We start from the raw sequence: 230,686 nt of genomic DNA on the forward strand, positions 1-230,686 counted from the left end.
CAGCTCCTGAGTCAATAACTCCAGCATCCCGTGATGACGGGTCTGCATCGGCAGGCTCAAGCTTCGAGCATCGAAATAGAGGCAGTTAGCCGCGCAGTCAAACTCGATACGATTGCCAAACCACTGGGTGTACTGCTTGTAATACGTGGGTCGCGAATGAATGAATTTTGCCAGCACTGGCTGCACATCCTGTCCCGTCCCCCGTCGTAACTGCGCGATGGACATTGCGCCGTAGTGTTCGACGACATAGCGCGCCAACTCTCCTGGCGCATCGACGCACAGTTCGATTCCGACACCGTTTTCGTCGTTCACCAATTTCACATTATCAGTGTCCGAGGCAAGCGGTGCGTACTTGGCCCAAAGGTGCATGGACGACAAAACGTCGGGACTGTACAGGCAAAGATAAGCCAACACATGCCAGTCCTGAGGCGTGAACAGCGAGAACAGTTTTAACCCGATAGCGGGGTCAATGCGCGCCGCCTCACGCCATAGCTGATTCAGTTCGATCAGGCTGTAATCCGCGGTTTTTCGGGAGGCCTGGCTATCAAGAAAGCGTTCCAGCACCTGGCCCAGCCTGCCGCGATGAAAGCGCTGGGGCGGGTAGTTGGCCGGTTCTAGCTCAATTCTGTCCATTTCGCGCATTGGGTGGGCTTGCTCCTGGGGCTCTAATGGCAATGCATTGCCCGCAAGGGCCTAAATCGAGAGTGCCATGAATATAACAATGCTCGTCAATCACCCTGCTGTGATAGTGGCCGGGATTTTCCTTGGCTTCATTTTGCTGGAACTTGCCTGCTCCTCGTTTCGTCAGTCGTCAGGTAGTAAACGTGACGCACTCATTGAAGTCGTCGGCTCCGGTTTATTAGTGATGGTCACATTCCCTTTAGTCATGTGGCTAAGTGGCTCGATATTAAATCAGGCCATCCCGGATATGAAGGGTGCGCTGTCCGGAATTCCATGGATCGCAGGATTTTCATTGTTTCTACTGCTGGATGACATGACCCAATATTGGTGGCATCGCCTGACTCATCGGGTTCCCGCTCTTTATAAATTGCATCGTGCACATCATTCCGCCCCCTATATGAGCATCCGCATTGTCTATCGTAACAACAGTTTCTACTACCTTTTGATGCCGGGCATCTGGCTATCAGGTGTGTTGATTTATCTGGGGCTTGCACCCGTTTATTACGTTTATTTGATTCTGAAAATGACTGTGATCTTCGCGGCACACAGCAGCGTTACGTGGGACGACAAACTTTATCGCATCCGCGCTTTACGCCCACTTATCTGGGTTCTGGAGCGAACCATCTCCACTCCATCCACTCACTCTGCGCATCACGGTTTGACTGCCGAGGATGGCGTGACGCATTACAAGGGCAATTTCGGCAACATGTTATTTTTATGGGACGTGTTGTTCGGAACAGCCAAAATTACCCGTAGGCGTCCGCCGGCATACGGTATCGAACACTTGTCACCGATAAGCTGGAAAGAAGAATTGTTCTGGCCAATCGTCCGCTCCCACCGCACCGTACCCAAGGTAAGCAACGCTAAACAGAAGGTGGCGCAATGAGCCGTCATATCGTTCTGCTGTCTGGATCGAATAGATCCAACAGTCAATCAGTCAAGGTTGCCAATTATCTGCGTGACCGATTAGAAGCACTCGAGCTTTGTGACTCAAGCGAACTGATAGACCTGGCTTCTAGTCCACTACCGCTTTGGCCAGAAGAAGACACTCAGAAAGTCTGGAGTGTCCAGCAATCCATCCTCAAAAAAGCAACCGCATTGATCGTGATTAGCCCTGAGTGGAATGGTATGGCTTGCCCGGCCCTGAAGAACTTCTTTTTGTACGCAGGGCTCGGTGAACTAGGGCATAAGCCCGCGCTTTTAGTGGGCGTTTCGGCTGGGCTTGGGGGCGCCTACCCCATTACAGAGTTGCGTGCTTCAAGCTACAAAAATAGCCGGATCCTGTATTTGCCTGAACAACTGATTATAAGAAACGTTGAATCGATGTTAAACAGCGAATGTCCTTCAGACGAAAATGATATTCGCATCCGCGCACGTGCCGACTGGGCTCTGCATATACTTTGTCAATACGATGAAGCCTTGCGCACGATACGACCGGCAATCAAACATCCGCCTGAGTTCTCTACCGGGATGTAAAATGGCCATGTTTCAAGGGCTGTTTAAATTAATTACACCGCTTAAGTGGCACTATCATTGAAGTGAAAGGGATGCTTGTTTTAATGCTTGCGTCCCTGACGCAATCAAGTTCTTCCATTATTACAGTGCGTTTCGGAAGTGACGGTCTCCGTTATCCGTTGTGTCATTTCTTTGCTGGGGGCATAAAAAATCGTCCGAACGCGGCCCGAGCCTTCGGACGATCTTTTGATTTTACTTATGCCCAGCGCTTGAAAATCAGCGACGTATTCACCCCGCCAAACGCAAAATTGTTGTTCATCACGTACCGATTACTCATCTGCCGAAACTCGCCGCGAAGGTAATCAAGTTTGCCGCATTGCGGATCGACGTCGTCGAGGTTGAAGGTGTGGGCGTACAGGTCGCGGTTCATCATTTCGATGCTGAACCAGGATTCGAGTGCGCCGCAGGCGCCGAGGGTGTGGCCGAGGAAGCTCTTCTGCGAGCTGATCGGCATGTGCTCGCCGAACAGGCTGTTGGTGGCCAGGGTTTCGGCGATGTCGCCTTGTTCGGTCGCGGTGCCGTGACCGTTCACGTAGCCGATGTCCGAAGGCTGCAGGCCGGCGTCTTCCAGGGCCAGTTCCATGGCTCGGCGCATGGTGACCAGCTCTGGGCGAGTGGCGTGCTGGCCATCGGCGTTGCTGCCGAAACCGACGAGTTCGGCATGGATGTGGGCGCCGCGAGCCAGGGCGTGTTCCAGCTCTTCCAGCACCAGCATGCCGCCGCCTTCGCCGATCACCAGGCCGTCGCGTCCTTTGTCATACGGGCGCGGGCTGGTCTGCGGGGCGTCGTTTTTCAGGCTGGTGGCATAGAGCGCGTCGAAGACCATGGCTTCGGTGGGGCACAGCTCTTCGGCGCCGCCGGCGAGCATCAGGGGCAGGCGGCCGAACTTGATCGACTCGTAGGCGTAGCCGATGCCCTGGCTGCCGCTGGTGCAGGCGCTGGAGGTCGGGATCAGCCGGCCGGTAAGGCCGAAGAAGATGCTGATGTTCGCCGCCGTGGTGTGCGGCATCATGCGCACGTAGGAGTTGGCGTTCAGGCCTTCGGCCACCGAGTTGAGCAGCATTTTGCCGAACGCCTTGATCTCGTCGGTGCTGCCGGTGGAGGAGCCGCACGAGACGCCCATGCGCCCGTCCTTGATCGACTCGTCGCCCAGCAGTCCGGCATCGGCCAGCGCCTGCTCAGCCGCGCCGACCGCCAGGCGCGATACGCGGCCCATGCTGCGCAGTTGCTTGCGGGTCCAGTGGCTCGGCACCTTGAAGTCATCGATGGGCCCCGCCAGACGGGTGTTGAGTTCAGTAAAACGATCCCACTCGTCCATCCGGCGAATGCCGCTGCGGTTGGCCGCGAAGTTGCCGGCGATGGTCTCCCAATCGCTGCCCAGTGAAGTGATGCCGGCCATGCCGGTGACGACGACGCGCTTCATCAGCACAGGCCTCCATTGACGGCCAGAACCTGCCGGGTGATGTACGAGGCTTCCGCCGACATCAGGAAATTCACCGCGCCGGCCACCTCTTCAGGGGTGCCCATGCGTTGTGCGGGGATCATTTTCATCAGTTCTTCCACCGGCACGTTTTCATCGAGCATGGCGGTGTCGATCAAGCCGGGTGCGACACAGTTAACGGTGATTTTGCGCTTGCCCAGTTCGATCGCCAACGCTTTCGCTGCGCCGATCAGACCGGCCTTGGAGGCGCTGTAGTTGACCTGGCCACGGTTGCCGATCAACCCCGAAACCGAGGTGATACACACAATTCGCCCGGCCGCGCGACGACGGATCATTGGCATCATCACCGGGTGCAGCACGTTGTAGAAACCGTCGAGGTTGGTGCGCATCACCACGTCCCAATCATCTTCGCTCAGCGCCGGAAAAGCACCGTCGCGCGTCAGGCCGGCGTTCAACACCACGCCGTAATAGGCGCCGTGGGCTTCTACGTCGGCTTCGAGAATGGCTTTGCAACTGGCGCGGTCGGACACGTCGAATTGCAGGATGCGCGCATGGCGACCCAAGGCTTCCACCTCGGCCTTCACTGCGACAGCGTCCGGCAGACCGCTGCGGCAATGCAGCACGATGTCATGCCCGGCCTGCGCCAGTCGTAACGCAATAGCGCGGCCAATGCCACGGCTGGAACCGGTGACCAGTACGGATTCAGTCATGACTGGACTCCTGGGGATTCATGAAGATATTGAGCGGCCTGAGGCGGACGAAACACGTTCAGACGGGCGGTGGCGTGAATGCCGGGGGCGTTGATGTGGCATTCGAACACGCCCATGCCGTTGTCGTCTTCCAATGAGCGAATCCCGTGGATCGTCAACTCGGTGCCGGCGGGGAAATGCTCGACGTTGCATTCGAATTTACGGGTGCCAAGCAGGAAGCCCAGCGCCACCGCATCGCCGCGCTGGCGCGCGTGACAGCCAGCGTATGCCGCCACACTCTGGGCCATCAGTTCGATGCCGACCCAGGCCGGCAGGCTGCCGTCGGGGAGGCTGAACAGGCCGTCGGGCCTGACGGTGAGGCGGGTGTAAATCTGCTCGTCATCGAACGACAGGATCTGCTCGATGAAGATCATGTCGCCAGCGTGGGGCAGCAGTTCGGCGAGCGGCCAGTCAATCATGGTGCGTCTCCGATTATCAGGCTGACGTTGTTGCCACCGAAGGCAAAGGAATTGCTCATCAGATAGCGAGGTGCAATGGACGTCAGGCGATCGGTCGGGGTCACCCATTTCAGAGGTGGCAACTCGGGGTCGCGCTGACCGTCCCAGACGTGCGGGGGCAACTGATGCCCGCGGTTGTCCTGGCTCAGGCTCAACCAGCAGAACGCCGCTTCCAGCGCGCCGGCAGCGCCGAGGGTGTGCCCGGTCATGGGTTTGGTCGACGAACACGGCACGCCTTCAGGAAACACTGCAGCGACGGCCAGGCTTTCCATGGCGTCGTTGTGTTGGGTGGCGGTGCCGTGGAGGTTCAGGTAGCCGATTTGATCAGGTTGCAGGCTCGCGCGGGCCAGGGCTTTTTGCATGGCTTGTCGAGCGCCGCGGCCGCTCGGTTCCGGTGCGGAAATGTGGTGTGCATCGGAGCTGGCACCACTGCCCAACAGGGCAATCGGCGGCTTGTCGCCAGCGCTTTTGCTCATCAGGAACAGCACCGCGGCTTCGCCAATGTTGATCCCGTTACGGTTCACCGAGAACGGATTGCAGCGCTGCTCGCTCACCGCTTCCAGAGCCGAGAAGCCATTGAGCGTCAGCTTGCACAGGCTGTCGACACCACCGCACAGCACCGCATCGCACACGCCGAGGTCCAGCAGTCGCTGGGCACTCATCAATGCTCGGGCGCTGGAGGTGCAGGCTGTGGAAATCACGTAGGCCGGGCCGCTCAATTGCAGCCAATCGGCGAGGAAATTTGCCGGTGCGCCGAGCTCCTGTTGCTGATAGTTGTACTCGGCAGGGAATTCATGCTCACGGATGTAATGGGCCAACCCACGACTGGCTTCTTCAATGCCCGAGGTGCTGGTGCCCAGGACGATACCGATGCGGCCACGACCGTAGGTCTGGATCGCCTGGTCGATGTCTTCGCGAATTTGCAGCGCGGCTTCCAGCAACAATTGGTTATTACGGCTGGCTTGCTCAATCAGTTCGGCTGGAATCGGCGGCAACGCACCTTGCACAGCCGCCACCGGCAACGCTCGCTCCGCGACCCAGCCGGACTCGCTGCGCATGCCGGAGCAGTCGCCGGCAAACAGGTTGCGGGCGACTTCGTGCTTGCCGCTCCCCAGGGCGCAGATCACCCCGAGGGCATTCAGATAGGCGGTCATGGTGCCTCCCCGCTCAGGGGCGTGACTTGATACTTCGGACCTTTTGGCAGGTTCAATTCAAAGCTCAAGGGTTGTGAATAACGGACATCCCAGCGTGTTGGAAGGGCTCTTTGTGCGCCATGTTGCCAGGCGGCGGGGTAGTTGCCCGACAGTTCATCCTTAGGCGTCAACGCAAACAGCAGCGCCGCGAACAGCTCCCGGGCTTCCGGATTGGGCGGCAGCAGGCCGTCGGCTTGCCACTGCCCATCGACCAGCTTCTGGCGGGCCTGAGGAATGCCCAGCAGGTCCATCATCGACCAGCGAATGCCAGGGCCTTCACGCTGGATCACCAGCACCCAGTCAAGACGTTGATCTGCTTGCAAGCGCTGAATGTGCAATTGCAGCGGCAACGACAGGTTTGGGGTGTGCTCGGGCAGCGGAGGCTGACTGGCGCAAGCACTCAGCAGCAGGACGCAACCCGCCAACAAAAAACGCAGTACCACCGCACACCCTGTAGGAGCGAGCTTGCTCGCGATGGACGTCAACGATAATGCGCGCTGTCTGAATAAACCCGTGGCCCAGACTTTCTTCGCGAGCAAGCTCGCTCCTACATTGAACATCACACAACACCTTCCAGGGGTTTGCGCGCAACCACGTTGACCAGGGTTTCTTCCCGTTGGCCAACGGGTTTTGGCTGGCGCAGACCCAAGCGTTCGAGCAGGCCGAAATCCTTGGCACGGCTCCACCATAAATACGGATAAGACACGTTGTGCGGACCAAATTCGAAACCCTGCAGACGAATCATCGCCAGATAGCCGTCAGCGCTCTTCTGCACCTGCATCGGGTGGCGGAACAGCCAGCGAATCACCCACGTATCAATGTAAGCCTCAGTGGATTCGGCGAACAGCAAATAACCGCCCGGCTTGAGCACGCGGTAGAACTCGGCCAGTGCCTGTTCCTGCTCCACCAGGTGGTGGAAGGTCTGGTGACAGAACAGCAGATCGACGCTGGAATCCGGCACGGCAAGCGTTGCGCAGTCGCTGCCGATCAGCTCCACGTCCATGCCCTGACGCATGGCTTCTTCGCTGCTGAGGGACAGGCTGTGCGGGTCGGCATCCACGCCGATCAACCGCTGCGGCGCAAAGGTCTGGCGCAGGTGCTGGAACGACTTGCCTTGCCCGCAACCGGCATCCAAAAGCACCGCATCGCGGGGCAGCGGCTCGCTGAACAGGCTGCGTAAATCGTTGATCGCGACCCGCAGCACACGGTGCTGCCAGGTATGGCTGCGCAGGAACCACAAACCGAAGCGGGTTTCTTCGACGTAGGTGTCGCTCAAGTAGCTCATGTGACATCCCTGGCACAGAGCTCTGACAGCATCCGCAGCCGGCGTTTCGGTTCGGCGACGAACGGATTGCGTTCGTCCCAGGCATAACCGGCCAGGATCGAGCAGATCATTCGACGAATATCCGGTGAGCCGCCCTCATGGTAAATCACATCCTGGAACGTCCCGGTGTACCAGCCTTCGACGTAACAACGGAACGTGTCGACGCCGCGCTTGAGCGGCTCGGCAAACTCGGTCTGCCAGTCGACGCTTTCGCCCTGTAACTGACGGTGTAGAACCGCAGCGGCCATGCTCGCCGAGCGCATGGCGATGGTCACACCAGAGGAGAACACCGGATCGAGGAATTCCGCCGCGTTGCCCAGCAACGCAAACCCCGGACCATGCAGGGTTTTGACGTTGGCCGAATAGCCGCCGATGGTGCGCGCCGGCGTATCCCAAACCGCATTGTTCAGCACCTTGGACAGGCTTGGCGTCTCGGCAATGAAACCGCGCAGGCAGTCATCCAGGTTTTCAGCACGACCTTCGAAGTGCTCGGCGGCTGCAACCACGCCTACCGAGCAGCGGCCATTGCTGAACGGGATGGTCCAGAACCAGACATCGCGCTGGGTCGGGTGGGTGGTGATGAGGATCTTTTCCCGTTCGAACGACGGGCTGTCGATATGGTCTTCGATGTGAGTGAACACCGCCTGCCGCACCGGGAAATTCGACGGTGAATCAAGGTCCAGCAGGCGGGGCAACACACGGCCATAACCGCTGGCATCGAGCATGAAGTCAGCTTCGATGCGGTATTCGCTGCCGTCCTCACGGCGCACGCCGAGCTGCGGTTTTACCCGGTCGACGTCAACGCTGACAATCGCTTCGCCGTAGCGAACTTCCACGCCCTGCAGGGCGGCCTGATCGGCCAGCAGTTTGTCGAAATCAGCGCGCTGAACCTGAAAAGTGGTCGGCTTGCCATTGCTGAAGGTGTCACCGAAATCGAAGGCGCTGTACTGCTCGCCCCACGCGAATGCCGCACCGGTTTTCAACTGGAAACCGGCCGCATTCACGGCCTCAAGCATGCCGGCTTCTTCGACGAAATCCAGGCAATGCGACAACAGGCTTTCGCCGATGGAAAACCGAGGAAAATGTTGACGCTCGATCATCAGCACATCGTGACCTTTGCGCTTGAGCAGCGCCGCGGCGATGGCCCCCGAGGGGCCCGCGCCGATGACCACCACCTGACGACGTTCCAATTCAACTGTTGGCATGGGGGCTCCTTGCCGGGACGGCGATGTTCATGGGGGTTCGGTGCATGCCGGCGAGTGCCGGCAGCAGTGTGGCGATCAGGCCCATCAGCATCAGCGCAAAATACAGCGCCGGGCTGATGAGCTGTTGTTGCAGCAGCAGGTTGAGAAAGACGATCTCACTCAAGCCACGGATGTTCAGCAGGATACTTTCCCGCCAGCGACTGGCCCCTTCAAACGAAGCGCCGGCCCAGCCGAGGCCCAGCCAGTTGCCCAGCAGTTTGCTGGCAATCGGCAACAGCAGCAGTGCCGCCAGTTGTGCCCAGCCGAGGCTGTCCATGGCGCTGTGAACGTTGATTTGCACGATGCCGAACGTGAGGATCAGCGGGATCGCGATGTACGTCTGTAAGCGAATCATCCACCGCACCGGCAACGGCAGTACCAGCGGCACCTTGAGCGCGGCCATGCACATCAGATAGCCAATACCGAAAATCAGCGCATTGAGCTTGAAGTGTTCAGCGACCACCAACAGTGCGAAAAAACCACCGGTGTGCAGCAGCGGTTGGCGCAAACCCAGCAGGCGCAGCAGCAACGGCAGGCAAGCCCCCGCCAGCGGCAGCAACAGACTGCTCAGGTGCAAGCTGCCCTGTGCGATGGCGAACAGAGTCCAGCAGGTGAGGTCGATGAGAATGGCGGTCTGCACCAGTCGCCGGGTGGCGGCTGGCGGGTAGTTGATGTGCTGCAGGTACAAATACAACACCGGAATCGCGGTAATGGCGAACAGCAGACCGACCGCCAGCGAGCTGATCCACGGCTGCGCCGGCAACAGCCACACCGCCGTCGCCAGCCCGCAGGCGAACGGAATGCAAAAACTCGGCAACGCGATTTTTACGCTTTGACGGTCGAGTCGCAGGTCGATGACGTCGCTGAGAATGTTCCCCAGCAGCAAGGCAAAACTCAGGCTGTAGAAGTTTTTCAACCAGACCGGTGAGATCAGTTCGGCGCCACTCAGTTGCCAGCCCGGCTCGATCCAGAAGTACATCAACAGCGGCAAGCCGACGGTCGCCAACAGCAACTGGCTGACGATCGAGATCAAGCCAACGTGGCGACCGACGTGCGTGGCAACGGCGAACAACGCCAGGGCCATCACCCAGAACAGGACGACCGTCATGCTGCCGACTCCGCAACAGTTGCCGGATGGACGTGACGACCGGCCCACGGCGCCAGCATGAAACTGAACGCCAGACCGAGGCTCACCGATAAGCCGAAGTTGCTCACCGCCGGCGTACTCGACACCGCCAGCAATCCAAACGACAGCCACGTGGTCAGTGCCGCCAGCAAGGTGCCCAGCAGGCTCACGGCAGCGCCGCCGACCTGTTCGCGCATGAGGATCGCGTAGTCGACGCTGATCGCCGTCACCAGCAGCAGGCCGAACAGGCTGAACAGTGTCAGCGGCTGACCGAGCCAGCCGAGACTGGCGAGGCTGCAGAGGGCGGCGAGCAATGGCAGTGCAACAATTCGCAGCGCGCCGCCGAGGCCGAATGGCAGGATCAGCACCAGCACGATCAACACGCAGGAGGCGAGTTTCAATTCTGCGGCGCTGATCTGCGTCGCGGCGAAAACACTGTTCAACTCACCGAGACGATCCACCAACTGCACGCCCGGCAGGTCCAGTGCCTGAGCTTGCAACAGTGCGGGGTTGTTCAGGCCTTGCAGGCTGACCATCGCGGCCACGCCGTCTTCGGTGGGCCCCAGCCACAACGTGCGATAGGGTTCCGCCAATGGACCGGCCAGCGCCGAATCGATGTCTTCGGTGGGCAGCGCCTGCAACTTCGTCAACTCCGCTTGCAGCGCTGCAACCGGCACGCCGACGTCAAGCAGGGGTTGCCAGAATAGCGGTAGCTTGTTCAGCGCTTCGCGCACTTGTCGTTGTTCGCTCGGCTGGCTGACCAGTTGATTCAGCGAGAGATAGCCCTGGAGTTTGTTCAGGTTGATTAACTGATCGAGGCGCTCGTTCAACGCGGTTTGGCGGTCCAGCAATTGCTGCTGATTGCTCGCGCGCACCAGGAAAAATTGACTGGTGGGTTGATAGCCGGTGATGCGCGCAATGGTCTGGGCCTCGTCGGTCAACTGCTGCGGTGTACCGATCCACTGGCGGATGTCGTTTTTGCTGTCGAGCTGTAGCAGGCCGCCGACACAGAAAGCGATCAGCAGTGCGAGCAAAATCGGGGTTCTCACGTATTTGAGCAGCGTTTCACGCAGGTTCACCAACAACGCGCAGACGCGCAGCATCCACTGCGCGGGACGTAAATCTGTGCCCTTGAGCAACGCCGGCAGCAGGCATACGGCGGACAAGTAGGCGCCGACCAGGCCGGCGGCGGAGAACACGGCAATCTGGGTCAGCGCCGGAAACGGTGTCCATGCCAGTGCCAGATAGCCTATGCAACTGGTGATCAGGCTTAGCGTCAGGCCCGGCAACGTCAGGCGCAATGCCGGCCAGCTGTGCCAGGGTTTCAGGCTCCAGCTCTTGGACAGGTAATGCAGCGGGTAATCGACCGCGACGCCGATCAGGCTGGAGCCGAGCACCAGCGTCATCACATGCATATGGCCGAACATCGCCACGCAGGTCACTGCACCAAACAGCATGCCTACCAGCACCGGGACGAAGGCCAGCAACACCCGAAAACGCCGGAAGGCCAGCAGCAACAGCAGCAGAATCCCCAGCGTGGCGCCACCACCGACCCAGGTGATTTCGCGCGTGGCTTGCTTTTGCCCGTTGGCCGCATAGAGCAAGCCGCTGGCAGCGAGCACTTGTACATTCGCCTGGGCGGCTTCTTCACGGCTGTGTTTGAGCAACTCGGCCACTTGCAGCGGCAGGTTCATGTCAAAGGCGTTGCCGGTCGTGCGTGCCCGCAGCAGCACCCAACGCTTGCCGTCGGCATCGGCAATCAGCGCGCCGCTGCCGATGTCCAGTTGCACCGAGCCGTGTTGCGGCTGGCTGTTCTGGATACGCCCGGTCAGGCCCAGCCAGTCATCCTGGCTCGGCACCAGACTGAAGCCGGTGAACGGGTCGAACAGGGCTTGCACGCGCTGCTGGATAAACGCGTCGGGATGCTCGATCAGTTGCTGCCGGTCCGCCGCCGAGAGCATCGCCAGGCGGCCTTGGAGCAATTGCGTGCGCAGCGCCGGCAAGTCCGCTTGCAGGGTCCACTGGACCTTTTCGAACAAGCCGCTGGCCTGCCATTGCTCGCCCAGTTTCTGCGCCATGGTGATGGCTTGCTGGCGATCGGCGTGGCCGACCAGCACCAGCATTTCGCGGTTCAACGGTTCCTGCATGCGTTGTTCGGAGCGCAGTTCCAAGGCGTCCGGTGCGGTGCCGGGCACCAGTTCCATCAGGTTGGCCGACAGCGGTGCGCCGTTACGCCATTGCCAACCGGCGAGCGCGAGCACCGCCAGCAACAGGAGTAGAAACAGCCGCGGAAGACTCCGTTCACTCGGCAAAGTCATGTTGCTCCGGGTCGCTCAATGGTCGGGCACTGGTGCTGTCCTGCATGCGCAACAGGGTGCTGTCACCCTGGGTTTCCAGCAGTTCGATGGTTTGCACCAACTCGCCGCCAGCGATATTGATTTGATTGAACACCTGTTTGAGCAGCATTGAGCGAGGAACCAGGGTCAGCTTCCAGTTCTGGGCGTCGCCGCTCAGCGACAGTTCGAAGTCACGTTGCAGGCCGCTGCTATCGCCTTGCAGCACGGCCAGGAACAAGCGGTTCTGCTCGGCGCCGGCGCTCTTGCCGGGCAGCATCTGCCAACCATTGGCATCACGTCGCGCGATGCCTTTGTCGCTGATGCGGTAGTCCTGTTGCAGCGGGGTTTTCAGCAACCACAGCAGGCCATGATTTTTAGCGAGGACGAACGTGCCCGTGCTGGTCAACGGCTGGGGCAGGGAACGCAGGTGTTTTTCCTGAACGAAATTGCCATGGATCACGTCGGGTTTGGCCAGTTGATCGCTGAGCTGTTGCAGATCGAATGCCTGCGCCAGCGACGTGCAGCCAAACATCAATACCAGCGCCGCCACGAACCTGTAGCAGCTGGCGAAGCCTGCGTCGGCGGGCCTGCGTTTCTTCTGATGTACCGTATGTGCAGGTTTTGCGACGGCTTCGCCGCCGAACGCAGCCTCGCGGGCTCGGCAGCTGCTACAGGCTATTCGGACATTCATGCGAGCACCCTTTCAACAGCGTCAGTGAAGACCTTCGGCGAGGCCAGTTGCATTTCGCGGCTGCTCATGTCGACGGCGACTTGCACCGAGCTGGCGCGGGTCAGGCGTTCGCCGGTCTCCAGATCGCTGATCAGGTAACTGATTTTCAGACGATTCTCCCATTCCACCAGATTCGCTCGAACGTTCAGCTTCTGGCCGAACACCGCACCGCGTACATAGCGCAGTTGCAGGTCGATCACCGGCCAGGCGTAACCCGACTCGACCATCGCGTTGTAGTTGTGGCCGATCTTGTCCAGCAAGGCGCAGCGAGCGACTTCCAGGTATTTGATGTAATGGCCGTGCCAGACGACGTTCATGGTGTCGACGTCGAAGAACGGCACGAGGATTTCCGTATCGGTATGAAGCACTCCCTTGCTACGCATGCAGCCTCCAGTGTTGTTCGGCGATACGTTTCAGGCACAAGCGCAATTCGCCTTCCAGCGCGCGGTCTTCGATGACCGGCGGGAAGTCCTTGGCCAGTTCTTCATGCATGGCGGCGAGGGCCGGTGGCAACGGGCGTGCATCTTCGGCCTTGCTGCGCAGCCACACGCCTTGGTTGGCGGCGAGCAACGTGGCGGCGGCGACTTGTTCGGTCAGCTCCAGCACGCGAATCGCATCGCGGGCGGCGATGGTGCCCATGCTCACTTTGTCCTGGTTGTGGCATTCGGTGGAGCGCGAGAACACGCTGGCCGGCATGGTGTTTTTCAGCGCTTCGGCGGTCCAGGCGCTGGTGCCGATCTGCACGGCCTTGAAGCCATGGTTGAGCATCGCGCGATCAGCGGTGGCGCCGGACAAGTTGCTCGGCAAACCATGGTTGTAACGCTCGTCCACCAGGAGCGCGAGTTGGCGGTCCAGCAGGTCAGCGACGTTGGCCACCAGGTTTTTCAGGCTGTCCATGGCAAACGCGATGTGGCCGCCATAAAAGTGTCCGCCGTGCAGGACGCGTTCGGCTTCGGCGTCGATGATCGGGTTGTCATTGGCGCTGTTCAGCTCGATCTCGATGAACGAGCGCAGCCAGTTCAGGCTGTCGGCCAAAACCCCGAGGACGTGCGGCGCGCAACGCAGGGAATAGCGGTCTTGCAGGCGATGCAGCGGCGCGGTCGGTGCGTCGATCGCCAGGTCCTTGCGCAGCCACGCGGCGACTTGCATCTGCCCCGGATGCGGTTTTGCGGCAAACAGGCGCTCGTCGAAGTGTTCCGGATTGCCTTGCAGCGCGACCACGTTCAGCGCGGTGATGCGGGTGGCCAGTTGCAGCAGGTAATCGGCGCGGGCATAGGCCAGGCAGGCGAGGCCGGTCATGACGGCGGTGCCGTTCATCAGCGCCAGGGCTTCTTTGGGGCGCAGCACCAACGGCTGCCAACCGAGCTCACGGTGCACGTCGGCGGCCTGTCGGCGTTCGCCGCGGAACATCACTTCGCGCTCGCCGGACAGGGTCGCGGCCACATAGGACAGCGGCGTCAGGTCACCGCTGGCACCCACCGAACCTTCTTCCGGGATCAGCGGCAGGATGTCGTGTTCGAGAAAGGCTTGCAGGCGTTCCAGCAGTTCTATGCGAACCCCGGAAACGCCGTGGCACAGCGACTGCAAACGCGCCGCGAGTACTGCGCGGGTGGCTTGTGCATCGAGCAGTTTGCCCAGCCCGCAGCCGTGGAACGTGTACAGATGACGGGGCAGGGCCTCGACGTGATGCAACGGCACCGCGACCACGCAGGAGTCGCCATACCCGGTGGTCACGCCATAAATCACGCCTTCCTTGTCCAATAGGGAGTCGAGGAATCGCGCGCCCTTGGCAATGCGCTCGCGGTACGCGGGGTCGCTCTGCAGCTGCGTCGGCACCTGACGGTTGGCCAGGGCCAGCACGTCTTCAATGCGCAAAGGGAGTTCGCCGAAGGTTACCGGCTCAAGCGTTGGCGTCGTCATCGGTCTTCCAGAAAGGGTAAAAGTTGAACCATTGTTGAGGTGCTTCGAGGCAATAGTGACCCAAGCGTTCGGCGTAGCGCGAAGCCCACTGATGAATGACCTGCTCGCGGTCACTGCGCTTCCACACCACGGCCTCGGTGAACGGTTCGAGGGTCAGTCGATAATCGCCTGTCGGCTTCTTCAAGCACAGCAGCAGATTGACCTTGCACTTCAGCAAACCGGCCAGTAGCCACGGCCCTTGCGGGAACGCGGCTTGATGGCCGAGGAAGTCTACGGTTACGCTGCGCCCGCCATGCAGCGGTACGCGGTCACCGGCAATCGCCAGCCACTCGCCGCGCTCCAGGCGCTCATGCAGTTGCAGCATGATCAGCGGGTCCAGCTCGCTGACCTGAATCAGCCGCAGATTGGTCGCCCCGGCTTCGCCCAGCAAGCGGTTGAACTGTTCGGCGTGCTTGGTGTGCACCAGCACATTCATCGTCACCTTTTCGCCAATCTCTGCCAGCGCGCGGCAGACTTCGAGATTGCCCAAATGTGCACCCACCAACATCTGCCCACGCGTGCCGCGCAGCTGATTGCGCAGTAAGGCCGGGTCGATGATTTCGATCTGCTCGATGCTCAACTTGCCGTTCCACACGTCGAGCTTATCGAGCATGGAGTCGGCAAAGGCCATGAACTGACCGAACACCCGCCAGTGGGTCGGGCGCAAGTCGCTGCGACCGCTCCAGTCCGCGAGGCGCTGCTGGTATTGCCAGGCGCTGTGGCGGGCGCTGCGACCGAACAGGAAAAAGTACAGGACGATGCCGTACAACAGCGGGCTCAACAGCCTGCGACCGAGTACTTTGGCGCCGAATGCGGTGAGTTTCATCAGCCAGAAACTGCCGCGCTCCTGGCGGTCGGCCCAGTGTTCCTTGTCGGCGTCGATGCTCATGCTCGCCACCGCCGCCAGAGAATCACCGGGGCCCGCAGCAACATGCCGAAGAACAAACGGGTGTGCATGCTCGAAATCAGTACGTTGTCGCGGAACATCCGGAAATGTGAAACGCCATCCAGTGGGTAGTGGACCTTGACGGGCAGCCACTGCATCGGCAGGTTGCGCCAGGCCAGTCGCACCAGAATGTCCGAGTCGAAGTCCATGCGTTTACCGATCCTGGCCGAGTCGATCAGCGCCAGGGTCGGGGGCAATGGATAGATGCGGAAGCCGCACATGGAATCGCGAATCTGCAATGAAAGCGTGTTGATCCAGACCATGACGTGCGTCAGATAGCGGGCGTACAAACGACCTTTCGGCACACTGGCGTCGTATTGCGGATAGCCGCAAATCACTGCTCGCGGATGGGTACGTGATCGTTCAATGAAGGTCACGACGTCATGCAGGTCGTGCTGGCCGTCGGCGTCCACCTGCAAGGCATGGCTGAAGCCCAGGCGCGAGGCTTCGCGAAAGCCGGTCATGACCGCGCTGCCCTTGCCCTGGTTGGCAGTGAGCCGGATCAAGTTAACCATTTCGCGTTGGGCCAGATCGTCGAGCACTTTTGCGCAGGCCGGGCTGCTGGCATCGTCCACCAGAATGCACGGCAGGCCATTCGCAATCAGCGCCTCGACCACGGTGGTGATCGCGGTTTCGTGGTTGTAGACGGGGACTATGGCGCAGGGGTTATGCATGTTTGGTTTCACCTGAAGGACCGAGGTGTTTGCTTCGCGAGCAGGCTCGCTCCCACAGGGGAGTGGTGTTTGACGCAGATCCGGTGTGGGAGCGAGCCTGCTCGCGATTGAGTGCGAAGCACTCACCAAGGTTACGCATCGCCCGCCACCCCCAGCAAAACCCGCCCACTGGAGCAGGTGGCGATTTCATTGCGATAGGTGAAATACAGCTTGCCGCGTACCGGGTCGAAGCGCAGGTGCAACTGGATTTCATCGCCCGGGCGCACCAATTGCTGGAATTTCAACACTTCCATGCCGGCGAATTTCTCGGGCAGGTCCATTAATTGCTGGCCGAGGTTCAGCGCCCACTCCACCTGTACCACACCGGGCAATACCGGCGCCTTGGGGAAGTGGCCGCTGAAGTAGGCGAGGTCTGGCGGCACCGCCAGTTGCAAGCTCCACTCGCCGTCGACTTCGACCTGTTCCAGCACTTGCGGTGCCTTGGGACGGGGCGCCAGAAGCAGCGCATCAACGTCGGCCTGGGGCAACTTGCCCTGAGGCGTCAGCGGCAATTGCCGCAGCAGGCGCCAGCGTCGTGGCAGCGCCAGGGTTTCGCAATGCTGGGTCAGATGTTGACGCAACACTTGCGTAAGGGTGGATCGACCCTGATTGCGCAAGGCATGCAAACCCGCCTCGCTCAGCACCAGCAACGCCCCCAGTGAAGCGCGGTTTTCCTGAACCACCCCGAGACGCGCTTCAGCGACCCAGTCGTGGTCCATCAGCGCCTTTTCCAGCATCGGTAATGAAATACGTTTCTCTTCCAGTTTGACGATCCGATCCAGTCGTCCGAGCAGTTCGAAACGGCCGTTTTCGGCTATCCGCGCAGCGTCGGCGGTGTGTTCGATATGGCCAGGCGGCAAGTACGGCGACGCGATGAGTAGTGCGCCATCGCTGTCCTGGCTCAATTTGATACCCGCAAAGGGCTGCCAGAGTTCGTGGCCCTGACGCCAGGCAATGCCACCGGTTTCCGAGCTGCCGAGAATTTCCGTCGGCCATTGTTGCAGTCGTTCGCGCAAGCTTTGTGCAGCCTCGACCGGCAACGCGCCACCCGATGAAAACACCCGGCGTACCACGCTCAAGGCCGGCCAGTCGAGGTTGTCGCCCATACGTTTAAGTAGCGCCGGGCTGGCAACCCAGGCAAACGCCGGATGTTCGCGGCTGGCACGCTGCAAGTCTTCCGGGAAGGCCAGTTGCTTGCGCACAAACGTGCGCCCGGCACACAGCGGCCACAGCACCCGAAACAGCAGGCCGTAGATGTGCTGGGTGGCGACACTGCCAATCATGCACGCCGGGCCCAGATCAGCGCCCCAAAGTTGTTCCAATGCGTCGACTTCATTGGCCAGTTGGTGCAACGTTTTCTCGATTCGCTTGGGCTCGCCGCTGGAGCCGGAAGTGCACAGGCTCAACGAGCAGCGATCCAGATCGAGTGCCGCGCCGGAGAGTGGCGGATGTCGGTAGTCGCTCAGGTGAGCGTCGTCAGCCTGATCAGTCAGCCACAGGTCGACATCGCTTGACCAACGCTGGCGAGTCTGGGGTTGCAGGTCGGCGGGCAACAGCACGCTCACCCCCGCGCGCCAGGCGCCCAACAGGGCAATCGCGAGATCGGCGGCATCGTCGAGGTGCACGGCGATGCGCTGCACCCCTTGGGCTTGCAGGCCGGCAGCCAGGCTCAAGGCCTGCTCGTAGAGCTGCGCGTGATTCAGCGCCGGTTCGGCCGTCACGGCGCGTTCCGGTTGAGCCTTGAGCAACAATTGCTCAAGTTTTATCCAATTCATGGGTGGCCTCGTACCCTTTGTCGTATGAGCCATTCAATGGCAAACATCAGGCCGATCAATCCATAGGAGATCAGGCCGGTGTACAACATCCACCAACTCAGCGGCGCCCAAAGGGTCAGGGCGGCGGCGCATAAGCCGTTGCATAGAAAAAACACACTCCAGGCAATCGTGACCTGGCGGGTATAGCGAATGGCTTTGGCCGGCAAATGGGGTTCACGCAGACGAGCCAGGCGTTCGACCATCGGCGGGCCGTATTTCAGGCTCAACCCGAACAGCACCAGCATGAAGCCGCTGATCAGCACCGGATACCAGCGCAGCAGAGCCGGGCTGTCGAACACTGCAAGCAACAGGCAAAACACGATGGCGACGACGGCCATCCACCGGCTCCCTGGTCGCCGCACACCCGTCAGCGCGCGCGCCAGCCACAGACTGCCCAGCAGCAGGCCGAACTGCCACGGCGCGAAATGCTCCATGCCGAAATACACCGCAAAGGGGTACAGCAGGCCCGCCAGCAGCAGGCCAAGGCCAATCAGTCGGCTCATGCGGCCGGTTGAACCAGACGGTAGACCGCCTCGACCACGTCGCTGACAGTACGCACCGATTTGAATTCTTCGGCAGCGATTTTCTTGCCGGTCTGGCGTTTGATGTGATCGATCAGGTCGACCGCGTCGATGCTGTCGATTTCCAGGTCTTGATACAGGTTGGAGTCAAGGCTGACACGCTCGGGATCCAGCTCGAAGAGTTCCACCAGAGCATCGCGCAGGGTGTTGAAAATGTCGTCACGAGTTTGCATGGTCCGGTCTCAAGCTGCCTGTTTTGCAGTGACGAACGCCGCAAGGCTCGCCACGTTTTTGAAGTGATCACGGGTGTCCTTGGCGTCGGCGTCGATTTTGATGCCGTACTTTTTCTGGATCGCCAGACCAAGTTCCAGCGCGTCTACCGAGTCCAGGCCCAAGCCTTCACCGAACAGCGTCTGGTCATCGCCGATATCGTCGGCGTTGATGTCTTCAAGACCCAGGGCCTCGATGATTAACATTTTTATTTCACGGTGCAGTTCGCTCATCTTCGGCGAGCTCCTTAATAAAGTAGTGATGCAAATAATCGTTGAGCTTGCGTGAGGCTTGCGGAGCAGGGCCTTGCGTGGCGAATGTCTGTGGATCTATATCGGCCCCGACACGGAAACTGAAGTGCACGCGACGTTTTGGGATCCGATACCAGGGTTCGGCCTTGGTCAATGTGGTGGGACTGACCTTGATAATGACCGGGGTAAGGATTTTCGCACCCCGCAGGGCGATCGACGCTGCCCCCCGATGAAAGGACGGCGCCTTGCCTGGGGCGGTGCGAGTCCCTTCGGGAAAGATGATCAAGGTCTGACCGCTTTTCAGCGCGTCGGCCGCATCGTCGAGCATGTCCATGCTGCCGTCGTTGCTGATGTATTCGGTGCAGTGAAGCGGGCCACGGGTAAAGGGGTTCTCCCAGAGGCTTTTCTTGACCACGCAATTGGCATGGCGTACCAGGCCGATCAGGAAAACCACATCAATCAGCGACGGGTGATTGGCGATGATCATCTGACCCGGTCGACCGAGGTTTTCCGCGCCCTGAATGTCGTAGGTCAGCACCCCGGTACGCGCCATGAACCGGACAAAAAACCAGAACAGACGAGCAACCGTATGTCGCGCTCGCTGCCGATGCGTCTGGGCATTGCCCGGCAGACAGTTCAACAGCGGAAAAAACACCAGGCGCAGGCCCAGGCAGCCCAACCCGAACAGGGTGAAGCTTGCGGCGGTCGCCAGCAGGCGCCAGTAGTAGGCGTCGCGGTTTTTTTCAGTTACAGGTTGCGTTGCCAGGTCCATACGCGATTTTTCCAGGCATGTTGGCAGGTGGTCTGCTGGTCGAGCAGGGTACGCACTAGGTCCAGGGCATGGGGCCAGTGGGCGTTGGACAACTCATTCGGGGCGCTGTTCAGAGACAACTGCCAGTCGTTACCGGGGGTCAGCAGCAGGCCGACCGCGTAAGGGAATGGCACATCGTCGATCCAGGTCGAGTAGGCCTCGGGCGGCTGCTCTTCGGTGACCACCACCAGCACCGCGGGTGCGCCTTCCTCAAGTAGCGCGCAGGCCTCTAGCATGCCCTGTTCAAGGCCATCCCCAGCGGCGGCGAGTGCTGTCATTTCGCTGGTTTCACTGCGCATGATCGACCACAGGCCAATAATCGCATTGTGCACCGACAGGCTGAACTGGGTCGGCGATAACGGCTGATCGGTGGCCAAATCGCGGAGAATGTCGAAGGTACGCGGTGTTTCGCCGTGGCGGGAAATAAAGACCAACGGTAGGTCCTGGCGACCCTCGGCCAATGGCCAGCCAACACTGAACGCCATCCGGGCCAGGCGGCTGAGTCGCCGGCGCTGCATGGCCGGCAAAAACGAGACGTCCGGCGCTGCATCGCTGCTCGCAAGCACGACCGGTTGTCGGCTCCAGGCCTGCCAATCGTCCACGCTTTCGAGCCCCGGAGCCCACGCGCGCCATTGGGCGATGTTGAAGTTGATCACAGACATTCATCCCGCCCCTGCGGGGCTTTCTTGACGCGGTGAGTCCAAAGATAGCGACAGACCGTACGTGGCGCTAAACGCCGAGTGGCGCGCATTATCCCGGTGCGGCGGACCTGTAGCAAATGCTGGTTACATTTTGCTCAGTCAAATGTACCGGTTGGTTCGGCTGAAGCTGTCGGCTGGCCATTATCCACATTGTAATCGCCATGTCTGTCGGCGCTGTCAGTAATCAGACCATGAGTTTTCGGCTTTTTCATCCTGATAGAGCGACTGACTGTGTAGTCCCTTTGCCGACGAGGTAGCTAAGCGGGGCAGTGGACTACTACACTCGGTCATTCTTTGATACACGGAGGTTTTGACATGCGGCGCGTGGTGTTCAATCAAAAAGGTGGTGTAGGCAAATCCAGCATTGCCTGCAATCTGGCGGCGGTCAGCGCCAGCGAGGGTTATCGCACCCTGTTGGTGGATCTCGATGCCCAGGCCAACTCCACTCAGTACCTGACAGGTTTGACCGGTGATGACATTCCAATGGGCATCGCCGATTTCTTCAAGCAAATGCTGTCTTCCGGACCGTTCTCCAAAAAAAAACAGGTCGATATCTACGAAACCCCGTTCGACAACCTTCACGTGATTACGGCGACCGCCGAGCTGGCCGATTTGCAGCCCAAGCTTGAGGCTAAACACAAGATCAACAAGCTGCGCAAACTGCTCGATGAGTTGTCCGAAGACTACGACCGAATCTACCTCGACACCCCGCCAGCGCTGAACTTCTACGCAGTATCGGCGTTGATTGCAGCCGATCGTGTCCTGATTCCTTTTGATTGCGACAGTTTTTCCCGCCAGGCGCTTTACGGCCTGCTGGCGGAAATCGAAGAATTAAAGGAAGACCACAATGAAGGGCTGGAAGTTGAAGGCATCGTCGTCAACCAGTTCCAGAGCCGCGCCAGCCTGCCCCAGCAAATTCTCGACGAACTGATCGCCGAAGGCCTGCCGGTGCTGTCTGTGTATTTGGGCAGTTCAGTGCGGATGCGTGAGTCTCACCAGGCCAACACGCCGCTGATCCATCTGGACCCGCGGCATAAGCTGACTCAGCAATTCGTCGAGCTGCACAACCTCCTCGAAAACACCTGAAACCGGCAGACACTCTGATCCATTGTAGGAGCGAGCCTGCTCGCGAAGGACGTTAACGATAACGCGCTCTTGCTGAATAAACGTGTCGCTCTCAAGTCCTTCGTCGGAACGCCGCCCGGAGCAAACTCGCTCCTACAGGCAGATTCAAATCCCCTGGCTGCGCAACCAGCTCATCAACTGCGGCAACGGGAAGGCCCCGCTCTGGCGTGCCACTTCCCGGCCGTTCTTGAACAGGATCAGGCTCGGAATCGAGCGAATTCCCAGCTGCGCCGATAACTGCTGGTTCGCCTCGCTGTCCAGCTTGGCCAACCGGCACTTGCCCGCCAACTGCCCGGCTGCCTGCTCAAATACGGGGGCAAACGATTTGCACGGCCCGCACCACTGCGCCCACACATCCACCAGCAACGGCAGATCGCCCTTGATCTGACTGGCGTAATCGCCTTGCTTCAATTCGAACGGTTTGTTCAGCAAGACCTCGGCCTTGCAGCGACCGCATTTCGGATGGTCGTTGATACGCTCGGCGGGGATGCGGTTGAGGCCGTTGCAGTGGGGGCAGGGGATGAGGAGTGGGTCGGTCATGTTCGGGCTCTGATTGAAGGGCTGTCTATGGCATTGATCTGGAGTCGAAACAAATCTTTATCAAGTATTCAAAGGCCAATACTGGGTGACGGTCGTCGCAAACGCACACATTTCTCAAGCGTTCGATCCGGCGCCTATAGCTACGCTGGAGGTAACTTCAACAACTTTTGATTTTTATGAGGGGGTCGCTTTTGCTTTCAGCTGCGTGCTACTTTTGTTGCACTTGTCGAGAAGTCGATATCGATCAATTGTCGGATAGGAGTTATCCCATGTCCGTGACTTCCAAAATCCGCCGTCAAGGGGGGGCTGCGGTGATTACGCTCCCGCCTACCTTGCTCAAGCTCCTTCATTTGGAAGTGGGGGCACAGTTAGAACTGAATGTGGTCAATGGCGAGTTGATAGCCCGGCCCGTCATGCCCGCTCCTCACAAACGTTACAGCCTTGCGCAGTTACTTGAAGGATCCGAAGCAATGGTTGAACTGAACGCGCAGACAGCATCTGCACGTGAAGGCGACCCGGTTGGCCGGGAGTTGGGCTGATGGTTCGTCGGCAGGCCCCGCAGCGGGGCGATGTCTATTGGATTGATCCGAACCCGGTTGCGGGCCGAGAGATGATGAACCGGCATCGCTTCGTGGTGATAACCCCAAGGGAAATCAACGCCTTGGGCGTCAGTATGACCGTGCCTGTGACCAGTGGCGGGAGCTTCAGTCGAAACTCTGGACTGGCGGTTATCGTCTCTGGTCACGAAACGAACGGCATCGCCGTATGCAATCAGGTGCGCAGTTTTGACATTGAACAACGTGTCCATGATGGCTCGGCCAGGTTCATTGAGCGGCTGGATGACGTCACGATGGCTGACATCGTCGCTCGAGTCGTCAGTGCCATTGATCCTCTGGATTGACGAGCCTCACGACGAACAACTGATCTCCAGGTGCTTGCCCCACTCCGGCGGCCGCTCGGCATAACCCTCCATCCCCGGCTGTTCCTCGAACGGATTGCTCAGCACCGCGTGCAGTCGGCGAACTTCCGAATAGTCGCCACTTTCTGCGGCGTCGATAGCTTTCTGCGCCAGGTAGTTGCGCAGGATGTACAGCGGATTGACCGCGTGCATCCGTTTGCGGCGCTGCGCCTGATCAGCGTCGCCTTCGCGAGCGACCCGGGCGACATAGCGTTCGCCCCAGGCATCGAAGCCCTGGATGTCGACAAAGTCGTCACGCAATCGGGCGACGGCAAGGTCGGGTGATTCGTCGCCCAAGCGGCGGAAGAACAGGCTGTAGTCGACGCCGCTGTTCTGCATCAATTGCAGCAGCTGTTCCAGCAGTGTCTGGTCATCCTCTTCGGCGATAGTGAGACCGAGGCGGCGACGCATCAGGTCCAGGTAATGAGCCTGATACAGCGGCAGGTACAGGCCGAGGGTTTCGCGCAGGGCTTCGACGCTGATGAAGGGCGTCAGGGCCTGGGCCAGCGCGCTGAGGTTCCACTGGCCGATCGGCACCTGGTTGCTGAAGGAGTAGCGGCCCTGATCATCAGAGTGATTGCAGATGAAGTGGGCGTCGAAGTCGTCGAGGAAGGCGAACGGGCCGAAGTCGAAGGTGATGCCGAGGATCGACATGTTGTCGGTGTTCATGACGCCGTGGCAGAAGCCGTAAGCCTGCCATTTGGCGATCAGCTCGGCGTTGCGCTCGACGATTTCACGGAACATGGCCAGGTACGGTTCCGGCTGTTCCAGGCATTGCGGGAAATGCATCGCCAGCACGTGCTCGCCGAGTTCTTTCTGCTTCTCGGGTCGTTTGGTGTAGTAGAAATATTCGAAATGGCCAAAGCGCACATGGCTCGGCGCCAGGCGCAGGACCATGGCCGCGCGCTCCTGTTTCTCGCGCCAGACCGCCGTGTCGGAGCCGATCACGCACAGCGCGCGGGTGGTCGGGATGTTCAGGGCGTTCAGCGCTTCGGAAGCGAGAAACTCGCGGATTGAGGAGCGCAGTACAGCCCGTCCATCACCCATGCGCGAAAAAGGGGTCTGGCCGGCGCCCTTGAGGTGCAGGTCCCAATGCTCGCCTGCCTCGTTGTAGACCTCGCCCAGCAACAAGCCGCGCCCATCGCCGAGCTGCGGGTTGTAGGAACCGAACTGATGACCGGAATAAACCATTGCCCGAGGCACGGCGTCGGCCCAGAGTTTGTGGCCGCTGAACAACTCGGCGAATGCCGGAGTTTCGGCCTCGGCCGGGTCCAGGTCCAGCAATGCCATGGCGGCGGGGCTGGCCACCACCAGGCGCGGGTTGTCGATGGGCTCGGGTAGCACGTGGACAGAAAACGTATCGCCCAGGCGGGCAAAGCGATTATCGAAGATCAGTTCGTCGAGGGCTTTCACCGGCCATCTCCAGCAGAATGTCCGAGCATTCTGCTAGGGATAGGGCGGTTAGTCGAGCTTGGTGGCCGGCGGCTCTTGCAGCGGTTTGTCTTCTGCTGGCGGCACAATGGTTTTGGTTTCCGGCTCGACCGGCACCATCCTGTATTCCTGGCCGTGAAGGTTCTTGAGGTAGACCTCCATCTGCCGGAACGAGATGTTGATGTGCTGCTTCTTGAACTCACGGTTGATGAAGCGGTTGACCTCATCGAGCACCGGGTTGCGGTCCCCGAGGTCGCGCACGTGCATGCGCAACTCGTGGTCGAGCGTGCTTTCGCCGAAGTTCAGGAAGTACACATGAGGTTCCGGGTCTTTCAGCACGCGCGGGTTATCGCGGGCCGCTTTGAGCAGGAGCTCTTTCACCAGGTCCAGGTCTGAACCGTAATCGACGCCGAGCTTGAGGGTCACTCGGGTGATCGTGTCGGTCAGGGACCAGTTGATCAGTTGCCCGGTGATGAACGTCTTGTTCGGGACAATGATGTCCTTGCGGTCGAAGTCGGTAATGGTGGTGGCACGGATGCGGATCTTGCTGACCGTACCCGACAGGTTGCCGATGGTAATGGTGTCGCCAATCCGTACCGGGCGTTCGAACAGAATCATGATGCCGGAGATGAAGTTGGCGAAAATTTCCTGCATCCCGAAGCCGAGGCCGACCGAGAGCGCCGCGACCAGCCATTGCAACTTGTCCCAGCTCACGCCGAGGGTCGACAGGGTCGAGACAAAACCGACACCGGCAATCACGTAGGACAGCAACGTAGTAGCGGCGTAGGCGCTGCCCTGAGCCAGGTTCAGCTTCGACAACACCAACACTTCCAGCAGTCCCGGCAAGTTGCGCGCGAGGGCGAAGGTGATGCCGATGATGATCAGCGCGCCGAGCAGGTCGCGGAGACTGATCGGCACCATGCTCATGTTGGCGCCGGTGCCACTGGTGTATTCGTAGAGGGTGACGTTGTCCAGGTACGAGAACACTGAAATCAAGTCCGACCAGACCCAATACAGAGCAGCCATGAAACCGCCCAGCAGCGCCAGTCGGATCAGGCGCAACGACTGCTCGTTGACCTTCTCTATGTCCAGGGTCGGCTCTTCGATGACCGCTTCGCCATCACCGGCTTCTTTTGCCGCCTGGCGTTTGGTCAGGGCGCGCTGGTAGGCCAGGCGTCGGGCCGCAACGGAGAGGCCGCGCACGAAGGTCGCTTCGATGACCAGCCAGAACATCAGCAGGTACAGGGTGTTGATCAGCCGGTCGCTGAGCTTCAGCGCGGTGTAGTAGTAGCCGAAGCACACCGCCACGAACAACGCGACGGGCAGGATCGTGAACATGACGCCGACGGCTTTGCGGAACAGTGAAGCGTTTTCGTGACCCGGGCTACTGACGAGCAGGCGGCTGAGTAGCCAGGCCATCAAGGCGTAGCAGGTCAGTACGACGGGCATGCCCAAAATATCATCGGACAGCACCGCCGGTTGCAGTTCGGCAACCGCCACCACGGTGACCAAAGCCATGACCACTAAACCGAGCCGACGCACCCAGCCTTGAAGGAACTCGACCTGAGGCTTTTCCCAACGGAAGTGCAGTTCGGCCACGCCGCCCGGCGCTAGGATTCGGTAAGCGGTGTAGAACACCAGCCAGGCCTGGGCCATTTGCAGCAGCGCCGCGCCCATGTTGGCGTTCTGTCCGCGAGCGTCGATCTGCAAGGCCAGGCCGCACAACGCCAGGCCCAGCGAGACCGGCATGGCCAGCAGAATATTGATCAGAATCGCCTGCGGCGTGTGCAACTGGCTGTCGCGCTTGAAATGGCCGATGTCCTTGTGAACCTTGTTCAGTCGGGCATACAGGCTTTTTCGCCGCCACAACAGCGCGCCGATCAGCAGGACCAACGGCAGGAAAAACAGTGGCCGTTGAATCAGGCCATCGGTCAATTCGCTGAGGCTAGAGGCCCATGGCAGGGTAGTGACCTGACGTTGCAGGCGTTCCGGCGCGCCACGCATCCACTCAACGTCCAGTGGTTTGTTGCTGGGAATCCAGAACATCTGCTCATCGAGCGTAGCCCTGAGACTTTGCGCGGTGCTGAGCAATTGCTTTTGATTGAGTTGCAGGGTGATGGATTCATTGAGCACCGCGCTCAGTTCACGGTTCAGCCGCTCCAACAGGTCGACGCGGGTGGTGGCCAGCTCCAACAGGCTCTTGCGCAGCTGCGGGGTGACTTGCTCCGGTGGTTGGGTCGCCAGCAGATTGTCGACATAAGTTGACGGGCTGCTGAGCAGTTCTCGTTGTTGGCCGACTTCAAACTGGTACAAGCGAATGTCGGCGATTTGATCGGCCAGATTGCGGTCAAGTTTGATGTGCGGCAACAGCTGCTTCTGTTTGTAGAGAATCTTGGAGAGCAGCAGGCTGCCCCTGAGCACGTTTATCTGCTCGTCCAGGGCAGAATCGCTCTGGGTCACGCTGTCCAGCTGCTGCTTGGTCTGCAGGTTTTGTTGGGTGACGACGTTGAGGCGGTCCGTGCTTTTGAGCAGGTAGTCGGAAAGCTTCAGGTTGGCTGCGCTTTCGGTGGCCAGCAGGCTGCTGCCGCCGGCCTTTTGCGCTTCGATGGACTGCTGCGTCACGGTCTCTTGGGACTGAGCGAGGCGCTTCTGGTTGATCAGGTTTTGCAGTTCCTGAATCTCTTGATCCAGGCGGTCGGATTTCTCCGAAAGCAGGTCATGCTGGCTGTTGCCCAGGTCCTGCAATTGGCTGTTGCCGGCCAGTTCCTGGCGACGTAGCGGGATTAAGGCATTCAGCGCGGCAAGCTCGGCATTCAGTTGGTCGCGCTGCTCGCCGCTCAAGGTCTTGCCGTTGTCCTTGCCGGACTTGAGGATGTTGTTGATCTGCTGGATGCGGGTCTGACTGGTGGAAATTTCAGCCTGAGCGCGCTCGGGTCGAGTCTGGGCAGTAATCACCAGGCTATTGGCATCGCCCAACGCTTTCTGCAGATCACTTTGCTGGGTGGAGCGCTCGGTGAGCATTTGCTCCAGTTGCTGGATCGACAGGTTGGCGAAGCGTTGCTCCAAGGGCACCACTTTGGTGGCCTTGAGGCGCGTCAGCTCGCGCTGGTTTTCGATGTTTTGCTTGGGCGCGGTGGCCAGTTGCTGCTTGAGATCCGCCAGCTTCTGCTCGTAATCACGCGCGTTGTTGAGCTGGGTGAGCGTGTTTTGCAGGATGGCTTGCAGCGTTTTCTGATCGGCCTCCGGCAGCTTGCGTTCGGCGATCTTGTCCAGGCTCGCCTGCACGGCTTCGCTGGACGGCGGTTCGGCCGCTTGCAACGTACCGACGGAGAGGCTCAAGCCCAGCAGGGCCATGATGAAAAAGGTGCGCAGGGTTGGCATAGGGACCGATCGAAAACGAGACGAAGAATGGAGTTTAGAGGAACAAGCCGGGACCCGGGCGAGTTCCTTCGGGGAATCTGACGCCCACTTTGCCGATCTTGTTCCCTTCCATGGCCGCGACAGTCCAGATGGTGTTGTTCCATTCCACCTGGTCACCGACGACGGGCGCACCGCCCACTTTATGAGCAATGAAGTGGCCCAGGGACATGTCTGGATCGATGTCTTCGACTTTCAGCCCGTACAGCGCCGCAACCGCGGCCAGCTGGGCGTCTCCTTCGAGCACGAAGTCGCCGAAGAAGCGCAAATCGAGGCCCCGTTGTGGTGCCTGGCTGAAGAGTTTTCCGAGCGCCGGAAGGTTATGTTCGTGGCCGATTACGCACAGCAAATCGTCAACTTCGAGCACCGTACTACCCGACGGATGGAGCAGTTGCTGGCCGCGAAACAGGGCTGCGATCCGCGTGCCTTCGGGCATTTTCAGTTCGCGAAGGGGCGAGCCGATGCACCATTTTTCGGCACCGAGGCGGTACACGAACAGCTCCCACTCGCTGGTGACGTGAACTTCCAGCGCAGCGCGCGAGATCGGTGCCGGTTCCGGTGGAACGGTCACCTTCAGCAGTTTGGCCACCCACGGCAGGCTCGTGCCCTGCACCAGCAGCGACACCAGCACAATAAAGAAGGCGAGGTTGAAGTACAGCTGGGCGTTGGGCAGGCCGGCCATCAGCGGGAACACCGCCAGAATGATCGGTACCGCACCGCGTAATCCGACCCAGGAGATAAAGGCTTTTTCGCGACCATGGAACGCCTTGAACGGCAGCAGGCCGACCATCACCGACAGCGGTCGGGCAAACAGAATCATCCACAGCGCCAGCCCCAGCGCCGGCAGTGCAATCGGCAGCAGGTCGTGGGGCGTGACCAGCAGCCCCAGCACCAGGAACATTCCGATCTGCGCCAGCCAGGCCATGCCGTCGAGCATGTGCAAAATGCCATGGCGGCTGCGCACTGGACGATTGCCGATCACCAGGCCGCACAGATAAACAGCGAGGAAACCGCTGCCGTGCAAGGCGTTGGTCAGGGCAAAGACGACGAGGCCGCCGGCGATCACCAGAATCGGGTACAGGCCGTTGGCCAGATTGATGCGGTTGACCAGTTGCAACATGACCCAGCCACCGCCGAGGCCGATGACAGCCCCGATACCGAACTCACGCACGAAGTGCGTGAGCAGGCTCCAATGCAGGCCGGTCTGGCCGCTGGCGAGCATGTCGATCAGGGTGACGGTGAGAAACACCGCCATCGGGTCGTTGCTGCCCGACTCGATCTCAAGGCTGGCGGTGACCCGCTCGTTCAGGCCTTTGCCGCCCAGCAGCGAGAACACCGCCGCGGCATCCGTAGAGCCGACGATGGCGCCGATCAACAGGCCTTGAATGATGTTCAGGTTGAACAGCCAGGCGGCGACCATGCCTGTCAGCACGGTGGTGATCAACACCCCGATGGTGGCCAGCGAGAGTGCCGGCCACAACGCCACGCGGAAACTCGCCACCCGGGTGCGCAAGCCGCCGTCGAGCAGGATGACGGCCAGTGCAAGGTTGCCGACCAGATAAGCCGTGGGGTAGTTATCGAAGATAATGCCGCCGCCGTCGACACCGGCGGTCATGCCCACGGCCAGGATGATGACCAGAATCGGGATGCCGAGGCGGGACGAAAGTGAGCTCACCAGAATGCTCGCACCTACCAGCAACGCGCCGATCAAGAACAGGCTGTTGATGGTCGTTGCATTCAAAGGCAGTACTCCAGAAAACCGAAAGGCGGGCACAAACTGACCATGCAGTCTGCGTGCCAGCGATTCTAACCTGTTGAAATGTGATGCTGTCAAAAAAGGTTTTGCAGTTATCGCAGACCCCTTGTAGGAGCGAAGCTTGCTCGCGAAAAATATCCAGGCAACGGGGTCATCCAGACAGCACGCGTTATCGTTAACGCCTTTCGCGAGCAAGCTTCGCTCCTACAGGGGGGGCGCGTTACTTTTGACCTATGGCGACGAAGTGCAGGAACCAGATCCGTCTGTCACAGTCTTTAAAGATCGCGAGAAAGGTCGCCCGCCAGGAAAATCAAGGCTTTGAGCCCGATTAACCCTGGCATCCGTGGTGACTTTTCTTTATCGTACGCGCCCCTTGAAAATGCTTGGAAAATCAAAATGTTGGAAGCATCCCTAAGCCAATTGGAACAGCTGGTCAGCGACCTGGTGCAACAGAACCAGAGCCTGCTCGGCACCAACCAAACCCTGAGCGCAGAATTGGCCCAGGCCAAGGATGAAAACGAAAGCCTGCAATTGAGCCTGATGGAGCAGGAAGAGAAGCAAGGTGCAACGGCCGCACGCATCCAGGCCCTGGTTGAGCGCGTCAGCGCCGGCCCGGTCAGCGCATGAATCACGGCGCCGCAGGGGTAAAAGTCGTCTCGATCCTGGGGGAGGACTATTCGATCAAGGCGCCGGCCGGGGAAGAGCAAACCCTGCTGGACGCCGCGTTAATGTTGAAGGCCGCTCTGGCTGACACCAAACGAAAGTACCCGACGCTGATCGGTGACCGCTTACTGGTGTTGGCGGCCATGAATCTGTGCTCCAAGCAGATCGAAATGCAAAAGCAGCACAAGCTCGAACTCGACCGTTACCAAGAGCAAGTCAGCGCCACGGTTGAAGTGATCTCCAAGACGATCAATCAGGCCTGATCGGCTTTGCGCACAACCAAAGAATAAGTTGTCGGTTGCGTTGTATACAATCGGCACGACTGTTGCAGTGCTTCAGCCACTTATTCTTTGGGGGTGCTCCATGCAGTTCTGGCGACGCAGTATTCAATGGCAGTTAATCCTGAGTATGGGGTCCGCGCTGCTGGTCAGTATTCTGATCGTGGTTGGCATTTATACCCTCGTGGTCAACCGTCTCGCCCAGAGCTATCTGGTCGAGCAAGCGCTGCCGTCGAGCATCGAAGCGATGCGCAACGACATCGAACGAATCCTGGTTCAACCCCTTACCGCCGCCAAGGACATCGCCAGCAATAGCATGGTGCGAGACTGGTTGGCCGGGGGTGAAAACAGTGCCCAGATCGACACTTTTGCGACCTATCTGGAAGGCATTCGCGCTGAACACAAAGCCTTCACCTCACTGATTATCGGCGCGGGTTCAAACCACTACTTCACTGAAAAAGGCCTGGACCGGACCCTCAGCCGTTCCAATCCGAAGGACGCCTGGTTCTATTCATTTCTAGACAGCAACCAGCCCAAGACCCTCAATATCGACAATGACACCGCGACCGGAGAATTGGCGCTTTTCATCGACCTTAAAGTCGAGCAGGCCGGCAAAGTCGTGGGCGTTGCAGGCCTTGGCCTGAGCATGAAAGAGCTGTCGGAGCTGATCCACAACTTTAGCTTCGGTGAGCGCGGCAAGGTCTATCTCGTGCGTTCCGACGGTTTGATCCAGGTTCATCCCGAAGCGCAATTTAGCGGCAAACGTACCTTGGCCGAACAAATCGGCGCACCGGCGGCGCAAGCGGTCATGGGTCAAAAATCCGCCACCAGCAGCCGCTTTGTGCGCGATGGCGAAGATTATCTGGCATTGAGCCTGCCGCTGCGGGATCTGGGCTGGACGCTGGTGGCAGAAGTGCCGCAATCGCAGATTTACGCCGAAGCGCGGCGCGCCATGTGGATGAGCAGCGGTATTGGCCTGGCGGTGGCGCTGGTGTGCCTGCTGTTGGTGGTATGGCTGGCCCGTGGATTGGTTCGCCCGATCCGTCAGGTAACAGCGGCACTGGTGGCTATCGGTAGCGGTGGGGGAGATTTGACCCACAGGTTAGATTCCAGTCGCGCCGATGAGCTGGGTGATCTGGCGCGCGGCTTCAATCGGTTTCTGGACAGTCAGCGCGACATGATCGGCGAAGTACTGACCACCAGCGAGCGGCTGCGCACGGCGGTCGGTCAGGTGGCTCGCGTGGTGGACAACACGGCTGAACGCTCCGGACGTCAGCAGGAAATGACTGACATGGTCGCCACTGCGGTTCATGAAATGGGCCTGACCGTGCAGGAAATCGCCCAGAACGCCGGCAACGCGGCGCTCGCTTCGCAAAACGCTCGAGACGAAGCATTGCAGGCTCGCGAGGTCGTGGGCGGATCGATCCGTCACATTGAAAGCATGTCCGATGAAATCGGCATCGCCGCCAATGCGGTGGGCGATCTGGCTAATCAGGTGGCGTCCATTGATCAGGTGTTGGCGGTGATTCGCGGGATTTCCGAGCAGACCAACTTGCTGGCACTGAATGCGGCTATTGAGGCCGCTCGGGCCGGGGACATGGGGCGTGGTTTTGCGGTGGTGGCCGATGAAGTACGAACACTGGCGCGCCGAACGCAAGCGTCGACCGACGAGATTCAGCAGATGATCGGCAGTCTCAAGCAGGGCGCGGAGAATGCGGTGTCATCGATGCATTCCGGGCAGGCGGCGACCGGCACTGGCGTTGAGTCGAGTCAGCGCACCGGGGCGTCGTTGACGGCCATTACCGGGCAGGTCGAGCGCATCAGTGACATGAACCATCAGGTGGCAACGGCAACGGAAGAGCAGTCGGCAGTGACCGAAGAGATCAACCGCAACGTGCAGGGGATTTCTGATTTGGCCCGGGCGACAGCCGGAGAGGTCAGGGCTTGTCGTGAAGATTGCCAGACGTTGCAGCGCTTGGCGGATGATTTGGCGCGGCAGATGGGTGGTTTCAAGTTGAGCTGATATGTCGTCTTTGCGGTCCTCTTCGCGAGCAGGCTCGCTCCCACACTTAATCTGCTGTGAACACATTATTTGTGAACACCCGTGATCAAATGTGGGAGCGAGCCTGCTCGCGAATGGATTTCAGCAGCACCACAAAGCTCCGGTTAAAACCACTCATCCTGCATCGACAGGCACACATCATCCCGCGCCTCAAGAATCGCCAGTTCATGGTGGCAACCCGGCACTTCCCACGTCAGAAAATACCGCGCCGCCTGCAGCTTGCCTTTATAGAAGCTCACATCCGCCGCAGTCCCTTTGGCCAACCCTTCTTCGGCACGAATCGCCTGCTCCAGCCAGCGCCAGCCAATCACCATGTGCCCGAAGACTTTCAGGTACAGCGCAGAGTTTGCCAGGCTGCTGTTGACCTTGCCTTGGGCCAGGTCGGTCAGCAGGCCGATGGTTACCGTTTGCAGGCGCGCCACCAGTTTCTCCAGCGGCTCACGTAGCGGCGTCAGCGATTCATACACCTGCGCACGCTCGGCGGTACCCGCGATCAAGCGAATCAGCTGCTTGAGCCCGGCCCCACCGTTTTGTGCCAGCTTTCGTCCCAGCAAGTCCAGCGATTGAATGCCGTGAGTCCCTTCATGAATCGGGTTCAGACGGTTGTCGCGGTAATACTGTTCCACCGGGTACTCACGGGTATAGCCGTGGCCACCAAGAATCTGGATCGCCAGTTCGTTGGCCTTCAGGCAGAACTCCGACGGCCAGGATTTGACGATCGGCGTCAGCAAATCCAGCAGCTCATGCGCCTGCTTGCGCTCGGATTCGGTCTCAAGCGTCGTGGTGTCATCGAACAGTCGCGCCGCGTATAGCCCGAGGTCGAACGAGCCTTCGACATAGGCTTTCTGAGTCAGCAACATGCGTTTCACGTCCGCGTGCTGAATGATTGCCACCGGTGCGGTGTTCGGGTCTTTGCTGTCCGGCACGCGGCCCTGCGGGCGCTCGCGAGCGTACTCCAGGGAGTACAGATAACCGGCATAACCGAGCATCACCGCGCCCATGCCGACGCCGATCCGCGCTTCGTTCATCATCTGGAACATGTAGCTCAAGCCATGGTGTGGCTTGCCCACCAAATAGCCGACACACTCGCCGTTATCGCCGAAGTTCAGCGCGGTGGACGTGGTGCCGCGCCAACCCATCTTGTGGAACAGGCCCGCCAGCACGACGTCATTGCGTTGGCCGAGGCTACCGTCATCGTTGACCAGAAACTTGGGCACGATAAACAGCGAAATGCCCTTCACCCCGTCCGGTGCATCCGGAAGTTTGGCCAGGACCATGTGCACGATGTTTTCGGACAGCGGGTGATCACCGCCGGAGATAAAGATTTTGTTGCCCTTGAGTCGATAAGTACCGTCGGGCGCCGGCTCGGCGCGGGTACGAATATCCGACAGCGACGAGCCTGCATGCGGTTCTGTCAGGGCCATGGTGCCGAAAAAGCGACCGTCGATCATCGGTTGCAGGAAGCGCTGCTTCTGCTCCGCGGTGCCGAAACTTTCGATCAGGTTCGCCGCGCCCATGGTCAAAAACGGGTACGAGGTCGATGCAGCGTTGGCCGACTGGAAATGTGCAAAGCAGGCCTGGGACAACAGCGTAGGAAGTTGCATGCCGCCGGCGTCGAAACTGCGCGCGGCATTCAGGAAGCCGGCCTCGAGGAAGGCATCCACCGCCGGTTTCACTTCTGGAATCAGAATCGCCTGACCGTCCTCGTAGCGCGGCTCGTTTTCGTCGCCCTTGCGGTTGTGCGGGGCGAAGAACTTCTCGGCAATGTTGCGCGCCGTGCCGATGGCGGCATCGAAGGTTTCGCGGTTGTGCTCGGCGAAACGCTCACGCTGGGTCAGGCCCTCGGCATCGAGGACTTCATACAGCTCGAAAGCCAGATTGCGGGAACTGAGCAACGTCTCGGACATGGCGGCCTACCTTTTATTGGGATGGACCGAGTCTAGGCGGGGGGAGGGCGGGGTGAACAGGATGATTGATGAGCGTGATGGTGGAGCCGCGCAGCGACTTAGCAGGTGACACAAAACAAATGTGGGAGCGAGCTTGCTCGCGATGGCGGCGGCACATCCAGAACTGATGTGACTGACAGACCGCTATCGCGAGCAAGCTCGCTCCCACAAAGTTTTGCATTCCAGGCGTCCATTGCGGGCGCCTGGCTTTATAGCTGTTTAGCCGATGGTCATCAGGCTGGCGTTACCACCTGCCGCAGCGGTGTTGACGCTCAACGCCCGCTCGATCACCAGCCGTTCCAGTGCAATGTTGGTCTCGCCCTGCGACAGGCCATGAACCCCGACAATCGCCCCGGCACGCTTGGCCACTTGCTGGCACACCGCGCGCAGCTGATCGGAATGACCATGGTGCAGAACCGCATCGAACAGCACCTCGTCCTTGGTCCAGTCGGAAACCAGCTTGATCTTCGCCTGAACATCCTTCGGCAGGCGTGCGAACACGGCCTTGGTCACTTCAGCTTCCGGCCATACCGCCGAACCACCCACGGCCAACACCGCCGCCAGCTGCGTCAGCAGATCGCCTTCGACCTCCGCCAGGCACAACACGTGTTCGCGCGGCAGGATCGCGTAGCTGTTGCGCTCGCCGGTCGGCCCCGCCAGTACGCGGGTGATGCCGCTTTGCGATTGCGCCGCGAACTGCACGCACAATGCACTCAGGTCGCTGAACGTGTTGCTGTCGGCCCAGGCTTGCAGGGCCTTCAGCGGTTTGCTCATGGCATCACGCAGGCGAACGTCCGGTGCGGTGAGAGCGTCACCGCGAGCGAAGGATTGTTCGATCGCATCGGTAGGACGGGTCGACAGCAGGCGGTACAGGTACAGCGGACCACCGGCTTTCGGGCCAGTCCCCGACAAACCTTCGCCGCCGAACGGTTGCACGCCCACCACAGCACCGACAATGTTGCGGTTCACGTAGACGTTACCGGCATTGACGTTGTCGATCACCTTGGCGATGGTCTCGTCGATGCGAGTGTGCACGCCCAACGTCAGGCCATAGCCGGAAGCGTTGATCTGACCAATCAGTTGATCGATGTCCTTGCGCTTGTAGCGAACCACGTGCAGCACCGGGCCGAAGATCTCCCGTTGCAGTTCGTCGAAGCTTTCCAGTTCGATCAGGGTCGGCATCACGAAGGTGCCGCGTTTGACTTCCTCGGTGTTGGCAATCGCCACCTGGTACACGCTGCGACCTTTGTCGCGCATGGCCTGGATGTGCTTCTCGATGCCGGCCTTGGCTTCGGCGTCGATCACCGGGCCGATGTCCACGGACAGGCGCTCTGGATTACCGAGACGGCATTCAGCCATGGCACCCTTGAGCATTTCGATGACACGGTCAGCGGAATCTTCCTGCAAGCACAGGACCCGTAGCGCCGAGCAACGTTGGCCAGCACTGTCGAAAGCCGAGGACACCACGTCGATGACAACTTGTTCGGTCAGCGCCGAAGAGTCGACGATCATCGCGTTCTGGCCGCCGGTTTCAGCGATCAGCGGAATTGGACGACCCTGTGCATCCAGGCGCCCTGCGACGTTACGTTGCAGCAAACGAGCGACTTCGGTGGAACCGGTAAACATCACGCCTTTAACCCGATCGTCACCGACCAGACGCGCGCCGACCGTTTCGCCACGGCCCGGCAGCAGTTGCAGCACGCCTTGCGGAATCCCGGCTTCGAGCAACAGGCGCACGGCTTGAGCCGCCACCAGCGGGGTTTGTTCCGCCGGCTTGGCCAGTACCGGGTTGCCGGCAGCCAGTGCCGCAGCAACTTGGCCACTGAAGATCGCCAGCGGGAAGTTCCATGGGCTGATGCACACCACCGGGCCCAGTGGGCGGTGGGCGTCGTTGGTGAAATCGTTGCGCGCTTGCACGGCGTAATAACGCAGGAAATCCACCGCTTCGCGCACTTCAGCGATAGCGTTGGCGAAGGTCTTGCCGGCTTCGCGAGCCAGCAGGCCCATCAGTGGCTGGATCTCGCCCTCCATCAAATCGGCAGCACGTTCCAGGATCGCGGCGCGCTCGGCCGGCGGGGTGGCCTGCCAGATCGGCGCAGCGTTCAGGGCGCACTGGATGGCGTTGTCGACGTCTTCGACGGTGGCTTCCTGCACGTGGCCAACCACGTCACGCAGATCAGACGGGTTCAGCACCGGTGCTGGCGTTTCGGAGCTGGAAGCGCAACCAAGCATCGGCGCGGCTTTCCAGTGGTTGTGAGCAGTGGCCAGCAGGGCGCAGGACAGGGAGGCCAGACGATGTTCGTTGGCCATGTCGATGCCGCTGGAGTTGGCGCGCTCGGCGCCATAAAGGTCACGCGGCAGCGGGATACGCGGGTGCGGCAGGCCGAAGCCGCCTTCCAGCGTCGCCATCTGCTCGATGCTGGCCACTGGATCGGCCACCAGCTCCTGAATCGAAATGGATTGGTCGGCAATGCGGTTAACGAACGAGGTGTTCGCGCCGTTTTCCAGCAGACGACGTACCAGGTACGCCAACAGTGTTTCGTGAGTACCGACCGGCGCGTACACGCGGCACGGACGGTTCAGCTTGCCTTCGGAAACTTTGCCTACAACCTGTTCGTACAGCGGTTCGCCCATGCCGTGCAGGCACTGGAACTCGTACTGGCCCGGGTAATAGTTCTGACCGGCGATGTGGTAAATGGCCGACAGGGTGTGGGCGTTGTGCGTCGCGAATTGCGGGTAGATGACTTCCGGCACCGACAGCAATTTGCGCGCGCAAGCGATGTAGGACACGTCGGTGTACACCTTGCGGGTGTAGACCGGATAGCCTTCCAGGCCTTCGACCTGGGCGCGTTTGATTTCGCTGTCCCAGTACGCGCCTTTCACCAGGCGGATCATCAGGCGATGACGGCTGCGGCGAGCCAGGTCGATTACGTAATCGATCACGTACGGGCAACGCTTCTGATAAGCCTGGATCACGAAACCGATGCCGTTCCAGCCCGTCAGTTGCGGCTCGAAGCACAGACGCTCCAGCAGATCCAGCGACAGCTCGAGACGGTCGGCTTCTTCGGCGTCGATGTTCAGGCCGATGTCATATTGCTTGGCCAGCAAGGTCAGCGACAGCAGGCGCGGGTACAACTCGTCCATCACCCGCTCGTACTGCGCACGGCTGTAACGCGGGTGCAGTGCCGAGAGCTTGATGGAAATGCCCGGACCTTCATAAATCCCACGGCCGTGGGACGCTTTGCCGATCGAGTGGATGGCTTGTTCGTACGAGGCCAGGTACTTCTGGGCATCGTGCTCGGTGAGTGCGGCTTCACCCAGCATGTCGTAGGAATAACGGAAGCCCTTGGCTTCGAACTTGCTCGCATTGGCCAGGGCTTCGGCGATGGTTTCGCCGGTGACGAACTGCTCGCCCATCAGGCGCATGGCCATGTCGACGCCTTTGCGGATCATCGGCTCGCCGCTCTTGCCGATGATGCGGCTCAAGGATGACGTCAGGCCGGCTTCATTATGGGTGGCGACCAGTTTACCGGTCAGCAGCAAGCCCCAAGTAGCGGCGTTGACGAACAGCGACGGGCTGTTGCCCAAGTGCGGGTGCCAGTTGCCGGTGCTGATTTTGTCGCGGATCAGCGCGTCACGGGTGCCTTTGTCCGGGATGCGCAGCAGCGCTTCGGCCAGGCACATCAGCGCCACACCTTCCTGGGACGACAGGGAAAATTCCTGCAACAGGCCCTGAACAATCCCGGCACGGCCGCCAGCGCTCTTCTGATTGCGCAGTTTTTCGGCAATCGAGGACGCGAGCTTGTTGGTCGCTTCAGCCATCGCTGCCGGCAGGCGAGCCTGTTCGATCAGCATCGGCACCACTTCAGGTTCCGGGCGGCGGTAGGCAGCAGTAATAGAGGCGCGCAGTACCGATTGCGGCAGGATGCTTTCGGCGAATTCGAGGAAACACTGGTGGGCGTGGTCCAGGGGCGCATCGACAGCGTCGTCGGAATCCTTGGTCAAGCCGCTCAGCTCGGTCAGGGTTGCACCACCCTCGAGTTTTTCCAGGTAATTGAAAATGGCCTGCTTGATCAACCAGTGCGGCGTGCGATCAATCGAGGTCGCGGCGGCCTTGAGGCGCTCGCGGGTCGGGTCGTCAAGTTTGACCCCAAGGGTGGTGGTAGCCATTTTTTTATCCTCATGTTTGCCACGACCGCGTGGCATCAGCTGGCGGCAAGATTAGCTGTGCAATCCTTGAGGTGCAACCGGGTGCAACCCTTTTTTTGTCAGAATAATACGCAGCTCGTCAGGAAATAAATTCCGGTACCAACGTACCGCTTCTGCTTGGTGCTTTTACTTCTAGTAAAACCCTTTGACTGCGTTAAAAGGGAGCAAAAACAGCGCTTTCCCACGGAGTTCGTCCTGGGTGCAGCTTATTCGCAAGAAATGGGTTGCGCCTTATTTGCTGTGTTGAATGGGTTTTCGCGTCCAAAGGTGCAACCTGTAAGCTGGTGCTCTGACCTTGCACTGAACAGGCGCAACGTTCCAGGCGCTGAGAATTCCCTGTAGGAGCGAGCTTGCTCGCGATGGTGGGTCAGTCGACACCTATGTAGCAGGCCCACCATCGCGAGCGAGCTCGCTCCTACATTGGGTCGGTGGTGCTTCATATCGCTATGTCTGTAGTTCGTTCTCCCGATTCTTGAAGGAAGATTCCCTAAAAAAGTAGGGCCAATCTGATTTTCCTGTCCCTCCCTCAATGCCCCTTGTCGCTCATGCAGAATCGCCCGCCTTCGTTCTGCAGAGACACATCGGATGTTCGCTCCTGCTAATCAACCGCGTTTTACGTTGACCGTCGACGGCGACCAGCATGACCTCAAGGTGCTCGAGTTTACGGGCAAGGAAGCCATCAGCCAGTCCTATCGTTTTGACCTTGAACTGGTCAGCGATCGCCCGGACATCGAGCTAGAAAGCCTGCTACATCGTCAGGCGTTTCTGAGTTTCAATGCGCAAGGTTCCGGCATTCACGGTCAGATTTTTCGGGTGGGCCAAGGGGATTCCGGCCAGCGGCTGACGCGCTATCAAGTCAGCCTGGTCCCGCGTCTGACCTACCTCGCTCAGCGCATCAATCAGCGGATCTTCCAGCACAAAAGCGTGCCGGAGATCATCGCGCAGGTTTTGAAAGACCACGGCATTCAACGCGATGCCTTCGAGTTTCACCTCGGCAGCGATTACGCGCCGCGCGCGTACTGCGTGCAATACGCGGAAAGCGATCTGGCATTCATTCAACGGTTGTGTGCCGAGATCGGCATTCACTTCCACTTCCAGCACAGCCCCGATGGGCATCTATTGATATTCGGCGATGACCAGACCGTTTTTCCTCGCCTGTCTGAGCCGACCCCCTACCTCCCCGGCAGCGGCTTGGTCGCGGATGCGCCGACGATCAAGCGTTTCAACGTGCGCCTGGAAACCCGCACCACGGCAGTAACCCTCCGTGATTACGATTTCCATAAACCGCGCCTGGAACTAGAGAGCCGCAGTGACAGCGAACAACGGCCGGTGCTGGAGGACTATCACTTTCCTGGCCAATTCACGGATCGTGAACAGGGTAGGGATCTGGCTCAACGAGCGCTTCAACGTCACAACGCGGACTTCCGTCAGGCCGAGGGAAGTAGTGACGTATCTGCGTTGATCAGCGGGCACTTCCTACACCTTGCCGAGCACCCGCGTCAGGCGTGGAATGACCTGTGGTTGATCACCGAAATCGAACACCGGGGTCGTCAGCCGCAAGTGCTGGAAGAGTCAGCGCCCGGCCACAGCCCGGATGATTTTCAGGGCTATCGCAACACCTTTCTGGCAACACCGTGGGACGTTTTGTTTCGTCCGCCGCTCATCGAAAAACCTCATATTGCGGGCTATCAGGCTGCCGTCGTCACCGGCCCGAATGACAGCGAAATCCATTGCGACGAGTACGGCCGGGTCAAGGTTCAGCTGTTGTGGGACAGGCACGGCCAGTTGGACGAGCATTCCAGTTGTTGGCTGCGAGTCGCTTCCGGCTGGGCTCACAACCGCTACGGCAGCGTAGTGATCCCCCGGGTCGGTATGGAAGTGCTGGTGGGTTTTGTCGACGGTGACGCCGACAAGCCGCTCGTTATGGGCTGCCTGCCCAATGCTTCGACGCCGTTGCCGCTGGAGCTGCCCGCCGACAAGACCCGCAGCATCTTCCGAACCCAAAGCAGTCCGGGGGGCGGTGGTTACAACGAATTGCGCATCGAGGATCGCAAAGGCGCCGAGGAAATCTACCTGCGGGCCCAGCGAAACTGGAATCAGCAGGTGTTGCAGGACGCGCACGTTCAGGTCGGAAACCAGCGCAGCGTGGACATTGGTGCAAACGATCACCTGCACGTGCGCGGTGACCGATACATCAACGTCAACAACCAGGCCTTCAAGGCAAGCGGGCAATTCCACGTCAGCGCCGGCCAGCAAGTGGTCATCGACGGCGGTGCCAGCGCCACGATTCAGGCCGGCGGGCACTGGATCAATATCGGCCCCGCCGGGATCTTCAGCAGCGTACCGATAGAGCTGGGTGGTGCGCTGATGCCGACATTGGGTGCCCCGACGACTCAAAAAACACGCTTGGCCCTTAGCGCGGCACAGATTCTGAGCCTGAAAAGCGATGCGCCGTTCTGCGAAGAATGCGAGCGCTGCAAAGGGGGCGCCTGTGCAGCCTGAGCGCCTGTCGCCACACGCTTGGCTGGAGGGTCAGCCACTTGAGTCTGGCGAGCAGTTATTCGCCGTTTTCGGCAATGCCAGCTCCGCCGAGCCCTTTAAAGCCTGGCAGCGATGCAGCCCGGTACATGCGCCGAAACCGATCTGGGCGGACACCGTGTATGCCGAATGGGAACCGGTCATGCCCTATGTCGCCATTGTCGATCCGGGCAGTGAGTTTCTGCAGTGGGTCGCCAACACCGAGTCTTGTGACTGGGGTTGGCTGGCGGTGTCTGCTTCGACTCAAGAAGTACTGATCGAACATTTTCGAAGCCTGACGCAAGTTCTTTTACCCGATGGCAATGCGGTGTTTTTTCGCTTTTGGGATGGGCGTTATTTGCTGCCGATTCTTCAGTCTGCGCAGGTCAGTGCGGCGCAATTATTGCCGGTGATCGGGCGTTGCCTGATCAATGGCCAGTCACTCGAAATCGGTGGCGTCGCGATGAAAACCTCAAGGGATTTCCCTTGGTGGGGAGTCACTGAGCCGTTGCTGAAACACCTCGCCACCGTATGCGCAACCACCCGCATCAACAACTTGGTGCAGTGGCTGAGCGAAGAACGCCCTGATCTTTATGAGGCGTTTTCTGAAAGTGTTTTGCAGCACAAGGTCGCAGTCTTTCTTGAGTCGCCGGACCTGCCTGACGCACCGAAATCAGCGTTGGTGGATTACCTGATGGCGGAGCTGAACTGATGGATCAGGTCGTGCGGATTGAGCAGGCGCTGGAGGGTTTTAATGACACGCTGGTTTTGTATCGCCAACAACTCCGAGGCTTTTTAAGCAGTAGCGCGGACAGGGTCAGTCGTCTTACGGACATGCCCTCGCTGCTGGGCATGGAGCGGCAAATCAAACTGGGTGATATCACCACGTCGGTGAGCAGTGGTGATGAGGACTTTATTTCCAGTGTTGCGCAGTGTCCGAAGAGCGGGATTCTGCAGATCGAGAGCAAGTTCGAATCGGTTTATGACATTCCGCTGGGGAATATTCAGGTCGATGTGATTGCCATCGATGGCGGCGAGCGTACGGCGATCACGCTCGATGAACACGGTAAGGGACAGTTCGAAGGCATCGCCGGAAAGTTCTACCGCGTGCATGTCCAGAGTGAAGTCACGCCGACGCAAATCGATGAGCTTTTCAAGTCTTACGACGGCCTGACCAAACAGCTGGAAACCTGGCTGCGCAGCGAGTGGGAAGGGTTCAAGCCGCAGTGGTCGCAGTCGGCTTTTTCCGCGGCGGGTAACGGGATGCTCGCGGGGAGTTGGGCCGCGATCATTGGCGTGTGGGACAGCATCAGCCTGCTCTCGGACATTCTCAAGGATCCCGGCGCGTTCGTTGAACGCTTGGGTAGTGGTGCTAAGCAACTGGCCGATTTGGCGGAGACTGCGCCGGAGGCGATGGCAAAAGTCCAACTGCTGGCCAGTGACGAAGCAGCGCTGTGTTTGCTGTTGCGCACCGCCAGCCTGTGGCTGGAGATGCTGCCGCCCAGCGAGATTGCCGGCAAAACCGCCGAAGCGATTTCAACGGTGGTGGTGCAGCTGCTCATCGACATTCTGATCGGGGTGGTCCTGACCTTCGCCGGCGCAGGGGCGGGCATTGCCTATCTGGGCATGCGTCTTGCCCACTACAGCGCCCGCATCGTCAGTGCTGTACAGGGTTTCGTCAAAGCGATTTTCACCCTCCTCGACAGCTTCATGTCCTACGTCGACCGCTACAAGAAAGTCGCCGCACGCGGTGTCGCGGCGGGTGTAAAAAAAGGCGGGATGCAGTTGCGTTGGGACGCCAAACGCAACACCACGCTCAAGCAAAACGAACACCGTGACGACGTTCCGGTTCAGGCGAAAAACCCCAACGGCGACAGCGTCGATTCCGCCGATAAAACCGCGACCAACAAATGCCCGGTGTCGATGGTCACCGGCGAAGAACTGCTGACCCTCACCGACGGTGCGCTGGACGGGATCCTGCCGTTCGACTTCACCCGGCTCTATCGCACCAGCGCCGCCGAGCTCGATGGCGGCCTCGGGTTCGGCTGGAGCCATTCGTTATCCCATCGACTGGACATCGATGGCGACACGGTTATCTGGATCGACCACGAAAACCGCCGCACCGTTTTCCCGCTGCCGGGTAATGAGCGCCCGGCGATCCACAACAGCCTGTCGCGCGCGGCGATTTATCTCGGCGACGAACCCGAAGAACTGATCCTTGCCCAAGCGGGGGACGAGACGCGGTTTTATCACTTTATTAATGGTCGCCTGACCGCGATCAGCGACGCTTACGACAACCGGCTGCGTATCACCCGCGACCGTCAGGACCGCCTCCAACGCCTCGACAATGGCGCTGGCCGCGCCTTGCTGTTGCGCTACGACCGCCGCCATTTGGTCGCCGTCGACTACCAGCGTTTTGTCCCGGCGGACACGTTGGACGAGGCGTGGGTCACCGAACAGACGCTGGTCAGCTATCGCTATGACGACCGCAATCAACTGATCGAAGCCACCAACGCCGCCGACGAAAGCGAGCACTACGACTACGACGACCAGCACGTCATCCTCCAGCGGCAGCTGGCCGGTGGGGCGAGTTTCTTCTGGGCGTGGGAAAGGTCCGGCAAAGCGGCGCGATGCATCCGTCACTGGGCGTCGTTTGCGCAGATGGACGCGCGGTATGTCTGGGATGACCAGGGCAGTGTCACTGTCCAGAACAGCGATGGCAGCGAAGAGGTTTACGTCCACGACGACCGGGCGCGACTGGTGCGCAAGGTCGAGCTGGACGGCGGCGAACAGCTCAAGGCCTACGACGACCAAGGTCGGCTGATAGCCGAGCAGGACCCGCTGGGCGCCGTCACTGAATACCACTACGACGAGGTCGGACGGCTGGTGGCGCTGATTCCGCCGGAAGATGATCCGACGGCCTACGAGTACCGCAGCGGTTTCCTGCACGCGCGGTATCGCGGCAAAGCTGTCTGGAAATATCAGCGCAACGCTCAGGGTGACATCACCGAAGCGACCGATCCCGACGGTCATGTCACCCACTATCACTACGACGAAAAAGGCCGGCTGCTGTCGATCCGCTACCCGGACACCAGCCGCCACACCTTCGTCTGGAATGGCTTGGGCCAACTGCTCAAAGAAACCTCGCCGGACGGTGGTCAGCGGCGGTTTTCCTACGATGCGTTGGGGCGGCGGATTACCGCTCAGGACGAACGCGGTGCCGTCACTCAGTACCAATGGGATGCCGTTGGACGACTGATTCAGACGACTCTGCCCACCGGTGCTACGCGCGCCTTCAGCTACAACGCTTACGGCAAGATTACCGCCGAGCGCGATGAGCTGGGCCGAGTCACGCGCTACGAATACCTCGACACGTTGCACCTGGTCAGCCGCCGCCTCAATGCCGACGGCACCCAGCTGAAGTACCGCTACGACAACGCGCAGTTGTTGCTCACGGAGATCGAAAACGAATCCGGCGAAACCTATCGGCTGGACTACACGTCCGGCGGATTGATCCGTCAGGAAACGGGATTTGACGGGCAGCGCACGGCGTACGCCTACGATCTCAACGGAAATCTGCTGGAGAAAACCGAGTTCGGTGATGACGGGTCGCAGCTGATTACAGGTTATGAGCGGGATTTGGCCGGGCGTTTGTTGATCAAGACGCTGCCCGACGGCATCAAGGTCGACTACCGCTACGACAGCCTTGGCCGACTGATCAGCGTCGAAGACGGCCACGACCATCCGCTGAAATTCGAGTACGACCCCCAGGACCGGCTGATCACAGAGCATCAAGGCTGGGGCACATTGCGTTATGCCTACGACGCTTGCGGCCAGCTCAATCGCCTGCGCCTGCCGGATGGCAGCAAACTCGAATACCACCACGCCAAGGGCGGCGCGCTGACCGCTATCGACCTTAATGGTGCGCGACTCACCACCCACCAGTTCACATTCGGTCGCGAACAGCAACGCCAACAAGGCCAGCTCACCAGCCAATACCACTATGATGAACAGGGCCGTCTGCACACCCACGCACTCAACCAGAAGACCCGACCGTCATACCTGCGCCACTACAGCTACGCGGTCAACGGCAACCTCGCCGCCATCGCCGACAGCCGCCACGGCCAGCGCAGCTACTACTACGACCCGCTCAACCGCCTGACCCGCGTGCGCCACACCCGCGACGACCCACAGGAAACCTTCGCCCACGACCCGGCCGGCAACCTGATCATGCAGGACCGCCCCGGCGCCGCGAAGGTGCTTGGTAATCGTCTGCTGATGCAGGGCGACCGGCATTACGACTACGACGCCTTCGGCAATCTCATCCGCGAGCGGCGCGGCACCGGGCAAAAACTCATCACCGAATACGCCTACGACTGCCAGCACCGCTTGGTCGGCGTCACGACACCGGATGGACGTGGCGCCAGCTACCGCTACGACGCCTTTGGCCGCCGCATCGCCAAAACCGTCGACGGCCACACCACTGAATTCTTCTGGCAAGGCGACAACCTCATCGCCGAAAGCAGCCGCCAGCACTACCGCAGCTACGTCTACGAACCCGGCAGCTTCCGCCCCTTAGCCATGCTCGACGGCAAAGGCCCACGCCAGACCTGCCCGTTCTACTACCAACTCGACCACCTCGGTACACCGCAGGAGCTCACGGACTACAGTGGCGAAATCGTCTGGTCAGCCAAGTACAACGCCTACGGCAAAGTCACGCGAATTGCGTTGGGCGGGGGCGAGGAGCTTGAGCAACCGTTGCGGTTTCAGGGGCAGTATTTCGACGCCGAGAGCGGTCTGCATTACAACCGGCATCGGTACTATGATCCGGATGTCGGGCGATACCTGACACCGGACCCGATCAAGTTGGCGGGTGGGCTGAACCCGTATCAGTACACGCGGAATCCGACGGGGTGGGTTGATCCGTTGGGGTTGAGCGGGAATTGTCCGCCGCCGAACAAGTCGGGGTGTAAGGCGCCGGATGATACGACTGGCGCTAAGGTTGATGAGGGTGAGCCACCGCTGCCGAAAATGACGGCTGAGCAGCGGCGAGCGAGGATTGATGAGTTGGCGGAGGCGAATGCTTTTCGGGAGTTGGAGAAGATGGAAAAGGCGACTCCAGGGGGGCATTTTTTAGAAAAGCACGGCGCGCAAACTACTTTGCAATCGCAGCTGGATCGGATCACATCTGGTAAAAACCCCACAACGGGAATAGTAGAGACCTACAGCAGCGGGAAGAAAAAAGGACAGCCTAAGATACCTTCTGCGGCGACTCACTTTCTAAGTCACAGAGATCAGCTAAATGCTATTCATAGAGCTCAATTGATTTTCCGGCGAACTGATCTGCTGACCTCGCGGAGACCCTTCGATATGGGGAAGAAGGTTGGTGAAGGGTATAAGCGCGGGAGCTTGGAGTATGGTGAGCAAACCAAGGCGGTAGTCATATTGGATGATTTTGGTCGACCTAAAACTTCTTATACGGATTTTGATTAATGAATAGTTCTTACAATATTGCAGACATACGTAGTTTGCTTTTTGTTTTCGACATCGAAAACACGAATGACGAAGTGAGAGAGGAAATAATAGCCTCCAAGAATGTCAATGATGAGAAGGAGCTGATTGAGCTGTTTGATGTTTTGATGAGGCCTGAATTCCTTCTTTATAAGGAGAAAGAGCAAGAATTTTTAATTAATACGATCGCTCATTTTCTCGATAAAAATGACCCTTTTGATCGGGTGTTTGAAAGGATGACGACCTACTTTGATGATGAGGTCGTAGATCGCAAGAAATTTATGGCGGTCCTTCTCATTTGTTTGCAGCGCTATCAACGAGACGAGGACTGATAGTTGATTTCTCGTGAGATGAGCGCGAAATTTCCGGGCAAGGTCGTCGGAAGTTTCCTTCAAGTTGTAGCGGTTTCCATGAACTGGTGCAGAGCGGGCGCCATCGATAGTCTTTGGCGGTCACTGCAAATTCAGTGACAGGGCGTGGAAGCCCTTCTATCGTTAGGCGCGTCAAGCGCCACCAGTTCGGCGTTTTTTATCGCCTGTGTTTTATGGTGGCTGTGCGCGGGGCGCTTTCGAGTGCGCCGAGTGCCTAACGTCTCGGTCTTCCACACCTGCGTACAGCCGCCACCTATTGCGTGGAAGTGATTGCTGGCGGTTCCAATTCATACGTTAGGAATCAGATTGATGACAACACTTCACCCCGATCCACCCTACGAAAAACCAATCCCCACCCCGAAAACCGCTTCATGGCGCTCACCAGTAACTGCAGTGACATGCCCACTCTGTTCGTCGATACCCAAGCACCGCTGGATGTTTTGTATGACGCAGCCAGCTATCGAATTCGTGCTGTAACCCAAGTGCTTGAAAACCTGTCCATGCGGGGTTCGATTGAGTGTGAATCCTTCATTCTCAGCGACTTTTCGTTGCTCTGCGCCATTGCGTTGCGCGATGGCTGTGATGTGCTGGATGTGGTTGGGCGACGATTGAGGGCGCGGGCTTCGGATTAGCGCCGAAGGGATTTCCCTGATGCCGTTCACGTAAGCAATTTTATGGTTGAGACACACTTTTTGTAGCAGCTGGCGAAGCCTGCGTTCGGCTGCGCAGCAGTCGTAAAATCAGAACGCGCGGTGTTTCAGGTGCACCGTGCAGGTAGGGTTTACGACTGCTGCGCAGCCGAACGCAGGCTTCGCCAGCTGCTACAGATTGTGTGAGTTCGGGATTTATGTGGTGGTGGGGGGTGCGGCTGCTGCGCGAGAGCGAGATCAAAAGATCGCAGCCTTCGGCAGCTCCTACAGGGATCGATTTCGGCGCAGAGTGGCCGCTCGGCTGTGGGGTCCTGACGTTGGCCGCCGTACAAGGTAAACTTCCGGGCCTTCGCAGGAGCAATCATGAATTATCGTCACGCCTTCCATGCCGGCAATCACGCCGATGTGTTCAAACACCTGACTTTGACCCGCCTCATCGCCTTGATGTCGCGCAAGGAGCAGCCGTTTGCCTATCTCGACACTCACGCCGGCATTGGTCTGTATGACCTGCAGGGCGATCAGGCGAGCCGTACCGGTGAATACCTGGAAGGCATTGCGCGTTTGTGGGACCAGCCGGATTTGCCGGTGTTGACCGCCGATTACATGAAGGTGCTGCACGATATGAACCCGGATGGCCAATTGCGCTATTACCCGGGTTCGCCGGAACTGGCGCGGCGTCTGACGCGGCCGCAGGATCGGTTGATGCTCAATGAGAAGCACCCGGAAGATGGTGTGTTGCTCAAAGACAACATGGCGGGCGACCGGCGGGTGAAGGTGCACCTGGGTGAAGGCTGGCATGTGCCGCGTGCGATGTTGCCGGTGCAGGAGAAGCGAGCGGTGATGTTGATTGATCCGCCGTTCGAACAGCTGGATGAGATGCAGCGTTGTGCGGCGTCGCTGAAAGAGGCGATTGGCCGGATGCGCCAAACCGTGGCGGCGATCTGGTATCCGGTGAAGGACCAGCGCATGTTGCGGCGTTTTTATCAGGATCTGGCGGGTACGGGAGCGCCAAAGTTGTTGCGGGTGGAGTTGCTGGTGCATCCGCTGGACACGCCGAACAGTCTGAACGGTTCCGGGTTGGCCATTGCCAATCCGCCGTGGGGGCTGGAAGAGGAATTGCGTGAGTTGCTGCCGTGGTTGTCCAAGAAGTTGGGACAGACCCAGGGTGGGTGGCAGATGGATTGGTTGATTGCTGAGAGTTGATTGTTGATCAGATGTGTTGATGGCGTCTGACAGATCGCATTCGCGAGCAGGCTCGCTCCCACAGTAGGTCTATGTCGATCACAAAAGCGTGGTCAGACACAGATCCACTGTGGGAGCGGGCTTGGTCCGGTCGGCGATCTGACGATGCTTTTCAGATCTGCAAATCAGATCGGGCAGGTCACGCCCGTACCGCCAATCCCGCAATAGCCTTCCGGATTCTTGGCCAGGTATTGCTGGTGATACGCCTCGGCAAAGTACACCGTCGGCGCCTGCTCGATTTCAGTGCTGATTTCGCCCAGGCCAGCCTTGGACAGTTCAGCCTGATAAGTCGCCTTGCTCTTCAGCGCCGCGTCCAGTTGCTCAGGCGTGGTGGCATAGATCACCGAGCGGTACTGGGTGCCGATGTCGTTGCCCTGGCGCATGCCCTGGGTCGGGTTATGCAGTTCCCAGAACATCTTCAGTAGTTCTTCGTAGCTGACTTTTGCCGGCTCGTAGACCACCAGTACCACTTCGCTATGACCAGTCAGGCCCGAGCAGACTTCTTCATACGTCGGGTTCGGCGTAAAGCCGCCGGCATAACCCACCACCGTACTGACCACGCCTTCGCGCTGCCAGAACTTGCGTTCCGCGCCCCAGAAGCAGCCCAGGCCGAAGATCGCGAAATCCACGTCGGTGACGAACGGGCCCAGCAGCGGGGCGTCGTGGACGAAGTGCCGTTCCGGCAGGTTCATTGGGGTTTCACGGCCAGGCAGCGCTTGTTCTTTAGTCGGGAGCACGTTTTTGTTCACCAGGATTTCCGAGCGCAGAACCATCATCAGTCCTCTCAGTCAGGTTGGGGATGTAGTTGCACAGACCGCAAGTGTGCCTAATGCCGGACAGTTACGCACTACCCAATGTGGGAGCGAGCCTGCTCGCGATAGCGGTGTGTCAGTAACGAGAATGCTGACTGACACGCCGCTATCGCGAGCAAGCTCGCTCCCACAGGGGTTGTATCCCACAGGGTGCGCTGAGTCAGGCGATTGGGCCACGCGGGTAGCGTTTGAGCTTTTCGATCAGCTCGGAGCCCGGAATCGGTCGGTCAAACAGATAACCCTGGCCGACATCGCAGCGGTGGCGGCGCAGGAAGGCCAGCTGTTCGGCTGTCTCGATGCCTTCAGCCACGACCTTGAGTTTCAGGTTGTGGGCCATGGCGATCACCGCCGAGGTGATTTCCATGTCGTCCTGGTTGTCCGGGATTTCGTGGATGAAGCTTCGATCGATCTTGATGATGTCGATCGGGAATTTTTTCAAGTAGCTCAGCGACGAGTATCCGGTGCCGAAGTCGTCCATGGCCAGGGTCAGGCCGAGGCGTTTGAGCTGGTCGAGCTGCAAATGGGTGTCTTCGGTGGCTTCCAGCAGCAAGCCTTCGGTCAGCTCCAGCTCCAGCAGGTTCGCTGGCAGCGCTTCTTCCTTGAGGATGTTGGTAATCGACGACACCAGGTCCGGGTCGGAGAACTGTTTGGGCGACAGGTTGATCGCCACTTGCAGATTGCCCAGGCCAGCGGCGGTGAGGTCTTTGCTCATGCGGCAGGCTTGGCGGGCGACCCACTTGCCAATCGGAATGATCAGGCCGGTTTCTTCGGCGACACTGATGAACTGGTCCGGGCGAATCATGCCTTTTTCCGGATGGTTCCAGCGCAGCAGCGCTTCCATGCCCAGCAAACGGCCGCTGCGCAGGCACAGCTTGGGTTGGTAGAACACGTCCAGCTCGTTCTGGGTCAGGGCGCGGCGCAGATTGTTCTCGACGAACAGCTTGTAGCTGGCCTCGGCATTCAGCGCCTCGGTGAACACCTGAACCTGATGTTTACCGTTGGCCTTGGCCTTGTGCAGCGCGAGCCCGGCGTTACGCATCAGGGTTTGCGGATCGCGGCCATGCAACGGCGCACAGGCCAGGCCCACCGAGCCGGTGACGCTGATCAGCTGGTTGTCGACGAACATCGGTTTGTCGAGGGTCATCAGCAGCTGGTTGGCGACTTGTTGGCCCGTGTGCAGGTCGGTGTTGTCCAGCAGCACCGCAAACTCGTTACTGGCGAAGCGCGCTAGGCTGCCGCTCGGGATCAGGCTGTTGCGCAGGCGTCGGGCCAGACTGATCAGCAGTTTGTCGCCAGTCTGGTGGCCGAGGCTGTCGTTGATCCGCTTGAAGTTGTCGATGTCCACCAGCAGCAGGCTGATGGGCGTATCGCTGTCTCGGGCGAAGCGTTCGTCGAGGTTGCGGATGAACGCCGGCCGATTGCCGAGGTTGGTCAGGTTGTCGGTGTAGGCCAGGCGCTCGATGCGTTGCTGGGCGAGCTTGGTCTGGGTGATGTCTTCGTAGATGCCGATGTAATGGGTCAGTTCGCGGTTGTCACCGTAGACCTTGGAAATCGACAACTGACCCCAGTAGGGTTCGAGGTTTTTGCGACGGCTCTTGAATTCGCCCTGCCAACTATTGCTCTTGGCCAGCGCCGAGTGCGCGTCGAACAGCAGTTCGCTGAGGTTTTCCAAGGCCGGCAGTTCCGACAGCCGCTGGCCGTGGACTTCATCGGTGGTGTACTGGGTGATCTCTGTGAAGCTCGGGTTGACGTACTCCACCACACCGTCGCAATTAACCAGCAGAAAGGCGTTGGCGCTTTGCTCCACCGCACGCTGGAACAGGTGCAGGGCACTGGTAGCGGTGCGACGGTTATGGTTGTTGATGACTTGGGCGAACTGATCCGCCAGCTCACCCGCAAAGGCGATTTCATCCGATTGCCAAGTGCGTGTCGCGCCGGTCTGTTCCAGGCAGAGCACGCCGACCACTTGGCCATCGACCCGGATACTGGCGTCGAGTATGGCGTGTATGTCGCGCGGGCGCAGGATCTCGGCGATTTCTCGGGTGCGCGGATCGCGCATGACGTTGTGGGCGTCAATGGCGCGGCCGGTGTGCAAGGCGTCGAGGTAATCGGGAAAACCACTGACGTCGATTGGCTCCGGCAGTAAATATTCCCGGCTGCTGCGGTGATAAGCCGAAATCGGCACCAGCAGTGAGCCTTCGAGGTTCCACAGGCTGGCACAGTCGATTTCGTAGATGTCGCAGGCGCTGCGGGTGATCAGCTCGGCGGCTTCTTGCAGGGAATTGTTGGTGCTGTAGCGCTGGCGGGTCAGCAACAGGATCAAATCCTGCTGGGCACGCACCCGGTCCAGGTGCAACAGCTGTTCCTGCTGGGCGCGTTGATTGAGTTCCAGGGCGATTTGCAGGCGCGAGTTCTGGGTTTCCAGGTCCTGCGTGGGCAGCAGTTGTTCGCCGTCGAACAATCGGTCCACGACCATCAGGTAGCCGCGCAACAAGTGCCGATTGTGCTGTCGGTAAGCTTCGCCCAGTTCGAGCAGGTTCAGGGAGCCTTTGGCGGTGTGCAGGTTATAGCGGATCAGGTAATACGGGCTGTTGCTGAGTTGTTGCTGAATCGCGTCGTGCAGTTGATAGCGCGCTTCGGGCTCCATCAAGCTGGCGTAGGGCGAATCGACCAGGGCGCACAGCTCCACGGCCGGCAGACCAAACGCTCGCTCGCAATTGGGATCGAGAAACAGTAGCGCCCAGCTAGCCTCATTCAGCCGTTCGAAACGCAGCATGCCGAGCCGCGAGGGCACAGGCAACTGCGTCACTACCTCGGCCACCATACGGCTGGCGGCATCGGGTTGGCTTTTCATTGAGGGAAACTCGCTTCGAAAATGCTGATCGCGCCGGGCTCTCGCCCTCTTTACTGTTGTCTGCGGCAAGGTTGCATCATTGCGGCACCGACTGACAAGAGAGATGAAGGCCAAGTGCTATAAGAATATGTCGGCAGGGAAAGAGATTTCTTCAATAAGTGGCTAAAAGACCGTTTTCGAGCAAAAAGATCGCTGCCTTGTAGGAGCGAGCTTGCTCGCGAAGGACGTTAACGATAACGCGTTCTTGCTGAATAAACGCGGCGCTCTCAAGTCCTTCGCGAGCAAGCTCGCTCCTACATATTCGCGGTCAACGCAATTTGATGTGTGTCGATTGCAGCTGATTGCCGTCCCGGTCGTGATAGTTGACCTGAATGTGCTCCCGATCAACGATCAGGTGTGCGAAGTTGTCCTGGCTGATCACTTCGCTGGTCAATTCATGCCGGTAGTCACCTGCGGTTGTCCGGGCCAGCGCTTGATCGAGAATGAAGGTCGTCGCCTTGGCATACGGCAGCAGTTTGCTGTTGCACAGGGGGGAGGAGACGATGGTGTGCACCTCTAAGTCCGGGTCTTCGCTGTGGGTCAGTCGACTGGTCAGCGAGCCGTGAACATCGCCGGAAATGAAGATGACGTTCTTGATGCGGTGCGTGCGAATCGTCTCAAGCAGCCGCAGTCGTTGTTCCGGGAAGGCTTTCCAGGCGTCATCGCCCAATGTTTTGCGGTCGGGGTAGAACATCACGCTGGTGACCACGAATTTAACTCTGGCCGGGCTGTGGATCAGCCAATTGCACAAAGCCCGTTCCTGCTCTTCGTCGAGTATGCGGCGATCATCGGCCGACAGGTTGCGTCGGGTCCGGCTGTCGGTGACAAACCATTCGAGATCGCCTTCGGTGAACTGATACCAATAGCGGTTCATATGACCGGGTTGCCAGTTGGCCAGAACATCGTACGCCGGGCTGTGGCTGGCTTGATATAACTCATAAGCAGCGATGGCGTTCTTATATAAATAGTCATCATCGTTGCTTTTGTTGGTCGGCCAGTTGTCTTCTATTTCGTGGTCGTCGAGGATCATGTAAGTCGGCACACTGGACATTAACTTGCTTATGTTGGGCTGGGAAAAAGCTGTGCGATATTTACCGAGTATGTCCTTGTATTCCCGGTCGGGAGCAATGATGTTCAGGTCGTCGACATAGACTTGATCGCCGATCATCAGCAAGGCGCTGATGGGTGGGGCGGCGTGCTGCGCCAGCTTCGTGATCGAGGCGAAAATCCGGTCGCCCAAATGGGGGGCGGAAGGCATGCCCAGCGTCATCCGCAGGTAACGGCATGACCCGACGATGTACGCCCGTGGCGTGGTGAAAGCGTTGGACGGTGTGCGCACGCGGTAGATGTCCCGCGGCCATTGCAACGGCAGCTCCTGGACTGTCTCCACGTTATGCACCGGGCTCATGGGGCTGAACCAGCCCGCCTGATATTCGTACTCGGTGCCAGCGGCAAGATCGTTGAGTGCAATGACATCGGACATGTCGCGCAAGGGGGTCAGTTTTGCAAACGTGCCTTTTGACCAGCGTTCGTCACCGAGCCGTCGATAACGAATACCGGCAAATACCAGCGCGTTGTTCTGTAATTCACCGCGCAAAAATATACGTGCGTGGTTTGTTGTGGTGTGGCCGATAATTGGGCCGACGGTGGGCTTTAACATATTCGAATCCATTCGAAGTAGAACTAACTAAGCGAGGGCGTTTTTACCAAGGGTTATATAGGAATCAGTTGAATAAGCTTAGTGAGTGGTCGGTAAAAAATACCGGGCTGAAGTCGACTTGAGTTGTGGCCGATATAAGCCACGGATGTAGGAAGACGGTTACGCAAGGCAAAAAAAGCCCCGCCAAATTGGCGGGGTTGAGGTACGAGCGTGGCGCTCGGAAACAGGGGTCGCAGCTGGCCCTCCGGTGAAGGAGGGCCGGCCGGTGTTACAGCAGGATGGTGCGGATGTCCGCCAGCAGGTCGCTCAGGCGCTTGGTGAAGCGTGCGGCAGCGGCACCGTTGATCACACGGTGATCGTAGGACAGCGACAGCGGCAGCATCAGTTTCGGCTGGAAGGCTTTGCCGTCCCAGACTGGCTGGATGGTTGCCTTGGAAACACCCAGAATCGCCACTTCCGGCGCGTTGACGATCGGCGTGAAGCCGGTGCCGCCAATGTGGCCGAGGCTGGAAATGGTGAAGCAGGCGCCTTGCATGTCGTCAGCGGTCAGCTTTTTGTCGCGGGCTTTGGCAGCCAGCGCAGCCGCCTCAGCCGCAAGCTGCAGAAGGCTCTTCTGGTCGACGTTCTTGATGACCGGTACCAGCAGGCCTTCAGGGGTGTCGACCGCGAAGCCGATGTTCACGTACTTTTTGCGGATGATCGCCTTGCCACTTGGTGCCAGCGAACTGTTGAAGTCCGGCAGTTCCTTGAGCAGGTGCGCGCAGGATTTGAGCAGCAGCGGCAGGATGGTCAGCTTGACGCCAGCCTTCTCTGCAACGGCCTTCTGAGCGATACGGAACGCTTCCAGCTCGGTGATATCAGCCGAATCGAACTGAGTCACGTGTGGAATGTTCAGCCAGCTGCGATGCAGGCTCGACGCGCCGATTTGCATCAGGCGAGTCATCGGCACTTCTTCGGTTTCACCGAAGCGGCTGAAGTCCACGACCGGAATCGGCGGGATGCCCGCGCCGCCGGTTGCGCCCGCAGCAGCGGCCGGTGCTTCCTTGGCCTTCTGCATCATGGCTTTGACGTAAACCTGCACGTCTTCTTTGAGCACACGACCGTGCGGACCGCTTGGGCTGACCGCGTTCAACTCGACGCCGAATTCACGGGCCAGCTGGCGAACAGCCGGGCCAGCGTGAACCTTGGCGCCTGGCTTGGTTGGCGCAGCGGCTGGCGCAGCAACCGGTGCGGCGGCTACCGGAGCAGCAGGTGCTGCGGCGGCAGGAGCCGGAGCACTCGATGCAGCAGCGGCCGGGGCAGCAGCAGGCGCTGCGCCTTTGACTTTCAGCTTGAGGATCAGGTCGCCGGTGCCAACTTCGTCACCCAGCTTGATGGAAACGCTTTCCACCACGCCAGCGGCAGGCGATGGGATTTCCATGCTGGCCTTGTCGGATTCCAGGGTGATCAGCGACTGGTCGGCTTCAACGGTGTCGCCGGCCTTGACCAGGACTTCGATGATCTTGGCCTTGCCTGCCGAACCGATGTCCGGGACGTGAATGTCCTGAACGCTGTCGGCAACCGGAGCAGCCGGAGCAGCCGGAGCAGCCGGAGCAGCCGGGGCCGCAGCGGCAGGTGCCGGAGCAGCGGCGGCAGGTGCAGCTGCCTGAGCTGGCGCGGCCGCAGCCGGTGCCGCAGCACCCGCCACTTCCAGATCCAGGATCAGGTCGCCGGTTCCGACTTCGTCGTTGAGCTTGACGCTGATGGCCTTGACCACGCCAGCGGCGGGCGAAGGGATTTCCATGCTGGCCTTGTCGGATTCCAGGGTGATCAGCGATTGATCAGCCTCGACGGTGTCGCCGACCTTGACCTGGATCTCGATGATCTGGGCCTTGCCCGACGAACCGATGTCCGGCACGTGCACTTGCTGAACCGAAGCGGCAGCCGGCGCGGCAGCTTGCGCTGGAGCCGCGGCGGCGGCAGGCGCAGCAGCCGGTTTCGCTTCAGCTTTGGCCGCCGGCGCAGCGGCAGCCGCAGGGGGCGGTGCAGAGGTCGGGGCAGCGGCACCTTCGACTTCCAGCTCCAGCAGTTCGTCGCCTTCTTTCAGGCGATCGCCGATTTTTACTTTCAGGCTTTTGACGATGCCGGCCTTGGGCGCAGGGATTTCCATGCTCGCCTTGTCCGACTCAAGCGTCAGGATGCTCTGGTCGGCTTCGATACGGTCGCCGACCTTCACAAACAGTTCAATTACTTCACCTTCACCGCTGCCGATGTCAGGTACGCGAATGAGTTCGCTCACAGAGTGTCTCCTCAGCAGTCCAGTGGGTTGCGTTTTTCCGGGTTGATACCGAACTTGGCGATGGCTTCAGACACCACCTTAGGTTCGATGTCACCACGGTCAGCCAAGGCTTCCAGGGCTGCCAACACCACGAAATGACGGTCGACTTCGAAGAAGTGACGCAGCTTCTTACGGCTGTCACTGCGGCCGAAACCGTCGGTGCCCAGGACTTTGAATTCCTTGGACGGGACCCACTGACGAATTTGCTCAGCGAACAGCTTCATGTAGTCGGTAGACGCGATGACCGGACCTTTACGGCCGTTCAGGCATTCTTCGACGTAGCTCAGTTTAGGCTTCTGACCCGGGTGCAGACGGTTGCTGCGCTCGACGGCCAGGCCATCGCGACGCAGTTCGTTGAAGCTGGTAACGCTCCATACGTCAGCGCCGACGTTGAACTCTTCACGCAGAATCTTCGCCGCTTCACGGACTTCACGCAGGATGGTGCCGGAGCCCATCAGCTGAACGTGGTGCGCCGCTTCGCGGGTGTCTTCCTCGAGCAGGTACATGCCCTTGATGATGCCTTCCTCTACACCGGCCGGCATGGCTGGCTGCTGGTAGGATTCGTTCATCACGGTGATGTAGTAGAAAACGTCCTGTTGCTCTTCGGTCATCTTCTTCATGCCGTCCTGGATGATCACCGCCAGCTCATAGCCGTAGGTTGGATCAAAGGTACGGCAGTTCGGGATGGTGGCGGCCAGGATATGGCTGTGACCGTCTTCGTGTTGCAGGCCTTCGCCGTTCAGCGTGGTCCGGCCGGCGGTGCCGCCGATCAGGAAGCCACGGGTCCGGCTGTCGCCGGCAGCCCAGGCGAGGTCGCCGATGCGCTGGAAGCCGAACATCGAGTAGAAGATGTAGAACGGCAGCATTGGCTGGTTGTGGCTGGAGTACGAAGTACCGGCAGCGATGAAGGAGCTCATGGCGCCCGCTTCGTTGATGCCTTCTTCGAGGATCTGGCCCTTCTTGTCTTCTTTGTAGAACATCACCTGGTCTTTATCGACTGGCTCGTAGAGCTGGCCGACGGAGGAGTAGATGCCCAACTGACGGAACATGCCTTCCATACCAAAGGTACGGGCTTCGTCCGGGATGATCGGGACGATACGCGAGCCGATTTCCTTGTCCTTGACCAGCTGCGCGAGGATCCGCACGAAGGCCATGGTGGTGGAAATTTCACGGTCACCCGAACCATCAAGAATGGCCTTGAGTGTATCGAGCGACGGTGTCGGCACACTGAAGCTCTGCGCGCGTCGCTGTGGCACGAAACCGCCCAGTGCAGTGCGGCGCTCGCTCAGGTAGCGGGCTTCGGCGCTGTTCGGTTCTGGCTTGAAGAACGGCAGGTTTTCCAGCTCTTCGTCTCTGACTGGAATGTCGAAACGATCGCGGAACAGCTTCAGGCTTTCAACATCAACTTTCTTGGTGTTGTGCGCCGTGTTCTTCGCTTCGCCGGCACCGGTGCCATAACCTTTGATGGTCTTGGCCAGGATGACGGTCGGTTGTTCTTTGTGGTTGACCGCTTCGTGGTAGGCCGCATAGACCTTGTACGGGTCGTGACCACCACGGTTGAGCTTCCAGATCTCGTCGTCGGACAGATCAGCAACCATCGCCTTGAGTTCTGGCGAGTTGAAGAAGTGTTCACGCACGAACGCGCCGTCTTTGGCTTTGTAGTTCTGGTACTCGCCGTCAATGACTTCGTCCATGCGACGTTGCAGGATACCGTCGACGTCTTTGGCCAGCAGTGGGTCCCAGAAGCGGCCCCAGATGACTTTGGTCACGTTCCACTGAGCACCGCGGAACACGCCTTCGAGTTCCTGGATGATCTTGCCGTTGCCGCGAACCGGGCCGTCGAGGCGCTGCAGGTTGCAGTTGATGACGAAGATCAGGTTGTCGAGCTTCTCGCGGCCAGCCAGCGAGATGGCACCCAGGGATTCCGGCTCGTCGCACTCGCCGTCACCCAGGAAGCACCAGACTTTTTGCTTGCCTTCAGGGATGAAGCCACGGGCTTCCAGGTACTTCATGAAGCGTGCCTGGTAGATCGCCTGGATCGGGCCCAGACCCATGGATACGGTCGGGAACTGCCAGAAGTCAGGCATCAGCCATGGGTGCGGGTAGGACGAAAGGCCCTGGCCGTCGACTTCCTGGCGGAAGTTGTTCATCTGGTCTTCGGTGATGCGACCTTCCATGAACGCACGGGCGTAAACGCCTGGCGAGGTGTGACCCTGGAAGTAAATCAGGTCGCCGCCGTGTTCGTTGGTCGGGGCCTGGAAGAAATAGTTGAAGCCGATGTCATACAGCGTTGCGCTGGAGGCGAAGCTGGAGATGTGACCGCCCAGGTCAGAATCTTTCAGGTTCGTACGCATCACCATGGCCATCGCGTTCCAGCGTACCAACGAGCGAATGCGGCGTTCCATGAACAGGTCGCCAGGCATGCGTGCTTCGTGGGTAACGGGGATGGTGTTGCGGTATGGCGTGGTGATGGCGTAAGGCAATTGCGAACCACTGCGGGTCGCAAGTTCGCCCATACGGGTCATCAGATAGTGAGCGCGGTCTTCGCCTTCTTTGTCGAGAACCGATTCCAGGGCGTCCAGCCATTCCTGGGTTTCGACGGGATCGAGGTCTTGCATGGCTTGCTCCAGGGCGGAAAGGCTTCCAGAATCGGTTGCCTGAGTTTGCGACTGGCCTTGTGGGCAGACGATATAAATTCTTGGATTGCCGAGAGGTTGTTCCGGCGGCGTGTAGTTTTACTACAAATCTTCGGGCATTTCAGCCTTTCGAATGTATAGACGAGTAGTAAAACTACAGATGAGCGGCTTGTGGCCTCCGGCTGTGTTGTGAGAATAATCGTTAAGGTTGGTCTTTTGCCAACCAGAAAAGGTGAAGGCTTGATGCTGACTGCCAAAAATACAGAAATCTCAGCTATTTCTAACCTTTGTTTGACAGTCCGTCAGGTAGTGCTTTATCAGAATTCACTACATGCAGCCCCTTACACGCCGATCAAGGATAGACCATGAGCCTCCCTTCGCTTGCCGAACTGCCCGGCACTCTCCTGCCGTTTGTCTCCCGCGCCGAGCAGTCGTTGCGCACGGCCGTCGCAGCACTGGGCGACGAACATGATCTATCCGCGTGGACGCCTGAACGCTGGGCGCAATGGGCCCGCGTCACCGCTGCCAGCGACTTCGTGGTTGAACAGAGTGTGCGTGATCCATTGATGTTGCTGGAGCTGGTGCAGTCCGGTGAACTGGATCGCAACTTTGCGCCCGGTGAGTTGTGCGCACAGATCGCGGCAGCTGTGAATGCGGCAGACACCGAGGATGGACTCGGTCGTGCCCTGCGCCGCCAGCGCACGCGCCATCAAGTCCGGATCATCTGGCGCGATCTGACCCGCCAGGCGGATCTGGTGCAGACCTGCCGCGACCTCTCGGACATGGCCGATGCCAGCATCGATCAGGCCTATCAGTGGTTGTACTCGCGGCATTGCCAGCAATTCGGCGTGCCGACCGGTCGTCGCAGTGGCGAGCCACAGCAGATGGTCATCCTTGGGATGGGCAAGCTCGGCGCGGTGGAGTTGAACTTGTCGTCCGACATCGACCTGATCTTCGCCTACCCGGAGGGCGGTGAAACAGTCGGCGTGAAACGTTCGCTGGATAACCAGGAGTTCTTCATTCGTCTCGGCCAGCGCCTGATCAAGGCCCTGGACCCGATGACGGTCGATGGCTTCGTGTTCCGCGTCGACATGCGTTTGCGCCCCTACGGTTCGGCCGGCGCACTGGTGCTGAGTTTCAACGCGCTGGAGCAGTATTACCAAGACCAGGGTCGTGACTGGGAGCGCTACGCGATGATCAAGTCGCGGGTGGTGGCCGGCGATCAGGTCGCGGGCGCGCAATTGCAAGAGATGCTGCGGCCGTTCGTTTACCGACGCTATCTGGACTTCTCGGCGATCGAAGCGCTGCGCACCATGAAGCAGTTGATCCAGCAGGAAGTCCGGCGCAAGGGCATGGCCGACAACATCAAGCTCGGCTCCGGCGGCATCCGTGAAGTGGAATTTATCGCCCAGGCGTTCCAGCTGATCCATGGTGGTCGCGACCTGAGCCTGCAGCAACGTCCGTTATTAAAAGTACTGAGCACGCTGGAAGGTCAGGGGTATCTGCCGCCAGCGGTGATCAGCGAATTGCGCGAAGGCTACGAATTCCTGCGCTACACCGAACACGCGATCCAGGCGATTGCCGACCGCCAGACCCAGATGCTGCCGGATGGCGCGCAGGATCAGGCGCGCATTGCCTTTATGTTGGGATTTGACGATTGGGCGGCTTTTCATGAGCGGCTTATGTACTGGCGCGATCGTGTGGCGTGGCACTTCGGTCAGGTGATCGCCGATCCCGACGAAGAGGAAGGCGCTGAAAGCGAAGTGGTGGTGGGCGGTGAGTGGCTACCACTGTGGGAAGAGGCCCAGGACGAAGAAGCCGCTTGCCGTCAGTTGGAAGAGGGTGGTTTCGCCGATGCTACCAAGGCCTTGAAAACGTTGGCCGGTTTGCGCAGCAGCCCGCAACTTCGCGCTATGCAGCGCCTGGGGCGTGAACGCCTCGATGCCTTTATTCCGCGCTTGCTCGCTCAGGCTGTCGAGCATGCCAACCCGGATCTGGTGCTGGAGCGGGTGCTGCCACTGGTTGAAGCCGTGGCCCGGCGTTCGGCTTATCTGGTGTTGCTGACGGAAAACCCCGGCGCACTGCGACGCTTGCTGACTTTGTGCGCCGCGAGCCCGTGGATCGCTGAACAAATCACCCGTTTCCCGTTACTGCTCGACGAATTGCTCAACGAAGGCCGGCTGTTCAAGCCGCCTCTGGCGCCGGAACTGGCTGCCGAGTTGCGCGAACGCCTGACGCGAATTCCCGAGGATGACCTCGAACAGCAAATGGAAGCGCTGCGGCATTTCAAACTGGCGCACCGCTTGCGAGTCGCTGCCTCGGAAATCGCCGGCAGCCTGCCGTTGATGAAAGTCAGCGATTACCTGACCTGGCTTGCCGAAGCGATACTCGAGCAAGTGCTGGCCCTGGCCTGGCGCCAGACCGTGGCCAAATACGGCACGCCGCTGCGCACCAACGGCACGTTGTGCGATCCCGGCTTTATTATTGTCGGTTACGGGAAAGTCGGTGGCCTGGAACTCGGGCATGGTTCCGATCTGGATCTGGTGTTCATTCACGATGGCGATCCCCAGGCAGAAACCGACGGACCGAAGCCGATCGATGGCGCACAATTCTTTACCCGGCTCGGGCAGCGGATCATTCATTTGCTGACCGCTCAGACCAACTCCGGCCAGCTGTATGAAGTGGACATGCGCCTGCGACCGTCCGGTGCGTCGGGCTTGTTGGTGAGTTCGCTGGGGGCGTTTGCCCGATACCAGGAAAACGAAGCCTGGACCTGGGAACATCAGGCGCTGGTGCGGGCGCGGGTGCTGGTGGGCAGTCAGGATGTCGGGCAGGCGTTCGAGAAGGTGCGCGCGTCGATTCTGGGCAAGCACCGGGACCTGCCGACCCTGCGTCAGGAGGTCAGCGAGATGCGCGCCAAGATGCGCGATAATCTGGGCAGCAAGAGCACCTCGGCCGGCACCGGGGCAAATGCTTTCGAGGCTACGGCGCCATTCGATCTCAAGCAGGACGCTGGAGGTATCGTCGATATTGAATTTATGGTGCAATACGCGGCCCTGGCGTGGTCCGAAACACACCCGCCATTGCTGCGCTGGACTGACAATATCCGCATTCTGGAAGAGCTGGAGCACGAAAACCTGATGCCCGCCGAAGACGCCGCTCTGTTGCGCGAGGCCTATAAAGCCTACCGCTCCGCCGCTCACCGGCAAGCGTTGCAGAAGGATGCCGGGGTGATACCGGGCGATCAGTTCGCGGACGAACGGCGGCAGGTATTGCGGATCTGGCGCGAGCTGGGATTGAACTGAAACCGTATACCCCTGTAGGAGCGAGCTTGCTCGCGATAGCGGAGTGTCAGTCAGCATCAATGTTGTATGTGACGGCCTCATCGCGAGCAGGCTCGCTCCCACAGTAGATCTGCGGTGTTTTGCAGAGGGAAGGCAGCTAAGCTGCACCGCACGGGATGTGCACCAATACCCAATGTGGGAGCGAGCCTGCTCGCGATAGCGGAGTGTCAGTCAGCATCAATGTTGTATGTGACGGCCTCATCGCGAGCAGGCTCGCTCCCACAGTAGATCTGCGGTGTTTTGCAGAGGGAAGGCAGCTAAGCTGCACCGCACGGGATGTGCACCAATACCAATGTGGGAGCGAGCTTGCTCGCGATAGCGGAGTGTCAGTCAGCATCAATGTTGTATGTGACGGCCTCATCGCGAGCAGGCTCGCTCCCACAGTAGATCTGCGGTGTTTTGCAGAGGGAAGGCAGCTAAGCTGCACCGCACGGGATGTGCACCAATACCCAATGTGGGAGCGAGCCTGCTCGCGATAGCGGAGTGTCAGTCAGCATCAATGTTGTATGTGACGGCCTCATCGCGAGCAGGCTCGCTCCCACAGTAGATCTGCGGTGTTTTGCAGAGGGAAGGCAGCTAAGCTGCACCGCACGGGATGTGCACCAATACCCAATGTGGGAGCGAGCCTGCTCGCGATAGCGGAGTGTCAGTCAGCATCAATGTTGTATGTGATGGCCTAATCGCGAGCAGGCTCGCTCCCACTGTAGATCTGCAGTGTTTTGTAGAATTCTCGAGGCGGGGAGGCGTATGCCTCCCCGGTTCGTTTTTGGAAACCACATGAAAATTCTGATCGTTGGGCCCAGTTGGGTCGGTGACATGGTGATGGCGCAGACACTTTTTCAGTGTCTCAAGCAACGCCACCCGCAGTGCGAAATCGACGTGCTGGCCCCCGAGTGGAGCCGGCCGATTCTTGAGCGCATGCCCGAAGTGCGCCAGGCCTTGAGCTTCCCGCTCGGCCATGGCGTTTTGGAGCTGGCGACGCGTCGGCGCATCGGCAAATCCCTGGCTGGCCAGTACGACCAGGCGATCCTTTTGCCCAACTCCCTGAAGTCGGCGCTGGTGCCGTTCTTTGCCGGCATCCCGAAACGCACAGGCTGGCGTGGCGAGTTCCGCTACGGCCTGCTCAATGACGTGCGCACGCTGGATAAAGAGCGTTACCCGCTGATGATCGAGCGCTTCATGGCCCTGGCTTACGAGCCTGGCATTGAACTGCCGACCCCTTACCCGCGTCCGGCGTTGCAAATCGACCCGGTCACCCGCGAGGCAGCATTGGCCAAGTTCGGTCTGGCCCTCGACCGCCCGGTGTTGGCGCTGTGCCCCGGTGCCGAGTTCGGCGAGTCCAAGCGCTGGCCATCCGAGCACTACGCCAAAGTGGCCGAAGCGCGGATTCGCGAAGGCTGGCAAGTCTGGCTGTTTGGCTCGAAAAACGATCACGCCGTCGGCGAAGACATCCGTTCGCGGCTGATTCCCGGTTTGCGCGAAGAGTCGGTAAACCTCAGCGGCGGCACCTCCCTGGCTGAAGCCATCGATCTGATGTCTTGCGCCGATTCGGTGGTGTCCAATGACTCTGGCTTGATGCACGTCGCGGCGGCGTTGAATCGCCCGTTGGTGGCGGTTTACGGCTCGACCTCGCCAGGCTTCACCCCGCCACTGGCCGAGCACGTCGAGATCGTGCGACTGGGCATCGAATGTAGCCCGTGCTTCGACCGCACGTGCCGCTTCGGTCATTACAACTGCCTGCGCCAGCTCATGCCGCAAGCGGTGAACGAAGCCTTGCAGCGTTTGCAGGGCACTGTGGTCGAGGTCAAATAGTTTGCGGGTTCTGCTGATCAAGACTTCTTCGCTGGGCGACGTGATTCATGCGTTGCCGGCGCTGACCGACGCGGCACGGGCTATCCCCGGCATCAAGTTCGACTGGGTGGTGGAAGAAGGCTTTGCCGAAATCCCGACCTGGCACCCGGCGGTGGGCAAGGTGATTCCGGTGGCGATCCGTCGCTGGCGCAAGCACATCTGGCAGACCATCAAGAGTGGTGAGTGGAAGCGCTTCAAGCAGAGCGTTCGCGCCGCTCAATATGATCTGGTGATCGATGCCCAGGGCTTGCTGAAAAGCGCGTTGCTGACCCGTTATGTCAAAGCGCCGGTGGCCGGGCTCGACAAGAACTCCGCGCGTGAGCCGATAGCTGCACGGTTTTATTCGCGCCGTCTGGCCGTGGCCCGTGGGCAGCACGCGGTTGAGCGGGTGCGCCAGCTGTTCGCCGTGGCCCTGGGTTACGACTTGCCAAAAGGTTTGGGCGACTATGGCCTGAGCGTCGAGCGACTGGTGGAATTGCCGCGCAAGAATCCTTACGTGGTGTTTCTCCACGGCACCACCTGGGACACCAAGCACTGGCCTGAAGCCTACTGGCGTGAACTGGCCGAACGCGTCGGCTACCTCGGCGTCGCGGTGAAGTTGCCGTGGGGCAATCCCGTCGAAAAAGCCCGGGCCGAGCGCATTGCCAAAGGCATGCGACATGTCGAGGTGCTGCCGAAGCTGAACCTCGCCGGCGTCGGAAAAGTATTGGCTGGCGCACAAGCCTGCGTGGCGGTGGACACCGGCCTTGGGCATCTCGCCGCGGCACTGGACGTACCGACGCTGTCGCTGTTCGGCCCGACCAACCCGGGCCTGACCGGCGCCTACGGCAAGGCGCAGATTCACATGGCCAGTGACTTTCCCTGCGCGCCGTGCCTGCAAAAGAAATGCACCTACCAACCGACGGCCGATGATGCCCGGCGGTTTGACCTTAAGCGCGAGTGGCCGCTGTGCTTCACGCGCCTGAATCCCGAGCGTGTCGCGACCCGACTGAGCACGTTGTTACTGGCTGAGGAGCTGCGCTGATGCAATTGGCATTCGTCTTGTACAAGTACTTTCCATTCGGGGGCTTGCAACGCGACTTCATGCGCATCGCCCTGGAATGTCAGCAGCGCGGCCATCAGATTCGCGTGTACACGCTGATTTGGGAAGGCGATGTGCCGCCGGGTTTTGAAGTGCTGGTGGCGCCCGTCAAAGCGTTCTTCAACCATCGCCGTAACGAAAAACTCAGCGCGTGGATGGAAGCGGATCTGGCCAAGCGTCCGGTGGACCGGTTGATCGGTTTCAACAAAATGCCGGGGCTGGACGTTTACTACGCTGCCGACGGCTGCTTCGAAGACAAAGCGCAGAACCTGCGCAATGCGCTGTACCGTCGCTGGGGGCGCTACCGGCACTTTGCCGAGTACGAACGCGCGGTGTTCGCCAAGGACGCCAAGACTGAAGTGCTGATGATTTCCGAAGTCCAGCAGCCGCTGTTCATCAAGCATTACGACACGCCGCTGGAGCGTTTCCATTTGCTGCCGCCGGGCATTTCTCAGGACCGCCGCGCGCCAGCCAATGCCGCCGAAATCCGTGCCGAATTTCGTCGCGAGTTCAGCCTGAAAGATGATGAGCTGCTGCTGGTGCAAATCGGCTCCGGGTTCAAGACCAAGGGCGTGGACCGCAGCCTCAAGGCGCTGGCCGCGTTGCCCGCTGATCTGAAGAAGCGCACCCGGCTGTTTGTAATTGGCCAGGATGACCCCAAGATATTTCAGATGCAGAGCGCGACCTTGGGGCTGGGCGACAGCGTGACGTTCCTCAAGGGCCGCAGCGATATCCCGCGTTTCCTGCTTGGCGCCGATCTATTGATCCACCCGGCGTATAACGAAAACACCGGGACCGTGTTGCTCGAAGCCTTGGTGGCCGGGTTACCGGTGCTGGTGAGCGCGGTCTGTGGTTATGCCCATTACATCGCCGAGGCCGACGCCGGCCTGGTGCTGGACGAACCCTTCGACCAGGCGCAACTGACGCAATACCTGACCGGGATGTTGAACGACGCTCAAGCGCGGGCGGCCTGGAGCCGCAACGGTCTGGCCTACGCCGAGACGGCCGACCTCTATAGCATGCCGCAGCACGCGGCCGATGTGATTCTGGCGGAGCACACTCAATGAAGTTGATGCTGGCTGAACCGTTCAAGAGCCTTTGGGCCGGACGCGATGCGTTCACCGAAGTCGAGAGCCTCCAGGGCGAGGTTTACCGTGAGTTGGAAGCGCGTCGGACCTTGCGCACTGAAGTGAACGGCGATGGTTTTTTCGTGAAGATCCACCGTGGCATCGGTTGGGGCGAGATTTTCAAAAACCTCCTGACGGCCAAACTGCCGGTGCTAGGTGCGGGGCAGGAATGGAAGGCCATTCAGCGCCTGCAAGCTGTCGGTGTGCCGACCATGACCGCCGTCGCTTATGGCGAGAAGGGCAGCAACCCGGCGGATCAACATTCATTCATTGTCACTGAAGAATTGGCGCCGACGGTCAGCCTCGAAGATTTCAGCATTGACTGGGTCAAACAGCCGCCGGAGCCAAAACTCAAGCGTGCACTGATCGCAGAGGTCGCGCGCATGACCGGGATGATGCACCGCGCCGGCGTCAATCACCGCGACTGCTACATCTGCCACTTCCTGCTGCACACCGATAAACCGGTGACGGCCGAAGATTTCAAACTCTCGGTGATCGACCTGCACCGCGCCCAGACCCGCCCGGCGATCACCCAGCGCTGGCGCAACAAGGATCTGGCGGCGCTGTACTTTTCGGCGCTGGACATCGGTCTGACCCGACGCGACAAACTGCGCTTCCTCAAGGGCTACTTTCAGCAGCCGCTGCGCCAGATTCTGGCCCAAGAAGCGCCTTTGCTCGCCTGGCTGGAAGGCAAAGCCAACAAACTCTACGACCGTAAACAGCGATACGGGGATGCGCTCTGATGCCGGGTTGGAAGCTGGAGCCTGCTTACAGCGATTTGGCGGAAGATTTTGGCAGCCTTGAGGCGGTGTTTGCGCTTCAGGGCGAACGCCTGACCCTCGACCCGTTGTCCGAGGTCATCCGTGTCCAGCGCAAGGGCGTCAACTATTACGTTAAGCGCTACGTCGGTGCTGGCAAAGGCCTGCGTCGTTACTTGGGCAAGCCTCGGGTAAAGGCGGAGTGGCAGAACCTCAAGCGCTTCGCCAAATGGGGCATTCCCACCGCCGAAGTGGTGGCCTGGGGACTGGAGCGTCGCGGCGCAACGTACAATCGCGGGGCGATGATCACCCGCGAGCTGCCCAACACCGAGGATTTGTCGGTACTCGCTAATCGGCATGATCCCAGGCTGTCGGACCGCGTCTGGGTCGATATTATCAGTCGCCAGCTGGCCAGCTACACCCGGACCATGCACGACAACCGTTTCACTCATAACGATTTGAAGTGGCGCAACCTGCTGGTCGATGACGACGCTCGGCTGTTCCTGATCGATTGCCCCAATGGTGATTTCTGGCGCGGCTTTTGGCTCAAGTACCGTATCACCAAAGACTTGGCCTGCCTCGACAAGGTGGCCAAATATCACCTGTCGGCCACACAGCGCCTGCGCTTTTATCTGCAATACCGCCAACGGACACGGCTCGATGCCGCTGACAAAAAACGGATCCGGCACGTGGTGAGATTTTTCGAGGGGCGCGAATGACTGGCTTTCTGGTCGCTGAAACGCGCGCGCTACACAAGGAGGCGAGCTGATGCGTTTGTCTGAACTGAAACGCGCTGGCCGCAGCCCCGACCTGCCGTTGAATGTCTCGCTGGCCGATGCTGCCGGGCCCGCCGAGTTGCAGTTGTTGAGCTTGCTGCGAGTGTTGCCGGGGCAACGCTATGTCGGTGCCGGTGTCTGGCGTGGCCGGCCGGTGTTGGCCAAGTTGTTGGTTGGCAGCAAGGCGGCGCGGCATTTTCAGCGAGAGCGGGACGGTGTGCGTTTGTTGGCCGATCAGGGCCTGACCACACCGCAGCTGTTGGCCGATGGCCTGAAGGACGGCGAGGGTGGCTGGTTGCTGTTCGATTTCCTTGAAGGCGCCGACAGCCTGGGGGATGCCTGGAAACAGGTTGAGCACTTGCCAATGCTGGCAGATGAGCAAACGGCGGTGTTGGCCGATGCCCTGGGCGCGATTGGTCAATTGCACCGCAAAGGGCTGTGGCAGGAAGACCTGCACCTGGACAACCTGTTGCGCCAGGGTGGCCGGCTGTATTTGATCGACGGTGCCGGCATCCGGACCGAAACACCGGGCCAGCCGCTATCGCGGCACAAGGTCCTGGAAAACCTCGGTGTGTTTTTCGCCCAGTTGCCCAAGTCGCTGGAGCCGTTCACCGAAGAATTGCTGGTGTATTACCTCTTGAGCAATGGCGAACACGCCTTGCCCATGGAGGCGTTGCAGAAGCAGATCAATAAAGTTCGTAGCTGGCGTCTCAAGGACTTCCTGGCCAAGGTCGGTCGCGAATGCACGCTGTTTAGTGTCCGGCGCGGGGCGTTCGGTTTGCGGGCGATACGTCGCGAGGAAGAGGCGGCGATGCTGCCGGTGCTGGAGCAGGCGGATGCCTTGCTCGATCAGGGGCATTTGTACAAGACCGGCGGTGCTGCGAGTGTCGGAAAAGTCGCGGTGGCCGGTCGGACGCTGGTGATCAAGCGTTACAACATCAAAGGATTTGCCCACTGGCTCAAACGCTTCTGGCGCCCGAGCCGCGCCTGGCATTCGTGGCGCGAAGGCAATCGCCTCGCGTTCCTCGGCATTGCCACGCCCAAGCCGCTGGCGCTGCTGGAAAAGCGTTTTCTGTGGTTGCGCAGTAAGGCGTATCTGGTGACCGAGTACTTGCCCGGCCCTGACATCATTGAGCGTTTTGCACCGTATGTTGAGAGCGGCGAGGCGCCCGAGGCTGAACTGCTGGCGCTGGATCATTTGTTTGCCGAACTGATTCGCGAGCGGATCAGTCACGGGGATTTCAAGGGGCACAATCTGTTCTGGCAAGACGATCGCTGGGCGCTGATCGATCTCGATTCGATGTGTCAGCATGGCTCGGCGGGCAGTTTTGCCCCCGCGTATGCGCGGGATCGGGCGCGGTTCATGCGTAACTGGCCTGAAAACAGTGCGCTGTATCAGGTTATTGATCAGCGTCTTCCCAAAGACATCTCCAGCGCTGCCTGAATCCATTCGCGAGCCGGCTCGCTCCCACATTGGATCTATGTCGCACAGAAATCTAAATGTGGGAGCGAGCCTGCTCGCGATGGGGCCAGAACAGCCCCCTGAGATTAAGGGACAGGTTCTTATGAAATGTCCTACACAATCTGCAGCCCCCATGAACTGTGCCCTGATTTGCCACGGTGCTAGTTTGCCTGACGTTCTCGGAGGGCAGATTTTGACTATAAAAATGGCAGTCGCATCAGGCGCTCTTTCACTGGTTCTGGCCGGTTGCGGGACCGTCACCACGGTGCTGCAGGATGACACGGCAGCCACTCAGCCCCTGCGACGACAAAAAACCTACTGTCAGTCCATTCCTCGCGTCTATAGCGGTCTGGCCCACGATTTTTGTCTGTTAAATGCGCCGCCGGACGCCACAGGGTTTCTGGTGCCATTCGTCTTGCTGGACATGACCTTGTCCGGCGTTCTGGACACCGTTGCCCTGCCGTACACGATTTATCGGCAGGGCGTCGATGGCAGCCTCCGGATTTACTGGCAGTGAGCCGGTGGATGAGCCGCAGTGAACGCTTTCGCTGCGGATGCCATCTTGGCGGCGCTGATAACCGTAGGGTCATTCCCGCCATGTTTACGCTATAATCCCGCCCTTTAGCTGTCTCTCGCCCCTTGAGAGGCACATTAATTTTTGAGGCGCCTTGCGCCTGCATGCAGACTAAAGAGGCTAGACCCCTGTGGCATTGACGATTCTTGGCCTGTCCGGCGCCCTTAGCCATGATCCTTCCGCAGCTTTGTACATCGACGGCAAGCTGGTCGCGGCAGCTGAGGAAGAGCGCTTTGTGCGCGATAAACATGCAAAGAACCGCATGCCTTACGAATCGGCGAAGTTCTGCCTCGAACAGGCGGGCATCAAGCCGTCCGACGTTGACGTGGTAGCGATTCCGTTCGCGCCGATCAGCCTGTTCGGCAAGGCGCGCTGGCACTACGCCAAGCGTTACTGGTACGCCCCGGATCGCGCGCTCGACGCGATCCTGATGGGTAACCGTCGCTACAAACGCTATCGCAACAAGATTGTCTGGTGCCTTGAGCAGCTGGGCTTCGATCCGAAGAAAATCAAGATCGAGCCGGTCGAGCATCACCTGGCCCACGCCTCCAGCGCCTACCACTGCTCCGGCTTTAAAGAAAAAACCGCAATCCTCGGGATCGATGGCAAAGGTGAGTACGCCACGACCTTCTTCGGTTACGGCGAAAACGGCAAAATCCACAAGATCAAGGAATTCTTCGATCCGGACTCCCTGGGTGGCCTGTACGGCGCGATCACCGAGTTCCTCGGTTTCGAGATGCTTGACGGTGAGTTCAAGGTCATGGGCATGGCGCCGTATGGCGACGCCAGCAAATACGATTTCTCACGCCTGGCCTCGTTCGAAAACGGCGAGCTGGTGATCAACACCGACTACGCCAACGTCATCGGCCTGCGTCGCTATAAAGAAAAGGGCAAGGGCTTCTACTTCTCGCCGAAGCTGATCGAGTGGCTGGGTCCCAAGCGCGAAGGCGATATCGCCGACGAGCCATACATCCACTACGCCGCGAGCATGCAAGCACTGTTCGAAAAGATTTCGCTGCAGATGATCGACCACTACCTGGGCGATGTGCTCAAGGAAACCGGCAAGCTGGCGTTCGCCGGCGGCTGTGCGTTGAACGTCAAGCTGAACCAGAAAATCATCGCCCGCGATGACGTCAAAGAATTGTTCGTCCAGCCAGCGTCCGGCGATGCCGGCACCGCGGTGGGGGCTGCTGCTTACGTGTCTCACGCCCGTGGCGTACCGGTCGAGAAGATGGAACACGTCTACCTTGGCCCGTCGTACACCAACGAAGACGTACTGGCCGCGTGTGCCCGTCACCCGAGCAAACCGGTATGGCGCAAGCTCCAGAACATGCCGGAAAACATCGCCAAAATCATGGTCGATGGCAACCCGGTGGCCTGGTTCCAGGGCCGCATGGAGTTCGGTCCGCGTGCACTGGGTGGTCGCTCGATCATCGGTTGTCCAAGCGCCACTGGCGTGGCTGACCGCATCAACCATCAGATCAAGTTCCGCGAGCGCTGGAGGCCTTTCTGCCCCTCGATGCTCGACACCGTCGCACCGCAGATGATCAAGATCGATCACCCTGCGCCGTTCATGACCTTCACGTTTGAAGTGGCGGAAGAATGGAAGACCCGCGTACCGGAAGTCGTCCACGAAGATGGCACGTCGCGGGCCCAGGTGCTCAAGCGCGAATACAACCCGCGCTACTACGACATGATGAAAGCGCTGGAAGTACTCACCGGCAACGGTGTGTCGCTGAACACCTCGCTCAACCGCCGTGGCGAACCGATGATCTGTTCGCCGACGGATGCCTTGAACATGTTCTTTGGTTCCGATCTACAGTACCTGATCATGGAAGACATTCTGGTGGTCAAAGAGGGCGCGGACGCATATGACACGCTCGGCTGAACGCCATGTGCTGCAGTTCTGTCACGGCTATGACGGTCCGTTTCTGGACTGCGCCCGGCAGTATGCCAGCCTGTTCGCGGGGACTGGTTACCGCGTGACCACGGTCTTCCTGACCGGGGTTGCCGACGCCGAAGTCGCCGCGGGTTGCGCTAGCGATGAAGTACTGTTCATGGAATACAGCTCCAAGGCCATCCGTGGCCTGAAGCTGGGTGCCATTGGCGATCTGCGCAAGATCGCCGCTTCGCGTAACTTCAGTTTCTGCATTGCCCATCGTTTCAAGCCGATCTACATCGCCTTGCTCGGCACGTCGTTGCCAGTGATTGGCGTGCACCACGCGTTTGGCGATTACAAAAGAGGCACGCGCAAACTCTTTGCGCATATTTTCCGCAAGCGCCTGAGCCTGCTCGGGGTCTCCGATGCCGTGCGCGACGACATGCGCAGCTGCCTGCCGAAATGGCCGGCCGCACGGATACAGACGCTCTATAACCGTATCGATGTGCAAGCCTTGCAGGACAGCCAGGTGTCCGCTCGCGAAGCTCGGGAAACCCTCGGCTTGGCGATGGATGCCTGGGTGGTCGGCAATGTCGGGCGGCTGCATCCGGACAAGGATCAGGCCACGCTGCTGGAGGGTTTTGCCGCAGCATTGGCGGGCTTGCCGTCCAACAGTCAATTGGTGATTCTCGGTACGGGTCGACTGGAGTCGGAGCTCAAGGCGCGCGCCCGTGAGCTGGGTGTCGGCGACCGCGTGCTGTTTCTCGGCCAGGTGCCCGAAGCCCGGCGTTATTTCCGTGCCTTCGATGTGTTTGCCTTGAGTTCCGATCACGAACCGTTCGGTATGGTGCTGCTGGAGGCCATGGCCGCTGGCGTGCCGTTGCTCGCCACCGCGTGCGGCGGTGCGAAGGAAGTGGTCGAAGGTGTGGGCATTTTGTTTCCGCTGGGCGATGCCGAGCGCTTGGCTCAGGGGCTGCAACATCTGGCCGCGATGGATGAGCAGCAACGACACCAGTGTGCAGAGCTGATGCTTGACCGCTTGCGTGAGCGCTTCTCCGACCTCGCGGTACGCGACGCGTTCTGGCGTTTGCCGCAGGTTACCGAACTGGCGCCGAGGGGCTGATGCTCAACCGACTTCAAGGCTGGCGTGAGCGTGGCTGGGCGGTAGTCGATGCCCCGACCTATGCCGAGGCCTGGCAGCGTTATGGCGGCAGCGTCGCGACTCATCCATTGGTGGTCGAGCGTCTGGCGCAGCTGGCCGGCATTCCGGTGCGTTATCTGGCCTGGGAGCAAAATGGCGAAGTCAAAGCCGCGATTCCGACCTGGGGTCGAGACCTCGCCTTGTCCAAGGACGTGCTTAAGCGCAGCGGTAAAAAAGGCTTGTTTGACCTGGGTAATGCCGAGCTGATCCTGCCCGCCTCTGACGATGCCCAAGCCCCGTTGCGTCATCGCGCGCGCTATCTCTCGGTGCTGAATGAAGGGCGCTTTTGCGGCCTCAAGTTGCAGGCCGAGCAGTTGGCCATGGCGCGGACACCGGAAGAGCTGTCGAAAAAGTTTCGCTACAACCAGCGCCGCGAATTGCGCTTGCTGGAAGAGGCGGGTGGCGTGGCGCGGCCGGTCGCCGAGTTTTCCAGCGTCGAGCTGGCGGCCATCTATTGCGATCTGTTCCAGCGTCGCTGGGGATTCCCGGCAACAGGCGCCGAGCGTATGGCCGAGGTTATCGGGTTGCTGCGTGAGTTGCTGATCGGTTCGGTGATTTTTCTCAACGATGCGCCGATAGCGATTCAACTGGTCTACCGAGTCGAGACACCGCAGTGGATCAGCGTCGAGTACATCAATGGCGGCGTCGATCCCGAAACCCGTGAGTTCAGTCCCGGCAGCGTGCTGAGTTTTCTAAACACCCAAAGCGCCTGGGAGCATGCCCGGGCGCTGGACAAGCCCTTGCGCTTTTCCTTTGGGCGCGCCGACCGTGAATACAAGGAACGCTGGTGCAACCCTGTACCGGTCTTCACCGTATGAGTGAGCCCATGAGTCGCAAACAACACCTGCTCAAACGCCACCGACGCAACAAGCGCATCGGTCTGTTGATCGCGCTGGCGCTATTGATTGCCTGCGGCGTGCTGGTGGCCTGGTGGTTGCCGTTGCTGCTCGCGGTCCTCGGTTGGGTCGCCCACGAGGCGTGGTTTGCCGACCATTTGTTTTATTCGCCGAAAGACGATTATCAGTACAACTTCCCACCGTATACCCAAAAACCCAAGGTTTACCTGGAGGGTGAGCGTTTGCGGCTGGACGAGGGCGTGATGCTGGTCGACGACGCGACGCTGGTCCTGGCGCTACGGATAAAAAGCACTTGGCTGGGACGCTTTATCGACCCTGTGGTTGAGTTGTCAGGTGGCGATAACCCGGACCGACAAACGCTCGAGCGTGGCGTAAACGGCCTGCGTTACCTCAACCTGAGTGGTCAGGCTCAGGTGCTGTCCAAAGGTGAATTACGTCTGCGCGGGCGTTTTTGCCGATTACTCGGCGAGCCGGTGCTGTGGGTGTTCGAGCATCCGGATTACCGGCGTCAGCGGGTGATGGTCATCGCGCCCCATGCCGACGATGCCGAGTTGGCGGCCTACGGTCTGTATAGTCAGGCCGACGAAGCCTGGATTGTCACCCTGACGGCCGGCGAAATCGAAGCTGAACACTATCAGCGGATGGGACTGAGCACCGTCGAAGCGTCGCGCCTCAAGGGCCGACTGCGGGCTTGGGACAGTATCGCAGTGCCGCGCTGGGCCGGGGTGCCCGAAGCCCATTGTGTGCAATTGGGTTATTTCTGTCTGCAACTGGCGGCGATGCAGGCCGCGCCGACTCAGCCCGTGGGGTCGCGGGAAGCGGATCTGAACGACACCCGCCTGTTCCGCCAGTTGAATTCCTTTGCCCTGCCGGGCGACGTCGACGGTATGCCGACCTGGAACAATCTGCTGGCTGATCTGCGCGAGTTGCTGCTACGCGCGCGCCCTGACGTCATCGTGTTGCCGCACCCGACTCTTGATCCTCATCCTGACCACATTTGCGCGCAAGAGGCGGTTCTTGAAGCGTTGCGAGGCCTGGAGTGGCAGCCGACCACATTGCTCGGTTACGCCAACCATCTGCACGACAACGATCGCTGGCCGATGGGCGATGCAGGCCATGGCATAGCGCTGCCACCCGCCTTCGACGCCTCGGTGCCGATGCTGCCATGCAGCCTGGCAATGCCTCTGCGGATTCAGCGTGACAAAGCCATGGCGCTGGGGATGATGCACGACTTGCAAACGCCGTTACCGTTCAAGCGGCGATTGCGGCGGTTGATGCAGTGTCTCTTGGCCAGTAGAGTGCAGTCCATCTATGGAGAGAATGAGTTTTTTCGCAAGGCGGTCAGGCGCCAAGAGTTGTTCTGGCTCCTGAAGCATGGTGAAACTTCTGCGAAGCAGAGTTGATGTATCGCGTGGCCTAATCTGACGGCGTATTCAGCATTGACAGTGAGTTTTTCTGTGATCAACCCATGCCCGCGTATCCTGTTTCTAATGCCTTATTTCGGCCGTTGGCCATTCTGGATGCCGTTTTTTCTCGAGAGCTGCCGTCGCAATGCCGACATCGACTGGCTGCTGTTCAGTGATTGCGGGGTTCCCGATTATCTGCCGCCAAACGTCACCGTCGAAAGCATGATGTTCAGCGATTATTGTGGGGTGGTGTCCCAGCGGCTGGACATCGATTTTGCGCCGAAAGAGGCTTACAAACTGTGCGACATCAGGCCAGCGCTGGGGCATATCCATGCCGACCGCCTGCAAGGCTATGATTTCTGGGGATTCGGCGATATTGATCTGGTGTATGGTGATCTGCGCAGTTACTTCACCCCCAAGCGCCTCGCCGCTTATGACCTGTTCTCCACCCACGAGCGGCGAGTTGCCGGGCATCTGTGTCTGATCCGCAACACAGCCTGCAAGCGTGAGTTGTTCAGGCAGATCAAGGATTGGAAAACGCGATTCATCGATCAGAAGCATCACGCGCTGGACGAAGGCGCGTTCAGTCGAATCTTTCTCTGGCGCAAGAATTTTCCAGAGCCTTTGTTCAATTTGGTGGGCAAGTTCAACCCGTTGCGTCGACGCAGCGAGTTCACCGAGGCATTCAGTACGCCGGGTGGTTGCATCAAGTGGCATGACGGCACGGAGTTTTTCCCGCTCAAATGGAGTTGGCGTGATGGCCAATTGAGCAATGATCGCGATGGCGATCGCCGGTTTCCGTATTTCCACTTCGTCTGCTGGAAGCGCAACGAGTGGTCACGGTTGCCTCAACCCGACCCGGCGGAGGTCCGGCGCCTCGCCGCCGAGCCTGACTGGGTCATCGATGCGGCTGGTTTTCGCCGGGGAGCGTTATGAGTCAACGGTCAAAGGTTCTGCAATTACAGCCTGACTACAACGTCAAGGCCCATGATTTTGCTGACCTCGCGGAGCAAATCGTAAAGGCTCTGCCAGGCGATCGCTATGAAGTGACTGCGGCGTTTTTGAGGGGTAAGCCCGGGCCTGGCGACGCGGTGAGCCGTGCCGATCGCTCGGTGTATTTCGAATTTTCCGACAAGGCCCTCAAGGGCATGCGCCTGCGGGCCATGTGGCGGCTGTATCAGTTCTGCCGTAAAGAAAAGTTCGAGGTGGTGATCTGTAACCGCTTTAAACCGGTGAACATGATGCTGATGCTCAATCGCTGGTTGAAAGTACCGTTGTGTATTGGCATTTCCCACGGATTTGGCGAGTACGACCGGTTTTACCGACGCCGCCAGACCCAGCGCCTGATCGATCGTCACTGGCGCTTTGTCGGTGTGTCGCCGGCAGTCAAACAGTACCTGCTGGACTGCGACTGCGGTTTCACTGACCAGAACACTTACGCCATCACCAACGCCATCGATATCGAGCAGGCTGAAGGCTTGCAGCACAGCCGCGAGCGCGCTCGCGAAATGCTCGGCATTGATCCGTCGGTGCGGTTGATCGGCGCCTTGGGCCGGTTGGTGCCGGTCAAGGGGCACACCTATTTGTTGCAGGCGTTTGCTGCCCTTAAAGACAAGTATCCCAATACTCAATTGGCGATCATCGGTGCCGGACGTGAAGAGTCGCGCCTGGCCGCCGAGATTGAGCGCCTGGGTCTGAAGGGGCGCGCACATTTGCTCGGGTTTAAGGAAAACGCCTTGCAGTACGTTCGCGCGTTCGACATCTGGACCATGCCATCGCTGGCCGAAGGCCTGGGGCTGGCGCTGCTTGAAGGCATGAGCGGCCATCTGCCTGTCATCGCGTCGAACGTGCCGGCCATGCTGCCGTTGATCCAGGGCGCAGGAGGTCTGGCAATTACCCCTGCCGATGTGCCAACCCTGGTCGCGGCGCTGGATAATTACCTCGGCCTTTCGGACGACGAGCTCAAGGCCAAAGGCGAACAGGCCTACTGCTATCTCCAGCAACAACACGACATCGAGGTGTTCCGGCAGGAGTACCTGGACCTGATTGACTCCGGCTTGGAACAAGCCCGCAAGGAACAACCATGAGCGATGCGCAACCTCTCGTAACGGTCATTATTGCGTCGTATAACCACGGTCGTTATATCGAGGAAAGCATTCTCAGCGTCCTCAACCAGACCTATCAGCACATCGAGTTGCTGGTAGTCGATGACGGTTCGACCGATGACAGTGTCGAGCGGATCAACGTCTTGCAGGCCCGGCACGGTTTCGATTTTCGCGTCCAGAAGAATCAGGGGCTGACCAACACGCTCAACGGCGCGATTGCTCGCGCCAAGGGCAGCCTGATCGTACCGTTCGGTTCCGATGACATCATGCTGCCGGAGCGCATTGCCACCCAGGTCGCGTACATGGACGGCAAACCCGAAGTCGGGATTTGTGCCGGCAACATCGAGCTGATCGACGCCGACGGAAACCTTTATCCGGAAAAGCGTCAGCGCCGCGAGGTGCCGTTCCGCCGACTGGACTTCGATGATATGTTCCTGGAGCGCAAGCCCTATCCGCCGGCGCCGACCTTGATGATTCGTCGCGAAGCGCTGGAAAAGGTGGGCGGGTTCGACCCGAATATTCGTCTGGAGGACTTGCTGATTGAACTGAAAGTGACTCACGCCGGTTACTTTATCGATGGTCTGAATGTGGTGATGGCGCGCTATCGCAAGCACGCCACCAACTCTTACAAGAACCACCGCTTCATGGTCGACAACATCCTGCGTTCCTACGCGCTGTTCAGCGAGCATCCGTTGTACGACGAGGTGCGCTACAAGTTCCTCAACTCGATGTTTCTCAAGACTGCCAATCGAGACCGCAAGCTGGCGCGCGAACTGCTGGCGCAGATTCCGTTCAAGTCGTGGAACAAAAAGACCTGGCGTGGCCTGGGGCGATTGTTTTTTTCACCGTTGGAAAAAGACTGAGCGTTGGGTTGGATTCAGCGTTATCGGGGCACGCTCTGCAGCGATGATATCGAAGGGTTCCTGGCTTATGTCCGTCAGCGGCAGCCACAGTAAGGGTTCAGAGTGGTTGAACGACCTTCTGCGATAGTTTTATCTGGCCGTTCCTGTTCTGACGTAGCCAGTGCAGGGTTTTCTTGCCCGCATTGATGCCCGGCTTCTCGATGTACAGATAGGTCATGCTGCTGATGATGATCAGCAGGCAGGTGCTCAGGGCGAGCAGCGGCAGGAATATCCAGCTTTCCCGGGCGTCCAGATGAAGCATCCGCGGCAGTTGCTGCACCAGTACCCAGATTACGAAACCGTGCAGCAGGTAAGTGCTGTAGCTGATCTCTCCGAGCCAGCGGATGCTGCGTAGTCCAAGAGCTCCAAACAGGGAGTTTCCAGAGGCTACGATGACGAAGCACACCGAAATCAGTAGCAACGGTCCCAGGCTGAAGGCGTGGTCGAATGCCGTAAATGCAATTGCCACTGCCAGTAAGGCAATCCCCCCCGCCAGAGGTGTCTTGCTCCAGGCTACCAACTGTGGCCGGCGAATCCAGTAGGCGGCTGCAATGCCGCCGAGGAAGCTGGCCAGGATATGTTTTTTCAGTGAGTGCTCCCAGCCGACCACCTGGTAAAGGGTGTAAATACCGATCAGGCACAGCACCGTTTGCAGCCAGCTGCCGCGATAGATGAACATCAAGGCAGCCAGTGGCAGGGCCAGGTAAAAGAATATTTCGTAAGCCAGGGTCCAGGTGACATTGGAGATCAGCAACCCGGTTCGGGGGTACTGATTGATATTCGGTCGATCGAAGCTCAGCCAGGAAAAAATCTGGCCAATGAACTTGATGCCAGGGTCCTTGAGTTCCCAGTTCTGCAGATATAACACCGTTACAAAGACGATCGTCATCAATGGCAGGTAAAGCGGGTAGAGACGAAATAGTCGCGATACCGCAAAGGCCAGCCAGTCATGTTGCCGCCCTTGGGTGAGCAATCGGTCCCAGAACAGAAATCCGGTGATCATAAAAAACAGTGCGACGCTGCCCTGGCCAAGCTGTGAGTAGAAATTGCTTGGCGGATAATCTATTTTGCCCGTGCTTAGAAATATCCAGGTAATGATGGAGTGGTGAACGAATACACCGAACGCCAGGTATCCGCGCAGGCCATCAATGCTGGCAAAGCGGCGGTTGCCGGCCTGCTCCAGATGACCGGCGATTTTCGGAACGGTGCTCAGCACAAGGGCGGCGGTCACGATCGCGAGCAGGTAGGCCGCTATCGCAATGATCGGGTTCGTTTCATTCATCAGTGAACCCGGGCCGGGGAGCTGCCCGTCAGCACTTGCCTCTGCAGATTTTTCACGTCGGATTTCGATGCCTTCGCAGCATACCCCTTGAGTAATGCTTCGAAATGATCCTCGAACAGCCAGCGACGATCGACGGTGTAACGCTGCATATGACGCAGATTGCGCTGGCGCAGGGAAGAGCTCAATGAAGAAGGGTAAATGCGCATATCGGCCAGGTCGATCAGGCCGAACTCACCATCTTCCAGTACCAACACGTTGCCCAAGTGGAGGGAGCGGAAATAGACACCCTGCTCATGCAACTGCGCCATGAATTTGCCGAAACGTTCCACCAATGCCTGACGTACCGCCGGGGCGGTAATACCTTGCAGGACCTGGCGCAGCGTGTGCCCTGACAAGGGTGAGTAATGCACGGCGGTACTGCCGTCTTCGAGCCGGTACAGGTCGAGGATTGGCGGTGTAGGAATGCCCATGTTGCGCAGTTGAACACTATTGATGGCAAAGCGTTCGGAGTACGGGTTGAAACTTCCCGAGGTGTACCAGCGACGGCGGCGGAACAGCTTGAGGAAACTGCCGTCGATCAGGCGCAGGACCTTCGGGCCCAGACCATCTTCTTCGATGATTTGGGCGTTGGCAGTGAGCTGCTGCAGAGCGCTTGGCGTCGCCGTTTTGATCGGCACGGCCAGCAAGCGCCTGGCTCGCTGGTTGATGCTCAATGCGGCAATCAGTGCCAGAGGAATCCACAGCAGAAACCAGTGCTCTTTTGGTCGGGAAATAATCCCCCCACCTTCGGTCAGGCCTGCACCGATACCGAAGGCCAGCCAGGTTGAAGCGATGATAAACAGCGGTTGAAGCCGATAGCGCCAACTGCTCAGCAAACCGACGACCTGGATGAACAGCCATGGCAAGAAACCGACAATGCCGACGTAATAGAGCACTCCCAGGGCGAAACTATGGGGCTCCTGCAGGATGACGCCCATGCCGGGATCGATGGTCAGGTCGGCGTTGAAGCCATGACCTATCCACGGATGATGGGCAATCTTCTGCAGGGCCAACTGCCAAATCTCGAAGCGATAGGAATCGCCCCGTCCATTGATCATCTGCGAAAACACCACGGCAACGGCTGCACCCGTGGTGAGCAGTGTGCCAAGCAAAACAACGGAGCGTCGATTCCAGCAAATGAAGCTCAGCCAGAGCGCCGCCAGCGTCAGTGCAACCAGCGGGGTCCTGGAACCGGTAGCAATCACGGCGGCGAACATGACCGCCATTGCCGGGATACTTAGCCAAAGTATCTTCCGACGCTTGCAGGTCATGCTCACGCTGAGCCAATAGGCGCAGAAAAAGCCGAAGACGTGGGAGCTAAGCAGCGGATTGTCAAAGGCTCCACCTCCGATCAGGCGCAGGCCCGGTTCGTAGATGCGGGAAAACATGTACAGGTTATAGACCGAGGCAACCAACGCCACCATCGCTGCGCAGAACAGCAGAGGCTGGATGATCTCGCTGCGATAGCGCACCAGCAGGTAGCTGCCGACGAACAGAAAAAGGGTATGCAGCGGTGGTTTGAACTCGCCGGCGATGTCGTCATCAGGAGGGCCCCAGCACAGGCTGAGCAGGGCCCACGCCACGAACAGTAATGCCGCAATGATGATGGGCTCGCGTAGCAACTCCTTTATCATCTGCGGTCGCAGGCATAGTGCTATCAGCGCAGGAATGCTGAATAAACCGTAATAAAGTTTGTGGTGCTGACTTCGGCCCGGCAGAAAAAAAAGTGCACTCAGCAGCAATAAGTAACCGAGCGGAAGGATCCACAGGCAAATGAAATCGAAGACTCGATTGGATGTGTTGTTCAAACCGTTTAATTGCATGCTGAGTGATTCATTCCTGAGTTAAACGACCATCTGAGGGTGGTGGCCATTTGATGTATGTTCTCATGCGTCACACTATGTGCCCTCATGCGATTGCCAGAACCCCGGAGAAGCTGTGCTAAAGTCTGCGTCCTTTTTATCGACATTCGCGTGATATGACCGACTCCAGTCTCTCCGCAAGCCCATCGAGCTTGAAAATCTACTTCCGCCTGCTCGGCTATGTCCGGCCCTACATCAGTCTATTCCTGATCAGCATTGTCGGTTTCCTGATTTTCGCTTCGACGCAACCCATGCTGGGCTACATTCTCAAGTACTTCGTCGACGGCCTTTCCAACCCTGAGGCCGTGCTGTTTCCAAGCGTGCCTTACCTGCGTGACCTGGCATTGCTGCAGGCTGTGCCGTTGCTGATCGTTCTGATCGCTGCATGGCAGGGGCTGGGATCTTATCTGGGCAACTACTTTCTGGCCAAGGTTTCCCTTGGGCTCGTCCATGACTTGCGGGTTCAGTTGTTCAACAACCTGCTGGTATTGCCTAACCGGTACTTCGACAAGCATAACTCGGGTCACCTGATTTCTCGTATCACCTTCAACGTGACCATGGTCACGGGGGCGGCCACGGATGCGATCAAGGTCGTAATTCGTGAAGGCATGACGGTGATCTTCCTGTTCGCCTCGCTGCTGTTCATGAACTGGCGCTTGACGCTGGTCATGATCGCCATCCTGCCGCTGATCGCAATCATGGTGCGTACCGCGAGCAAGAAATTCCGCAAGCAGAGCAAAAAAATCCAGGTGGCCATGGGCGACGTGACGCATGTCGCTTCTGAAACCATTCAGGGCTATCGCGTGGTTCGCAGTTTCGGCGGCGAAGTCTACGAAGAGAAACGCTTCTTTCATGCGAGCCAGGGCAACACCGACAAGCAACTGCGCATGACCCGCACGGGTGCAATCTATACACCGCTGCTGCAACTGGTGATCTACACCGCCATGGCCGTGTTGATGTTCCTGGTGCTGTTCCTGCGTGGTGATGCGTCCGCCGGGGACATGATTGCCTATATCACGCTGGCCGGTTTACTGCCCAAGCCGATCCGTCAATTGTCCGAAGTCAGCTCGACCATCCAGAAAGGTGTGGCCGGTGCCGAGAGTATCTTCGAACAGCTGGACGTCACGCCTGAAGTCGATACTGGCACCGTTGAGCGCGATGTTGTCAGCGGGCGCCTGGACGTGCGTCATCTTAGCTTTACTTACCCTGATACAGAGCGCCAGGTGCTCGATGACATCAGCTTCTCGGTCGAGCCTGGGCAAATGGTGGCGCTGGTGGGACGTTCGGGCAGTGGCAAGTCGACCCTGGCCAACCTGATTCCGCGTTTCTATCACCATGACAAGGGCGAGATCCTGATCGATGGCGTCGAAGTGGAGCAGTACAAACTACTTAACCTGCGCAAGCACATTGCCCAGGTGACCCAGCATGTGACGCTTTTCAGTGACACCGTGGCCAACAACATTGCCTATGGCGATCTGGCCGGCGCGCCTCGTGCGGACATCGAGAAGGCCGCGAAAGATGCCTACGCAATGGACTTCATCGCGCAATTGCCCGAAGGCCTTGACACCCAGGTCGGCGAGAACGGCGTATTGCTTTCCGGTGGCCAGCGTCAGCGTCTGGCGATTGCCCGGGCACTGTTGAAGAATGCGCCGTTGCTGATTCTCGACGAGGCCACTTCGGCCCTCGATACCGAATCGGAGCGGCATATTCAGGCAGCACTGGATCAGGTCATGAAAGGCCGGACGACCCTGGTGATCGCTCACCGGTTGTCGACCATCGAGAAGGCGGACCTGATTCTGGTCATGGACCAGGGCCGGATCGTGGAGCGTGGCACCCACGCTGAACTCCTGGCGCAGAACGGCTACTACGCCCGACTGAATGCCATGGGTCTCGACACCCCGGCGCAAGACATCGCCTGACCTTTATTCACCGGGCGTGCAACGCGCCCGGTTCCTTGTATCAAAATACTTACGTTCTTGACCAAACCTGAATAAAAATCCGGACTAGGCTTGTTAAAGTTTATGAACGAATTTTGACTTAGATCGAGAGGGCCATCCCTTTCGCGTGGGTACAGCCTTGTTGCAACGTTATCTCTGGAAACTTTTGCCCAAAACGCAACGTGCCTTTTTGCTGGGGCGCTTGTCGGTGGTGGACCGTCAGGTAGTGAACAAGTCGATGTCGGCGAACCTGCACTTCCCCCGGGCCTTCGCGCAGCGTTCCTGTCTGTTTATCCATGTCCCCAAGTGCGCCGGAAGCAGCGTCTGTGCGGCGTTGTTCGATAACTGGTGCCCCGGGCACTTGCCGTTGTACTGGTACGAGCAGCAGTTTCCCGAGCAGTTCGCAGCCAGTTTCAAGTTCGCCTTCGTTCGCGATCCTTTGGAAAGAGCCTACTCGGCTTACGCTTTTCTGCGGGGTAACGAATTGGGCCGGCGCGATCAGGCGGCGCAGAAACTGGTCAGCCACTATCGTGATTTCGACGATTTTGTCAGTCGCTGGCTTCACCCGGAAAACATCCACAGGCAATTACATTTCGCCCCTCAAGTGGATTTTCTCACCGACTCCCTCGGGCATCTGGCGCTGGACTTCATAGGGCATCAGGAACACCTGGAGCGGGATTTTCAATTTGTCTGCGAGCAGTTAGGCCAGTCTGTGGTGCTGCCTCACGTCAATGACTCCCGGCAGCGACTCCCGATGCTGGCCCGTGATTTCTGCTCTGTCCGTACCCGTCGGCTGGTGCGAAGGGCGTATCAACGCGATTACGAGATGCTCGGTTATGAATAAGGCGCTATCGATGCCGGTTTCCGGGGCCAGACCTTACAGTTTGTCGTTGACGAGCGAGGCACGCGCCTCGATCAAATCTCAACGGGCGCGCTGCCTCTGGTTGACGGGGTTTTCTGGTGCAGGCAAGTCGACGCTGGCCAATGCCCTTGAGCTGCAGCTCCATCAGCACGGTCTGCACACGTTTCTGCTTGATGGCGACAACGTGCGCAATGGTTTGTGTCGTGATCTGGGAATGGGGGCTGAGTGTCGCCGGGAAAATATCCGACGCATGTCTGAGGTGGCGCGGCTGATGGTCGATGCCGGGCTGATTGTGATTGTTGCGGCCATTTCGCCATTCCGGGCCGAGCGTGACGCCGCGCGACAGTTGTTCGCCGAGGGCGATTTCATTGAGGTATATGTGAGCACGCCGCTCGTGGTGTGCGCGCAACGGGATCCCAAAGGCCTGTATCAAGCGGCAAGGGAAGGACGAATCAAGGACTTCACTGGCATTGACAGCCCTTACGAAGCGCCGCTGTCTGCCGAATGTGAGATCGACACCGAAAAACGGGAGCTGGCGGAAGCTTGCTTGCAGTTGTCGGCATTTCTGCTCAATAAATGATCCGTTTTCACGGTCGGATTATCCGGTTGCAGCCGTCGCACAAGCCAGCGCCAAGCCTGTGGTAATATCGCGCCCTTGTTCATTTTGTATGTGGGTTGCTCCATGAAGTTGTCGATGCCGCGATTCGATCAAGCCCCTGTCTTGGTGGTCGGCGATGTCATGCTCGACCGTTACTGGCATGGTGGTACCTCACGGATTTCCCCTGAGGCGCCAGTACCTGTGGTCAAGGTCGAGCAAATCGAGGACCGCCCAGGCGGTGCCGCCAACGTGGCGTTGAACATTGCCGCGCTCGGTGCCCCGGCTTCGCTGGTGGGTGTGACCGGCGACGACGAAGCCGCCGACAGCCTGGTCAATAGCCTCAAGGGCGCTGGCGTACGGGCGTTGTTCCAGCGCATTGCGCACCAGCCGACGATCGTCAAACTACGGGTCATGAGCCGTCACCAGCAACTGCTGCGTATCGACTTCGAAGAGCCCTTCGCCACCGACGCCCTCGCGTTGGGTGAGCAAGTCGACGAGTTGCTTGAAGGTATCAAGGTGTTGGTGCTGTCTGACTACGGCAAAGGCGCGCTGAAAAACCATCAGGTGCTGATCCAGGCCGCCCGTGCGCGGGGCATTCCGGTACTTGCCGATCCGAAGGGCAAGGATTTCTCGATCTATCGCGGTGCGAGCCTGATCACCCCCAACCTCAGCGAGTTCGAGACTATCGTCGGCGGTTGCGCCGATGAGCACGAGCTGGTGAGCAAGGGCGCTCAGCTGATGCACGACCTTGACCTCGGCGCCTTGCTGGTGACCCGTGGCGAACACGGCATGACGTTACTGCGTCCGGATCATCCGGCGCTGCATTTGCCTGCACGAGCCCGAGAAGTGTTCGATGTGACCGGTGCCGGCGACACCGTGATTTCCACCTTGGCGGCCGCGATTGCCGCTGGCGAAGAACTGCCCCACGCGGTGGCCTTGGCCAATCTGGCGGCGGGCATTGTGGTCGGCAAGCTCGGGACGGCGGCCATCAGCGCGCCGGAACTGCGTCGCGCCATCCAGCGTGAGGAAGGTTCCGAGCGCGGTGTGCTTGGCCTTGAGCAGTTGCTGCTGGCGGTCGACGATGCACGGGCGCACAAAGAGAAAATCGTCTTCACCAACGGTTGTTTTGACATCTTGCACGCGGGGCACGTGACGTACCTCGAACAGGCGCGCGCCCAAGGCGATCGTCTGATCGTAGCGGTCAACGACGATGCCTCCGTCAGCCGCCTGAAAGGACCGGGTCGACCGATCAACAGCGTTGACCGTCGCATGGCCGTACTGGCTGGTTTAGGTGCCGTGGATTGGGTGATCAGCTTCCCTGAAGGCACCCCGGAAAACCTGCTGCGCGAGGTCAAGCCGGATGTGCTGGTCAAGGGCGGGGACTACGGGATCGAACAGGTCGTTGGTGCTGACATCGTCACGGCGTACGGCGGGACGGTGAAAGTGTTGGGGTTGGTGGAAAACAGCTCCACTACCGCGATTGTCGAGAAGATCCGCAAGTCTGAGTGACGCTTAAATGGTAGGAGCGAGCTTGCTCCGGGCGGCGCTCCGACGATGAACTCAACGGCACCGCATTCAATCAGTCAACACGCGGTCCCGTTCACGTCCATCGCGAGCAAGCTCGCTCCTACAGAGGCTGCGATTTTTTGTCTTTAAGAGCTGACTTTCTTTCGCGGCACGATCTTTTTCAGCAATTGCTTCGCTTTTCCGCGCAGCCGGGCTAACCCGGAAACTTTCCCTGGCGGACTTAGCCCCTGCTGCCGCACCCAATCCTTCCAGCGAATCCGTTCATCGCGCACCAGCCAGCCTTCCTGCTGGGAAAAACTCTCCGCCAGATACAATCCGCGAGTGCTTGCCGGGTAAAGTTGATCCTTTTTCAAGGTGTACAGCTCGGCCATCGGCTGCCCATCCTGCAGTGGCATCAGGTAAAGGTCGGGACGCTTGCGATCGAGCCGGGCCACCAGTTGATCGCCTTCCAGGCGCTCATCGACATGAAACAGGCTCAGGGATTTTGCTTCCTTGGGGACTTCCAGGCGCAAGTCATAGATCAATTGAAGCGACGCCGTCGGCAAATGCACGTACGCCCGTGGGCGCTCTATCAGCTGCATTTTGGCGCAACGCACTGGCCGCGCCGAACCGGACAACGGCGTCAGGCGAAACGGCAGTGCTTCACGGTAATGCAGGGCGCTGGCATAGGGCGCCGGCAGCCAGGTGTCGTTGAAACGCCCGCCAAGCCAGCCTTCGGGGGTTTCCAGCAAGCATTCTTCGGCAATTTCCTGGATCGCCGTGTGCAGCGGCAGGTTCAGTTCATGGGCTGGCACATAGCCGGATATAAGCTTGAGCACCACATCGCCGCGATCCTGACGACGCTGGCGCACCAACACCCAGTAATCGCGATTCTGCCAGTGCAGGGTCAGGCGCACCGAGACCCCGAGATTGGCAAGTTCCAGCGAGAACCGCTCGGTGTTGGCCACCGTCACCGGGCGGCGACGTTGCAGGGTCTGGGCGAAGTTGAGCGGCATCCCGACGCTCTGGTAGCTCAAGCCTTCGGGGGTCGCTTCGACGTATAACGGCAGGGTCTTGAAGTTGCTCGGGTTCTTTCTTATGAGCGTACGCGGCATGTCGGCTCCTGCTTAAGGCCGCGTGGGCGGCATCAGTTTCTACGAAGGACCTGGGCAACGGTCGCGACGTTGTGGGCGAGGTGCAGCGGATTGATGGTCCCGACAATAGCACTGGCCACACCGGGATGCTCAAACAACAGCTCGAAGCTGGCGCGCACCGGGTCCACGCCCGGGCTCATGCAGACGTGACCGCTGGCCAGGGCTTTTTTCACCAGGATGGCTTTGCCGTGAGCAGCAGCATAGTCAATGACCGCTTTCTCGTTCTGCTCGTTCAGATTGTAGGTGACCATTGCGCAATCACCTTGCTCCAGAGCCTTCAAACCGCCTTCGACGGTTTTGCCGGAGAAGCCGTAGCCGCGGATCTTGCCTTCGCGCTTGAGCTCGGCGAGGGTCGCATAAACGTCGCTGTCGTTGAGGATCGCCAGGTCGTTGCCGTCGGAATGCACCAGTACCAGGTCAATGAAATCCGTTTCCAGGCGTTGCAAGCTGCGCTCCACCGACAATCGCGTGTGGGCGGCGCTGAAATCGTGGCTCGACTGGCCGTCGGCAAACTCTTCGCCGACTTTGCTGACAATCACCCATGCCTGGCGCTGGCCACGCAACAACGGGCCGAGGCGCTCTTCGCTGCGCCCATACGCTGGCGCCGTGTCGATCAGGTTGATACCCAGATCGCGCGCGAGTTTGAGCAGCATGCGTGCTTCGTCATCGCCGGGAATCTGGAAGCCGTTGGGGTACTTCACGCCTTGATCGCGACCCAGTTTCACCGTGCCCAGGCCCAGAGGCGAAACCGCCAGCCCGGTGCTCCCCAGAGGGCGGTGCAGGTCGTGCAGGGTCGGCTGGCTCATGGCAACAGTTGCTCCCAGGCTGGAACGCCCATCGGCGGTTTTGGCAGGTCGGGCAGTGGTGCCGCGTGGCTTGGCTGGATACCGTCACGGGTAAAACTTGCGATGACACGGTCGGCGAAGTCTGGCGCCAGCGCCAGTTTGGTTGGCCAGCCCACCAGCAACCGGCCCTGCTCTGCAAGGAAGGCGTTGTCGGGGCGGCTCAGGCCCGATTGCAGCGGCTCGGCGCGATCCACGCGCAAGGTAGCCCATTGGACCGTGCTCAAGTCGATCCATGGCAATAACTGGCTGAGTTCTTTCTGCGCCGTGGCGATTTGCTCGGCGGGTTCGCGGGCAACACCTTCGGCTTCGGCGATGTCGCCGCCCAGATACCAGACCCACTGGCCATCGGCGGCCGGATGGGTGGTCACGGTAATGCGCGGTTTGGTGCCGCCGCCCAGGCAATGAGCGTACAGCGGTTTCAGGCTTGGACCTTTGGCGATGATCATGTGCAATGGCCGGCGCTGCATGGCCGGCTGGCTTAGCCCAAGTGTTTCGAGCAGCGCGGCCGTACCGGCACCGGCGCTCAAGACAATGCGTTGGGCACGGATCTCGCGGTCGTCGACCTTCAGGCCGACCAGGATCCCACCCTCCAGCAGCGGTTCGATCTTCTGACCGGCGAGCAAGCCATCACCTGCCAGGTCGGCCAGGCGCTGGATCAGGCTCGGGACGTCTACCACCAGTTCTGCCAAGCGGTAGACCTTGCCCTTGAAGCGCTTGTCTTGCAGGGCAGGCGGCAGTTGCTCGCCCTTGACCTGATCGACACGCCCGCGCACTGCTTTGCTGGCGAAGAAACTGGTGAGGTTGCCGGCGAGGGTGCCCGGGGACCAGAGGTAATGGGCTTCGGACAGCAGGCGCACGCCGGACAAGTCCAGCTCACCGTTACCGGCCAGTGCCTCGCGCCAGCGTCGTGGCATGTCGGCGATGGCTTCCGAGGCACCGGTCAGGGCGCCATGCAGCGCGTACTTGGCGCCGCCGTGGATGATGCCTTGGGACTTCACACTTTGCCCGCCGCCGAGGCTGGCGCTCTCCACCAGCACGGTCGAAAAACCCTGGCGGCGCAAGCGTGCATTCAGCCAGAGGCCGGCAACACCAGCGCCGACAATCAGAACGTCGGTGGAAATAACGGATGGCATGCAGCGACCTCAGTGTTCAAGACGAGGGCGCAGTATACAGACTCGAAGAAGAGGGGATTTGTTGGTGATCAATAGTGCGGATGCAAAACCTGTGGGAGCGAGCTTGCTCGCGATTGCGGTGGGTCAGTCAACATTAATGGTAAATGTAACGTCGCCATCGCGAGCAAGCTCGCTCCCACATGATCGGGCTTCGGATCTTAGTGGCCGGCGGTTTTGGAGAAGAGCTGGATCACAACGACACCCAATACAATGAGCGCCATCCCCATCATTGCCGGCACATCCAGCTTCTGCCCGTAAATAAACAGCGCCGCGACGCTGACCATCACGATCCCCATGCCGGCCCACACTGCGTAGGCAACACCTACCGGGACGCTGCGCACCACCAGGGTCAGCATCCAGAAGGCGATACCGTAACCCAAAATAACCAGAATCAGCGGTAGCGGGGTGCTGAGGCCTTTGACCGCTTTCATCGAAACAGTGGCGATCACTTCGGCGCAGATGGCGATGGCCAGGTAGTAGTAAGCGGTCATAGGTGCATCCTCGTGTGAAGTGTTGCTTTCTGAGGTTGGCATTCTAGAGGCTACCCAGATGCGGTAAAGTCATTACCTATCTGTTCGGGAGATGGGTTGCCTCATGAATATGCAATGGAATCTGGAGCAGTTGCGGCTGTTTGTCAGCGTAGCGGAGCAGCGTTCGTTTTCCGCCGTTGCGCGGGATCAGCGCAAGGCGCAGTCGGCGGTCAGCAGTTCGATTGCGCTGCTGGAAGAGGACTTGGGGGTGAGCCTGTTCGATCGCAGCAGTGGCCGTCAGCCGAAACTCACCGAGGCCGGCAACGCGTTGCTGGAAGAGGCGCGGGAAGTGCTGCGCCAGTGCGAACGCCTCAATGGTCGGGCGCTGGCGATGATGCGCGGCCAGGAGGCGCGTCTGCGTGTGGCCCAGGATGAGGCGATGCCCTATCAGCCGATCATCCAGAGCTTCGAGGCCCTGGCAGAAAAATTCCCCAGCATCGAAGTGCAACTGACCAGCGCCGCCCAAGGCGATGTGGCGCGCAAACTGGTTGAACGTCGGGCCGATCTGGGGTTGTTGTTTTATCACGACCAGATTCCCGAAGCCCTTGAGCGGCGGGTGTTGGGAAGCGTCGAAATGGTCACGGTCTGCGGCGTCGATCATGCGCTGGCGAACCAGGCTCACGTCGATTGTCAGCAACTGGCGCAGCATCGACAGTTGCTGATGTCCACCCAGTCCAGCGTTTATCCCGGCAGCGAGCCGGCCAGCCCGCAAGTCTGGCGGGCCGACAGTTTCTACGTGATGGCTGAGTGGTTGGTGCGGGGCCTCGGTTGGGCCTGGTTGCCACGACACGTGGTGCAGTACCCGGCATATCAGGGGCACATGGTCGAACTGGTCAGCGAATGGACGCCGCCGGCACTGGTGGTGGAACTGGTCTGGCGCCGGGATGAGCCCCTCGGCCCGGCGGCGCGTTGGCTGGCGGAACGTTTTGCCGTGCACTTGCAGGCGATCGGCGAAAAAACCGATAAACTCCGCCGCCATGAATAGAACTCTCTACACCGTGCTGTTTTACCTGGGGCTGCCACTGGTAGCGATTCGGCTGTGGCTGCGCTCGCGCAAGGCACCGGCGTATGCCAAACGCATTGGCGAGCGGTTCTCCTTCGGCTTGCCGGCAATGAAGCCAGGTGGCATTTGGGTGCACTCGGTGTCCGTGGGCGAAAGCATTGCCGCGGCGCCGATGATTCGCGCGTTGCTGCAACGTTATCCACAGTTGCCCATCACCGTGACCTGCATGACCCCGACCGGGTCCGAGCGGATTCAGGCATTGTTCGCCAACGAGCCGCGCATCCAGCACTGCTATTTGCCGTACGACTTGCCGTGTGCCGCCGCGCGTTTTCTCGATCGGGTACGACCGAAACTGGCGGTGATCATGGAAACCGAACTTTGGCCCAACCATATTCACCAATGCGCCAAACGCGGGATTCCGGTGGCGCTGGCCAACGCGCGGTTGTCTGAACGTTCGGCCAAAGGATATGGCCGCTTCAACAAACTGACCCGGCCGATGCTCGTCGAGATGAGCCTGTTCGCCGTGCAGACTGAAGCCGAGGCCCAGCGTTTCCGTGAGTTGGGCGCGCGCCCGGAAACCGTTGAAGTGACCGGCTCGATCAAGTTCGATTTGACCATCGACCCGCAACTGCTGCTGCGCGCCGCCCAATTGCGTGAGCAGTGGCAGGCAGAAAACCGTCCGGTGTGGATCGCCGCGAGTACTCACGAAGGTGAGGACGAAGTCGTGCTGGCGGCTCATCGTCAGTTGCTCGCCAATCATCCCGATGCGTTGCTGATTCTGGTGCCGCGTCATCCTGAGCGTTTCAACTCGGTGTTCGAGTTGTCTCAGCAACAGGGTTTCGCCACGCTACGCCGGTCTACGGGCGAGCCAGTCACCGCCGCGACGTCGGTGCTGGTGGGCGACACCATGGGTGAGTTGCTGTTTCTTTATGCGCTGGCTGACAGCGCATTTGTCGGTGGCAGTCTGGTGCCGAACGGTGGACACAATCTGCTGGAACCGGCTGCGCTGGCCAGGCCGGTATTGAGCGGGCCGCACCTGTTCAACTTCCTCGAAATCGCTACGCAGTTGCGCAGTGCCGGAGCGTTGCAGGAAGTGGAAGATGCCGAAGGTCTGTCACTGGCCGTGCAGCGGCTGTTCGAATTGCCGCGAGATGCGCAGCGGATGGCGGAGGCGGGGCTGAAGGTGATGCGCACGAATCAGGGCGCGTTACAGCGATTGCTGGACGGGTTGGGTCGGTTGATCGACAAATCCTGAGTCCACTGCTGATCAAACTGTGGGAGCGAGCCTGCTCGCGAAAGCGGTGCATCAGTCAACATTGATCTCGACTGACACTCCGTCTTCGCGAGCAGGCTCGCTCCCACAGAGATTGTGGTGATCAGGGTCTGGCTTTGAGCTGTTCAGCCGCAGCCTTGGCCAGGTCCGGTGGCAGGAAGTCCTTGTCCGGGTTGTAGTCGGCCTTCAGATAACGCGCCAGATCCTGCAAATCCCCCGGATTCAATGTGCCGGCCGCCTGCTTCAGGCGCAGGTTGTCGAGGATGTAGTCATAGCGTGTGTTGTTGTAGTCGCGCACCGAGGTGTACAGCTGACGCTGGGCATCCAGCACGTCGACGATGTTGCGCGTCCCCACCTGATAACCGATTTCGGTCGCTTCCACCGCGCTCTGGTTGGAAATGATCGATTGCTTGCGCGCCTGTACCTGCTCGACGTCGGTGTTGACTGCGCGGTGCAGGTTGCGTGTGCTTTCTACGATTTGCCGACGCAGGGCTTCGCGTTGCTGCTCGGTCTGGTCCAGTTGTGCGTACGATTGGCGCACCTGAGAGCTGGTCAGGCCGCCGGTGTAAATCGGGATGTTCAGTTGCAGGCCCACCGTCGTTTGCTCGACGTTGCCACCGTAAGGCTGGCTGAAGCCGTTCGGGTTGCTGAAGCCCAGTGCATCGTTGTCGCCTTTCTCGTACTTCGCCACGGCGTCGAGAGTCGGTGCATACCCGGCCTTGCGCTGCTTGAGGGTTTCTTCGGCGGCGCTGACGGCGTAGTTGCTTGCGAGCAGGTTGAGGTTCTGTTTGGTCGCCGTATCGACCCAGGCCTTGGCGTCGTTTGGTGATGGCGGCAGGATCGGCAAGGTATGGGAAATGCCCCAGATCGAGTTGTACTGGCGGTTGGTCAGGGTGATCAGGGCTTCGAATGCATCATCCACCTGGCGCTGCGCGACGATTCGGTTGGCGCGTGCGGTGTCGTAGCTGGCTTGCGATTGCAGCACGTCAGTCTTGTCCGAGAGCCCGACATCAAAGCGTTCGTTGGACTGATCGAGCTGGCGTTTGAACGCGGCTTCCTCGGCTTTGGTCGAGGCCAGGTTGTCCTGGGTGCGCAAGACGTTGAAATAGCTGACGGCGGATTGCAGGATCAGGTTTTGCTCGGTTGCCGAGAGTTGCAGCGCGTCCTGCTCATTGACGCTCTTGGCGGCCTGGAACTGGAACCAGCGATCGGCACGGAACAGCGGTTGCGCCAGGGTCGCTTGATAGGAGTGAGCGTCACGGTTGGCGGTGGCCGAAGGCTGATCGAGCGCGGTGCGCACGCTGGTCGTTTCGGCGCCGCCCGAGAGATTGGGCAGCAGGCCGGCGCGGGCCTGGGGCACGATTTCTTTCTGGGCGCCATATTGGGCAACGGCAGCGGCGAGGTCGGCGTTATTGTCCTTCGCTTCCTGGTACACGCTGACCAGATCGTTATTGGTTGATAAGGGCGCTTCTGCTGCCCAAGCCATTCCATTGGACGCACAAGACACGGCTACGGCCAGTGAGAGTTTGCGCAGCATGAGGCCATCCCTAAAAATTACGCTGATAATTTGCGCCAAAGGTAAGGCGCGGCGTTGTATATCGTCAATGCAGAGCGTCAATGCGGAGCATGGCGTCGCGAGTGTAGTTGCGCACACGTTTGGCAACAATCGTCTAATTACGCCATTCATCATGGTGTTTACTGAGGTGTTGGCGTTCTTTGCCAGTTGTGTCTAGACTGGCCGGGTTCTTGTCGGGGTGCCTTGCTATGAGGCTGAGATCGAATAATTTCGGATCCCGTTGAACCTGATCAGGTTAGCGCCTGCGTAGGGAACAAGATTTCTCGTCACCCGGCGAGTCCTCTTGTGCTTCGTCCGGGATGTTGTTCGACAATCGAACACCCCTCGAGCACTGAGCACAGCACTGCTGGTTTTCCCAGCGCCCGTGCGTCCATTCGATTACAGGTTCGCTCCGACAAAAAATCCACTGCCTGGATGTGTTCGGAGAGCCCGTGATGACGATAAAACCAAAAAATACGACGAACCTGAGTGAATCGGCCCAAGTCGATCAACAATCGGTTCAGCCGTTTACCCGCTCGCAAAAAATCTATGTTCAGGGCTCCCGCCCGGACATCCTCGTGCCGATGCGCGAAATCAGCCTCGACGTGACCCCGACCGACTTCGGCGGTGAGGTCAACGCGCCAGTCGTTGTGTACGACACCTCCGGCCCGTACACCGACCCCAACGTCATCATCGACGTGCGCAAAGGCCTGGCCGATGTGCGTTCGCCGTGGATCGAGTCCCGGGGTGACACCGAGCGTCTGCCCGGCTTGAGCTCGAACTTCGGCCAGGAACGCCTCGCCGACGCGGAACTCACCAAGCTGCGTTTTGCCCACGTGAACAACCCGCGCCGCGCCAAGGCCGGGGCCAACGTCAGCCAGATGCACTACGCCCGCAAAGGCATCATCACCGCCGAGATGGAATACGTTGCCATCCGCGAGAACATGAAGCTCGAAGTGGCTCGCGCCGCTGGCCTGCTTGACCAGCAGCACGCTGGCCACAGCTTCGGTGCCAGCGTGCCGAAAATCATCACCCCCGAATTTGTCCGTGACGAGATCGCCCGCGGTCGCGCGATCATCCCGGCCAACATCAACCACACCGAACTGGAACCGATGATCATTGGCCGTAACTTCCTGGTGAAGATCAACGGCAACATCGGTAACAGCGCTTTGGGTTCGTCCATTGAAGAGGAAGTGGCGAAACTGACCTGGGGCATTCGCTGGGGTTCGGACACCGTCATGGACTTGTCCACCGGTAAACACATTCACGAAACCCGCGAATGGATCATCCGTAACTCGCCAGTACCGATCGGCACCGTGCCGATCTATCAGGCCCTGGAAAAAGTCGGCGGCGCGGCCGAAGACCTGACCTGGGAGCTGTTCCGCGACACGCTGATCGAACAGGCCGAGCAGGGCGTCGATTACTTCACCATCCACGCTGGCGTATTGCTGCGCTACGTGCCGCTGACCGCCAAGCGCGTGACCGGCATCGTCTCTCGCGGTGGTTCGATCATGGCCAAGTGGTGCCTGGCGCACCACAAAGAGAACTTCCTCTACACCCATTTTGAAGACATCTGCGAAATCATGAAGGCCTACGACGTCAGCTTCTCGCTGGGCGATGGCCTGCGTCCTGGCTCGATTGCCGACGCCAACGACGCCGCGCAATTCGGTGAGCTGGAAACCCTCGGCGAGTTGACCAAAATCGCCTGGAAGCACGATGTGCAGTGCATGATCGAAGGCCCGGGCCACGTGCCGATGCAGTTGATCAAAGAGAACATGGACAAGCAGCTGGAGTGCTGCGACGAGGCGCCGTTTTACACCCTCGGCCCGCTGACCACCGACATCGCGCCGGGTTACGATCACATCACTTCCGGGATCGGTGCGGCGATGATCGGCTGGTTCGGTTGCGCCATGCTGTGCTACGTCACGCCGAAGGAACACTTGGGCCTGCCGAACAAAGATGACGTGAAGACCGGTATCATCACTTATAAGATCGCCGCTCATGCCGCCGACCTTGCGAAAGGGCACCCGGGCGCGCAGATTCGTGACAATGCCTTGAGCAAGGCGCGTTTCGAATTCCGCTGGGAAGACCAGTTCAACCTGGGCCTTGATCCGGACACCGCGCGCTCGTATCACGATGAAACCCTGCCGAAGGATTCGGCCAAGGTCGCGCACTTCTGTTCCATGTGCGGGCCGAAATTCTGCTCGATGAAAATCACTCAGGAAGTCCGCGAGTACGCGGCCAACCAGCGGATCGAAACGATCGATGCCGAAGTCGCCCAGGGATTGGCTGACCAGGCTGAGCGGTTCAAGCAGGAAGGCAGTCAGCTGTACAAGAAAGTTTGATCTGACCTGAAAAGGTGGGGCCTGAAAGGGCCCTATCGCCAGCAGGCTGGCTCCCACACTGGATTTGTGGTGTTCACAAGTCCCCTGTGGGAGCCAGCCTGCTGGCGATAGCGATCAACAAAACAACAAGTGTCCCTCTGAGATAACACCCTTGAGCATTCAACCCAGCACTTACTCACCCGACATCGCGGTGCCGACCGACAAACGTGTCTTCGGCGGCCGCGATCTGTTTTCCCTATGGTTCTCCCTCGGCATAGGCCTGATGGTCCTGCAGACCGGCGCATTGCTCGCGCCAGGTCTGGGCCTGTCTGGTTCGCTGCTGGCGATTTTTCTTGGCACTCTGGTCGGCGTTCTGCTGCTGGCCGCCGTTGGCGTGATCGGCAGCGACACCGGCCTGTCGTCGATGGCCGCGCTCAAGCTCAGCCTCGGCAAACGTGGCGCGAGCCTGCCGGCCATGCTGAACCTGCTGCAACTGATCGGTTGGGGCTCGTTCGAAATCATCGTTATGCGCGACGCCGCCAGCCTGTTGGGCGCCCGAGCGTTCAGCGAAGGCAGCTGGCTGTCCAATCCGCTGCTCTGGACCTTGTTCTTCGGCGCATTGGCCACCTTGCTCGCCGTCAGTGGACCGTTGAACTTCGTGCGGAAAATTCTGCGCAAATGGGGCATCTGGCTGCTGTTGGCCGCGTGCATCTGGCTGACCTGGAACCTGTTTGCCAAAGCCGACTTGAGCGCATTGTGGGCGAAGTCCGGTGACGGCTCGATGCCGTTCGCCGTGGGCTTCGACATTGCCATTGCAATGCCGCTGTCGTGGTTACCGCTGATTGCCGACTACTCGCGTTTCGGCAAGCGTGCGAAAAACGTATTCGGCGGCACGGCGCTGGGTTTCTTTATCGGTAACTTCTGGCTGATGAGCCTCGGCGTGGCTTACACCCTGGCGTTCGCGCCGAGCGGTGAAGTGAATGCCTTGCTGTTGGCATTGGCCGGTGCCGGCCTGGGGATTCCGCTATTGCTGATCCTGCTGGATGAGTCCGAAAAAGCTTTCGCTGACATTCACTCGGCGGCCGTTTCCAGCGGGATTCTGTTGCGCTTGAAAGTCGAGCATCTGGCATTGGCCATCGGTGTAATCTGCATCCTGATCGCCTGTCTGGCACCATTAGTCCAGTACCAGAACTTCCTGCTGTTGATCGGTTCGGTATTTGCGCCGCTGTTCGGCGTGGTGCTGGTGGATCACTTCATCCTGCGTAAACGTTCCGCACAGGTAGCGTCAGCCGCGTTGCGCTGGCCGGCGCTGCTCGCCTGGTTGGGCGGGGTCAGCACTTATCACCTGTTGGCCAATCTCTATCCGGACATCGGCGCAACCCTGCCGTCGTTGATTCTGGCAGGGCTGTTGCAACTGGTGCTGGGTCGGGTATTCAGCTACGGCCGGGAAACAGCTCAGGCTTGAGAATGCCGTTCAGGCGAGGGTAGGGGATCTTCAGTTCGATGTGGCCCAGCGCGTAAGGCGCGATGGTGCTCACTTCGTACTTGAGGATCACGCCGCCATAGGTCAGCCCCACATTCTGGGTTTTCTGGAACGGCCAGCGCTTGACGAACTCCGCTTCCTGATCGAGCTTGGTACTGATCAGCCAGCTGTTGTGCGCCACCCGCACCGCTTTCCAGAATGCTTCTTCTTGCCCCGGCAGCAACATATCCGACAGCGTCAGCACCTTATGCTGCTGGCGCGAATAGGTGATGAGGCTGCGGCCCGGGTTGCCTTGCTCCTCCCCGGTGTCCAGGTAGCTGGACAATTCGAGGATCACCAATCCGTCATGCTGCTCACGTACCTTGGCTTGCAGGTAGCTGCTGTAGTGCGGGGGGGCAGTGCGCAAAAACTCTTCGCGATAAGCCGCCAGCGTCGGTGCCACCGGGGCGTCGGGCGAGGTGCGGGTCAATAGCAGCAGGCGTTTTTCGACAATGCCGTCAAGTTGCGGTTCGGCGGGAAAATGCAGCGTATCGATGTTCACCAGCGGGCAATCCGGTGTTTTGCAGCCTGGTTTCAGCTGTTCGGAAGCGTCGCGGGTAGTGTCCAGCGGCGTCCGGTAGTTGGGCTGGAACAGGCTCTGGCACGCGCCCAGAGTCAGGGCGATTGCGGCCACGGAGGCGATTTTAAAAAGCGACATGGGCGTCCTTGATAAAACAGGGGAAGGCAAAAAGTTATCCGCTTCGACTCTCAACGAAGCAGTCAGTTCGCCACTAAGCTAATTAGAGTTGGTTTCGTCCTCACCGTCTATCCCGCTGACGGGAAAGGGGCTGCATCAAACGCCGCGAGCGCGTTAGGATGGCGCGAAGTCGAGGCTGGAGCCTCGGTGTAGATACGAGGATTGTCATGACTGATTTTGCCAACGCCATTCCGACCGCCGTTGATATCGTGCGGCGCGAAAAGTGCTACGAGGGCTTTTACAAACTCGACCGCGTGCACTTGCGCCATGAGTTATTTGCCGGTGGCATGAGTCGCGAAATCAATCGTGAAGTGTTCGTTCGCCACGATGCGGTATGCGTACTGCCCTACGATCCGCAGCGTGACGAAGTGGTGATGATCGAGCAGTTTCGCGTTGGCGTCCTGGGCAAGACCGACAACCCATGGTTGATTGAACTGGTCGCTGGTCTGATCGACAAGGAGGAAGTACCGGAAGAAGTTGCTCACCGCGAAGGGCAGGAGGAAGCTGGGCTTGTATTCGGGGCGCTCTGGCCGATGATCAAATATTTTCCATCGCCGGGCGGCAGTAATGAATTCGTGCATTTGTACCTGGGGCGTTGCGAGACAACCGGGGTCGGCGGCCTGCATGGGCTGGAGGAAGAAGCAGAAGATATTCGCGTCACAGTCTGGGCCTTCGAAGATGCCCTGCAAGCTGTACGCGATGGGCGTATTGCCAACGCGGCAAGCATCATTGCCCTGCAATGGTTAGCTTTGAACCGCGCTGAAGTGAGGGGGTTATGGTCGTAAACAAACTGCGCGATCGCTATCGGGTGGACCTCGTGGGGCTTCAAGCGTCCTGTGAGGCGAACTACGCGCGCCTCATGCGACTGCTCCCGGACATGCGCAACGAGCCGGCGGCGCGGCGTATAGCCGTGACCCATGGCGACCAGATGCTGGGTGTGCTGGCCCTCGAAGTGTTGCAGGTATGTCCGTACACCACGACGCTGCAAGTGCGCCAGGAGCACAGCCTGCCGTGGCTGCCGGTGCCGCAACTGGAAGTGCAGGTCTATCACGACGCCTGCATGGCCGAAGTCGTCAGCGCCGAACATGCGCGACGCTTTCGCGGCATCTATCCTTACCCGAACGCCTCGATGCATCAGCCGGACGAAAAGGCCCAGCTCAATATGTTTCTGGGCGAATGGCTGAGCCATTGCCTGGCGTTGGGGCATGAATACGAAGTCGTACGTTAAATCAGGGCACTAGTTGTGAACTGCGTCAGGTTCGCAGGTTTCCCCTTTTGATCGTCCCCCAGCATAATTGCGGCACTTGTCCAAACCCGTGAACATGCCTTGGGAGAACGCCTTGCCGAGCCTATCGACATTGACCACCGCCGATTCGGCGTTGCTGGTGCAACTCTCCGACAGCCACCTGTTTGCCGAAGCGGACGGCACGTTGCTGGGCATGAACACGCGCGACAGCCTGCAAAAGGTTATCGAACTGGTGCGCCTTCAGCAGCCGCAGATTGACCTGATCATTGCCAGCGGTGATTTGTCGCAGGACGGGACGTTGGAGTCGTATCAGCTGTTTCGTGATCTGACCCGCTCGCTCGACGCGCCCGCGCGCTGGATTCCCGGCAATCACGATGAGCCGCAAATCATGGCTGAAGCCGCGGTGCAAAGCGCACTGCTGGAGCCGGTGGTGGATATCGGCAATTGGCGGGTGACGTTGCTCGATTCGGCGGTGCCGGGGTCGGTGCCAGGGTATTTGCAGGACGAGCAATTGCAATTGCTGGCCCGTGCGCTGAGCGAGGCGCCGGAGCGACACCATCTGGTGTGCTTTCACCATCATCCGATGCCGATTGGCTGTGCGTGGATGGAGCCCATTGGGTTGCGCAATCCTGAGGCCCTGTTTGCGCTGCTGGATCGGTTTCCGCAGGTGCGTGCGGTGCTTTGGGGGCATGTGCATCAAGAGATCGATGAATTACGTAACGGCGTGCGTATGATTGCTTCGCCCTCGACGTGCATTCAATTCGCGCCGGGCAGCGATGATTTCAAGGTCAGCGACCAGGCGCCGGGGTATCGCTGGTTGCGGCTCTTGCCGGATGGCCGGCTCGACACCGGCGTGGAACGCGTCACCGGGTTCGACTTCCAGGTTGATTACGGCTCCAACGGTTACTGACACAACCCCCTGTAGGAGCGAGCTTGCTCGCGATGGTCGACAACGATAACGCTGTAAACCTGTTGCCTGCGGCGCCCTTTCGTTTATCGCGAGCAAGCTCGCTCCTACAGGGGGGAATGCATCCATTTCCCCCGACACCCTGTAAACTGCGCCTCTTTACCCGACGCCCAGGGAGTTCAAATGTCCGGATCGATCCTTTATATCCACGGTTTCAACAGCGCGCCTTCGTCGAAAAAGGCCACTCAGTTGAGCGAAGTGATGGAGCGTCTGGGCTTGAGCGATCAATTGCGCGTTCCGGCCTTGCATCATCATCCCCGTGAGGCCATCGGTCAGTTGGAACAGGCGATTTCGGCGCTGGGGCGACCGTTGCTGGTCGGCAGCTCCCTCGGCGGATACTATGCGACTCACCTGGCCGAGCGCCTTGGCTTGAAAGCCTTGTTGATCAACCCTGCCGTCAGTCCACACCGGATGTTTGACGGGTTTCTGGGAACGCAGAAAAACCTGTATACCGATGAAGCCTGGGAATTGACCCACGACCATGTGACGGCCCTGGCCGAGCTGGAAGTGCCGGCGCCCCGGGATCCGCAGCGGTATCAGGTGTGGTTGCAGACCGGCGACGAAACGCTGGACTATCGCCTCGCCCAGCAGTATTACCGGGCCTGTGCCTTGCGCATCCAGGCCGGTGGCGACCATGGTTTTCAGGGTTTTGCCGCGCAACTTCCGGCAATGCTGAGTTTTGCCGGCATCGGCGCAGATGTGTATCAGGCGATCGATTTCACTGCACTGTGATTCCTTGCCTCTATTTTCAATGAATACTTTTTTTCACAGAAGACGGACGACGAGACCCCATGGCCACTCCCAGCGCTAGCTCTTATAACGCCGACGCCATCGAAGTCCTCTCGGGCCTCGACCCGGTGCGCAAACGCCCTGGCATGTACACCGACACCAGTCGGCCGAACCACCTCGCCCAGGAAGTCATCGATAACAGCGTCGACGAAGCCTTGGCCGGGCACGCGACGTCGGTGCAGGTCATCCTGCACGCGGATCACTCCCTGGAAGTCAGCGATGACGGCCGAGGCATGCCGGTGGACATTCACCCGGAAGAGGGTGTGTCCGGCGTCGAGCTTATCCTCACCAAGCTCCATGCGGGCGGCAAGTTTTCCAACAAGAACTACCAGTTCTCCGGCGGTCTGCACGGGGTGGGTATCTCGGTGGTCAACGCCTTGTCGACCGAAGTCCGGGTGCGCGTGAAGCGTGACGGCAACGAATACCAGATGACCTTCGCCGATGGTTACAAGAAAACCGACCTGGAAGTGATCGGTACCGTCGGCAAGCGCAACACCGGCACCAGTGTGTTCTTCGCCCCGGACCCGAAGTACTTCGATTCCCCGAAATTCTCCATCAGCCGCCTCAAGCATGTGCTCAAGGCCAAGGCCGTTCTGTGCCCGGGGCTACTGGTCAGTTTTGAAGACAAGGCCACCGGCGAGAAAGTCGAATGGCATTACGAAGACGGCCTGCGCTCCTATCTGGTCGACGCGGTCAGCGAATTCGAACGCCTGCCGGACGAGCCGTTCTGCGGCAGCCTCGCCGGTAATAAAGAAGCGGTCGACTGGGCGTTGTTGTGGTTGCCGGAAGGTGGCGACAGCGTACAGGAAAGCTACGTCAACCTGATCCCGACGGCGCAGGGCGGTACTCACGTCAACGGTTTGCGTCAGGGGTTGCTCGACGCAATGCGCGAGTTCTGTGAATTCCGCAGCCTGCTGCCCCGTGGCGTGAAGCTGGCGCCGGAAGACGTCTGGGAACGCATCGCCTTCGTGCTGTCGATGAAGATGCAGGAGCCGCAATTCTCCGGCCAGACCAAGGAACGCTTGTCGTCCCGTGAAGCCGCCGCGTTCGTGTCCGGTGTGGTCAAGGACGCCTTCAGCCTGTGGCTCAATGCCAACCCGGAAACCGGCATGCTGCTGGCGGAACTGGCGATCAACAACGCCGGCCGTCGCCTGAAAGCCAGCAAAAAGGTCGAGCGCAAGCGCATCACTGCAGGTCCGGCACTGCCGGGCAAACTCGCCGACTGCGCCGGGCAGGACCCGATGCGTTCCGAGCTGTTCCTGGTGGAAGGTGATTCCGCCGGTGGTTCAGCCAAGCAGGCGCGGGATAAAGAATTTCAGGCGATCCTGCCGTTGCGCGGCAAGATTCTGAACACTTGGGAAGTCGACGGCAGCGAAGTGCTGGCCAGTCAGGAAGTGCACAACATCGCCGTGGCCATCGGCGTCGATCCAGGCTCGGCAGACATCGCCCAGCTGCGTTACGGAAAAATCTGCATCCTCGCCGACGCCGACTCCGACGGTCTGCACATCGCCACGCTGCTGTGCGCGCTGTTCGTCCAGCATTTCCGCCCGTTGGTGGATGCCGGTCACGTCTACGTCGCGATGCCGCCGCTGTACCGCATCGACCTGGGCAAAGAGATTTACTACGCGCTGGACGAAGCCGAGCGTGATGGCATTCTCGATCGCCTGGTGGCCGAGAAGAAGCGCGGCAAGCCGCAAGTCACCCGATTTAAAGGTCTGGGTGAGATGAACCCGCCACAGCTGCGAGAAACCACCATGGACCCGAACACTCGGCGCCTGGTGCAGCTGACGCTGGACGATTTTGAAGCGACGTCGGAAATGATGGACATGCTACTGGCGAAGAAACGCGCCGGTGATCGCAAGTCCTGGCTGGAATCCAAAGGCAACCTGGCCGAGGTTCTTGGCTAATGCGGGTGGGCTTTGCCTTGGCGTGTGCGTTACTCCTGACCTCGGTTTCGGCGTTTGCCGAACCGGCACCGGAGTTGCGCCTGCTGTCCGAGCATGCCGTCGACGGTATGCGCGGCGGCAACCTGTCGGGGCTGGCGCAGTGCGGCAAGGATCTGTGGACTGTCTCTGATCGCGACGATGATCAAATCTACCGACTCGATATCAGCGAGAACACCTGGCAGGCCGAAACCGTGCACATTCGTGTGCCTCCTGTACCGGACAGCGGTTTGCCCTGGGGTTTGCGTTCGCGGACCTGGGCGGCGTCTTTCGTGCGGGGCGGGGACCTGGATTTCGAAGGCATCACCTGTGACAGCGCCGGCAATCGCTACATTGTCAGCGAGGCCCATGCTGCGGTGTTGCAAGTGCCGCTGGTGGGCCCGGCGTCGTGGCTGAAAATCTCGCCGATACTGGTACGCGAAGCGCGGGCCAGCGGCATGCTGTTGCATTTCAATGCATTGTTCGAAGGCCTGGCAATCAATCCGGCTGGTGACCAGCTGTGGCTGGCGGCCGAACGTGAGCGCCGGGGTTTATTGCTGATCAAACGTAAGCAAGTCGTCTGGGACTGCAACGGCGGCTGTGTACTGCTGAGCGAGGCGGGGATGGAAATGCAACCCGCGCAATTCCCCAAGGCCAAAGCGGTTTCCCGGGATTTTTCCGATCTTTCCTTGTTCAACGGCAAGCTGTTCACCCTTGAGCGCAATGCGTTCCAAATCTGTCGCCGTGACGCGGTGACGGCCAAGGTCGAGCGTTGCTGGTCGTTTGCGACGCAAGCGCTACAGAAAAACCGGCGTTATTCACAGCCTTATGGATTGGCAGAAGCGTTGGTCGTGGACGCCGACGGCGCCTGGATCGGCATCGATAACAACGACGAGGCCCGCGCCGATGGTGAGGTCCGTCCGATTGTCTGGCGCTTCGCCGCGCCTGAAGGTGGCTGGAGCGCCAAGCCGTGAGCCAACAGACGCCGGGCAAGCGCGCCGGCCGGGTGTTCATGGTGTTGGCCTGGTGTGCCGCGCTGTTTCTGGCAACGCGGTTTTTCGGCGAGTGGGAAGCGCGTCAGCACAATCCCAACGTTGTCGTCAGCTCGGAGCATGGCGAAGGTTTTATCGAAGTGAAACTGATCAGCAACAATCAGGGACACTTCGTCGCCAGTGGCCAGATCAACGGCCAACCGGTGGATTTCATGCTGGATACCGGGGCGACCGATGTGTCGATCCCGGCCAGTCTGGCCCAAGGGCTGAAGCTGGAAGAGGGCTTTGGGGTCACCCTGAGTACCGCCAACGGTCTTAGCCAGGGTTATCGAACCCGCATCGACCGGCTGCAAGTGGGCGACATTGTGTTGCGTGATGTTCGCGCGCTGGTCGCGCCAGGCCTGGATGGCAATCAAGTGCTGCTCGGTATGAGCGCGCTGAACAAACTTGAATTTACCCAGCGCGGTGGCACCATGCTGCTGCGCCAGACAACGAACCGATGAGGCCCGCATGAGCGACTCCCTTGATCTCAGCCTGGACGGTGTAGAACGCCGGTCACTGGCTGACTTCACCGAAAATGCCTACCTCAACTACTCCATGTACGTGATCATGGACCGTGCCTTGCCGCATATCGGCGACGGCCTGAAACCGGTACAGCGGCGCATCATCTACGCGATGAGCGAGTTGGGGCTGGACGCCGATTCCAAGCACAAGAAGTCGGCGCGTACCGTCGGCGACGTGCTCGGTAAGTTCCACCCGCACGGCGACTCGGCCTGCTATGAAGCCATGGTCCTGATGGCCCAGCCGTTCAGTTACCGCTACACGCTGGTCGATGGCCAGGGTAACTGGGGTGCGCCGGATGATCCCAAGTCCTTCGCCGCCATGCGTTACACCGAGGCGCGCCTGTCGCGTTATTCCGAAGTGCTGCTCAGCGAACTGGGCCAGGGCACTGCGGACTGGGGGCCGAACTTCGACGGCACGCTCGACGAGCCACTGGTGTTGCCGGCACGTTTGCCGAACATCTTGCTCAACGGCACCACCGGCATTGCCGTGGGCATGGCCACCGACGTGCCTCCGCACAATCTGCGTGAAGTGGCGACCGCCTGCGTGCGTTTGCTCGATGAGCCAAAAGCCACGGTCGAACAGCTCTGCGAACATATTCAGGGCCCGGACTATCCGACCGAAGCGGAAATCATCACCCCACGCGCCGACCTGTTGAAAATCTACGAAACCGGTCGTGGTTCGGTGCGCATGCGCGCCGTGTACCACATCGAAGACGGCGACATCATCGTCACCGCGCTGCCGCATCAGGTTTCGGGTGCCAAGGTGCTGGAACAGATCGCGGCCATGATGCAGGCCAAGCCGTCGAAAGCCCCACAGATCGCTGACTTGCGTGACGAATCCGACCACGAAAACCCGTGCCGGATCGTGATCATTCCAGGCGTCCGGAAAAACTTTGACCACGATGCGCTGATGCAGCACCTGTTCGCCAGCACCGAGCTGGAGTCGAGCTACCGGGTCAACATCAACATCATCGGTCTTGATGGCAAACCGCAGTTGAAGAACCTGCGGGCATTGCTGGTCGAGTGGCTGGAGTTCCGGGTCCGGACCGTGCGCCGCCGCCTGCAATTCCGCCTCGACAAAGTTGAGCGTCGCCTGCACCTGTTGGATGGTTTGTTGATCGCGTACCTCAACCTGGATGAAGTGATTCACATCATCCGTACCGAGGAACACCCCAAAGCCGCGTTGATCGAGCGCTTCGCCCTGAGCGAAATCCAGGCCGACTACATTCTCGACACCCGTTTGCGTCAGTTGGCGCGACTGGAAGAAATGAAGCTGCGTGCCGAGCAGGATGAACTGCTCAAGGAACAGGCCAAGCTGCAAGCGTTGCTGGGCAGCGAAGCCAAGCTGAAAAAACTGGTCCGCACCGAACTGATCAAAGACGCAGAAACCTACGGCGACGACCGACGTTCGCCAATCGTCGAACGTGCCGAAGCCAAGGCGCTGACCGAACACGATCTGCTGCCAAACGAGAAAGTGAGCGTAGTGCTGTCGGAAAAAGGCTGGGTTCGTTCCGCCAAGGGCCACGAGATCGATGCTACCGGGCTTTCCTACAAGGCCGGGGACGGTTTCAAGGCCCTGGCCGCTGGGCGCTCCAACCAGTTCGCGGTGTTCATCGACTCCACCGGTCGCAGCTACTCTGTCGCCGCACACACCCTGCCATCGGCTCGTGGCCAGGGCGAACCGCTGACCGGTCGTCTGACACCACCGCCAGGGGCAACATTCGAATGCGTGTTGATGCCCGAAGATGATTCGTTGTACGTGATCGCGTCCGATGCCGGTTATGGTTTCGTGGTCAAGGGTGAAGACTTCCAGGCCAAGAACAAGGCGGGTAAAGCCCTGCTGAGCCTGCCGAACAACTCGAAGGTGATTCTTCCGCGTCCGGTGGCCGATCGCGAGAACAACTGGTTGGCGTCGGTGACGACCGAAGGTCGCCTGCTGATCTTCAAAATCAGCGACCTGCCACAATTAGGTAAGGGCAAAGGCAACAAGATCATCGGGATTTCCGGTGAGCGTGTGGCCAATCGTGAAGAATATGTGACGGACATCGCGGTACTGCCGGATGGCGCTACATTGGTGCTGCAGGCTGGAAAACGTACCTTGTCGCTGAAAGCGGACGACCTCGAGCACTACAAAGGTGAGCGTGGACGTCGTGGGAACAAATTGCCACGTGGCTTCCAGAGAGTGGATGCGCTGCTCGTCGAAAACCTCAATTAAGCGTCCTAGAGCGCTCGATCTACGATTTAACGAGTAGATCGACGCTTTGGCGCTGGAGTCGGAACGCATATTCACGGATGATATGGCCTTTCAAGCGCCGGCGTGGCCGAGCGTTCTTCATATTTATTGAGTATTTTCACTGTGGTTAGCCTTGTGGCAACCACCTGGATGGGACGATGACTGCTCTGCGCCTTCCTTTTATTTTGATGCTCGCTGGCGTTCTTGGCCTGGCGGGTTGCAGCGTTCACCAACCGGTGTCGCTGTATCAGCTGGACAGTGGTAATCCGGTTCAACCTGCGCAAAGCGCTGGCATGGCGGTATTGTTAGGCCCGGTAACGGTCGCTGATTACCTGCAACGCGAAACGCTGTTGCAGCGTCAGCCTGATGGCAGTCTGCAAGCCTCGACCGACGGTCGTTGGGCGGGCAGCCTGTCGTCCGATATCGATCAGCTGTTGTTGCGTCAGGTATCCGGTCATCTGGACAGCCAGCGTGTTGTCCTGGCGCCTGCGACAACCGGCTTCACGCCGGATGTTCAAGTGTTGCTGACGATTACCCGTCTTGATTCGGGTGAATCGCAACCGGCAATTCTTGATGCACAATGGCGTCTGATTGACCGTCGTGGCCAGGTTCGCGATAACCGTATCGTTCATTTACAGGAACAACACGCCAGCGGTACGGCGGCTCAGGTTCAGGCTCAGGGCGTATTGCTGCAGCGTCTGGCGGAGCAGTTGTCGGTGGCGCTCAAGCCGCTGGCCAATCAGCCGCCAATCGCTGAGGTACCGCGTAAGCCAGCTACCAAGCCTGCGGCACCCGCGGCAGAACAGGATAAGCAACCGAAGATCCCGATGGCTGCACCGATCCGCACAGATATGGAAGTGTTCAGGTTCTAAGCCTGGATTGAGTCAACACAAAGCCCGCATTGATGCGGGCTTTGTTGTTTCTGTGGGCTTGATTCACCGGTGCCGCTGTCGGCCTCATCGCGAGCAAGCTCGCTCCCACAGTGGATTTGTGGGCGTCCAAGATCCCCTGTGGGAGCGAGCTTGCTCGCGATGAGGCTGGAGGTGGTAACAAAAAGCCCGCAGACGATCACTCGTCGGCGGGCTTCTTTACAGCAGGGCCGAGGCCTACGCCCGGCGTTCGTGCATACGCGCCAATTGCCGCTCCAGCATCGACGGGTAAGGCTCCATCAACCGCTCTACGCAGCAAGCACCCTCAGGGCTGGCAATCGGACGAATCCGTGCGCGCTGGCGAATCAGCGCATCGTCACTGATCTTGCGCTCCACCAGCAGCAGGTTGCGGCTGTGTTGCGACAGCGCCAGTGCATCCTGAGCGGTTTCTGTCAGCAACAGATCAATCTGGCTCAGACCGAACAACCCATCGCCCAAGGTCAGGCCCAGCTGCAATTGCAGGGTGATGCCGCTGTCAGCGACTTCGATCTGCAACTGATGACCCAGCGCACGCAACAACTCGCCGCAGCAGATAGCATTGGTCAGGTAGTCATCGCCGCTGTCTTCTGTGTGGAACAGCATCAGCGTGCTGCCGTCGTTCAAGGTGTGCAGCTCGCTCTGGTAGAGCGAGGCGGCCTGATCGAGGCAATCACGATAGCGTTTGAGCAGTTCTTCCAGGCGTGTGCGGGGCAGGCGACGGAGCTGATCCTGCGCGCCCAGTTGCACAGCCAGTACCGCGCTGTGCTGGGGCACATTGGATGCCAGCGGTTTTGCAGCCGGTTTCGGTGCGTTGTTGACCGACTCGTCGCGCAGGTCGGAGAACGGGTCTTCGTCGTCATCTTCGTCTTCGACGGTGCTGACAATGTGCCGTGGCGCAGGCTTCATGGCTGCCACCGGTCGGGTTTCGTCGAAACGCGGGTCCCGCAGGTTACGCACTTCGAAGGCTGGTTCGGCATCGTCGATGTCGTCGTAATCGCTGTCGTCGAACTCGGGTTCCGGAACCGGTTCCGGTTCGGCTGGCTCCGGCGCGAAATTAGCGTGTAGCTGGCGAGCCAGGTCACCAATCTCATCCTGACGCTCGGTGGCCGGGGTATATTCGTCGATATTGCGCAGCCACACCCGCAGTTGCAGCAGCGGCGTGGAGATATGCCGACCCAGGCGCAGGCTCAAGGCCAGGGACAGGGCCAACAGAATCGCACTCAAAATGCCCATGCTTTGCAGGCTGATGGTCATCGGCTGCTGGAACTGATCCATGTCCAGGCTGATGCGCAGCTGCCCGGCCGTCACGTCCTGGAACGTGATCTTGCTCTGGTACATGCCCTCGGCTTCGCCCAGCAGGCTGTGCTTGGGGCGCTGACCAGCTTCGGCGAGGATGCGGTTATCCACGCTATAGATAGCAGCGTGAGCCACCAGCTTGTTTTTGGTCAGGTTATTGAGCAGCACGTTGAGGCTGAGGATGTCATTGGACACCAACAGCTCCGTGGCGGACATGGCGGTCTGCGTGGTCAGGCTTTCACCCAGTGCATCTGCCTGCTCGTGCATGGCCTGCTTGAACTGCAAACCCATCACACAGGCGTAGATCACCAGGGCCAGAGCGACCAGGATCACGTTATGGCTGGCGATGCGCAATGCAATCGGTACACGGCGATGGCGCAGTGCCCGGAAGATCAGCAGAAAGAAGTTATCGGTTTTTACTGGCGTGGGCCGGTTCACTGAGCTCGGCTCTTTTGTCCGTGAAGTTGACGCGCAGTATAGCGACAGGCCCTAGACCGGCAAAGCGCTGACGGTGCCCGATGGTCACTGAAAGTGGGTAGAATGCGGTTTTTTTCCACCTGCGGGGGTGCGCCTTGCGCGAAATCGTCCTGATAAACATCACGGGAGTCGACCGTCCGGGTCTGACTGCGGCCATCACCGGCGTTCTGGCCCAGGGTGGTGTGAACATTCTCGACATCGGTCAGGCGGTGATCCACGACACCCTGTCGTTCGGCATCCTGGTTGAAATCCCTGACACTGAGCAAGGCAAGTCGGTGCTCAAGGACATCCTGTTCACGGCTTACAAGCTTGATCAACAGGTGCGTTTCACGCCGGTATCCGAAGAGGATTACCAGCAGTGGGTCGGCAATCAGGGTAAAAAACGCCATATCGTCACGCTGTTGACCCGCAAAGTGACCGCCGGGCAATTGCAGGCCGTGAGTTCGATCACCGCTAAATATGGCCTGAATATTGACCACATCGATCGCTTGTCCGGGCGCATGCCGCTGGACACTCCGGCCGATCAGGGCAAGGGTTGCATCGAGTTTTCAGTGCGTGGCGAAGCGGCTGATCCGCAGGCGTTGCGGGCCGAGTTCCTCAGCGTTGCTCAGGAATTGAATGTCGACATCGCTTTCCAGGAAGATTCGCTGTTCCGTCGTAACCGCCGCCTGGCGGTGTTCGACATGGACTCGACGCTGATCGAAGCCGAAGTCATCGACGAACTGGCCAAGGCGGCGGGCGTGGGCGATCAGGTTTCTGAAATTACCGAGCGGGCGATGGCCGGTGAACTGGACTTTCGCGCGAGCTTCAAGGAGCGTCTGGCCTTGCTTAAAGGGCTGGACGTCAGCGTGCTGGACTCGATCGGTGCTTCGTTGCGTTTGACCGAAGGGGCCGAAACACTGTTCGCCGAACTCAAGCGCCTGGGCTACAAGACCGCGATTCTTTCCGGCGGCTTCACCTACTTCGCCAAGCAATTGCAGGCCAAGCTCGGCATCGACTACGTGTTCGCCAACGAACTGGAAGTGGTAGATGGCAAGGTCACCGGCGTAGCGGTCGAGCCGATTGTCGATGCGCAGCGCAAGGCCGATCTGCTGCGTGAGCTGGCCCATAAGGAAGGTTTACGCCTGGAGCAGACCATCGCTGTCGGCGACGGAGCCAATGATCTGCCAATGCTGGCAATTGCCGGGTTGGGCGTGGCGTTCAGGGCCAAGCCGCTGGTGAAGCAGTCGGCGAAGCAGGCGATTTCCACCCTTGGGCTGGATGGCGTGCTGTATCTGCTGGGCTTCCGGGATCGCGACGGGCAGCTCTGAGTCTTGTATTGACTGAAAGGGCCCCTTCGCGAGCAAGCTCGCTCTCACACTGGATCTGCGCCAAATAGAGATCAACTGTGGGAGCGAGCTTGCTCGCGATGAACCTGAAAACGCCGCGGAGGTGTCAGGCTTTCCGCGTTATCGTTGACGAACATCGCGAGCGAGCTCGCTCCTACAGGGGTATCAGGCTTTCGGGAGGCCCATGCCCTGGCCCATCTGCACCGGCGAACCCGCCGCCAGTTCTTCAGCCCACTTCACTTGATCCGGCCCGAACAGCACGACAGCGGTCGAACCCAACTTGAAGCGACCCAGTTCTGCACCTTTTTCCAGATGAATCGGCGCACGGGCAGCTTCGTCGTAACGGAAGGTTTTCAGCTCGCGTTTAGGTGGTGTGACCAACCCGGCCCAGACGGTTTCGATCGACGCCACGATCATTGCGCCGACCAGCACAACAGCCATCGGCCCGCGCTCGGTGTCGAAAATGCACGCCACACGCTCATTGCGGGCGAACAGCTCCGGGACGTTTTCAGCCGTGGTCTGGTTGACCGAGAAAATCCGGCCCGGAATGTAGACCATTTCGCGCAGGGTGCCGGCCAGTGGCATGTGCACGCGGTGGTAGTCCTTGGGCGACAGGTAAATAGTCGCGAAGTCACCGCCCATGAATGGTGCTGCGTTGGCCGCGTCGCCGCCCAGCAATTCCAGCACGCTGAAGCTGTGGCCTTTGGCCTGGAACACACGACCGTGTTCGATCGGGCCGAGTTGACTGACGGCGCCGTCGGCCGGGCTGAGGATCGCGCCCGGGGTTTGGTCCAGCGGACGTGCGCCATCTTTCAGCGCGCGAGTGAAGAACGCGTTGAAGTGTTCGTAAGCGGTCAGGTCTTCGACCAGCGCCTGGGACATGTCCACCTGATACCGCTTGGCGAACCAGGCAGTGAAGGCGTTCTTGAACCAGCGCACGCGGCATTCGGCGATGCAGCCGGCCAGTCGCGAGAGCAAGTGATGGGGCAGCAGGTATTGGCTGAGGATAAACAAACGCTTATTCATTAACAGTCCTTAAAAACCTTAAATCTCTACGGGGGTGTCGGGGTGATTGCCCCATTCGCCCCAGGAGCCGGCGTAGCCTTTGACCCGCGGATAACCGAGGGACTTGGCCACCAGGTAGGTGAAGCCAGAGCGATGGTGAGTCTGGCAGTGGGTAATCACTTCTTTGTCTTTGCTGATCCCGAGTTGTTCGAGGATCTGCGGCATGTCCGTGCGGATGCGCAGGTTGCGTGCTTTATCCATGCCGGCCGTCCATTCGAAATTGACTGCGCCAGGAATGTGTCCAGCCTTGGCCGCCAGGACTTTCTCGCCAGCGTATTCCAGCGGCCCGCGCGCATCCCAGATCGCCAGGTCGGCCGCACCGAGACGGCTTTGCAGGTACTCGCGGGTGGCGATGGGTTCGTCGTGCAAGGTCAGGGCGACCGGGCCGCCGACTGCTGCCGGGATCTGGATCGACATAGGCAAGCCTTCTGCCAGCCAGGCTGTCAGGCCACCGTCAACGTAGTGGTACTTGGTGTGGCCGATCACATCCAGCAACCAGATGAATCGCCCGGCCCAACCGCCGCCCTCGTCGTCATAGACCACGTAGACCGCATCGGGGTTGTGACCCAGTTCGCCGAACAATGTTTCAAGCGCGGCGTGGGTTGGCAGCAGGCCTGGCGCAGGCGCCTGACCCAGCTGTGTGCGTTTAGGGTCGACAAAACGTGCGCCGGGGATATGCCCTTCGGCATAGCGGGCGGCGCTGGTCAGGTCTACCAGAATCAGTTCGCGGGCGTCGAGACGGGCGAGCAGATCGCTCGGTTCGATCACCAGCGCCAAGCCAGAGAAGTCAGACATGTGAGGTCTCCAAGCACAAAAGGGAGGATTGTAGCGCAGCGTCATGGGGGCCTGTTATCCGTTATTTCAGGTGCCGCAAATAACGGATAGCGGGCCCTAGCGCTGGCTGAAGTTGTGCAGTGCCTTTTCGATGCACTGTGCGGTTTTGCCGAAGGCTTGTACGGTGATTTCCGAGAACGGGCCACCACCCTGATCCGCTACAACGATCATGATCACCCGGCCATTATTGACCAGTGAGCGCAGCAGCAAGTGTTCGCCGCTGAACCGGGAGCGCAGGCTGGCCGGCAACAGGGCTGAAAACTGCGCATTATTAGCCGGTGTCAGGCGCACTTGGGCCTGCTGCGAGAGCAGGCGTTGCAGCACGGTGCTTTGGCTCACCAGGAAATTTTGCCCGGCCGCTTCTTTTGGCAGTCCGGCGGTTTGATGCACGCGCAGATTTGCGTGAGTGCGGTCGGCCATCAGGATCATCACGCGACGCATGCCGCACGCGACCAGCGCGTCCCGGGCCGAAATGGTCAAGTGCATGGCGTTGGTGAAGCGGCTCGGCTCGACCAGCAACTCGGCACATTGTTTGCGCCACTTCGCCAGGTCTTCGGTGGTGGGGGCTGGGGCCGGCAGCAAACTGGCGTGTTTACGGTTCATGCCCCACGGCCAGATCAACGATTCGGCCGGGTGCCAGAGGTCCGGCATGCCGTGATGGCGGGCGCTGTTCGTCGCCTGTTGGTGCAACTGCTGCTGCACCTCGTTCATCGGCACTTGCAGGTAAAGGCTGGTCAGGTACTGCCAGCGTTCACTGTGCGGGCTGTCCCAGGCGTGTTGGGCCGACAGCGCCAAACCGTTAGCCAGCAGCACTGTATTAGCGGGTTGATTGAGCCAGCGGCGCAGGGTCGGGTCGTCATCGAGGCGGTTCTGCTGGCGCAGCGGATGATCGCTGTCGCGAGCGATGCGCAGGACTTTCACCAGTTCGCGCTGCTCAGTGAGCAACAGCCGATAACCCTGCTGCACCCAGATCGGCAAGCGCCAGATTTCCACCAGTGCCTGACCGATTTCCAGCAGGCGAACGCCGAACAGTTGCTTCTCGACTCTGCGCGCCGACTCGCCCTTGTGAATCACCCGCAACTCCCATTCCTCAAGCAGTTGCGGGTGGGCCAGTGCCAAGGGCCAGAACGGCGAAAGAAACAGCAGGCTGCCCCAATGGATGTCCTGCCACAGTCGGGCCAGGCGATTGGCGAAAAAACCGTTGGCTTGTTGGGTGGCGTGCTGGCTGATCAGCTGAAGCTGACGCAGGGCGACGGGGATTTGCGAAGAGGGTTCGACGGGCAGCCGGGCGAGCAGCTCCTCGGTGCGTTTCAACCCCAGGCGATTGATCGCTATTTCAAGGTTTTCCGCAGGTTCGGTCATGCTGCCATGGGTGTAGCGGTTGGCTTCGCGAATCACGCTCAGGGCCAGGGCCGGGCTGTCCTGCATCAGATCGGCGATGTCGCGCAGGGAGCTGCGGCTATCGGCAATGGCCATGCAGACTCGGTCGTGGCTGTCTTGCGGAACCGGTAGGTGCACGCCATCCAGAAGCTTGACCCAGCCTTCAAGTGTGGTCGGTTTTTGAGTTGGGGTGCTTGTTTCGTTAGCCATGGCTGGACGGGATCATCAAAGGCTGTAAACACGCCCGGCGCGGGCTAGATTGGCTTTTCGCCTGAACTGGCTATAGTCTGGCGCAGTTTTGCCGATAAGGAGAAGAAGAGATTTTTTAACTTCCGAATATGACCTTGAACCCGACTCAGTAAGTGCTCCCCTACCTATGGCTAAAATTATCGGCATCATCGTCGTATTCGCGAGCGTGCTCGGCGGATACGTGCTCTCCCACGGCAAGATTGCCGCCCTGATCCAGCCCTTCGAGGTGATGATCATCGGTGGTGCGGCCCTTGGTGCATTCCTCCAGGCCAACCCTGGGCATATGGTGAAGCACGTTCTCAAGAAAGCCTTGGGGATGTTCAGCTCGCGTTTCAACCATACCTTCTACCTCGAAGTGCTCGGCCTGATTTACGAGATCCTCAACAAGAGCCGTCGCGAAGGCATGATGGCGATCGAAGGCGACATCGAAGATGCTGCCGCGAGCCCGATCTTCGCCAAGTACCCGGCGGTCCTGAAAGATGAGCGCATGACGGCGTACATCTGCGATTACCTGCGCATCATGTCCTCCGGCAACATGGCGCCCCATGAGCTCGAAGGCCTGTTCGATATGGAACTGGCGAGTCTCAAGGAAGACCTGGATCACCCCTCCCACGCGGTGAACGGCATCGCCGACGCGATGCCGGGCTTCGGTATCGTCGCGGCGGTATTGGGGATCGTCGTGACCATGGCCTCCCTGGGTGACAGCGACCAGAAAATGATCGGCGTGCACGTGGGCGCGGCGCTGGTGGGGACCTTCTTCGGTATTCTCGCCGCTTACGGTTTCTTCGGCCCCCTGGCGCACGCCCTGGCCCATGATGCCAAGGAAGAATTGAACACTTACGAGGCGATCAAGGCTTCGCTGGTCGCTTCGGCTTCCGGCATGCCGCCATCGCTGGCGGTGGAATTCGGCCGCAAGGTTCTGTACCCGGCGCACCGTCCTAGCTTCGCTGAGCTGGAACAAGCGGTTCGCGGTCGCTAAGTCATGGAAAATAACCAGCCGATAATCATCAAGCGCGTCAAGAAATACGCGGCCGGGCATCACGGGGGGTCGTGGAAAATCGCCTTCGCCGACTTCGCGACGGCGATGATGGCGTTCTTTCTGGTGCTGTGGCTGTTGTCCACCGCGACGCCGGAACAAAAGATCGCCATCGCCGGTTACTTCAAAGACCCGGTCGGCTTCTCCGAAAGTGGCACGCCGTTCATCATCGACCTGGGCGGCACGCCCACCCTGGCGCCCGAGAAAACCCTCAACCCTGAGGTGAAATCCCAGCCACAGCCCGACAAGGTGACTGTCGACACCGATCAGGTCGAAGGCATGGCTGAACAGGTCGAGAAGGAACGCTTGGAACTGTTGCTGCAAGAACTGCAGAACAAGGTTGATCAGAGCCCTCAGTTGCAGAAGTTTAAAGACCAGATTCTGTTCGATATCACCCCGGATGGCTTGCGCATCCAGATCATGGACGCCGAAAACCGCCCGATGTTCGACTCCGGCAGCTCCCGTCTGAAACCGTATTTCGAAGACATCCTGCTGGCCATGGCCGACACCATCAAAGCGGTGCCGAACAAGATCAGCATCAGCGGCCACACCGATGCCAAGCCGTACGCGGGCACCGGCGATTTCGGTAACTGGGAACTGTCGGCCAACCGTGCCAACGCGGCCCGCCGTGCGCTGGTTGCCGGCAGCTACCCGGAATCGCAAGTGGCGCGAGTCGTCGGTTATGCCTCGTCGGCGTTGTTCGATCGCGAAAACCCGCTCAATCCGATTAATCGCCGTATCGATATCGTGGTGCTGACCAGGAAAGCCCAGCGTGCCATCGAAGGTTCGCAAGGTGCCGAGCCGGCGCCAGAGCCGGCGCAAGGGCAGGGTGGTCCGGGTGAAGTGCCGGCCAAACCAGTCGACCCGAATGCAGTACCTGCGGATAAAGAGCCATTGCCGGCGCATGAGCTTCGGGAACGCTTGAATCTCTTCGACAGCCCGGCACCGAAACCGGCGGAACCGCCGAAGCAGTGACCCACAAAAAAGCCGCGAGATAATCGCGGCTTTTTTGTTTCTGTTGATCATGTTCGTGGCGTCACGAACATGATCGCGGCAACTTAGTAGCTGGTTTCCGGCAGGCTGGCGATGATCGAGCGGTAGCTGTTCATCCGTTGCTGCTGCACGCGGCCATCTTCGAGGGCCTTGAGCAGTGCGCAACCGGGCTCGCGGTCGTGCTTGCAATCGCGGAAGCGACAGGTACCGATCAAGTCGTTGAACTCGATGAAACCGGCTTCGACGTCAGCACGGCTGACGTGGCCGAGGCCAAATTCGCGGATGCCCGGGGAGTCGATCAACTCACCGCCACCCGGGAAGTGGAACAACCGCGCGGTGGTGGTGGTGTGAGTGCCTTGACCGGACAGCTCGGACAACGGGCCGACACGGGCTTCGACTTCAGGCAACAGGCTGTTGACCAGCGACGACTTGCCGACACCAGACTGGCCGACGAATACGCTGATACGTCCGTCCAATTGTTGTTGAAGTTGTTCCATGCCGTTGCCGTGGTGGGCCGACACTTCGAGCACCGGGTAACCGAGCGTGCGGTAAACCGCGAGCAAGGCATTCAGTGCCGGGGCGTTCTGCTCGTCGATCAGGTCGAACTTGTTGAGCAGCAGCAACGGACGAATCCCTGCGTGCTCGGCGGCGACCAGATAGCGGTCAATCAGGTTGGCATGGGGCTCGGGCAGCGGGGCGAAGACGATGACGATCATGTCGACGTTGGCCGCCACCGGCTTGAGCTGGCCACGGCTGTCCGGGCGGCAGAGTTCGGTTTTACGCGGCAGTTGCGCCACGATCACGCCAATACCCTGGTTGCCGGCACGCCAGACCACCTGATCGCCAGTCACCAGCGCAGGCAGGTTGGCGCGCAAGTGGCAGCGGAACACCTGGCCGGCCAATTCGCCATCGAGGGCTTCGACCTCGACCTGCACACCGAAGTGCGCGATCACCAGGCCCGTCTGTTCCGGACCCAGATCGCCGCCTTCGAGTGCCTCGACAGCCGAGGACTCGCGTTTGGCGGCGCGGGCAGCGCGCTCGCCCTGAATCTTTTCGATGCGCCAGTTTTGACGACGATTGAGTTGGCGTTTGGCCATGGGTGTTCCGTATCAAGAATGCAGCGATTAGGTAAAACGGCCGCGAGTTTAGCACGCCCGGCCACCTCTCTAGGCTAAACTGCGCAGCATTGCCTAGGAGCCGACACAATGCAAAACCCGCAGAATCTGATCTGGATCGACCTGGAAATGACCGGTCTGAACCCTGATACCGACGTCATCATCGAGATGGCGACCATTGTCACCGACAGTGATCTGAACACCTTGGCCGAAGGTCCGGTCATCGCCATTCATCACAGCGACGAAATCCTCGCTGGCATGGACGAGTGGAATACCCGTCAACACGGCGGATCGGGCCTGACCCAGCGGGTTCGCGACAGTCGCATCAGCATGGCCGAAGCCGAGGCTCAAACTATCGCCTTCCTGGAACAATGGGTGCCGAAGGGCAAGTCGCCGATCTGCGGCAACAGCATCTGCCAGGACCGTCGCTTCCTTTATACCCACATGAAGTCCCTGGAAAGCTTCTTCCACTACCGCAACCTCGACGTCTCGACCCTTAAAGAGCTGGCCGCACGTTGGGCGCCGGACGTGCGTGACAGCTTCAAGAAGGGCAGCACCCACCTGGCCCTGGACGACATCCGCGAATCCATTGCCGAGCTGCAGCACTACCGCAAGCATTTCATCAAGTTCTGATTCGGGGTGTCCGCTCCGCCCCCATCGCGAGCAAGCTCGCTCCCACATGGGACTGAGTTGTCCTTGTGGGAGCGAGCTTGCTCGCGATGGGGGCCGCCCAGTCACCTTTGAAGGCTGGGTCGATTCGCTGGTGCCCTCTTTTGGTGCTGCGACTAAATGGCTAGACTGCGCGCCTTTCTGCAAGGACCGCCACCATGTTGCTGATGCTTTACCTGATCGCCATTACTGCCGAAGCCATGACGGGGGCCTTGTCTGCCGGTCGTCGCGGCATGGATTGGTTTGGTGTGGTGCTGATCGCTTGCGTCACGGCCCTGGGTGGCGGTTCGGTACGCGACGTGCTGCTTGGGCACTACCCGCTAACGTGGGTCAAACACCCGGAATACCTGGTGTTGACCTCGATTGCGGCGATGTTCACGGTCTTCACTGCTCGTTGGATGCGTCACCTGCGTTCGCTGTTTCTGGTGCTCGACGCCCTGGGCCTGGTGGCGTTTACGCTGATTGGCTGCATGACCGCCCTGGAAATGGGTCAAGGCATGCTGGTGGCGTCGGTCAGCGGCGTGATCACCGGGGTTTTCGGCGGCATTCTGCGCGACATTTTCTGTAACGACATCCCGCTGATCTTTCGCCGCGAGCTCTACGCCAGCGTCTCGTTCGCCGCCGCGTGGTGCTATATGTTCTGCATCTACCTGCAATTACCCGGCGAACAGGCGATTCTGATCACCCTGTTTGGCGGCTTCCTCCTGCGTTTGCTGGCGATTCGTTTTCACTGGGAAATGCCGAAGTTCGTCTACAACGACGAAGCCTGACGCGGTCGGTGTAGGAGCGAGCTTGCTCGCGAAGGACGTGAACGATTACGCGTTCTGTCTGAATAAAAGCGGCGTCTACAGGCTCATCGCGAGCAAGCTCGCTCCTACAACAGTCCGTGTTGTTTCAACGCCCACTCCACATGCTCACGCACCAACTCTGACGGGTAATCCCTACGTGCCTTGAGCGCTTCCAGCACCGGAATGCTCGACGGTGCGTTACCCAGGCCCACCGCCAGATTGCGCAGCCAGCGTTCGTAACCGGCGCGGCGTAGTGGTGAGCCTTCGGTGCTGCTGAGAAACCGTTCTTCGTCCCACATGAACAATTCGGCCAGTTCGGCGTTGTCCAGGTTGTGCCGGGGCTTGAAGTCGCTTTCCCCGGACGGACGGGCGAAGCGGTTCCACGGGCAGACAATCTGACAGTCGTCGCAGCCGAACACCCGATTGCCGATCAATGGCCGCAAATCCTCCGGGATCGCGCTTTTCAGTTCGATGGTCAGGTAAGAGATGCAGCGTCGGGCATCCAGCACGTAGGGGCCGACGAAGGCGTTGGTCGGGCAGATGTCCAGGCACGCCGTGCAGCGGCCGCAGTGTTCGGTGGCGTGCGGCGGGTCGATCGGCAGCGGCAAATCGACGAAAAGTTCGCTGAGAAAGAAGTAACTACCGGCCTTGCGGTTCAAGATCAGGGTATTTTTGCCGATCCAGCCCAAACCGGCCTTTTGCGCGATGGCCTTTTCCAGCACCGGCGCGCTGTCGACGAAGGCGCGGTAGCCGAACGGGCCGATGACGGCCTGAATTTTCTCTGCCAGTTGTTGCACGCGTTTACGAATCAGCTTGTGATAGTCGCGGCCCAACGCATAACGCGAGACGTAGGCTTTTGAAGGTTGCCCCAGGCGTTTGGCCATTTCGGTATCGCCCGGCAGGTAGTCCATGCGCAGGGAAACCACCCGGAGGGTGCCCGGCACCAGTTCGTCCGGGTGCGAGCGTTTACTGCCGTGGGCGCCCATGTATTCCATTTCGCCGTGGTAACCGGCTGCGAGCCAGCGCTCCAGGTGCTGCTCATGCTCGGCGAGGTCGAGGCCGCTGATGCCGACTTGCTGAAAGCCCAGCTCGCGGCCCCAGTCCTTGATGGATTGGGCGAGGGCGGGCAGGTCTGTATTAATAGCGGGCATGAGACGAGAGAAACCGGAGCTGAGGTGCGTATAATTCTGCCAGACATCGGAGCTCGAAGACGCATGCCGCACACTAAAGATGATTTACCCGACGCGCTGTACAGCGCCGCGCAAGTCCGAGGGCTCGATGCGAGCCTGATCGCGGCTGGCACGCCGGGCTTCGAATTGATGCAGCGCGCAGCACGAGCGACCTGGCGTGCGTTGGTCCGTCAATGGCCGACGGCGCACGAATTGAGTGTGCTGGCCGGCCACGGCAACAATGCCGGTGACGGTTATCTGGTAGCGGTGCTGGCCCAGCGGGCCGGCTGGACGGTACGGGTGCTGGCGGTTGGTGAACCCCAGCGATTGCAGGGCGACGCGGCGTTGGCGCATGCAGAGGCCGTGTCCGAAAAAGTATCCATCGAGACCTGGACCGCTGAATCCGAGTTGCGTGGCGTTGTGCTGGATGCCTTGCTCGGCACCGGTCTGACGGGAGCGGTACGAGCACCCTACGCCAACGCCATTGCCGCGATCAACGGCTGTGGGTTACCGGTTGCGGCGGTGGACATCCCTTCCGGCCTATGTGCCGATACCGGTCGTATCCTCGGCGTTGCGGTGCGCGCCGACCTGACCGTTACCTTCATCGGTTTGAAGCTGGGGCTGTTCACCGGTGATGCGGCAGACGTGGTCGGTGAACTGGTTTTCAACGACCTGCACGCTGATCCGCAGGTGCTTGAAGGCGCGCCCATCAGCGCTCGCCGTTTGACGCTTGGCAATCTGGCGCGACTGGCCCCTCGGGCGCCCACGTCACACAAAGGCAAATTCGGTCATGTGCTGCTGATCGGCGGTGATCGCGGCTTCGGCGGCGCGATCCTTCTGAGTGCGCAAAGTGCGCTGCGCAGTGGAGCGGGCATGGTGTCCGTGGCCACTCGCAGCGAGCATGTTCCCGCCGCGCTGGCCAGAATTCCCGAGGCCATGGTGTTGGGAACGTCGTCGGCCAATCAACTGATGGGACTGCTTCAAAAAGTTTCCGTGCTGGTGGTCGGTCCGGGCTTGGGGCAGGCTTCCTGGGGGCGCAGTCTGTTGTCGGCGGCGGCCAATGCGCCACTGCCGCAAGTCTGGGACGCCGATGCGCTGAATCTGCTGGCCGAAGAACAGGTGAGCTTGCCCAAGGATTGCGTGATGACCCCGCATCCGGGCGAAGCGGCGCGGTTGCTCGGGATGAGCATCGCCGAGGTTCAGGCTGATCGTCCTGCGGCAGCGCAGGCATTGAGCAAAAAATATACAGCTGTAGTGATATTGAAGGGGGCCGGCAGCCTGATCGCCAGCCCTGATGGGCGCCTGTCGCTGTGTCATCAGGGGCATCCGGCCATGGCCACCGCAGGATTAGGTGATGTGCTGGCCGGTCTGGTCGGTGCGTTGCTGGCCCAGGGCATGGACGCGTTCGACGCGGCGTGCCTGGCGGTCTGGCTGCACGCCAATGCGGGCGCGCAAGAAGGTAAATCGGGCCGTGGGCTGGCGGCCAGTGATCTGATCCCAGCCATTCGTCAGTTGTTGGAGGAGCAAGCACCGTGTCTGAAGTAACCCTGTACCTGGCTGATGAAGAGGCGATGACCGCGTTTGGCGCACGTATCGCACAAACAACCGAAGGGCACGGTCTGATTTTTCTCGAAGGGGACCTGGGGGCGGGGAAAACCACGCTATCGCGAGGCATTATCCGAGGCCTGGGGCATGTGGGCGCGGTCAAAAGCCCGACCTTCACGCTGGTCGAACCTTACGAAATCGGCAGTATCCGGGCCTTCCATTTCGACCTTTATCGTTTGGTCGATCCTGAAGAGCTGGAGTACCTCGGCATCCGTGACTACTTTGAAGATGATGCGCTGTGCCTGATTGAATGGCCCCGCAAGGGTGCAGGCTTTTTGCCAAAGCCCGACCTGACCATTACCATTACCCCGCATGACAGCGGGCGTTCGCTGAAAATTTTGCCCCAAGGCTCGCGTGGCGAGTCGTGGTGTGCCGCTTTGGCATTGGAATCCAAATAAATGATGGGGTTAGGTATGCGCTTTCGCGCGTTGGTGGCTGCCGTAGGGGTGTTGTTTCTGGCGGTGACCGTCGACGCTGTGGCCGAGACGAAGGTCAACAGTGTTCGCCTGTGGCGGGCGCCGGACAACACACGGTTGGTGTTTGACCTGACCGGGCCAGTCCAGCACAGCGTTTTCACCCTGTCCGCGCCGGATCGGTTGGTTATCGACATTAATGGCGCGACCCTGGGTGCGCCGTTGAACGTCAACACCTCGAATACCCCGATCACTGCAATGCGCTCGGCTCAGCGCACGCCGACTGATCTGCGAGTGGTCATCGACCTGAAAAAGGCCGTCACACCGAAGAGTTTTACCTTGGCGCCGAACGCCCAGTACGGCAATCGCTTGGTGGTCGATCTGTTCGACAGCGCCGAGGCCGCCGCGCCTATCCCGCCGCCGACCAACGTCGCGACGGTGGCCCCGGTGCCCGTCACCCCGGTAGAGCCAGCGGTCAAACTGCCACCTGCGCCGGCCGGCAAGCGCGACATCATTGTGGTGATCGACGCCGGTCACGGCGGCGAGGACCCGGGTGCCTCGGGCTCTCGCGGCCAGCATGAGAAAGACGTGGTTTTGGCCATCGCCCGTGAGTTGCAGCGCCAGGTCAGCGGCATGAAAGGCTACCGCGCCGAACTGACCCGCACCGGCGACTACTTCATCCCGCTGCGTGGACGTACTGAAATCGCCCGTAAGAAAGGCGCCGACCTGTTCGTCTCGATCCACGCCGACGCCGCGCCGTCTGCGGCAGCCTTCGGTGCGTCGGTGTTCGCCTTGTCCGATCGCGGCGCCACCTCGGAAACCGCCCGTTGGCTGGCCGACAGCGAAAACCGTTCCGACTTGATCGGCGGTGCTGGCAGTGTCAGCCTCGACGACAAGGACCGCATGCTGGCCGGTGTGCTGCTCGACCTGTCGATGACGGCTTCCCTGACGTCGAGCCTGGACGTTGGCCAAAAGGTCTTGAGCAACATCAGCCGGGTCACGCCGTTGCACAAACAACGGGTGGAGCAGGCCGGGTTCATGGTACTGAAATCGCCGGACATTCCGTCGATCCTGGTGGAAACCGGCTTCATCTCCAACTCCAACGAAGCCTCGAAACTGTCGGCGGCGAGCCATCAGCAGGCGCTGGCACGTTCGATCAGCGCCGGTGTTCGCCAGTTCTTCCAGCAGAATCCGCCGCCAGGCACCTACATTGCCTGGCTGCGTGACTCCGGCAAGATCGCCCAAGGGCCGCGTGATCATCGCGTGAGCCCGGGCGAGACCCTGGCGATGATCGCCGTGCGTTATCAGGTGTCCCCAGCGACCTTGCGCAGTGCCAACAACCTGACAAGCGATGAGCTGAAAATCGGTCAGACCCTGACCATTCCCGGCACTGAGCTGGCGGCCAAAGAATGAGCCAGATGCTGACCAACACGTCTCGTATCGAGCTGCTCAGCCCGCGACTGGCGAACCAGATCGCTGCCGGCGAAGTGGTTGAACGCCCGGCTTCGGTGATCAAGGAACTGTTGGAAAACAGCCTGGACTCCGGCGCCAGGCGTATCGATGTCGACGTGGAGCAGGGTGGTGTCAAGCTGCTGCGGGTGCGCGACGACGGCAGTGGCATTTCCGCCGATGACCTGCCGCTGGCCCTGGCGCGTCACGCCACCAGCAAGATTCGCAATCTGGAGGACCTGGAACAGGTCATGAGCCTGGGGTTTCGCGGTGAAGCACTGGCGTCGATCAGTTCGGTTGCTCGCCTGACCCTGACGTCCCGGACCCGCGATGCCGATCAGGCCTGGCAGGTCGAGACCGAAGGCCGGGACATGGCGCCACGCGTGCAGCCGGCGGCCCATCCGGTGGGCACTTCGGTGGAAGTGCGCGACCTGTTCTTCAACACCCCGGCGCGACGCAAATTCCTCAAGACTGAAAAAACTGAATTTGATCACCTGCAAGAAGTGATCAAGCGCCTGGCGCTGGCCCGCTTCGACGTGGCGTTCCATCTGCGCCACAACGGCAAAACCATCCTCAGCCTGCATGAGGCTCACGATGATGCCGCCCGTGCCCGGCGAGTGGCAGCGATTTGTGGTTCGGGGTTCCTGGAGCAGGCGCTGCCGATTGAAATTGAGCGCAATGGCCTGCATTTATGGGGCTGGGTTGGCTTGCCGACGTTTAACCGCAGCCAGGCGGACTTGCAGTATTTCTTTGTGAACGGCCGAGCCGTACGCGACAAACTGGTGGCCCACGCGGTGCGCCAGGCGTATCGCGACGTGCTGTTCAATGGTCGGCATCCGACGTTCGTGCTGTTCTTCGAAGTCGACCCGGCCGGGGTCGACGTCAACGTGCACCCGACCAAGCACGAAGTTCGCTTCCGTGACGGTCGCATGGTTCACGATTTCCTCTACGGCACCTTGCACCGCGCCTTGGGCGATGTGCGCCCGGAAGACCATTTGGCGGCGCCCGTTGCGACGGCCATTGTTCGGCCGAGCGGCATCGATGCCGGGGAATTCGGTCCTCAGGGCGAAATGCGTCTGGCCGCCAATGCGTTACTGGAGCAGCCGCAGGCGCAACCGTCGTTCAATACGACCGCGGGCTCGGGCGCTGGCGCCGGTTATCAGTACCAATACACGCCGCGGCCTCAGTCAGGCGTGCCGGTGGCTGAAGCCCAGGCGGCCTATCGTGAATTTTTTGCGCCGTTGCCCGAAGCCAACGCCGTTGCACTGCCGGCCGGTCAGGACGACATTCCGCCACTGGGTTATGCGCTGGCGCAACTCAAGGGTATCTACATTCTTTCGGAAAATGCCCAGGGTCTGGTGTTGGTGGACATGCACGCCGCTCACGAGCGGATCATGTACGAACGCCTGAAGGTCGCCATGGCCAGTGAAGGTCTGAGCGGTCAGCCGCTGCTGGTGCCGGAGTCCTTGGCGGTCAGTCAGCGTGAAGCCGATTGCGCCGAGGAGCACGTCGCCTGGTTCCAGCGCCTGGGCTTTGAATTGCAGCGCCTGGGCCCGGAAACCCTGGCCATCCGGCAAATTCCGGCATTGCTCAAGCAGGCTGAAGCCAATCGGCTGGTCGGCGACGTCCTCTCGGACCTGATGGAATACGGCACCAGCGACCGGATTCAGGCCCACCTGAACGAACTGCTCGGCACGATGGCCTGTCACGGTGCGATTCGGGCGAATCGACGTCTGGCGCTACCGGAAATGAATGGCCTGTTGCGCGACATGGAAAACACCGAGCGCAGCGGACAATGTAACCATGGCCGGCCGACCTGGACCCAGCTGGGCCTGGACGATCTGGACAAACTGTTCCTGCGCGGTCGTTGATGAACCAGCTCCCACCTGCGATTTTCCTGATGGGCCCGACCGCAGCGGGCAAGACCGATTTGGCCATCGAACTCACCAAAGTCCTGCCTTGCGAGTTGATCAGCGTCGATTCGGCGCTGGTTTACCGTGGCATGGACATCGGTACCGCCAAGCCTTCGAAAGACATTCTGGCCGAATTTCCGCACCGTCTGATCGATATCCTCGACCCGGCAGAGAGCTATTCGGCCGCGGATTTCCGCCGTGACGCGCTCCAAGCCATGGCGGAGATCACCGCGCGGGGAAAAATTCCGCTGCTGGTGGGCGGCACAATGCTCTATTACAAGGCTTTGGTCGAAGGCCTGGCGGATATGCCGGCCGCCGATCCGGAGGTGCGTGCGCAGATTGAAGAAGAGGCTGCACGCCTTGGCTGGCAAGCCCTGCATGAGCAATTGGCGGTCATCGATCCGGTGTCGGCGGCACGCATTCATCCGAACGATCCCCAGCGACTTAGTCGAGCACTGGAAGTTTATCGCGTTAGCGGTCAGAGCATGACCGCACTGCGCTTGCAACAATCTGCGCAAAGTACTGAAGCAGCCGCTTCGGGACTGCAACAATTGCCCTATACTGTCGCGAACTTGGCCATTGCTCCGGCAAATCGTCAGGTATTGCATGACCGAATTAAACAAAGATTCACATTAATGTTGGAACAGGGATTCATCGACGAGGTCGTAGCCCTGCGTAAGCGAAGTGACCTGCATTCCGGGTTGCCGTCGATACGCGCGGTAGGCTACCGACAAGTCTGGGATTACCTGGATGGCAAGCTGACGTCAGCCGAGATGCAGGAGCGTGGAATCATTGCCACGCGCCAATTGGCAAAGCGCCAGTTCACCTGGCTGCGCAGTTGGGCTGATTTACACTGGCTGGACAGCCTGGATTGCGACAATCTGCCACGCGCCTTGAAATACTTGGGGGCCATCTCCATATTGAGGTGAGTCCTTGCAATTGCCGTCTATCCTTGGGGGTGTGACGGCCACAGAGCCATCTGTTTACCTATTTTTTTATATTGAATCCTTAAAGGAGTGCGGCACATGTCAAAAGGGCATTCGCTACAAGACCCTTACTTGAATACTTTACGTAAAGAGAAAGTTGGGGTGTCCATCTACCTGGTCAACGGGATCAAACTGCAAGGTACGATCGAATCTTTCGACCAGTTCGTTATCCTGTTGAAGAACACCGTCAGCCAGATGGTTTACAAACACGCTATCTCTACAGTGGTGCCGGTTCGTCCAATTCGTCTGCCTAGCGCAACCGAATCCGAAGCTGGTGACGCTGAGCCAGGTAACGCCTGATAGGAGTCTCCTTTGTTCTTTGAGCGCCACGGTGGTGGTGAGCGAGTAATCCTCGTTCACTTGGATGGACAGGACCCTGAGGCGCGCGAAGATCCGCAGGAGTTTCAGGAGTTGGCTAATTCGGCCGGCGCCGAGACCGTTGCGTTTTTTAACGTGCCGCGTCATCGGCCAACCGCCAAATTCCTGATTGGCAGCGGCAAGGTCGAGGAACTGCGCGACCTGGTCAAAGCCGAACAGGCCGATCTGGTGATTTTCAATCACATCCTCACGCCCAGTCAGGAACGTAACCTCGAACGTGTTTTCGAGTGTCGTGTGATCGATCGCACCGGTCTGATTCTCGATATTTTCGCCCAACGCGCCCGTACCCATGAAGGCAAGCTCCAGGTAGAACTCGCCCAGCTTGACCACATGAGCACCCGGCTGGTTCGTGGCTGGACCCACCTTGAACGCCAAGGTGGCGGTATCGGCATGCGTGGCCCGGGTGAAACCCAACTGGAAACCGACCGCCGTTTGCTGCGGGTTCGCCTGCGACAGATCAAGGGCCGGCTGGAGAAAGTGCGCAGCCAGCGCGAACAGTCGCGACGTGGCCGTATGCGTGCGGATATCCCTACCGTGTCGCTGGTGGGGTATACCAACGCCGGTAAATCCACGCTCTTCAATAACGTGACGAAATCCGACGTCTACGCGGCTGACCAATTGTTTGCCACGCTGGACCCGACCCTGCGCCGTCTGGATTTAGACGATCTGGGGCCAATTGTCCTGGCGGACACTGTAGGTTTCATTCGCCACTTGCCCCACAAGCTGGTCGAGGCATTTCGGTCTACCCTCGAAGAGTCGAGCAACTCCGACCTGTTGTTGCACGTGATCGATGCGGCCGAACCAGATCGCATGTTGCAGATCGAGCAGGTGATGGTGGTGCTGGGCGAGATTGGTGCCCAGGACTTGCCGATCCTCGAGGTCTATAACAAACTCGATTTGCTTGAAGGCGTTGAGCCACAAATCCAGCGCGACGAAAACGGCAAACCCCAGCGGGTCTGGCTGTCGGCGCGTGATGGCACTGGTCTGGAATTGCTTGAGCAAGCCATTGCCGAGTTACTCGGCAGTGATTTGTTTATCGGTACCTTGCGCTTGCCGCAACGATTCGCTCGACTGCGTGCGCAGTTTTTCGAACTCGGTGCGGTGCAGAAAGAAGAACACGACGAAGAAGGCATCTGTTTGCTGGCTGTTCGCTTGCCTCGGGTCGAACTGAATCGACTGGTGAGCCGCGAAGGTCTGCAGCCGATGGACTTCATCGAGCAACACACTTTGCAATAAAAGCCTGAGAAAGCGGTTGTGCCGTGGTGACAGGCATTCTGTAGCATTGGTCGGCGCGCCGTGGGTGCGTCTTTGCTTTATCAGATGGAGAGCGCTATGGCTTGGAATGAGCCGGGTGGCAACTCGAATAATCAGGATCCTTGGGGTGGCAAGCGCCGCAATAACGGCGACCGCAAGGGACCACCGGATCTCGACGAGGCCTTCCGAAAGCTGCAGGAAAGCCTGAACGGGTTGTTCGGTGGTGGTAAGAAACGCGGTGATGACGGCGGTGGTCCGGGCAGGAGTGGCGGCTTTGGCGGCTTGCTCGGCATCGGCCTGGTCGTGTTGGCAGCCGTGTGGCTGTACAGCGCGGTCTACGTCGTCGACGAGCAGGAGCAAGCCGTGGTGCTGCGCTTCGGCAAGTACTACGAAACCGTGGGCCCGGGCCTGAACATCTATTTCCCGCCGATCGATAAGAAGTACCTGGAAAACGTCACGCGCGAGCGTGCCTACACCAAGCAGGGTCAAATGCTGACTGAAGACGAAAACATCGTCGAAGTGCCGCTGACCGTGCAGTACAAGATCAGCAACCTGCAGGACTTCGTGCTGAGCGTCGATCAGCCGGAAATCAGCCTGCAGCAAGCAACCGACAGCGCCTTGCGCCATGTGGTGGGTTCCACCGCCATGGACCAGGTGTTGACCGAAGGTCGTGAATTGATGGCCAGCGAAATCAAGGAGCGTCTGCAACGCTTCATGGATACGTATCGCACCGGTATCACCGTTACCCAGGTCAACGTACAGAGCGCAGCGGCTCCGCGTGAAGTGCAGGAAGCCTTCGATGACGTGATCCGTGCCCGTGAAGACGAACAGCGTTCGCGCAACCAGGCTGAGACCTACGCCAACGGCGTCGTGCCGGAAGCCCGTGGTCAGGCCCAGCGCATTCTTGAAGATGCCAATGGTTACCGTGACGAAACCGTCTCGCGCGCCAAAGGTGAGGGCGATCGCTTCACCAAGCTGGTTGCCGAGTACCGCAAGGCGCCTGAAGTTACCCGCCAGCGTCTGTACCTGGACACCATGCAGGAAGTCTTCAGCAACACCAGCAAGGTTCTCGTGACCGGTAACAAGAATGGCCAGAGCAATCTGCTGTACCTGCCGTTGGACAAAATGGTCGAAAGTGGTCGCAGCACCAGCACTCCGGTGACCAGCGCAGCAGCCACCAGCAATGAAGCGAATGCACATGCGGCAGCTGATCTGCAGCAACAGCAAGCACGTACCAGGGAGAGTCGCTGATGAGCAATAAATCGCTGATCGCCCTTATTGTCGGCGTCGTCGTGGCGATCGCTGCCTGGAACTGCTTCTACATCGTGGCTCAGACTGAGCGTGCGGTGTTGCTGCAGTTCGGTCGCGTGGTTCAGGCCGATGTTCAGCCTGGCCTGCATGTGAAAGTGCCCTACGTTAACCAGGTGCGTAAATTTGACGCACGCCTGATGACGCTGGATGCACCGACACAGCGCTTCCTGACGCTGGAAAAGAAAGCCGTAATGGTCGATGCGTACGCCAAATGGCGCGTGAAGGACGCAGAGCGTTTCTACACCGCGACATCCGGCCTCAAGCAGATTGCCGACGAGCGTCTGTCCCGTCGTCTTGAGTCGGGCCTGCGTGACCAGTTCGGTAAGCGCACCTTGCACGAAGTGGTGTCGGGTGAACGTGATGCGCTGATGGCGGATATCACGGCTTCGCTGAACAAAATGGCTGAGAAAGAACTGGGCATCGAAGTTGTCGATGTTCGGGTCAAGACCATCGATCTGCCGAAAGAAGTAAACCGCAGCGTGTTCGAACGTATGAGCACCGAGCGTGAGCGTGAAGCTCGCGAGCACCGCGCCAAGGGTAACGAGCTGGCGGAAGGCATCCGTGCCGACGCCGATCGTCAGCGCCGCGTGTTGCTGGCTGAGGCCTATCGTGAATCGGAAGAGACTCGCGGTGACGGTGATGCCCAGGCCGCTGCGATCTACTCCAAGGCCTACGGTCAGGATCAGGAATTCTACGCGTTCTACCGTAGCCTGCGTGCCTATCGTGAAAGCTTTGCGAGCAAATCCGACGTCATGGTCCTCGACCCAAGCAGTGACTTCTTCCATTACCTGGAAAAAGCCAAGCCTTGATACGGCGTTGACCTGAATCATCCCCCCGCCGGGCGGCTAAAACCTCTGGCGGGGTGATCCTTTGGGAAAACGTGTGTATGATGCGGCAGCCGGGAAATTCCCGGCTTTTTTGCGTCTGCACGTTTGATTGCTGTTTTTGATGCAGGTCGACAGGTTTTTCGAGGAAAGTGGTTAGCGAAGCCGGTAAAAGGCTTTTCGCTCCGTCGCTCATGCCCGGAGCAATCATTTTCTGCTTCACTCAAGGCTCGGCCGAGGGCTGGCCGCCCGGATATAGGGGAAGGCGTAATGGCAACGGTAGACCGCTGGCTGCTGCCAGATGGCATCGAAGAAGTACTGCCACCGGAGGCTGCGCGCATTGAAGTTGCGCGTCGTCAGGTGTTGGATCTGTTCCAGAGCTGGGGTTACGAGTTTGTCGTGACTCCCCATATCGAGTACCTGGAATCCCTGCTGACCGGCGCAGGCTCGGACCTCGATCTGCGTACCTTCAAGGTTATTGACCCGCAATCGGGCCGGCAGATGGGTTTCCGTGCCGACATCACGCCGCAAGTGGCGCGCATTGATGCGCACACCTTGCGTCGCGAAGGTCCGAGCCGTCTGTGCTATGCCGGCAGCGTACTGCATGCTCAGCCGCGGGCCTTGTCGTCCTCGCGCAGTCCGATTCAACTGGGTGCCGAGTTATACGGCGATGCCAGCCCGAGCAGCGACGTGGAAGTCATCAGCCTGATGCTGGCCATGTTGCAGCTGGCCGATGTGCCGGACGTGCACATGGACCTCGGTCATGTTGGTATCTACCGTGGCCTGGCCCGCGCTGCCGGGTTGTCCGGTGAAGTCGAACAACAATTGTTCGATGCGTTGCAACGCAAGGCCATCGACGAGGTTATTACCCTGACCGAGGGCTTGCCTGCCGATCTGTCGGGCATGCTGCGCGCGTTGGTCGATTTGTGTGGCGGTCGTGAAGTATTGAGCGCTGCACGCGAGCGACTGGCGAATGCGCCGGCGCCGGTTCTGGCAGCGCTGGACGACTTGCTGGCGATTGCCGAACGTTTGTCCGTGCGTTTCCCGGAGTTGCCGCTTTACTTCGATCTGGGCGAGTTGCGCGGCTACCACTACCACACCGGTGTGGTGTTCGCCGTGTTCGTACCGGGTGTTGGTCAGTCGATTGCTCAGGGCGGTCGTTACGACGACATTGGTGCGGACTTCGGTCGCGCACGTCCGGCAACCGGTTTCTCTACCGATTTGAAAACCCTGGTGACCCTGGGGCGTGCTGAGATCGAGCTACCGTCTGGCGGTATCTGGATGCCTGACAGTACGGATGCGGCACTCTGGCAGCAGGTTTGCCAGTTGCGCAGTGAGGGTCAGCGTGTCGTTCAGGCTTTGCCTGGGCAACCTTTGGCCGCCGCCCGTGAAGCGGACTGCGACCGGCAATTGATTCAGCAGAACGGGCTTTGGCAAGTATTGCCGCTGGCTTCTTGAGTTTTCCCGCCGGCGGCTGCCGGCACCAAGTTTGCGCGAATGAGGACAAGTGTTATGGGTAAGAATGTCGTAGTCCTGGGCACCCAATGGGGTGATGAGGGCAAAGGCAAGATCGTTGATCTGCTGACCGAACATGCTGCCGCCGTAGTGCGCTACCAGGGTGGCCACAACGCTGGTCACACCCTGGTGATCGACGGCGAAAAAACCGTCTTGCACCTGATCCCGTCGGGCGTGCTGCGCGAAGGCGTGCAGTGCCTGATCGGTAACGGCGTGGTGGTTGCACCCGACGCTCTGCTGCGGGAAATCATCAAGCTGGAAGAGAAAGGCGTACCGGTGCGTGAGCGTCTGCGCATCAGCCCTTCCTGCCCGCTGATCCTGTCCTATCACGTTGCGCTGGACCAGGCTCGTGAAATGGCCCGTGGCGAGCTGAAGATCGGTACGACCGGTCGTGGCATCGGCCCGGCATACGAAGACAAGGTTGCGCGTCGCGGTCTGCGCATCGGTGACCTGTTCCATCGTGAGCGTTTCGCCGCCAAGCTGGGCGAGCTGCTGGATTACCACAACTTCGTACTGGTCAATTACTACAAAGAACCAGCGATCGACTTCCAGAAGACGCTTGACGAGTGCATGGAATACGCCGAGCTGCTGAAGCCGATGATGCTCGACGTCACCGCTGAGCTGCACGAGCTGCGTCGCGCTGGCAAAGACATCATGTTCGAAGGCGCCCAAGGCTCCCTGCTGGACATCGACCACGGTACCTACCCGTACGTCACCAGCTCCAACACCACCGCGGGCGGCATCGCCACCGGTTCGGGTTTTGGTCCGATGTACCTGGATTACATCCTCGGCATCACCAAGGCCTATACCACTCGCGTTGGGTCGGGTCCGTTCCCGACTGAGCTGTTCGACGACGTGGGCGCGTTCCTGGCCAAGCGTGGTCACGAATTCGGTGCGACTACCGGTCGCGCCCGTCGTTGCGGCTGGTTCGATGCCGTCATCCTGCGTCGCGCGATCGACGTCAACAGCATCTCGGGCCTGTGCCTGACCAAGCTGGACGTACTGGACGGCCTGGAAACCATCAACATCTGCGTTGGCTACAAGAATCAGGACGGTGCCGTGATCGACGCACCGACTGACGCCGACAGCTACATCGGCCTGGAGCCGGTGTACGAAGAGATGCCAGGCTGGACCGAATCCACTGTAGGTGCCAAGACGCTGGAAGAGCTGCCGCAAGCTGCTCGCAACTACATCAAACGCGTCGAAGAGTTGGTCGGTGCACCGATTGACATTATTTCGACGGGCCCGGACCGCAACGAAACCATCGTTTTGCGTCACCCGTTCGCTTAATAAGTTATTGATGTAAAACCCAAAGGGCCCTTAATTGGGTCCTTTGTCGTTTATGCCTGCTGGACGGCACGACCCTTGCTGTGTTCTTCATTAAGAGCATCGCTTCCCAGCGTGCCATCAATTTAATGGCGCCAAAGCAGAGGGATTTTAAGTGTCGGCCGTTCTCTCCCTGTTACAAAGCCGTCTGTTGCGGCCCGTATTCGTTACCCTTGGTATCGCCCTTTTAGTGCAGGTGCTGGTGGCTGTTGCTCTGACCCGGAGCACGGTGACTGCACTGGAAGCCGATCTCGGTGCGCGCCTGGGTGTGGACAGTCAAAAACTCTCTGTCGAGCTTGAGCAGGCGGGGCGCGAAGTCACGTCGAGCCTCGATAGCCTCTCCGCCAGCACTCGGCAGCGGCTCACGGTCGGTTTGTCCTCGCGGTTAAAGGAAGAGCAGGCGCAGTTGCGTGCGACGCTGGAAAAAGACCTGAAAGACTCCGCCAACGATATGGCGCAACTTCTGGCCTCGGTCGCACCCCGCGCCATGTGGGACAGCGACATTCCAACCCTTTCCGAATTCGCCCGCCGGGCTCAGCGCAATCCCAATGTGTTGTTCGTGGTCTATGACGACGCCACGGGCCAGCACCTGACGCGCTATCTCAATCGGGAAAATCCGATCAACCAGGCGCTTCTGGAAAAAGGGCAGGGCGATCGAGCGCTGGACAAAGTGCTGGATGCGGCGAAGAACGATCCGTCGGTCTTCTACATCGAAGCCTCGATCAGCCCCAATGGCGTGGAGATTGGCAAGGTCTTGATGGGCGTCTCGACCGCCTCGGTGGAAACCGATCTGGCGGCCCTCGACAAGCGTTTCTCGGCGTTGATCGCCAGCAGTGATCAACTGGTCGGCGACAGCCTCAAAGGCGCGGCGGCTGACAGCGCCACAGCAATGCGTGCGCGTCTGCAGTCGGCACAGACCACTGCCGCTGACATGAAAGCCAACACGACCAGTACCGTGCAGGAAGCGGCGGCCACGTTGCGCTGGCGCATCGGTATGGGCCTGGCGTTAGTCGGTTGCGGCGTGTTGCTGTTGCTGGCCGTGGTGTTGGGTCGTCGTGTTGTTAATCGCCTGAAAATGCTCATCGCCGCGATGGATGACCTGGCGGCAGGCGAGGGCGATCTGACCAAGCGTGTGCAGATCAACAGCAAAGATGAAATCGGCGACATGGCCTCGGCGGTCAATCGCTTTGTGGATAAGTTGCAACCTATCGTGCGTGAGGCCGGCGACGTGGCTCAGCGTACCGGTGTGGAAATTGGCGCCATGACCCTGCGCAACGCCGGGGCTGATGCGGCGGCGGGCATGCAGCGCGATGAAGTGGCCGAGAGCCTGCGCGCGTTGTCGCAGATGGCTGATGATGCTCAGTCAGAAAGCCACGCCATGCAGGCGGCATTGCAGCAAGTGGTGGACATTCGTTCGGCCACCGATGAAAACACCCGGACGTCGGCGAAAGTCGGCAGCCTGATCGAAGCGCTGGCCGGGCAGGTTGATACCGGGGCGAAAGTCATCGAGCGACTGGCGCAGCAGAGTGAGCAGATTGAAGTGGTGCTGACGGTGATTCACGGGATCGCCGAACAAACCAACTTGCTGGCGCTGAACGCGGCCATCGAGGCGGCGCGTGCCGGTGAGACCGGTCGCGGGTTTGCGGTGGTGGCTGACGAAGTGCGGGCATTGGCAAGCAAGACGCAAAGCTCCACGGGCGATATTCAGGCGCACATCGTTGCCTTGCAGCAAGGCGCGCGTGAGGCGGTGGCAGCGATTGGTCAGGCCGGGCGTCAGGCCAGCGAAGGTTTGCTGGTGCTGCGTGACAGTGCGCGGTTGCAGCAGTCGGTGCAGACATCGGTTGAGCAAGTGCACGCGGCGATTGGCCTGGCGACTCAGGCAGCGGCGCATCAGGCGCAAGGCGCGCAAGCGGTGCGGGGACGGGTTGAGACGATTCATGCACAGGCTGAGAAAGCGGCTCAGGCGGTGGTGGAAACCACGGCCAGCGGCAAGGTGCTGGATGGCTTGGCCGCGCAGTTGAAGGCGAGCCTGGGGCAGTTCAGGGCTTAGGATTTTACTGGTACGTGTTGGTCCCTTCGCGAGTAGGCTCGCTCCTACATTGGAATGCGTACTCCTTGTAGGAGCGAGCTTGCTCGCGATGGGCGTGAACGATGACGTGTAATGCCTGGAAAAATGCGCCGCCTGCAAAATAATCGCGAGCAAGAAGGGGGGGGTGTTTTTCTGAAAGCCAGAAACGCAAAAACCCGCTTTCGCGGGTTTTTGTGAAATTCAAGATCGTGACCTTGAATTTGAATTGGTGCCCAGAAGAAGACTCGAACTTCCACGACCTTGCGGTCACCAGCACCTGAAGCTGGCGTGTCTACCAATTTCACCATCTGGGCATAATCTTCAGCGTTGCCGCTGTTGATGTGGCGCACTATACGGACAGCTTTTTAATCTGTAAACCCCTGATTTAGTTTTAATAAATCAGAAGCTTAGAATGCAAAAAACCCGCTTTCGCGGGTTTTTGTGCGAGCCTTGAAATTGATCTAATCTCAAGCTCGAAATTGGTGCCCAGAAGAAGACTCGAACTTCCACGACCTTGCGGTCACCAGCACCTGAAGCTGGCGTGTCTACCAATTTCACCATCTGGGCAGTATCGACATGCGTCTGCGTCGTCGATGGCGCGCACTATACGGAGCGTCTTTTAAACTGTAAACCCCTGGCATCGAAAAAACCTGAAAAATAGTACCAGTGGCATTTAATTCAGCTTTGCGCTGTCGATAAAGGGCTTTAGAAGGGCTGTCATAGCCTGAAATTTCCCGTTTCATTACGCCTATGCCAAACTAACCCGCATATAGACAAGGTGAAAACTCTCTAATGGCCGATTGGCAGTCCCTCGATCCCGAGGCCGCTCGTGAAGCGGAAAAATATGAAAACCCTATTCCTAGCCGCGAATTGATCCTTCAGCACCTTGCTGATCGAGGTTCGCCTGCTAACCGCGAGCAGCTGGTTGAAGAGTTTGGTCTGACCACAGAAGACCAGATCGAAGCCCTGCGTCGCCGCCTGCGCGCCATGGAGCGCGATGCTCAACTCATCTATACCCGTCGCGGAACGTATGCGCCGGTGGACAAGCTCGACCTGATCCTGGGTCGCATCAGCGGTCACCGTGACGGCTTCGGCTTCCTGGTGCCGGACGATGGCAGTGACGATCTGTTCATGAGCCCGGCGCAAATGCGCCTGGTGTTCGATGGTGATCGTGCCCTGGCCCGTGTTTCCGGCCTGGACCGTCGTGGTCGCCGCGAAGGCATGATCGTCGAAGTGGTGTCCCGTGCCCACGAAACCATCGTCGGTCGCTACTTCGAAGAGGGCGGTATCGGCTTCGTGGTTGCCGATAATCCGAAGATCCAGCAAGAAGTGCTGGTCACTCCGGGCCGCAACGCCAACGCCCAGGTGGGTCAATTCGTCGAGGTGAAGATCACTCACTGGCCGACGCCACGCTTCCAGCCGCAAGGCGATGTGGTCGAAGTCGTGGGTAATTACATGGCGCCGGGCATGGAAATCGATGTCGCCCTGCGCACTTACGATATTCCTCACGTCTGGCCTGAGGCTGTGCTGAAAGAAGCCGCCAAGCTCAAGCCGGAAGTCGAAGAAAAAGACAAAGAGAAGCGCATCGACCTGCGCCATCTGCCGTTCGTGACCATCGACGGCGAAGACGCTCGCGACTTCGACGACGCGGTTTATTGCGAATCCAAGCCGGGCAAGTTGCGCCTGTTCTCTGGTGGCTGGAAGTTGTACGTGGCGATTGCCGACGTTTCCAGCTACGTGAAAATCGGTTCGGCGCTGGATAACGAATCCCAGGTTCGCGGCAACTCGGTGTACTTCCCTGAGCGCGTCGTGCCGATGCTGCCTGAGCAGTTGTCCAACGGCCTGTGCTCGCTGAATCCGCACGTCGATCGCCTGGCCATGGTTTGCGAGATGACCATCTCCAAATCCGGCGAGATGACCGACTACTGCTTCTACGAAGCGGTGATTCACTCCCACGCCCGCCTGACCTACAACAAAGTCAGTGCGATGCTGGAAACGCCGAAACTCACCGAGGCGCGTCAGCTCCGTGGCGAGTACAACGACGTTCTGCCGCACCTCAAGCAGCTTTACGCGCTGTACAAGGTGCTGCTGGCTGCCCGTCACGTGCGTGGCGCGATCGATTTCGAAACGCAGGAAACCCGGATCATCTTCGGGACCGAGCGCAAGATTGCCGAAATCCGTCCGACCGTGCGCAACGACGCGCACAAGCTGATCGAGGAATGCATGCTGGCGGCTAACGTGGCCACCGCTGAATTCCTGAAAAAACACGAAATTCCTGCGTTGTATCGCGTTCACGACGGCCCGCCGCCGGAGCGTCTGGAAAAGCTGCGCGCCTTCCTTGGCGAGCTCGGCCTGTCTCTGCACAAAGGCAAGGACGGCCCGTCGCCGAAGGATTACCAGGCACTGCTGGCGAGCATCAAGGACCGTCCGGATTTCCACCTGATCCAGACCGTCATGTTGCGTTCGTTGAGTCAGGCGGTGTACAGCGCCGATAACCAGGGCCACTTCGGCCTGAATTACGAAGCCTATACCCACTTCACCTCGCCGATCCGCCGCTACCCGGACTTGCTCACGCACCGGGCGATCCGCAGCGTCATTCACTCCAAGCAGGACACGCCGCACGTTCGCCGTGCCGGCGCGATGACCATTCCGAAAGCGCGGATCTACCCGTACGACGAAGCGGCCCTGGAGCAGCTCGGCGAGCAATGCTCGATGAGCGAGCGCCGTGCCGACGAAGCGACACGCGACGTGGTGAACTGGCTCAAGTGCGAGTTCATGAAAGATCGCGTGGGCGAATCGTTCCCGGGTGTGATTACCGCCGTGACCGGTTTTGGCCTGTTTGTCGAGCTGACAGACATTTATGTCGAAGGCTTGGTGCACGTCACCGCGCTGCCGGGTGATTACTACCACTTCGATCCTGTGCACCATCGTCTGGCCGGTGAGCGTACCGGTCGTAGCTTCCGTCTTGGCGACACTGTTGAAGTGCGCGTGATGCGCGTCGACCTCGACGAGCGCAAGATCGACTTCGAGATGGCTGAAAAAACCATCAGTGCGCCAATCGGCCGCAAGAAGCGCGGGACTGAAACCACTGCACCTGCTGCCTCGGCTGCAAAAACAGTTGCAGAGCCGGCGCCGGCTAAAACCGGTCGTCGTCCGGCCAAGGAAAAGGCTGTCGAGGCCTATCGCCCGAGCGATGCGGCGGCGAAAAATGCCGAGCTGCGCAAAAGCCGTGAAATGAAACAGGCGTTGTTGTCTGAGGCGAAAAGCGGCGGTAAAGCGGCGTCTGGGGGAAAGACCGGACGGTCGGCGCCTGACAAGGCCCCCGGCGGCAAGCCAGCCAAACCGAGCAAACACCGTAAAGGCCCGCCAAAAGCGGGTTCTGCTCCGGCCGCCAAAAGCGGCGGAGTGCGTAAACCTAAGGCCAAGTCATGAGTCAGTTGGAAAAGATCTACGGCGTACATGCGGTAGAAGCGTTGCTGCGTCACCATCCGAAGCGCGTCAAGCAGATCTGGCTGGCTGAAGGCCGCAGTGATCCGCGGGTTCAGACGCTGATCGAGCTTGCAGCCGAAAATCGCGTGGCCGTCGGCCAGGCCGAGCGCCGTGAGCTGGATGCCTGGGTTGAGGGCGTGCACCAGGGCGTGGTGGCGGACGTGAGTCCGAGCCAGGTCTGGGGTGAGGCAATGCTCGACGAATTGCTCGATCGCACTGAAGGCGCACCGCTTCTGCTGGTGCTCGATGGCGTGACCGATCCGCATAACCTCGGTGCTTGCCTGCGTTCTGCCGACGCGGCAGGTGCGTTGGCGGTGATCGTTCCGAAGGACAAGTCAGCCACCTTGACCCCGACGGTACGTAAAGTTGCCTGCGGCGCGGCGGAAGTGATTCCGTTGGTCGCGGTGACCAACCTGGCGCGCACCCTCGAAAAGCTCAAGCAGCGTGGTTTGTGGGTCGTCGGTACGGCGGGCGAGGCTGAGCAGAGTCTGTATCAGCACGACATGACCGGCCCGACCATCCTGATCATGGGCGCGGAAGGCAGCGGCATGCGTCGCCTGACTCGCGATCTTTGCGACTACCTGGTGCACCTGCCGATGGCGGGCAGCGTCAGCAGTCTCAACGTGTCCGTGGCGACTGGCGTTTGCCTGTTCGAGGCCTTGCGTCAGCGCAGCGTCAAAGCCGCCGGAACCGCCAAAAAGTCCTGATCTGCTGCAATTCCCCTGTGGGAGCGAGCTTGCTCGCGATAGCGGTGTAACACTCAGCATCAATGTTGAATGTTGAGCCCTCATCGCGAGCAAGCTCGCTCCCACAATGGTTTGTGGTGACGCAAAAATTGGCGGCTGAGCGAACTGCTCAAATAATCACCAATTGCCTTGCACCTCTATCGTCCCTTCTCTACAATTGCGCCCCTTGCTGTGACGGCAGGCACGCATGTGTCTCCCGCAAGCAAGTCCATAAGTGTCATTCACTCCTTGTCTGACCGCTTTTGAGCGGCAGGCTACAACCCGTAAGGAGCATTCATGCGTCATTACGAAATCATCTTTTTGGTCCACCCGGATCAAAGCGAGCAAGTCGGCGGCATGGTAGAGCGTTACACCAAGCTGATCGAAGAAGACGGCGGCAAAATCCACCGTCTGGAAGATTGGGGCCGTCGTCAACTGGCCTACGCAATCAACAATGTTCACAAGGCTCACTACGTGATGCTGAACGTTGAGTGCACTGGCAAGGCCCTGGCCGAGCTGGAAGACAACTTCCGCTACAACGATGCAGTGATCCGTAACCTGGTCATCCGTCGCGAAGAAGCCGTTACCGGCCAATCCGAGATGCTCAAGGCTGAAGAAAACCGCAGTGAGCGCCGTGAGCGTCGCGACCGTCCTGAGCACGAAGGCGCTGAAAGCGCTGACAGTGATGACAGCGACAACAGCGATAACGCTGACGAGTAATCCACGGACCTTTTGAGGAGCCTATTACATGGCACGTTTCTTCCGTCGTCGTAAATTCTGCCGCTTCACCGCTGAAGACGTGAAAGAGATCGATTACAAAGATCTCAACACTCTGAAAGCCTACGTATCCGAGACCGGCAAAATCGTTCCAAGCCGCATCACCGGTACCAAAGCTCGTTATCAGCGTCAGCTGGCCACCGCTATCAAGCGCGCCCGCTTCCTGGCCCTGCTGGCCTACACCGACAGCCACGGCCGCTGAGACCGGGCAGTCGACACGTAGCAAAGGATTGAATGCATGCGCGCCATAGCTGAGTTCATCATGCGAGGCCGTATGCAGGCCACTCTCGTAGTGGCTGGATGTGTAACGTTGCCGTTGTTGTATTGGTTGGGTGCTGCCGCTGGATGCCTTGTGCTCCTGCGGCGCGGATTGAAGGACGCCCTCGGTGTTCTTGCTCTGGGACTGCTGCCGGCATTGATCTGGTGGCTTTACGCCGATGACCCGCGCGCACTTCTGGTGCTGCTGGGGTCTTGGAGCCTTGCGTTGGTTTTGCGCGCAAGCGAGTCCTGGAACCGCGTGCTGCTGGTCAGCATAGCGATGGGAGTGGTGTTTTCAGTGGTGCTGGGGACGGCTTTTGGTCCCCAAATCGAGATGCTGGCGCAGGCCTTGATAAAGGTCATGCCGTCGCTTCTCGGTGATGTCTACGGGAAGTTATCGGTAGATGAGCAAGCGCATTTTGCGTCCCTGATTGCACCGGTCCTGACCGGCCTGATTGCGGCCTTGTTGCAAATCGTCAGTGTGCTGAGCCTGATTGTCGGGCGCTACTGGCAGGCGTTGTTGTACAACCCGGGTGGTTTTGGTCGCGAGTTTCGCGCCATCCGATTCCCGCTGGGGCTGGCGATGTTACTGCTGGCGTTCATGCTTCTGGGGCCGAACATCGGTCCACAGATGGCTATGTTGACGCCGTTGTGCAGTGTACCGCTGGTGTTCGCCGGGCTGGCCCTGATTCACGGGCTGGTGGCGCAAAAGCGACTGGCCAGGTTCTGGCTGGTGGGGTTGTACGTCACGCTGTTGCTGTTTATGCAGCTGATCTATCCGTTGCTGGTGGTCTTGGCCATCGTCGACAGCCTGATTGATTTTCGCGGTCGTTCGGCGCCGAAAGACGCCGATAACGCGAACGGTGAAGGTTAAAAGTTAAGAGGATTTTCACATGCAACTGATCCTTCTGGAAAAAGTCACCAACCTGGGCAACCTGGGTGACAAAGTGAACGTTAAGGCTGGTTACGGTCGTAACTACCTGCTGCCTTACGGCAAAGCTACCGCTGCGACCGCTGCCAACCTGGCTGCGTTCGAAGAGCGTCGCGCTGAGCTGGAAAAAGCCGCAGCAGACCGTAAAACTTCGGCTGAAAGCCGTGCCGCCCAACTGGCTGAGCTGGAAGTGACTATCACTGCCACCGCTGGTGACGAAGGCAAGCTGTTCGGTTCGATCGGTACTCACGACATCGCTGATGCACTGACCGCCTCTGGCGTTGAAGTTGCTAAAAGCGAAGTTCGTCTGCCGAACGGCACCATCCGCAACGTAGGCGAATTCGACGTAGCCGTGCACCTGCACGCCGAAGTTGAAGCCACCGTACGCGTTGTCGTGGTAGCAGCTTAAGCAACACTTGATCGGCTGGCGGCTTGCCCGTCAGGCGGTTAACATCGGGCACGATCCTGTTTACAGGTCGTGCCCTTTGTCTTTCTGCAGTCCCTGCGTTTCACAAACCAAATTCAAGTGGCCATGAACGATATCTCCGCTCCCGAGCAATACGATCTGCAAACCGCTGCCCTGAAGGTGCCGCCGCATTCCATCGAGGCCGAACAGGCTGTGCTCGGTGGTTTGATGCTGGACAACAACGCCTGGGAACGCGTGTTGGATCAAGTGTCGGATGGCGATTTCTATCGGCATGACCATCGTTTGATTTTCCGTGCGATCGCCAAACTCGCCGACCAGAACTCCCCCATCGATGTCGTGACCCTTGCCGAGCAATTGGACAAGGAAGGTCAGACCTCTCAAGTCGGCGGCCTCGGTTACCTCGGTGAACTGGCGAAAAACACCCCGTCCGTCGCCAACATCAAGGCCTATGCTCAGATCGTTCGCGCGCGGGCTACCTTGCGGCAGTTGATCGGCATTGCCTCCGAAATTGCCGACAGTGCCTTCAACCCGGAAGGCCGCTCCGCTGAAGAGATTCTCGACGAAGCCGAGCGGCAAATCTTCCAGATCGCCGAGGCCCGGCCAAAAACCGGCGGCCCGGTGAGCGTGAATGACCTGTTGACCAAGGCCATCGACCGCATCGACACCTTGTTCAACACTGACAACGCCATTACCGGCCTGTCCACCGGTTACACCGACCTCGATGGAATGACCAGTGGCCTGCAGCCATCCGACCTGATCATCGTCGCCGGCCGTCCATCCATGGGTAAAACCACCTTTGCGATGAACCTGGTGGAAAACGCCGTGTTGCGTAGCGACAAGTGCGTACTGGTCTACTCGCTGGAGATGCCAGGCGAATCGCTGATCATGCGTATGTTGTCGTCCTTGGGCCGTATCGACCAGACCAAGGTCCGGGCCGGTCGCCTTGACGACGACGATTGGCCGCGCCTGACTTCGGCGGTCAATCTGCTCAACGACCGCAAGCTGTTCATCGACGATACGGCCGGCATCAGCCCGTCGGAGATGCGCGCGCGGACCCGGCGCCTGGTGCGTGAGCACGGCGATGTGGCCCTGATCATGATCGACTACCTGCAATTGATGCAGATCCCGGGTTCGGGCGGTGACAATCGGACCAACGAAATTTCCGAGATCTCCCGTTCCTTGAAAGCCCTGGCCAAGGAATTCAACTGCCCGGTGGTGGCGTTGTCTCAGCTCAACCGCTCCCTGGAGCAGCGACCGAACAAACGTCCGATCAACTCCGACCTCCGGGAATCCGGAGCGATCGAGCAGGATGCCGACGTGATCATGTTCGTGTACCGGGATGAGGTTTACCACCCGGAAACCGAGCACAAAGGCATTGCCGAGATCATCATCGGCAAGCAGCGGAACGGCCCGATCGGTACGTCGCGACTCGCGTTCATCGGCAAGTACACCCGCTTCGAAAACCTGGCGCCGGGCAGCTACAACTTCGACGACGAGTAACCTGTGATGTAGGAGCGAGCTTGCTCGCGAAGGACGTCAGGGCGCCGCGTTCATCCAGGCAGCCCCCCGTCATCGTTAGCGACCATCGCGAGCAAGCTCGCTCCTACAGAGGTGCTCGCAATTTCCGACCATAGCCGTCGGAATTGGTTATTTTTTGTGCTATATTCCGCGCCCGCGATTTTTCATCTCAACACCGGTCATCGTCATGCAAACAGCCAAGCCGTTATTTGACTATCCCAAGTACTGGGCCGAATGTTTCGGTCCAGCGCCATTCCTGCCGATGAGCAGGGAGGAGATGGATCAGCTTGGCTGGGATTCCTGCGACATCATCATCGTCACCGGTGATGCGTACGTTGACCATCCGTCGTTCGGCATGGCGATCATCGGCCGACTGCTGGAGTCCCAGGGCTTCCGCGTCGGGATTATTGCCCAGCCGAACTGGCAATCCAAAGACGACTTTATGAAGCTCGGCGAGCCGAACCTGTTCTTCGGTGTCGCGGCCGGCAACATGGACTCGATGATCAACCGCTACACCGCCGACAAGAAAATCCGTTCCGACGACGCCTACACCCCAGGCGGCCTGGCGGGCAAACGTCCGGACCGTGCGAGCCTGGTTTACAGCCAACGCTGCAAGGAAGCCTACAATCACGTGCCCATCGTTCTCGGTGGCATCGAAGCGTCCCTGCGCCGCATCGCTCACTACGATTACTGGCAGGACCGGGTGCGTAACTCGATCCTGATCGACGCCTGCGCCGACATCCTGCTGTACGGCAACGCCGAGCGTGCGATTGTCGAAGTCGCCCAGCGCCTGTCCTACGGTCACAAGATCGAAGACATCACCGACGTGCGCGGCACCGCGTTCATCCGTCGCGATACGCCGAAAGACTGGTACGAAGTCGACTCGACGCGCATCGACCGTCCGGGCAAGGTCGACAAGATCATCAACCCGTACGTGAACACCCAGGACACCCAGGCCTGCGCTATCGAGCAGGAAAAGGGTCCGGTGGACGATCCGAGCGAAGCCAAGGTCGTGCAGATCCTGGCGAGCCCGAAGATGACTCGCGACAAGACCGTGATTCGTCTGCCGTCGGTTGAAAAAGTCCGTGGCGATGCCGTTCTTTATGCTCACGCCAACCGTGTGCTTCACCTGGAAACCAACCCGGGCAACGCTCGCGCGCTGGTGCAGAAGCACGGCGAAGTCGACGTCTGGTTCAACCCGCCGCCGATTCCGATGACCACCGAAGAAATGGACTACGTGTTCGGCATGCCCTATGCGCGCATTCCGCACCCGGCGTATGGCAAGGAAAAAATTCCGGCCTACGACATGATCCGTTTCTCGGTGAACATCATGCGTGGCTGCTTCGGCGGCTGCACCTTCTGCTCGATCACCGAGCACGAAGGCCGGATCATCCAGAACCGTTCCGAAGAGTCGATCATTCGCGAAATCGAAGAGATCCGCGACAAGGTCCCAGGCTTTACCGGCGTCATTTCCGACCTCGGCGGCCCGACCGCGAACATGTACCGCATCGCCTGCAAGACCCCGGAAATTGAATCCGCGTGCCGCAAGCCTTCGTGCGTGTTCCCTGGCATTTGCCCGAATTTGAACACAGACCACTCGTCGCTGATCCAGCTGTATCGCAGCGCCCGTGCATTGCCGGGTGTGAAGAAGATCCTGATCGCTTCCGGCCTGCGCTACGACCTCGCGGTCGAGTCGCCGGAATACGTCAAAGAGCTGGTGACTCACCACGTCGGTGGTTACCTGAAGATCGCCCCGGAACATACCGAGGAAGGTCCGCTCAACCAGATGATGAAACCGGGCATTGGCAGCTATGACAAGTTCAAGCGCATGTTCGAGAAGTACTCCAAGGAAGCCGGGAAAGAGCAGTACCTGATCCCGTACTTCATCGCCGCCCACCCAGGCACCACCGACGAAGACATGATGAACCTGGCCCTGTGGCTCAAGGGCAACGGCTTCCGTGCCGACCAGGTGCAGGCGTTCTATCCGTCGCCGATGGCCACCGCCACCGCGATGTACCACTCGGGCAAGAACCCGCTGCGTAAGGTCACTTACAAGAGCGACGGCGTGACGATCGTCAAGAGCGAAGAGCAGCGTCGACTGCACAAGGCGTTCTTGCGTTATCACGACCCGAAAGGCTGGCCGATGTTGCGTGAAGCGCTGACCCGCATGGGCCGCGCCGACCTGATCGGGCCGGGCAAGAACCAGTTGATCCCGCTGCATCAGCCCGCGACCGACAGCTACCAGAGCGCCCGTCGCAAGAACTCGACGCCCGCCGGTAGCCACAAAGTGGCCGGTGAAAAAACCACCAAGATCCTGACCCAGCACACTGGCCTGCCACCGCGTGCCAGTGACGGCGGCAACCCGTGGGACAAGCGTGAACAGGCCAAGGCTGCGGCGTTCGCCCGCAACCAGCAGGCGGCCAAGGAGCGTAAGGACGCGGCCAAAGGCAAAGGGCCCAAGCCTGCGCGCAAGCCGGTTGTGCCGCGCTAAGCCTCGCTTGAGCTAAACAGAACGCCAACCTTCGGGTTGGCGTTTTGCGTATCAGAACAGATCCCTGCTCAGGATGATGTGTTGGGCTACCGGCCTCTTCGCGAGCAGGCTCGCTCCCACAGGAGATCTGCGGCGAACCGCAATCCACTGTGGGAGCGAGCCCGCTCGCGAAGAGGCCGGTACAGCCGCTGCAAAACCTGGCTGACGGCTCCCCTCGCCACATTTACGTGCAATCGCGCCCAACCAATTTCCCGCATCGCCCGATTTTGGTGCTGTACTGCCCCTGGCAACCGGAGAAAGCGCCAACGCCGCTGGATGGCATAAGTCTTGCGCGCTTTCCAATACGCTTAAGGCTCGCAGGAGGCACGCCGTGTCGATCCATGTCGCATTGCACCATGTCACGCATTACCGTTACGACCGCGCCGTCGAGCTTGGTCCGCAGATCGTTCGCTTGCGCCCGGCCGCCCACAGTCGCACGCGGATACTGTCCTATGCGCTGAAGGTCTCGCCGGAGCAGCATTTCATCAACTGGCAACAGGACCCCCAAGGTAATTACCTGGCGCGGTTGGTGTTTCCTGAGAAAACCGATGAGCTGCGGATCGAAGTCGATCTGCTGGCAGAGATGGCGGTGTTCAATCCGTTCGACTTCTTCCTCGAGCCCTACGCCGAAAAAATCCCTTTCACCTACGCCGCCGATGAGCGCAAGGAGCTGGCGCCGTACCTCGAAACCTTGCCCCTGACGCCGACGTTCAAGGCCTATCTGGATGGCATCGACCGCACGCCGCTGCCCAGTGTGGACTTTCTCGTCGCGCTCAATCAGCGTTTGAGTGAAGACATCGGCTACCTGATCCGCATGGAGCCGGGTGTGCAAACGCCCGAACACACCCTCGAACAAGCCTCTGGCTCCTGCCGCGATTCGGCATGGTTGCTGGTGCAACTGCTGCGCAACCTCGGGCTGGCGGCGCGTTTCGTCTCCGGCTACCTGATCCAGCTGACCGCCGACGTCAAAAGCCTCGATGGTCCGTCGGGCACTGACGTCGACTTCACGGACTTGCATGCCTGGTGCGAGGTCTACTTGCCCGGTGCCGGCTGGATCGGCCTGGATGCGACCTCAGGGCTGTTTGCCGGTGAAGGACACATTCCGTTGGCGTGTAGTCCCGATCCGGGCTCTGCGGCGCCGATCAGCGGCTTGGTTGAACCTTGCGAGTGCGAATTCAGCCACGAGATGTCCGTGGAACGGATTTGGGAGGCGCCACGCGTCACAAAGCCTTACACAGAAGACCAGTGGCTGGCGATTCAGGCGCTGGGGCGGCAAATCGATGCCGACCTGCTGGAGGGCGACGTGCGCCTGACCATGGGCGGGGAGCCGACCTTCGTGTCCATCGACGACCCGGACGGCGCCGAATGGAACACGGCGGCACTCGGGCCAGATAAACGTCGCCTGTCCGGCGAACTGTTCCAGCGCATGCGCAAGCGTTACGCCCCCAAGGGGCTGGTGCATTTTGGTCAAGGCAAGTGGTACCCCGGCGAACAACTGCCACGCTGGTCGCTGAACTGCTACTGGCGGCGTGACGGCGTGCCGATCTGGCACAACAGCGCGCTGATCGCCAACGAGCAGGACGACTACGGTGCCGATGGCGAACTGGCGGGGCGTTTTCTGGCGAGCGTTGCCGAACGCCTGAAAATTCCGACACGATTTGTGTTTCCGGCTTACGAAGACAACTTCTACTACCTCTGGCGCGAAGGGACCTTGCCGCAGAACGTCAGCGCCGAAGATTCGCGTCTGGAAGAGCCGCTTGAGCGTGCGCGTTTACGCAAAGTCTTCAGCCAAGGCCTGGATAAAGTCATCGGCCAGGTTCTGCCGCTGGCGCGCACCGCCAAGGGCGATCAATGGCAAAGTGGTCGCTGGTACCTGCGCGACGAGCATTGCCGATTGGTGCCAGGGGATTCGCCACTGGGTTATCGCTTGCCGCTCGGCTCCCAGCCGTGGGTGAAAGCGGCGGAGTATCCGTTCATTCATCCTGTGGACCCGAATCAGGATTTCCCGCCGTTGCCCGACACTGCGCAACTGCAAAGCCAGGGTGAGCCTGCGATTGCGCAAGAGCGCGCACCTAAGATCGACGAGTCCGCCGACTGGCTGACGCGCACCGCATTCTGCGCGGAAGCGCGGGAAGGGCGGTTGTATTTGTTCATGCCGCCACTGGAGCGGGTCGAGGACTATCTGGAGCTGGTCAGCGCAATCGAGGCCACGGCTCAGGAACTCAATTGCCCGGTGTTGCTGGAAGGCTACGAGCCGCCGAGCGATCCGCGCTTGAGCAACTTTCGCATTACGCCCGACCCGGGTGTGATCGAGGTCAATGTACAACCGTCCGCCACGTGGGATGAGCTGGTCGAGCGCACCGAATTCCTTTACGAGGAGGCGCGCCAGACCCGCCTGAGCACCGAGAAATTCATGATCGATGGCCGGCACACCGGCACCGGCGGCGGTAATCATTTCGTCCTGGGTGGCGCGACACCGGCCGATTCACCGTTTTTGCGTCGGCCGGACTTACTGCGCAGCCTGATCAGCTACTGGCATAACCATCCGTCCTTGTCCTACCTGTTTTCCGGATTGTTCATCGGCCCGACGTCCCAGGCGCCGCGCGTTGATGAAGCGCGCAACGATGCGTTATATGAGCTGGAAATCGCCTTTGCGCAAATGCCTGAGCCGGGCGAGGAATGCCCGCCATGGCGGGTGGATCGGCTCCTGCGTAACCTGCTGATCGACGTCACGGGCAACACCCATCGCGCCGAGTTTTGCATCGACAAGCTCTATTCGCCGGATGGCGCGACGGGGCGCCTTGGATTGCTGGAACTGCGCGCCTTTGAAATGCCGCCCCATGCGCGCATGAGCCTGGCGCAACAGTTGTTGCTGCGGGCGCTGGTCGCGCGGTTCTGGCGCGAGCCCTATGCGCCGCCGAAGCTGGCGCGCTGGGGCACCGAGCTGCATGACCGGTTCCTGTTGCCGCACTTCATTGAGCAGGACTTCGCGGATGTCATCGTCGACCTCAACGCCGCGGGTTATCCCGTGAGGGCCGAGTGGTTCGCGGCGCATCTGGAGTTCCGTTTTCCCAAGGTCGGCGATTACGCCGTCAGCGGCATCGAACTGGAATTGCGTCAGGCGCTGGAGCCTTGGCATGTGCTGGGCGAGGAAGGCGCGGTCGGCGGCACGGTGCGTTACGTCGATTCATCCCTTGAGCGTTTGCAGGTGAAACTCACCGGCCTGCCGCCGCAGCGTTATTTGCTGACGTGCAACGGGGTTCCGGTGCCATTGCAGCCCACGGGGCGGGTCGGCGAATTCGTTGCCGGCGTGCGATTCCGTGCCTGGCAACCGGCCAACTGCCTGCAACCAACGATCCCCGTGCATGCGCCACTGGTGTTCGACCTGCTCGACACCTGGATGCAACGCTCGCTGGGGGGGTGTCAGTACCACGTCGCCCATCCGGGCGGGCGGAATTACGACAGCTTGCCGGTAAACGCGAATGAGGCCGAGAGTCGACGACTGGCACGGTTTTTCCGCATCGGACACAGCCCTGGGAAACTTCCTATACCGATGATGGAAATTAACGACGAGCTACCGATGACTCTCGATTTACGACGTTTCTAAACCGTACACGACGCTCGGATTTTTCGTCTATCCGGGCGTCATGAGCCTGCGCTAGTCTGACTATTCATTGCTGTCTGCCGAGCATTCCATGCCTGACCTGCTTGACCGCTACCCGCTGACGGCGGGCACTTATCACGAACTGCTCGACAACAGCGGCGCCGTGCGCCCGCATTGGCGCCGGCTGTTCGACCAATTGCAACGCAGCACGCCAACCCAGCTGGTGCAGCGTCAGGCACTCCTGACCCGGCAAATCCAGGAAAATGGCGTGACCTACAATGTCTACGCCGATCCCAAGGGCGCCGACCGGCCGTGGGAGCTGGACTTGCTGCCGCATGTGATTGCCGCGGATGAATGGCAGCAGTTGTCCGCAGGCATCGCTCAGAGAGCCCGGCTGCTGAATGCGGTGTTGGCGGACTTGTACGGGCCGCAGCGCTTGATCGCTGAAGGTCTGCTGCCGGCTGAGCTGGTATTTGGTCACAACAACTTCCTCTGGCCCTGTCAGGGCATTACACCGCCTCACGGGGCCTTTCTTCATCTGTATGCGGTGGATCTGGCGCGTACGCCCGACGGTCGCTGGTGGGTCACGGCAGATCGGACTCAAGCGCCGTCCGGTGCCGGCTATGCGTTGGAAAACCGGACGATTGTTTCTCGCGCCTTTCCCGAGTTGTACCGCGATCTAAAGGTGCAGCACCTGGCCGGGTTCTTCCGCACGCTTCAGGAAACCCTGGCCCGCCAGGCACCGAGCGACGCCGAAGCGCCACTGATCGTGTTGTTGACGCCGGGACGGTTCAACGAAAGTTATTTCGAGCATCTCTATCTGGCACGCCAGCTTGGTTATCCGTTGGTGGAGGGCGGGGACCTGACCGTCAGGGATGCCACGGTGTACCTGAAAACCCTGAGCGGCTTACGGCGGGTCCACGCGATCATGCGCCGGCTCGACGATGACTTCTGCGATCCGCTGGAGCTGCGCACCGACTCGGCCCTTGGCGTGCCGGGACTGCTCGAAGCCGTGCGTCAGGGACGGGTGCTGGTGGCCAATGCCTTGGGCAGCGGTGTGCTGGAGTCGCCGGGTTTGCTGGGTTTTCTGCCGAGGATCAATCAGTTTCTGTTCGGTGAAGAACTGATCCTGCCGTCCATCGCCACCTGGTGGTGCGGCGAAGCGCCGGTGCTCGCACAGGCCCTGGAAAAACTGCCGGAATTGTTGATCAAACCCGCATTCCCCTCGCAAAGCTTCGCTCCGGTGTTTGGCCGTGATTTGAGTGAAAAACAGCGTCAAGTCCTGGCAGAGCGCATGCAAGCACGGCCTTATGCCTATGTCGCGCAAGAACTCGCGCAGCTGTCACAGGCGCCGATCTGGCAGGTCGAGGATGGTCAGCTGCAACCCCGGGCCATCGGCATGCGCATGTATGCGGTGGCCAGTCAGGAAGGTTATCGGGTGCTGCCCGGTGGCCTGACCCGAGTGGCCGCCGAGGCGGATGCCGAAGTGGTCTCGATGCAGCGCGGCGGCGCGAGCAAGGACACCTGGGTGCTGGGAGATCGCCCGCCAAGCGGTGAGCAGTGGAAAGCCCAGCGCAACATTGGCGTCCACGATCTGGTGCGGCGCGATCCCTATCTTCCCTCGCGGGTGGTGGAAAACCTGTTCTGGTTCGGCCGTTACTGCGAGCGCTGCGATGACAGCGCGCGGCTGCTGCGGATCATGCTGGCGCGGTACGTCGATGGTGATGATCCTCAAGCCCTGGAGGCCGCGGTGGATCTCGGTGAGCGGATGATGTTGCTGCCCGATGAGGGTGACTTGCCAGAGCGGTTACTGGCGGCGCTTCTGGGCGATGACTGGCCGTTCAGCCTGCGTTCCAACCTGCAGCGCTTGCAATGGGCGGCCTCGCAGGTGCGTGGCAAACTTTCGCGGGAAAACTGGCAGGCGCTGGTGGAACTGCAGCGCGAAGCCATGGAACTGGAAACCGAAGAACCGGATTTCGGCGAGTTGCTGGACTTCCTCAATCGTCTGGTCATGTCCCTGGCGGCGCTGTCCGGTTTCGCCCTGGACGACATGACCCGGGACGAAGGTTGGCGCTTCCTGATGATCGGCCGACGGATCGAGCGGTTGCAGTTTCTCAGTGGCAGCCTGGCGGCGTTTTTGCGCGGTGCCGGCGCTTTCGATCAGGCCGGGCTGGAGTGGCTGCTGGAGCTGGGTAACAGCAGCATCACCTACCGTTCGCGGTATTTGGCGGTGGCGCAATTGATTCCGGTGCTCGACTTGTTGCTGCTCGACGAACAGAACCCGCATGCCGTGTTGTTCCAGTTGAAACTGGTGACCCGCACCCTTAAACGGTTGAACGACGACTTTGGCGTCCCGCGCGAAGCAGGCCTGTCACCGTTGGTGGAGCGCTTGGCGCGATTCGACTTGGGCTGTCTGGAAAACTCGCTGTTCGGTGAAACCAGCGTCCGCGCGGCCATCAATGGCTTGGCCGATCTGCTGCAAGAGATCGCCGATGCCAGCGGCCAGGTGTCGGATCGCCTGGCGTTGCGTCATTTCGCCCATGTCGATGATGTCAGCCAGCGTACGGTGTCCGTCTGATGAGTGCTCATTATCAGATATTCCACGACACCCATTATCACTACGACAGTCCGGTGTCCCTGGCCCAGCAATTGGCGCATCTGTGGCCACGGCCCTGCGCCTGGCAGCGCTGCACCGCTCAGCAACTCCAGATCAGCCCGGACCCGACCTCGCGCCGCGACGAGCTGGACGTGTTCGGCAATCCGCTGACCCGGCTGGCGTTCGAGCGGCCACACGATGAATTGCTGGTCAATGCCAGCCTCACGGTCGAAGTGCTGGCCAGGCCAACCCTGGATTTCGGTCAATCGCCGGTGTGGGAAGAAACTCGCAATGCGCTGACGTACAGCAGTCAGCCGCTTTCACCCGAGATACTTGATGCTTGCCGGTATCGGTTCGAATCGCCTTATGTGCATTTGAAGCGCAACTTCGTCGAATTTTCCGAAAGCTGTTTTCCTCCTGCCCGACCGTTGCTGCTGGGGGTTCAGGCGTTGATGGAGAAGATTTTCAGCGAATTCACCTTCGATGCCGAGGCGACCCAAGTGGCCACGCCGTTGGTGGAAGTGCTGGAGCGGCGGCGCGGCGTCTGTCAGGACTTCGCTCACTTGATGCTCGCGTGCGTGCGCTCCCGTGGTTTGGCCGCGCGCTACATCAGCGGCTACCTGCTGACTCAGCCGCCGCCGGGCCAGCCACGATTGATTGGTGCCGATGCGTCGCATGCCTGGGTTTCAGTATTTTGCCCGGTACTGGGCTGGGTCGACTTTGATCCGACCAACAATGTGCAACCAGCGCTGGAGCACATCACCCTGGCCTGGGGCCGGGATTTCTCTGATGTTTCGCCGTTGCGGGGGGTGATTCTGGGTGGCGGTAACCACGACCCTGAAGTCCGTGTCACGGTAATGCCACTGGATTAAGAAGATCCAATGTAGGAGCGAGCTTGCTCGCGATAAACCTGAGAGCGCCGGGGTATCAGGCTTGGCAGCGTTATCGTTGACGACCATCGCGAGCAAGCTCGCTCCTACAGGGGGGATGTGTGGGATTTCAGATTGGCCTGTGAGGGTCAGCAAAGGTTCTGCTGACCCTGGACACAGATCCGGTGGGCCTGATCAGATCATCGGGCCCTGAGGGTCTCAGGCGTCGGGCGCCTGATCTTTCGGTGCTTCAACATCACTTTCTGCGGCCACTTCACCTTCTGCATCGGGGTTCAGTGCGGCGGCTTCTTCTTCAGCTGTAGCTTTCTTGCGCTGAAGCTTTTCCTCTTTCTTCTGCTCCTTGGCCAAGTCTCTCTGACGTTTGGCGAAGGAATAATTAGGTTTAGCCATGGGCGATCCTCTGGGGTCGAAGGTGAGGTTGAGCGGCGCATATTCTGCCCTGTATCGGTGCCGAGCCGTTAGCTGGGTTTTTGCTCGGCCCATTTTGGCTGGACCGAGGGTTGCCAGGCGTCCAGGGCATCGAGCAGGGTTTGCGGCGATTCGCTCACTTGCAGCATGTCACGGTGTGGTTCACGAACGAAGCCTTCGCCGACGATATGATCAAGAAAAGCCGTCAACTTGCTGTAGAAGCCGTTCACTTCCAGCAGACCGAGCGGTTTGCCGTGGTAGCCAAGCTGGCCCCACGTCCAGACTTCAAACAGCTCTTCCAGCGTGCCCAGCCCGCCGGGCAGTGCGATGAATGCGTCGCTGAGTTCGGCCATCCGCGCCTTGCGCGCATGCATGCCATCGACCACTTCCAGTCGAGTCAGGCCGGCGTGACCGATTTCCTTGTCTTTGAGGCTTTGCGGGATGATCCCGATCACTTCGCCACCCGCCGCCAGTGCGGCATCGGCCACGATCCCCATCAGCCCGACGGCACCGCCGCCATAGACCAGGGTCAACTTGCGCTCGGCCAATGCGCGCCCGAGGGCGACAGCCGCTTCACGATAAGCCGGGTTGGCGCCGGCGCTGGCACCGCAAAATACACAAACAGACGTTAAAGACATGCCTTACTCCATGGTCAGGATGGCGACAGAGTAAAGGCAGGCAATCGGCGTTCCAAGGTCTAAACTTCGCGCGGGGGTGTTTCGTAGGTGCCACTGGCGCCACAGGCATAAGCGGCGAGCAAACTGCACAACAGACTATTGATGGACATGACAGACACTCCAGTTGAGTAGTACGACCTGATGATAGGGCCGCCCTAGACGTCTGGTTGGTAGATTGTTTCGATTGGGGTCATAGCCCGAAAGTTGTATACAATTTTTGATTCAGGTCATAGGAAGTTGCGAAGTTTTCAGGCAGTCTTCTGTCCATTCGCATTTTTGTTAACCCAGTCTTGGAGATTCACCATGTTTGCCAAACTTGTTGCGGTATCCCTGCTGACGCTGGCCAGCAGTCAATTGATGGCTGCCGAGTGCAAGACCACCATCGATTCCACTGACCAAATGACTTACAACACGACAGCCATTGAAATCGACAAAAGCTGCAAGACATTCACGGTGGAGCTGACCCACTCGGGCAGCATGCCGAAAAATATCATGGGTCATAACTGGGTTCTGAGCAAAGAGGCCGATATGCAGGCGATTGCTACCGCTGGTTTGTCCGCAGGCATCGACAAGAACTACCTGCCTGACGGCGACGCACGCATCATCGCTCACACCAAAGTCATTGGTGCCAAGGAGACCGACTCGGTGACCTTCGACGTGTCGAAGCTCGATGCCGCCGAGAAGTACGGCTTCTTCTGCTCGTTCCCTGGCCACATCTCGATGATGAAAGGCACGGTTACCCTGAAGTAATCAGATCCGGCTCATAAAAAAAGCGTCCACATGGGACGCTTTTTTTGTGCCTGGCATTTGACCGAGTCATCGTTCTTCGCGAGCAGGCTCGGTCCCACAGGTACAGCGTTGCCCTTGTGGGAGCGAGCCTGCTCGCGAAAGCGTCGGCACAGACGCCATCTTGTTTACGGGGCAAACGGCATCACGCGCTTGTGATGGGTCTTTTTGTACGTGTCGCAGATGATCTTGAACGCTTCCTCGTGCACGGGCTCGCCGTGCAGGAACGCGTCAATTTCGGCATACGTCACACCATGGGAGGCTTCATCCGGTTTGCCGGGCGACAGGTCTTCCAGGTCGGCGGTCGGGACTTTTTCCACCAGCGATTCCGGCGCGCCGAATCGGCGGGCGATGGCCCGAACCTGGTTTTTCACCAGGCCACTCAGCGGTGCCAGATCGCAGGCTCCATCACCGAATTTGGTGAAGAAACCCATCACCGCTTCCGCTGCATGGTCAGTGCCGATCACCAGGCCATGGGCCGCACCAGCGATGGTGTATTGGGCGACCATGCGCATCCGCGCCTTGGTGTTGCCGAGGACGAAGTCCACCGAGACGGCGTGCTTGCCTTCGAACGCTGCGACTTCATTGGCCAGGGATTTGACGGCCGGGCCGATGTTCACGGTGTGGCGTTCGTCCGGGGCGATGAAATCCACCGAGGCCTGGGCGTCGTGTTCATCGAACTGGGTTTCATACGGCAGGCGCACGGCGATGAACTTGTAGCTGTCGTCACCGCTGCGGGTGCGCAGCTCACGCATGGCGCGTTGGGCCAGCAGGCCGGCCGTCAGGGAATCGACACCACCGCTAATGCCCAATACCAGGGTCTTGAGCCCGGAATTGACCAGGCAATCCTGGATAAAGGTGATGCGCCGAGCGATTTCAGCCTCAAGGGCGGCCTGGTCGGCAAATGGCGGTTGAACCTTGAGCTGCTCAGCAATCTCACGCTGTACGGCTTGCATGAATTCACTCCTTGCTTAATGTGCTGGAAAGGGCGGCAGGAACTTTGAAAACGTGTCGCAAATAGGCGACGAAATTCGGGTCTTTGCAGTGAGTCTTGCCTGGCTCGTCGGAGATTTTTGCCACCGGTTGGCCGTTGCAGGCTGCCATTTTAAGCACGATGCTCATCGGTTCGACACCTGGAATATCGCACGTCAGGTTGGTGCCGATACCGAAGCTGACATTGATCCGACCGTGTAATGCCCGGAATATTTCCAGCGACTTGGGCAGTGTCAGGCTGTCCGAGAACACCAGCGTCTTGCTCATCGGGTCGATGCCGAGCTTGTGATAGTGGGCGATGGCTTTTTCTGCCCAGATCACGGGATCCCCGGAATCGTGGCGCAGGCCGTCGAAGAGCTTGGCAAAGTACAGATCGAAATCGTTGAGAAATGCATCGGTGGTGATGCAATCGGTCAGGGCGATCCCCAGCAAACCGCGATATTCGCGAACCCAGCAATCGAGGGCGGCAATCTGGCTGTCGATCAGCCGTGGGCCGAGTTGCTGGTGCGCCATGATCCACTCATGGGCCATAGTCCCCAGTGGTTTCATGTCCAGTTCCCGGGACAAATGCACATTGCTGGTGCCGACGAAACGTCCGGGGAAATCGTGCTTGAGCACGTTCACCACTTCTTCCTGCACGCGGTACGAGAAGCGACGGCGAGTGCCGAAATCGGCTACCTGCAATTCGGACAATTCGTCGCTGCTGGCATTGGCGCTCAGCCAGTCGAACTTGCGATAGAGCTGCTCGCGGGCCTGTTCCAGAACGATTTCGCGGTAGCGGTAGCGATTGCGCACTTCGCTGACAATCGACAACAGCGGCACTTCGAACAGGATCACATGCAACCACGGCCCGCGCAGACGAATGAACAACTCGCCGTTTTCGATTCCGGTGTGGATGTAGCGCAGGTTGAAGCGAAACAACCCGAGAAAACGCAGGAAGTCCGGCTTCATGAAGCTGATGCGCTCCATGAAACTCAACTGGTCGGCGGTCAGGCTCAACTCGGCCAGGCGCTCGATCTGGAAACGAATCTCCGCCAGGTACGGGCGCAAATCTTCACTGTTACGGCAACGAAACTCCCATTCAACTTCTACGTTCGGGTAGTTGTGCAGCACCGCCTGCATCATCGTCAGTTTGTAGAAGTCGGTGTCGAGCAGGTTCTGCACGATGCGATCGGCAAACACACTCTCGCTCATAATGGGGTTCTCCAGGCTGGCCGCGGCTCGTGGCAGCGACGTTGCAGCTGTTTCAATGAAGAGGGCTAGTGGCGCATATCAGCTGCCCGCTTTGCCAGCGTTTTTTTAGATCGCAGCCGATCCCTGTGGGAGCGAGCTTGCTCGCGAAAGCGTAGTGCCAGTCAATATTGATCTTGAATGTGCCGCCCCCCTTCGCGAGCAAGCTCGCTCCCACAGGTATTGGGTGCAACCCTGAATTTACAGTATGTCCGGACTATCAATCTGCTCCAGCATCCACTTCACAAAATCCCTCACCTTGGGCACCTCCGCCGAATGCTCCGGATACGCCAGGTAATAGGCATCGCTGCTGGGCATCGCATGCGTCCAGGGAATGACCAGTTTGCCGTCGGCCAATTCCTCTTCCACCAGAAAGCGTGGCAATAGCGCCACGCCACAGCCAACCTGGGCCGCGCGGATACACATATAAAAGGTTTCGAAACGCGGGCCGTGATAGCTGTGTTCGGTGTGGTAGCCCTGGCTGTCGAACCAGTCGTGCCAGGCCTGTGGGCGCGAGGCGTTTTGCAGCAGGACCAGGTCGGTGAGTTGGGTAGGGTCGGTGAACGGCGTGTCAGGCAGGCTGCCCGGCGCACACACAGGAACCAGCTCTTCGCTGAACAATTTCAGGCATTCGGTGCCGGGACGTGAGCCTTGGCCGAAGTAAAACGCCAGGTCGCTGCGACCTTGCAGCAAATCGTCAGCTTCCTGCTCACTGCACAGATCTAGATGGATCGACGGATGGCGCAGGCGCCAGCCTTTCAATCGTGGCACCAGCCAGCGCGCACCGAACGTCGGTGGTGTGGAAACGCGCAAGACTTCGGTGTCACCGCCGTAGGAGCGCAGGTAATGGGTCGACATCTCGACTTGGGTGAGGATTTTTCGTACTTCCACCAGGTACAGATCACCGGCCGGCGTCATTTGCAGGCGTCGACGCACCCGGCGGAACAGCAGGTGCTGCAGCAACTCTTCGAGTTGCGCGACCTGTTTACTGACGGCGCTCTGGGTCAGGTTCAGTTCTTCGGCGGCCCGTGTGAAGCTCAAATGCCGGGTCACGGCCTCGAAACACTGCAGTGCGGTGATCGACGGCAGGTAGCGTTTATTCAGCATGGCTTGTCCTTTTTCTTGTTTCTTACTTACCAGCAATTCGCAGCATGAATAAACGGAATGATATCTCTCTTAAAGGTCGTTTGTTGGCTAACCTCTGGGGAGCTAAAACTACAGGTCTGATCAGCCGGATTAATCCGGCTGTACGTTTTCTGTTTTTTGCTTGAGGAGTGACCCCATGGTTGCCGCATTGCTTGATCGTCTAGGTGTGAACCCGGCCCTGTACCAGAACGGCAAAGTGCCGGTGCATTCGCCGATCGATGGCAGCCAGATCGCTGCTGTGAATTGGGAAGGCGCCGCTGAAGTCGAGCAGCACATCAGTCGCGCAGATCATGCGTTCGAACTGTGGCGCAAGGTCCCTGCACCACGCCGTGGCGAACTGGTGCGCCAGTTGGGCGATATTCTGCGCGAATACAAGGCTGATCTGGGCGAGCTGGTGTCCTGGGAAGCCGGCAAGATCACTCAGGAAGGCCTGGGTGAAGTGCAGGAAATGATCGATATCTGCGATTTCGCGGTCGGTTTGTCCCGTCAGTTGTACGGTTTGACCATCGCGTCCGAGCGCCCTGGCCACCACATGCGCGAAACCTGGCACCCGCTGGGCATCGTCGGCGTGATCAGCGCGTTCAACTTTCCGGTGGCGGTCTGGGCGTGGAACACCACGCTGGCGCTGGTCTGCGGCAACCCGGTGATCTGGAAACCGTCCGAGAAAACCCCGTTGACCGCCCTGGCGTGCCAGGCGCTGTTTGACCGCGTGCTGAAAAACTTCAGCGATGCGCCTGCGCATCTGAGCCAGGTGATTATCGGCGGTCGCGATGCTGGCGAAGCCCTGGTCGATGACCCGCGTGTCGCCTTGATCAGCGCCACCGGCAGCACCCGCATGGGCCGTGAAGTGGCGCCGAAAATCGCCGCACGTTTCGCGCGAAGCATTCTTGAGCTGGGCGGCAATAACGCGATGATCCTCGGCCCAAGCGCCGACCTGGACATGGCCGTTCGCGCCATTCTGTTCAGCGCCGTCGGCACCGCCGGCCAGCGCTGCACCACGCTGCGCCGCCTGATTGCTCATGAGTCGGTGAAGGAAGAGATCGTCACCCGGCTGAAAGCCGCTTATTCCAAAGTGCGCATCGGCAATCCGCTGGAAGGCAATCTGATCGGCCCGCTGATCGACAAACACAGCTTCGACAGCATGCAAGACGCCCTGGAACAAGCCTTGAGCGAAGGTGGCCGGGTGTTCGGCGGCAAGCGTCAGCTGGAAGACAAATACCCCAACGCTTACTACGTGTCGCCAGCCATCGTCGAAATGCCGGAGCAGAGCGACGTGGTGTGCCATGAAACGTTCGCGCCGATCCTGTACGTGGTCGGTTACAGCGATTTCGCCGAAGCCCTGCGCCTGAACAACGCCGTGCCTCAAGGCCTGTCGTCGTGCATCTTCACCACCGACGTGCGTGAAGCCGAGCAATTCATGTCGGCGGTCGGCAGCGACTGCGGCATCGCCAACGTCAACATCGGCCCGAGCGGTGCGGAAATCGGCGGTGCGTTTGGCGGTGAGAAAGAAACCGGCGGTGGTCGTGAGTCGGGCTCCGATGCATGGCGCGGCTACATGCGCCGTCAGACCAATACCGTGAACTACTCGCTGGAGCTGCCACTGGCTCAGGGTATTACGTTCGACTAATTGTAGGAGCGAGCTTGCTCGCGAAAAACGTCAGGACAACGCGTTTAAGCAGCAAGCACGCGTTATCGTTGGCGCCCATCGCGAGCAAGCTCGCTCCTACAAAATGGTGTGTTGGTTAGGTTTCTGTTGGAGTCTGGCAATGCCGTTACGCGAAGAGTGTCTGTGGGAAAAACTGACGCCGCAAAGGCCTGATAACGCGGCGCTCAAGGGTGAAGTCAAGGTTGATGTCTGCGTCATCGGCGCTGGTTTCACCGGGCTGTCGGCGGCGGTGCATCTGCTGGAGCAGGGCAAAACGGTGTGTGTGCTGGAAGCGCATCGCGCCGGTCATGGCGGTTCGGGGCGCAACGTCGGCCTGGTCAACGCCGGGATGTGGATTGCACCGGACGATATTGAAGCCGGTTTCGGCGAAGCGGTGGGCAGCCAGCTCAATCGCATGCTTGGCGCCGCGCCGTCCCTGGTGTTCAGCCTTGTGGACAAGTACAACATCGATTGCCAGTTGCGCCGCGAAGGCACGCTGCACATGGCGCACAACGCCCGTGGCGAAGCCGATCTGCGCAGTCGTGAAGAACAATGGAAACGTCGCGGGGCGCCGGTGGAGCTGCTGACGGGGAAAGCCTGCGAACAAGCGACCGGCACCCAAAAAATCGCTGCCGCCTTACTTGATCGACGTGCTGGCACCCTCAATCCGATGGCCTATACGACTGGGCTGGCCAAAGCGGCCATCGGCCTCGGCGGTCAGCTGTTCGATCATTCACCGGTGACCCGACTCGAACGTCAAGGCCAGCGCTGGTCGGTTCAGACGGCCCAGGGTTCGGTGCTGGCCGAGCAAGTGGTGATTGCCTCCAACGCCTACACAGAAGGCGACTGGACCGAGCTGCGACGCAATTTCTTCCCCGGTTATTACTATCAAGTGGCTTCGGTGCCGCTGACAGACGAGGCTGCACAACGAATCCTGCCCGGTGGACAGGGCTCCTGGGACACGCGTCAGGTACTCAGCAGCATTCGCCGGGACAAAGACGGTCGCCTGTTGCTCGGCAGTCTGGGTAATGGCAATCAGAAGCCGGCCTGGTTCCTCAAAGCCTGGGCCGACCGGGTTCAGAAGCACTACTTTCCGTACCTCAAACCCGTGGAGTGGGAGTGCACCTGGACCGGTTGCATCGCGTTTACTCCCGACCATTTGATGCGCCTGTTCGAACCGGCGCCCGGTTTAGTGGCAGTCACTGGTTACAACGGGCGGGGTGTAACGACGGGTACGGTCGTCGGCAAAGCCTTTGCCGATTATCTGTGTAACGGAAATCCTCAGGCGCTACCGATTCCCTTCGCCCCTATGCAGCCACTGGCCGGTGTGGGGTTGCGCAGTTGCTTATACGAAGCCGGGTTTTCGCTGTATCACGCAGGCCAGTGCTTGCGGATCGTTATTTGATTGTTGAATTTTGCAGTTGGGAGCGGCGTTTTTCGGCGCAGCGACTAGCCTGTGATGGTGCGAGTTGTAGCAGTTTCGCACCAGCAGTGTGCACTTCGGTGACGCACGTTGTTACAGGGTGGTTGCACGTCGTTTATCGCCGCGGTTGCAATGATGGCGCACGAGGGTTGCGCCTTCAAAAATAAATGGTTTCACCTTCAGCGGTTTAGACGGTTGCACGCCCAATAAAAATGGGAACGAAACAGTCGAAATAACAATAAAGCAGCGACTTTTTGAAGAATAAAAAACCGATGGCACGCCACTTGCTCTGCGCTTTGTAGCTGAATCAAAGCTTCCGCTGAAGTAGCTGTGCTAACTAAAAAAACCTCAGGAGCACCATCACATGTCGCAGACGTTCTACAGAAAGGGTTTTCTGGCACTGGCAGTCGCTAGTGCATTGGGTGTTTCTTCGTTTGTTCAGGCTGATGTCAAAATTGGTGTGGCAGGTCCGATGACCGGTCCTAGCGCTTCCTTCGGCTTGCAATACATGAAAGGCGCGCAAGCGGCGGCGGATGCAATCAACGCCAAGGGCGGCATCAACGGCGAAAAAATCGTACTGGTCCAGGGCGATGACGCCTGCGAACCGAAACAGGCTGTGGCTGTCGCGAACAAAATGGTGCAGGACAAGGTGATTGGCGTTGTCGGGCACTTCTGCTCGTCGTCGACCATCCCTGCTTCTGAGGTCTACTCCGACGCAGGCATCATCGCAATCACTCCGGGCTCTACCAACCCGGCGGTCACCGAGCGCGGCCTGCCTGCAATGATGCGTATGTGCGGGCGTGATGACCAGCAAGGTATCGTCGCGGCTAACTACATCGTCGACGTCCTGAAAGGCAAGAAAGTTGCCGTCATCAATGACAAAGACACCTACGGTAAAGGCCTGGCGGACGCGACAGCCAAGCAGTTGACCGCACGTGGCGTGAAACCGGTGCTTGAAGAAGGCCTGACCCGCGGCGAGAAAGATTTCAGCGCCCTGATCACCAAGGTCCGTTCGGTAGGGGCTGATGTCCTTTACTTCGGCGGCCTGCATCCGGAAGCCGGCCCACTGGTCCACCAGCTGCGTGAGCAAGGTCTGAAAGACGTCAAGTTCATGTCCGATGACGGCATCGTGACTGACGAAATGGTGACGACTGCCGGTGGTGCTCCATACGTCGACGGCGTGTACATGACCTTCGGCGCTGACCCGCGCCTGATTCCAGACAGCAAGGCTGTCGTGGAAACCTTCCGCAAGTCCGGTTACGAGCCTGAAGGCTACACCTTGTACGCCTACGCCTCGGTACAAGCCCTGGCGGCCGGCTTCAACGGTGCCAAGTCGAACAAAGGTGAAGACGCGGCTAAATGGCTGAAAGCGCACCCGGTGGAAACCGTGATGGGCAAGAAGGAATGGGATGGCAAGGGCGACCTGAAGATCTCCGACTACGTGGTTTACCAGTGGGATGCTGCGGGCAAATACCACCAGCTGGAAAAACAGAAGTGAGATAAGTGCATCGCCTGGCCTGCTTCTCTCGATAGTCGTCGGGGGGGCGCAGGCCCGGCTTGGGTCATGGGTTCTGCAATCATGCCGACCCGGTATTTTTCTTCTGAGCCACATGAAGCCGGTAAGGTGCGCCTCACAAGGGCTCATCGACACCGGGTTCGCGGTGGCCTCTCAAGTTAGTGAGAGTGCATGATGGACGGTATTTTCCTGCAACAAGTTATCAACGGTTTGACTCTTGGGTCGGTCTACGGCCTGATCGCCATCGGCTACACAATGGTCTACGGCATCATCGGCATGATCAACTTCGCCCATGGCGAGGTGTATATGATTTCCGCGTACCTCGCGGCGATCAGCCTGGCTCTGCTGTCCTACTTCGGTGTCGAATCCTTTCCGTTGTTGATCCTGGGTACTCTGCTGTTCACTGTCTTTGTGACCGGCGTGTATGGCTGGGTCATCGAACGCATCGCGTACAAACCGCTGCGCAACTCCACCCGACTGGCACCGCTGATCAGTGCTATCGGCGTTTCCCTGATCCTGCAGAACTACGCACAGATCGCTCAGGGTTCACGGCAGCAGGGTATTCCTACGCTGCTGAGCGGTGGGCTGAGATTCGATATCGGTACCGGTTTCGTGCAGATCACCTACACCAAGATCTTTATTCTGGTCGCAGCGTTTGTCGGGATGGCCCTGCTGACCTACATCATCAAGTACACCAAGTTGGGGCGCATGTGTCGTGCGACCCAACAAGACCGCAAGATGGCCTCGATCCTCGGGATCAATACCGACCGGGTGATTTCCTACGTGTTCATCATCGGTGCCGCCATGGCTGCGCTGGCCGGTGTCTTGATCACGGTGAACTACGGGACCTTCGATTTCTACGCAGGCTTCGTGATCGGCATCAAAGCCTTCACCGCTGCGGTGCTCGGCGGGATTGGTTCGCTGCCCGGCGCCATGCTCGGCGGGATCATTCTCGGGGTTTCCGAGTCGCTGTTTTCCGGCGTGATCAATTCTGACTACAAGGATGTCTTCAGCTTCTCGCTGCTGGTAATGATCCTGATCTTCCGTCCTCAAGGCCTGTTGGGTCGCCCACTCGTGGCGAAGGTATAAGTATGTCCGACGCTAATAACAAACCTATCGATATCAAAAAAAGCCTGATCGACACCGTTCTGGCCGGGTTGATTGCCTTGATTGTCTTCGGCCCGATCGTGGGCGTAGTGCTTGAAGGCTATAGCTACAACCTGCAGCCGACGCGTGTGGCCTGGATGGTCGGGGCGGTGATGATCGGGCGTTTTGCCTTGAGCCTGTTTTTGCAGACCCCCAAGGGCGTGAAGGTTCATCAAAGCTTTGAAGTCGTCGGCTCCGGCGTGCATGTGTTGGCGCCTGATTTCAAGTCGCGGCTGCGCTTCATTATCCCGGCTTTGATCGTGATCGCTATTGTGTTTCCGATCTTCGCCGACAAGTACCTGCTGACGGTGGTGATCCTGGGGCTGATCTACGTGTTGCTGGGCCTTGGCCTGAACATCGTGGTCGGTCTGGCAGGCCTGCTCGACTTGGGTTACGTGGCGTTCTATGCCATCGGCGCCTATGGCCTGGCACTGGGTTATCACTACCTTGGCCTGGGCTTCTGGACCGTGTTGCCGCTGTCGGCACTCATGGCGGCGCTGGCCGGCTGCATACTCGGCTTTCCCGTGTTACGCATGCACGGTGACTATCTGGCCATCGTGACCCTGGGCTTCGGTGAAATCATTCGCCTGATACTGACCAACTGGCTGTCCTTCACGGGTGGGCCTAACGGTATGCCGGTGCCATCACCGTCGTTCTTCGGTATCGAGTTCACGCGTGTGGCAAAGGATGGCGGGATACCCTTCCATGAATTCTTCGGGACCGAATACAACCCGAACGTAAAATTCATGTTCATCTACGGCGTGTTGTTCCTCATCGTGATGCTGGTGCTGTACATCAAGCATCGTCTGACTCGCATGCCGGTCGGGCGTGCCTGGGAGGCCTTGCGCGAAGATGAAATCGCCTGCCGTGCCATGGGCCTCAACCACGTTTTGGTCAAGCTGTCGGCCTTTACCCTGGGGGCTTCCACCGCCGGTCTGGCGGGTGTGTTTTTCGCCAGCTATCAAGGTTTCGTCAACCCGACCTCGTTCACGTTCTTCGAATCGGCCTTGATCCTCGCCATCGTCGTGCTCGGCGGCATGGGGTCGACCGTCGGTGTGGTGATCGCCGCATTCGTGCTGACGGTCGCCCCGGAACTGCTGCGCAGCTTCGCGGAATACCGCGTGTTGCTGTTCGGCATCCTCATGGTACTGATGATGATCTGGAAACCGCGCGGCCTGATTCGGATCAGCCGTACCGGTGTAACCCCACGTAAAGGTGCCTTGACTGAGAGGAGCGCGTCATGAGCGATGAAGTCATTCTCTCGGTAGACAACCTGATGATGCACTTTGGTGGCATCAAAGCCCTGAGCGACGTCAGCCTGAAGGTCAAACGCAACTCGATCTTCGCGTTGATCGGCCCCAACGGCGCAGGCAAGACTACCGTGTTCAACTGCCTGACCGGGTTTTACAAAGCCTCTGGCGGGCATATCGAACTCAATGCCCGCGGCCAGAAAACCAACGTCATCAAAATGCTCGGGGAACCGTTCAAGGCGACCGATTTCGTTTCGCCGAAAAGCTTCATCAGCCGGCTCCGCTACAAGATGTTCGGTGGCACGCACCTGATCAACCGTGCCGGCCTGGCGCGGACCTTCCAGAACATTCGCCTGTTCAGGGAAATGTCGGTGATCGAGAACCTGCTGGTGGCCCAGCACATGTGGGTCAACCGCAACTTGCTGTCCGGCATTCTCAACACCAAAGGCTACCGCAAGGCCGAAAGCGACGCTTTGGACCATGCCTTCTACTGGCTGGAGGTGGTCGATCTGGTGGACTGCGCCAACCGCCTGGCCGGTGAGCTTTCCTACGGCCAGCAGCGCCGCCTGGAAATTGCCCGGGCCATGTGCACCCGGCCCAAGATCATTTGCCTGGACGAACCGGCGGCGGGCCTCAACCCGCAGGAAACCGAGGCGCTCAGCGCGATGATTCGACATCTGCGTGACGACCACGACATTACGGTGGTGCTGATTGAACACGACATGGGCATGGTAATGAGCATTTCCGACCACATTGTGGTGCTGGACCACGGCAACGTGATCGCCGAGGGTGACCCTCAAGCGATCCGCAACGATCCGAAAGTGATTGCCGCCTACCTGGGTGCTGATGAAGAGGAGCTGGTATGAGTCAACCGATCCTCGAACTGAAAGAGATCGACGTGTTCTACGGGCAGATCCAGGCCCTGAAGAAAGTCTCGTTGCACATCAACGAAGGTGAAACCGTCAGCCTCATCGGCTCCAACGGCGCGGGTAAGTCGACGCTGTTGATGTCGATCTTTGGTCAGCCGCGTGCGGCGAACGGCGAGATCCTCTATCAGGGCGTAGACATCACTCACAAGACGTCCCATTACATCGCGTCCAACGGCATCGCTCAATCGCCGGAAGGGCGGCGGGTGTTCCCTGACATGACCGTCGAGGAAAACCTGCTGATGGGCACCATTCCTATCGGTGACAAATATGCCGCCGAGGACATGCAGCGCATGTTCGAGCTGTTTCCACGGCTCAAGGAACGACGTACCCAGCGGGCCATGACCATGTCCGGCGGTGAACAGCAAATGCTCGCCATCGCTCGGGCCTTGATGAGCCGGCCGAAACTGCTGTTGCTCGATGAGCCGAGCCTGGGCCTGGCACCGATCGTGGTGAAGCAGATCTTCGCCACCCTGCGGGAACTGGCAAGTACCGGGATGACCATCTTCCTGGTCGAGCAGAACGCCAACCACGCGTTGAAGCTGTCGGATCGGGCGTATGTGATGGTCAACGGCGAGATTCGTCTCACGGGCACCGGCAAGGAGCTGCTGGTCAACGATGAGGTGCGCAACGCTTATCTCGGCGGGCATTGATCTCCGCTGAAATACCCACAGCCTCGGCGCGCAATCGCCGGGGCTTTTTTCCATCTCCAATTCACCACAATCCCCTGTAGGAGCGAGCTTGCTCGCGAAGGTCTTCAGGACGACGCATTCATCCAGAATGCTCGCGTTATCGTGACGTCCATCGCGAGCAGGCTCGCTCCCACAGAAATTGTGGAAAACAATATTCACAAGCTCTGGAAGCGCGACATAAAGCCGCTGCAAATAGTTGTTTTGTCACGGTTTTGACTTGTCCCCGTTTGCTGTGGAGCTGGCTGTGAATAACGTGGGAGTAGCTGGCTGGACGCCTTTTAAACCGTGGCTTGCAGGGTTGTGGTTGTTTTTTGATCAGGCGTTTTTACGCGGCCGGGAGGCGGCTTTGTCAACCTTTTTGTTGACGGTAAAAACGCACTGAAAGAGGGGGTGTCAGCCTGTGGATAAGTCTGTGGTTAAACTCTGGAAAGACTCGGCTGAAGGCCGTAGTTACTGGCCCGCCGCCATCGCAGGTTTGGCCGGAAATCCGCGCAGACTTCCTCAGGCAACACACGCAACAGTCGAGGGTCAAGCAAAAAAATTTGTAATCTGCCCGTAAAGCCTTGTCCACAGCGGGTTTCAGCTTTTGCACTTGCCCCCGGAATGTGTGGATGGGGCTGTGGATAAGGTGCGTGTAGTTGGCTACAAGCCACAGTCGGCATGGCGCTGACGGAACTGATCGTTTTTTGTACAGTGTACATGAAGGAATGTTCATTTTCGCGGTTTTGGGTTCAGTTACTCTGCGCGCTTTGGCGCCCCCGAATGGGCGCTCGTCAATTGACGACATGGAGCCATAGCATGATCGATAGTCCCGCCTTTGCTCCTGTCGAGCCCGTCAGCCCGATGCGTCGGTTGTTCAAGCGAATGGGCTACGATCTGGCCGTGATGGACCTCGGTGGGCGAGGGCTCGCACTGATTGGCGGGCTGCTTTTACTGGCCTGGATCAGCTCCGGCATCTACAAGGTTGAGCCGGATGAGCAGGGCATTGTGCTGCGCTTCGGGCGTTGGCAGCAGACTGCCGAATCAGGGCTGCACTATCACTTGCCCTATCCTGTCGAAACCGTCCTGTTACCCAAAATCACTCAGGTCAATCAGCTGCAACTGGGCACCAATACCAGTGTGCAGAGCGCTGCGAGCAATGGCGCGCGCGACAAGCAGATGCTCACCGGTGACGAGAACATCGTCGAAGCCGATTGCACGGTATTCTGGCGGATCAAGGACGCGCGACTGTACCTGTTTAAAATCAGCGACCCGGAGCGCTCGGTGAAACTGGCGGCCGAAAGCGCGCTGCGCGAGGTGATCGGGCGTACCCCGATTCAGTCGGTGATGTCCGACAAGCGTGCGCAGATCGCTGATGAAACCCGGGACTTGCTGCAGCAATTGCTGGACCGTGAGCAGGCCGGGATTTTGGTCACCCAGGTACAACTGCAACGGGTCGATCCGCCGCCACAGGTGATCGATGCGTTCAACGATGTGCAGCGGGCCCGCGCCGACCAGGAGCGCGCTCGCAACGAAGCCGAAGCCTATGCCAATGACGTGATTCCCCGCGCCCGTGGCGACGCGGCGCGTATCACTCAGGATGCCGAAGCTTACCAGGCACAAGTCGGCAACCTGGCCGAGGGCGAGGCCAAGCGGTTTCTTTCTGTTTACAACAGCTACGTGCAATCCAAAGACGTCACTGCCTGGCGCCTGTACATGGAAAGCATGGATGAGGTCCTGAAAAAGGCTTCCAAAGTCATCATCGACTCCTCCGGCAAGGGCATGTCCGGGGTCGTGCCGTACATGCCGCTGAGCGAGCCCGGCAAGCCGCTGCAAAAGGACGCCCGACCATGAACCGCACCTTCAAACGACTGGCCATGGTTATCGCCGCACTCGCGCTCTGGGCATTGGTCGCGTCGGCCTATGTCGTCGATGAATCACAGCAGGCACTGATCATCCGCTTTGGCGCACCGATGGGCGTTGCCGGGGAGCCGGGGCTCAAGTTCAAGGTGCCGTTCAGCGACTCCATTGTGTTTTACGACAGCCGTCTGCAAACCCTGGCATCACCGGCCGAACAAGTGATTCTCGGCGACCAGAAGCGTATCGAGGTCGAGACCTATACGCGTTTTCGCATCAGCGACCCACTGCGGTTTTATCAGGCGGTCGGAACCCTCGATCAAGCTAATGCGCAGCTGACGCAAATGGTCAGTTCCTCGCTGCGGCGTGAGTTGGGCGAAATATCACTGCGTTCGCTGTTGTCACCGGCCCGTCAGCAGGAAGTCGCGATCATCGAGAAAGACGTGGCCGACAAAGCCCGCGCACTCGGCATCGACGTGACGGAGGTGCGTCTGCACCGTGCCGATCTGCCGCTGGAGGCCAGTCAGGCGATTTACGACCGGATGAAATCCGAGCGCCAACGCGAGGCCAAGGAGCTGCGTGCGCAAGGGTTTGAATGGGCGCAGCAGATCCAGGCCAAGGCCGATCGGGATCGCACGGTGTTGTTGTCCGAGGTCCAGCGCCAGTCGGCAATCACTCATGGTGAAGCGGATGCGGCGGCCAACCAGATTCTCTCGGCAGCGTTTAGCAAAGACCCGGAATTCTACAAGCTGTACAGGTCGTTGCAGACCTACCGTCAGGCGCTGTCTGACAGTCAGCCGATGCTGGTACTGACACCGGATGCGGAGTTTCTCAAGCAGTTTCGGAACGGGCCGGCAACGACCAGCGGCAAGTAGCGATGACGATGAGTGACCTTCCAGTAGACCGCCAGGCATTCAGGCAACGCCTGACCCGGCTGCTCGCGACTATGGGGCCCGGGCTGGTGGTGATGATGGCCGACACTGAAGCTGGCAGCGTGATTACCGCTGCGCAAAGTGGCGCGCAGTGGGGGTATCGCTTGTTGCTCCTGCAGTTTCTGCTGGTGCCATTGATGTTCATGGCTCAGGAGCTGACAGTGCGGCTGGGCTTGTGCACCGGCAAAGGCTATGTGGAACTGGTTCGTCAGCGCTTTGGCCGGGCGCTGGCCATGATCACTGCAATCGTTTTGCTGCTCAGTTGTTTTGGCGCGCTGGTGACGCAAATGAGCGGGCTGGTCGGGGCAGGCAGTCTGTTCGGTATACCGGGCTGGCTGATTTTGCTGATGCTCGTGGTGTTCATCCTCGCCATGGTGCTGACTGGCTCATACCGTTCGGTCGAACGCGTGACCCTTGCGGTGGGTTTGTTTGGCCTGGCGTTTCTGGTGATGGCGGTCAAGGCGCAGCCTAATGTTCAGCAGATACTGCACGACATTGTCCGGATGCCACTCAATAACCCTGATTACCTGTATCTGGTGGCAGCCAACCTTGGCACCAGTGTGATGCCCTGGACGGTGTTTTATCAGCAATCGGCGTTGATCGATAAAGGCCTGGGTGCCGAGCATTTGCCGCTGGCGCGCATCGACACGCTGATCGGTGCGGTGTTTTGCCAGGTGCTGACAGCCGCCATCGTCATCGCTGCCGCCGCCACCCTTGGCGGGCACGGCGCGGGGCTTGAGAGCATCGCTCAGATCGGCGAAGCCTTTGGTGCGCTGATCGGGTCGACCTGGGGCGAGGCGGTGTTCGCCATCGGGCTGGCCGGTGGTGCTTTGGTGGCTACCATCGTGGTCTGTCTGAGCGCGGTCTGGTCGGTGGGCGAGGCACTGGGAGTGCGTCATTCGCTGGAGCAGCACCCGCTGGACGCGCCATGGTTCTACGGCCCCTTTGCGCTGCTGCTGATCGGCGGCGCGCTGCTGGTGGCGTCTGGCGTGAACCTGATCCGCCTGTCGATCGCGGTCGGGGTGCTCAACGCATTGTTGATCCCCATCATCCTGCTGTTTTTGTTCTTGCTGGCGCGCAGTGTGTTGCCGCCCGAACATCGCCTGCGCGGACGTTACGCGCTGGCGGTTGCTGTCATTTTCGCGCTGACCTCGGGGCTCGGGCTGTACGCCGGGTTGAGCGGCTCGCTGGGATGATGTACCGATGACGCAGTTTTTTGTCAGGAAACCGCTCGATGTTATTTGACGGTGCGCTGCACGCGCTGAGTATGGTTTTTGAGGTGTTCCTGCTGGACTTGATCCTGTCGGGCGACAACGCGTTGGTGATCGCCATGGCCTGTCGCGGGTTACCACCGGAACAGCTGCGCCGGGCCGTGTTGATAGGCACCAGTGGCGCGATCGTCCTGCGGGCCTTGCTGACCACGCTGGCCGGCTGGTTGCTGCTGGTGCCGTGGCTCAAGTTGATCGGCGCGGTACTGTTGCTGGTGATTGCCATACGGCTGCTGACCGAGGAAGAATCAGACGAAGAGGGCAGTTCGTCGGTCGGTTCGCCGCAGACGTTGGGTGGTGTGGTGGTCACGGTGCTGACCGCCGACTTGATCATGAGCATGGACAACGTGGTCGGATTGGCGGCGGTGGCCCAGGGCAGTGTCTTTTATCTGGTGCTGGGGCTGCTGTTGAGCGTACCGCTGCTGATGTTTGGCAGCCTGCAGATTTCCCGGTTGTTGCAGCGTCAGCCGTTGCTTGTGTCAATCGGCGCGGCACTGCTGGGCTATGTTGCGGGGGACATTGCGGTCTCTGATCCGGTGGTGGTGGGCTGGGTCAATAGCCAGTCGCCTGCGCTCAATCAAGTGGTGCCCTTGCTGTGTGCGGTGTATGTGGTCCTTCAGGCTCGTATCATTGTTCGGCAGCGTGCGCGGTTGCCCAAACCGGCAGTCATGCAGCGGGTTGCGCGTGCGGTCCCGTTTCAGGAGCCAGTCAGCGAGCCGGTTACGTTGTCTGAGGTGATACCCGAGGTCGTACTGACCGCATTGCCTGTGCCTGCGACTGAGGCGTCCAGTGATGACCCGGCACCGCGCCTGTTCGGCGACTACAACGGGCTGGTAACGGTGTTGGCGGGGCTTACCGGTATTTTCGTGATCAGTGCTGCGTTATATAGCCTGGTGGGTGGATTGTCGGGTGGTCTGCTGCCCACACCGCAAAAGGATTATGCGTATGTCTGCACTGGGGCGAGCACTACCCTTTACTATCGACCCGGCGGCAGCTCGATCAGGCTGGTCACGGGCGGCGGTGAAGCCACCGGTTATGTGAGGTACAAGTCAATCCTCTGGCAGAATCCGCAAAGCGCTCTCAAGGAACTGCACCTGACGCCCCCCAGCGAGGTCGAGAAGACCAGCGCCACGGTGGTCACCCTCAATGGCGGCAGCTTCTCGCAGATCCAGTGCGCGCGCAGTCAATGATGTGAGCATTGATGTCCCGGTTGCCGCTGCGCGCCGCGCCGGGCATGCTGCCAGTTGATTGTCTATCTCAATGGCTGCCTGCCAGCCCAACCCAGGAGAACACGATGTCCAACACTCTGTTTATTACCGGCGCGACGTCCGGTTTTGGTGAAGCCTGTGCCCGTCGTTTTGCCGAGGCCGGCTGGAAACTAGTGCTGACAGGTCGTCGTGAAGAGCGTCTGAATGCCCTGTGCGCCGAATTGTCGAAGCAGACCGAGGTCCATGGCCTGGTGCTCGACGTGCGTGATCGCAAAGCCATGGAAGAGGCGATTGCCAATCTGCCGCCTTCGTTTGCCAAACTGCGCGGGCTGATCAACAACGCCGGCCTGGCTCTGGGTGTCGACCCGGCGCCGAAGTGCAATCTGGATGATTGGGACACCATGGTCGACACCAACATCAAAGGCCTGATGTACAGCACTCGTCTGTTGTTGCCGCGCCTGATCGCCCACGGTCGTGGTGCTGGCATCGTCAACCTGGGTTCCATCGCCGGCAACTACCCGTACCCGGGCAGCCATGTGTATGGCGCGAGCAAAGCGTTCGTCAAACAGTTCTCCCTGAACCTGCGCTGCGACCTGCAAGGCACGGGCGTGCGGGTGAGCAACATCGAGCCGGGCCTGTGCGAGAGCGAGTTTTCGCTGGTGCGTTTCGCCGGTGACCAGGAGCGTTACAACGCGACCTACGCCGGTGCCGAGCCGATCCAGCCGCAAGACATCGCTGACACCATTTTCTGGGTGCTCAATGCGCCGGCACACATCAACATCAACAGCCTGGAGCTGATGCCCGTGAGCCAGACCTGGAGCGGGTTTGCCATTGAGCGCAATGGTGGCAAGGCGTAAAGACCGAGTAACGGCCATTCGCGAGCAGGCTCGCTCCCACATTTGATCTCTGTTGCTCACTCGTAAGAGAAGATCGACTGTGGGAGCGAGCCTGCTCGCGAAGGGGACCGAACAGTCAGCCGAGATATTCGGCCAGCCCGCGATAGCAGGTTGCCAAGTGATAAGGCGTGGTCGACGGCATGTCCTGACGGCTGACTTCACCCTTCTCGTCGCGACACTCATACCAGCCGCGTGCATGCAGCGAGTGCTGATGCAGCGCCCGCAGTTGGCGCAACACCGAGGTCTCGCTGTCCGGGCGCAACGTCAGTGCGCGCAAGTATTCAGCCTGAGCCCAGATTCGCTGAGTGGCATCTCGTGGGCTGCCGCCCGGTTCGAGGTCCAGCATCGCCTGCACGGCGCCAGTAGCGGTGTCGACGCCCAGTTGCTCGGTGTACGAAAACGCACGTTCCAGCGACGCATGCAGTCTCGAACCGCGCAGCAGTGGCGAAGACTCCAGCAGGAAATACCACTCGAACTGATGCCCCGGTTCAAACCAGTTATCCAAAGCTCCCAGCGGTTTCTCCATCAGCACACCGTGTTGCGGATCGATAAATCGCGTGTGCATGGCTGTGCATAACTCGACGAGTGCGTCTTTTACCGCGAGGTCTTCGCGGACCGACAGCGTGGCGAGGAAGGCTTCAGCCAAGTGCATCAGGGGATTCTGCAGCGGCCCGGACTTCAGCGACGACCAGTCACGCTCAAGGCTCGCTTCGTACAGGCCGTCGCCTGTGGCGAAACGCTGCGCGATCACTTGAAGTGCCGCGTTGAGCACTGATTCCACCAGCGGTTCGCGCACCTTGTCCCAGTAATGAGCGCAGGCGAACAGGATGAAAGCATGGGTGTAGAGGTCTTTGCGCTGATCCAGCGGCGCCCCCTGCGGGTCGATGCTGTAGAACCAGCCGCCATGCTCGGCGTCGTGGAAATGCTGCTGCAAGGAACGGAACAATGCCGCGGCGCGCTCCTCGGCGGCTGGCACCTGGCCAATCAGACTGGAAAACACGTACAGCTGCCGCGCGCAGGCCATGGCCCGGTAGCGTTGCGGCGGCAAGGGTTGATGCCGGGCGTCCAGCGCCTCATAGGGCAACGCCATTTGCGCATTCCAGCCGGGGCCCTGCCAGAGTGGCACGATCACGTCCTGGAAGTGCTGTTGCACCGAGGCAAACAGCGCGGTCAATTCTGGCTGGGAGGCGGAGCGGGAAACATGCGGCATTGGCTGGCGTCGTCACGGCAGGGGCGATTGCGCGACATGTTATCAGGCCTGAGAGTTGCGGTGTCTGTCAGACCGCTATCGCGAGCAAGCTCGCTCCCACAGTGGATTTGTGTACGCAGCACCCATGTGGGAGCGAGCTTGCTCGCGATGAGGCCACTGCAAGCAATGCAAAATCAGCCCGCCAACAACCAGGCACCCGTCGCCGCGGAAACCGCACCGGCCACACGAATCAGCGGTGCGGCAGCTTGAGGTAGAACACGCACCACGCCATAACCGAACCCATGCAAGGCCGCCGTCGCTATGACAAAACCCGCTGCGTACGCCCAAGGGTTCGACAAAACGGGCAACTCCAGGCCATGCGCCACCCCATGGAACAGCGCAAACAGCGCCGTGGCCCCGACCGCTACGCCAATCGGCGGACGCACCGCCAACGCCACCGCCAGGCCCAATGCCAATGCCGACGCCGCAATCACGCCTTCCAGTGCCGGCAGGTTCAACCCTTCAAACCCCAGCAAGCCGCCGATCAGCAGGGCCCCAACGAATGTGCACGGCAGGGCCCAGCGCGCCGCGCCTTGCTGTTGTGCCGCCCACAAACCAACGGCGACCATCGCCAGCAAGTGATCGAGGCCACCGATCGGGTGGCTGATGCCGGCGATCAAGCCATTGTCGCCATGGCCCGGGTGGGCGAAGGCGATGGCCGGGGTCAGCAGGAGCGCCAAGGCGCCCAGGATGCGTTTCAGTGTCATGGATTAAGCTTCCTTGTTGATAAGTCGTGATCAGGTGGCGGTCAGCAGGCCCTGGCGCTCGATGAAGGCGATGATTGCTTCCAGGCCGAGGCCGGTTTTCTGGTTGCTGAAGACAAACGGCTTGCCGTTGCGCATGCGCGTGGTGTCGCTGTCCATCAGCTCCAGCGAGGCACCCACCAATGGCGCGAGGTCGACCTTGTTGATCACCAGCAGGTCAGACTTGCAGATTCCCGGCCCACCCTTGCGCGGCAGCTTGTCGCCGGCCGAGACGTCGATCACGTAAATGGTCAGGTCGGACAGTTCCGGGCTGAAGGTTGCGGACAGGTTATCGCCACCGGACTCCACCAGAATCAGGTCCAGCCCCGGAAAGCGGCGGTTCAGTTGGTCCACGGCTTCGAGGTTGATCGAGGCGTCTTCGCGGATGGCCGTGTGTGGGCAGCCGCCGGTTTCCACGCCGATGATCCGTTCCGGGGCCAGGGCTTCGTTGCGCACCAGAAAGTCGGCGTCTTCGCGGGTATAGATGTCGTTGGTGACCACCGCCAGGTTGTAGCGGTCGCGCAGGGCCAGGCACAGCGCCAGGGTCAGGGCGGTTTTGCCGGAACCGACCGGGCCGCCGATGCCGACGCGCAGAGGTTGTGTGTTCATGTGATTCTCCAAAATAACAGGCCCTAGGAACGGAACAGACGACTGTACTGGCGCTCATGGGCCATGCATGCCAGGGACAGGCCGAAAGCGGCGCTGCCAGTGTGTTCGGGGTTGATCAGGGTGGCGTTCTGCTGGGCTTGCTGAAGTAGCGGTAACAGTTCGCTGGTCAGGCGTTGCGCGGCTTGTTGGCCCAACGGCAGGGTTTTCATCAACACGGCCAATTGGTTTTCCAGCCAGCTCCAGAGCCACGCAGCCAGCGCGTCCTGGGGGCTGATGTACCACGCGCGAGCGGCCAGCGCCCAGCCAAGGGCCAGGTGCGGCTGCGGGCATTGTTCGAGGAAGGCGCGGGCCGGTGCGTCGAGTTCCGGCAAGCCGTTGAGCAATTGCTGCAGCGAATAACCCATCTGGCGGCTCTCCTGATGCAACTCGCGTGTTTCCCGGCTGGCGCGGTGTTCTTCGCAGTGTTGCAGCAACTCGCCCCAGTTTTCCTCTGCAGCCGCTATGCAATGGGCAAGCAGTAGTGGCGCTTCGAAGCGTGCCAGGTTCAGCAACAGTTGATCGCTGATCCAGCGTTTTGCGCTGTCGGCATCGTTGACGCGACCGTTATCCACAGCCCTTTCCAGGCCCTGGGAATAGCTGTAGCCACCAATCGGCAGCTGCGGGCTGGCCAGGCGCAGCAGCGCCCAGGCCGGGTTCATGACCGCACGCCAAACTGATGCAGTTTCGGCGGGTAGTTGAAGTCTTCGTCGCCATGCCGCGAATGGTGATGGCCCCCGCCATAAGCGCCATGTTCGGGCTGGAATGGGGCTTCAATGTTCTCGACCTTGGCATCCAGTTGTTCGAGCATGGCCTTGAGCACGTAATCGTCGAGCAGGCGCAACCAGCCGTCACCGATTTGCAGGGCCACGTGGCGATTACCCAAGTGATAGGCGGCGCGGGTCAGTTCGAAGGCATTGGCGCAGGTGACGTGCAGCAGGTTTTCGGGGCGGGCGCAGACTCGGACGACCCGCCCATCTTCAGCCTGCAGGCATTCGCCGTCATACAGCGGTGGTTGGCCGCGCTCCAAAAACAACCCGACGTCTTCGCCTTCGGCACTGAAACAGCGCAAACGGCTTTTGCTCCGAGCTTCGAAGGTCAGGTGCAACTCGGCGGCCCAGACAGGTTGGGGGTCGATTCTGCGGTGAATCACCAGCATCGGAAAGCTTCCAGCAATGGACAGTAGTCAGGCTAGAGCAAGGGGCTTGCCAATCGGGTGAAGTGTAGGAAATGCCCGACAGAAGCGTAGGGCACGATTCAGTGCGTCGAGGATTTTGATTGAATTTGGTGCGAGGATTTTCCAGGTGCACTCATTTGAGGCGGTATGGCTTTTCTGTGGGAGCGAGCTTGCTCGCGATAGCGTCGGCACATCCAACATTAATTTGACTGATCCACCACAATCGCGAGCAAGCTCGCTCCCACAGGGGGCGGTGGTTATTCGGTGCTGCCCAGACCTTGCCAATGCTTCAACCCGATAAAGATAAAGCGCAACTGCTGAGTAATCTTCGCCTGAGGCGTCAGATGCTCCGGCAATGCCTCGGCGGGTGGGTCGATAATGTCCGGCAACGTGGCGAACACACTTTTAACGATCAGGTCAGCCATGACGCTCAGGCCGGCGATGTCCAGGTGTTGCAGTTTCGGCATCAGCGACAGGTCGGCCGCGAGGTCCGAGCTGATGTCTTCGCGCAATCGGCCGATGGCCTGGCGCACGGGCAGCGAACCGCCGTACTGCTCACGGGCCAGAAACAGAAATTGCGAGCGATTGGCCGACACCACGTCGAGAAAGATTCGCACCGAGGCATCGATGATGCCGCCCATGACGAACTCGTTGTGGCGCACCAGGCGGATGGTTTCACGGAAGGTCTGACCGACTTCGCTCACCAACACCAGACCCAGTTCATCCATATCGGCGAAATGCCGGTAGAAACCGGTCGGTACGATCCCGGCGGTTTTCGCGACTTCGCGCAGGCTCAGGCTGCCGAATCCTCGGCCGCATTCCATCAAGTGGCGGGCAGCGTCCATCAGGGCGTTACGGGTCTGTTGTTTCTGTTCGGCGCGGGGCAGCATCGCAAGAGTGATTTCTGGACAAGACAGCGGCGCACTCTAGCAAATCGGCTTTGCCGGCGTCGAACGACTATAGGGGGATCAGCGGGGGAAGTACGGCGTCTATTAAGACGCAAGCTTTAAAATCAAAAGCCCAATCCAGGGATTGGGCTTTTTTTCAGGGCGACCATGGCCTTAGCTCAAAGCGCTGTTGCGTTCGATTACACGGTCACCACCACCTTCAGCAAGGGTCTGGCCTTGTGGAGTGCGGTCGCTACCGTCAGCGGCAAGGGTCTGGCCTTGTGGAGTGCGGTCGCTACCGTCAGCGGCAAGGGTCTGGCCTTGTGGGGTGCGGTCGCTACCGTCAGCGGCAAGGGTCTGGCCTTGTGGAGTGCGGTCGCTACCGTCAGCGGCAAGGGTCTGGCCTTGTGGAGTGCGGTCGCTACCGTCAGCGGCAAGGGTCTGGCCTTGTGGAGTGCGGTCGCTACCGTCAGCGGCAAGGGTCTGGCCTTGTGGAGTGCGGTCGCTACCGTCAGCGGCAAGGGTCTGGCCTTGTGGAGTGCGGTCGCTACCGTCAGCGGCAAGGGTCTGGCCTTGTGGAGTGCGGTCGCTACCGTCAGCGGCAAGGGTCTGGCCTTGTGGGGTGCGGTCGCTACCGTCAGCGGCAAGGGTCTGGCCTTGTGGAGTGCGGTCGCTACCATCAGCGGCAAGGGTCTGGCCTTGTGGAGTGCGGTCGCTACCATCAGCGGCGACGGTTTGGCTGAACACCACGTGGGTTGATTTTACTTGTGGGGTTGCCTGGTCTGCAGCTGGCAGGGCAAAAGCAGTGCTGGCCAGCATCGAGAGGGTAAGGCTAAGCAGTAATTGGCGTTTCATGATTTGGGTGCTCCGTAGGAGGGCGATAAAGTGGGTACGAGGTCAATGCTACTCCCGATAAGTCGATATAAAAGTTCATAAACGCAATGTTAATAATCAACGGAATTGATTGTTCCGCGAAACGGCTCTAGGACGGGTGTTTCCGGCGGTCGTTTTTGCACCGGAGTGGGTATTTTCGACTCACGTTCGCCTTTCCGATGTGCGGGCTCGGTAACGTTGGATGAGGGGAGATGCGGTGGCCTACCGTCTATTTGCGTACCTATCGGTCTTTCGATTAAACCTGCGGGCCATTTTTCAGTCGTAGATTCCATGGCAGGCCGGTTCTGGCCTAACGTTTCACACGTGCGTCGCAGTCAGGGCGCTCAGTCGTATCTGGAGTTCTGTGCAATGACGCGCACTCTTAAAGTTTTTGCTTGGACCTTCGCCAGCCTTATCGTCTTGCTGGCCGTACTGGTTCTGATCATCGTGTTCTTCGATTGGAATCGGATCAAACCGCCCCTCAATGCCAAAGTGTCCGAAGAGTTGCACCGCCCGTTTGCCATCAACGGCAGCCTGACGGTGGTCTGGCTGCGCGAACTCGACGAGGGGGGCTGGCGGGCCTGGGTGCCGTGGCCGCATGTGGTGGCGGAGGAGCTGAGCCTGGGCAACCCGGATTGGTCGAAACAGCCGCAGATGGTCACCCTCAAGCGCGTCGAGTTGCGTATCTCGCCCCTGGCCTTGCTGGCGCAGCGCGTAGTGATCCCGCGTATCGATCTCACCGAACCCAATGCAAACTTGCAACGCTTGGCCGACGGCCGCGCCAACTGGACGTTCAAGTTCGATCCCAAGGACCCGAATGCCGAACCTTCCAGGTGGGTGGTGGACATCGGTGCGATCGGCTTCGACAAGGGGCACGTCACCCTCGACGACCAGCGCCTGAAGACTCAGCTCGACCTGATTGTCGATCCGCTGGGCAAGCCGATTCCGTTCAGTGAGATCGTCGGCGACAAAGCCGCGAAAGCCGCGCTGGAGAAGGGCGCCGCGCCCCAGGACTACGCGTTCGCGTTGAAGGTCAAAGGCCAGTACCACGACCAGAAACTCGCGGGCGAAGGCAAGATCGGTGGCCTGCTGGCGTTGCAGGACGCCGCCAGGCCGTTTCCGCTCCAGGCTCAGGTGACGATCGCCGAAACCCATGTCGAACTGGCCGGTACCCTGACCGATCCGCTGAACCTCGGCGCGTTGGACTTGCAGTTAAAACTGGCCGGTACCAGCCTCGGCAATCTCTATCCGCTGATCGGCGTAACCTTGCCGGACACGCCGCCTTATGCCACCGACGGTCACTTGATTGCCAAGTTGCACGAGGCGGGTGGCGCGGTCTATCGCTATGAAGAGTTCAACGGCAAGATCGGCCAGAGCGACATCCATGGGAGCCTGGCCTACGTCGCCAGCCAACCACGGCCGAAACTCAGCGGCTCGCTGGTTTCCAATCAATTGCTGTTTGCCGACCTGGCGCCCTTGATCGGCGCCGACTCGAATGCCAAGCAAAAAGCCCGTGGCGGTGAAAGCAAGCAGCCGACGGACAAGGTGTTACCGGTAGAGGAATTCAAAACCGAGCGCTGGCGCGATATGGACGCCGACATCGAATTCACCGGCAAGCGCATCGTCCACAGCGAAAAACTGCCGTTCAATGACCTTTATACCCACGTGGTGCTCACCGATGGCGTGCTCAGCTTCGAACCCCTTCGTTTTGGCGTGGCGGGCGGCAATCTGGATGCGCAGATTCACCTGAACGGTCATGCCGATCCTTTGGAAGGGAAGGCCAAGCTCACCGCGCGCGGCTTCAAGCTCAAGCAGTTGTTCCCGACCTTTGAACCGATGAAAACCAGTTTCGGCGAGCTAAACGGCGATGCCGATATCACCGGTCGCGGTAACTCGGTGGCCAAACTGTTGGGCACTGCCAATGGCAATCTGAAGATGCTGATCAATAATGGCGCCATCAGCCGTGAGTTGATGGAGCTGGCCGGGCTCAACGTCGGCAACTACGTGGTCGGCAGGATCTTTGGTGACAAGGAAGTGAAGATCAATTGCGCGGCCGCCGACCTTGATATCAAGGCTGGGCTGGTGGCCACACGTTTGTTCGTCTTCGATACCGAGAACGCAATCGTTTATATCGATGGCACGGCGAACATGGCCACCGAACAGCTGGACCTGACGATCACGCCGGAATCCAAAGGCTGGCGGCTGATCTCGTTGCGTTCGCCGCTGTATGTGCGAGGCAAGTTCATCAAGCCGGATGCCGGCGTGAAAACCGTGCCGCTGATGTTGCGCGGGGCCGGGATGGTGGCGTTGGGCGTGATTGCCGCACCCGCGGCGGGGTTGCTGGCGCTGGTCGCGCCAAGCGGTGGCGAACCGAATCAGTGTGCGCCGTTGCTGGAACAGATGAAGGCGGGCAAGGCGCCAGTGACTGTTAAAGCCACCAAATAATCTGCGGCGATTGTGACGACGCCATCGCGAGCAAGCTCGCTCCCACATTTATCCTGTAAACACAGGTCCATTGTGGGAGCGAGCCTGCTCGCGAAGGCGGTCTTACAGTTGCTACAGATCTTTCAGGATGTCGGCCATGTCATCCGCATGCTCTTCTTCCTGAGCCAGGATGTCTTCGAAGATACGTCGGGTGGTCGGGTCCTTTTCACCGATGTACTGAATGATCTCGCGGTAACTGTCGATGGCAATCCGCTCGGCGACCAGGTCTTCGTAGACCATCTCTTTGAGGTTATTGCCGGCCACGTATTGGGCGTGGGAGTTTTTTGACAGCAGGTCAGGGTTGAACTCCGGTTCACCGCCCAGTTGCACGATGCGTTCGGCCAGTCGGTCGGCGTGCTCGGCTTCCTGGTTCGCGTGTTCGAGAAATTCCTCGGCGGCAACGTGGGCTTTCACGCCGTTCGCCATGAAGTAGTGGCGCTTGTAGCGCAACACACAGACCAGTTCGGTGGCCAGCGATTCGTTGAGCAGGCGCAGCACTTCTTCGCGGTCGGCGCTGTAGCTTTCGGTCACCGCCCCGTTCTCGACGTTCTGGCGGGCCCGTGCTCGCAGAGTGGTTACATCAGACAAATGCATGTCGCTCATCTCAATCTCCTGGAGGCTTATCCGATTGGCGTCACCCTCTGTAGAAGTGATCGCTACGTAAGGTGTGAGTGATGAGCGCGGCGAAAAGTTTTATGTCATTTGGTAATCACGCCAAGGCATGCCCGGACAGCCTCTGGCCATCTCTGATCACCATCGTGGCGGGGGTGGTCGGGCTGAAGTAGGGCGGATGTCATAGACTGGTCGTGGAGTTGTCACTTTCGATGGCGATGCTTGGCGGATGTCTTGCATTGCGCCTTGCGTCACCTCACCGATCACAAGGATGTCCAGCCATGTCGCAAGGTTCTGCCACACGCTACCCGCTGGTCTTGGTCCCGGGCACGCTCGGGTTTATCCGCCTGGTGCTTTATCCGTACTGGTACGGAATCGTGGCGGCGTTACGCCGGGGCGGGGCGACGGTAATTGCGGTGCAGGTGTCGCCGATCAATTCATCGGAGGTGCGCGGCGAGCAACTGCTGGCGCGCATTGACCAGATCCTGCGGGAAACTGGTGCCGAGAAGGTCAACCTGATCGGTCACAGCCAAGGCTCGTTGACGGCTCGCTACGCCGCCGCCAAACGCCCGGATCGGGTGGCTTCGGTCACCTCGGTGGCGGGGCCCAATCATGGCTCGGAACTGGCGGATTATCTGGAAAAACACTACCCGCCTGACAGCGCGAAGGGCCGAGTGCTGGTGTTTTTATTGCGGGTGATCGGCGCGTTGATGTGCCTGCTGGATACCGGCTATCGCGGGCCGAAACTACCGGTGGATATCCACGCTTGCCATGAATCCCTGACGACGGCGGGCGTCACGCTGTTCAACCAGCGTTATCCACAGGGCCTGCCGGACATCTGGGGCGGGCATGGGCCGGAAGTGGTCAACGGCGTGCGCTATTACTCGTGGTCCGGAACGTTACAGCCGGGCAAGACTGATCGCGGGCGCAACTTGTTTGACGGGACGAATCGCAGTTGCCGGTTATTTGCCAAGACCTTCGTGCGCGAAGCCGGGCATTGCGACGGGATGGTCGGGCGTTACAGCTCGCACTTGGGGACGGTGATTGGCGATGATTATCCGCTGGATCACTTCGACATCGTCAACCAGTCGCTGGGGTTGGTGGGGAAGGGGGCGGAGCCGATACGGTTGTTTGTCGAGCATGCAGCCCGGCTAAAAGCGGCGGGAATTTAGACCGCATTATCGTTCTTCGCGAGCAGGCTCGCTCCCACCTGGGAATGCGGTCCACTGTGGGAGCGAGCCTGCTCGCGAAGGCGTCAGATCAGGCAATACTTACCTTACGGCCTAAAACCGTGGTCCACCGCTCCGAAACAATCACCCCACCCAACGTCAACACTCCGCCCACCAGGTGATACATCGCCAACTGCTCATGCAGCACCACCGCCGCAATCAGCGCCGTAATCAACGGCAGCAAATTGAAAAACAGCGTGGTCCGGCTCGGCCCCAGACGCACCACGGCTTGCATCCAGGCCAGCGGTGCGAGCATCGACGCCAACAAGCACGCGTAAAGCACCAGCGGAATATTCTGCAGCGTCGGGCCGGTTTTCGGTGAGGCGGCAAACAGCGGAAACAGCACCACCACAGCCACCAGCACCTGCAAATAGAGCAACACCAGCGGCGGCAATCGCAGCTGCCATTTTTTCAGCAGCGTGCTGTAAATCGCATAGGCCAGGGTGGCGACCAGCATCATCGCGTCGCCCAGGTTCACCCCGTGGGTCAGCAATGCGCCCAGGCTGCCGGACGACACCACGACCAGCACCCCAGCAAACGACAGCACTGCGCCGGCCAATGCCCCAGCCGTCAGGCGCTGGCCAAGGCTGACAATCGCCATCGCCAGTGACATCAACGGCATCAGCGACAAAATGATTCCCATGTTGGTGGCCGACGTCAGCGTCGCGGCGAAGTACGCCAGGCTTTGATAGACGGCCATGCCGAGCACGCCAAGGATGAAAATCCTGCCCAGGTTCGGGCGGATCAACGGCCAGTGGGCGATCACCGGTTTGAGCATGAACGGCGTGAACAGGATCCCGGCGAGCAGCCAGCGATAGAAACCGATTTCGGCGGGGAAAATAGCGCCGACGGCCAGCTTGTTGATGACGGTGTTGCCCGCCCAAATGAAAATGGCCAGTAGGGGATAAGCGTATTGCATCAGGAGAAAACCAGAACGTTAATGAGGGGCAATTATCCGCCTGTCTGTATCAAAGCCTATACTTCGAACCGGACAAATCGCCCCGGATGACGGACAGCATGAACAGCAAACACATTGACCTGCTGGATTTCAGCGAATTGCCGGCTCCGGTGTACTTCCGTTATGCCGACTTCGACAGCCACGAATACGCCTCGGCCCACCGTCACCCTTGGGGCACCCTCGAGTATTCGGCCAGCGGTGTCTTGCACATGGAAATTGGCAGCCGTCGTTTCATGTCGCCGCCCCAGTACGCCGTGTGGGTGCCCCCGCAGCTCGAGCACAGTTTCTACAGCAACCAACCGATCAACTACCGCGCGGTGTGCCTCGCGCCTGCGCTATGTCGCGACTTGCCACAGCAGGCCTGCACCCTGGCGATCAGCGACATCCTCAAGGCTATCCTCAAGGACTTCGCCGCCCGTGACGTAAAAATCCCTGAGCACGAGACCGACATTCGCCTGGCCCAGGTGCTGGTGGATCAGTTGCAGCAAGCGCCGATGCATGACTGTTACTTGCCTTACGCCAGCAGCCCCGGCTTGCTCGGGATACTAGACGCCTTGCAGGCCGAGCCCGGGGATAACCGGCCTCTGGCGCACTGGGCCGAGCAAATCCATGTCAGTGAACGCACCTTGGCGCGGCAGTTCGGGCGTGAGTTGGGCATGAGCTTCGGCGAGTGGCGGCAGCGTTTGCGGTTTCTGGCGGCGATTGAAGCGCTGGGCAGCCAGCGCAGCATCCAGGAGATTGCCTTCGACATGGGTTACAGCACCGGCTCGGCGTTTATCGCCATGTTTCAACGCCAGGCCGGGTGCACGCCGGAGCAATATCGGCGGCAACGAGTCGTTTAATCAGTGGGTATAGGACATCTCTTACAAACTAATCAGAAATGCACTTCATTAAGTAACTAATGCTCGCTGTACGCTCCTGCCTAAGTTGTTTTTAACGTATTTAGGCAGGTCATCATCTATGCGTCATATCCAAGAACAAAGTATTCATCACGATTTTATTAAAAGTGCTATTCCAGCGTGGTTTACCCACGCTGCACCGCAAAGAATCAGCGCACTTAAAGATACCCTCTCAACTATTCCGGAGTGGGTCAAAACGGCCTCGGCCATTGAGCATGCGAGCCTGAAACGCGCCACCGAGGCGAGTTGGCGTGCACAAAACGATGTCGATCGCATGCTGCGTGAATTGCAAGACGTTTACATGTTTGCCCAACCGTTGCTGAGTCAGGCATTAAAAGATCAATACGGCGTTGAAGTCGATGTCAGGGAAACGTTTCTGAAATTGTATTCTCCGGTCAAACTGTCCCCGTGGTCACTGAACGTTACCGGTGGTGTCAGTAGTCGAACCGTCTCTTTACTGGATGCGGCATTGCATAACTTCGCCATTGGCGAGGTGCTTCTGGCCGATTCGCAATTCATTACCCGGCCCGACGAACGCAGCCAGTTCGAAATCAAAAATATCCGCACGCAAATAAGCATCGAACAGTTCAAGACGTTGTGTCGCGAACTGGATATCGGCGCGCGTTATTCGCGCTACCTTGAGGACTACTTGCGCCCCACCGATGGTCTGGCACAGGGGGTACTGCAGAGCACAATCGTCAAAAGCCAACAAACGACCCTGAATGCGGCCGCTCATTTAGCGCTGATGAAAGGCGACCTTTTGAGCGATGGGTTTCTGGTTGTTCAAGGCATGCTCAACGACGTCAAGGGGCTGAAGCTGGATGGCATTCCTGTTCGTTACTACCACCTGACGATGCTGGACACGCGCCTGAAAGGCATCGTACTGATCGCGCCTGATCTGGACGCGCCCTATAGCGGAACCCGGCGTGTCATCGCCTATGTTCCGCACGATCCTGAGCACCCGTTAAAACAATATCCATCACTGGTGGCGTTCTCCCGCGAGTTGATACGCCAGCTGCGCGGTACTGATCAGGGGGTATCGGGTCTGCGCTATCAGCAGTTCTTCAGCCGGTTTGTCGATCATCAGCAACGAGGGCATTTTTTTGCGACGCTCAACCAACGATTGGCGCAAATCGATAACCCTCGCGTTCACTTTTGCGTGACGGGGTTTGAGAGTGACACCGAGCATCGCTTCAGGGGCGATCTGTGGGTTTATCTCTATCAGCAGCAGCAAAACAAACTACTCAACGACGCACGGGCGTTGGTGATCTCCACGGCGGATGCCGACAGCGCGGAACGTTGGGCCTGGGTCGCCAATCTGCAAAAAATCCTGTCGGATATCTTCAACGTCGCCCTGTTGGTTGTAACGCCATTCGTGCCCGGACTTGGGGAAGTCATGATGGTGTACATGGTTTATCAGTTGGTCAGTGAAGTCGTCGAGGGCGTCGTCGATCTGGCGGAGGGGGTATACCTGGAAGCCGCCGAGCACTTGATCGGTTTCACCGAAAGCCTGATTCAGTTGGGGCTATTTGCCGGCGGCATGCAAATCGTTGGCGGGACGCTTATGCCCAAGCTGTCGTCCTTCATCGAAGGGACACAACCGGTTACCTTGAGCGACGGCAGTCAACGCCTGTGGGGCCAGGACCTCGAGCCTTACGTGCAAACCAACCTGGGTTTGTCCGCCGATTCGAAGCCCGATTCGGCAGGGCTGCATCAGCATGCAGGTCAACCGGTACTGCGCGTCGATACGCGTCACTTCAAACTCAAGAAAGGCCCGCAGACCAACCAGCATCGTGTCCAACATCCGGCGCGGCCGCAGGCCTATGAGCCTATGGTTAACAGCAACGGTGACGGCGCGTTCGTGATTGAAGGCGAACAACCGCATGCGTGGGACGACAACACACTAATGGCACGGCTTGGGCCGCCATTGGGGGGATTGTCTGACGCCTACGGTGATATTCGCACGGTCAGCAGAACCGACACCCACTTGATACGCCGAATGTATACCGACAATGAACGGCCCTTGCCGTCGCTCAGCGACACGGCGATCCGGTTCAAGATCGATCGCGACATTCAAACCTTTATTGAGCAGATCGGCAGCGATCATCCGCAGGACTATTTGCAAGCCGACCCTGTGCTGCAATTTCAATTGCTCGATGGCGTGTGGGCCGGTCGGGGCATGGCGCTGGTCGGTGCCGATGGCGAAGTCCTTCAGGTCATTGGTGATGCGCAGGCGCCACCCATGCGGATCGACCCGAAACAGTTGATCGACGGCGACCTGATGAAAACCTTGTTGTCGCACCTGGATAACGATGAAACCAAAGCATTGTTGAACGTTGAGTTCGGTGAGCCGGTGTCCGCTCCCGACGTGAATGCGAGGCGGATGAGAACCGGGCTGGCGCGGTTGGCACGGCGCAAGAGAACGTCGTTGTTCAGCGCTGGGTATGCCAGTGCCGAGGCCGCCAGGTATTCCGCGAGTGGCGAGGTGCGCAGGCTCCAGGCAAAAGTCCCAGGCCTGCCGGGTGCCGTCGCGCAGGAGTTGCTGTCGGTCGCCGCACCCGCGGAGTTGCAGGCGATCAAGCGTGGGCAATGGCCGCCGAGACTCGAAAACCTTGGGCGCTGGGCGCTTCAGGACGTCAGAATCTGTCGGGCCTATGAGGGGCTGTATCTGGACTCGGTGGACAACCCTGATACGCGCCGGCTGGCGCTGCACTCGCTGGAGAATCTGCCCGGATGGAATCCCGATGTACGGATTGATGTCGTGCGCTTCGACTACCGTGGCCGACGGCTGGACAGCATCGGCCGCAGCGATGCGCCGATTCGCCGCACAATTGTCGAGCGTGAAGACCTGACGTTTCAATCTCACGATGATGAAGGTAACGCGTTGCACTCTGGTGCCGACTTTTACGCTTCGATCTTGCAAGCCCTTCCGGATGCCGAGCGCATCGGCCTGAACATTCATATCGGCGAAGCGCCGACGTTGAAACTGGCCGTGCGTGAACACGCGTTGAAGCCTTATCGGCTGTTGCGGGTATTGTCCGATCTTCCGGTCCTTGAGCCCCTTACGTTTGACCCGCAGGTGATGCGCCTTCGCGGCGGTGCCCCGACTGCTGGAGATGAAGTGGCCGAATTGCTGCACCTCGAAACACTCTATCCAGAGTTGGTGGCCGGCGCGTTTCATCCTTCGGTCTCGCGATACGAAAAATTCGACTATTTACGGGGACTGAAGTTAATGCACCAGTCCTGTCCCGACGCGTACTTCGACGCACTCTGGCAAGCACTGAACAACGCCAACGCGGCTGGCGACGCACAAGCCAATGTGAGTGCGGTACACAGCATCGAAGCCTTGCCCGACCTGGAAAAGCTAATGTTGCCCGAGCAGTTCGAAGCGCTGGTCGAGCGCCTGTTTACCGCGGACGGCCTGATACCGCTGACGGAGTCCGAGCTGAATCTGGGGATCAATGCGCGCAATCTGCAGCGCACCGGTCGCCTGAATGAATACCAGTCACTGTCACGCAACGTGAGAGACAACACCGCGCCGGCCAGTGAACTGTTGGCCGATCTGCGCAATTACAGCGAGATGCTCTTCACTGACGTTGTAACGCCCGAGGAACCTGTCGGGGTGTCGCCTCAAATCATGGCCGACCTGCAATTGGCCCAGCGTGCGATCTATCGGGCCAAGGAGCTTATTCCCCTGTCCGGTAACCAATTGCCGAGTCTCTGGGAAAACGGTGGTTCGGCCATCGCGAAGATCAAAGGACTCAGGGAACTGAACCTGGAGGAGGGCGGGTTCACCGCGAAACTCTCCATCGCTGAAGCCGCGCGCAAAGCCATTGCGATCAAAGGGGGGAACTGTTCGGAAAACTCGAAGGTGACGTTTTCGATACTCGCCAGCCAACCCAGGACGTCCCGAATCCATATCGTCAGGGCCACCCGCTTTGACCATCAATATGTGGTGATCGGGGATGACTTGCTCAACCCCGATCAACTGGTCGTCGCCGATTCCTGGCCCGTGTTTCCCTCCGCGCACCTGGCCAGCAACGGCTACTTCCAGTTTGAACTGCCAGCGGTGGCGACGCTGGAGCCTGGTCCTGCCGTCGCCGCGTATTCGTTTATAAACGATGCACCGCCGGGCCAGGCGGCACTGCCTGACGTTGCCGAGGCCAATACCTACCGGCAGATAAAAATAAACAAACTTTATAAGTCCGGGGCCTATGCCCAATTCACCTCATTGAACGCATTGGGCGGCACCTACAGCGTGCCTGGCGGTACGCCGGTTTCGTTCGAACGTTTGCCCGCTTCAGTTATCAATCGGCGAATCGATGCCTATCATGGCTATCGCGAAGCCTTCAAAGCGTTTTTAGAAACAAGCGAAGACACCGAGTCAGGTTTAAGCCCCCGCGGTGGTGTAACAAGCTTTGTCTACACTCCAGAATGAGGCCGCGTCCGTCGGCGCGGCAACAAGGAGAAAACTCCATGAAGATGTTGCGTGCCCCTTTTTTGGTGATCGGTTTGTTGCTCTGCTCCCAAGGCTTCGCCGCCACGGCCCAACAGGACAAGATGACCATCTGCAATGCCGACGCTACCGCGAAAAGCCTCACGGGCGATGCGCGCAAAACATTCATGAGCAACTGCCTGAAAGCGGCGCCGGCAGCCGATGCCACCAAACCCATGACCCCTCAGCAAGAAAAGATGAAAACCTGCAACGCCACCGCCACCGCCCAGGCTTTGAAGGGCGATGCGCGTAAAAACTTCATGAGTGAATGTCTGAAGAATAAATAAAAGGGTGGGAAGCGAGCTTGCTCGCTTCGCCGCCAGAACGCTGGCAGACTGCCAATCCTTTCACGCTGTTCGTTTTGAGGCTGTATGCCAACGTTTTCTCAACGCCACGTTTTGCTGCTGATCAGTTGGGTCATCATTTTTGGTGGTTTGCTGCTGGTGATCCCACTGCGTCTGCTGCCTAGCCTGCTCGCGGGTTTGCTGGTGTTCGAACTGGTCAACATGCTCACCCCGCAATTACAACGGCTGATCGAAGGTCGGCGTGCTCGTTGGTTGGCGGTGGCGTTGCTGGGGACGTTAGTGGTGAGCGTACTGGCACTGATCTTTGCCGGTGCCATCAGCTTTCTGCTGCACGAAGCGGAAAACCCCGGCGCTTCTCTCGACAAATTCATGGGAGTCGTTGATCGCGCGCGCGGGCAACTGCCGCCGTTCATCGACGCCTACCTGCCTGCCAGCGCCGCTGAGTTTCGTGTAGCGATCGGCGAGTGGATGACCAAACACCTCGCCGACTTGCAGCTCGTCGGCAAGGACGCGGCTCACATGTTCGTGACGCTGCTGATCGGCATGGTGCTGGGAGCGATCATTGCCTTGCAGCTCGTGCCGGATGTGACCAAGCGCAAGCCACTGGCCGCTGCGTTGTTTGACCGCCTGCACCTGCTGGTCCAGGCGTTTCGTAACATCGTGTTTGCGCAGATCAAGATTTCCTTGCTCAACACCTTCTTCACCGCGATCTTCCTCGCGCTGATCCTGCCGATGTTCGGCATCAAGCTGCCGCTGACCAAAACCCTGATCGTGCTGACGTTTCTGCTCGGCTTGCTGCCGGTGATTGGCAACCTGATGTCCAACACCCTGATCACCATCGTCGGTCTGTCGCTGTCAATCTGGGTCGCGGTGGCGGCGTTGGGCTATCTGATCTTTATCCACAAGCTCGAATATTTCCTCAACGCACGAATCGTCGGCGGGCAGATCAGTGCAAAGTCGTGGGAGTTGCTGCTGGCAATGCTGGTGTTCGAGGCCGCGTTCGGCCTGCCGGGCGTGGTGGCGGGACCGATTTATTACGCGTATTTGAAGAGTGAGTTGAAGCTGCTGGGGATGGTTTGATCCGGTATTTGTAGTGCCTGACAGGGCCCCATCGCGAGCAAGCTCGCTCCCACAGTTGACCGAGATCTAATGTGGGAGCGAGCTTGCTCGCGATGGGGGCGCCACAAGTTTGGATCAGTCCATCGTGCCGTAGCGCTTCATGGCTTCAATCGCCAGCCCGCTGCCAATGCTGCCGAAGATGTTCCCTTCCACGTGCCGCGCATTCGGCAACATCGCCGAAACACTGTTGCGCAACGCCGGAATCCCGCTCGAGCCGCCGGTGAAGAACACCGTATCGACCTGATCGACTCGCACATCGGCGTCGTTCAGCATCAGGGTCACGCTGTTGCGCACGCGCTCCAGCAGGTTGTCGATGGCCGATTCGAACAGCGCACGGCTCAGTTCCACGCTCAAGCCCGGTTCAATGCGGTCCAGCGGCACATGGCGGCTGTCGGCGTGGGTCAGCTGGATCTTGGTTTCTTCTACTTCCATGGCCAGCCAGTGCCCGGCGCGCTGGTCGATCAGCTTGAACAAACGGTCAATACCACCGGTGTCTTCGATGTCGTAGCGCATGCTGCCCAGCGCCAGGGTCGACTTCTGCGAATACACCGAGTTGATCGTGTGCCAGGTCGCCAGGTTCATGTGGTGGCTGGTCGGCATGTAGGCGCCGCTCTTCATCCGGCTGCCGTAACCGAACAATGGCATCAGGCCTTGCAGGCTGAGCTGTTTATCGAAATCGGTCCCGCCGATATGCACGCCGCCGGTGGCGAGAATGTCGTCGTGACGGTTGTCATGGGTTCGGCGCTCCGGTGACAGACGTACCAGCGAAAAGTCGGACGTACCACCGCCGATGTCGACGATCAGCACCAGCTCTTCTTTTTCGATCGTCGACTCATAGTCGAACGCCGCCGCAATCGGCTCGTACTGGAACGAAACATCCTTGAAGCCAATGGCGCGGGCCACGTCCACCAAGGTGTTTTCCGCTTCCTGGTCAGCCATTTCGTCATCGTCGACGAAGAACACCGGACGACCCAGCACCACTTCCTCGAACTCCCGACCGGCGGCAGTCTCGGCGCGCTGCTTCAACTGACCGATGAACAGCCCGAGCAGGTCCTTGAACGGCATGGCCGTGCCGAGAACGCTGGTGTCGTGCTTGATCAGCTTGGAGCCCAGCAGGCTCTTGAGCGAACGCATCAGCCGGCCTTCGTAACCTTCCAGGTACTCGTGCAGTGCCAGACGGCCGTACACCGGGCGGCGTTCTTCCATGTTGAAGAACACCACCGACGGCAGGGTGATCTTGTCGTCCTCCAGCGCGATCAGCGTTTCCACGCCGGGGCGCAGCCAGCCGACGGTGGAGTTGGACGTGCCGAAGTCGATACCGCAGGCACGGGCCGGAGATGCGTTTTTCATGTCTTTCGAGTTCCGGTTAAAAAACGGCCGCGCAGTGTATGCCAGTGCGGCGAATATTCGAAGGCCGACTATCCGCTAAATCTCAGCGATTAGCGCCTTGAAAGACTATCCTTTGCCCCAAACTTGTCTGCATTGGGCTAGGTAGCCACCGGGCGGTCGCAAGAACCGTCCCCCGCTGCCGATAAACTTCTGATGCGCCGCCCGGTCACACACCTTGAGATCGGTCAACCCTGCGGCTGCCAAAGAGCGCATGCTGCCGGTAACGGCGCGATATCGATAACGGATGGTGATTCCCTCGATGGACTTCAAAGACTATTACAAGATTCTCGGTGTGGAGCCGACAGCGGACGATAAGACGATTAAGACCGCTTATCGCAAGCTGGCGCGCAAATACCACCCCGACGTCAGCAAGGAAAAGGACGCCGAGGCCAAGTTCAAGGATGCCTCGGAGGCTTATGAAGCGTTGAAAAGCGCCGACAAGCGCGCCGAATACGACGACTTGCGCAAATACGGCCAGCACGGCCAACCGTTCCAGGGGCCGCCAGGTTGGCAGGGTCGTGGTGCTGGCGGTTTTGGTGGAGGTCAGGACTCGGGCGATTTTTCGGACTTTTTCAGTTCGATCTTTGGCAATCGTGGGCCTGGTTTTGGTGGTGAACAGTCGCGTCGCAGCACCGGACGTCGAGGGCAAGACGTGGAAATGGAATTAGCGGTTTTTCTGGAAGAAACCCTCTCGACCGAATCGAAGAAGGTCACCTTCCAGGTGCCGCAGTACAACCCTGCCGGCCAGCATGTCAGCAATACCAGCAAAAGCCTGAACGTGAAAATCCCGGCGGGCGTGACCGACGGCGAGCGCATCCGCCTCAAGGGCCAAGGGGCTCCGGGCGTGGGTGGTGGGGCCAATGGCGACCTGTTCCTGATCATCCGCTTTGCGCCGCACCCCAAGTTCGACATCGAAGGCGAGAACCTGATCATTACCTTGCCGCTGGCGCCGTGGGAGCTGGCGTTGGGCACCGAAGTGGCCGTGCCGACACTGACAGGCAAAATCAACCTCAAGGTGCCGGCCGGCAGCCAGAATGGCCAGCGCATGCGCGCCAAGGGTCACGGCTTGTTGAACAAGGCTGGCGAGCGTGGCTACCTGTTCGTGCAATTGAAGGCCGTCATGCCCAAAACCTCGAGCGAAGAGGTCAAGGCGCTGTGGCAGGAACTGGCGAAAAAAGCCTCTTTCGACCCGAGAGAAAACTTCTGATCCCAGAGACGGAGTAGCCCATCATGAGCAACCCCCTGATCGTTCAACTGGACATGGCAGAATTCTGTGAGGCGACCGACCTGTCGGACGTCTACGTGATCGAAATCGTCGAGCACGGCATCCTCGAACCTCAGGGCACGGTGCCCAAGGATTGGCGGTTCAGCGATTATGAGCTGGTATTGGCCAAGCGCGCCGCCAAGTTGCGGCGCGACCTGGAGCTGGAATGGGAAGGTGTTGCGTTGGCGCTGGACCTTTTGGAAGAGGTCCAGCAACTGCGGGCGGAGAACCGGATGCTCAGGCAGCGGTTGGGGCGGTTGGTGGTGGAGTGACCGTCGTCGCAATGCTTTCAGCGCCTAATTTTGCGCTTTTCTGAGGTTTCTCTGCAGTTCAGACAAATCGACAAGTTGCTTACTGCTCTGACTTGGGTTGCCGTTATCGTCGTATCTCACAGAGTATTGACGCGTGGAGCCATCTGGTAGCGTTCTTGTCGGGGGATTGGGAGCAGGATCTGAGGGGAATCGAAAGGGTTCACTCCTCCATACTTCATGGTTGAGGATACTAACTTGCCCACCGGTGTCATTAAGGCGGGGCGTAGGGAGCATTTGTTTTAATGGAATCTGTGGAGGCGTTTCACGCGAAGGCCCGTAATCGTTAAATTGGCGGTTGCTCACAACACCCGTAGAGGTACGAGTTTCAATATCAGTTTTAGTATGTACATGAGTCCGAGTCCGACTTTGAATACGGGTTTGAGTCTGTACACGTGTCTCAGTCAGAGTCTCCCAGGTGAGTGCCTGTATGGTCTTTTGCGTATAGCCAGAAGCCAGTGGCGCGACATTGGAGATGAGGGGGCTCAAGCTAGAGGTACTGGGCGCGTGGTTCAAGGGCCTGATAGTAGATCTGAGAGTCTTCCAGAGACCCATATGCCCCGTCGGATCCGAAAAATTCACCGGCTCCCCCCCGCAATACATATACGCATTCAACCCACCCGTCCCAAACGGACTCCAACTGTCCGGACTATGAAAGCGCATCAACACCGGGTTGTAAGCGCGATAGCCGTTGCCCAGCAAATACCAGCCAATACGTGCTTCGCGCAATTCACCATTGAACCCCAATCCCGTTGCAACCTCCTGCTGCGCAGACGGCTGACCGTAGGCGGAATAGGCGATGGCGTTTGGCTTGCCCCCCGCGATTTCGGCGAGGACGGAATTTTTGTTGTCGGTCGCCAGCAGCAGTGTGCGCGACAGGTTGGAGACGGCGTGTTTATCGGCAGGCGAGCGGGGCATGACGGGATCTTCCTTGATGAGAGGATCGACGTTGATCAATGTCCCGAGTTTGACGCCGCTGCTGAGTGTTGGGAACTATCAGAACTGATAGTGAGATGTCACCCTGGCAATGCTCAAACATTGGTTGGGGCTGATGGTGGTCCTGTAGGCGCGAGCTTGCTCGCGAAGAACTTGAAAGCAACACGTTCATTCAGGACGAACGCGTTATTGTTAACGTCCTTCGCGAGCAAGCTCGCTCCTGCACAGCTGCGACGCAACACTTTGATTTCAGGTCTTGCGGGGCAGCACCACAGTAAACAGCGTGCCATCGGTTTCATTGGAGCTGACCTCGATCGTCCCGTCGTGCGCATTCACCACTTCCTTGACGATAAACAAACCCAGGCCAAGGCTGGTGGAAGGTTGGCCGAGTTCTTCGTCGGCGCTGCGCACCAGTGGGTCGAAGATCGTGCCGATAGCGTTCTCGGAAATCGGCGTTCCGTGGTTATGGACGGTGAGGCGAACCGTGTCTGGCTCGCCGGTGAGCGTGACCGTTACATCACGTTTGTTCAAACCGTGCTGCAACGCATTGCCAATCAGGTTTTGCAGCAGTTGAGCCAGCCGTCCGGCATCCCAGACACCTCGCGTATCGCCTTCTACCTTCAACGTCGGATCGCACTCCGGGTTACCCGCACAGGCTTGGGCAATCGCCGCATGTGTCGCATCCGCAAGGTCCATCGGCGCGGTTTCGATCGGCAGGCTCTTGCCCAAACGACTGCGCACCAACTCCAGTAAATCGCTGACCATCACCGCCATGTGCCGAGCACCGCGCTTGATATTGTTTGCGCAAGCCAGCGCATCGCCTTCGAGCGTTGTTTTACGCATCAGCAACTCAGTGGACATGCTCACCGCTTGCAACGGCGCGCGCAGGTCATGGCCGAGTATCGCCAGGAAGATATCCCGCGATCGATTCACCTGTTCGGCATAGGCCGCCGTGGATTCTGCGAGGGCTTCATCGATGGCTTCATTGAAGCGGATCATGTCCTGGAAGTAGGCCAGGTCCGGTGATTCCAGGCTGTTGACCCACAGGCGAATCACACAAGCACGCAGGTGACGGAACTCGCTGGTCATCTGCACCAGATCGAACCCCACGGTATGCCGAAGCTCGCCATGACTGGCCCCCGCTTCATCCAGGCTCGGGGTTTTCTCCGGGCCTTCACCCTTGGCTTTGGCAACCTGTTCGCTGGCAGTTTGCGCGCTGGTCATGTCGCGCGCGGCCGCCAACAGAATCGCCTTGGCGTGGTCGCGCAAGGCTGCTCGGTCCATGTTTTCGGCCGCGGGGGTGATGGTTCGGGCGAACTGTTCCCATTCATCGACGATACGGTCTACGTGTTGCCTGATGAATTCGGATAAGCGCATGGCCGGTTTCCTGGCGGGAGGTCCGGGGAATCTTAGCCTCTTTACAGGCGGGTAGGCACCACCGCTGACAAGGTGGAGCACGCAAGGGGTGTGTCAGGGTGGTAATTAATTATTTTTCAGGTTCTAAAGTTAGATGTTCTTCATTAGTTTTGCGGGTTTGCCAGCAGTTTTTTAATCTTTTGTTTTTGCAGGTGTTGAATAAGCTGGTAGTTCTAATCATCGCATAGGGATGCTTGCGAGAATGAACACACTTACAGAGGGGGTCGCGTCGGAAACGACTCCGGCGACGGTTGGCAAGAATGAAAATATTCACTTGGGTTATCTGGTCGATAAAGTTCCTGGCTATTTAAAAAGTGCGTCACCGGTGAAACTTTTGGCGACAGTAGAACAGGACTCCACGATTCCCGACTGGTATGGCGCCGTTTCTCATATTAATCGCCAGTACCTGACGGAACTCATCAGCGAGCGCTGGCGCTTGCAAGACACGCTGGATAAAACACTGGGCGACTTGCAAAAAGACATCAACGCTTTCTCCGAACCTTTACTGGTTCAGGCCCTGAAAGAAAAATTGAATCTGGACCTGGATGTCAAACAAACGCTGGTGCGGCTTTATATACCTGCCACGTTGGGTTTCGGTATCGATACCAATGCCAGTCGCCTCAGGCAATTCACTCTGCTGGAAGCCGCCCTGCATAACTTCGAGGAGCCTGAAACGCAGGAGGGAGCCTTTCGCGACGGCTCCGGCATCTTCACCAAAGATGCAGAAGGAGAACTTCAACGCCACGCGCTGACCGTCGAGCAGTTTGCCTCGCTGTGCCGCAGCCTGGATCTGGGCAAGCAATATCAACACCACATCAAGGAACGACTGGATCCTGCAGATGCCGCCATCAGTAAAATACTGGAACAACAATCCGTGGCCAGTGAACGAGCCGCCTTCAGCGAATCGGCACTGATTGCTTATTTGAAAAAAGATATTTCGTCCTACACCTACGGAAAGTTGCAACAGGTGCGCAACAGCGAAAAGAACATCACGATCTATAATCGTCCATTGCAATGCCATCGACTTTCACTGATGGGGTTCAAACTGACTGGCATTGTGCTTTTCAGTGCCGTGGCAACCCCCTCGCAAGTCAAGGAAATATACGACGCACTGGTGCCCGAACACCAACGAACGATGATGGAGTGGTCGCAAAACCTTGCTGTTTTACCGGGGCAGGAGTTTGATCAGTTCAAGTTGATAAAGGCTTTTTTTGCCAACGGTCCCACAGGGTTGGTCGAGGAAATATTCCGTCGAGAAGATATCCAGAAACAAAGTCGTCTGGACGGGACATTGATCGCCTACGTCCCGGATGACCCCGATCATCCGCTCAAGGAATATAACTCCTTCACCGATTTCATGAAGGAGCTGACGCGCCAGCTGCGCTCGGCGGATTATCAACATTTTTTCAGCCGGTTCGTGGCGCAGAAAGACAAGGGCCGCTTCTTTGCGAGGGTCAACGAACGATTCAAGACCTTTACCTGGCATCAGCGTGAGCCGCTGGATATGGGGCCGTGGTGGCGGGAAACAGCCGTTGAAAACCCCAACGCGGAACCGATCACCAACGTGATAGCGCAGGAACTCTGGGTTCTGCAAAGTCGCTGGCGTCGGGAAAAGGCCATGGCCGATGCACGACACATTGCCGTGCCTACCGACGATGAAGATGCCACCACCCGCTGGAAGCGCCTCACCAGCTACTTGAATATCGGCTGGAACGTATTCAATTTCGGCGCGATGCTGGTGCCCGGCCTGGGCGAGGCCATGCTGGGGATCATGGTCGGGCAAATGCTGGTCGAAACCATGGAGGGCATAGAAGACTGGAGCAAAGGGGACAAGGAAGAGGCGGCGGCCCTGCTCACCGGGGTCCTCATTAACGCGGCCCAGCTGGCGCTCATGGCGGCCGGGCATGTGCTGCCGAAAGGGGCGCCTGCGCTCATCAAGCCATCGCCTTTTGTCGATGGCCTGAAAACGGTCGAGCTCCCTGACGGCAAGACCCGTCTCTGGAACCCCGACCTGAGCCCTTACGAGTGCAAAGTCACGTTACCCAAGGGGGCGAAACCCAACGCGCGAGGCCTTCATCAGCACAATGGGCAGGACATTCTGGCGCTGGACGGCAAGCATTTCGAGGTGAAGGAAGATCCGCAGACCGGCCAGCCTCGGCTTCGTCACCCCGGCCGACCGAAGGCTTATCAACCGAAGCTGGAACACAACGGCTTTGGTGCCTGGAAAACCGAACTTGACCGCCCCGTCGAATGGGACAAGACGCTATTGATGAAGCGCTTGGGTCATGCCGTTGAAGGTTTCGACGAGACGACGCTGGAGCAGATCCGTATCACCAGCGGTGTTGAAGAAAATGTATTGCGCAGAGTGCAGGTCGAGCACGAGCCACCACCGGCATTGCTGGTCGATACGATTCAGCGTTTCAGGGCGTGGGCCGATGCCGGGAAGTTGCCTGAGCAGATTCTGGCCAACGAGGTCCCGCAAGAGCTGGTGGATTTTCTGCCACCGTTCATGACCGAACTGCCCCGATGGCCGGAGCACATGGGCATTGAGGTGTTCCACGGGCCTGAACATTGGGGGCGTTCGATAACGTACGGCAACCTGGAGCCTTCAGCGGGTCACTCGATCAAGTTGACTCGCACCGAGGTCAAGGCGGGGAAACTTCCGGAACGGGTGTTGAAGTCTTTAAGCGAAACGGAAATTCGCGAACTGCTGGGCCAAGGTATCGCCAGCGATGAGCCGACACGGATCGAGGCCTTGCAGGGCAGGCTTGCCATGCAGGCTGAAACACAACGCAAACGCCTGTTCGATGGGCTGCGCAAAGCGAGGCAGCGTTCCGACAACGCCCAGGTGCTGCGCCTTCAGGATCACTTCAAGCTGCTTCCCACCAGCGTCGCCGAGGATCTACTGGCCCATGCTGCGCCTGCGGATCTGACGAAACTGGCCGAGAAAAACACGGTCCCGCTGACGCTCAGGCAGCAGGCGAGGGCGGCCGAGCTGGAAGTGCGTTTGAACCGCGCCTTCGAGAGGCTGTTCCTTGGTGAGCTGGATGATCCTGATAGCGAAAGACTGGTGGCCAGCCTGCTGCAAATCTTGCCGGATATTGACCGGGCGTCGCTGACAACTGGCGCCCGCGAGGGTGCGGCGCTCTTGCAAATCGTTCAACGGGCACCCGAGGCGCGAGAGCAGCTGAGGCCAATCCTGGCGGAAAATCCTGTCCGTGAACCGGCCTATGATCCGGACACCATGCGTCTTCGTGGCGGTATGCAAGGCTACCCACAGCTATTGCCCGAGCGGGAAGCACTGCATCGGCGTGCCAGTTCGCTCTATCCCGCCATGCTCGAAGAGCAGATCGACGAGCTTCTGGGCGGCTTCGGCAACCAGGCCGGTCAGCGCCTGAGTCAGCTGGAAGCCGAGTTCGATGAACTGAATCGCTCATTTCGACGCTGGCTGGATTCGCCCACGACGAAGTTTCGGTTCAGCGCCGAGGGGATCGCCGAATGGAATTCCAGGAATCAGGTATACAAAGCGATCAGGCAGTGCTGGCAGCGCACCGGACCACGAGGGCGCGAGGTGGTGGATATTGTCCATCCGCAGGCCCTGGTCCTGGACGATATGCCCATGGGGCAGCACTTGCAGGGAATGCCTGAGCTGAAGGCCAACTTCGACCATGTCACGTCGTTGAGCGTGCATAACGGCGAAATGACCACCTTCCAGGGATACTTTCTAAGGGCCTTTCCAAGGCTGCGTGCCCTGGACCTTGCGGGAAACCGGCTGACAAGTTTTCCGCAGGTGATCAGTGACATGAAGTTTCTTCGTGCCCTGGAGCTGCGCGACAACCAAATTACACTGACCCCGGAGGGCCGTGCGCGGCTGAGGACAATGGTCAGGCTGGAGTCGTTGGGTTTGAGCAACAATCCACTGCGCCTGGCGCCCGACATCATCCGCATGCGCGGACTGTATTTTCTACTGCTGGAGAACACCGGAATCGATACCTGGCCCACGGGCCTGTTCACTCAGTTACGTCCCCGCAGTTTCTTCCTCAATCTGCGTTACAACCCCCTGCGGCACATTCCGGACATCGCGCCAGGTTCGTATCGTGCCGAATTGCTTGCCCGCACATTCCTGAGTCGTGAACTGTTGACGGATGAAGTGCGCAGCCAGCTCGAAACGTATATCGAGTCGCTCGGCCTGGACCCTGATCGTCCCTACCCTCCGAGGGGCAACGTCGACAGTTCGTATTGGGACGAGGGGCTATCCCTGGCGCAATGGAATGCCCTGCAGGAAACATGGGACGCCATCGAGGACGAGTTCGGTTCCGAGCCGTTTTTCAATGAAATCCGCAAGCTCACGCTGTCAGGCCATTTCAAACAAGACTCGGCCTACAGAGCGGACATGACCGCCAAACTCTGGCGCATGCTGGAGGCGATGGCCAGGGACAGCGAACTGCGGGAGAAGCTGTTCACCATGGCCATCCCCGAGACTGAATGCGTTGACGGAGGGGCGCAGCTATTCAATGCGATGGGCGTACAGGTGCTGATCAAGGAAGCCTACGAGCTGGCCAACCCGAGTCTGGTGGAGGCTGAATTGGTGCTGTTGGCCAGGGGCAAGACCCGTCTGGAAAAACTGGGTGCTATTGCTCGCGGGGTGGTCAAAGAGCGTTTAGCGAAAGGTGAGACATTCAGGCGCGTTAATGCCGAAGGCCGGGTAACGGGAACCATCGATGAAGTCGAGGTCCATCTTGCCTACATGACGGACCTGGCCAATCGGTTGGACCTGCCTTGGCAATCCCGAGACTATCAATTCAGGACCATGTCAGGCGTCACGCCAGACATGATCAAGACCGCCTATGAGGACGTCCTGAAATTCGAAGAAGGAGAGCAATTGCGCGATTCGATCAGCGAACAGGCGTTCTGGGTGTCCTACGTCGAAGGCTCCCACCGCAGCGAGTTCAAGACGTTCAGGCGTCGAACCGATGCGACCACGGATTTTTACATCGCGCTGGATAAACGGGCGACGCAAACCGATCTTTCCATCGAAGAAAAAGCCCGGCTCAGAGAGGAGGTCAGGGTCCTGGCCGTCGAACTGGGTAAGCAGGAAAGCGAATTTGCCCCGGGGCAGGTCATGACTGAAGACGCGTACACAACCGAGTTACGAGTGATCGACGATGAGAGAAAGGCACTGCTCAAGACCCTGACCCAACAGGCGATGGATCGGGCAAAACTGCAAAGGGTGGAGATTCCTTTCACCGTTGAACAGAGCAACTGATTGACCTGACAAACACCACTCCCGCACGACCAGATACCGTGCACTGTAGGAGCGAGCTTGCTCGCGATGGTCGTTAACGAAAACGCGTTTTTACCTGTTTGTACGCGGAGTTCTTTAGTCCATCGCGAGCAAGCTCGCTCCTACAATTGCCTTTCGTACCGGGCTCTTGTCTGGCCAAATCTCAAAACAGGAAATACCGCTGGGCCATCGGCAGCACATCCGCCGGCTCACACCACAACAAAACGCCGTCAGCCTTGACCTGGTACGTCTGCGGATCAACGTCGATATTCGGCAGGTAGTCGTTGTGAATCAGGTCGGTTTTCTGCACTTCGCGGCAACCTTTGACCACGGCGATTTTCTTCTTCAGGCCCAGTGCTTCAGGCAGGCCTGCCTCCTGCGCAGCGTGGCTGATAAACGTCAGGCTGGTGGCATGCAGCGAGCCGCCATAACTGGCGAACATCGGGCGGTAGTGCACCGGTTGCGGCGTTGGAATCGAGGCGTTGGCATCGCCCATCAGGCTGGCGGCGATGGCACCGCCCTTGAGGATCAGCGTTGGTTTGACCCCGAAGAACGCCGGGCGCCAAAGCACCAGATCGGCCCATTTGCCCACTTCCACCGAACCCACTTCGTGGCTGATGCCATGGGTGATGGCCGGGTTGATCGTGTACTTGGCGATGTAGCGTTTGACGCGGAAGTTGTCGTTGCCTTCGCCATCACCAGGCAGTGCGCCACGTTGTTTTTTCATCTTGTCGGCGGTTTGCCAGGTGCGGGTGATGACTTCGCCAACGCGCCCCATGGCCTGGCTGTCGGAGCTGATCATCGAGAACGCACCGAGGTCGTGGAGGATGTCTTCGGCGGCGATGGTTTCACGACGAATACGGCTTTCGGCGAAGGCCACGTCTTCGGCAATGCTCGGGTCCAGGTGGTGGCAGACCATCAGCATGTCGAGGTGTTCGTCGATGGTGTTGCGGGTGAACGGTCGGGTCGGGTTGGTCGAGCTCGGCAGCACGTTGGCAAAGCCGCAGGCCTTGATGATGTCCGGCGCGTGACCGCCCCCCGCGCCTTCGGTGTGGTAGGTGTGGATGGTGCGGCCCTTGAAGGCGGCGAGGGTGGTTTCGACGAAACCGGACTCGTTGAGGGTGTCGGTGTGGATCGCCACCTGTACATCGTACTGGTCGGCGACGTTCAGGCAGTTGTTGATGCTGGCGGGCGTGGTGCCCCAGTCTTCGTGCAGCTTCAGGCCGATGGCGCCGGCCTTGACCTGCTCGATCAACGGTTCCGGCAGGCTGGCGTTGCCCTTGCCGGTGAAGCCGATGTTCATCGCGAATGCGTCGGCGGCCTGGAGCATGCGTGCCAGGTGCCACGGGCCGGGGGTGCAGGTGGTCGCGTTAGTGCCGGTGGCCGGGCCGGTGCCGCCGCCGATCATGGTGGTGACGCCGCTCATCAGCGCCTCTTCGATCTGCTGCGGGCAGATGAAATGGATGTGCGTGTCGATGCCACCGGCGGTGAGGATCATGCCTTCACCGGCGATCACTTCGGTGCTGGCGCCGACCGCGATGGTGACGTTCGGCTGGATGTCCGGGTTGCCGGCCTTGCCGATGGCGGCGATGCGCCCGTCCTTGAGGCCGACATCGGCCTTGACGATGCCCCAGTGGTCGATGATCAGCGCATTGGTGATCAGGGTATCGACCACTTCGGCGGCCAGCAACTGGCTTTGACCCTGACCGTCGCGGATGACTTTGCCGCCACCGAATTTCACTTCCTCGCCGTAGGTGGTGAAGTCTTTTTCTACTTCGATCCATAGCTCGGTGTCGGCCAGACGGATCTTGTCACCGACGGTGGGACCGAACATGTCCGCGTAGGCTTGTCTTGAGATTTTCATGCGCTTGCCTTGAGATTCAATTGTTTTTGAAATCGTTCGCTGCGCTCACTTTCGCGAGCAGGCTCGCTCCCACAGAGGAACGCGATCTAATGTGGGAGCGACGGTGCGACGATTCGACCTGCTCGCGAAGGGGCCCGTGCAGACACCGCATTAATCAGAGGTCACCCATGATCCGCCCGGCAAAGCCGAACACCCGGCGATGCCCGGCCAGGTCCACTAACTCGACCTCGCGGCTCTGCCCTGGTTCGAAGCGAACGGCGGTGCCGGCGGGGATGTTCAGGCGCATGCCGCGGCTGGCAGCGCGGTCGAAGGTCAGGGCATCGTTGGTTTCGAAAAAGTGATAGTGCGAGCCGACCTGGATTGGCCGATCACCGCTGTTCGCCACCTTCAAACTGATGGTGCGGCGGCCAACGTTGAGTTCGATGTCGCCGGGCTGGATTTGGTATTCACCGGGAATCATCAATGGGCCCCCTGGAGGATCTTGTAGTACAGGGCGGTTGGTTTGTAGCGACCGCTCGGGTCGCAGGCGTAGTCGGGGATTTCCCCCGCGCGGGTATAACCCAAGGCCTGGTAAAAATCCTCGGCGCAAGAACCGGCCTCGGTGTCGAGGTAGAGCATGCCGCGCTTGTGCTGGAGCGCCGCCTGTTCCAGCGTGCTCATCAATTGTTGGCCCAACCCTCGGCGGCGTGCCTGCTCACGCACCAGCAGCTTTTGCACTTCGGCGCGGTTCAAACCGTTGGCTTTCTGGCACAGGGTCAGTTGCACGCTGGCCTGTACCTGTTCGTCCTTGACCACCACCCACAGCAACAGTTTGCCCTTGTTCAGGTCGTCCTGGACTTCATCAAAATAGGCGCGGGCCTGGGTCGCGTCCAGATTGGCCATGAACCCGACGCTGGCGCCGTAGCCGACGGCTTCAAGCAGCAAATCAATCAAACCCTGGCGATAGTACGCAAAGCTTTCAACATTGACGCGTCGCAATTGGGCAGCGTTCATCAGGCGTTACTCCTTGCTGGCAGCCGGCGGTTCCGCGCCAGGATTGAGGGTCAGTTGCATAAATGTCAGGTCCAGCCAGCGGCCAAACTTGGTGCCAACCTGGGGCATTTGACCGGTAGTCACGAAACCGGCGCGTTCATGCAGACGAATAGAAGCGGCATTTCCACTTTCAATGGCGGCAACCATGACGTGCTTGGCGCACTCTTTGGCGCGTTCGATCAGCACCTTCATCAGACGTGGGCCCAGACCATTGCCGCGCTGGTCGCTGCGCACGTAGACCGAATGCTCAACGGTGTGACGGAAACCCTCGAACGGCCGCCAGTCACCAAATGAAGCGTAGCCCAGCACGCTGTTATCGCCGTCAATGATCACCAGAATCGGATAGCCCTGGGATTGCCGGGCGCTGAACCAGGCCTGGCGGTTGCCGAGGTCCACGGCCTGTTCGTTCCAGATCGCCGTGGTGTTGAGTACGGCGTCGTTGTAAATGTCGCGAATTGCCGGCAGGTCGGCATGCACCGCATCGCGGATGTGGTAAGTCATGGCGCGGCCTCAGGCGATGGGTTGGTGGACGGTGACCAGTTTGGTGCCGTCGGGGAACGTGGCTTCGACCTGGATTTCCGGGATCATTTCCGGGATGCCTTCCATCACCTGCTCGCGGCTGAGCAGGGTGGTGCCGAAGTGCATCAGCTCGGCCACGGTCCGACCGTCACGCGCGCCTTCGAGCAGCGCCGCGGAAATGTAGGCCATGGCTTCCGGGTAATTGAGTTTCACGCCGCGGGCCAAACGCCGCTCGGCCACCAGGCCAGCGGTGAAGATCAGCAGCTTGTCTTTTTCGCGAGGGGTCAGGTCCATCGTTTGGAATCCATCTGGGCAGATAAAAGGTATTCGGATCTGTAAACACAAACCCCTGTGGGAGCGAGCCTGCTCGCGAAAGCGGTGTGTCATTCAATATTAATGTCGACTGACACACTGCATTCGCGAGCAGGCTCGCTCCCACATTGGGTCGCATTTCAGGTGCTCCATATTCTGGGTGGGACCGCTTCCCGGCCAAGCAGCGCAGGCCTGAGCAATCGCCACAAATCAATCATCCAGCCGCGGGCCAACAGCGCTTCACTGGCCAGGCACCGGGCGACCAATAGCCCCGGCAACTGCGTCAGATCCCCGCGTACGTCATGGCTCAACGAACGGCATTTCTCCAGTAACTCACTGTCAATTTCGCCGGTCACCAGCAACGTCGCAAACACCGGTTGCCCGTCCAGGCCGATTGGCGAGTCGAGCAAACCGTCATCCCCGACAATGCGCTGGCGTTCGTGCCAGAGCAACTGGCCGTCACGGCGGATATCCAGTTTCGCCTGAAAATGCCCGAGGTTGAAACGCTCGCCGCTGGCCGGGCGACCCAAGGCCACGACGTCCCAGTAGAACAGCCGGGCATCGCCTTCAAGGTCGATGGAGGTGCTGAGTTCAGCCTGCGCCGCACTGAAGATAATCGTCTCCTGTGGCAACCATTCCAGTGTCGCACCGGCGGCTACGCGCAAATCGAGCTGCTGATAGGCGGGGCCGGCCGCGCGATACCACTTGGCTGCGCCCGGACTGGTGATCTGCGCCCAGGCATCGCTGCCGACGCTGGCCGAGATGTCCAGGCGGTCACCGCCGGCAATTCCGCCTGGCGGGTGGACGATGATGTGCTGGCACACCTGCGGCCCTTCGGCGTACAGGTGCTTCTGCACCCGCAGCGGACCCAGGTGGCGGCGCTGAACCGGGCGCGTGCTGTCGCCGAACCGGGCGTAACCCAGCTCCAGCTCGGCATGCCAACTCGGGGTGAACGGCGTTATCGGGGCAGGCAAATTCATGGTTTCTAATTATCGACAGGACGCTGCAGATTAGATCGTAACCAGGCCGCGTACACCCTCGGCCTCCATATTTTTTCCGCGGCCCTGCTGCACGATCTCGCCCCGGGACATCACCAGGTAGTGGTCGGCCAGTTCGGCGGCGAAATCGTAGAACTGCTCTACCAGCAAAATCGCCATGTCGCCGCGAGCCGCGAGCTTCTTGATCACGGCACCGATCTCCTTGATCACGGACGGCTGAATGCCTTCGGTGGGCTCATCGAGGATCAGCAGCCGTGGGCGGCTGGCCAATGCACGGCCAATCGCCAATTGCTGTTGCTGGCCACCGGACAAGTCACCGCCGCGCCGTTGCTTCATTTGCAGCAACACCGGGAACAGCTCGTAGATGAATGCCGGGACCTCCCTGGCTTCGAAACCGGGAAAGCGCGACAGGCCCATCAGCAGGTTTTCTTCCACGGTCAGGCGGCCGAAAATCTCCCGGCCCTGAGGCACGTAAGCGATCCCGGCATGCACCCGTTGATGCGGCTTGAACGTGGTGATCGGTTTCCCTTCCCAATTCACCGCGCCTTCTTTGGCCGGCAGCAAACCCATCAGGCATTTGAGCAGTGTGGTCTTGCCCACGCCATTGCGTCCGAGCAGGCAGGTGACTTCGCCGACCTTCACCTCAAACGTCAGACCGCGCAAAATGTGGCTACCGCCGTAGTACTGGTGCAGCTTGTCGACTTGCAGCATTTTCAAACTCTCCTCTACCCCTGTAGGAGCGAGCTTGCTCGCGATGGACGTTAACGACGACGCGTTTCTTCTGAATGAACGTGTCGCCCCAAGGTTCTTCGCGAGCGAGCTCGCTCCTGCAGGTAGCAATCAGCGACCGAGATAAACCTCAATCACCCGCTCGTTGTCCTGCACCTGTTCCAGCGACCCTTCGGCCAGCACGCTGCCCTGGTGCAACACGGTCACGTGGTCGGCGATGGCGCCGACGAAGCCCATGTCATGTTCCACTACCATCAGCGAATGCTTGCCCGCCAGGCGCTTGAACAGTTCAGCGGTGAATTCGGTTTCGGCGTCGGTCATGCCCGCCACCGGCTCGTCGAGCAGCAATAATTGCGGGTCCTGCATGAGCAACATGCCGATTTCCAGGAACTGCTTCTGTCCATGGGAAAGCAAACCGGCGGGGCGATTGACCGAGGTGGTCAGGCGAATCGTTTCCAGCACTTCGCTGATGCGATCCTTCTGTTCGCCACTCAGGCGCGCACGCAGGCTGGCCCACACCGACTTGTCGGTTTTCTGCGCCAGCTCGAGGTTTTCGAACACGCTCAAGGCTTCGAACACCGTCGGTTTCTGGAACTTGCGGCCAATACCGGCCTGGGCGATCTGCACTTCACTCATCTGCGTCAGATCGAGGGTTTCACCGAACCAGGCCTTGCCGTGACTGGGGCGAGTCTTGCCGGTGATCACGTCCATCAGCGTGGTCTTGCCCGCGCCGTTGGGGCCGATGATGCAGCGTAATTCGCCGACGCCGATGTACAGGTTCAGATCGTTCAGCGCCTTGAAACCATCGAAGCTGACGCTGATGTCTTCCAGGGTCAGGAGGGTGCCGTGGCGGGTGTTGAGGCCGGGGCTGGCGCGTTGGCCGAGGCCGATGGCGTCGCGGCTGGAGCCTGCGTCCTTGTTCGGGTCCACTGGAAAAAAGGCCGGTTCGAGCATGAATTCAGCCGTCGCAGTCACTCTCATTGTTCACCCCTTTTTTTCAGCAGGCCGATCACGCCTTTGGGCAGGTACAGGGTCACGACGATGAACAGCGCCCCGAGAAAAAACAGCCAGTACTCGGGGAATGCCACGGTGAACCAGCTCTTCATGCCATTGACCACGCCGGCACCGAGCAGCGGACCGATCAGCGTGCCGCGACCACCGAGCGCCACCCAGACGGCGGCCTCGATGGAGTTGGTCGGCGACATTTCGCTCGGGTTGATAATCCCGACTTGCGGCACGTACAGCGCGCCGGCCAAACCGCACAACACCGCGCTCAACACCCAGACAAACAGTTTGAAACCGCGTGGGTCGTAACCGCAGAACATCAAACGGTTTTCAGCGTCGCGCAGCGCGGTCAGGACCCGGCCAAACTTGCTCTGTGCCAAGCGCCAACCGATGAACAGGCTTGCCACCAGCAACAGTACTGTCGCAAAAAACAGCACTGCGCGAGTCCCTGGTTCAGTGATGCCAAAGCCAAGAATGGTGCGGAAGTTGGTGAAACCGTTGTTGCCGCCGAACCCGGTTTCGTTGCGAAAGAACAGCAGCATCCCGGCAAACGTCAGGGCCTGGGTCATGATCGAGAAGTACACGCCTTTGATCCGCGAGCGGAAGGCGAAGAACCCGAACACCAACGCCAGCAACCCCGGCGCCAACACTACCAGGCACATCGACCAGAGGAAGCTGCTGGTGCCGGTCCAGTACCACGGCAATTCGGTCCATGACAGGAAGGTCATGAACGCCGGCAAGCCATCACCCGAGGCCTGGCGCATCAGGTACATGCCCATCGCATAGCCGCCGAGGGCGAAGAACAAACCGTGGCCGAGGGACAGCAGGCCGGCATAGCCCCAGACCAGGTCCAGCGCGAGGGCGACGATGGCGTAGCAAAGAATCTTGCCCACCAGCGTCAGCGTGTAAGCCGAGACATGCAGCGCGCTGTCCGGCGACATCAGCGACAGCAACGGCAACGCCAGCAGCAGAGCGAGAATCACCGTGCCCAGCGCGATCGTGACTTTGGGGCCGGCCTTTTGCGTGGCCGTGAGCATTAGAGGCTGGTTCATCAGTCGATCACCCGTCCTTTCAGTGCGAAGAGACCTTGCGGACGCTTCTGGATGAACAGAATGATCAGCGCGAGGATCAGGATTTTTCCGAGTACGGCACCGATCTGCGGTTCGAGAATTTTGTTGGCAATACCGAGGCCGAAAGCGGCCAGTACGCTGCCGGCCAACTGGCCGACGCCGCCGAGCACCACCACCAGGAACGAGTCGATGATGTAGCTCTGGCCGAGATCCGGGCCGACGTTGCCGATCTGGCTCAGCGCTACGCCGCCGAGGCCGGCGATGCCCGAGCCGAGGCCGAACGCAAGCATGTCCACACGCCCGGTCGGCACACCGCAGCAGGCGGCCATGTTGCGGTTCTGGGTCACGGCGCGGACGTTCAGGCCGAGGCGCGTTTTGTTCAGCAACAGCCAGGTCAGCACCACCACGAACAGGGCGAACGCGATGATGACGATGCGGTTGTACGGCAGCACAAGGTTGGGCAGCACTTGAATCCCGCCGGACAACCACGCCGGGTTGGCCACTTCAACGTTCTGCGCACCGAACATCAATCGGACAAGCTGAATCAGCATCAGGCTGATGCCCCAGGTGGCGAGCAGGGTTTCCAGTGGCCGGCCATAGAGGTGACGAATCACCGTGCGTTCCAACGCCATGCCGATGGCGGCGGTGACAAAAAACGCCACCGGCAAGGCGATCAGCGGGTAGAACTCGATGGCTTGCGGGGCGAAGCGCTGGAACATCAACTGCACCACGTACGTCGAGTAGGCACCGAGCATCAGCATCTCGCCGTGGGCCATGTTGATGACGCCGAGCAGGCCAAAGGTGATCGCCAGCCCCAGCGCTGCCAATAGCAGGATCGAACCGAGGGACATGCCGCTGAACGCCTCGCCGAGGATCTCGCCGATCAGCAGTTTGTGTTTGACTTGCGCCAGGCTGGTTTCGGCGGCGGTGCGCACGGTGACGTCGGTTTCGACGCCCGGTTCAAGCAGGCTTTCGAGGCGAGTGCGGGCCAATGGATCGCCGGTTTTACCGAGCAGACGCACAGCGGCGAGGCGCACGGCGGGGGTGGTGTCTACCAGTTGCAGATTGGCCAGTGCCAGGCTCAGGGCGGCGTGAACGTTTTCATCTTTTTCGCCCTCCAGCTGCCGGTCGAGGAAGGCAAGCTGCGCCGGTTTTGCGCTTTTCTGCAATTGCTGGGCAGCGGCCAGGCGGAGGTGGGCGTCGGCGGCGAGCAATTGGTGGCTGGCCAGTGCGGTGTCGATGAGGCCCCGCAGGCGGTTGTTCAGGCGCAGGGTTTTCGGCTGGCCGTCGAGGGTCAACTCACCTTGTTGCAGGGCTTTGATCAGTTCGATGCGGGCCGGCTCGGGCTGCGCGGCCCAGGCTTCCAGAAGTTTGGCTTGCTGCACGGGATTGGCCGCGATGAAGTCTTCGGCGTCACCGGCCTGTACCGCCATCGGTAACAGCAATGCGATGGCGAGGATGAGGCGGTAAAGGGCAGTGGGCATAGAGAGTCGCCTTGCTCGGACTATGTGGGAGCGAGCTTGCTCGCGATAGCGGTCTATCAATCAACAGGGATGTTGTCTGACCCACCGTCATCGCGAGCAAGCTCGCTCCCACAGGGGATTACGTCGGGTGGCTTAGTTGCTCTTCACCGCATACTCAGGCTTCTTGTCGTTACCCGGAATGAACGGGCTCCATGGCTGGGCGCGGATCGGTCCTTCTGTTTGCCATACCACGTTGAACTGGCCGTCTGCCTGGATCTCGCCGATCATCACCGGTTTGTGCAGGTGATGGTTGGTGCTGTCCATGGTCAGGGTGTAGCCCGATGGCGCGGCAAAGGTCTGGCCGGCCAGGGCTTCGCGGACTTTGTCGACGTCGGTGGAATTGGCTTTCTCCGCCGCTTGCGCCCACATATGGATGCCCACGTATGTGGCTTCCATCGGGTCGTTGGTCACCGCTTTGTCGGCACCCGGCAGATTGTGTTTCTTGGCGTAGGCTTTCCAGTCGGCGACGAATTTCTTGTTCGTCGGGTTCTCGACGGACTCGAAGTAGTTCCACGCCGCGAGGTTGCCCACCAGCGGTTTGGTGTCGATGCCACGCAGCTCTTCTTCACCGACCGAGAATGCCACGACGGGAACGTCGGTGGCTTTCAAACCCTGGTTAGCCAACTCTTTATAGAAAGGCACGTTGGAGTCGCCGTTGACGGTGGAGATCACCGCAGTCTTGCCACCGGCCGAGAATTTCTTGATGTTGGCCACGATGGTTTGATAGTCGCTGTGGCCGAACGGGGTGTAGACCTCTTCGATGTCTTTGTCCGCCACACCTTTGGAGTGCAGGAACGAGCGCAGGATTTTGTTGGTGGTGCGCGGGTAGACGTAGTCGGTGCCCAGCAGGAAGTAACGCTTGGCGCTGCCGCCTTCTTCGCTCATCAGGTATTCCACCGCCGGGATCGCCTGTTGATTCGGCGCAGCGCCGGTGTAGAACACGTTCGGCGACATCTCTTCGCCTTCGTATTGCACCGGGTAGAACAGCAGGCCGTTGAGCTCTTCGAACACCGGCAATACCGATTTGCGCGACACCGACGTCCAGCAGCCGAACACCACGGCCACCTTGTCCTGGGTCAGCAACTGACGGCCCTTTTCGGCGAACAGCGGCCAGTTCGATGCCGGGTCGACGACCACCGGTTCCAGCATCTTGCCATTCACGCCACCCTTGGCGTTGATCTCGTCGATGGTCATCAACGCCATGTCTTTGAGTGAGGTTTCGGAGATCGCCATGGTGCCGGACAACGAATGCAGAATACCGACCTTGATGGTCTCGGCGGCCTGGACGGTCCAGGTCATGCCCATCGCGGCAATGCTTGCCGTGAGTGTGAAAGCCTTGATCAAGCTGCGACGCTTCATTGTGCGATCTCCATGAACTTATGAATTTTCTGGGTGGCAGATGCGGACTACTGAAGGGTCTTTAGCAAGGGCTGTGCCCGGTCGGCGAAAGGCAGGAAAATGTCGTGTTAGAGCGGTTTCGCTATTTGGCAGCGCACCATGAAGGGCCGCGTCACGCGCGGTGGTGCGAGGCGATGCGCCACATTGGGGCGGTCAACAGTGATCACTTGTGGGAGCGAGCCTGCTCGCGAAAGCGGTGGGTCTGTCACATCATATTGGCTGACACACCGCTTTCGCGAGCAGGCTCGCTCCCACAGGGGGGGACGCCTGTGGGAGCGGGGCAGTAAGTGCGGAACGTGTTTTACGATGAAGTCGAGGCAGGTTCGGTTTGCCGGGTGAGGCGCGACAGCAGCAGTCGATCCAGCAGCCATACGACGATCAGCGAAGCCCCCACCAACGGAAACGCCACCGCCAGGGCAAACATGATGACCATCGCCGTTTTCCATTTTGGCAGGTTGTGACGCAGCGGCGGGACACCGAATTTGCCCTGTGGCCGACGCTTCCACCAGATCACCACACCACTGATCGCGCTGAGCAAAATCATCAGGCAGATCAGCAGCACGACGATCTGATTGAAAGCGCCGAACATCTTGCCTTCGTGCAACATCACGCCGGTTTCCGTGACGCGGGCGACGGTGCCGTAATGCTCCCAGCGCACATCGGCGAGGACATCGCCGGTGTACTGATCGACATGCAACGTGGCGTCGTTGCGCGGGTCATCCGCGAACACTGCGATGGTGAACACGCCGGTGGCGGTGGTTGGCAAGGTGATGCTGTAACCCGGTTCGACCTCGCGCTGTTCGGCGATGTTCTGCACGTCTTGCAGGCTGATGGTCGGTGCGGCAGGGCCGGCTTGTGCGCCGCCGTGGGACATGTGTTCGGCGTGGTCGCCGGACATTGGCATCGGTGTGTTTTCCATCGCCCATGGCACGGTCTGGCGAGTGGCGGTATTGAGCGTCCGCGCCTCGAGGTCAGACGTGGGCACGTTGTTCCACATAGCCGCCGGAAACACGTTCCACACTTGCGCGTATTTCTGTCCCCAGAACCCGGTCCAGGTCATGCCACTGAGCAGCATCAGCAGCAGAAAAGTGGCGCCCCAGAAACCGGTGACGGCATGCAGGTCACGCCAGAGCACGCGCCCGCGACTGTTCAGCCGTGGCCATAATATGCCGGCGGCTTGCCCGCGTGGCCACCACAAAAATACGCCGGAAACCACCAGCACCACGGCCCAGCCGGCGGCCAGTTCGACCAGTCGATCACCAACCGTACCGATCATCAATTCACCGTGAATCGCTCGCGCAACGGCCTGCAGATTCTTCTTCGCATCTTGCTCGCCAAGGATGTCGCCGTGGTACGGATCGACGAACACGTTGAGTTCGCTGCCGCCATTGAGCACGACAAATTGCGCGCTGCGCTCTGCATTGACCGGTGGCAGGTACTGTTTGATCGTTGCGTGTGGATACGCTTCTTTCACCCGCTTGAGCAGGTCGTCGGCCGGGACGCTGTGATGCCCGGCGGGGACGTTCATCAAGCTGTCGTACATCCACGGGTCGAGCTGTGGCTTGAACAGGTAAATGATGCCGGTCAGGGCCAGCATCACCATGAATGGCGCGACGAACAGACCGGCATAGAAATGCCAGCGCCAGGCCAGGTTGTAGAAATTCGGTTTGGGTTGTTTCATCGGTTGTGCTCCGCTTGGCGATTCAATTTGTCTTGAAAAGATCGCAGCCTCGTTTCACTCGACAGCTCCTACAGGGTGTACGCGCTCCAATGTAGGAGCTGGCGTAGCCTGCGATCTTTTGACTTTCTCTTGTTAGAAACTCATGTCCACTCTGGTCCAGAGCGTTCGACCCGGTTCTTTAATGGCCTGCGGGTCCTTGGGGTTAGTGACGATCGTTAGCGGCGAGCTTGGCGCGATGGCGGTGATCACCGTCGGGCTCAGTTCTTCACTCAAAGGACGGCGGAGGCGTGCCTGAAACGAATACTGGATTCGTTCGGGGCAAAGAACGCTTGGGCAGGGCTCAAGCGTGTGTCAGCAGAAAACCTGGACATTACAATTTCCATCGAACAGTCGTAAACGACACGGCCGGCAGCCTGCGCAACCCCTGTGGGAGCGAGCCTGCTCGCGAAAGCGGTATGCCAGACGACATTTATGCTGACTGACTGTCCCTCTTCGCGAGCAGGCTCGCTCCCACAAGTTGCTTCGGCTGTCTTGCGGACCGTGTGAGATCTGAGGTGGGTGTTTACGCGACGATGGGCGGGGCGCGGGTGCGGGCGCCGGGGAAGAAGGTTTGCCGGGCGTGGCCCAGACGGGGGGAAGGGGGGGTGAAAGTGTTAGTGGGCGAGGTGTTGAAAGCGGTGAATGTCACCCCGCCGGTCAGTGCCGGGCAATTGAACAGCAGGCTGCAATAACCGCATTTTTCCCAGAGCGCATGATGGGAGGCTTTGGACGGGCAGTGCTCGGCGGCGGCTTGCGCGCCGTGCTCCATCGCCGACATGTCCATGCTCATGTCCATCGACATGCTCATGGAGGCATTCATCAAAGCGGAGCTGCGCTGATCCATCGGCATCGACTGAGAAATCAGCGGGCCGATAAAGATCATCAACATGGCGAACAGGCTGATCCAGCTGCCGCGGGTCAGGCTCAATGGCTGACGTCGGGAGGCGGATGACCTGGCGCTAAACGGGCGCACGGGCGTTTTCAGTGCGGATGATTACGGCGTGTGCATGTGCGCTTGCATGGCGTCAGGCGCCGTTTTCTGCACCGCGACCTCGACCGTTACGTCTGCGGATTTCTCGAAATGCATCGTCAGCGCGAAGCGCTTGCCGTCGCTCAGCAGGCTGCGGTCTTTGAGTTCCAGCAGCATCACGTGATAGGCCATTGGCGCAAACGTGACGGTGCCTCCGGCCGGGATTTCGACGCTCGGCACCTGCTGCATTTTCATCATGTCGTCTTGCATCACATGCTCGTGCAACTCGGCGGCGCCTGCGATCGGCGAGTCGACACTGAGCAGCCGGTCGGCGGTTTTGCCCTTGTTGGTAATCACAAAGTACGCCGCGACGGTCTGCGCATTGGGTGGCAATTCCTGCGACCAAGGATGGGCGATTTCAAGCTCGCCGGTTTTGTATTCGTGGGCATTGGCAAAACAGGCAGGCACCAGCAACGCCGCCAGAACGATGAGTTTGTTCAACATGGCAGTTCTCCAGAACGATTCAAGACGCAGGTCAATTGCGAGAAAGAATCACACCAGAGGGGATGCGCGGGGATTAAGACTGGGCCATTGCTGGCGCGGTGTCGGTGTATCGAGAGAGGCGGCGGGCAAGCTTCGATTGGCCTCGAAGTGCGCGAAATACAGCTGCGGCACATGCCCGGGCAGCGCCATTAACGACGCGGAGCCGGAGCAACACCAGCAATGCTGCATGTTGGAATGTTCGTCGCCCTGCGGGGCCTTTTGCTCGATGTCGCCCAGCGAGATCGCCACCATCTTCGTGCCGCTGGAGGTGCAGAAACTGCCCCACAACAACTGTTCGGTCGGCGATTTCACCGTCTGTGCCATCGCACCGGTCATCGGCATGGCGAGCATGTTGAACAGCACTGCGACGCAGGCTATCCAGGCAATTGCGAGCCGTTGTCGGGACATGGGACAAATCCGGTTGGGTGGGCGATCAGGCGCGGCTATTTAGCCTGATCAGGGCCGATAAGTAAAAAAGCGGCATGCGGTGTGGTGTCGCAGCACAAGGCTCTCATAACCTTCATGATAGTCGTTGATTTCGAATTGCCAGTGCCGTGTGGTGCTCCGCTTATTGTGTAGCAGCTGGCGAAGCCTGCGTCCGGCTGCGCAGCAGTCGTAAATCCTGACGCCACGGATTACCTGCAAGATCGTGGTGTGAGATTTTTACGGCTGCTGCGCAGCCGAACGCAGGCTTCGCCAGCTGCTACAGGTTAGGTGCGGGTTTTTCCATCAGGGCCGTCAGCACATCTGTCACCGACCCAAACTCCCGATCCACCCCCGGCAATACCGGCCGCTTCAACACAATCACCGGCACCCCTCGCTCCCGTGCCACTTCCAGTTTTGGCTCGGTCGCGGTGCTGCCGCTGTTCTTGCTGATCAGCGCATCAATCTGCCGCCGCTCAAACAGCTCACGTTCATCCTCGATCAGAAACGGCCCGCGCGCGCCGATGACTTCACAGCGCTCGTTGCCCGGATAAACGTCCAGTGCACGCAGGGTCCAGAATTGCTCCGGCGGGATTTCGTGCAGGTGCTGCAATGGTTCGCGTCCCAGGGTGAACAGCGGTCGCCGAAAAGGTTTCAGTGTTTCAATCAACTCCGCCCAGTCGCTGACCTCGCGCCAGTCATCGTCGGCTTGCGGTTGCCAGGCCGGGCGCCGTAGTGCCCAGCATGGAATAGCCGCCAGATGGGCGGCTGTCGCTGCGTTCTGACTGATTTGTGCCGCGTAAGGATGGGTCGCGTCCAGCAGCAGGTCGATCCCTTCATCACGGATGAATTGCGCCAACCCTTCGGCGCCGCCATAGCCACCGACGCGTACCTGGCAGTTCAGATCGGCTGGCACGCGACCGACTCCGGCCAGGCTATAGATGTGATCGGGCCCGAGTGTCCGGGCGATGGCCAGGGCTTCCGTCACGCCGCCGAGCAACAAAATGCGTTTCATTGAAAAGCTCCTGCGTGGCCGACAATCCCGCCCTGGCGATCGATGGCAAACACTTCAACCTGAACCTGCGCCGGTACCACGCTGCGGGCGAAATCCAGCGCGTGCTGACACACCGTATCGCCGAGGGCGATTCCTGCCGCGCTGGCCATCGCCAGGGCTTGCTGGCTGGTGTTGGCTTCGCGGATGGCTTGCTGTAAGGGTTCATCGGCACCGACCGCCGCCGCCCACTCCGCCAGCTGCGGCAGGTCGATGCTCGAATGCCGACTGTGCAAATCCATGTGCCCGGCCGCCAGTTTGCTGATCTTGCCGAAGCCACCGCACAGGCTGAGTTTATCCACAGGCACTTTGCGCAAATGTTTGAGTACGGCGCCGACGAAGTCGCCCATTTCGATCAGGGCGATTTCCGGCAGCGCGTAGACGCGGCGCATGGTGTCTTCGCTGGCGTTGCCGGTGCACGCGGCGATGTGCAGGTAACCGTTGGTTGTTGCCACATCAATGCCCTGGTGGATCGAGGCGATGTAGGCCGCGCAGGAAAACGGCCGGACAATCCCGCTGGTACCGAGGATCGACAGGCCACCGAGAATGCCCAGCCGTGGATTCATGGTTTTCAGCGCCAGTGCTTCGCCGCCTTCGACGTTCACCGTGACCTCGAAACCGCCGCCGTAATCGAATTCCTTGGCCAGCAGGGTCAAGTGATCGGTGATCATCTTGCGCGGCACCGGGTTGATCGCCGGTTCGCCGACGCCCAGTACCAAACCCGGTCGGGTGACCGTGCCGACGCCACGTCCGGCACTGAAACGGACCCCTGGTTCGGCACTCAGGCGTACCTGGGAATAGAGCAGGGCGCCGTGGGTCACGTCTGGATCGTCGCCAGCGTCCTTGATCGTTCCGGCCTCGGCACCGTCGTGCGTCAGCCGACAGAACTCCAGGCGCATCGGCACCTGCTTGCCTTTGGGCAGGATGATTTCCACGGCGTCCGAGCTCACGCCACTGAGCAACAAGCGAGCAGCGGCGAGGCTGGTGGCGGTGGCGCAGCTGCCGGTGGTCAGGCCGCTGCGCAGCGGCGCGGGTTGTTCGGCGGTTTCGTCACGCATCGAGGGCTTTGACCACATCCAGCAAGGTAATCGGCAGTGCCTGACGCCATGTATCGAAATCCCCCAGCGGCTGCGCTTGAGCGATATGAATACGCGTCAGCTCACCGCCATGCTGTTCGCGCCAGGCCATCAGGGTCATTTCACTTTGCAGCGTGACGGCGTTGGCGACCAGTCGGCCGCCGGGTTTGAGTTGGGCCCAGCAGGCGTCCAGCACGCCTTCGCGGGTGACCCCGCCGCCAATAAAGATCGCATCCGGGCGTTCGAGGCCGGCCAGGGCGTGCGGCGCACTGCCGCGAATCAATTGCAGACCGGGCACGCCGAGTTCATCGCGGTTGTGCTCGATCAACTGCTGTCGACCTTCATCCGCCTCAATGGCCAGCGTCCGGCAGCTCGGGTGGGCGCGCATCCATTCGATGCCGATCGAACCGCTGCCGGCGCCGACATCCCACAGCAGTTCGCCGGGTGTCGGGGCGAGGCGGGCGAGGGTGATTGCGCGCACATCGCGTTTGGTCAACTGACCGTCATGCTTGAAGGCCGAGTCCGGCAAGCCGGCCAGTCGTGACAGGCGTGGTGTGTTCGGTTCGGCGATGCATTCGATGGCGATCAGGTTCAAGTCGGCAATGGCCGGATCGGTCCATTCGTTGGCAACGCTATCGAGGCGTCGTTCAGCCTCGCCGCCCAAGTGTTCCAGCACGCTCAGGCGACTGGGTCCGAACCCGCGCTCACGCAATAGCGCGGCAATCGCGGCAGGACTTTCGCCATCGTTGCTGAGCACCAGCAGACGAACACCGCTGAACAGGTGCGCATTCAGCGCGGCGATGGGACGGGCGACTACCGAAAGTGTCACTACCTCTTGCAGCGGCCAGCCCATTCGCGCGGCAGCCAGGGAACAAGAGGAGGGCGCCGGCAGGATCAGCATTTCGTCGCCGGGTAATTGCCGGGCCAGGCTGGCGCCGACACCGAAGAACATCGGGTCGCCGCTGGCCAGTACGCAAACCGGCTCGCCACGCAGGGCCAACAGTGGATCGAGGGAGAACGGGCTGGGCCACGGTTGGCGCTCGGCACGAAGGCACGGGGGCAGCAAATCCAGGTGCCGCTGACCGCCGAAAATCCGCGATGCACGCAACAGCGCGTGCCGGGCGTTTTTACCCAGCCCTTTGAAACCGTCTTCACCGATGCCTACTACCGTCAGCCAGGGCGTCATGCCTGCTCCTTGAAAAAATGACCCACAGCATTGGTTGCAACCGGGTTCGGGCCTGCGCGCAATGATACCTCGGCCGTACTGGAATGTATGGCGGGTCAGTCATTAACGTGTCTGCGCGAGATTAAATATCCTGAGTTACTTCGCCGATTGTTGGCGTGGAGAGTATCTGGTTAATTTGAGGTGTTCATTCGTGTTGAGATTAACTAATCAAACTACATAAAAAGGAATTTTATGTTCGATCTATCTACCGACTTTCCAACAGTGGAACAACGCCTGGACTTTCTGGGCCTGATGCCCTCGGCATCTGACGATTATGTAGCGCCAGTCACACCGCGCTCGCTGGCAGTCGCTCAGCCCCGCACAGCCTCCATCCATACTCGGGCAACCATTGCGGGCAGCACGATTGTTTCTGTCGCCGGAGTCGTCTCCGAAGACGATGAACAAAGTGTGCTGGACTGTGCGCTTTATCTGGAACAATACACGGACACAAAGTATGACCGGGAAACCGAGTGGTATGAGTGGTTGCAACATTACACGTTGGGGCTCTGGCACCTTGGCTGGATTCATCAGCGTCCCGTCATGCTCGAAAGCCGACGTACTGTTCTGTACGAACCCATTACCCATGCAATCCTCGACACACTGAAACCACAAGCCAGTGGGCCTATGTACACCGCAGCGATGGAGTCGTTCGAGGCGTTGAAAGGCAATCTGCAGGCATCCATGCTATTGGCACAAACCAGCGGGAGAGAGCGGGGGCGACAATTTCAAACCATGCCCTGCGCCTATGATGCCCGCGGCGGACTGACGCTCATGCTGATTCATTCATGGTATTTGGCCGCTGTGAACCCGGAGCAGTTTCTGTTCGTAAAGTGGCTGGAGCATGACGTCACGCTGATTCAGCACTTCGGGACGTTCACCCTGGACCGCAAGCGCTTCGACGGGGTGGCCACCGCGATGCGGGCCAAAATCACAGAGCGCAGCCGCGACTATCTCCTGCGGATGTGAGAAGGCTCGAGCGTTCATTCGAGAGTGGCGGGTAACCGGAGGCGTTAATGCGCTCGTTGTCCGACAAGCTTTTCATACCCCGTTGCAAAGCAGGCATAATACCGCCCGCTTCGCCCGCGAAGTGCCTCGCCACCTGAACGGGTCACCCCCTTGAACGAACGTCCGATGTCCTCTGCCTTACGCCCCTCGGCCTGCCCGGGGCTATTGCGTATTGTCCCGGCGCTGGATGGTGGTATCTGTCGGATCAAGCTGAACGGTGGCTCGATCAGCAGCGTTCAGGCCGAGGCAGTAGCGGCTGCAGCCGAGCGTTTCGCCAGCGGGGCGATTGAGGCCACCAACCGGGCCAACCTGCAGATACGCGGGATCGGCAGTGCGCATACGGCGCTGGTCGACAGTCTGCTGGCCGCTGGTTTGGGGCCACAAACGGCGGCTGGCGATGATGTACGTAACCTGATGCTCAGCCCAAGCGCCGGGATTGATCGGCAGAGGGTGTTCGACACCCGGCCACTGGCTAAACAAATACTCGCTTCGGTGCAGAGTCACGAACGTTTCCACGACCTCAGCGCCAAGTTCGCGGTGCAGCTCGATGGCGGCGAATCTTTGGCGATGCTCGAACATCCCCATGACCTATGGCTCTCGGCCTTTGAGCGAGACGGACAATCACGGCTGGCTTTCGGTCTGGCGGGATGCCCGACGGACAGGCCAGTGGGCTCGGTTTCACTGGGCGATGGTCACGCTCTGGTCGTCGCGGTGCTTGAGTTGTTCCTCGAACTTGCGCGTCCCGAGCAAACCCGTATGCGCCATTTGCTGAGCGAGCATCCGGTCGAGGACTTTCTGGTTCGACTGGCCGGGTGTGTGCCGATCCAGGCCGTTGCCGATTGGCAGCGTATCCCTGGCTCAAACGCGCTGCACATCGGCGCTCACCCCCAGGCCGAGGCAGATTTTGTGTATGTCGGGGCCGTGCCGCCATTGGGGCGGCTTGATCCCGCGATGCTTCGGGGGGTGGCGCAACTGGCGCACGAGTTCGGCGACGCGAGCTTGCGTTTCACGCCTTGGCAAAGTCTGCTGTTACCCAATGTCCGGATCGAAAACGCCGCGCAAGTCATTCGGCGTCTACAACGGTTGGGCCTGATGTGCGAAGCCGATCAGGCGTTGTCCCGGTTGATCGCCTGCACCGGTTCAAACGGCTGCGGCAAAGGGTTGGCCGATACCAAGGGCGATGCCCTGGAACTGGCTTTGCTGTTGCAGCGACAGGGTCATGTACTGAGCGTGCATTTGAGTGGCTGCTCGCGCTCTTGCGCTGCCGCACATACAGCGCCGTTCACGTTACTGGCCGTCGCCCAGGGTCACTACGATCTATATTTTCGCGATGCAGCGCAGCCGGGTTTCGGCGCCCTGCACGCACGCAACCTTACTATTGAAGCGGTCGCCGCCTTGCTCGACGCCCGCTCTCGGAGCCCTCTTGATGCTTGATTACATCCGCGACGGTCAGGAGATCTATCGCAACTCCTTCGCGATCATTCGTGCCGAGGCCAACCTCGACCGAATCCCGGCCGATCTGGAAAAACTCGCGGTACGGGTCATTCACGCCTGTGGCATGGTCGATGCGATTGACGGCCTGCAATTCTCCGAAGGTGCGGGCCAGGCCGGGCGCGATGCGCTGGCCGCCGGTGCGCCGATTCTGTGTGATGCACGGATGGTGTCCGAAGGTGTAACCCGCACTCGCTTGCCCGCGAACAACGAAGTCATCTGCACCCTGCGCGATGAAAGCGTTCCTGACCTGGCCCGCGAGTTGGGCAACACCCGATCCGCCGCCGCGCTGGAACTGTGGCGCCCACATCTGGAAGGCAGCGTGGTCGTCATCGGCAACGCACCGACCGCGCTGTTTTATCTTCTGGAAATGCTCGACGCCGGTGCCCCGAAACCGGCGCTGATCCTTGGCTTCCCGGTGGGTTTCGTTGGCGCCGCCGAATCCAAGGCAGCGCTCGCCGCTGACAGTCGCGGCGTGCCGTTCGTCATCATGCAAGGCCGGCTGGGCGGTAGCGCCATGGCTGCCGCCGCCGTCAATGCCCTCGCCACGGAGATCGAATAATGCAGCAACCTGGACGTTTGATCGGCCTCGGCGTGGGCCCCGGTGATCCGGAACTGATTACCGTCAAAGCCTTGCGCCTGCTGCGCGAATCCCCGGTGGTGGCGTACTTCGTCGCCAAGGGCAAGAAAGGCAATGCCTTCGGCATCATCGAAGCGCATCTGCAAGCCGCACAGAATTTGCTGCCGCTGGTCTACCCAGTGACCACTGAAACCTTGCCGGCGCCGCTGTCCTACGAGCAAGTGATCAGCGACTTCTATGATGACGCCGCCGAGGGCATCGCGACGCATCTCGATGCGGGGCGCGACGTGGCGGTCATCTGCGAAGGCGATCCGTTCTTCTACGGCTCCTACATGTACCTGCACGATCGCCTTTCTGAGCGTTACGAAGCCGAAGTCGTGCCGGGTGTGTGTTCGATGCTTGGCGGTGCCTCGGTACTCGGTGCACCGCTGGTGTATCGCAATCAGAGTCTGTCGGTGCTGTCCGGGGTGTTGCCTCACGATGATCTCAAGCGTCGATTGGCTGATGCCGACGCGGCGGTGATCATGAAATTGGGGCGCAACTTTCCCAAAGTTCGCCAGGTGCTGGAAGAACTCGGTCTGGCCGAGCGCGCGCTGTACGTCGAGCGAGCCACCATGGCCAACCAGAAAATCGTCCCGCTGGATCAGGTCGAGCCGATGTCCTCGCCGTACTTCTCGCTGATTATCGTTCCAGGCGAAAGGTGGCAAGGCTGATGACTCGTCCAGTTCCAGCGATCGTCATTCTCGGCAATGGCAGCCTCGCCACCGCACGCGGTATTCAACAGCTGTATCCCGGCGCACTGATCCACGGCCTGGCCGAACGCGTTGAAGGCGCGGACTGTCTCTACCGCGAGTTCGGTACGACCCTGCGTGAGCTCTATCAACAGGACACGCCGATCATTGCGTTGTGCGCGGCCGGGATCGTGATCCGCACGCTGGCGCCGTTGCTGCTGGAAAAAGGTGCCGAGCCGCCGGTCCTGGCGGTGGCCGAAGATGGCAGCGCGGTGGTGCCGTTACTTGGCGGCCTCGGCGGCGTGAATGTGATGGCGCGGGAGATTGCCGCAGCGCTGGACGTCACCGCGGCGATCACCACCAGCGGCGAACTGCGTTTCGGCACGTGCCTGCTCAATCCACCCAGCGGTTATGCCCTTGGCGATCTGGAATTGGGCAAGCGTTTCGTTTCCGATCTGTTGGCCGGTGAAACAGTGCGTATTGAAGGTGCGGCGCCATGGTTGGCGCACGCTCAGTTGCCGGAGAATGAACAGGCGCGGCTGACCGTTCATGTTGGCCATGTCGAACGAACGCCAGCCGCCCACGAGTTGTTGATCTACCCGCGCAACGTGGTGGTCGCTGTGAATGCTGGCGTGGCCAATGTGCCGAGGGTGGTACGCGAAGCATTGCATCAGGCAAAAGTCGCCCTGCAATCGCTGGCCTGCCTGCTGGCCGCTGACACTGAAATGGCCAGCCCGACGTTGCGAGAAGCGGCGCTTGAGCTGGGCGTGCCATTGCGGTTTGCCAGCGCTGACGGGGATGTCAGTGAACTGGCCCGCCATGCCATCGGCCAGTCTGTTTCCCTTCTTGGCGACGACACCATCGCCATTGCAATCGCCGAACAGCCGTTGGACCCATCGCAGATCGGACGACCGCGCGGGCGTCTGGCGGTGATCGGCCTGGGGCCAGGTGCCGCCGAACTGATGGTGCCCGCGGTAAAGACTGAGCTGGCACGAGCAAATGATGTGCTGGGTTACGAAACCTATGTGCGGATGGCCGGGCCGTTTCGCGCCGACCAGGTGCTGCATTGCACTGACAACCGTGAAGAAATGCAGCGAGCTCGCCACGCCTTCGAGCTGGCGGCCCAGGGACGTTCGGTCGTGGTGGTTTCCTCGGGCGATCCAGGCGTTTTCGCAATGGCCGCCGCGGTGCTGGAAGCCCTTCACGAATCCACGGACGCCCACTGGCACGCCGTGGATCTTGAGATTCTGCCGGGTGTTTCCGCGTCGATGGCCACCGCCGCGCAGGCCGGTGCGCCGTTGGGGCATGACTTCTGTGTCATGTCGCTGTCGGACAACCTCAAGCCTTGGTCGATCATCGAGAAACGTCTGGATCTGGCCGCTGAAGCCGATCTGGCACTGGCTTTCTACAACCCGATCTCTCGTTCACGGCCATGGCAACTGGGCCGTGCACTGGAGATCGTCGCGCAGCATCGTCTTCCTCAGACGCCCGTCGTACTGGGCCGCGACATCGGCCGTCCAGGGCAAACCTTGCGGGTCACGACGCTGGGGCAACTGACTCCCGATCAGGTGGATATGCGAACCATGGTCCTTGTGGGTTCCTCGACCACCTGTGCTTTTCCTCGTTCAGAAGGTGGGGAATGGGTGTACACGCCACGCTGGTATGGCAGCAAGCCATAAAATAGCGAATAGCCGGCGCCAGGCCGGCTATATCAACTGATAAACAATTTTATATGGATTTAAATGTCGATTTTTTAATGGCGGTTTTTGTGTGCGCTATTAAATAATATTATACGTTTGTTGGTTTGACTGAAGAGGGGTTGCTTGTTAGGTTTTACGGGTCTGCAAGATGCAGTCTAAGTTAATAACAAGGAGTTAAGTTGGATGATTGAAAGTAAAGCAATTGATTTGAATTTTGATTATGCGGCACAGTCGGAATATTTTGGGCTGGGCGAGGTGTCGACTCAATCTGTCCCTATGGCGCGAATGGCACGTTCAAACAGTATTTCCAGGCAAGACGGGAACGACCCGGCTGCTGTTTTGGGTTCGACCATCGCTGCATATGATGAAGCGCTGTCTGAGGAGGACCGCGAGGCATTCGACGATACTGTTCTTTATGCGGAACTTCGTGCCGACAAACTCTTCGATCGGGAAACCCAACGTCGCGAGTGGTATCGCGAGTACAGCAAGGCCGTAACGAATTGCGGTTGGCCAACCATGAACGACCCGTACAAGGAGTTCATCAGTCGGGAGCTGGACTTCACCATGGATGAGGCGGCACTGCAGATCATCGCGCTGGTCGCCGGGGCGGACAAACTGAAAGTTATACCGCTGATTTCTTCAGCCTTGAACGCCCTTGAAAAAAATGAAGGTGCAATAAAACTGGTTGAAATCAAAAGTAAAAAGAATAAGGCGGCTAACTTTCAAATGGTGCCCTGTATTTCTTTGGGAGGACGGCCAACCATGATTGCGTGCGCCATGCAAATGGAGTCACGCGAACTTATTACCAAAATACTGTTTTTCAAATATCGAGGCGAAGAAGTCAAAGTGTATAACGCCGCAACGCGTCGTACATTGAATCGGCGTGCTTATAATGTGGTCAAGGACATTGTTCAGGCAGAGGTCGACAGGAGTCGGCTGGAGTACTTCAAGACCCCACTGTAAATTTTTGCGAGAGCTTTGCGGTTAGAGGCTCTCGCTTCTTATAGGGAAAGTGAGACATGGAAAGTCATCATCAGGAGTCTTTTGTCGATTCCGGTTTGTTAAGTGTGTTGTCGGTTTCATTGAGCAACCAAATGAAGTGCGACATCTTGTATTCTTTACTTGCCTCCCAATTGAAAGCGTCGAGCAAGTTTCCGAATGCCAGCGAGTTCTCGCAACGGCACGGTGTTTTTATCGAGGCCCTTAAGCAGTCCGCCTGGCCTCTCAGGCGAGAGCAAGTCCTGCAGTCATTGTTCGAGAGCCAGGCCAGCGTCACGCTGACGGAGGTAATTACCCGCGCGATGGCAGGCCGGTCGTTGCAGAGTGAGTGTGAGCTGGCGTGCGAAGCCATTGGCGATTTGGCCCGCCTCCCGACCGATTTGCCCATCCAGGCGCAGCAACTCAGTCAGCGTACGGTCAAGGTTCCCGGCGGGGGAGAAGAGCGCCGTTTTACTGTGCACTTGCTGTTTGCCGTGAGCACACAGAATGCCCGCATAGAGGTGTTCTACCTTGAGTTTGAGACGAAGCAAAGCGTGGGAGAGCACTGTCTGGAACAAGCCTTTTCGACTCGTAGCTTCACTTCACCGATAGTGCTGAAGCATCACTCATTCGAGATGGCAGCCAGGGCTTTCGCCAAAAGCAGAGAACACATCGTCGCCTTTGTACAAGGGCACACGCTGATGGCTGTCAGGCCAAGGCTTGAGCTATCGCAGGAGCCATTGTCTTGTGGTGCCGTTATGGCACCAGATAACCCTTCACCCCTGTGAAAATGATCTGCGCCGCCAGTGCGCACACAAACAACCCCATCAACCGGCTGACAATCTGCAGCCCCTGGTCACCCAGAATCCGCTCGATGCGGTTCGACAGATAAAGCACCACACCCACCGTGAAGCTGGCCAGGGCAATGCTGAGGATGGCCGTGAGTTTGTCATCCCAGTGTGGCTGGCTGACGCCCATCACCAACAAGGCGCCGATGGTGCCAGGGCCGACGGTCAGGGGGATGGTCAGCGGGACGATGGTCACGTCCTGTTGCACGTTGTCGGTCTGTACCGCCGACTTGCCTTGGGCCATGCCCAGTGCCGAGATGAACAGCACGCTGCCGGCACCGATGCGAAACGCATCCACGGTGATGCCAAAGACACTGAAAATCACCCGTCCGAACAGGTACAGCAAGACGCTGGAAACCAGTGTGGCGACCGCCACTTTCCAGGCCAGTCGACGTTGTTCCTTGCGCGAATAACCGCGAGTCAGGCTGATGAAACAGGACAACACGAAGAAGGGGCTGTAGAGCACCAACATCTTCAGGTAAACGCTGAACAACACGTGGAGCATGGGGCAAGCTCGCTGGCGAGGGAAGTCGAGGGGGAGTCTATCAGGCGTTGCGGGGTCTGTCGGCTCAGGACGTTTGGGTTGCTGCACGGTTCAACTGGTCGCGCTGCGCAACCCAGTGTTCGATCAGGTCGCGCAATTGCGACAGCTCGACCGGCTTGGCCATGTGCCCGTCCATGCCGGCCTGGCGCGCGCGCTCTTTATGCTCGGCGAGGATATGCGCGGTCAACGCCACTATAGGAGTGCGAATCCGCTTGTTGCCGACTTCCCAGGCGCGCAATTGCTGGGTGGCCGAGAAGCCGTCGAGGATCGGCATTTCGCAGTCCATCAGCACCAGGTCGTAACGCTGGGCTTTCATGGCCTGCAGGGCTTCTTCGCCATTGCTGGCGGTGTCCGGTTGCAGGTTGAGCTTGCCCAGCATTCCGCGAATCACCTTGGTCGAGATGCTGTTGTCTTCGGCCACCAGAATGCGGAAATCGCTGGGGACCTTGACCGGCAAGGTCGGACCGGTGGGGGCAAGCTGCGCCACGGAGAGGCCCTTGTTTCGCTGGTTCAGTTCATCTGCCAGCGTCGTCTTCAGGGTGTAGCCAGCCACCGGTTTGGCGAGGATGCGTTTGATTCCGGAATTGCGCGCGATGATCTTGCTTGGCGCGTTGCTGATGCCGGTGAGCATGATCAGCAGGATGTCATGATTCAGGCTCGGGTCTTCCTTGATCTTGGCCGCCAGTTGCATGCCGGTCATGCCTGGCATGTTCTGGTCCAGCAGGACTACGTCGAAGTAGTCGCGCAAGTGCGCCTTGGTGCGCAGCAACGCCAACGCTTCCTTGCCGGACGCGACGGCACTGACGTTCAGGCCCCAGGCACTGCACTGCTGCACCAGCACTTTGCGGCAGGTGTCGTTGTCGTCCACCACCAACACCCGCGCACCCTGGAGTGGGCCATCGAGGTCGGACGTCGGGTGTTCGAGGCGGTCTGGGTCCAGCGGCAAGGTCAGCCAAAGGGTGCTGCCCTGGTGGGTGCCACTCTTGATGCCGAACTCTCCATGCATCAAGCGAATCAGCTGACGGGCAATCACCAACCCCAGATTACCTCCGAGGCGGGTGGCCGAGAGGAAATTCTTGCTGTGCAGTTCGGCGTGCATCAGCGCATCGCGTTCGTCGGCGTCCATGGGTTCACCGCTGTCCTGCACGGCGATGCGCAGGCGCGGTTTGGCGCTGCGCTCGTCGAGCGCGACAACAATCAGGATTTCGCCTTCGTCGGTTTTCTTCAGGGCGTTTTCCAGAAGGCTCAGCAAGGTCTGGCGCAAACGCGTCGGGTCGCCGCTGATGACCCGCGGTACTTGCGGCTGAATAAAGCTGATCAGCTCGACATTCTGCTGCTCGGCCTTGGCGCGGAAGATGCTCAGGCAGTCTTCGATCAGTGCGTTGAGATCGAACTGCACATCGTCCAGTTCGATCTGTCCGGATTCGAGCTTGGAAATGTCGAGAATTTCGTTGATCAAGGTCAGCAATTCATTGCCGGCGCTGTGGATGGTTTGTACATAGTCGCGCTGCTTGACCGACAGCGGCGTACCCAGCAGCAGCTCGGTCATGCCCAATACGCCATTCATCGGGGTGCGGATTTCGTGACTGATTTTTGCCAGGAATTCGGCCTTGGCATTGATCTCGGCGTTGCTGGCGGCCAGGTCGCGGCTGATGCTGAAACGGTCTTCGGTGATGCTGCGCTGGCGCTCGCTCAGGGCAATGCTCATCAACAGGCCGCTGATGCAGATGAACACCAACAGCGTGGTGATCAACCCTTGTGGCTCAATCAGGGTCAGTCCCAGCAAAGCCGGCAAGATAATCAGTGTGCCTAGATTGAATACCACCATGGCGGCCACGAACAGCCGCGCAGGTCGATAGCCTTTTTGCCAGTGCCAGGCGCTGACGAACAACATGGTAAGGCCCGCGAGGGCGACGAGTGCGTAAGTGATGATGTTCAGCGGTAGCGTGTTGACGAACAGCAGCAGCAGACCGCAGACAATGATGAGCAGGATGTCACCCAGCAGCACTTTGTTCAGCGGGTGTGGGCCGAGTGGGGCGAAGAAGCAATAGGCAAGCATCAACCCGCACGGTGCCGTCAGCAGCAGGGCGAGGTAGGCGCCGGGCGTTTGTACTGCACGCCAGTCCGGCAACCATGGCCCGGCCAGGTTCAGCAGCAGCAACAGGCTGAGCATCAACAACGCTTCGCAGGCGGCCAGCCAGAGGCTGCTACGCGAGCGGGTGTAGGCGTAACGGATGAGGTTGTGCAGGATCAGCATGGCGATACAACCGAACAGCAGACCGTAAATCAGCGTCTGGTTCTGATTGGCAGCGGTCATGACCGCCGATTGCAGCGTGATGTAAGGCCTCAACTGGTGATCGGAGACCAGCCGCAGGTAAACATCGAGCGGCTTGTCGCTTTGCGGTAGCGGCAACATGAAGTCGCTGCTGGGCAACGGTCGTTCACCCTGGGGTTGCTCGGTGCCGGTGTTCAAATGCTCGATCAGCGAATCGCCGTCCAGCACATAAAGATTGAAGCGCGACAGGTCGGGCGCGAACACCCGCAGTAGCTGTTCATGCTTGCCGGGTGCAAGCCTGAATCGCAGCCACAACGCACCTTCGGGTTCGGCTGCGGTGAGGTGGTCCAGTTCGATGGGGCTGAATTGATTGGTGTAGCGCGCGGAACGGATGTCGTTGAGCTGTAGATCGCCCTGTTCGTCGAGCAATACCGCCCAGCCACTGCCTTGCGCGGCCAGGGCCGGGAGCATGCAGAGCAAAGTCAGCAGAGTGACGGTGAAACCTATGGCAATCCTGAGCCAGCGCACGGCGAAATCCCTTCGTAGGTTAATGCCAGATTATAACTATGCGCGGCGCCGGAATAGTCCGGCAAGGGCCCGAAGCCCTTGCCTGGCCGAATGGCTGGCTTATTCCTGAGTTTCGCCACGCTCGCGGGCAATTGCACGGTAGCCAATGTCTTTGCGATAGAAACAACCTTCCCAATCAATCCTGGCCGCCAGCTTGTAAGCCTGCTGCTGAGCCGCATCGACGCTGGCGCC

The 230,686-nt window shown here is 59.5% G+C and carries 184 protein-coding genes, 2 tRNA genes, 5 pseudogenes and 1 riboswitch (2 of these 192 only partly in view); of the genes and pseudogenes, 104 read left to right on the forward strand and 87 right to left on the reverse strand.

Going from position 1 to position 230,686, the window contains the following annotated elements:
• Nucleotides 1–642: the 5' portion of an AraC family transcriptional regulator gene (locus AC1MDT_RS23910; RefSeq protein WP_480419237.1), read on the reverse strand. Its footprint begins 321 nt before the window's first position; the window shows 642 of its 963 coding nt (coding positions 1–642); the start codon lies at nt 640–642; its stop codon lies beyond the left edge, outside the window.
• Between the two features lie 67 nt (nt 643–709).
• On the opposite strand from AC1MDT_RS23910, the gene AC1MDT_RS23915 reads away from it, so the two are divergent.
• Together AC1MDT_RS23915 and AC1MDT_RS23920 are read left to right on the forward strand one after the other, a co-directional pair.
• Nucleotides 710–1,567: a sterol desaturase family protein gene (locus AC1MDT_RS23915; protein ID WP_480419238.1), complete on the forward strand. Its 858-nt coding sequence runs from the start codon at nt 710–712 to the stop codon at nt 1,565–1,567.
• Complete coding sequence (locus tag AC1MDT_RS23920; protein WP_480419239.1) at nt 1,564–2,157, forward strand: NADPH-dependent FMN reductase; 594 nt, start codon at nt 1,564–1,566, stop codon at nt 2,155–2,157. The genes AC1MDT_RS23915 and AC1MDT_RS23920 overlap by 4 nt, the downstream gene beginning before the upstream one ends.
• A 235-nt stretch (nt 2,158–2,392) precedes the next feature.
• Here the strand turns inward: AC1MDT_RS23920 and AC1MDT_RS23925 are convergent, their stop codons facing one another.
• From AC1MDT_RS23925 to AC1MDT_RS24020, 20 genes are all read right to left on the reverse strand, one after another.
• On the reverse strand, nt 2,393–3,619 hold the full coding sequence (locus AC1MDT_RS23925) for a beta-ketoacyl-ACP synthase (protein ID WP_480419240.1): 1,227 nt from the start codon (nt 3,617–3,619) through the stop codon (nt 2,393–2,395).
• Nucleotides 3,619–4,347, reverse strand: coding sequence for a 3-oxoacyl-ACP reductase FabG (gene fabG / locus AC1MDT_RS23930; RefSeq protein WP_480419241.1), 729 nt, complete (start codon nt 4,345–4,347; stop codon nt 3,619–3,621). Before fabG ends, AC1MDT_RS23925 begins: the two co-directional genes overlap by 1 nt.
• Complete coding sequence (locus AC1MDT_RS23935) at nt 4,344–4,805, reverse strand: hotdog family protein (protein WP_480419242.1); 462 nt, start codon at nt 4,803–4,805, stop codon at nt 4,344–4,346. The genes fabG and AC1MDT_RS23935 overlap by 4 nt, the downstream gene beginning before the upstream one ends.
• Nucleotides 4,802–5,998, reverse strand: a complete 1,197-nt coding sequence (locus AC1MDT_RS23940) for a beta-ketoacyl-[acyl-carrier-protein] synthase family protein (protein ID WP_480419243.1) — start codon at nt 5,996–5,998, stop codon at nt 4,802–4,804. Before AC1MDT_RS23940 ends, AC1MDT_RS23935 begins: the two co-directional genes overlap by 4 nt.
• Nucleotides 5,995–6,597 (reverse strand): hypothetical protein, encoded by a 603-nt coding sequence (locus AC1MDT_RS23945; protein WP_480419244.1) that lies wholly within the window; start codon nt 6,595–6,597, stop codon nt 5,995–5,997. The genes AC1MDT_RS23940 and AC1MDT_RS23945 overlap by 4 nt, the downstream gene beginning before the upstream one ends.
• On the reverse strand, nt 6,597–7,322 hold the full coding sequence (locus AC1MDT_RS23950) for a class I SAM-dependent methyltransferase (protein WP_480419245.1): 726 nt from the start codon (nt 7,320–7,322) through the stop codon (nt 6,597–6,599). Before AC1MDT_RS23950 ends, AC1MDT_RS23945 begins: the two co-directional genes overlap by 1 nt.
• The gene (locus AC1MDT_RS23955; protein ID WP_480419246.1) at nt 7,319–8,566 is read right to left on the reverse strand and encodes an NAD(P)/FAD-dependent oxidoreductase; all 1,248 of its coding nucleotides are present in this window, start codon (nt 8,564–8,566) and stop codon (nt 7,319–7,321) included. Before AC1MDT_RS23955 ends, AC1MDT_RS23950 begins: the two co-directional genes overlap by 4 nt.
• Nucleotides 8,553–9,713 carry a cation:proton antiporter gene (locus AC1MDT_RS23960; protein ID WP_480419247.1) on the reverse strand — a complete coding sequence of 387 codons (1,161 nt, stop codon included), beginning with the start codon at nt 9,711–9,713 and terminating at the stop codon, nt 8,553–8,555. Before AC1MDT_RS23960 ends, AC1MDT_RS23955 begins: the two co-directional genes overlap by 14 nt.
• Entirely contained in the window at nt 9,710–12,049 is a 2,340-nt protein-coding gene (locus tag AC1MDT_RS23965; RefSeq protein ID WP_480419248.1) for an MMPL family transporter, read from the reverse strand. Before AC1MDT_RS23965 ends, AC1MDT_RS23960 begins: the two co-directional genes overlap by 4 nt.
• A complete protein-coding gene (locus tag AC1MDT_RS23970; protein WP_480422862.1) occupies nt 12,033–12,599 on the reverse strand; it encodes an outer membrane lipoprotein carrier protein LolA in 567 nt (188 codons plus the stop codon). Before AC1MDT_RS23970 ends, AC1MDT_RS23965 begins: the two co-directional genes overlap by 17 nt.
• A 155-nt stretch (nt 12,600–12,754) precedes the next feature.
• A complete protein-coding gene (locus AC1MDT_RS23975) occupies nt 12,755–13,180 on the reverse strand; it encodes an acyl-CoA thioesterase (protein WP_480419249.1) in 426 nt (141 codons plus the stop codon).
• Nucleotides 13,173–14,717: an HAL/PAL/TAL family ammonia-lyase gene (locus tag AC1MDT_RS23980; protein ID WP_480419250.1), complete on the reverse strand. Its 1,545-nt coding sequence runs from the start codon at nt 14,715–14,717 to the stop codon at nt 13,173–13,175. The genes AC1MDT_RS23975 and AC1MDT_RS23980 overlap by 8 nt, the downstream gene beginning before the upstream one ends.
• Entirely contained in the window at nt 14,698–15,645 is a 948-nt protein-coding gene (locus AC1MDT_RS23985) for an LpxL/LpxP family acyltransferase (protein WP_480419251.1), read from the reverse strand. Before AC1MDT_RS23985 ends, AC1MDT_RS23980 begins: the two co-directional genes overlap by 20 nt.
• Nucleotides 15,642–16,376 (reverse strand): glycosyltransferase family 2 protein, encoded by a 735-nt coding sequence (locus tag AC1MDT_RS23990; protein WP_480419252.1) that lies wholly within the window; start codon nt 16,374–16,376, stop codon nt 15,642–15,644. The genes AC1MDT_RS23985 and AC1MDT_RS23990 overlap by 4 nt, the downstream gene beginning before the upstream one ends.
• A gap of 131 nt (nt 16,377–16,507) precedes the next feature.
• On the reverse strand, nt 16,508–18,190 hold the full coding sequence (locus AC1MDT_RS23995) for an ApeI family dehydratase (RefSeq protein WP_480419253.1): 1,683 nt from the start codon (nt 18,188–18,190) through the stop codon (nt 16,508–16,510).
• Nucleotides 18,187–18,732, reverse strand: coding sequence for a COG4648 family protein (locus AC1MDT_RS24000; RefSeq protein ID WP_480419254.1), 546 nt, complete (start codon nt 18,730–18,732; stop codon nt 18,187–18,189). Before AC1MDT_RS24000 ends, AC1MDT_RS23995 begins: the two co-directional genes overlap by 4 nt.
• Nucleotides 18,729–18,983: an acyl carrier protein gene (locus AC1MDT_RS24005; RefSeq protein WP_008025124.1), complete on the reverse strand. Its 255-nt coding sequence runs from the start codon at nt 18,981–18,983 to the stop codon at nt 18,729–18,731. The genes AC1MDT_RS24000 and AC1MDT_RS24005 overlap by 4 nt, the downstream gene beginning before the upstream one ends.
• A gap of 9 nt (nt 18,984–18,992) precedes the next feature.
• Nucleotides 18,993–19,253 carry a phosphopantetheine-binding protein gene (locus AC1MDT_RS24010; protein WP_480419255.1) on the reverse strand — a complete coding sequence of 87 codons (261 nt, stop codon included), beginning with the start codon at nt 19,251–19,253 and terminating at the stop codon, nt 18,993–18,995.
• Nucleotides 19,234–20,043: a lysophospholipid acyltransferase family protein gene (locus tag AC1MDT_RS24015; protein ID WP_480419256.1), complete on the reverse strand. Its 810-nt coding sequence runs from the start codon at nt 20,041–20,043 to the stop codon at nt 19,234–19,236. Before AC1MDT_RS24015 ends, AC1MDT_RS24010 begins: the two co-directional genes overlap by 20 nt.
• Entirely contained in the window at nt 20,019–20,744 is a 726-nt protein-coding gene (locus AC1MDT_RS24020; protein ID WP_480419257.1) for a beta-ketoacyl synthase chain length factor, read from the reverse strand. The genes AC1MDT_RS24015 and AC1MDT_RS24020 overlap by 25 nt, the downstream gene beginning before the upstream one ends.
• 354 nt (nt 20,745–21,098) lie before the next feature.
• Between AC1MDT_RS24020 and AC1MDT_RS24025 the strand changes: the two genes are divergently transcribed.
• Complete coding sequence (locus tag AC1MDT_RS24025; protein WP_480419258.1) at nt 21,099–21,869, forward strand: ParA family protein; 771 nt, start codon at nt 21,099–21,101, stop codon at nt 21,867–21,869.
• A 144-nt stretch (nt 21,870–22,013) separates the two neighbouring features.
• On the opposite strand, the gene trxC is transcribed toward AC1MDT_RS24025, so the two are convergent.
• The gene (gene trxC / locus AC1MDT_RS24030; RefSeq protein ID WP_480419259.1) at nt 22,014–22,448 is read right to left on the reverse strand and encodes a thioredoxin TrxC; all 435 of its coding nucleotides are present in this window, start codon (nt 22,446–22,448) and stop codon (nt 22,014–22,016) included.
• Between the two features lie 269 nt (nt 22,449–22,717).
• Here trxC and mazE point away from each other — a divergent pair, with 269 nt between their 5' ends.
• Nucleotides 22,718–22,987, forward strand: coding sequence for a type II toxin-antitoxin system antitoxin MazE (mazE, locus tag AC1MDT_RS24035; RefSeq protein ID WP_480419260.1), 270 nt, complete (start codon nt 22,718–22,720; stop codon nt 22,985–22,987).
• Entirely contained in the window at nt 22,987–23,349 is a 363-nt protein-coding gene (gene mazF, locus AC1MDT_RS24040; protein ID WP_201115216.1) for a type II toxin-antitoxin system toxin MazF, read from the forward strand. The genes mazE and mazF overlap by 1 nt, the downstream gene beginning before the upstream one ends.
• 6 nt (nt 23,350–23,355) lie before the next feature.
• On the opposite strand, the gene selO is transcribed toward mazF, so the two are convergent.
• From selO to AC1MDT_RS24055, 3 genes are read right to left on the reverse strand one after another with little or no spacing between them, the layout of a single operon-like run.
• Nucleotides 23,356–24,819 (reverse strand): protein adenylyltransferase SelO, encoded by a 1,464-nt coding sequence (gene selO, locus AC1MDT_RS24045; RefSeq protein WP_480419261.1) that lies wholly within the window; start codon nt 24,817–24,819, stop codon nt 23,356–23,358.
• A gap of 48 nt (nt 24,820–24,867) precedes the next feature.
• A complete protein-coding gene (gene mscK / locus AC1MDT_RS24050) occupies nt 24,868–28,218 on the reverse strand; it encodes a mechanosensitive channel MscK (RefSeq protein ID WP_480419262.1) in 3,351 nt (1,116 codons plus the stop codon).
• Between the two features lie 34 nt (nt 28,219–28,252).
• Nucleotides 28,253–29,995, reverse strand: coding sequence for a potassium/proton antiporter (locus tag AC1MDT_RS24055; RefSeq protein ID WP_480419263.1), 1,743 nt, complete (start codon nt 29,993–29,995; stop codon nt 28,253–28,255).
• A gap of 411 nt (nt 29,996–30,406) precedes the next feature.
• Between AC1MDT_RS24055 and AC1MDT_RS24060 the strand changes: the two genes are divergently transcribed.
• From AC1MDT_RS24060 to AC1MDT_RS24075, 4 genes and pseudogenes are all read left to right on the forward strand, one after another.
• Complete coding sequence (locus AC1MDT_RS24060; protein ID WP_054053207.1) at nt 30,407–30,637, forward strand: hypothetical protein; 231 nt, start codon at nt 30,407–30,409, stop codon at nt 30,635–30,637.
• Nucleotides 30,634–30,936 carry a cell division protein ZapA gene (locus AC1MDT_RS24065; RefSeq protein WP_480419264.1) on the forward strand — a complete coding sequence of 101 codons (303 nt, stop codon included), beginning with the start codon at nt 30,634–30,636 and terminating at the stop codon, nt 30,934–30,936. Before AC1MDT_RS24060 ends, AC1MDT_RS24065 begins: the two co-directional genes overlap by 4 nt.
• 145 nt (nt 30,937–31,081) lie before the next feature.
• Nucleotides 31,082–32,110, forward strand: a pseudogene (locus tag AC1MDT_RS24070) (HAMP domain-containing protein); the annotation flags it as partial.
• Nucleotides 32,111–32,242: 132 nt separating this feature from the next.
• On the forward strand, nt 32,243–32,974 hold the full coding sequence (locus AC1MDT_RS24075; RefSeq protein WP_480422863.1) for a methyl-accepting chemotaxis protein: 732 nt from the start codon (nt 32,243–32,245) through the stop codon (nt 32,972–32,974).
• Between the two features lie 143 nt (nt 32,975–33,117).
• Here AC1MDT_RS24075 and AC1MDT_RS24080 read toward each other — a convergent pair whose 3' ends face one another.
• Both AC1MDT_RS24080 and putA read right to left on the reverse strand, forming a co-directional pair.
• Entirely contained in the window at nt 33,118–34,920 is a 1,803-nt protein-coding gene (locus tag AC1MDT_RS24080) for an acyl-CoA dehydrogenase (protein ID WP_480419265.1), read from the reverse strand.
• A 258-nt stretch (nt 34,921–35,178) separates the two neighbouring features.
• Nucleotides 35,179–39,129, reverse strand: a complete 3,951-nt coding sequence (gene putA, locus AC1MDT_RS24085) for a trifunctional transcriptional regulator/proline dehydrogenase/L-glutamate gamma-semialdehyde dehydrogenase (protein ID WP_480419266.1) — start codon at nt 39,127–39,129, stop codon at nt 35,179–35,181.
• 624 nt (nt 39,130–39,753) lie between these two features.
• Here putA and AC1MDT_RS24090 point away from each other — a divergent pair.
• From AC1MDT_RS24090 to AC1MDT_RS24115, 6 genes and pseudogenes are all read left to right on the forward strand, one after another.
• A pseudogene (locus AC1MDT_RS24090) lies at nt 39,754–41,532 on the forward strand (type VI secretion system Vgr family protein); the annotation flags it as partial.
• Between the two features lie 127 nt (nt 41,533–41,659).
• Nucleotides 41,660–42,397, forward strand: a complete 738-nt coding sequence (locus AC1MDT_RS24095) for a DUF4123 domain-containing protein (protein WP_480419267.1) — start codon at nt 41,660–41,662, stop codon at nt 42,395–42,397.
• Nucleotides 42,397–47,178 (forward strand): RHS repeat-associated core domain-containing protein, encoded by a 4,782-nt coding sequence (locus AC1MDT_RS24100; RefSeq protein ID WP_480419268.1) that lies wholly within the window; start codon nt 42,397–42,399, stop codon nt 47,176–47,178. Before AC1MDT_RS24095 ends, AC1MDT_RS24100 begins: the two co-directional genes overlap by 1 nt.
• Nucleotides 47,178–47,528, forward strand: a complete 351-nt coding sequence (locus tag AC1MDT_RS24105) for a hypothetical protein (RefSeq protein ID WP_480419269.1) — start codon at nt 47,178–47,180, stop codon at nt 47,526–47,528. The genes AC1MDT_RS24100 and AC1MDT_RS24105 overlap by 1 nt, the downstream gene beginning before the upstream one ends.
• A gap of 348 nt (nt 47,529–47,876) precedes the next feature.
• A pseudogene (locus tag AC1MDT_RS24110) lies at nt 47,877–48,199 on the forward strand (hypothetical protein).
• A 381-nt stretch (nt 48,200–48,580) separates the two neighbouring features.
• Nucleotides 48,581–49,420, forward strand: coding sequence for a 23S rRNA (adenine(2030)-N(6))-methyltransferase RlmJ (locus tag AC1MDT_RS24115; protein ID WP_480419270.1), 840 nt, complete (start codon nt 48,581–48,583; stop codon nt 49,418–49,420).
• 164 nt (nt 49,421–49,584) lie between these two features.
• Here AC1MDT_RS24115 and msrA read toward each other — a convergent pair whose 3' ends face one another.
• The 5 genes from msrA to aceE all read right to left on the reverse strand — a co-directional run bounded on the left by msrA (nt 49,585) and on the right by aceE (nt 59,759).
• Nucleotides 49,585–50,232: a peptide-methionine (S)-S-oxide reductase MsrA gene (gene msrA, locus AC1MDT_RS24120; RefSeq protein ID WP_480422864.1), complete on the reverse strand. Its 648-nt coding sequence runs from the start codon at nt 50,230–50,232 to the stop codon at nt 49,585–49,587.
• Between the two features lie 199 nt (nt 50,233–50,431).
• The gene (locus AC1MDT_RS24125) at nt 50,432–53,125 is read right to left on the reverse strand and encodes a putative bifunctional diguanylate cyclase/phosphodiesterase (protein WP_480419271.1); all 2,694 of its coding nucleotides are present in this window, start codon (nt 53,123–53,125) and stop codon (nt 50,432–50,434) included.
• Between the two features lie 307 nt (nt 53,126–53,432).
• The gene (locus AC1MDT_RS24130; protein ID WP_480419272.1) at nt 53,433–54,824 is read right to left on the reverse strand and encodes an alkaline phosphatase D family protein; all 1,392 of its coding nucleotides are present in this window, start codon (nt 54,822–54,824) and stop codon (nt 53,433–53,435) included.
• 268 nt (nt 54,825–55,092) lie between these two features.
• The gene (gene aceF / locus AC1MDT_RS24135; RefSeq protein WP_480419273.1) at nt 55,093–57,102 is read right to left on the reverse strand and encodes a dihydrolipoyllysine-residue acetyltransferase; all 2,010 of its coding nucleotides are present in this window, start codon (nt 57,100–57,102) and stop codon (nt 55,093–55,095) included.
• 11 nt (nt 57,103–57,113) lie between these two features.
• On the reverse strand, nt 57,114–59,759 hold the full coding sequence (gene aceE, locus AC1MDT_RS24140) for a pyruvate dehydrogenase (acetyl-transferring), homodimeric type (protein WP_201115197.1): 2,646 nt from the start codon (nt 59,757–59,759) through the stop codon (nt 57,114–57,116).
• 383 nt (nt 59,760–60,142) lie between these two features.
• Here aceE and glnE point away from each other — a divergent pair, with 383 nt between their 5' ends.
• The 15 genes from glnE (at nt 60,143) to AC1MDT_RS24215 (ending at nt 79,061) form a co-directional block, all read left to right on the forward strand.
• Nucleotides 60,143–63,082, forward strand: a complete 2,940-nt coding sequence (glnE, locus tag AC1MDT_RS24145; RefSeq protein WP_480419274.1) for a bifunctional [glutamate--ammonia ligase]-adenylyl-L-tyrosine phosphorylase/[glutamate--ammonia-ligase] adenylyltransferase — start codon at nt 60,143–60,145, stop codon at nt 63,080–63,082.
• Between the two features lie 816 nt (nt 63,083–63,898).
• Complete coding sequence (waaF, locus tag AC1MDT_RS24150; protein WP_480419275.1) at nt 63,899–64,933, forward strand: lipopolysaccharide heptosyltransferase II; 1,035 nt, start codon at nt 63,899–63,901, stop codon at nt 64,931–64,933.
• Nucleotide 64,934: 1 nt separating this feature from the next.
• A complete protein-coding gene (gene waaC, locus AC1MDT_RS24155; protein ID WP_480419277.1) occupies nt 64,935–65,996 on the forward strand; it encodes a lipopolysaccharide heptosyltransferase I in 1,062 nt (353 codons plus the stop codon).
• Nucleotides 65,996–67,120, forward strand: a complete 1,125-nt coding sequence (locus tag AC1MDT_RS24160; RefSeq protein ID WP_480419279.1) for a glycosyltransferase family 4 protein — start codon at nt 65,996–65,998, stop codon at nt 67,118–67,120. Before waaC ends, AC1MDT_RS24160 begins: the two co-directional genes overlap by 1 nt.
• Nucleotides 67,117–67,923, forward strand: a complete 807-nt coding sequence (gene rfaP / locus AC1MDT_RS24165; RefSeq protein WP_414906009.1) for a lipopolysaccharide core heptose(I) kinase RfaP — start codon at nt 67,117–67,119, stop codon at nt 67,921–67,923. Before AC1MDT_RS24160 ends, rfaP begins: the two co-directional genes overlap by 4 nt.
• Nucleotides 67,923–68,657, forward strand: a complete 735-nt coding sequence (locus tag AC1MDT_RS24170; protein WP_480419280.1) for a lipopolysaccharide kinase InaA family protein — start codon at nt 67,923–67,925, stop codon at nt 68,655–68,657. Before rfaP ends, AC1MDT_RS24170 begins: the two co-directional genes overlap by 1 nt.
• A 49-nt stretch (nt 68,658–68,706) precedes the next feature.
• Nucleotides 68,707–70,158 (forward strand): lipopolysaccharide kinase InaA family protein, encoded by a 1,452-nt coding sequence (locus AC1MDT_RS24175; protein WP_480419281.1) that lies wholly within the window; start codon nt 68,707–68,709, stop codon nt 70,156–70,158.
• 211 nt (nt 70,159–70,369) lie between these two features.
• Nucleotides 70,370–70,693, forward strand: a complete 324-nt coding sequence (locus tag AC1MDT_RS24180; RefSeq protein ID WP_480419282.1) for a YceK/YidQ family lipoprotein — start codon at nt 70,370–70,372, stop codon at nt 70,691–70,693.
• A gap of 187 nt (nt 70,694–70,880) precedes the next feature.
• Complete coding sequence (locus AC1MDT_RS24185; protein WP_480419283.1) at nt 70,881–72,638, forward strand: carbamoyltransferase family protein; 1,758 nt, start codon at nt 70,881–70,883, stop codon at nt 72,636–72,638.
• Entirely contained in the window at nt 72,622–73,752 is a 1,131-nt protein-coding gene (locus tag AC1MDT_RS24190) for a glycosyltransferase (RefSeq protein WP_480419284.1), read from the forward strand. Before AC1MDT_RS24185 ends, AC1MDT_RS24190 begins: the two co-directional genes overlap by 17 nt.
• Nucleotides 73,752–74,648: an antimicrobial resistance protein Mig-14 gene (locus AC1MDT_RS24195; protein ID WP_480419286.1), complete on the forward strand. Its 897-nt coding sequence runs from the start codon at nt 73,752–73,754 to the stop codon at nt 74,646–74,648. The genes AC1MDT_RS24190 and AC1MDT_RS24195 overlap by 1 nt, the downstream gene beginning before the upstream one ends.
• A gap of 8 nt (nt 74,649–74,656) precedes the next feature.
• On the forward strand, nt 74,657–76,090 hold the full coding sequence (locus tag AC1MDT_RS24200; protein WP_480419288.1) for a PIG-L deacetylase family protein: 1,434 nt from the start codon (nt 74,657–74,659) through the stop codon (nt 76,088–76,090).
• A gap of 54 nt (nt 76,091–76,144) precedes the next feature.
• The gene (locus tag AC1MDT_RS24205; RefSeq protein ID WP_480419290.1) at nt 76,145–77,029 is read left to right on the forward strand and encodes a DUF6625 family protein; all 885 of its coding nucleotides are present in this window, start codon (nt 76,145–76,147) and stop codon (nt 77,027–77,029) included.
• Nucleotides 77,026–78,180: a glycosyltransferase family 4 protein gene (locus tag AC1MDT_RS24210; protein WP_414906018.1), complete on the forward strand. Its 1,155-nt coding sequence runs from the start codon at nt 77,026–77,028 to the stop codon at nt 78,178–78,180. The genes AC1MDT_RS24205 and AC1MDT_RS24210 overlap by 4 nt, the downstream gene beginning before the upstream one ends.
• Nucleotides 78,177–79,061 carry a glycosyltransferase gene (locus AC1MDT_RS24215; RefSeq protein WP_480419291.1) on the forward strand — a complete coding sequence of 295 codons (885 nt, stop codon included), beginning with the start codon at nt 78,177–78,179 and terminating at the stop codon, nt 79,059–79,061. The genes AC1MDT_RS24210 and AC1MDT_RS24215 overlap by 4 nt, the downstream gene beginning before the upstream one ends.
• Before the next feature lie 97 nt (nt 79,062–79,158).
• Here the strand turns inward: AC1MDT_RS24215 and AC1MDT_RS24220 are convergent, their stop codons facing one another.
• Both AC1MDT_RS24220 and AC1MDT_RS24225 read right to left on the reverse strand, forming a co-directional pair.
• Nucleotides 79,159–80,382 (reverse strand): acyltransferase family protein, encoded by a 1,224-nt coding sequence (locus AC1MDT_RS24220; protein WP_480419292.1) that lies wholly within the window; start codon nt 80,380–80,382, stop codon nt 79,159–79,161.
• Nucleotides 80,382–82,244, reverse strand: a complete 1,863-nt coding sequence (locus tag AC1MDT_RS24225) for an O-antigen ligase family protein (protein ID WP_480419293.1) — start codon at nt 82,242–82,244, stop codon at nt 80,382–80,384. The genes AC1MDT_RS24220 and AC1MDT_RS24225 overlap by 1 nt, the downstream gene beginning before the upstream one ends.
• A 155-nt stretch (nt 82,245–82,399) precedes the next feature.
• Between AC1MDT_RS24225 and msbA the strand changes: the two genes are divergently transcribed.
• The 4 genes from msbA to hldE all read left to right on the forward strand — a co-directional run bounded on the left by msbA (nt 82,400) and on the right by hldE (nt 87,189).
• Nucleotides 82,400–84,202, forward strand: a complete 1,803-nt coding sequence (msbA, locus tag AC1MDT_RS24230; protein WP_480419294.1) for a lipid A export permease/ATP-binding protein MsbA — start codon at nt 82,400–82,402, stop codon at nt 84,200–84,202.
• Between the two features lie 157 nt (nt 84,203–84,359).
• Nucleotides 84,360–85,064 (forward strand): sulfotransferase family 2 domain-containing protein, encoded by a 705-nt coding sequence (locus AC1MDT_RS24235; RefSeq protein WP_480419295.1) that lies wholly within the window; start codon nt 84,360–84,362, stop codon nt 85,062–85,064.
• The gene (cysC, locus tag AC1MDT_RS24240) at nt 85,057–85,662 is read left to right on the forward strand and encodes an adenylyl-sulfate kinase (protein WP_480419296.1); all 606 of its coding nucleotides are present in this window, start codon (nt 85,057–85,059) and stop codon (nt 85,660–85,662) included. Before AC1MDT_RS24235 ends, cysC begins: the two co-directional genes overlap by 8 nt.
• A gap of 102 nt (nt 85,663–85,764) precedes the next feature.
• The gene (gene hldE, locus AC1MDT_RS24245; RefSeq protein ID WP_480419297.1) at nt 85,765–87,189 is read left to right on the forward strand and encodes a bifunctional D-glycero-beta-D-manno-heptose-7-phosphate kinase/D-glycero-beta-D-manno-heptose 1-phosphate adenylyltransferase HldE; all 1,425 of its coding nucleotides are present in this window, start codon (nt 85,765–85,767) and stop codon (nt 87,187–87,189) included.
• A 143-nt stretch (nt 87,190–87,332) separates the two neighbouring features.
• Here hldE and AC1MDT_RS24250 read toward each other — a convergent pair whose 3' ends face one another.
• From AC1MDT_RS24250 to AC1MDT_RS24265, 4 genes are all read right to left on the reverse strand, one after another.
• A complete protein-coding gene (locus tag AC1MDT_RS24250) occupies nt 87,333–88,301 on the reverse strand; it encodes a metal ABC transporter ATPase (RefSeq protein WP_480419298.1) in 969 nt (322 codons plus the stop codon).
• A gap of 32 nt (nt 88,302–88,333) precedes the next feature.
• Nucleotides 88,334–89,146: an aldo/keto reductase gene (locus AC1MDT_RS24255; protein WP_480419299.1), complete on the reverse strand. Its 813-nt coding sequence runs from the start codon at nt 89,144–89,146 to the stop codon at nt 88,334–88,336.
• Nucleotides 89,143–90,318, reverse strand: coding sequence for an NAD(P)/FAD-dependent oxidoreductase (locus AC1MDT_RS24260; protein ID WP_480419300.1), 1,176 nt, complete (start codon nt 90,316–90,318; stop codon nt 89,143–89,145). The genes AC1MDT_RS24255 and AC1MDT_RS24260 overlap by 4 nt, the downstream gene beginning before the upstream one ends.
• A 197-nt stretch (nt 90,319–90,515) precedes the next feature.
• Entirely contained in the window at nt 90,516–90,848 is a 333-nt protein-coding gene (locus tag AC1MDT_RS24265; RefSeq protein WP_414908968.1) for a DMT family transporter, read from the reverse strand.
• 103 nt (nt 90,849–90,951) lie between these two features.
• Between AC1MDT_RS24265 and AC1MDT_RS24270 the strand changes: the two genes are divergently transcribed.
• Nucleotides 90,952–91,872 (forward strand): LysR family transcriptional regulator, encoded by a 921-nt coding sequence (locus AC1MDT_RS24270; RefSeq protein ID WP_414908967.1) that lies wholly within the window; start codon nt 90,952–90,954, stop codon nt 91,870–91,872.
• Nucleotides 91,865–93,145 (forward strand): lipid IV(A) 3-deoxy-D-manno-octulosonic acid transferase, encoded by a 1,281-nt coding sequence (gene waaA, locus AC1MDT_RS24275; protein ID WP_480419302.1) that lies wholly within the window; start codon nt 91,865–91,867, stop codon nt 93,143–93,145. The genes AC1MDT_RS24270 and waaA overlap by 8 nt, the downstream gene beginning before the upstream one ends.
• Nucleotides 93,146–93,266: 121 nt before the next feature.
• On the opposite strand, the gene AC1MDT_RS24280 is transcribed toward waaA, so the two are convergent.
• The gene (locus AC1MDT_RS24280) at nt 93,267–94,700 is read right to left on the reverse strand and encodes a TolC family outer membrane protein (RefSeq protein ID WP_480419303.1); all 1,434 of its coding nucleotides are present in this window, start codon (nt 94,698–94,700) and stop codon (nt 93,267–93,269) included.
• Nucleotides 94,701–94,903: 203 nt separating this feature from the next.
• Nucleotides 94,904–95,009: riboswitch (TPP riboswitch) on the forward strand.
• 164 nt (nt 95,010–95,173) lie between these two features.
• Between AC1MDT_RS24280 and thiC the strand changes: the two genes are divergently transcribed.
• Both thiC and cytX read left to right on the forward strand, forming a co-directional pair.
• Entirely contained in the window at nt 95,174–97,063 is a 1,890-nt protein-coding gene (gene thiC, locus AC1MDT_RS24285) for a phosphomethylpyrimidine synthase ThiC (RefSeq protein WP_480419304.1), read from the forward strand.
• A gap of 151 nt (nt 97,064–97,214) precedes the next feature.
• A complete protein-coding gene (gene cytX, locus AC1MDT_RS24290) occupies nt 97,215–98,507 on the forward strand; it encodes a putative hydroxymethylpyrimidine transporter CytX (protein WP_480419305.1) in 1,293 nt (430 codons plus the stop codon).
• Here the strand turns inward: cytX and AC1MDT_RS24295 are convergent.
• Complete coding sequence (locus AC1MDT_RS24295) at nt 98,476–99,222, reverse strand: RsiV family protein (RefSeq protein WP_480419306.1); 747 nt, start codon at nt 99,220–99,222, stop codon at nt 98,476–98,478. The genes cytX and AC1MDT_RS24295 overlap by 32 nt on opposite strands.
• Nucleotides 99,223–99,428: 206 nt before the next feature.
• Here AC1MDT_RS24295 and AC1MDT_RS24300 point away from each other — a divergent pair, with 206 nt between their 5' ends.
• From AC1MDT_RS24300 to AC1MDT_RS24340, 9 genes are all read left to right on the forward strand, one after another.
• A complete protein-coding gene (locus AC1MDT_RS24300) occupies nt 99,429–100,046 on the forward strand; it encodes an NUDIX domain-containing protein (RefSeq protein WP_414908961.1) in 618 nt (205 codons plus the stop codon).
• A complete protein-coding gene (locus tag AC1MDT_RS24305) occupies nt 100,037–100,489 on the forward strand; it encodes a DUF1249 domain-containing protein (protein ID WP_046819863.1) in 453 nt (150 codons plus the stop codon). Before AC1MDT_RS24300 ends, AC1MDT_RS24305 begins: the two co-directional genes overlap by 10 nt.
• A gap of 112 nt (nt 100,490–100,601) precedes the next feature.
• Nucleotides 100,602–101,417 carry a 3',5'-cyclic-AMP phosphodiesterase gene (cpdA, locus tag AC1MDT_RS24310; RefSeq protein WP_480419307.1) on the forward strand — a complete coding sequence of 272 codons (816 nt, stop codon included), beginning with the start codon at nt 100,602–100,604 and terminating at the stop codon, nt 101,415–101,417.
• A gap of 180 nt (nt 101,418–101,597) precedes the next feature.
• Nucleotides 101,598–102,206 carry a YqiA/YcfP family alpha/beta fold hydrolase gene (locus AC1MDT_RS24315; protein ID WP_480419308.1) on the forward strand — a complete coding sequence of 203 codons (609 nt, stop codon included), beginning with the start codon at nt 101,598–101,600 and terminating at the stop codon, nt 102,204–102,206.
• A 59-nt stretch (nt 102,207–102,265) separates the two neighbouring features.
• On the forward strand, nt 102,266–104,170 hold the full coding sequence (parE, locus tag AC1MDT_RS24320; RefSeq protein ID WP_480419309.1) for a DNA topoisomerase IV subunit B: 1,905 nt from the start codon (nt 102,266–102,268) through the stop codon (nt 104,168–104,170).
• The gene (locus tag AC1MDT_RS24325) at nt 104,170–105,159 is read left to right on the forward strand and encodes an esterase-like activity of phytase family protein (RefSeq protein WP_480419310.1); all 990 of its coding nucleotides are present in this window, start codon (nt 104,170–104,172) and stop codon (nt 105,157–105,159) included. The genes parE and AC1MDT_RS24325 overlap by 1 nt, the downstream gene beginning before the upstream one ends.
• Nucleotides 105,156–105,680, forward strand: a complete 525-nt coding sequence (locus tag AC1MDT_RS24330; protein WP_480419311.1) for a retropepsin-like aspartic protease family protein — start codon at nt 105,156–105,158, stop codon at nt 105,678–105,680. The genes AC1MDT_RS24325 and AC1MDT_RS24330 overlap by 4 nt, the downstream gene beginning before the upstream one ends.
• Nucleotides 105,681–105,687: 7 nt before the next feature.
• Nucleotides 105,688–107,955 carry a DNA topoisomerase IV subunit A gene (gene parC, locus AC1MDT_RS24335; RefSeq protein WP_480419312.1) on the forward strand — a complete coding sequence of 756 codons (2,268 nt, stop codon included), beginning with the start codon at nt 105,688–105,690 and terminating at the stop codon, nt 107,953–107,955.
• Between the two features lie 176 nt (nt 107,956–108,131).
• Nucleotides 108,132–108,845, forward strand: a complete 714-nt coding sequence (locus AC1MDT_RS24340; protein ID WP_480419313.1) for a PqiC family protein — start codon at nt 108,132–108,134, stop codon at nt 108,843–108,845.
• A gap of 234 nt (nt 108,846–109,079) precedes the next feature.
• Here AC1MDT_RS24340 and AC1MDT_RS24345 read toward each other — a convergent pair whose 3' ends face one another.
• On the reverse strand, nt 109,080–110,615 hold the full coding sequence (locus AC1MDT_RS24345) for an AhpA/YtjB family protein (protein WP_480419314.1): 1,536 nt from the start codon (nt 110,613–110,615) through the stop codon (nt 109,080–109,082).
• 134 nt (nt 110,616–110,749) lie between these two features.
• Between AC1MDT_RS24345 and serB the strand changes: the two genes are divergently transcribed.
• Nucleotides 110,750–111,964, forward strand: coding sequence for a phosphoserine phosphatase SerB (gene serB, locus AC1MDT_RS24350; protein ID WP_414908952.1), 1,215 nt, complete (start codon nt 110,750–110,752; stop codon nt 111,962–111,964).
• 183 nt (nt 111,965–112,147) lie between these two features.
• Here serB and asd read toward each other — a convergent pair whose 3' ends face one another.
• From asd to AC1MDT_RS24365, 3 genes are all read right to left on the reverse strand, one after another.
• Nucleotides 112,148–113,014: an archaetidylserine decarboxylase gene (gene asd, locus AC1MDT_RS24355; protein ID WP_480422865.1), complete on the reverse strand. Its 867-nt coding sequence runs from the start codon at nt 113,012–113,014 to the stop codon at nt 112,148–112,150.
• Between the two features lie 12 nt (nt 113,015–113,026).
• Entirely contained in the window at nt 113,027–113,842 is an 816-nt protein-coding gene (gene rhdA, locus AC1MDT_RS24360; protein WP_480419315.1) for a thiosulfate sulfurtransferase, read from the reverse strand.
• 96 nt (nt 113,843–113,938) lie between these two features.
• Nucleotides 113,939–115,471, reverse strand: a complete 1,533-nt coding sequence (locus AC1MDT_RS24365; RefSeq protein ID WP_480419316.1) for an HDOD domain-containing protein — start codon at nt 115,469–115,471, stop codon at nt 113,939–113,941.
• 166 nt (nt 115,472–115,637) lie between these two features.
• On the opposite strand from AC1MDT_RS24365, the gene motA reads away from it, so the two are divergent.
• Together motA and motB are read left to right on the forward strand one after the other, a co-directional pair.
• Nucleotides 115,638–116,489: a flagellar motor stator protein MotA gene (gene motA / locus AC1MDT_RS24370; protein ID WP_480419317.1), complete on the forward strand. Its 852-nt coding sequence runs from the start codon at nt 115,638–115,640 to the stop codon at nt 116,487–116,489.
• A gap of 3 nt (nt 116,490–116,492) precedes the next feature.
• The gene (gene motB, locus AC1MDT_RS24375) at nt 116,493–117,521 is read left to right on the forward strand and encodes a flagellar motor protein MotB (RefSeq protein ID WP_480419318.1); all 1,029 of its coding nucleotides are present in this window, start codon (nt 116,493–116,495) and stop codon (nt 117,519–117,521) included.
• 83 nt (nt 117,522–117,604) lie between these two features.
• On the opposite strand, the gene rsgA is transcribed toward motB, so the two are convergent.
• Nucleotides 117,605–118,636 (reverse strand): small ribosomal subunit biogenesis GTPase RsgA, encoded by a 1,032-nt coding sequence (gene rsgA / locus AC1MDT_RS24380; RefSeq protein ID WP_480419319.1) that lies wholly within the window; start codon nt 118,634–118,636, stop codon nt 117,605–117,607.
• Nucleotides 118,637–118,744: 108 nt separating this feature from the next.
• Between rsgA and orn the strand changes: the two genes are divergently transcribed.
• Together orn and AC1MDT_RS24390 are read left to right on the forward strand one after the other, a co-directional pair.
• Entirely contained in the window at nt 118,745–119,287 is a 543-nt protein-coding gene (gene orn, locus AC1MDT_RS24385; RefSeq protein ID WP_046056848.1) for an oligoribonuclease, read from the forward strand.
• A gap of 194 nt (nt 119,288–119,481) precedes the next feature.
• Nucleotides 119,482–120,093: a trimeric intracellular cation channel family protein gene (locus tag AC1MDT_RS24390; protein ID WP_414908943.1), complete on the forward strand. Its 612-nt coding sequence runs from the start codon at nt 119,482–119,484 to the stop codon at nt 120,091–120,093.
• A gap of 104 nt (nt 120,094–120,197) precedes the next feature.
• On the opposite strand, the gene queG is transcribed toward AC1MDT_RS24390, so the two are convergent.
• Complete coding sequence (queG, locus tag AC1MDT_RS24395; protein WP_480419320.1) at nt 120,198–121,262, reverse strand: tRNA epoxyqueuosine(34) reductase QueG; 1,065 nt, start codon at nt 121,260–121,262, stop codon at nt 120,198–120,200.
• Between the two features lie 63 nt (nt 121,263–121,325).
• On the opposite strand from queG, the gene AC1MDT_RS24400 reads away from it, so the two are divergent.
• The 12 genes from AC1MDT_RS24400 (at nt 121,326) to AC1MDT_RS24455 (ending at nt 136,304) form a co-directional block, all read left to right on the forward strand.
• A complete protein-coding gene (locus tag AC1MDT_RS24400; RefSeq protein WP_480419321.1) occupies nt 121,326–122,825 on the forward strand; it encodes an NAD(P)H-hydrate dehydratase in 1,500 nt (499 codons plus the stop codon).
• Nucleotides 122,813–123,283, forward strand: a complete 471-nt coding sequence (gene tsaE, locus AC1MDT_RS24405) for a tRNA (adenosine(37)-N6)-threonylcarbamoyltransferase complex ATPase subunit type 1 TsaE (protein ID WP_480419322.1) — start codon at nt 122,813–122,815, stop codon at nt 123,281–123,283. Before AC1MDT_RS24400 ends, tsaE begins: the two co-directional genes overlap by 13 nt.
• Nucleotides 123,284–124,711 (forward strand): N-acetylmuramoyl-L-alanine amidase, encoded by a 1,428-nt coding sequence (locus AC1MDT_RS24410; RefSeq protein WP_480419323.1) that lies wholly within the window; start codon nt 123,284–123,286, stop codon nt 124,709–124,711.
• On the forward strand, nt 124,708–126,618 hold the full coding sequence (gene mutL, locus AC1MDT_RS24415) for a DNA mismatch repair endonuclease MutL (RefSeq protein WP_480419324.1): 1,911 nt from the start codon (nt 124,708–124,710) through the stop codon (nt 126,616–126,618). The genes AC1MDT_RS24410 and mutL overlap by 4 nt, the downstream gene beginning before the upstream one ends.
• The gene (miaA, locus tag AC1MDT_RS24420; protein WP_480419325.1) at nt 126,618–127,589 is read left to right on the forward strand and encodes a tRNA (adenosine(37)-N6)-dimethylallyltransferase MiaA; all 972 of its coding nucleotides are present in this window, start codon (nt 126,618–126,620) and stop codon (nt 127,587–127,589) included. Before mutL ends, miaA begins: the two co-directional genes overlap by 1 nt.
• 96 nt (nt 127,590–127,685) lie before the next feature.
• Entirely contained in the window at nt 127,686–127,946 is a 261-nt protein-coding gene (hfq, locus tag AC1MDT_RS24425) for an RNA chaperone Hfq (protein WP_007902656.1), read from the forward strand.
• Between the two features lie 12 nt (nt 127,947–127,958).
• A complete protein-coding gene (gene hflX, locus AC1MDT_RS24430; RefSeq protein WP_414908936.1) occupies nt 127,959–129,260 on the forward strand; it encodes a ribosome rescue GTPase HflX in 1,302 nt (433 codons plus the stop codon).
• A gap of 96 nt (nt 129,261–129,356) precedes the next feature.
• A complete protein-coding gene (gene hflK, locus AC1MDT_RS24435; RefSeq protein WP_480419326.1) occupies nt 129,357–130,529 on the forward strand; it encodes an FtsH protease activity modulator HflK in 1,173 nt (390 codons plus the stop codon).
• A complete protein-coding gene (gene hflC / locus AC1MDT_RS24440; protein WP_480419327.1) occupies nt 130,529–131,398 on the forward strand; it encodes a protease modulator HflC in 870 nt (289 codons plus the stop codon). The genes hflK (AC1MDT_RS24435) and hflC (AC1MDT_RS24440) overlap by 1 nt, the downstream gene beginning before the upstream one ends.
• A 285-nt stretch (nt 131,399–131,683) precedes the next feature.
• Complete coding sequence (locus AC1MDT_RS24445) at nt 131,684–132,871, forward strand: ATP phosphoribosyltransferase regulatory subunit (protein WP_123435890.1); 1,188 nt, start codon at nt 131,684–131,686, stop codon at nt 132,869–132,871.
• Nucleotides 132,872–132,925: 54 nt separating this feature from the next.
• Nucleotides 132,926–134,218: an adenylosuccinate synthase gene (locus tag AC1MDT_RS24450; RefSeq protein ID WP_480419328.1), complete on the forward strand. Its 1,293-nt coding sequence runs from the start codon at nt 132,926–132,928 to the stop codon at nt 134,216–134,218.
• A gap of 151 nt (nt 134,219–134,369) precedes the next feature.
• The gene (locus AC1MDT_RS24455) at nt 134,370–136,304 is read left to right on the forward strand and encodes a methyl-accepting chemotaxis protein (RefSeq protein WP_480419329.1); all 1,935 of its coding nucleotides are present in this window, start codon (nt 134,370–134,372) and stop codon (nt 136,302–136,304) included.
• 245 nt (nt 136,305–136,549) lie between these two features.
• On the opposite strand, the gene AC1MDT_RS24460 is transcribed toward AC1MDT_RS24455, so the two are convergent.
• Nucleotides 136,550–136,636: transfer RNA gene (locus tag AC1MDT_RS24460), tRNA-Leu, on the reverse strand.
• A gap of 166 nt (nt 136,637–136,802) precedes the next feature.
• Nucleotides 136,803–136,889, reverse strand: a tRNA-Leu gene (locus AC1MDT_RS24465).
• Nucleotides 136,890–137,114: 225 nt separating this feature from the next.
• Between AC1MDT_RS24465 and rnr the strand changes: the two genes are divergently transcribed.
• The 11 genes from rnr to AC1MDT_RS24520 all read left to right on the forward strand — a co-directional run bounded on the left by rnr (nt 137,115) and on the right by AC1MDT_RS24520 (nt 154,049).
• Nucleotides 137,115–139,754: a ribonuclease R gene (gene rnr, locus AC1MDT_RS24470; RefSeq protein WP_480419330.1), complete on the forward strand. Its 2,640-nt coding sequence runs from the start codon at nt 137,115–137,117 to the stop codon at nt 139,752–139,754.
• On the forward strand, nt 139,751–140,518 hold the full coding sequence (gene rlmB / locus AC1MDT_RS24475; RefSeq protein WP_480419331.1) for a 23S rRNA (guanosine(2251)-2'-O)-methyltransferase RlmB: 768 nt from the start codon (nt 139,751–139,753) through the stop codon (nt 140,516–140,518). Before rnr ends, rlmB begins: the two co-directional genes overlap by 4 nt.
• A gap of 315 nt (nt 140,519–140,833) precedes the next feature.
• Nucleotides 140,834–141,256, forward strand: coding sequence for a 30S ribosomal protein S6 (gene rpsF, locus AC1MDT_RS24480; protein ID WP_003217491.1), 423 nt, complete (start codon nt 140,834–140,836; stop codon nt 141,254–141,256).
• A gap of 28 nt (nt 141,257–141,284) precedes the next feature.
• Entirely contained in the window at nt 141,285–141,515 is a 231-nt protein-coding gene (gene rpsR / locus AC1MDT_RS24485; protein WP_002551829.1) for a 30S ribosomal protein S18, read from the forward strand.
• 36 nt (nt 141,516–141,551) lie between these two features.
• Complete coding sequence (locus AC1MDT_RS24490; protein WP_480419332.1) at nt 141,552–142,445, forward strand: hypothetical protein; 894 nt, start codon at nt 141,552–141,554, stop codon at nt 142,443–142,445.
• 19 nt (nt 142,446–142,464) lie between these two features.
• Nucleotides 142,465–142,911 carry a 50S ribosomal protein L9 gene (gene rplI / locus AC1MDT_RS24495; protein ID WP_003197251.1) on the forward strand — a complete coding sequence of 149 codons (447 nt, stop codon included), beginning with the start codon at nt 142,465–142,467 and terminating at the stop codon, nt 142,909–142,911.
• A 123-nt stretch (nt 142,912–143,034) separates the two neighbouring features.
• Entirely contained in the window at nt 143,035–144,429 is a 1,395-nt protein-coding gene (gene dnaB, locus AC1MDT_RS24500; protein WP_201115130.1) for a replicative DNA helicase, read from the forward strand.
• Between the two features lie 205 nt (nt 144,430–144,634).
• Nucleotides 144,635–146,938: a YgiQ family radical SAM protein gene (locus AC1MDT_RS24505; protein ID WP_480419333.1), complete on the forward strand. Its 2,304-nt coding sequence runs from the start codon at nt 144,635–144,637 to the stop codon at nt 146,936–146,938.
• Between the two features lie 370 nt (nt 146,939–147,308).
• Complete coding sequence (locus AC1MDT_RS24510; protein WP_480419334.1) at nt 147,309–150,584, forward strand: transglutaminase family protein; 3,276 nt, start codon at nt 147,309–147,311, stop codon at nt 150,582–150,584.
• An 88-nt stretch (nt 150,585–150,672) separates the two neighbouring features.
• Nucleotides 150,673–153,159: a circularly permuted type 2 ATP-grasp protein gene (locus tag AC1MDT_RS24515; RefSeq protein WP_480419335.1), complete on the forward strand. Its 2,487-nt coding sequence runs from the start codon at nt 150,673–150,675 to the stop codon at nt 153,157–153,159.
• The gene (locus tag AC1MDT_RS24520) at nt 153,159–154,049 is read left to right on the forward strand and encodes a transglutaminase family protein (RefSeq protein ID WP_480419336.1); all 891 of its coding nucleotides are present in this window, start codon (nt 153,159–153,161) and stop codon (nt 154,047–154,049) included. The genes AC1MDT_RS24515 and AC1MDT_RS24520 overlap by 1 nt, the downstream gene beginning before the upstream one ends.
• Nucleotides 154,050–154,265: 216 nt before the next feature.
• Here the strand turns inward: AC1MDT_RS24520 and AC1MDT_RS24525 are convergent, their stop codons facing one another.
• Nucleotides 154,266–154,457: a hypothetical protein gene (locus AC1MDT_RS24525; protein WP_201115125.1), complete on the reverse strand. Its 192-nt coding sequence runs from the start codon at nt 154,455–154,457 to the stop codon at nt 154,266–154,268.
• 68 nt (nt 154,458–154,525) lie between these two features.
• On the reverse strand, nt 154,526–155,113 hold the full coding sequence (locus AC1MDT_RS24530) for an LOG family protein (protein WP_480419337.1): 588 nt from the start codon (nt 155,111–155,113) through the stop codon (nt 154,526–154,528).
• 342 nt (nt 155,114–155,455) lie between these two features.
• Between AC1MDT_RS24530 and azu the strand changes: the two genes are divergently transcribed.
• Complete coding sequence (azu, locus tag AC1MDT_RS24535) at nt 155,456–155,902, forward strand: azurin (RefSeq protein ID WP_480419338.1); 447 nt, start codon at nt 155,456–155,458, stop codon at nt 155,900–155,902.
• 164 nt (nt 155,903–156,066) lie between these two features.
• Here azu and nadE read toward each other — a convergent pair whose 3' ends face one another.
• The 3 genes from nadE to AC1MDT_RS24550 form a co-directional block, all read right to left on the reverse strand.
• On the reverse strand, nt 156,067–156,894 hold the full coding sequence (gene nadE / locus AC1MDT_RS24540) for an ammonia-dependent NAD(+) synthetase (RefSeq protein ID WP_480419339.1): 828 nt from the start codon (nt 156,892–156,894) through the stop codon (nt 156,067–156,069).
• A 4-nt stretch (nt 156,895–156,898) separates the two neighbouring features.
• Nucleotides 156,899–158,125 (reverse strand): nicotinate phosphoribosyltransferase, encoded by a 1,227-nt coding sequence (gene pncB / locus AC1MDT_RS24545; protein WP_480419340.1) that lies wholly within the window; start codon nt 158,123–158,125, stop codon nt 156,899–156,901.
• Nucleotides 158,126–158,362: 237 nt separating this feature from the next.
• Nucleotides 158,363–159,268: a LysR family transcriptional regulator gene (locus AC1MDT_RS24550; RefSeq protein ID WP_480419341.1), complete on the reverse strand. Its 906-nt coding sequence runs from the start codon at nt 159,266–159,268 to the stop codon at nt 158,363–158,365.
• A gap of 175 nt (nt 159,269–159,443) precedes the next feature.
• Between AC1MDT_RS24550 and amaB the strand changes: the two genes are divergently transcribed.
• The 12 genes from amaB to AC1MDT_RS24610 all read left to right on the forward strand — a co-directional run bounded on the left by amaB (nt 159,444) and on the right by AC1MDT_RS24610 (nt 174,006).
• Entirely contained in the window at nt 159,444–160,934 is a 1,491-nt protein-coding gene (gene amaB / locus AC1MDT_RS24555) for an L-piperidine-6-carboxylate dehydrogenase (RefSeq protein ID WP_480419342.1), read from the forward strand.
• A gap of 139 nt (nt 160,935–161,073) precedes the next feature.
• Complete coding sequence (gene amaA, locus AC1MDT_RS24560) at nt 161,074–162,357, forward strand: L-pipecolate oxidase (RefSeq protein ID WP_480419343.1); 1,284 nt, start codon at nt 161,074–161,076, stop codon at nt 162,355–162,357.
• Between the two features lie 382 nt (nt 162,358–162,739).
• Nucleotides 162,740–163,873, forward strand: a complete 1,134-nt coding sequence (locus AC1MDT_RS24565; protein WP_480419344.1) for a branched-chain amino acid ABC transporter substrate-binding protein — start codon at nt 162,740–162,742, stop codon at nt 163,871–163,873.
• 192 nt (nt 163,874–164,065) lie between these two features.
• Entirely contained in the window at nt 164,066–164,980 is a 915-nt protein-coding gene (locus tag AC1MDT_RS24570) for an ABC transporter permease subunit (RefSeq protein ID WP_201116463.1), read from the forward strand.
• Nucleotides 164,981–164,982: 2 nt separating this feature from the next.
• A complete protein-coding gene (gene livM / locus AC1MDT_RS24575) occupies nt 164,983–166,281 on the forward strand; it encodes a high-affinity branched-chain amino acid ABC transporter permease LivM (protein WP_480419345.1) in 1,299 nt (432 codons plus the stop codon).
• Complete coding sequence (locus tag AC1MDT_RS24580) at nt 166,278–167,153, forward strand: ABC transporter ATP-binding protein (protein WP_480419346.1); 876 nt, start codon at nt 166,278–166,280, stop codon at nt 167,151–167,153. The genes livM and AC1MDT_RS24580 overlap by 4 nt, the downstream gene beginning before the upstream one ends.
• Complete coding sequence (locus AC1MDT_RS24585) at nt 167,150–167,866, forward strand: ABC transporter ATP-binding protein (protein WP_480419347.1); 717 nt, start codon at nt 167,150–167,152, stop codon at nt 167,864–167,866. The genes AC1MDT_RS24580 and AC1MDT_RS24585 overlap by 4 nt, the downstream gene beginning before the upstream one ends.
• 837 nt (nt 167,867–168,703) lie before the next feature.
• Entirely contained in the window at nt 168,704–169,738 is a 1,035-nt protein-coding gene (gene hflK, locus AC1MDT_RS24590) for an FtsH protease activity modulator HflK (RefSeq protein WP_480419348.1), read from the forward strand.
• Entirely contained in the window at nt 169,735–170,616 is an 882-nt protein-coding gene (hflC, locus tag AC1MDT_RS24595; protein WP_480419349.1) for a protease modulator HflC, read from the forward strand. The genes hflK (AC1MDT_RS24590) and hflC (AC1MDT_RS24595) overlap by 4 nt, the downstream gene beginning before the upstream one ends.
• Before the next feature lie 8 nt (nt 170,617–170,624).
• Nucleotides 170,625–171,869: an NRAMP family divalent metal transporter gene (locus AC1MDT_RS24600; RefSeq protein WP_480419350.1), complete on the forward strand. Its 1,245-nt coding sequence runs from the start codon at nt 170,625–170,627 to the stop codon at nt 171,867–171,869.
• 38 nt (nt 171,870–171,907) lie between these two features.
• Entirely contained in the window at nt 171,908–173,131 is a 1,224-nt protein-coding gene (locus AC1MDT_RS24605) for a TerC family protein (protein WP_480419351.1), read from the forward strand.
• A 104-nt stretch (nt 173,132–173,235) separates the two neighbouring features.
• Nucleotides 173,236–174,006, forward strand: a complete 771-nt coding sequence (locus tag AC1MDT_RS24610; RefSeq protein WP_480419352.1) for an SDR family oxidoreductase — start codon at nt 173,236–173,238, stop codon at nt 174,004–174,006.
• Nucleotides 174,007–174,121: 115 nt separating this feature from the next.
• On the opposite strand, the gene AC1MDT_RS24615 is transcribed toward AC1MDT_RS24610, so the two are convergent.
• The 7 genes and pseudogenes from AC1MDT_RS24615 to AC1MDT_RS24645 form a co-directional block, all read right to left on the reverse strand.
• The gene (locus tag AC1MDT_RS24615) at nt 174,122–175,255 is read right to left on the reverse strand and encodes an AGE family epimerase/isomerase (RefSeq protein ID WP_480419353.1); all 1,134 of its coding nucleotides are present in this window, start codon (nt 175,253–175,255) and stop codon (nt 174,122–174,124) included.
• 173 nt (nt 175,256–175,428) lie between these two features.
• Entirely contained in the window at nt 175,429–176,001 is a 573-nt protein-coding gene (locus AC1MDT_RS24620) for a HupE/UreJ family protein (protein WP_480419354.1), read from the reverse strand.
• A 30-nt stretch (nt 176,002–176,031) separates the two neighbouring features.
• Nucleotides 176,032–176,646: an urease accessory protein UreG gene (ureG, locus tag AC1MDT_RS24625; protein ID WP_414908912.1), complete on the reverse strand. Its 615-nt coding sequence runs from the start codon at nt 176,644–176,646 to the stop codon at nt 176,032–176,034.
• A gap of 23 nt (nt 176,647–176,669) precedes the next feature.
• Entirely contained in the window at nt 176,670–177,344 is a 675-nt protein-coding gene (locus AC1MDT_RS24630; RefSeq protein WP_480419355.1) for an urease accessory protein UreF, read from the reverse strand.
• Nucleotides 177,341–177,841, reverse strand: coding sequence for an urease accessory protein UreE (gene ureE, locus AC1MDT_RS24635; protein WP_480419356.1), 501 nt, complete (start codon nt 177,839–177,841; stop codon nt 177,341–177,343). The genes AC1MDT_RS24630 and ureE overlap by 4 nt, the downstream gene beginning before the upstream one ends.
• A 275-nt stretch (nt 177,842–178,116) precedes the next feature.
• Nucleotides 178,117–178,749, reverse strand: a complete 633-nt coding sequence (locus AC1MDT_RS24640) for a TetR family transcriptional regulator (RefSeq protein ID WP_010464134.1) — start codon at nt 178,747–178,749, stop codon at nt 178,117–178,119.
• Nucleotides 178,750–179,160: 411 nt separating this feature from the next.
• Nucleotides 179,161–179,601: pseudogene (locus AC1MDT_RS24645) on the reverse strand (hypothetical protein); the annotation flags it as partial.
• A gap of 387 nt (nt 179,602–179,988) precedes the next feature.
• Here AC1MDT_RS24645 and AC1MDT_RS24650 point away from each other — a divergent pair.
• Nucleotides 179,989–182,064, forward strand: coding sequence for an AsmA family protein (locus tag AC1MDT_RS24650; RefSeq protein ID WP_480419357.1), 2,076 nt, complete (start codon nt 179,989–179,991; stop codon nt 182,062–182,064).
• 111 nt (nt 182,065–182,175) lie between these two features.
• Here the strand turns inward: AC1MDT_RS24650 and AC1MDT_RS24655 are convergent, their stop codons facing one another.
• The gene (locus tag AC1MDT_RS24655) at nt 182,176–182,706 is read right to left on the reverse strand and encodes a ferritin-like domain-containing protein (protein ID WP_480419358.1); all 531 of its coding nucleotides are present in this window, start codon (nt 182,704–182,706) and stop codon (nt 182,176–182,178) included.
• Between the two features lie 290 nt (nt 182,707–182,996).
• Between AC1MDT_RS24655 and AC1MDT_RS24660 the strand changes: the two genes are divergently transcribed.
• Nucleotides 182,997–183,887, forward strand: a complete 891-nt coding sequence (locus AC1MDT_RS24660; RefSeq protein WP_480419359.1) for an alpha/beta fold hydrolase — start codon at nt 182,997–182,999, stop codon at nt 183,885–183,887.
• An 88-nt stretch (nt 183,888–183,975) separates the two neighbouring features.
• Here AC1MDT_RS24660 and AC1MDT_RS24665 read toward each other — a convergent pair whose 3' ends face one another.
• Nucleotides 183,976–184,863, reverse strand: coding sequence for a DMT family transporter (locus AC1MDT_RS24665; protein WP_480419360.1), 888 nt, complete (start codon nt 184,861–184,863; stop codon nt 183,976–183,978).
• Nucleotides 184,864–184,961: 98 nt separating this feature from the next.
• Here AC1MDT_RS24665 and AC1MDT_RS24670 point away from each other — a divergent pair, with 98 nt between their 5' ends.
• The 4 genes from AC1MDT_RS24670 to AC1MDT_RS24685 all read left to right on the forward strand — a co-directional run bounded on the left by AC1MDT_RS24670 (nt 184,962) and on the right by AC1MDT_RS24685 (nt 191,681).
• Nucleotides 184,962–185,744, forward strand: a complete 783-nt coding sequence (locus AC1MDT_RS24670; RefSeq protein ID WP_480419361.1) for an AraC family transcriptional regulator — start codon at nt 184,962–184,964, stop codon at nt 185,742–185,744.
• A 118-nt stretch (nt 185,745–185,862) separates the two neighbouring features.
• Complete coding sequence (locus tag AC1MDT_RS24675; RefSeq protein WP_480419362.1) at nt 185,863–190,239, forward strand: dermonecrotic toxin domain-containing protein; 4,377 nt, start codon at nt 185,863–185,865, stop codon at nt 190,237–190,239.
• A gap of 38 nt (nt 190,240–190,277) precedes the next feature.
• Entirely contained in the window at nt 190,278–190,583 is a 306-nt protein-coding gene (locus AC1MDT_RS24680) for a PsiF family protein (protein ID WP_480419363.1), read from the forward strand.
• Between the two features lie 84 nt (nt 190,584–190,667).
• Nucleotides 190,668–191,681: an AI-2E family transporter gene (locus AC1MDT_RS24685; RefSeq protein ID WP_480419364.1), complete on the forward strand. Its 1,014-nt coding sequence runs from the start codon at nt 190,668–190,670 to the stop codon at nt 191,679–191,681.
• A gap of 114 nt (nt 191,682–191,795) precedes the next feature.
• Here AC1MDT_RS24685 and AC1MDT_RS24690 read toward each other — a convergent pair whose 3' ends face one another.
• A complete protein-coding gene (locus AC1MDT_RS24690) occupies nt 191,796–193,070 on the reverse strand; it encodes an Hsp70 family protein (RefSeq protein ID WP_480419365.1) in 1,275 nt (424 codons plus the stop codon).
• A gap of 298 nt (nt 193,071–193,368) precedes the next feature.
• Between AC1MDT_RS24690 and AC1MDT_RS24695 the strand changes: the two genes are divergently transcribed.
• Together AC1MDT_RS24695 and AC1MDT_RS24700 are read left to right on the forward strand one after the other, a co-directional pair.
• On the forward strand, nt 193,369–194,316 hold the full coding sequence (locus AC1MDT_RS24695) for a DnaJ C-terminal domain-containing protein (RefSeq protein ID WP_480419366.1): 948 nt from the start codon (nt 193,369–193,371) through the stop codon (nt 194,314–194,316).
• Nucleotides 194,317–194,339: 23 nt separating this feature from the next.
• Nucleotides 194,340–194,645, forward strand: a complete 306-nt coding sequence (locus tag AC1MDT_RS24700) for a chaperone modulator CbpM (RefSeq protein WP_480419367.1) — start codon at nt 194,340–194,342, stop codon at nt 194,643–194,645.
• Between the two features lie 24 nt (nt 194,646–194,669).
• Here the strand turns inward: AC1MDT_RS24700 and AC1MDT_RS24705 are convergent, their stop codons facing one another.
• The gene (locus tag AC1MDT_RS24705; RefSeq protein ID WP_480419368.1) at nt 194,670–195,638 is read right to left on the reverse strand and encodes an RHS repeat-associated core domain-containing protein; all 969 of its coding nucleotides are present in this window, start codon (nt 195,636–195,638) and stop codon (nt 194,670–194,672) included.
• A gap of 228 nt (nt 195,639–195,866) precedes the next feature.
• On the reverse strand, nt 195,867–196,994 hold the full coding sequence (locus tag AC1MDT_RS24710) for a sensor histidine kinase (RefSeq protein WP_480419369.1): 1,128 nt from the start codon (nt 196,992–196,994) through the stop codon (nt 195,867–195,869).
• Nucleotides 196,995–197,235: 241 nt separating this feature from the next.
• Between AC1MDT_RS24710 and AC1MDT_RS24715 the strand changes: the two genes are divergently transcribed.
• The gene (locus tag AC1MDT_RS24715) at nt 197,236–202,299 is read left to right on the forward strand and encodes a dermonecrotic toxin domain-containing protein (RefSeq protein ID WP_480419370.1); all 5,064 of its coding nucleotides are present in this window, start codon (nt 197,236–197,238) and stop codon (nt 202,297–202,299) included.
• Nucleotides 202,300–202,480: 181 nt separating this feature from the next.
• On the opposite strand, the gene ureC is transcribed toward AC1MDT_RS24715, so the two are convergent.
• The 19 genes and pseudogenes from ureC to cbiE all read right to left on the reverse strand — a co-directional run bounded on the left by ureC (nt 202,481) and on the right by cbiE (nt 219,736).
• Nucleotides 202,481–204,181, reverse strand: a complete 1,701-nt coding sequence (gene ureC / locus AC1MDT_RS24720) for an urease subunit alpha (RefSeq protein ID WP_480419371.1) — start codon at nt 204,179–204,181, stop codon at nt 202,481–202,483.
• A 154-nt stretch (nt 204,182–204,335) separates the two neighbouring features.
• Nucleotides 204,336–204,641 (reverse strand): urease subunit beta, encoded by a 306-nt coding sequence (locus AC1MDT_RS24725; RefSeq protein ID WP_121732917.1) that lies wholly within the window; start codon nt 204,639–204,641, stop codon nt 204,336–204,338.
• The gene (locus AC1MDT_RS24730) at nt 204,641–205,174 is read right to left on the reverse strand and encodes a GNAT family N-acetyltransferase (protein WP_480419372.1); all 534 of its coding nucleotides are present in this window, start codon (nt 205,172–205,174) and stop codon (nt 204,641–204,643) included. The genes AC1MDT_RS24725 and AC1MDT_RS24730 overlap by 1 nt, the downstream gene beginning before the upstream one ends.
• A 6-nt stretch (nt 205,175–205,180) precedes the next feature.
• Nucleotides 205,181–205,714, reverse strand: a complete 534-nt coding sequence (locus AC1MDT_RS24735) for an N-acetyltransferase family protein (protein ID WP_480419373.1) — start codon at nt 205,712–205,714, stop codon at nt 205,181–205,183.
• A 9-nt stretch (nt 205,715–205,723) separates the two neighbouring features.
• Nucleotides 205,724–206,026, reverse strand: a complete 303-nt coding sequence (gene ureA / locus AC1MDT_RS24740; RefSeq protein ID WP_033055605.1) for an urease subunit gamma — start codon at nt 206,024–206,026, stop codon at nt 205,724–205,726.
• 158 nt (nt 206,027–206,184) lie between these two features.
• Complete coding sequence (locus tag AC1MDT_RS24745) at nt 206,185–207,024, reverse strand: urease accessory protein UreD (protein WP_480419374.1); 840 nt, start codon at nt 207,022–207,024, stop codon at nt 206,185–206,187.
• Between the two features lie 30 nt (nt 207,025–207,054).
• On the reverse strand, nt 207,055–207,753 hold the full coding sequence (gene urtE / locus AC1MDT_RS24750) for an urea ABC transporter ATP-binding subunit UrtE (protein WP_480419375.1): 699 nt from the start codon (nt 207,751–207,753) through the stop codon (nt 207,055–207,057).
• A gap of 129 nt (nt 207,754–207,882) precedes the next feature.
• Nucleotides 207,883–208,752 carry an urea ABC transporter ATP-binding protein UrtD gene (gene urtD / locus AC1MDT_RS24755; protein ID WP_480419376.1) on the reverse strand — a complete coding sequence of 290 codons (870 nt, stop codon included), beginning with the start codon at nt 208,750–208,752 and terminating at the stop codon, nt 207,883–207,885.
• Nucleotides 208,749–209,828, reverse strand: coding sequence for an urea ABC transporter permease subunit UrtC (urtC, locus tag AC1MDT_RS24760; protein WP_480419377.1), 1,080 nt, complete (start codon nt 209,826–209,828; stop codon nt 208,749–208,751). The genes urtD and urtC overlap by 4 nt, the downstream gene beginning before the upstream one ends.
• Nucleotides 209,828–211,330 (reverse strand): urea ABC transporter permease subunit UrtB, encoded by a 1,503-nt coding sequence (gene urtB, locus AC1MDT_RS24765; protein ID WP_480419378.1) that lies wholly within the window; start codon nt 211,328–211,330, stop codon nt 209,828–209,830. The genes urtC and urtB overlap by 1 nt, the downstream gene beginning before the upstream one ends.
• A gap of 132 nt (nt 211,331–211,462) precedes the next feature.
• The gene (gene urtA / locus AC1MDT_RS24770) at nt 211,463–212,728 is read right to left on the reverse strand and encodes an urea ABC transporter substrate-binding protein (protein ID WP_480419379.1); all 1,266 of its coding nucleotides are present in this window, start codon (nt 212,726–212,728) and stop codon (nt 211,463–211,465) included.
• A 340-nt stretch (nt 212,729–213,068) separates the two neighbouring features.
• The gene (locus tag AC1MDT_RS24775; RefSeq protein ID WP_480419380.1) at nt 213,069–214,448 is read right to left on the reverse strand and encodes a PepSY-associated TM helix domain-containing protein; all 1,380 of its coding nucleotides are present in this window, start codon (nt 214,446–214,448) and stop codon (nt 213,069–213,071) included.
• Nucleotides 214,449–214,634: 186 nt separating this feature from the next.
• Nucleotides 214,635–214,819: pseudogene (locus AC1MDT_RS24780) on the reverse strand (hypothetical protein); the annotation flags it as partial.
• Nucleotides 214,820–215,010: 191 nt separating this feature from the next.
• Complete coding sequence (locus AC1MDT_RS24785; protein ID WP_480419381.1) at nt 215,011–215,460, reverse strand: DUF2946 domain-containing protein; 450 nt, start codon at nt 215,458–215,460, stop codon at nt 215,011–215,013.
• Nucleotides 215,461–215,481: 21 nt separating this feature from the next.
• Nucleotides 215,482–215,961, reverse strand: coding sequence for a copper chaperone PCu(A)C (locus AC1MDT_RS24790; RefSeq protein WP_480419382.1), 480 nt, complete (start codon nt 215,959–215,961; stop codon nt 215,482–215,484).
• Nucleotides 215,962–216,009: 48 nt separating this feature from the next.
• Entirely contained in the window at nt 216,010–216,408 is a 399-nt protein-coding gene (locus AC1MDT_RS24795; RefSeq protein ID WP_480419383.1) for a DUF2946 domain-containing protein, read from the reverse strand.
• A 295-nt stretch (nt 216,409–216,703) separates the two neighbouring features.
• Nucleotides 216,704–217,438, reverse strand: a complete 735-nt coding sequence (locus AC1MDT_RS24800; RefSeq protein WP_480419384.1) for a cobalt-precorrin-6A reductase — start codon at nt 217,436–217,438, stop codon at nt 216,704–216,706.
• Nucleotides 217,435–218,532 (reverse strand): cobalt-precorrin-5B (C(1))-methyltransferase, encoded by a 1,098-nt coding sequence (locus tag AC1MDT_RS24805; RefSeq protein WP_480419385.1) that lies wholly within the window; start codon nt 218,530–218,532, stop codon nt 217,435–217,437. The genes AC1MDT_RS24800 and AC1MDT_RS24805 overlap by 4 nt, the downstream gene beginning before the upstream one ends.
• Entirely contained in the window at nt 218,525–219,736 is a 1,212-nt protein-coding gene (cbiE, locus tag AC1MDT_RS24810; protein ID WP_480419386.1) for a precorrin-6y C5,15-methyltransferase (decarboxylating) subunit CbiE, read from the reverse strand. The genes AC1MDT_RS24805 and cbiE overlap by 8 nt, the downstream gene beginning before the upstream one ends.
• A 231-nt stretch (nt 219,737–219,967) precedes the next feature.
• Here cbiE and AC1MDT_RS24815 point away from each other — a divergent pair, with 231 nt between their 5' ends.
• The 7 genes from AC1MDT_RS24815 to AC1MDT_RS24845 all read left to right on the forward strand — a co-directional run bounded on the left by AC1MDT_RS24815 (nt 219,968) and on the right by AC1MDT_RS24845 (nt 227,048).
• Complete coding sequence (locus AC1MDT_RS24815; protein WP_480419387.1) at nt 219,968–220,741, forward strand: hypothetical protein; 774 nt, start codon at nt 219,968–219,970, stop codon at nt 220,739–220,741.
• Nucleotides 220,742–220,906: 165 nt separating this feature from the next.
• Nucleotides 220,907–222,214: a precorrin-3B synthase gene (gene cobG, locus AC1MDT_RS24820; RefSeq protein ID WP_480419388.1), complete on the forward strand. Its 1,308-nt coding sequence runs from the start codon at nt 220,907–220,909 to the stop codon at nt 222,212–222,214.
• On the forward strand, nt 222,207–222,833 hold the full coding sequence (locus tag AC1MDT_RS24825; RefSeq protein WP_480419389.1) for a precorrin-8X methylmutase: 627 nt from the start codon (nt 222,207–222,209) through the stop codon (nt 222,831–222,833). Before cobG ends, AC1MDT_RS24825 begins: the two co-directional genes overlap by 8 nt.
• Complete coding sequence (locus AC1MDT_RS24830; RefSeq protein ID WP_480419390.1) at nt 222,833–223,564, forward strand: precorrin-2 C(20)-methyltransferase; 732 nt, start codon at nt 222,833–222,835, stop codon at nt 223,562–223,564. Before AC1MDT_RS24825 ends, AC1MDT_RS24830 begins: the two co-directional genes overlap by 1 nt.
• Complete coding sequence (cobJ, locus tag AC1MDT_RS24835; protein WP_480419391.1) at nt 223,564–225,261, forward strand: precorrin-3B C(17)-methyltransferase; 1,698 nt, start codon at nt 223,564–223,566, stop codon at nt 225,259–225,261. Before AC1MDT_RS24830 ends, cobJ begins: the two co-directional genes overlap by 1 nt.
• Before the next feature lie 204 nt (nt 225,262–225,465).
• The gene (locus tag AC1MDT_RS24840) at nt 225,466–226,245 is read left to right on the forward strand and encodes a hypothetical protein (protein ID WP_480419392.1); all 780 of its coding nucleotides are present in this window, start codon (nt 225,466–225,468) and stop codon (nt 226,243–226,245) included.
• A gap of 56 nt (nt 226,246–226,301) precedes the next feature.
• Entirely contained in the window at nt 226,302–227,048 is a 747-nt protein-coding gene (locus tag AC1MDT_RS24845; protein WP_480419393.1) for a hypothetical protein, read from the forward strand.
• Here AC1MDT_RS24845 and AC1MDT_RS24850 read toward each other — a convergent pair.
• The 3 genes from AC1MDT_RS24850 to purD form a co-directional block, all read right to left on the reverse strand.
• Nucleotides 227,017–227,613: a MarC family protein gene (locus AC1MDT_RS24850; protein ID WP_054044032.1), complete on the reverse strand. Its 597-nt coding sequence runs from the start codon at nt 227,611–227,613 to the stop codon at nt 227,017–227,019. The genes AC1MDT_RS24845 and AC1MDT_RS24850 overlap by 32 nt on opposite strands.
• 64 nt (nt 227,614–227,677) lie before the next feature.
• Nucleotides 227,678–230,455, reverse strand: a complete 2,778-nt coding sequence (locus AC1MDT_RS24855; RefSeq protein WP_480419394.1) for a hybrid sensor histidine kinase/response regulator — start codon at nt 230,453–230,455, stop codon at nt 227,678–227,680.
• Nucleotides 230,456–230,554: 99 nt separating this feature from the next.
• Nucleotides 230,555–230,686: the final stretch of a phosphoribosylamine--glycine ligase gene (purD, locus tag AC1MDT_RS24860; RefSeq protein WP_480419395.1), read on the reverse strand. It continues 1,164 nt past the right edge of the window; the window shows 132 of its 1,296 coding nt (coding positions 1,165–1,296); its start codon lies off the right edge, out of view — the gene reads right to left on this strand; its stop codon occupies nt 230,555–230,557.

The organism is Pseudomonas sp. ASL7 (assembly GCF_056680375.1).

What these genes read in the sequence shown, in the direction of transcription:
- AC1MDT_RS23915 (WP_480419238.1), top strand. Translation starts at nt 710, where the DNA reads ATGAATATAACAATGCTCGTCAATCACCCTGCTGTGATAGTGGCCGGG.
- AC1MDT_RS23920 (WP_480419239.1), top strand. Translation starts at nt 1,564, where the DNA reads ATGAGCCGTCATATCGTTCTGCTGTCTGGATCGAATAGATCCAACAGT.
- AC1MDT_RS23925 (WP_480419240.1), bottom strand. Translation starts at nt 3,619, where the DNA reads ATGAAGCGCGTCGTCGTCACCGGCATGGCCGGCATCACTTCACTGGGC.
- fabG (WP_480419241.1), bottom strand. Translation starts at nt 4,347, where the DNA reads ATGACTGAATCCGTACTGGTCACCGGTTCCAGCCGTGGCATTGGCCGC.
- AC1MDT_RS23935 (WP_480419242.1), bottom strand. Translation starts at nt 4,805, where the DNA reads ATGATTGACTGGCCGCTCGCCGAACTGCTGCCCCACGCTGGCGACATG.
- AC1MDT_RS23940 (WP_480419243.1), bottom strand. Translation starts at nt 5,998, where the DNA reads ATGACCGCCTATCTGAATGCCCTCGGGGTGATCTGCGCCCTGGGGAGC.
- AC1MDT_RS23945 (WP_480419244.1), bottom strand. Translation starts at nt 6,597, where the DNA reads ATGTTCAATGTAGGAGCGAGCTTGCTCGCGAAGAAAGTCTGGGCCACG.
- AC1MDT_RS23950 (WP_480419245.1), bottom strand. Translation starts at nt 7,322, where the DNA reads ATGAGCTACTTGAGCGACACCTACGTCGAAGAAACCCGCTTCGGTTTG.
- AC1MDT_RS23955 (WP_480419246.1), bottom strand. Translation starts at nt 8,566, where the DNA reads ATGCCAACAGTTGAATTGGAACGTCGTCAGGTGGTGGTCATCGGCGCG.
- AC1MDT_RS23960 (WP_480419247.1), bottom strand. Translation starts at nt 9,713, where the DNA reads ATGACGGTCGTCCTGTTCTGGGTGATGGCCCTGGCGTTGTTCGCCGTT.
- AC1MDT_RS23965 (WP_480419248.1), bottom strand. Translation starts at nt 12,049, where the DNA reads ATGACTTTGCCGAGTGAACGGAGTCTTCCGCGGCTGTTTCTACTCCTG.
- AC1MDT_RS23970 (WP_480422862.1), bottom strand. Translation starts at nt 12,599, where the DNA reads ATGTTTGGCTGCACGTCGCTGGCGCAGGCATTCGATCTGCAACAGCTC.
- AC1MDT_RS23975 (WP_480419249.1), bottom strand. Translation starts at nt 13,180, where the DNA reads ATGCGTAGCAAGGGAGTGCTTCATACCGATACGGAAATCCTCGTGCCG.
- AC1MDT_RS23980 (WP_480419250.1), bottom strand. Translation starts at nt 14,717, where the DNA reads ATGACGACGCCAACGCTTGAGCCGGTAACCTTCGGCGAACTCCCTTTG.
- AC1MDT_RS23985 (WP_480419251.1), bottom strand. Translation starts at nt 15,645, where the DNA reads ATGAGCATCGACGCCGACAAGGAACACTGGGCCGACCGCCAGGAGCGC.
- AC1MDT_RS23990 (WP_480419252.1), bottom strand. Translation starts at nt 16,376, where the DNA reads ATGCATAACCCCTGCGCCATAGTCCCCGTCTACAACCACGAAACCGCG.
- AC1MDT_RS23995 (WP_480419253.1), bottom strand. Translation starts at nt 18,190, where the DNA reads ATGAATTGGATAAAACTTGAGCAATTGTTGCTCAAGGCTCAACCGGAA.
- AC1MDT_RS24000 (WP_480419254.1), bottom strand. Translation starts at nt 18,732, where the DNA reads ATGAGCCGACTGATTGGCCTTGGCCTGCTGCTGGCGGGCCTGCTGTAC.
- AC1MDT_RS24005 (WP_008025124.1), bottom strand. Translation starts at nt 18,983, where the DNA reads ATGCAAACTCGTGACGACATTTTCAACACCCTGCGCGATGCTCTGGTG.
- AC1MDT_RS24010 (WP_480419255.1), bottom strand. Translation starts at nt 19,253, where the DNA reads ATGAGCGAACTGCACCGTGAAATAAAAATGTTAATCATCGAGGCCCTG.
- AC1MDT_RS24015 (WP_480419256.1), bottom strand. Translation starts at nt 20,043, where the DNA reads ATGGACCTGGCAACGCAACCTGTAACTGAAAAAAACCGCGACGCCTAC.
- AC1MDT_RS24020 (WP_480419257.1), bottom strand. Translation starts at nt 20,744, where the DNA reads ATGTCTGTGATCAACTTCAACATCGCCCAATGGCGCGCGTGGGCTCCG.
- AC1MDT_RS24025 (WP_480419258.1), top strand. Translation starts at nt 21,099, where the DNA reads ATGCGGCGCGTGGTGTTCAATCAAAAAGGTGGTGTAGGCAAATCCAGC.
- trxC (WP_480419259.1), bottom strand. Translation starts at nt 22,448, where the DNA reads ATGACCGACCCACTCCTCATCCCCTGCCCCCACTGCAACGGCCTCAAC.
- mazE (WP_480419260.1), top strand. Translation starts at nt 22,718, where the DNA reads ATGTCCGTGACTTCCAAAATCCGCCGTCAAGGGGGGGCTGCGGTGATT.
- mazF (WP_201115216.1), top strand. Translation starts at nt 22,987, where the DNA reads ATGGTTCGTCGGCAGGCCCCGCAGCGGGGCGATGTCTATTGGATTGAT.
- mscK (WP_480419262.1), bottom strand. Translation starts at nt 28,218, where the DNA reads ATGCCAACCCTGCGCACCTTTTTCATCATGGCCCTGCTGGGCTTGAGC.
- AC1MDT_RS24060 (WP_054053207.1), top strand. Translation starts at nt 30,407, where the DNA reads ATGTTGGAAGCATCCCTAAGCCAATTGGAACAGCTGGTCAGCGACCTG.
- AC1MDT_RS24065 (WP_480419264.1), top strand. Translation starts at nt 30,634, where the DNA reads ATGAATCACGGCGCCGCAGGGGTAAAAGTCGTCTCGATCCTGGGGGAG.
- AC1MDT_RS24075 (WP_480422863.1), top strand. Translation starts at nt 32,243, where the DNA reads ATGGTCGCCACTGCGGTTCATGAAATGGGCCTGACCGTGCAGGAAATC.
- AC1MDT_RS24080 (WP_480419265.1), bottom strand. Translation starts at nt 34,920, where the DNA reads ATGTCCGAGACGTTGCTCAGTTCCCGCAATCTGGCTTTCGAGCTGTAT.
- putA (WP_480419266.1), bottom strand. Translation starts at nt 39,129, where the DNA reads ATGGCTACCACCACCCTTGGGGTCAAACTTGACGACCCGACCCGCGAG.
- AC1MDT_RS24100 (WP_480419268.1), top strand. Translation starts at nt 42,397, where the DNA reads ATGGATCAGGTCGTGCGGATTGAGCAGGCGCTGGAGGGTTTTAATGAC.
- AC1MDT_RS24105 (WP_480419269.1), top strand. Translation starts at nt 47,178, where the DNA reads ATGAATAGTTCTTACAATATTGCAGACATACGTAGTTTGCTTTTTGTT.
- AC1MDT_RS24115 (WP_480419270.1), top strand. Translation starts at nt 48,581, where the DNA reads ATGAATTATCGTCACGCCTTCCATGCCGGCAATCACGCCGATGTGTTC.
- msrA (WP_480422864.1), bottom strand. Translation starts at nt 50,232, where the DNA reads ATGGTTCTGCGCTCGGAAATCCTGGTGAACAAAAACGTGCTCCCGACT.
- AC1MDT_RS24125 (WP_480419271.1), bottom strand. Translation starts at nt 53,125, where the DNA reads ATGAAAAGCCAACCCGATGCCGCCAGCCGTATGGTGGCCGAGGTAGTG.
- AC1MDT_RS24130 (WP_480419272.1), bottom strand. Translation starts at nt 54,824, where the DNA reads ATGTTAAAGCCCACCGTCGGCCCAATTATCGGCCACACCACAACAAAC.
- aceE (WP_201115197.1), bottom strand. Translation starts at nt 59,759, where the DNA reads ATGCAAGACCTCGATCCCGTCGAAACCCAGGAATGGCTGGACGCCCTG.
- glnE (WP_480419274.1), top strand. Translation starts at nt 60,143, where the DNA reads ATGAGCCTCCCTTCGCTTGCCGAACTGCCCGGCACTCTCCTGCCGTTT.
- waaF (WP_480419275.1), top strand. Translation starts at nt 63,899, where the DNA reads ATGAAAATTCTGATCGTTGGGCCCAGTTGGGTCGGTGACATGGTGATG.
- AC1MDT_RS24160 (WP_480419279.1), top strand. Translation starts at nt 65,996, where the DNA reads ATGCAATTGGCATTCGTCTTGTACAAGTACTTTCCATTCGGGGGCTTG.
- rfaP (WP_414906009.1), top strand. Translation starts at nt 67,117, where the DNA reads ATGAAGTTGATGCTGGCTGAACCGTTCAAGAGCCTTTGGGCCGGACGC.
- AC1MDT_RS24170 (WP_480419280.1), top strand. Translation starts at nt 67,923, where the DNA reads ATGCCGGGTTGGAAGCTGGAGCCTGCTTACAGCGATTTGGCGGAAGAT.
- AC1MDT_RS24175 (WP_480419281.1), top strand. Translation starts at nt 68,707, where the DNA reads ATGCGTTTGTCTGAACTGAAACGCGCTGGCCGCAGCCCCGACCTGCCG.
- AC1MDT_RS24190 (WP_480419284.1), top strand. Translation starts at nt 72,622, where the DNA reads ATGACACGCTCGGCTGAACGCCATGTGCTGCAGTTCTGTCACGGCTAT.
- AC1MDT_RS24195 (WP_480419286.1), top strand. Translation starts at nt 73,752, where the DNA reads ATGCTCAACCGACTTCAAGGCTGGCGTGAGCGTGGCTGGGCGGTAGTC.
- AC1MDT_RS24200 (WP_480419288.1), top strand. Translation starts at nt 74,657, where the DNA reads ATGAGTCGCAAACAACACCTGCTCAAACGCCACCGACGCAACAAGCGC.
- AC1MDT_RS24210 (WP_414906018.1), top strand. Translation starts at nt 77,026, where the DNA reads ATGAGTCAACGGTCAAAGGTTCTGCAATTACAGCCTGACTACAACGTC.
- AC1MDT_RS24215 (WP_480419291.1), top strand. Translation starts at nt 78,177, where the DNA reads ATGAGCGATGCGCAACCTCTCGTAACGGTCATTATTGCGTCGTATAAC.
- AC1MDT_RS24220 (WP_480419292.1), bottom strand. Translation starts at nt 80,382, where the DNA reads ATGAATGAAACGAACCCGATCATTGCGATAGCGGCCTACCTGCTCGCG.
- AC1MDT_RS24225 (WP_480419293.1), bottom strand. Translation starts at nt 82,244, where the DNA reads ATGCAATTAAACGGTTTGAACAACACATCCAATCGAGTCTTCGATTTC.
- msbA (WP_480419294.1), top strand. Translation starts at nt 82,400, where the DNA reads ATGACCGACTCCAGTCTCTCCGCAAGCCCATCGAGCTTGAAAATCTAC.
- cysC (WP_480419296.1), top strand. Translation starts at nt 85,057, where the DNA reads ATGAATAAGGCGCTATCGATGCCGGTTTCCGGGGCCAGACCTTACAGT.
- hldE (WP_480419297.1), top strand. Translation starts at nt 85,765, where the DNA reads ATGAAGTTGTCGATGCCGCGATTCGATCAAGCCCCTGTCTTGGTGGTC.
- AC1MDT_RS24250 (WP_480419298.1), bottom strand. Translation starts at nt 88,301, where the DNA reads ATGCCGCGTACGCTCATAAGAAAGAACCCGAGCAACTTCAAGACCCTG.
- AC1MDT_RS24255 (WP_480419299.1), bottom strand. Translation starts at nt 89,146, where the DNA reads ATGAGCCAGCCGACCCTGCACGACCTGCACCGCCCTCTGGGGAGCACC.
- AC1MDT_RS24260 (WP_480419300.1), bottom strand. Translation starts at nt 90,318, where the DNA reads ATGCCATCCGTTATTTCCACCGACGTTCTGATTGTCGGCGCTGGTGTT.
- AC1MDT_RS24265 (WP_414908968.1), bottom strand. Translation starts at nt 90,848, where the DNA reads ATGACCGCTTACTACTACCTGGCCATCGCCATCTGCGCCGAAGTGATC.
- AC1MDT_RS24270 (WP_414908967.1), top strand. Translation starts at nt 90,952, where the DNA reads ATGAATATGCAATGGAATCTGGAGCAGTTGCGGCTGTTTGTCAGCGTA.
- waaA (WP_480419302.1), top strand. Translation starts at nt 91,865, where the DNA reads ATGAATAGAACTCTCTACACCGTGCTGTTTTACCTGGGGCTGCCACTG.
- AC1MDT_RS24280 (WP_480419303.1), bottom strand. Translation starts at nt 94,700, where the DNA reads ATGCTGCGCAAACTCTCACTGGCCGTAGCCGTGTCTTGTGCGTCCAAT.
- thiC (WP_480419304.1), top strand. Translation starts at nt 95,174, where the DNA reads ATGACGATAAAACCAAAAAATACGACGAACCTGAGTGAATCGGCCCAA.
- AC1MDT_RS24295 (WP_480419306.1), bottom strand. Translation starts at nt 99,222, where the DNA reads ATGTCGCTTTTTAAAATCGCCTCCGTGGCCGCAATCGCCCTGACTCTG.
- AC1MDT_RS24300 (WP_414908961.1), top strand. Translation starts at nt 99,429, where the DNA reads ATGACTGATTTTGCCAACGCCATTCCGACCGCCGTTGATATCGTGCGG.
- AC1MDT_RS24305 (WP_046819863.1), top strand. Translation starts at nt 100,037, where the DNA reads ATGGTCGTAAACAAACTGCGCGATCGCTATCGGGTGGACCTCGTGGGG.
- AC1MDT_RS24315 (WP_480419308.1), top strand. Translation starts at nt 101,598, where the DNA reads ATGTCCGGATCGATCCTTTATATCCACGGTTTCAACAGCGCGCCTTCG.
- parE (WP_480419309.1), top strand. Translation starts at nt 102,266, where the DNA reads ATGGCCACTCCCAGCGCTAGCTCTTATAACGCCGACGCCATCGAAGTC.
- AC1MDT_RS24325 (WP_480419310.1), top strand. Translation starts at nt 104,170, where the DNA reads ATGCGGGTGGGCTTTGCCTTGGCGTGTGCGTTACTCCTGACCTCGGTT.
- parC (WP_480419312.1), top strand. Translation starts at nt 105,688, where the DNA reads ATGAGCGACTCCCTTGATCTCAGCCTGGACGGTGTAGAACGCCGGTCA.
- AC1MDT_RS24340 (WP_480419313.1), top strand. Translation starts at nt 108,132, where the DNA reads ATGACTGCTCTGCGCCTTCCTTTTATTTTGATGCTCGCTGGCGTTCTT.
- rhdA (WP_480419315.1), bottom strand. Translation starts at nt 113,842, where the DNA reads ATGTCTGACTTCTCTGGCTTGGCGCTGGTGATCGAACCGAGCGATCTG.
- AC1MDT_RS24365 (WP_480419316.1), bottom strand. Translation starts at nt 115,471, where the DNA reads ATGGCTAACGAAACAAGCACCCCAACTCAAAAACCGACCACACTTGAA.
- motA (WP_480419317.1), top strand. Translation starts at nt 115,638, where the DNA reads ATGGCTAAAATTATCGGCATCATCGTCGTATTCGCGAGCGTGCTCGGC.
- motB (WP_480419318.1), top strand. Translation starts at nt 116,493, where the DNA reads ATGGAAAATAACCAGCCGATAATCATCAAGCGCGTCAAGAAATACGCG.
- rsgA (WP_480419319.1), bottom strand. Translation starts at nt 118,636, where the DNA reads ATGGCCAAACGCCAACTCAATCGTCGTCAAAACTGGCGCATCGAAAAG.
- orn (WP_046056848.1), top strand. Translation starts at nt 118,745, where the DNA reads ATGCAAAACCCGCAGAATCTGATCTGGATCGACCTGGAAATGACCGGT.
- AC1MDT_RS24390 (WP_414908943.1), top strand. Translation starts at nt 119,482, where the DNA reads ATGTTGCTGATGCTTTACCTGATCGCCATTACTGCCGAAGCCATGACG.
- queG (WP_480419320.1), bottom strand. Translation starts at nt 121,262, where the DNA reads ATGCCCGCTATTAATACAGACCTGCCCGCCCTCGCCCAATCCATCAAG.
- AC1MDT_RS24400 (WP_480419321.1), top strand. Translation starts at nt 121,326, where the DNA reads ATGCCGCACACTAAAGATGATTTACCCGACGCGCTGTACAGCGCCGCG.
- AC1MDT_RS24410 (WP_480419323.1), top strand. Translation starts at nt 123,284, where the DNA reads ATGATGGGGTTAGGTATGCGCTTTCGCGCGTTGGTGGCTGCCGTAGGG.
- mutL (WP_480419324.1), top strand. Translation starts at nt 124,708, where the DNA reads ATGAGCCAGATGCTGACCAACACGTCTCGTATCGAGCTGCTCAGCCCG.
- miaA (WP_480419325.1), top strand. Translation starts at nt 126,618, where the DNA reads ATGAACCAGCTCCCACCTGCGATTTTCCTGATGGGCCCGACCGCAGCG.
- hfq (WP_007902656.1), top strand. Translation starts at nt 127,686, where the DNA reads ATGTCAAAAGGGCATTCGCTACAAGACCCTTACTTGAATACTTTACGT.
- hflK (WP_480419326.1), top strand. Translation starts at nt 129,357, where the DNA reads ATGGCTTGGAATGAGCCGGGTGGCAACTCGAATAATCAGGATCCTTGG.
- hflC (WP_480419327.1), top strand. Translation starts at nt 130,529, where the DNA reads ATGAGCAATAAATCGCTGATCGCCCTTATTGTCGGCGTCGTCGTGGCG.
- AC1MDT_RS24445 (WP_123435890.1), top strand. Translation starts at nt 131,684, where the DNA reads ATGGCAACGGTAGACCGCTGGCTGCTGCCAGATGGCATCGAAGAAGTA.
- AC1MDT_RS24450 (WP_480419328.1), top strand. Translation starts at nt 132,926, where the DNA reads ATGGGTAAGAATGTCGTAGTCCTGGGCACCCAATGGGGTGATGAGGGC.
- rnr (WP_480419330.1), top strand. Translation starts at nt 137,115, where the DNA reads ATGGCCGATTGGCAGTCCCTCGATCCCGAGGCCGCTCGTGAAGCGGAA.
- rlmB (WP_480419331.1), top strand. Translation starts at nt 139,751, where the DNA reads ATGAGTCAGTTGGAAAAGATCTACGGCGTACATGCGGTAGAAGCGTTG.
- rpsF (WP_003217491.1), top strand. Translation starts at nt 140,834, where the DNA reads ATGCGTCATTACGAAATCATCTTTTTGGTCCACCCGGATCAAAGCGAG.
- rpsR (WP_002551829.1), top strand. Translation starts at nt 141,285, where the DNA reads ATGGCACGTTTCTTCCGTCGTCGTAAATTCTGCCGCTTCACCGCTGAA.
- AC1MDT_RS24490 (WP_480419332.1), top strand. Translation starts at nt 141,552, where the DNA reads ATGCGCGCCATAGCTGAGTTCATCATGCGAGGCCGTATGCAGGCCACT.
- rplI (WP_003197251.1), top strand. Translation starts at nt 142,465, where the DNA reads ATGCAACTGATCCTTCTGGAAAAAGTCACCAACCTGGGCAACCTGGGT.
- dnaB (WP_201115130.1), top strand. Translation starts at nt 143,035, where the DNA reads ATGAACGATATCTCCGCTCCCGAGCAATACGATCTGCAAACCGCTGCC.
- AC1MDT_RS24505 (WP_480419333.1), top strand. Translation starts at nt 144,635, where the DNA reads ATGCAAACAGCCAAGCCGTTATTTGACTATCCCAAGTACTGGGCCGAA.
- AC1MDT_RS24515 (WP_480419335.1), top strand. Translation starts at nt 150,673, where the DNA reads ATGCCTGACCTGCTTGACCGCTACCCGCTGACGGCGGGCACTTATCAC.
- AC1MDT_RS24520 (WP_480419336.1), top strand. Translation starts at nt 153,159, where the DNA reads ATGAGTGCTCATTATCAGATATTCCACGACACCCATTATCACTACGAC.
- AC1MDT_RS24525 (WP_201115125.1), bottom strand. Translation starts at nt 154,457, where the DNA reads ATGGCTAAACCTAATTATTCCTTCGCCAAACGTCAGAGAGACTTGGCC.
- AC1MDT_RS24530 (WP_480419337.1), bottom strand. Translation starts at nt 155,113, where the DNA reads ATGTCTTTAACGTCTGTTTGTGTATTTTGCGGTGCCAGCGCCGGCGCC.
- azu (WP_480419338.1), top strand. Translation starts at nt 155,456, where the DNA reads ATGTTTGCCAAACTTGTTGCGGTATCCCTGCTGACGCTGGCCAGCAGT.
- nadE (WP_480419339.1), bottom strand. Translation starts at nt 156,894, where the DNA reads ATGCAAGCCGTACAGCGTGAGATTGCTGAGCAGCTCAAGGTTCAACCG.
- pncB (WP_480419340.1), bottom strand. Translation starts at nt 158,125, where the DNA reads ATGAGCGAGAGTGTGTTTGCCGATCGCATCGTGCAGAACCTGCTCGAC.
- AC1MDT_RS24550 (WP_480419341.1), bottom strand. Translation starts at nt 159,268, where the DNA reads ATGCTGAATAAACGCTACCTGCCGTCGATCACCGCACTGCAGTGTTTC.
- amaB (WP_480419342.1), top strand. Translation starts at nt 159,444, where the DNA reads ATGGTTGCCGCATTGCTTGATCGTCTAGGTGTGAACCCGGCCCTGTAC.
- amaA (WP_480419343.1), top strand. Translation starts at nt 161,074, where the DNA reads ATGCCGTTACGCGAAGAGTGTCTGTGGGAAAAACTGACGCCGCAAAGG.
- AC1MDT_RS24565 (WP_480419344.1), top strand. Translation starts at nt 162,740, where the DNA reads ATGTCGCAGACGTTCTACAGAAAGGGTTTTCTGGCACTGGCAGTCGCT.
- AC1MDT_RS24570 (WP_201116463.1), top strand. Translation starts at nt 164,066, where the DNA reads ATGGACGGTATTTTCCTGCAACAAGTTATCAACGGTTTGACTCTTGGG.
- livM (WP_480419345.1), top strand. Translation starts at nt 164,983, where the DNA reads ATGTCCGACGCTAATAACAAACCTATCGATATCAAAAAAAGCCTGATC.
- AC1MDT_RS24580 (WP_480419346.1), top strand. Translation starts at nt 166,278, where the DNA reads ATGAGCGATGAAGTCATTCTCTCGGTAGACAACCTGATGATGCACTTT.
- AC1MDT_RS24585 (WP_480419347.1), top strand. Translation starts at nt 167,150, where the DNA reads ATGAGTCAACCGATCCTCGAACTGAAAGAGATCGACGTGTTCTACGGG.
- hflK (WP_480419348.1), top strand. Translation starts at nt 168,704, where the DNA reads ATGATCGATAGTCCCGCCTTTGCTCCTGTCGAGCCCGTCAGCCCGATG.
- hflC (WP_480419349.1), top strand. Translation starts at nt 169,735, where the DNA reads ATGAACCGCACCTTCAAACGACTGGCCATGGTTATCGCCGCACTCGCG.
- AC1MDT_RS24600 (WP_480419350.1), top strand. Translation starts at nt 170,625, where the DNA reads ATGAGTGACCTTCCAGTAGACCGCCAGGCATTCAGGCAACGCCTGACC.
- AC1MDT_RS24605 (WP_480419351.1), top strand. Translation starts at nt 171,908, where the DNA reads ATGTTATTTGACGGTGCGCTGCACGCGCTGAGTATGGTTTTTGAGGTG.
- AC1MDT_RS24610 (WP_480419352.1), top strand. Translation starts at nt 173,236, where the DNA reads ATGTCCAACACTCTGTTTATTACCGGCGCGACGTCCGGTTTTGGTGAA.
- AC1MDT_RS24615 (WP_480419353.1), bottom strand. Translation starts at nt 175,255, where the DNA reads ATGCCGCATGTTTCCCGCTCCGCCTCCCAGCCAGAATTGACCGCGCTG.
- AC1MDT_RS24620 (WP_480419354.1), bottom strand. Translation starts at nt 176,001, where the DNA reads ATGACACTGAAACGCATCCTGGGCGCCTTGGCGCTCCTGCTGACCCCG.
- ureG (WP_414908912.1), bottom strand. Translation starts at nt 176,646, where the DNA reads ATGAACACACAACCTCTGCGCGTCGGCATCGGCGGCCCGGTCGGTTCC.
- AC1MDT_RS24630 (WP_480419355.1), bottom strand. Translation starts at nt 177,344, where the DNA reads ATGAACCCGGCCTGGGCGCTGCTGCGCCTGGCCAGCCCGCAGCTGCCG.
- ureE (WP_480419356.1), bottom strand. Translation starts at nt 177,841, where the DNA reads ATGCTGGTGATTCACCGCAGAATCGACCCCCAACCTGTCTGGGCCGCC.
- AC1MDT_RS24640 (WP_010464134.1), bottom strand. Translation starts at nt 178,749, where the DNA reads ATGCTGCCCCGCGCCGAACAGAAACAACAGACCCGTAACGCCCTGATG.
- AC1MDT_RS24650 (WP_480419357.1), top strand. Translation starts at nt 179,989, where the DNA reads ATGACGCGCACTCTTAAAGTTTTTGCTTGGACCTTCGCCAGCCTTATC.
- AC1MDT_RS24655 (WP_480419358.1), bottom strand. Translation starts at nt 182,706, where the DNA reads ATGAGCGACATGCATTTGTCTGATGTAACCACTCTGCGAGCACGGGCC.
- AC1MDT_RS24660 (WP_480419359.1), top strand. Translation starts at nt 182,997, where the DNA reads ATGTCGCAAGGTTCTGCCACACGCTACCCGCTGGTCTTGGTCCCGGGC.
- AC1MDT_RS24665 (WP_480419360.1), bottom strand. Translation starts at nt 184,863, where the DNA reads ATGCAATACGCTTATCCCCTACTGGCCATTTTCATTTGGGCGGGCAAC.
- AC1MDT_RS24670 (WP_480419361.1), top strand. Translation starts at nt 184,962, where the DNA reads ATGAACAGCAAACACATTGACCTGCTGGATTTCAGCGAATTGCCGGCT.
- AC1MDT_RS24675 (WP_480419362.1), top strand. Translation starts at nt 185,863, where the DNA reads ATGCGTCATATCCAAGAACAAAGTATTCATCACGATTTTATTAAAAGT.
- AC1MDT_RS24680 (WP_480419363.1), top strand. Translation starts at nt 190,278, where the DNA reads ATGAAGATGTTGCGTGCCCCTTTTTTGGTGATCGGTTTGTTGCTCTGC.
- AC1MDT_RS24685 (WP_480419364.1), top strand. Translation starts at nt 190,668, where the DNA reads ATGCCAACGTTTTCTCAACGCCACGTTTTGCTGCTGATCAGTTGGGTC.
- AC1MDT_RS24690 (WP_480419365.1), bottom strand. Translation starts at nt 193,070, where the DNA reads ATGAAAAACGCATCTCCGGCCCGTGCCTGCGGTATCGACTTCGGCACG.
- AC1MDT_RS24695 (WP_480419366.1), top strand. Translation starts at nt 193,369, where the DNA reads ATGGACTTCAAAGACTATTACAAGATTCTCGGTGTGGAGCCGACAGCG.
- AC1MDT_RS24700 (WP_480419367.1), top strand. Translation starts at nt 194,340, where the DNA reads ATGAGCAACCCCCTGATCGTTCAACTGGACATGGCAGAATTCTGTGAG.
- AC1MDT_RS24710 (WP_480419369.1), bottom strand. Translation starts at nt 196,994, where the DNA reads ATGCGCTTATCCGAATTCATCAGGCAACACGTAGACCGTATCGTCGAT.
- AC1MDT_RS24715 (WP_480419370.1), top strand. Translation starts at nt 197,236, where the DNA reads ATGAACACACTTACAGAGGGGGTCGCGTCGGAAACGACTCCGGCGACG.
- ureC (WP_480419371.1), bottom strand. Translation starts at nt 204,181, where the DNA reads ATGAAAATCTCAAGACAAGCCTACGCGGACATGTTCGGTCCCACCGTC.
- AC1MDT_RS24725 (WP_121732917.1), bottom strand. Translation starts at nt 204,641, where the DNA reads ATGATTCCCGGTGAATACCAAATCCAGCCCGGCGACATCGAACTCAAC.
- AC1MDT_RS24730 (WP_480419372.1), bottom strand. Translation starts at nt 205,174, where the DNA reads ATGAACGCTGCCCAATTGCGACGCGTCAATGTTGAAAGCTTTGCGTAC.
- AC1MDT_RS24735 (WP_480419373.1), bottom strand. Translation starts at nt 205,714, where the DNA reads ATGACTTACCACATCCGCGATGCGGTGCATGCCGACCTGCCGGCAATT.
- ureA (WP_033055605.1), bottom strand. Translation starts at nt 206,026, where the DNA reads ATGGACCTGACCCCTCGCGAAAAAGACAAGCTGCTGATCTTCACCGCT.
- AC1MDT_RS24745 (WP_480419374.1), bottom strand. Translation starts at nt 207,024, where the DNA reads ATGAATTTGCCTGCCCCGATAACGCCGTTCACCCCGAGTTGGCATGCC.
- urtE (WP_480419375.1), bottom strand. Translation starts at nt 207,753, where the DNA reads ATGCTGCAAGTCGACAAGCTGCACCAGTACTACGGCGGTAGCCACATT.
- urtD (WP_480419376.1), bottom strand. Translation starts at nt 208,752, where the DNA reads ATGAGAGTGACTGCGACGGCTGAATTCATGCTCGAACCGGCCTTTTTT.
- urtC (WP_480419377.1), bottom strand. Translation starts at nt 209,828, where the DNA reads ATGAACCAGCCTCTAATGCTCACGGCCACGCAAAAGGCCGGCCCCAAA.
- urtB (WP_480419378.1), bottom strand. Translation starts at nt 211,330, where the DNA reads ATGCCCACTGCCCTTTACCGCCTCATCCTCGCCATCGCATTGCTGTTA.
- urtA (WP_480419379.1), bottom strand. Translation starts at nt 212,728, where the DNA reads ATGAAGCGTCGCAGCTTGATCAAGGCTTTCACACTCACGGCAAGCATT.
- AC1MDT_RS24775 (WP_480419380.1), bottom strand. Translation starts at nt 214,448, where the DNA reads ATGAAACAACCCAAACCGAATTTCTACAACCTGGCCTGGCGCTGGCAT.
- AC1MDT_RS24790 (WP_480419382.1), bottom strand. Translation starts at nt 215,961, where the DNA reads ATGTTGAACAAACTCATCGTTCTGGCGGCGTTGCTGGTGCCTGCCTGT.
- AC1MDT_RS24795 (WP_480419383.1), bottom strand. Translation starts at nt 216,408, where the DNA reads ATGTCCCGACAACGGCTCGCAATTGCCTGGATAGCCTGCGTCGCAGTG.
- AC1MDT_RS24800 (WP_480419384.1), bottom strand. Translation starts at nt 217,438, where the DNA reads ATGAAACGCATTTTGTTGCTCGGCGGCGTGACGGAAGCCCTGGCCATC.
- AC1MDT_RS24805 (WP_480419385.1), bottom strand. Translation starts at nt 218,532, where the DNA reads ATGCGTGACGAAACCGCCGAACAACCCGCGCCGCTGCGCAGCGGCCTG.
- cbiE (WP_480419386.1), bottom strand. Translation starts at nt 219,736, where the DNA reads ATGACGCCCTGGCTGACGGTAGTAGGCATCGGTGAAGACGGTTTCAAA.
- AC1MDT_RS24815 (WP_480419387.1), top strand. Translation starts at nt 219,968, where the DNA reads ATGTTCGATCTATCTACCGACTTTCCAACAGTGGAACAACGCCTGGAC.
- cobG (WP_480419388.1), top strand. Translation starts at nt 220,907, where the DNA reads ATGTCCTCTGCCTTACGCCCCTCGGCCTGCCCGGGGCTATTGCGTATT.
- AC1MDT_RS24825 (WP_480419389.1), top strand. Translation starts at nt 222,207, where the DNA reads ATGCTTGATTACATCCGCGACGGTCAGGAGATCTATCGCAACTCCTTC.
- AC1MDT_RS24830 (WP_480419390.1), top strand. Translation starts at nt 222,833, where the DNA reads ATGCAGCAACCTGGACGTTTGATCGGCCTCGGCGTGGGCCCCGGTGAT.
- cobJ (WP_480419391.1), top strand. Translation starts at nt 223,564, where the DNA reads ATGACTCGTCCAGTTCCAGCGATCGTCATTCTCGGCAATGGCAGCCTC.
- AC1MDT_RS24840 (WP_480419392.1), top strand. Translation starts at nt 225,466, where the DNA reads ATGATTGAAAGTAAAGCAATTGATTTGAATTTTGATTATGCGGCACAG.
- AC1MDT_RS24845 (WP_480419393.1), top strand. Translation starts at nt 226,302, where the DNA reads ATGGAAAGTCATCATCAGGAGTCTTTTGTCGATTCCGGTTTGTTAAGT.
- AC1MDT_RS24850 (WP_054044032.1), bottom strand. Translation starts at nt 227,613, where the DNA reads ATGCTCCACGTGTTGTTCAGCGTTTACCTGAAGATGTTGGTGCTCTAC.